General features: G+C 32.2%; 227 protein-coding genes, 17 pseudogenes, 1 riboswitch and 1 other annotated feature (1 of these 246 cut by a window edge). Of the genes and pseudogenes, 191 read left to right on the forward strand and 53 right to left on the reverse strand.

The window, feature by feature from the left end:
* A pseudogene (locus CLMAG_RS18940) lies at nucleotides 1-172 on the forward strand (alpha/beta fold hydrolase); the annotation flags it as partial.
* Nucleotides 173-264: 92 nt separating this feature from the next.
* Here CLMAG_RS18940 and CLMAG_RS18945 read toward each other — a convergent pair.
* Entirely contained in the window at nucleotides 265-873 is a 609-nt protein-coding gene (locus CLMAG_RS18945) for an HD-GYP domain-containing protein (protein WP_066626306.1), read from the reverse strand.
* Nucleotides 874-1,606: 733 nt separating this feature from the next.
* Between CLMAG_RS18945 and CLMAG_RS18950 the strand changes: the two genes are divergently transcribed.
* From CLMAG_RS18950 to CLMAG_RS19005, 13 genes and pseudogenes are all read left to right on the forward strand, one after another.
* Nucleotides 1,607-2,731: a radical SAM protein gene (locus CLMAG_RS18950; RefSeq protein WP_066626308.1), complete on the forward strand. Its 1,125-nt coding sequence runs from the start codon at nucleotides 1,607-1,609 to the stop codon at nucleotides 2,729-2,731.
* Nucleotides 2,732-3,031: 300 nt separating this feature from the next.
* Nucleotides 3,032-4,336, forward strand: a complete 1,305-nt coding sequence (locus CLMAG_RS18955; protein WP_066626311.1) for a hemolysin family protein — start codon at nucleotides 3,032-3,034, stop codon at nucleotides 4,334-4,336.
* A gap of 228 nt (nucleotides 4,337-4,564) precedes the next feature.
* Nucleotides 4,565-5,854: a hemolysin family protein gene (locus tag CLMAG_RS18960; RefSeq protein ID WP_066626312.1), complete on the forward strand. Its 1,290-nt coding sequence runs from the start codon at nucleotides 4,565-4,567 to the stop codon at nucleotides 5,852-5,854.
* 187 nt (nucleotides 5,855-6,041) lie between these two features.
* Entirely contained in the window at nucleotides 6,042-6,446 is a 405-nt protein-coding gene (locus CLMAG_RS18965; protein WP_082832005.1) for a helix-turn-helix domain-containing protein, read from the forward strand.
* Nucleotides 6,447-6,515: 69 nt separating this feature from the next.
* Complete coding sequence (locus CLMAG_RS18970; RefSeq protein ID WP_066626315.1) at nucleotides 6,516-7,370, forward strand: zinc metalloprotease HtpX; 855 nt, start codon at nucleotides 6,516-6,518, stop codon at nucleotides 7,368-7,370.
* Nucleotides 7,371-7,548: 178 nt separating this feature from the next.
* Nucleotides 7,549-8,040, forward strand: a pseudogene (locus tag CLMAG_RS18975) (sialate O-acetylesterase); the annotation flags it as partial.
* A gap of 63 nt (nucleotides 8,041-8,103) precedes the next feature.
* Nucleotides 8,104-8,625 (forward strand): annotated as a pseudogene (locus tag CLMAG_RS18980) (PadR family transcriptional regulator).
* 147 nt (nucleotides 8,626-8,772) lie between these two features.
* Nucleotides 8,773-9,787 (forward strand): annotated as a pseudogene (locus CLMAG_RS18985) (sensor histidine kinase).
* A 198-nt stretch (nucleotides 9,788-9,985) separates the two neighbouring features.
* Complete coding sequence (locus CLMAG_RS18990; RefSeq protein ID WP_066626316.1) at nucleotides 9,986-11,356, forward strand: MATE family efflux transporter; 1,371 nt, start codon at nucleotides 9,986-9,988, stop codon at nucleotides 11,354-11,356.
* 27 nt (nucleotides 11,357-11,383) lie between these two features.
* Complete coding sequence (locus CLMAG_RS34440) at nucleotides 11,384-11,518, forward strand: hypothetical protein (protein ID WP_278331117.1); 135 nt, start codon at nucleotides 11,384-11,386, stop codon at nucleotides 11,516-11,518.
* A gap of 226 nt (nucleotides 11,519-11,744) precedes the next feature.
* Nucleotides 11,745-12,107: a DUF2089 domain-containing protein gene (locus tag CLMAG_RS18995; protein ID WP_066626320.1), complete on the forward strand. Its 363-nt coding sequence runs from the start codon at nucleotides 11,745-11,747 to the stop codon at nucleotides 12,105-12,107.
* Between the two features lie 22 nt (nucleotides 12,108-12,129).
* The gene (locus CLMAG_RS19000) at nucleotides 12,130-12,498 is read left to right on the forward strand and encodes an SHOCT-like domain-containing protein (RefSeq protein ID WP_066626324.1); all 369 of its coding nucleotides are present in this window, start codon (nucleotides 12,130-12,132) and stop codon (nucleotides 12,496-12,498) included.
* Between the two features lie 69 nt (nucleotides 12,499-12,567).
* Nucleotides 12,568-12,828, forward strand: a complete 261-nt coding sequence (locus CLMAG_RS19005) for a hypothetical protein (RefSeq protein WP_066626326.1) — start codon at nucleotides 12,568-12,570, stop codon at nucleotides 12,826-12,828.
* A gap of 142 nt (nucleotides 12,829-12,970) precedes the next feature.
* Here the strand turns inward: CLMAG_RS19005 and CLMAG_RS32560 are convergent, their stop codons facing one another.
* On the reverse strand, nucleotides 12,971-13,234 hold the full coding sequence (locus tag CLMAG_RS32560; RefSeq protein ID WP_066626328.1) for a hypothetical protein: 264 nt from the start codon (nucleotides 13,232-13,234) through the stop codon (nucleotides 12,971-12,973).
* Between the two features lie 323 nt (nucleotides 13,235-13,557).
* Here CLMAG_RS32560 and CLMAG_RS19015 point away from each other — a divergent pair, with 323 nt between their 5' ends.
* Nucleotides 13,558-14,793 (forward strand): mechanosensitive ion channel family protein, encoded by a 1,236-nt coding sequence (locus CLMAG_RS19015; RefSeq protein ID WP_066626330.1) that lies wholly within the window; start codon nucleotides 13,558-13,560, stop codon nucleotides 14,791-14,793.
* Between the two features lie 165 nt (nucleotides 14,794-14,958).
* Nucleotides 14,959-16,875 (forward strand): ribosomal protection-like ABC-F family protein, encoded by a 1,917-nt coding sequence (gene abc-f, locus CLMAG_RS19020; protein ID WP_066626331.1) that lies wholly within the window; start codon nucleotides 14,959-14,961, stop codon nucleotides 16,873-16,875.
* A 140-nt stretch (nucleotides 16,876-17,015) separates the two neighbouring features.
* Here the strand turns inward: abc-f and CLMAG_RS19025 are convergent, their stop codons facing one another.
* On the reverse strand, nucleotides 17,016-17,441 hold the full coding sequence (locus tag CLMAG_RS19025; protein WP_066626332.1) for a PNPOx family protein: 426 nt from the start codon (nucleotides 17,439-17,441) through the stop codon (nucleotides 17,016-17,018).
* A 556-nt stretch (nucleotides 17,442-17,997) separates the two neighbouring features.
* On the opposite strand from CLMAG_RS19025, the gene CLMAG_RS19030 reads away from it, so the two are divergent.
* From CLMAG_RS19030 to CLMAG_RS19040, 3 genes are all read left to right on the forward strand, one after another.
* Nucleotides 17,998-18,477 carry a DUF6144 family protein gene (locus tag CLMAG_RS19030; protein ID WP_242873084.1) on the forward strand — a complete coding sequence of 160 codons (480 nt, stop codon included), beginning with the start codon at nucleotides 17,998-18,000 and terminating at the stop codon, nucleotides 18,475-18,477.
* 118 nt (nucleotides 18,478-18,595) lie between these two features.
* Complete coding sequence (locus CLMAG_RS19035; RefSeq protein ID WP_066626334.1) at nucleotides 18,596-18,934, forward strand: winged helix-turn-helix transcriptional regulator; 339 nt, start codon at nucleotides 18,596-18,598, stop codon at nucleotides 18,932-18,934.
* Nucleotides 18,935-19,155: 221 nt separating this feature from the next.
* Entirely contained in the window at nucleotides 19,156-19,662 is a 507-nt protein-coding gene (locus CLMAG_RS19040) for a cysteine hydrolase family protein (RefSeq protein WP_066626335.1), read from the forward strand.
* Between the two features lie 43 nt (nucleotides 19,663-19,705).
* Here CLMAG_RS19040 and CLMAG_RS33265 read toward each other — a convergent pair whose 3' ends face one another.
* Nucleotides 19,706-19,876, reverse strand: a complete 171-nt coding sequence (locus tag CLMAG_RS33265) for a hypothetical protein (RefSeq protein WP_175562187.1) — start codon at nucleotides 19,874-19,876, stop codon at nucleotides 19,706-19,708.
* 268 nt (nucleotides 19,877-20,144) lie between these two features.
* Between CLMAG_RS33265 and CLMAG_RS19045 the strand changes: the two genes are divergently transcribed.
* Entirely contained in the window at nucleotides 20,145-20,849 is a 705-nt protein-coding gene (locus tag CLMAG_RS19045) for an MBL fold metallo-hydrolase (protein WP_066626338.1), read from the forward strand.
* On the opposite strand, the gene CLMAG_RS19050 is transcribed toward CLMAG_RS19045, so the two are convergent.
* Nucleotides 20,846-21,196 carry a hypothetical protein gene (locus CLMAG_RS19050; RefSeq protein WP_066626340.1) on the reverse strand — a complete coding sequence of 117 codons (351 nt, stop codon included), beginning with the start codon at nucleotides 21,194-21,196 and terminating at the stop codon, nucleotides 20,846-20,848. The genes CLMAG_RS19045 and CLMAG_RS19050 overlap by 4 nt on opposite strands.
* 254 nt (nucleotides 21,197-21,450) lie before the next feature.
* Between CLMAG_RS19050 and CLMAG_RS19055 the strand changes: the two genes are divergently transcribed.
* Nucleotides 21,451-21,897, forward strand: coding sequence for an MBL fold metallo-hydrolase (locus CLMAG_RS19055; RefSeq protein ID WP_066626342.1), 447 nt, complete (start codon nucleotides 21,451-21,453; stop codon nucleotides 21,895-21,897).
* Nucleotides 21,898-22,025: 128 nt separating this feature from the next.
* Here CLMAG_RS19055 and CLMAG_RS19060 read toward each other — a convergent pair whose 3' ends face one another.
* On the reverse strand, nucleotides 22,026-22,706 hold the full coding sequence (locus CLMAG_RS19060) for a pseudouridine synthase (protein ID WP_066626343.1): 681 nt from the start codon (nucleotides 22,704-22,706) through the stop codon (nucleotides 22,026-22,028).
* 159 nt (nucleotides 22,707-22,865) lie between these two features.
* Between CLMAG_RS19060 and CLMAG_RS19065 the strand changes: the two genes are divergently transcribed.
* The 17 genes from CLMAG_RS19065 to alr all read left to right on the forward strand — a co-directional run bounded on the left by CLMAG_RS19065 (nucleotide 22,866) and on the right by alr (nucleotide 42,918).
* Nucleotides 22,866-23,153 carry a hypothetical protein gene (locus CLMAG_RS19065; protein WP_066626344.1) on the forward strand — a complete coding sequence of 96 codons (288 nt, stop codon included), beginning with the start codon at nucleotides 22,866-22,868 and terminating at the stop codon, nucleotides 23,151-23,153.
* 246 nt (nucleotides 23,154-23,399) lie between these two features.
* Nucleotides 23,400-23,948 (forward strand): hypothetical protein, encoded by a 549-nt coding sequence (locus CLMAG_RS19070; RefSeq protein ID WP_066626347.1) that lies wholly within the window; start codon nucleotides 23,400-23,402, stop codon nucleotides 23,946-23,948.
* A 126-nt stretch (nucleotides 23,949-24,074) separates the two neighbouring features.
* Nucleotides 24,075-25,808 (forward strand): cell wall-binding repeat-containing protein, encoded by a 1,734-nt coding sequence (locus CLMAG_RS19075; RefSeq protein WP_066626348.1) that lies wholly within the window; start codon nucleotides 24,075-24,077, stop codon nucleotides 25,806-25,808.
* Between the two features lie 314 nt (nucleotides 25,809-26,122).
* On the forward strand, nucleotides 26,123-26,794 hold the full coding sequence (locus CLMAG_RS19080) for a response regulator transcription factor (RefSeq protein WP_341420682.1): 672 nt from the start codon (nucleotides 26,123-26,125) through the stop codon (nucleotides 26,792-26,794).
* A 1-nt stretch (nucleotide 26,795) separates the two neighbouring features.
* A complete protein-coding gene (locus CLMAG_RS19085; RefSeq protein WP_066626350.1) occupies nucleotides 26,796-27,728 on the forward strand; it encodes a sensor histidine kinase in 933 nt (310 codons plus the stop codon).
* Nucleotides 27,729-28,038: 310 nt separating this feature from the next.
* Complete coding sequence (locus tag CLMAG_RS19090; protein ID WP_242873085.1) at nucleotides 28,039-28,971, forward strand: ATP-binding cassette domain-containing protein; 933 nt, start codon at nucleotides 28,039-28,041, stop codon at nucleotides 28,969-28,971.
* A 38-nt stretch (nucleotides 28,972-29,009) separates the two neighbouring features.
* Nucleotides 29,010-29,120 carry a hypothetical protein gene (locus tag CLMAG_RS35195; RefSeq protein ID WP_479723212.1) on the forward strand — a complete coding sequence of 37 codons (111 nt, stop codon included), beginning with the start codon at nucleotides 29,010-29,012 and terminating at the stop codon, nucleotides 29,118-29,120.
* On the forward strand, nucleotides 29,071-29,304 hold the full coding sequence (locus CLMAG_RS19095; protein ID WP_066626351.1) for a permuted SH3 domain-containing protein: 234 nt from the start codon (nucleotides 29,071-29,073) through the stop codon (nucleotides 29,302-29,304). Before CLMAG_RS35195 ends, CLMAG_RS19095 begins: the two co-directional genes overlap by 50 nt.
* Before the next feature lie 16 nt (nucleotides 29,305-29,320).
* Nucleotides 29,321-32,383 carry an efflux RND transporter permease subunit gene (locus CLMAG_RS19100; protein ID WP_066626352.1) on the forward strand — a complete coding sequence of 1,021 codons (3,063 nt, stop codon included), beginning with the start codon at nucleotides 29,321-29,323 and terminating at the stop codon, nucleotides 32,381-32,383.
* Nucleotides 32,384-32,596: 213 nt separating this feature from the next.
* The gene (locus CLMAG_RS19105; protein ID WP_066626353.1) at nucleotides 32,597-33,514 is read left to right on the forward strand and encodes an ABC transporter ATP-binding protein; all 918 of its coding nucleotides are present in this window, start codon (nucleotides 32,597-32,599) and stop codon (nucleotides 33,512-33,514) included.
* 17 nt (nucleotides 33,515-33,531) lie between these two features.
* Complete coding sequence (locus tag CLMAG_RS19110; RefSeq protein ID WP_066626354.1) at nucleotides 33,532-34,326, forward strand: ABC transporter permease subunit; 795 nt, start codon at nucleotides 33,532-33,534, stop codon at nucleotides 34,324-34,326.
* A gap of 471 nt (nucleotides 34,327-34,797) precedes the next feature.
* Nucleotides 34,798-36,144 carry a M20/M25/M40 family metallo-hydrolase gene (locus tag CLMAG_RS19115; protein ID WP_082832006.1) on the forward strand — a complete coding sequence of 449 codons (1,347 nt, stop codon included), beginning with the start codon at nucleotides 34,798-34,800 and terminating at the stop codon, nucleotides 36,142-36,144.
* Nucleotides 36,145-36,159: 15 nt separating this feature from the next.
* Nucleotides 36,160-37,398, forward strand: coding sequence for an MFS transporter (locus CLMAG_RS19120; RefSeq protein ID WP_066626359.1), 1,239 nt, complete (start codon nucleotides 36,160-36,162; stop codon nucleotides 37,396-37,398).
* A 19-nt stretch (nucleotides 37,399-37,417) separates the two neighbouring features.
* A complete protein-coding gene (gene menC, locus CLMAG_RS19125; protein ID WP_066626361.1) occupies nucleotides 37,418-38,533 on the forward strand; it encodes an o-succinylbenzoate synthase in 1,116 nt (371 codons plus the stop codon).
* 181 nt (nucleotides 38,534-38,714) lie between these two features.
* The gene (locus CLMAG_RS19130) at nucleotides 38,715-39,866 is read left to right on the forward strand and encodes a M20 family metallopeptidase (protein WP_066626362.1); all 1,152 of its coding nucleotides are present in this window, start codon (nucleotides 38,715-38,717) and stop codon (nucleotides 39,864-39,866) included.
* 322 nt (nucleotides 39,867-40,188) lie between these two features.
* Nucleotides 40,189-41,499, forward strand: coding sequence for a hypothetical protein (locus tag CLMAG_RS19135; protein ID WP_066626364.1), 1,311 nt, complete (start codon nucleotides 40,189-40,191; stop codon nucleotides 41,497-41,499).
* A gap of 258 nt (nucleotides 41,500-41,757) precedes the next feature.
* Nucleotides 41,758-42,918, forward strand: coding sequence for an alanine racemase (alr, locus tag CLMAG_RS19140; protein WP_066626366.1), 1,161 nt, complete (start codon nucleotides 41,758-41,760; stop codon nucleotides 42,916-42,918).
* A 180-nt stretch (nucleotides 42,919-43,098) separates the two neighbouring features.
* On the opposite strand, the gene CLMAG_RS19145 is transcribed toward alr, so the two are convergent.
* Nucleotides 43,099-43,995 (reverse strand): LysR family transcriptional regulator, encoded by an 897-nt coding sequence (locus CLMAG_RS19145; protein WP_066626367.1) that lies wholly within the window; start codon nucleotides 43,993-43,995, stop codon nucleotides 43,099-43,101.
* A 108-nt stretch (nucleotides 43,996-44,103) separates the two neighbouring features.
* Between CLMAG_RS19145 and mdcA the strand changes: the two genes are divergently transcribed.
* From mdcA to mdcH, 5 genes are read left to right on the forward strand one after another with little or no spacing between them, the layout of a single operon-like run.
* Complete coding sequence (mdcA, locus tag CLMAG_RS19150) at nucleotides 44,104-45,765, forward strand: malonate decarboxylase subunit alpha (protein ID WP_066626368.1); 1,662 nt, start codon at nucleotides 44,104-44,106, stop codon at nucleotides 45,763-45,765.
* A 54-nt stretch (nucleotides 45,766-45,819) separates the two neighbouring features.
* Nucleotides 45,820-46,128: a malonate decarboxylase subunit delta gene (locus CLMAG_RS19155; RefSeq protein WP_066626370.1), complete on the forward strand. Its 309-nt coding sequence runs from the start codon at nucleotides 45,820-45,822 to the stop codon at nucleotides 46,126-46,128.
* Complete coding sequence (gene mdcD / locus CLMAG_RS19160) at nucleotides 46,109-47,806, forward strand: biotin-independent malonate decarboxylase subunit beta (RefSeq protein WP_066626372.1); 1,698 nt, start codon at nucleotides 46,109-46,111, stop codon at nucleotides 47,804-47,806. Before CLMAG_RS19155 ends, mdcD begins: the two co-directional genes overlap by 20 nt.
* Nucleotides 47,797-48,438, forward strand: coding sequence for a malonate decarboxylase holo-ACP synthase (locus tag CLMAG_RS19165; protein WP_066626374.1), 642 nt, complete (start codon nucleotides 47,797-47,799; stop codon nucleotides 48,436-48,438). The genes mdcD and CLMAG_RS19165 overlap by 10 nt, the downstream gene beginning before the upstream one ends.
* 1 nt (nucleotide 48,439) lies before the next feature.
* Nucleotides 48,440-49,369: a malonate decarboxylase subunit epsilon gene (gene mdcH / locus CLMAG_RS19170; RefSeq protein WP_066626375.1), complete on the forward strand. Its 930-nt coding sequence runs from the start codon at nucleotides 48,440-48,442 to the stop codon at nucleotides 49,367-49,369.
* 238 nt (nucleotides 49,370-49,607) lie between these two features.
* Here mdcH and CLMAG_RS19175 read toward each other — a convergent pair whose 3' ends face one another.
* Nucleotides 49,608-50,507 (reverse strand): DMT family transporter, encoded by a 900-nt coding sequence (locus CLMAG_RS19175; protein ID WP_066626376.1) that lies wholly within the window; start codon nucleotides 50,505-50,507, stop codon nucleotides 49,608-49,610.
* 383 nt (nucleotides 50,508-50,890) lie between these two features.
* Between CLMAG_RS19175 and CLMAG_RS30990 the strand changes: the two are divergent.
* The 14 genes and pseudogenes from CLMAG_RS30990 to CLMAG_RS19240 all read left to right on the forward strand — a co-directional run.
* Nucleotides 50,891-50,965: pseudogene (locus CLMAG_RS30990) on the forward strand (helix-turn-helix domain-containing protein); the annotation flags it as partial.
* Nucleotides 50,966-51,235: 270 nt separating this feature from the next.
* Nucleotides 51,236-51,865 (forward strand): DedA family protein, encoded by a 630-nt coding sequence (locus CLMAG_RS19180; protein WP_082832007.1) that lies wholly within the window; start codon nucleotides 51,236-51,238, stop codon nucleotides 51,863-51,865.
* Between the two features lie 388 nt (nucleotides 51,866-52,253).
* The gene (locus tag CLMAG_RS19185; protein ID WP_066626377.1) at nucleotides 52,254-52,877 is read left to right on the forward strand and encodes a DUF4867 family protein; all 624 of its coding nucleotides are present in this window, start codon (nucleotides 52,254-52,256) and stop codon (nucleotides 52,875-52,877) included.
* Nucleotides 52,878-52,925: 48 nt separating this feature from the next.
* The gene (locus CLMAG_RS19190; RefSeq protein ID WP_066626379.1) at nucleotides 52,926-54,407 is read left to right on the forward strand and encodes an L-fucose/L-arabinose isomerase family protein; all 1,482 of its coding nucleotides are present in this window, start codon (nucleotides 52,926-52,928) and stop codon (nucleotides 54,405-54,407) included.
* Nucleotides 54,408-54,756: 349 nt separating this feature from the next.
* Nucleotides 54,757-56,253: a xylulokinase gene (gene xylB / locus CLMAG_RS19195; RefSeq protein ID WP_066626381.1), complete on the forward strand. Its 1,497-nt coding sequence runs from the start codon at nucleotides 54,757-54,759 to the stop codon at nucleotides 56,251-56,253.
* A 99-nt stretch (nucleotides 56,254-56,352) separates the two neighbouring features.
* Entirely contained in the window at nucleotides 56,353-57,534 is a 1,182-nt protein-coding gene (locus tag CLMAG_RS19200) for an ROK family transcriptional regulator (protein ID WP_066626383.1), read from the forward strand.
* Between the two features lie 156 nt (nucleotides 57,535-57,690).
* Nucleotides 57,691-58,665 carry a sugar-binding protein gene (locus tag CLMAG_RS19205; RefSeq protein ID WP_066626385.1) on the forward strand — a complete coding sequence of 325 codons (975 nt, stop codon included), beginning with the start codon at nucleotides 57,691-57,693 and terminating at the stop codon, nucleotides 58,663-58,665.
* A gap of 1 nt (nucleotide 58,666) precedes the next feature.
* Nucleotides 58,667-60,169 carry a sensor histidine kinase gene (locus CLMAG_RS19210; protein WP_066626387.1) on the forward strand — a complete coding sequence of 501 codons (1,503 nt, stop codon included), beginning with the start codon at nucleotides 58,667-58,669 and terminating at the stop codon, nucleotides 60,167-60,169.
* Complete coding sequence (locus tag CLMAG_RS19215; protein ID WP_066626389.1) at nucleotides 60,144-61,409, forward strand: response regulator; 1,266 nt, start codon at nucleotides 60,144-60,146, stop codon at nucleotides 61,407-61,409. Before CLMAG_RS19210 ends, CLMAG_RS19215 begins: the two co-directional genes overlap by 26 nt.
* A gap of 258 nt (nucleotides 61,410-61,667) precedes the next feature.
* Nucleotides 61,668-62,738 carry a D-xylose ABC transporter substrate-binding protein gene (xylF, locus tag CLMAG_RS19220; protein ID WP_066626391.1) on the forward strand — a complete coding sequence of 357 codons (1,071 nt, stop codon included), beginning with the start codon at nucleotides 61,668-61,670 and terminating at the stop codon, nucleotides 62,736-62,738.
* Between the two features lie 105 nt (nucleotides 62,739-62,843).
* Nucleotides 62,844-64,376, forward strand: a complete 1,533-nt coding sequence (locus tag CLMAG_RS19225; protein ID WP_066626392.1) for a xylose ABC transporter ATP-binding protein — start codon at nucleotides 62,844-62,846, stop codon at nucleotides 64,374-64,376.
* Nucleotides 64,366-65,532, forward strand: coding sequence for a sugar ABC transporter permease (locus tag CLMAG_RS19230; RefSeq protein ID WP_066626394.1), 1,167 nt, complete (start codon nucleotides 64,366-64,368; stop codon nucleotides 65,530-65,532). Before CLMAG_RS19225 ends, CLMAG_RS19230 begins: the two co-directional genes overlap by 11 nt.
* A 162-nt stretch (nucleotides 65,533-65,694) precedes the next feature.
* The gene (locus CLMAG_RS19235; RefSeq protein WP_066626396.1) at nucleotides 65,695-67,251 is read left to right on the forward strand and encodes a cell wall-binding repeat-containing protein; all 1,557 of its coding nucleotides are present in this window, start codon (nucleotides 65,695-65,697) and stop codon (nucleotides 67,249-67,251) included.
* A 498-nt stretch (nucleotides 67,252-67,749) separates the two neighbouring features.
* A complete protein-coding gene (locus CLMAG_RS19240; protein ID WP_066626397.1) occupies nucleotides 67,750-68,163 on the forward strand; it encodes a hypothetical protein in 414 nt (137 codons plus the stop codon).
* Nucleotides 68,164-68,246: 83 nt separating this feature from the next.
* Here the strand turns inward: CLMAG_RS19240 and CLMAG_RS19245 are convergent, their stop codons facing one another.
* Nucleotides 68,247-69,260, reverse strand: a complete 1,014-nt coding sequence (locus CLMAG_RS19245; protein WP_066626398.1) for a sulfurtransferase — start codon at nucleotides 69,258-69,260, stop codon at nucleotides 68,247-68,249.
* 207 nt (nucleotides 69,261-69,467) lie between these two features.
* Between CLMAG_RS19245 and CLMAG_RS19250 the strand changes: the two genes are divergently transcribed.
* The 9 genes from CLMAG_RS19250 (at nucleotide 69,468) to CLMAG_RS19290 (ending at nucleotide 78,368) form a co-directional block, all read left to right on the forward strand.
* Entirely contained in the window at nucleotides 69,468-70,718 is a 1,251-nt protein-coding gene (locus CLMAG_RS19250; RefSeq protein ID WP_066626399.1) for an ABC transporter substrate-binding protein, read from the forward strand.
* 174 nt (nucleotides 70,719-70,892) lie between these two features.
* Nucleotides 70,893-71,735: an ABC transporter permease gene (locus CLMAG_RS19255; protein WP_066626400.1), complete on the forward strand. Its 843-nt coding sequence runs from the start codon at nucleotides 70,893-70,895 to the stop codon at nucleotides 71,733-71,735.
* 201 nt (nucleotides 71,736-71,936) lie between these two features.
* Nucleotides 71,937-72,740 carry an ABC transporter permease gene (locus CLMAG_RS19260; RefSeq protein ID WP_066626401.1) on the forward strand — a complete coding sequence of 268 codons (804 nt, stop codon included), beginning with the start codon at nucleotides 71,937-71,939 and terminating at the stop codon, nucleotides 72,738-72,740.
* Nucleotides 72,741-72,816: 76 nt separating this feature from the next.
* The gene (locus tag CLMAG_RS19265; RefSeq protein WP_066626404.1) at nucleotides 72,817-73,845 is read left to right on the forward strand and encodes an ABC transporter ATP-binding protein; all 1,029 of its coding nucleotides are present in this window, start codon (nucleotides 72,817-72,819) and stop codon (nucleotides 73,843-73,845) included.
* A gap of 83 nt (nucleotides 73,846-73,928) precedes the next feature.
* On the forward strand, nucleotides 73,929-74,603 hold the full coding sequence (locus CLMAG_RS19270) for a TIGR04283 family arsenosugar biosynthesis glycosyltransferase (protein WP_175562165.1): 675 nt from the start codon (nucleotides 73,929-73,931) through the stop codon (nucleotides 74,601-74,603).
* A gap of 4 nt (nucleotides 74,604-74,607) precedes the next feature.
* Nucleotides 74,608-75,312, forward strand: coding sequence for a TIGR04282 family arsenosugar biosynthesis glycosyltransferase (locus CLMAG_RS19275; protein WP_066626406.1), 705 nt, complete (start codon nucleotides 74,608-74,610; stop codon nucleotides 75,310-75,312).
* Entirely contained in the window at nucleotides 75,290-76,294 is a 1,005-nt protein-coding gene (locus CLMAG_RS19280) for an aminoglycoside phosphotransferase family protein (protein WP_066626407.1), read from the forward strand. Before CLMAG_RS19275 ends, CLMAG_RS19280 begins: the two co-directional genes overlap by 23 nt.
* 87 nt (nucleotides 76,295-76,381) lie before the next feature.
* On the forward strand, nucleotides 76,382-77,530 hold the full coding sequence (locus CLMAG_RS19285) for a (Fe-S)-binding protein (protein WP_066626409.1): 1,149 nt from the start codon (nucleotides 76,382-76,384) through the stop codon (nucleotides 77,528-77,530).
* A gap of 124 nt (nucleotides 77,531-77,654) precedes the next feature.
* Entirely contained in the window at nucleotides 77,655-78,368 is a 714-nt protein-coding gene (locus CLMAG_RS19290; protein WP_066626412.1) for an alpha/beta hydrolase, read from the forward strand.
* Between the two features lie 112 nt (nucleotides 78,369-78,480).
* Here the strand turns inward: CLMAG_RS19290 and ahbB are convergent, their stop codons facing one another.
* From ahbB to nirJ1, 4 genes are all read right to left on the reverse strand, one after another.
* Nucleotides 78,481-78,948, reverse strand: coding sequence for a siroheme decarboxylase subunit beta (ahbB, locus tag CLMAG_RS19295; protein WP_066626414.1), 468 nt, complete (start codon nucleotides 78,946-78,948; stop codon nucleotides 78,481-78,483).
* Nucleotide 78,949: 1 nt separating this feature from the next.
* Entirely contained in the window at nucleotides 78,950-79,405 is a 456-nt protein-coding gene (gene ahbA, locus CLMAG_RS19300; RefSeq protein WP_066626415.1) for a siroheme decarboxylase subunit alpha, read from the reverse strand.
* A 63-nt stretch (nucleotides 79,406-79,468) separates the two neighbouring features.
* A complete protein-coding gene (gene nirJ2 / locus CLMAG_RS19305) occupies nucleotides 79,469-80,467 on the reverse strand; it encodes a putative heme d1 biosynthesis radical SAM protein NirJ2 (protein ID WP_066626417.1) in 999 nt (332 codons plus the stop codon).
* 54 nt (nucleotides 80,468-80,521) lie between these two features.
* Nucleotides 80,522-81,685, reverse strand: a complete 1,164-nt coding sequence (gene nirJ1 / locus CLMAG_RS19310) for a putative heme d1 biosynthesis radical SAM protein NirJ1 (RefSeq protein ID WP_066626419.1) — start codon at nucleotides 81,683-81,685, stop codon at nucleotides 80,522-80,524.
* Nucleotides 81,686-81,891: 206 nt separating this feature from the next.
* Between nirJ1 and CLMAG_RS19315 the strand changes: the two genes are divergently transcribed.
* The 14 genes and pseudogenes from CLMAG_RS19315 (at nucleotide 81,892) to CLMAG_RS19380 (ending at nucleotide 96,442) form a co-directional block, all read left to right on the forward strand.
* Nucleotides 81,892-82,611 (forward strand): YczE/YyaS/YitT family protein, encoded by a 720-nt coding sequence (locus CLMAG_RS19315; RefSeq protein WP_066626421.1) that lies wholly within the window; start codon nucleotides 81,892-81,894, stop codon nucleotides 82,609-82,611.
* 346 nt (nucleotides 82,612-82,957) lie between these two features.
* The gene (locus tag CLMAG_RS19320) at nucleotides 82,958-84,328 is read left to right on the forward strand and encodes an APC family permease (RefSeq protein WP_066626422.1); all 1,371 of its coding nucleotides are present in this window, start codon (nucleotides 82,958-82,960) and stop codon (nucleotides 84,326-84,328) included.
* A gap of 41 nt (nucleotides 84,329-84,369) precedes the next feature.
* On the forward strand, nucleotides 84,370-85,506 hold the full coding sequence (locus tag CLMAG_RS19325; protein ID WP_066626423.1) for an ornithine cyclodeaminase family protein: 1,137 nt from the start codon (nucleotides 84,370-84,372) through the stop codon (nucleotides 85,504-85,506).
* A 34-nt stretch (nucleotides 85,507-85,540) separates the two neighbouring features.
* Nucleotides 85,541-85,855, forward strand: coding sequence for a (2Fe-2S)-binding protein (locus CLMAG_RS19330; protein WP_066626425.1), 315 nt, complete (start codon nucleotides 85,541-85,543; stop codon nucleotides 85,853-85,855).
* A gap of 25 nt (nucleotides 85,856-85,880) precedes the next feature.
* Entirely contained in the window at nucleotides 85,881-87,458 is a 1,578-nt protein-coding gene (locus CLMAG_RS19335) for an FAD-dependent oxidoreductase (RefSeq protein ID WP_066626427.1), read from the forward strand.
* Between the two features lie 11 nt (nucleotides 87,459-87,469).
* The gene (locus CLMAG_RS19340) at nucleotides 87,470-87,799 is read left to right on the forward strand and encodes a (2Fe-2S)-binding protein (protein WP_066626430.1); all 330 of its coding nucleotides are present in this window, start codon (nucleotides 87,470-87,472) and stop codon (nucleotides 87,797-87,799) included.
* A gap of 1 nt (nucleotide 87,800) precedes the next feature.
* Nucleotides 87,801-88,928 carry an NAD(P)/FAD-dependent oxidoreductase gene (locus CLMAG_RS19345; protein WP_066626435.1) on the forward strand — a complete coding sequence of 376 codons (1,128 nt, stop codon included), beginning with the start codon at nucleotides 87,801-87,803 and terminating at the stop codon, nucleotides 88,926-88,928.
* Between the two features lie 23 nt (nucleotides 88,929-88,951).
* On the forward strand, nucleotides 88,952-89,356 hold the full coding sequence (locus CLMAG_RS19350) for a Rid family hydrolase (RefSeq protein ID WP_066626437.1): 405 nt from the start codon (nucleotides 88,952-88,954) through the stop codon (nucleotides 89,354-89,356).
* 270 nt (nucleotides 89,357-89,626) lie between these two features.
* Nucleotides 89,627-90,475 carry a helix-turn-helix domain-containing protein gene (locus CLMAG_RS19355; RefSeq protein WP_066626439.1) on the forward strand — a complete coding sequence of 283 codons (849 nt, stop codon included), beginning with the start codon at nucleotides 89,627-89,629 and terminating at the stop codon, nucleotides 90,473-90,475.
* An 18-nt stretch (nucleotides 90,476-90,493) separates the two neighbouring features.
* Nucleotides 90,494-90,834, forward strand: a pseudogene (locus CLMAG_RS19360) (PTS transporter subunit EIIC); the annotation flags it as partial.
* Nucleotides 90,835-91,106: 272 nt separating this feature from the next.
* Entirely contained in the window at nucleotides 91,107-92,522 is a 1,416-nt protein-coding gene (locus CLMAG_RS19365) for a glycoside hydrolase family 1 protein (RefSeq protein WP_066626446.1), read from the forward strand.
* Nucleotides 92,523-92,872: 350 nt separating this feature from the next.
* On the forward strand, nucleotides 92,873-93,718 hold the full coding sequence (locus CLMAG_RS19370; protein WP_066626447.1) for an ABC transporter substrate-binding protein: 846 nt from the start codon (nucleotides 92,873-92,875) through the stop codon (nucleotides 93,716-93,718).
* A gap of 103 nt (nucleotides 93,719-93,821) precedes the next feature.
* Complete coding sequence (locus CLMAG_RS19375; RefSeq protein ID WP_066626448.1) at nucleotides 93,822-94,916, forward strand: alanine/ornithine racemase family PLP-dependent enzyme; 1,095 nt, start codon at nucleotides 93,822-93,824, stop codon at nucleotides 94,914-94,916.
* Nucleotides 94,917-95,164: 248 nt separating this feature from the next.
* Nucleotides 95,165-96,442, forward strand: a complete 1,278-nt coding sequence (locus CLMAG_RS19380; protein ID WP_066626449.1) for a collagen-like domain-containing protein — start codon at nucleotides 95,165-95,167, stop codon at nucleotides 96,440-96,442.
* Between the two features lie 182 nt (nucleotides 96,443-96,624).
* Here CLMAG_RS19380 and CLMAG_RS19385 read toward each other — a convergent pair whose 3' ends face one another.
* From CLMAG_RS19385 to CLMAG_RS31895, 3 genes are all read right to left on the reverse strand, one after another.
* Entirely contained in the window at nucleotides 96,625-97,254 is a 630-nt protein-coding gene (locus CLMAG_RS19385; RefSeq protein WP_066626450.1) for an ankyrin repeat domain-containing protein, read from the reverse strand.
* A 339-nt stretch (nucleotides 97,255-97,593) separates the two neighbouring features.
* Nucleotides 97,594-99,066, reverse strand: coding sequence for a DUF5301 domain-containing protein (locus CLMAG_RS19390; RefSeq protein WP_066626452.1), 1,473 nt, complete (start codon nucleotides 99,064-99,066; stop codon nucleotides 97,594-97,596).
* 149 nt (nucleotides 99,067-99,215) lie between these two features.
* Complete coding sequence (locus CLMAG_RS31895; RefSeq protein WP_073393079.1) at nucleotides 99,216-99,332, reverse strand: DUF4177 domain-containing protein; 117 nt, start codon at nucleotides 99,330-99,332, stop codon at nucleotides 99,216-99,218.
* Between the two features lie 243 nt (nucleotides 99,333-99,575).
* Between CLMAG_RS31895 and CLMAG_RS19395 the strand changes: the two genes are divergently transcribed.
* Together CLMAG_RS19395 and CLMAG_RS19400 are read left to right on the forward strand one after the other, a co-directional pair.
* On the forward strand, nucleotides 99,576-99,911 hold the full coding sequence (locus CLMAG_RS19395; RefSeq protein ID WP_066626454.1) for a PadR family transcriptional regulator: 336 nt from the start codon (nucleotides 99,576-99,578) through the stop codon (nucleotides 99,909-99,911).
* Nucleotides 99,899-100,135, forward strand: a complete 237-nt coding sequence (locus CLMAG_RS19400) for a permease prefix domain 1-containing protein (protein WP_066626456.1) — start codon at nucleotides 99,899-99,901, stop codon at nucleotides 100,133-100,135. The genes CLMAG_RS19395 and CLMAG_RS19400 overlap by 13 nt, the downstream gene beginning before the upstream one ends.
* Before the next feature lie 666 nt (nucleotides 100,136-100,801).
* Here CLMAG_RS19400 and CLMAG_RS19410 read toward each other — a convergent pair.
* Complete coding sequence (locus CLMAG_RS19410; RefSeq protein ID WP_201787665.1) at nucleotides 100,802-101,095, reverse strand: hypothetical protein; 294 nt, start codon at nucleotides 101,093-101,095, stop codon at nucleotides 100,802-100,804.
* Between the two features lie 425 nt (nucleotides 101,096-101,520).
* Here CLMAG_RS19410 and CLMAG_RS19415 point away from each other — a divergent pair, with 425 nt between their 5' ends.
* From CLMAG_RS19415 to CLMAG_RS19435, 5 genes are all read left to right on the forward strand, one after another.
* Nucleotides 101,521-101,757, forward strand: coding sequence for a helix-turn-helix transcriptional regulator (locus tag CLMAG_RS19415; RefSeq protein ID WP_066626463.1), 237 nt, complete (start codon nucleotides 101,521-101,523; stop codon nucleotides 101,755-101,757).
* Nucleotides 101,758-102,210, forward strand: a complete 453-nt coding sequence (gene def, locus CLMAG_RS19420; protein WP_066626465.1) for a peptide deformylase — start codon at nucleotides 101,758-101,760, stop codon at nucleotides 102,208-102,210.
* 30 nt (nucleotides 102,211-102,240) lie between these two features.
* Nucleotides 102,241-103,158: an exonuclease domain-containing protein gene (locus tag CLMAG_RS19425; RefSeq protein WP_066626467.1), complete on the forward strand. Its 918-nt coding sequence runs from the start codon at nucleotides 102,241-102,243 to the stop codon at nucleotides 103,156-103,158.
* Nucleotides 103,159-103,231: 73 nt separating this feature from the next.
* Nucleotides 103,232-103,639: a MarR family winged helix-turn-helix transcriptional regulator gene (locus CLMAG_RS19430; RefSeq protein WP_066626468.1), complete on the forward strand. Its 408-nt coding sequence runs from the start codon at nucleotides 103,232-103,234 to the stop codon at nucleotides 103,637-103,639.
* Between the two features lie 28 nt (nucleotides 103,640-103,667).
* Nucleotides 103,668-105,563: an FUSC family protein gene (locus CLMAG_RS19435; RefSeq protein ID WP_066626469.1), complete on the forward strand. Its 1,896-nt coding sequence runs from the start codon at nucleotides 103,668-103,670 to the stop codon at nucleotides 105,561-105,563.
* A gap of 146 nt (nucleotides 105,564-105,709) precedes the next feature.
* On the opposite strand, the gene CLMAG_RS19440 is transcribed toward CLMAG_RS19435, so the two are convergent.
* Nucleotides 105,710-106,123, reverse strand: coding sequence for a GNAT family N-acetyltransferase (locus tag CLMAG_RS19440; RefSeq protein WP_066626470.1), 414 nt, complete (start codon nucleotides 106,121-106,123; stop codon nucleotides 105,710-105,712).
* A 261-nt stretch (nucleotides 106,124-106,384) separates the two neighbouring features.
* Here CLMAG_RS19440 and CLMAG_RS19445 point away from each other — a divergent pair, with 261 nt between their 5' ends.
* Nucleotides 106,385-107,140: an AIM24 family protein gene (locus CLMAG_RS19445; protein ID WP_066626471.1), complete on the forward strand. Its 756-nt coding sequence runs from the start codon at nucleotides 106,385-106,387 to the stop codon at nucleotides 107,138-107,140.
* Between the two features lie 174 nt (nucleotides 107,141-107,314).
* On the opposite strand, the gene CLMAG_RS19450 is transcribed toward CLMAG_RS19445, so the two are convergent.
* A complete protein-coding gene (locus CLMAG_RS19450) occupies nucleotides 107,315-107,545 on the reverse strand; it encodes a DUF3892 domain-containing protein (protein ID WP_066626475.1) in 231 nt (76 codons plus the stop codon).
* Between the two features lie 257 nt (nucleotides 107,546-107,802).
* Between CLMAG_RS19450 and CLMAG_RS19455 the strand changes: the two genes are divergently transcribed.
* Together CLMAG_RS19455 and CLMAG_RS33865 are read left to right on the forward strand one after the other, a co-directional pair.
* On the forward strand, nucleotides 107,803-108,738 hold the full coding sequence (locus tag CLMAG_RS19455) for a tRNA dihydrouridine synthase (protein WP_066626476.1): 936 nt from the start codon (nucleotides 107,803-107,805) through the stop codon (nucleotides 108,736-108,738).
* Nucleotides 108,739-108,818: 80 nt separating this feature from the next.
* Nucleotides 108,819-109,499, forward strand: a complete 681-nt coding sequence (locus CLMAG_RS33865; protein WP_242873098.1) for a peroxiredoxin — start codon at nucleotides 108,819-108,821, stop codon at nucleotides 109,497-109,499.
* 35 nt (nucleotides 109,500-109,534) lie between these two features.
* Here the strand turns inward: CLMAG_RS33865 and CLMAG_RS19470 are convergent, their stop codons facing one another.
* A complete protein-coding gene (locus CLMAG_RS19470; protein ID WP_066626485.1) occupies nucleotides 109,535-110,407 on the reverse strand; it encodes a LysR family transcriptional regulator in 873 nt (290 codons plus the stop codon).
* Nucleotides 110,408-110,607: 200 nt separating this feature from the next.
* Here CLMAG_RS19470 and CLMAG_RS19475 point away from each other — a divergent pair, with 200 nt between their 5' ends.
* Nucleotides 110,608-112,356, forward strand: a complete 1,749-nt coding sequence (locus CLMAG_RS19475) for an ABC transporter ATP-binding protein (RefSeq protein WP_066626487.1) — start codon at nucleotides 110,608-110,610, stop codon at nucleotides 112,354-112,356.
* Nucleotides 112,357-114,132 carry an ABC transporter ATP-binding protein gene (locus CLMAG_RS19480; RefSeq protein WP_242873087.1) on the forward strand — a complete coding sequence of 592 codons (1,776 nt, stop codon included), beginning with the start codon at nucleotides 112,357-112,359 and terminating at the stop codon, nucleotides 114,130-114,132.
* Between the two features lie 107 nt (nucleotides 114,133-114,239).
* On the opposite strand, the gene CLMAG_RS19485 is transcribed toward CLMAG_RS19480, so the two are convergent.
* From CLMAG_RS19485 to CLMAG_RS19505, 5 genes are read right to left on the reverse strand one after another with little or no spacing between them, the layout of a single operon-like run.
* Complete coding sequence (locus tag CLMAG_RS19485) at nucleotides 114,240-114,431, reverse strand: hypothetical protein (protein WP_066626489.1); 192 nt, start codon at nucleotides 114,429-114,431, stop codon at nucleotides 114,240-114,242.
* Nucleotides 114,432-114,452: 21 nt separating this feature from the next.
* Complete coding sequence (locus CLMAG_RS19490; RefSeq protein WP_066626491.1) at nucleotides 114,453-115,346, reverse strand: glycosyltransferase family 2 protein; 894 nt, start codon at nucleotides 115,344-115,346, stop codon at nucleotides 114,453-114,455.
* A 6-nt stretch (nucleotides 115,347-115,352) separates the two neighbouring features.
* Nucleotides 115,353-115,745 carry a peptidase associated/transthyretin-like domain-containing protein gene (locus tag CLMAG_RS19495; RefSeq protein WP_066626492.1) on the reverse strand — a complete coding sequence of 131 codons (393 nt, stop codon included), beginning with the start codon at nucleotides 115,743-115,745 and terminating at the stop codon, nucleotides 115,353-115,355.
* 3 nt (nucleotides 115,746-115,748) lie between these two features.
* Nucleotides 115,749-116,915: a UDP-4-amino-4,6-dideoxy-N-acetyl-beta-L-altrosamine transaminase gene (gene pseC, locus CLMAG_RS19500; protein ID WP_066626494.1), complete on the reverse strand. Its 1,167-nt coding sequence runs from the start codon at nucleotides 116,913-116,915 to the stop codon at nucleotides 115,749-115,751.
* A 14-nt stretch (nucleotides 116,916-116,929) separates the two neighbouring features.
* Nucleotides 116,930-117,898, reverse strand: coding sequence for an ATP-grasp domain-containing protein (locus CLMAG_RS19505; RefSeq protein ID WP_066626495.1), 969 nt, complete (start codon nucleotides 117,896-117,898; stop codon nucleotides 116,930-116,932).
* 222 nt (nucleotides 117,899-118,120) lie between these two features.
* Between CLMAG_RS19505 and CLMAG_RS19510 the strand changes: the two genes are divergently transcribed.
* Nucleotides 118,121-118,804, forward strand: coding sequence for a PIG-L deacetylase family protein (locus CLMAG_RS19510; protein ID WP_066626496.1), 684 nt, complete (start codon nucleotides 118,121-118,123; stop codon nucleotides 118,802-118,804).
* A 120-nt stretch (nucleotides 118,805-118,924) separates the two neighbouring features.
* Here CLMAG_RS19510 and CLMAG_RS19515 read toward each other — a convergent pair whose 3' ends face one another.
* From CLMAG_RS19515 to CLMAG_RS19525, 3 genes are read right to left on the reverse strand one after another with little or no spacing between them, the layout of a single operon-like run.
* On the reverse strand, nucleotides 118,925-120,322 hold the full coding sequence (locus CLMAG_RS19515; RefSeq protein WP_066626497.1) for a metallophosphoesterase family protein: 1,398 nt from the start codon (nucleotides 120,320-120,322) through the stop codon (nucleotides 118,925-118,927).
* A gap of 15 nt (nucleotides 120,323-120,337) precedes the next feature.
* Nucleotides 120,338-121,276 (reverse strand): dTDP-glucose 4,6-dehydratase, encoded by a 939-nt coding sequence (locus tag CLMAG_RS19520; RefSeq protein ID WP_066626498.1) that lies wholly within the window; start codon nucleotides 121,274-121,276, stop codon nucleotides 120,338-120,340.
* A 13-nt stretch (nucleotides 121,277-121,289) separates the two neighbouring features.
* Complete coding sequence (locus CLMAG_RS19525; protein WP_066626499.1) at nucleotides 121,290-122,300, reverse strand: SDR family NAD(P)-dependent oxidoreductase; 1,011 nt, start codon at nucleotides 122,298-122,300, stop codon at nucleotides 121,290-121,292.
* A 148-nt stretch (nucleotides 122,301-122,448) separates the two neighbouring features.
* Between CLMAG_RS19525 and CLMAG_RS19530 the strand changes: the two genes are divergently transcribed.
* On the forward strand, nucleotides 122,449-123,801 hold the full coding sequence (locus CLMAG_RS19530) for a glycosyltransferase family 2 protein (RefSeq protein ID WP_066626501.1): 1,353 nt from the start codon (nucleotides 122,449-122,451) through the stop codon (nucleotides 123,799-123,801).
* 12 nt (nucleotides 123,802-123,813) lie between these two features.
* Nucleotides 123,814-125,733: a glycosyltransferase gene (locus tag CLMAG_RS19535; RefSeq protein ID WP_066626503.1), complete on the forward strand. Its 1,920-nt coding sequence runs from the start codon at nucleotides 123,814-123,816 to the stop codon at nucleotides 125,731-125,733.
* A 61-nt stretch (nucleotides 125,734-125,794) separates the two neighbouring features.
* Here CLMAG_RS19535 and CLMAG_RS19540 read toward each other — a convergent pair whose 3' ends face one another.
* The gene (locus tag CLMAG_RS19540) at nucleotides 125,795-126,394 is read right to left on the reverse strand and encodes a DNA-3-methyladenine glycosylase I (RefSeq protein WP_066626505.1); all 600 of its coding nucleotides are present in this window, start codon (nucleotides 126,392-126,394) and stop codon (nucleotides 125,795-125,797) included.
* Nucleotides 126,395-126,469: 75 nt separating this feature from the next.
* The gene (locus CLMAG_RS19545; protein WP_066626507.1) at nucleotides 126,470-127,360 is read right to left on the reverse strand and encodes a GGDEF domain-containing protein; all 891 of its coding nucleotides are present in this window, start codon (nucleotides 127,358-127,360) and stop codon (nucleotides 126,470-126,472) included.
* 198 nt (nucleotides 127,361-127,558) lie between these two features.
* Nucleotides 127,559-127,808, forward strand: a binding site (T-box leader).
* Between the two features lie 69 nt (nucleotides 127,809-127,877).
* Here CLMAG_RS19545 and CLMAG_RS19550 point away from each other — a divergent pair.
* Genes CLMAG_RS19550 through CLMAG_RS19565 form a run of 4 tightly spaced genes read left to right on the forward strand, consistent with a single transcriptional unit; the run spans nucleotide 127,878 to nucleotide 132,823 of the window.
* Nucleotides 127,878-128,828 carry a sugar ABC transporter substrate-binding protein gene (locus CLMAG_RS19550; RefSeq protein WP_066626510.1) on the forward strand — a complete coding sequence of 317 codons (951 nt, stop codon included), beginning with the start codon at nucleotides 127,878-127,880 and terminating at the stop codon, nucleotides 128,826-128,828.
* Between the two features lie 40 nt (nucleotides 128,829-128,868).
* Nucleotides 128,869-130,350: a sugar ABC transporter ATP-binding protein gene (locus CLMAG_RS19555; RefSeq protein ID WP_066626520.1), complete on the forward strand. Its 1,482-nt coding sequence runs from the start codon at nucleotides 128,869-128,871 to the stop codon at nucleotides 130,348-130,350.
* Between the two features lie 20 nt (nucleotides 130,351-130,370).
* Complete coding sequence (locus CLMAG_RS19560; RefSeq protein WP_066626526.1) at nucleotides 130,371-131,324, forward strand: ABC transporter permease; 954 nt, start codon at nucleotides 130,371-130,373, stop codon at nucleotides 131,322-131,324.
* Nucleotides 131,325-131,344: 20 nt separating this feature from the next.
* Nucleotides 131,345-132,823, forward strand: a complete 1,479-nt coding sequence (locus CLMAG_RS19565; protein ID WP_066627034.1) for a xylulokinase — start codon at nucleotides 131,345-131,347, stop codon at nucleotides 132,821-132,823.
* Between the two features lie 122 nt (nucleotides 132,824-132,945).
* On the opposite strand, the gene CLMAG_RS19570 is transcribed toward CLMAG_RS19565, so the two are convergent.
* The 3 genes from CLMAG_RS19570 to CLMAG_RS19580 are packed head-to-tail and all read right to left on the reverse strand — an operon-like array spanning nucleotide 132,946 to nucleotide 136,806.
* A complete protein-coding gene (locus CLMAG_RS19570) occupies nucleotides 132,946-134,154 on the reverse strand; it encodes a Ger(x)C family spore germination protein (RefSeq protein WP_066626528.1) in 1,209 nt (402 codons plus the stop codon).
* Nucleotides 134,154-135,236, reverse strand: coding sequence for a GerAB/ArcD/ProY family transporter (locus CLMAG_RS19575; protein ID WP_066626530.1), 1,083 nt, complete (start codon nucleotides 135,234-135,236; stop codon nucleotides 134,154-134,156). The genes CLMAG_RS19570 and CLMAG_RS19575 overlap by 1 nt, the downstream gene beginning before the upstream one ends.
* Nucleotides 135,229-136,806 carry a spore germination protein gene (locus tag CLMAG_RS19580; protein ID WP_066626532.1) on the reverse strand — a complete coding sequence of 526 codons (1,578 nt, stop codon included), beginning with the start codon at nucleotides 136,804-136,806 and terminating at the stop codon, nucleotides 135,229-135,231. Before CLMAG_RS19580 ends, CLMAG_RS19575 begins: the two co-directional genes overlap by 8 nt.
* Nucleotides 136,807-136,938: 132 nt before the next feature.
* On the opposite strand from CLMAG_RS19580, the pseudogene CLMAG_RS19585 reads away from it, so the two are divergent.
* The 5 genes and pseudogenes from CLMAG_RS19585 to CLMAG_RS19600 all read left to right on the forward strand — a co-directional run.
* Nucleotides 136,939-137,232, forward strand: a pseudogene (locus tag CLMAG_RS19585) (glutathione peroxidase); the annotation flags it as partial.
* Nucleotides 137,232-137,408 (forward strand): annotated as a pseudogene (locus CLMAG_RS30995) (thioredoxin reductase); the annotation flags it as partial. The pseudogenes CLMAG_RS19585 and CLMAG_RS30995, both read left to right, overlap by 1 nt.
* A 63-nt stretch (nucleotides 137,409-137,471) precedes the next feature.
* Nucleotides 137,472-138,011 carry a glutathione peroxidase gene (locus tag CLMAG_RS19590; protein WP_066626536.1) on the forward strand — a complete coding sequence of 180 codons (540 nt, stop codon included), beginning with the start codon at nucleotides 137,472-137,474 and terminating at the stop codon, nucleotides 138,009-138,011.
* 265 nt (nucleotides 138,012-138,276) lie between these two features.
* On the forward strand, nucleotides 138,277-138,669 hold the full coding sequence (locus tag CLMAG_RS19595) for a YgaP family membrane protein (protein ID WP_066626538.1): 393 nt from the start codon (nucleotides 138,277-138,279) through the stop codon (nucleotides 138,667-138,669).
* A gap of 115 nt (nucleotides 138,670-138,784) precedes the next feature.
* A complete protein-coding gene (locus CLMAG_RS19600; RefSeq protein ID WP_066626540.1) occupies nucleotides 138,785-139,573 on the forward strand; it encodes an arylamine N-acetyltransferase family protein in 789 nt (262 codons plus the stop codon).
* A 193-nt stretch (nucleotides 139,574-139,766) separates the two neighbouring features.
* On the opposite strand, the gene CLMAG_RS19605 is transcribed toward CLMAG_RS19600, so the two are convergent.
* Nucleotides 139,767-141,557 carry a GGDEF domain-containing protein gene (locus CLMAG_RS19605; protein ID WP_066626541.1) on the reverse strand — a complete coding sequence of 597 codons (1,791 nt, stop codon included), beginning with the start codon at nucleotides 141,555-141,557 and terminating at the stop codon, nucleotides 139,767-139,769.
* Between the two features lie 503 nt (nucleotides 141,558-142,060).
* Here CLMAG_RS19605 and CLMAG_RS19610 point away from each other — a divergent pair.
* Entirely contained in the window at nucleotides 142,061-143,845 is a 1,785-nt protein-coding gene (locus tag CLMAG_RS19610; RefSeq protein WP_066626542.1) for a methyl-accepting chemotaxis protein, read from the forward strand.
* Nucleotides 143,846-143,995: 150 nt separating this feature from the next.
* On the opposite strand, the gene CLMAG_RS19615 is transcribed toward CLMAG_RS19610, so the two are convergent.
* The gene (locus CLMAG_RS19615) at nucleotides 143,996-146,134 is read right to left on the reverse strand and encodes an RNA degradosome polyphosphate kinase (protein WP_066626543.1); all 2,139 of its coding nucleotides are present in this window, start codon (nucleotides 146,132-146,134) and stop codon (nucleotides 143,996-143,998) included.
* A 20-nt stretch (nucleotides 146,135-146,154) separates the two neighbouring features.
* Nucleotides 146,155-147,705 carry a Ppx/GppA phosphatase family protein gene (locus tag CLMAG_RS19620; protein ID WP_066626544.1) on the reverse strand — a complete coding sequence of 517 codons (1,551 nt, stop codon included), beginning with the start codon at nucleotides 147,703-147,705 and terminating at the stop codon, nucleotides 146,155-146,157.
* A 342-nt stretch (nucleotides 147,706-148,047) separates the two neighbouring features.
* Between CLMAG_RS19620 and CLMAG_RS19625 the strand changes: the two genes are divergently transcribed.
* The 20 genes and pseudogenes from CLMAG_RS19625 (at nucleotide 148,048) to CLMAG_RS19710 (ending at nucleotide 166,358) form a co-directional block, all read left to right on the forward strand.
* Nucleotides 148,048-149,562, forward strand: coding sequence for a Ppx/GppA phosphatase family protein (locus CLMAG_RS19625; protein WP_066626545.1), 1,515 nt, complete (start codon nucleotides 148,048-148,050; stop codon nucleotides 149,560-149,562).
* Nucleotides 149,563-149,652: 90 nt separating this feature from the next.
* Nucleotides 149,653-150,240: an HD domain-containing protein gene (locus CLMAG_RS19630; protein ID WP_066626547.1), complete on the forward strand. Its 588-nt coding sequence runs from the start codon at nucleotides 149,653-149,655 to the stop codon at nucleotides 150,238-150,240.
* A 303-nt stretch (nucleotides 150,241-150,543) separates the two neighbouring features.
* Nucleotides 150,544-150,738 carry a PHP domain-containing protein gene (locus CLMAG_RS31000; RefSeq protein ID WP_082832009.1) on the forward strand — a complete coding sequence of 65 codons (195 nt, stop codon included), beginning with the start codon at nucleotides 150,544-150,546 and terminating at the stop codon, nucleotides 150,736-150,738.
* A 157-nt stretch (nucleotides 150,739-150,895) separates the two neighbouring features.
* Nucleotides 150,896-151,297, forward strand: coding sequence for a PHP domain-containing protein (locus tag CLMAG_RS31005; protein WP_139264136.1), 402 nt, complete (start codon nucleotides 150,896-150,898; stop codon nucleotides 151,295-151,297).
* Between the two features lie 437 nt (nucleotides 151,298-151,734).
* Nucleotides 151,735-151,823: riboswitch (cyclic di-GMP riboswitch) on the forward strand.
* 112 nt (nucleotides 151,824-151,935) lie between these two features.
* Nucleotides 151,936-152,298, forward strand: a complete 363-nt coding sequence (locus tag CLMAG_RS19640) for a response regulator (protein WP_066626549.1) — start codon at nucleotides 151,936-151,938, stop codon at nucleotides 152,296-152,298.
* 32 nt (nucleotides 152,299-152,330) lie between these two features.
* The gene (locus tag CLMAG_RS19645) at nucleotides 152,331-154,397 is read left to right on the forward strand and encodes a chemotaxis protein CheA (protein WP_066626551.1); all 2,067 of its coding nucleotides are present in this window, start codon (nucleotides 152,331-152,333) and stop codon (nucleotides 154,395-154,397) included.
* A gap of 22 nt (nucleotides 154,398-154,419) precedes the next feature.
* Nucleotides 154,420-154,902: a chemotaxis protein CheW gene (locus CLMAG_RS19650; protein ID WP_066626553.1), complete on the forward strand. Its 483-nt coding sequence runs from the start codon at nucleotides 154,420-154,422 to the stop codon at nucleotides 154,900-154,902.
* 232 nt (nucleotides 154,903-155,134) lie between these two features.
* Nucleotides 155,135-155,302: pseudogene (locus CLMAG_RS35075) on the forward strand (methyl-accepting chemotaxis protein); the annotation flags it as partial.
* Between the two features lie 36 nt (nucleotides 155,303-155,338).
* Nucleotides 155,339-156,957 (forward strand): annotated as a pseudogene (locus CLMAG_RS35080) (methyl-accepting chemotaxis protein); the annotation flags it as partial.
* Nucleotides 156,958-157,019: 62 nt separating this feature from the next.
* Complete coding sequence (locus tag CLMAG_RS19665; RefSeq protein WP_066626556.1) at nucleotides 157,020-157,835, forward strand: CheR family methyltransferase; 816 nt, start codon at nucleotides 157,020-157,022, stop codon at nucleotides 157,833-157,835.
* A gap of 19 nt (nucleotides 157,836-157,854) precedes the next feature.
* Nucleotides 157,855-158,874, forward strand: a complete 1,020-nt coding sequence (locus CLMAG_RS19670; RefSeq protein ID WP_175562167.1) for a protein-glutamate methylesterase/protein-glutamine glutaminase — start codon at nucleotides 157,855-157,857, stop codon at nucleotides 158,872-158,874.
* A 65-nt stretch (nucleotides 158,875-158,939) separates the two neighbouring features.
* Nucleotides 158,940-159,248 carry a hypothetical protein gene (locus tag CLMAG_RS19675; protein ID WP_066626559.1) on the forward strand — a complete coding sequence of 103 codons (309 nt, stop codon included), beginning with the start codon at nucleotides 158,940-158,942 and terminating at the stop codon, nucleotides 159,246-159,248.
* Nucleotides 159,249-159,414: 166 nt separating this feature from the next.
* On the forward strand, nucleotides 159,415-160,563 hold the full coding sequence (locus CLMAG_RS19680; protein WP_066626560.1) for a cache domain-containing protein: 1,149 nt from the start codon (nucleotides 159,415-159,417) through the stop codon (nucleotides 160,561-160,563).
* 208 nt (nucleotides 160,564-160,771) lie between these two features.
* A complete protein-coding gene (locus CLMAG_RS19685; protein WP_066626562.1) occupies nucleotides 160,772-160,972 on the forward strand; it encodes a hypothetical protein in 201 nt (66 codons plus the stop codon).
* 367 nt (nucleotides 160,973-161,339) lie between these two features.
* On the forward strand, nucleotides 161,340-161,492 hold the full coding sequence (locus CLMAG_RS32570; protein WP_161486999.1) for a hypothetical protein: 153 nt from the start codon (nucleotides 161,340-161,342) through the stop codon (nucleotides 161,490-161,492).
* A gap of 245 nt (nucleotides 161,493-161,737) precedes the next feature.
* Nucleotides 161,738-163,315, forward strand: a complete 1,578-nt coding sequence (locus CLMAG_RS19690) for an alkaline phosphatase (protein WP_066626565.1) — start codon at nucleotides 161,738-161,740, stop codon at nucleotides 163,313-163,315.
* 294 nt (nucleotides 163,316-163,609) lie between these two features.
* Complete coding sequence (locus CLMAG_RS19695; protein WP_066626567.1) at nucleotides 163,610-164,764, forward strand: YibE/F family protein; 1,155 nt, start codon at nucleotides 163,610-163,612, stop codon at nucleotides 164,762-164,764.
* A 154-nt stretch (nucleotides 164,765-164,918) separates the two neighbouring features.
* Nucleotides 164,919-165,440, forward strand: coding sequence for a phosphatase PAP2 family protein (locus tag CLMAG_RS19700; RefSeq protein WP_066626568.1), 522 nt, complete (start codon nucleotides 164,919-164,921; stop codon nucleotides 165,438-165,440).
* 66 nt (nucleotides 165,441-165,506) lie between these two features.
* The gene (locus tag CLMAG_RS19705; RefSeq protein ID WP_066626570.1) at nucleotides 165,507-165,755 is read left to right on the forward strand and encodes a hypothetical protein; all 249 of its coding nucleotides are present in this window, start codon (nucleotides 165,507-165,509) and stop codon (nucleotides 165,753-165,755) included.
* A gap of 21 nt (nucleotides 165,756-165,776) precedes the next feature.
* Nucleotides 165,777-166,358, forward strand: coding sequence for a 5' nucleotidase, NT5C type (locus tag CLMAG_RS19710; protein ID WP_066626572.1), 582 nt, complete (start codon nucleotides 165,777-165,779; stop codon nucleotides 166,356-166,358).
* 66 nt (nucleotides 166,359-166,424) lie between these two features.
* On the opposite strand, the gene CLMAG_RS19715 is transcribed toward CLMAG_RS19710, so the two are convergent.
* From CLMAG_RS19715 to CLMAG_RS19725, 3 genes are all read right to left on the reverse strand, one after another.
* Nucleotides 166,425-166,667 (reverse strand): hypothetical protein, encoded by a 243-nt coding sequence (locus CLMAG_RS19715; RefSeq protein ID WP_066626579.1) that lies wholly within the window; start codon nucleotides 166,665-166,667, stop codon nucleotides 166,425-166,427.
* 302 nt (nucleotides 166,668-166,969) lie between these two features.
* Nucleotides 166,970-167,428 carry a staygreen family protein gene (locus CLMAG_RS19720; protein ID WP_066626580.1) on the reverse strand — a complete coding sequence of 153 codons (459 nt, stop codon included), beginning with the start codon at nucleotides 167,426-167,428 and terminating at the stop codon, nucleotides 166,970-166,972.
* Between the two features lie 252 nt (nucleotides 167,429-167,680).
* A complete protein-coding gene (locus CLMAG_RS19725) occupies nucleotides 167,681-168,598 on the reverse strand; it encodes a ketopantoate reductase family protein (protein ID WP_066626582.1) in 918 nt (305 codons plus the stop codon).
* Between the two features lie 315 nt (nucleotides 168,599-168,913).
* Between CLMAG_RS19725 and rarD the strand changes: the two genes are divergently transcribed.
* Nucleotides 168,914-169,816, forward strand: coding sequence for an EamA family transporter RarD (gene rarD / locus CLMAG_RS19730; RefSeq protein WP_066626583.1), 903 nt, complete (start codon nucleotides 168,914-168,916; stop codon nucleotides 169,814-169,816).
* 143 nt (nucleotides 169,817-169,959) lie between these two features.
* Here rarD and CLMAG_RS19735 read toward each other — a convergent pair whose 3' ends face one another.
* Together CLMAG_RS19735 and CLMAG_RS19740 are read right to left on the reverse strand one after the other, a co-directional pair.
* Complete coding sequence (locus CLMAG_RS19735) at nucleotides 169,960-171,861, reverse strand: sensor domain-containing protein (RefSeq protein WP_066626585.1); 1,902 nt, start codon at nucleotides 171,859-171,861, stop codon at nucleotides 169,960-169,962.
* A gap of 305 nt (nucleotides 171,862-172,166) precedes the next feature.
* The gene (locus tag CLMAG_RS19740; protein ID WP_066626587.1) at nucleotides 172,167-172,562 is read right to left on the reverse strand and encodes a pyridoxamine 5'-phosphate oxidase family protein; all 396 of its coding nucleotides are present in this window, start codon (nucleotides 172,560-172,562) and stop codon (nucleotides 172,167-172,169) included.
* 129 nt (nucleotides 172,563-172,691) lie between these two features.
* Between CLMAG_RS19740 and CLMAG_RS19745 the strand changes: the two genes are divergently transcribed.
* The 4 genes from CLMAG_RS19745 to CLMAG_RS19760 all read left to right on the forward strand — a co-directional run bounded on the left by CLMAG_RS19745 (nucleotide 172,692) and on the right by CLMAG_RS19760 (nucleotide 175,723).
* Nucleotides 172,692-173,027 carry a winged helix-turn-helix transcriptional regulator gene (locus CLMAG_RS19745; protein ID WP_066627038.1) on the forward strand — a complete coding sequence of 112 codons (336 nt, stop codon included), beginning with the start codon at nucleotides 172,692-172,694 and terminating at the stop codon, nucleotides 173,025-173,027.
* A gap of 93 nt (nucleotides 173,028-173,120) precedes the next feature.
* Entirely contained in the window at nucleotides 173,121-173,639 is a 519-nt protein-coding gene (locus CLMAG_RS19750; protein ID WP_066626589.1) for an NUDIX hydrolase, read from the forward strand.
* Nucleotides 173,640-173,895: 256 nt separating this feature from the next.
* A complete protein-coding gene (locus CLMAG_RS19755) occupies nucleotides 173,896-175,473 on the forward strand; it encodes a glycosyltransferase family 39 protein (RefSeq protein WP_066626591.1) in 1,578 nt (525 codons plus the stop codon).
* A 4-nt stretch (nucleotides 175,474-175,477) separates the two neighbouring features.
* A complete protein-coding gene (locus CLMAG_RS19760; protein ID WP_066626593.1) occupies nucleotides 175,478-175,723 on the forward strand; it encodes a hypothetical protein in 246 nt (81 codons plus the stop codon).
* A 70-nt stretch (nucleotides 175,724-175,793) separates the two neighbouring features.
* Here CLMAG_RS19760 and CLMAG_RS19765 read toward each other — a convergent pair whose 3' ends face one another.
* The gene (locus CLMAG_RS19765; RefSeq protein ID WP_082832012.1) at nucleotides 175,794-176,789 is read right to left on the reverse strand and encodes a metallophosphoesterase family protein; all 996 of its coding nucleotides are present in this window, start codon (nucleotides 176,787-176,789) and stop codon (nucleotides 175,794-175,796) included.
* 266 nt (nucleotides 176,790-177,055) lie between these two features.
* Between CLMAG_RS19765 and CLMAG_RS19770 the strand changes: the two genes are divergently transcribed.
* The 8 genes from CLMAG_RS19770 (at nucleotide 177,056) to CLMAG_RS19805 (ending at nucleotide 182,870) form a co-directional block, all read left to right on the forward strand.
* Nucleotides 177,056-178,045 (forward strand): NAD(P)-dependent oxidoreductase, encoded by a 990-nt coding sequence (locus tag CLMAG_RS19770; RefSeq protein ID WP_066626595.1) that lies wholly within the window; start codon nucleotides 177,056-177,058, stop codon nucleotides 178,043-178,045.
* 149 nt (nucleotides 178,046-178,194) lie between these two features.
* Nucleotides 178,195-178,503: a winged helix-turn-helix transcriptional regulator gene (locus tag CLMAG_RS19775; RefSeq protein ID WP_066626597.1), complete on the forward strand. Its 309-nt coding sequence runs from the start codon at nucleotides 178,195-178,197 to the stop codon at nucleotides 178,501-178,503.
* A gap of 298 nt (nucleotides 178,504-178,801) precedes the next feature.
* Nucleotides 178,802-179,503, forward strand: a complete 702-nt coding sequence (locus CLMAG_RS19780) for a pirin family protein (protein ID WP_066626599.1) — start codon at nucleotides 178,802-178,804, stop codon at nucleotides 179,501-179,503.
* A 53-nt stretch (nucleotides 179,504-179,556) separates the two neighbouring features.
* A complete protein-coding gene (locus CLMAG_RS19785; protein WP_066626601.1) occupies nucleotides 179,557-180,003 on the forward strand; it encodes a MarR family winged helix-turn-helix transcriptional regulator in 447 nt (148 codons plus the stop codon).
* Between the two features lie 80 nt (nucleotides 180,004-180,083).
* Nucleotides 180,084-180,275, forward strand: coding sequence for a DUF1858 domain-containing protein (locus CLMAG_RS19790; RefSeq protein ID WP_066626603.1), 192 nt, complete (start codon nucleotides 180,084-180,086; stop codon nucleotides 180,273-180,275).
* A 77-nt stretch (nucleotides 180,276-180,352) separates the two neighbouring features.
* Nucleotides 180,353-180,751 carry a (2Fe-2S)-binding protein gene (locus CLMAG_RS19795; RefSeq protein WP_066626605.1) on the forward strand — a complete coding sequence of 133 codons (399 nt, stop codon included), beginning with the start codon at nucleotides 180,353-180,355 and terminating at the stop codon, nucleotides 180,749-180,751.
* Between the two features lie 170 nt (nucleotides 180,752-180,921).
* Nucleotides 180,922-181,353 carry a hypothetical protein gene (locus CLMAG_RS19800; RefSeq protein ID WP_066626607.1) on the forward strand — a complete coding sequence of 144 codons (432 nt, stop codon included), beginning with the start codon at nucleotides 180,922-180,924 and terminating at the stop codon, nucleotides 181,351-181,353.
* 122 nt (nucleotides 181,354-181,475) lie between these two features.
* Nucleotides 181,476-182,870, forward strand: a complete 1,395-nt coding sequence (locus CLMAG_RS19805; protein WP_066626609.1) for a L,D-transpeptidase family protein — start codon at nucleotides 181,476-181,478, stop codon at nucleotides 182,868-182,870.
* 181 nt (nucleotides 182,871-183,051) lie between these two features.
* Here the strand turns inward: CLMAG_RS19805 and CLMAG_RS19810 are convergent, their stop codons facing one another.
* Complete coding sequence (locus CLMAG_RS19810) at nucleotides 183,052-184,452, reverse strand: LysM peptidoglycan-binding domain-containing protein (protein ID WP_066626611.1); 1,401 nt, start codon at nucleotides 184,450-184,452, stop codon at nucleotides 183,052-183,054.
* 269 nt (nucleotides 184,453-184,721) lie between these two features.
* Between CLMAG_RS19810 and CLMAG_RS19815 the strand changes: the two genes are divergently transcribed.
* The 14 genes and pseudogenes from CLMAG_RS19815 to CLMAG_RS19870 all read left to right on the forward strand — a co-directional run.
* On the forward strand, nucleotides 184,722-185,303 hold the full coding sequence (locus CLMAG_RS19815) for a flagellar basal body-associated FliL family protein (protein ID WP_066626615.1): 582 nt from the start codon (nucleotides 184,722-184,724) through the stop codon (nucleotides 185,301-185,303).
* 103 nt (nucleotides 185,304-185,406) lie between these two features.
* Nucleotides 185,407-186,741, forward strand: a complete 1,335-nt coding sequence (locus tag CLMAG_RS19820; protein ID WP_066626617.1) for a Na+/H+ antiporter NhaC family protein — start codon at nucleotides 185,407-185,409, stop codon at nucleotides 186,739-186,741.
* A 149-nt stretch (nucleotides 186,742-186,890) separates the two neighbouring features.
* Nucleotides 186,891-187,217 (forward strand): CGGC domain-containing protein, encoded by a 327-nt coding sequence (locus CLMAG_RS19825; protein ID WP_066626619.1) that lies wholly within the window; start codon nucleotides 186,891-186,893, stop codon nucleotides 187,215-187,217.
* 246 nt (nucleotides 187,218-187,463) lie between these two features.
* The gene (locus CLMAG_RS19830) at nucleotides 187,464-190,127 is read left to right on the forward strand and encodes a DEAD/DEAH box helicase (protein WP_066626621.1); all 2,664 of its coding nucleotides are present in this window, start codon (nucleotides 187,464-187,466) and stop codon (nucleotides 190,125-190,127) included.
* Between the two features lie 9 nt (nucleotides 190,128-190,136).
* Complete coding sequence (locus CLMAG_RS19835) at nucleotides 190,137-192,185, forward strand: ATP-dependent helicase (protein WP_066626622.1); 2,049 nt, start codon at nucleotides 190,137-190,139, stop codon at nucleotides 192,183-192,185.
* A 220-nt stretch (nucleotides 192,186-192,405) separates the two neighbouring features.
* Nucleotides 192,406-193,496, forward strand: a pseudogene (locus CLMAG_RS19840) (aldo/keto reductase).
* A gap of 133 nt (nucleotides 193,497-193,629) precedes the next feature.
* Nucleotides 193,630-194,460: an MBL fold metallo-hydrolase gene (locus tag CLMAG_RS19845; protein WP_341420586.1), complete on the forward strand. Its 831-nt coding sequence runs from the start codon at nucleotides 193,630-193,632 to the stop codon at nucleotides 194,458-194,460.
* Nucleotides 194,399-194,773, forward strand: a complete 375-nt coding sequence (locus CLMAG_RS34790; protein WP_341420685.1) for an MBL fold metallo-hydrolase — start codon at nucleotides 194,399-194,401, stop codon at nucleotides 194,771-194,773. The genes CLMAG_RS19845 and CLMAG_RS34790 overlap by 62 nt, the downstream gene beginning before the upstream one ends.
* A gap of 284 nt (nucleotides 194,774-195,057) precedes the next feature.
* The gene (locus CLMAG_RS33880) at nucleotides 195,058-195,201 is read left to right on the forward strand and encodes a DUF1659 domain-containing protein (RefSeq protein WP_242873099.1); all 144 of its coding nucleotides are present in this window, start codon (nucleotides 195,058-195,060) and stop codon (nucleotides 195,199-195,201) included.
* Between the two features lie 46 nt (nucleotides 195,202-195,247).
* Nucleotides 195,248-195,466, forward strand: coding sequence for a DUF2922 domain-containing protein (locus CLMAG_RS19850; RefSeq protein WP_066626624.1), 219 nt, complete (start codon nucleotides 195,248-195,250; stop codon nucleotides 195,464-195,466).
* A 113-nt stretch (nucleotides 195,467-195,579) separates the two neighbouring features.
* The gene (locus tag CLMAG_RS19855; protein WP_066627042.1) at nucleotides 195,580-195,699 is read left to right on the forward strand and encodes a YvrJ family protein; all 120 of its coding nucleotides are present in this window, start codon (nucleotides 195,580-195,582) and stop codon (nucleotides 195,697-195,699) included.
* A 291-nt stretch (nucleotides 195,700-195,990) separates the two neighbouring features.
* Nucleotides 195,991-196,377 (forward strand): helix-turn-helix transcriptional regulator, encoded by a 387-nt coding sequence (locus CLMAG_RS19860; RefSeq protein ID WP_066626626.1) that lies wholly within the window; start codon nucleotides 195,991-195,993, stop codon nucleotides 196,375-196,377.
* Nucleotides 196,378-196,405: 28 nt separating this feature from the next.
* Nucleotides 196,406-197,275 (forward strand): methionyl aminopeptidase, encoded by an 870-nt coding sequence (locus CLMAG_RS19865; protein ID WP_066626630.1) that lies wholly within the window; start codon nucleotides 196,406-196,408, stop codon nucleotides 197,273-197,275.
* A 47-nt stretch (nucleotides 197,276-197,322) separates the two neighbouring features.
* A pseudogene (locus CLMAG_RS19870) lies at nucleotides 197,323-197,598 on the forward strand (peptide deformylase); the annotation flags it as partial.
* A gap of 148 nt (nucleotides 197,599-197,746) precedes the next feature.
* On the opposite strand, the pseudogene CLMAG_RS19875 reads toward CLMAG_RS19870, so the two are convergent.
* Nucleotides 197,747-198,030, reverse strand: a pseudogene (locus tag CLMAG_RS19875) (winged helix-turn-helix transcriptional regulator); the annotation flags it as partial.
* 469 nt (nucleotides 198,031-198,499) lie between these two features.
* Here CLMAG_RS19875 and CLMAG_RS19880 point away from each other — a divergent pair.
* The gene (locus CLMAG_RS19880; protein WP_066626632.1) at nucleotides 198,500-201,163 is read left to right on the forward strand and encodes a translation factor GTPase family protein; all 2,664 of its coding nucleotides are present in this window, start codon (nucleotides 198,500-198,502) and stop codon (nucleotides 201,161-201,163) included.
* 186 nt (nucleotides 201,164-201,349) lie between these two features.
* Here the strand turns inward: CLMAG_RS19880 and CLMAG_RS19885 are convergent, their stop codons facing one another.
* Nucleotides 201,350-202,003, reverse strand: a complete 654-nt coding sequence (locus CLMAG_RS19885; RefSeq protein WP_066626633.1) for a flavodoxin family protein — start codon at nucleotides 202,001-202,003, stop codon at nucleotides 201,350-201,352.
* A gap of 139 nt (nucleotides 202,004-202,142) precedes the next feature.
* On the opposite strand from CLMAG_RS19885, the gene CLMAG_RS19890 reads away from it, so the two are divergent.
* From CLMAG_RS19890 to CLMAG_RS19950, 15 genes are all read left to right on the forward strand, one after another.
* Complete coding sequence (locus CLMAG_RS19890) at nucleotides 202,143-202,520, forward strand: winged helix-turn-helix transcriptional regulator (protein WP_066626634.1); 378 nt, start codon at nucleotides 202,143-202,145, stop codon at nucleotides 202,518-202,520.
* Nucleotides 202,521-202,750: 230 nt separating this feature from the next.
* Nucleotides 202,751-203,437: a DUF5050 domain-containing protein gene (locus tag CLMAG_RS19895; RefSeq protein ID WP_207647056.1), complete on the forward strand. Its 687-nt coding sequence runs from the start codon at nucleotides 202,751-202,753 to the stop codon at nucleotides 203,435-203,437.
* 19 nt (nucleotides 203,438-203,456) lie between these two features.
* Nucleotides 203,457-203,594: a hypothetical protein gene (locus CLMAG_RS35200; RefSeq protein ID WP_479723213.1), complete on the forward strand. Its 138-nt coding sequence runs from the start codon at nucleotides 203,457-203,459 to the stop codon at nucleotides 203,592-203,594.
* Nucleotides 203,595-203,788: 194 nt separating this feature from the next.
* Entirely contained in the window at nucleotides 203,789-204,430 is a 642-nt protein-coding gene (locus tag CLMAG_RS19900) for a hypothetical protein (protein WP_066626637.1), read from the forward strand.
* 122 nt (nucleotides 204,431-204,552) lie between these two features.
* Entirely contained in the window at nucleotides 204,553-204,729 is a 177-nt protein-coding gene (locus CLMAG_RS32575) for a hypothetical protein (protein WP_161487000.1), read from the forward strand.
* A gap of 9 nt (nucleotides 204,730-204,738) precedes the next feature.
* On the forward strand, nucleotides 204,739-204,984 hold the full coding sequence (locus CLMAG_RS31025) for a GNAT family N-acetyltransferase (protein ID WP_082832014.1): 246 nt from the start codon (nucleotides 204,739-204,741) through the stop codon (nucleotides 204,982-204,984).
* A 173-nt stretch (nucleotides 204,985-205,157) separates the two neighbouring features.
* The gene (locus tag CLMAG_RS19910; RefSeq protein ID WP_066626639.1) at nucleotides 205,158-205,400 is read left to right on the forward strand and encodes a hypothetical protein; all 243 of its coding nucleotides are present in this window, start codon (nucleotides 205,158-205,160) and stop codon (nucleotides 205,398-205,400) included.
* Between the two features lie 214 nt (nucleotides 205,401-205,614).
* Nucleotides 205,615-205,842, forward strand: a complete 228-nt coding sequence (locus tag CLMAG_RS19915; protein ID WP_066626641.1) for a hypothetical protein — start codon at nucleotides 205,615-205,617, stop codon at nucleotides 205,840-205,842.
* Between the two features lie 66 nt (nucleotides 205,843-205,908).
* Nucleotides 205,909-206,367, forward strand: a complete 459-nt coding sequence (locus CLMAG_RS19920; RefSeq protein ID WP_066626643.1) for a hypothetical protein — start codon at nucleotides 205,909-205,911, stop codon at nucleotides 206,365-206,367.
* Nucleotides 206,368-206,561: 194 nt separating this feature from the next.
* A complete protein-coding gene (locus tag CLMAG_RS19925; protein ID WP_066626644.1) occupies nucleotides 206,562-206,972 on the forward strand; it encodes a hypothetical protein in 411 nt (136 codons plus the stop codon).
* 98 nt (nucleotides 206,973-207,070) lie between these two features.
* Nucleotides 207,071-207,331, forward strand: coding sequence for a hypothetical protein (locus tag CLMAG_RS19930; protein WP_066626645.1), 261 nt, complete (start codon nucleotides 207,071-207,073; stop codon nucleotides 207,329-207,331).
* A gap of 116 nt (nucleotides 207,332-207,447) precedes the next feature.
* A complete protein-coding gene (locus tag CLMAG_RS19935) occupies nucleotides 207,448-207,771 on the forward strand; it encodes a hypothetical protein (RefSeq protein ID WP_066626646.1) in 324 nt (107 codons plus the stop codon).
* Nucleotides 207,772-207,853: 82 nt separating this feature from the next.
* Nucleotides 207,854-208,243 (forward strand): hypothetical protein, encoded by a 390-nt coding sequence (locus tag CLMAG_RS19940; protein WP_066626647.1) that lies wholly within the window; start codon nucleotides 207,854-207,856, stop codon nucleotides 208,241-208,243.
* 120 nt (nucleotides 208,244-208,363) lie between these two features.
* Nucleotides 208,364-208,732, forward strand: coding sequence for a hypothetical protein (locus CLMAG_RS19945; protein ID WP_066626648.1), 369 nt, complete (start codon nucleotides 208,364-208,366; stop codon nucleotides 208,730-208,732).
* A 65-nt stretch (nucleotides 208,733-208,797) separates the two neighbouring features.
* Nucleotides 208,798-209,247, forward strand: a complete 450-nt coding sequence (locus tag CLMAG_RS19950; RefSeq protein WP_066626649.1) for a hypothetical protein — start codon at nucleotides 208,798-208,800, stop codon at nucleotides 209,245-209,247.
* 246 nt (nucleotides 209,248-209,493) lie between these two features.
* Here the strand turns inward: CLMAG_RS19950 and CLMAG_RS19955 are convergent, their stop codons facing one another.
* Nucleotides 209,494-210,147, reverse strand: coding sequence for a DNA-3-methyladenine glycosylase family protein (locus CLMAG_RS19955; RefSeq protein WP_066626651.1), 654 nt, complete (start codon nucleotides 210,145-210,147; stop codon nucleotides 209,494-209,496).
* 223 nt (nucleotides 210,148-210,370) lie between these two features.
* Between CLMAG_RS19955 and CLMAG_RS19960 the strand changes: the two genes are divergently transcribed.
* The 3 genes from CLMAG_RS19960 (at nucleotide 210,371) to CLMAG_RS34445 (ending at nucleotide 211,618) form a co-directional block, all read left to right on the forward strand.
* The gene (locus tag CLMAG_RS19960) at nucleotides 210,371-210,679 is read left to right on the forward strand and encodes an MGMT family protein (protein ID WP_066626652.1); all 309 of its coding nucleotides are present in this window, start codon (nucleotides 210,371-210,373) and stop codon (nucleotides 210,677-210,679) included.
* A gap of 281 nt (nucleotides 210,680-210,960) precedes the next feature.
* Complete coding sequence (locus CLMAG_RS19965) at nucleotides 210,961-211,404, forward strand: GNAT family N-acetyltransferase (RefSeq protein ID WP_066626653.1); 444 nt, start codon at nucleotides 210,961-210,963, stop codon at nucleotides 211,402-211,404.
* Between the two features lie 85 nt (nucleotides 211,405-211,489).
* On the forward strand, nucleotides 211,490-211,618 hold the full coding sequence (locus CLMAG_RS34445; protein WP_278331194.1) for a hypothetical protein: 129 nt from the start codon (nucleotides 211,490-211,492) through the stop codon (nucleotides 211,616-211,618).
* A 153-nt stretch (nucleotides 211,619-211,771) separates the two neighbouring features.
* Here CLMAG_RS34445 and CLMAG_RS19970 read toward each other — a convergent pair whose 3' ends face one another.
* Together CLMAG_RS19970 and CLMAG_RS19975 are read right to left on the reverse strand one after the other, a co-directional pair.
* On the reverse strand, nucleotides 211,772-212,401 hold the full coding sequence (locus CLMAG_RS19970; RefSeq protein ID WP_066626654.1) for a class I SAM-dependent methyltransferase: 630 nt from the start codon (nucleotides 212,399-212,401) through the stop codon (nucleotides 211,772-211,774).
* Between the two features lie 200 nt (nucleotides 212,402-212,601).
* The gene (locus tag CLMAG_RS19975) at nucleotides 212,602-212,982 is read right to left on the reverse strand and encodes an RrF2 family transcriptional regulator (protein WP_066626655.1); all 381 of its coding nucleotides are present in this window, start codon (nucleotides 212,980-212,982) and stop codon (nucleotides 212,602-212,604) included.
* Between the two features lie 193 nt (nucleotides 212,983-213,175).
* Here CLMAG_RS19975 and CLMAG_RS19980 point away from each other — a divergent pair, with 193 nt between their 5' ends.
* Nucleotides 213,176-213,523 (forward strand): hypothetical protein, encoded by a 348-nt coding sequence (locus CLMAG_RS19980; protein WP_066626656.1) that lies wholly within the window; start codon nucleotides 213,176-213,178, stop codon nucleotides 213,521-213,523.
* A 56-nt stretch (nucleotides 213,524-213,579) separates the two neighbouring features.
* Here CLMAG_RS19980 and CLMAG_RS32580 read toward each other — a convergent pair whose 3' ends face one another.
* On the reverse strand, nucleotides 213,580-213,744 hold the full coding sequence (locus CLMAG_RS32580; RefSeq protein ID WP_161487001.1) for a hypothetical protein: 165 nt from the start codon (nucleotides 213,742-213,744) through the stop codon (nucleotides 213,580-213,582).
* Nucleotides 213,745-213,979: 235 nt separating this feature from the next.
* On the opposite strand from CLMAG_RS32580, the gene CLMAG_RS19985 reads away from it, so the two are divergent.
* Nucleotides 213,980-214,390, forward strand: coding sequence for a GNAT family N-acetyltransferase (locus CLMAG_RS19985; RefSeq protein WP_073393083.1), 411 nt, complete (start codon nucleotides 213,980-213,982; stop codon nucleotides 214,388-214,390).
* Here CLMAG_RS19985 and CLMAG_RS34795 read toward each other — a convergent pair.
* Entirely contained in the window at nucleotides 214,328-214,525 is a 198-nt protein-coding gene (locus tag CLMAG_RS34795; RefSeq protein WP_341420688.1) for a LysR family transcriptional regulator, read from the reverse strand. The two genes, CLMAG_RS19985 and CLMAG_RS34795, sit on opposite strands and share 63 nt — an antisense overlap.
* Nucleotides 214,526-214,644: 119 nt before the next feature.
* Here CLMAG_RS34795 and CLMAG_RS19990 point away from each other — a divergent pair, with 119 nt between their 5' ends.
* On the forward strand, nucleotides 214,645-215,373 hold the full coding sequence (locus CLMAG_RS19990; RefSeq protein ID WP_073393085.1) for a DUF554 domain-containing protein: 729 nt from the start codon (nucleotides 214,645-214,647) through the stop codon (nucleotides 215,371-215,373).
* Between the two features lie 83 nt (nucleotides 215,374-215,456).
* Nucleotides 215,457-215,867 (forward strand): peptide deformylase, encoded by a 411-nt coding sequence (locus CLMAG_RS19995; RefSeq protein WP_066626657.1) that lies wholly within the window; start codon nucleotides 215,457-215,459, stop codon nucleotides 215,865-215,867.
* A 184-nt stretch (nucleotides 215,868-216,051) separates the two neighbouring features.
* On the opposite strand, the pseudogene CLMAG_RS33885 reads toward CLMAG_RS19995, so the two are convergent.
* A pseudogene (locus tag CLMAG_RS33885) lies at nucleotides 216,052-216,141 on the reverse strand (DNA gyrase inhibitor); the annotation flags it as partial.
* Complete coding sequence (locus tag CLMAG_RS20000) at nucleotides 216,140-216,841, reverse strand: YczE/YyaS/YitT family protein (protein ID WP_066626659.1); 702 nt, start codon at nucleotides 216,839-216,841, stop codon at nucleotides 216,140-216,142. The pseudogene CLMAG_RS33885 and the gene CLMAG_RS20000, both read right to left, overlap by 2 nt.
* Before the next feature lie 185 nt (nucleotides 216,842-217,026).
* On the opposite strand from CLMAG_RS20000, the gene CLMAG_RS20005 reads away from it, so the two are divergent.
* On the forward strand, nucleotides 217,027-218,406 hold the full coding sequence (locus CLMAG_RS20005) for an aminotransferase-like domain-containing protein (protein ID WP_066626661.1): 1,380 nt from the start codon (nucleotides 217,027-217,029) through the stop codon (nucleotides 218,404-218,406).
* Between the two features lie 153 nt (nucleotides 218,407-218,559).
* A complete protein-coding gene (locus CLMAG_RS20010; RefSeq protein ID WP_066627048.1) occupies nucleotides 218,560-218,751 on the forward strand; it encodes a YwbE family protein in 192 nt (63 codons plus the stop codon).
* A gap of 202 nt (nucleotides 218,752-218,953) precedes the next feature.
* Here the strand turns inward: CLMAG_RS20010 and CLMAG_RS20015 are convergent.
* A pseudogene (locus tag CLMAG_RS20015) lies at nucleotides 218,954-219,752 on the reverse strand (aldo/keto reductase).
* 89 nt (nucleotides 219,753-219,841) lie between these two features.
* Between CLMAG_RS20015 and CLMAG_RS31030 the strand changes: the two are divergent.
* From CLMAG_RS31030 to CLMAG_RS20070, 14 genes and pseudogenes are all read left to right on the forward strand, one after another.
* A complete protein-coding gene (locus tag CLMAG_RS31030) occupies nucleotides 219,842-220,027 on the forward strand; it encodes a flavodoxin (RefSeq protein ID WP_082832016.1) in 186 nt (61 codons plus the stop codon).
* A gap of 102 nt (nucleotides 220,028-220,129) precedes the next feature.
* Entirely contained in the window at nucleotides 220,130-220,270 is a 141-nt protein-coding gene (locus tag CLMAG_RS32585) for a hypothetical protein (protein ID WP_161487002.1), read from the forward strand.
* A gap of 278 nt (nucleotides 220,271-220,548) precedes the next feature.
* Complete coding sequence (locus CLMAG_RS20020) at nucleotides 220,549-221,709, forward strand: aldo/keto reductase (protein ID WP_066626663.1); 1,161 nt, start codon at nucleotides 220,549-220,551, stop codon at nucleotides 221,707-221,709.
* A 280-nt stretch (nucleotides 221,710-221,989) separates the two neighbouring features.
* Nucleotides 221,990-222,322, forward strand: a pseudogene (locus CLMAG_RS20025) (energy-coupling factor ABC transporter permease); the annotation flags it as partial.
* Nucleotides 222,323-222,332: 10 nt separating this feature from the next.
* A complete protein-coding gene (locus CLMAG_RS35085) occupies nucleotides 222,333-222,470 on the forward strand; it encodes a PDGLE domain-containing protein (protein ID WP_423231089.1) in 138 nt (45 codons plus the stop codon).
* Nucleotides 222,471-222,610: 140 nt separating this feature from the next.
* The gene (larC, locus tag CLMAG_RS20030; RefSeq protein WP_066626670.1) at nucleotides 222,611-223,933 is read left to right on the forward strand and encodes a nickel pincer cofactor biosynthesis protein LarC; all 1,323 of its coding nucleotides are present in this window, start codon (nucleotides 222,611-222,613) and stop codon (nucleotides 223,931-223,933) included.
* Nucleotides 223,934-223,959: 26 nt separating this feature from the next.
* On the forward strand, nucleotides 223,960-224,784 hold the full coding sequence (larE, locus tag CLMAG_RS20035; protein WP_066626672.1) for an ATP-dependent sacrificial sulfur transferase LarE: 825 nt from the start codon (nucleotides 223,960-223,962) through the stop codon (nucleotides 224,782-224,784).
* Between the two features lie 29 nt (nucleotides 224,785-224,813).
* Nucleotides 224,814-225,560 (forward strand): nickel pincer cofactor biosynthesis protein LarB, encoded by a 747-nt coding sequence (gene larB / locus CLMAG_RS20040; protein ID WP_066626674.1) that lies wholly within the window; start codon nucleotides 224,814-224,816, stop codon nucleotides 225,558-225,560.
* A gap of 146 nt (nucleotides 225,561-225,706) precedes the next feature.
* Entirely contained in the window at nucleotides 225,707-226,093 is a 387-nt protein-coding gene (locus CLMAG_RS20045) for a MerR family transcriptional regulator (protein ID WP_066626676.1), read from the forward strand.
* A gap of 160 nt (nucleotides 226,094-226,253) precedes the next feature.
* Nucleotides 226,254-227,039, forward strand: a pseudogene (locus CLMAG_RS20050) (iron-containing alcohol dehydrogenase); the annotation flags it as partial.
* Between the two features lie 169 nt (nucleotides 227,040-227,208).
* Entirely contained in the window at nucleotides 227,209-228,168 is a 960-nt protein-coding gene (locus tag CLMAG_RS20055; RefSeq protein ID WP_066626678.1) for a metallophosphoesterase family protein, read from the forward strand.
* 408 nt (nucleotides 228,169-228,576) lie between these two features.
* Entirely contained in the window at nucleotides 228,577-229,206 is a 630-nt protein-coding gene (locus CLMAG_RS20060; protein ID WP_066626680.1) for an IS607 family transposase, read from the forward strand.
* The gene (locus CLMAG_RS20065; RefSeq protein WP_066626682.1) at nucleotides 229,184-230,326 is read left to right on the forward strand and encodes an RNA-guided endonuclease InsQ/TnpB family protein; all 1,143 of its coding nucleotides are present in this window, start codon (nucleotides 229,184-229,186) and stop codon (nucleotides 230,324-230,326) included. The genes CLMAG_RS20060 and CLMAG_RS20065 overlap by 23 nt, the downstream gene beginning before the upstream one ends.
* Nucleotides 230,327-230,509: 183 nt before the next feature.
* On the forward strand, nucleotides 230,510-230,686 hold the beginning of the coding sequence (locus CLMAG_RS20070) for an aldo/keto reductase (protein WP_066626684.1). Its footprint extends 978 nt past the window's final position; only the first 177 of its 1,155 coding nucleotides appear in the window; its start codon is at nucleotides 230,510-230,512; its stop codon lies off the right edge, out of view.

The raw sequence follows: 230,686 nt of genomic DNA on the forward strand, positions 1-230,686 counted from the left end.
TAACCCAGAAGGCAAGGAGACAATCTTGTTTCTACACGGGTGGCCTGGAGGTCATAAATCGTTTGAATATCAGTTTGATCAACTTCCTAAAATGGGATATCAATGTATTGGTATAGACCAGAGAGGATTTGGTGAATCAGATAAGCCTTTCACAGGATATTCTTACGATCAATCAACTTGTTGTAGCTAACTTAAGGTCAGCAGCACAAAAATGTATAAAGAGAGGACAGAACTGAAATAACAGCCATGTCCTTTATCTCTGTTCTATGCGTTTCTTTGATTCTCTAAAAGAGAGATTACCTCATCAGGGTAGAGCCTTATATATTTATATATGTTGGGATCAATCTTAAGATTTTGTGTCATCTCATCAATGATTTCAAATGTTTGCTCTAAGGTTAACATCTTCCTATACGGCCTGTCCTCTGTAAGAGCACAAAATACATCATCAACAGTTAAAATACGAGCATCTAAGCTTATTCTGTCAGAACAAAGCTTATAAGGATAACCTTCACCATTAAAGGATTCATGGTGCTGGCCAACCCAATTAGAAATCTGCTCGAAGCCTTCTATCTGTTGAAGAATACGATAACTATAATAAGGGTGCTGCTTTATGAGGGTGTATTCCTCTTCTGTTAGTTTACCAGGCTTATTTATGATTTCATTTGAAACGGCTAATTTACCAATATCATGCAGTAAAGATGCATAAATCAGAGTTTCAAGCTCATGCTGAGGTAAGTGGATGCTTTCAGCTATGGCTTTTGCAATAATACTTGTTCTACAATGATGATTGGATATGCCTATATTTGTGAGCTCTAGTGCCATAGACATTCCTTTGATAAAATTTATTGGATGGATCTTCAAATAAGGATTCATACTAAACAGCTCCCTCTAAAAATAACAAATTCGAAATAGACTAGTGAAGAAAAGGTTGTGGTTTATTCACTTGTTTTAAAATAACATAATTTATGTCATTATACAACATGGGTTTAGCACCATATCTCTACTAAGTGCATTGCTAGAGATATAATAAAAAATGATCCTGTCAATCACCGTTGGTGAGTATAGGTTTTATGATGAATCTAGGAAGGCTATTGAGGCTAAGGGGAACTTTAGGTTTGTGAAGATGTAGTTAAGTAGCCAAAGGATATGCGCTATAGCCATCGGCAATGAATTTTATGAAGAGTTCTAAAAGTAGCTGATCTATCTGTTCTAATAAATATTGATTATATAGGAATAAAAATGATATAATTGGGTTTCAACAATAACACTCTCCTTTTGGAGAGTTTTGTGTTGTAAGTGAGCTCAATTATACCCAAAAATGGGGTCATTGTTTTTGTATAAAAAACTCTGCAACCCTTGATATATGAAGTGAAACTTGAATCAGATGGAGTTTGTCTACGACCACGGGGCTTTGCCCGTTAAATGCCATTTAGGCATTTAACCTCCACCTGATTCTTAGTTGAACGAATCCAGGGAGGTAGCCGCTCGCAACGTACACTTTGAAGAAGATGGGAGTATTAGAGCGGGTAGTCATCGGATAAAGAGAAAATCTAAAAGATAACGTAAAAAAATTTATACTAACGGATGAATTAGAGGAGGATAAATTATGAAAATTTCGAAGAAAGATGCCTTGACATGGTTTGAATTTTTTTCAATATTGCCAGAGGATGAGGAACCAATGACAAAACAAAAAGAAATCATTTACGCTACCTTTGCACAAATTGAGGCAGCGATCGATCATAGAAATGACACGTTAATGTCGGAAATTAGAAGTTTGAAAACTTTGGAGAATAGAACTTTTTTTGTGGGAAATGAAAATAAATTTTCAAAAGGATGTCGTTCTTGTCTGCTTGGCACAGGTTTGGGTGCAATTAGGAAAACGAACAAATGTAACATAGAGTGTAAGTTCTGTTACAATTATGGCCAACTAGAAGATATTCCTCCAGTTGGCGAAGGTATATGGGAAATTGGAGGCACAAAATTTTATGAGAAGGATATTGATCTACTTCTTTCCATACATCAGAAACCCACTGGCGTTGCCTACGTTTATTTAGAGCCCTTCATGGAAATTGAAAAATACTATTCTGTAATAAAGAAATTTAGTGATGCAGGGATTTATCAACATTTATATACAAATGGCATTTTGGCTACAGAAGATACATTGAAAGCATTAGGTGAAGCCGGTCTTAACGAGATACGTTTCAATCTGGGGGCTTCTAAGTGTTCAGATAAAGTTATTGAAAATATTAAAATAGCGAAAAAATATATTAAAAATGTAGGTATTGAAACTCCAATGACTCCTGAGTTTTTCGATTGCTTTTTTAAGAAAAAGCAATCGATCTTAGATACAAAACTGGATTTTATAAATTGTGCAGAATTACATTTAAATGAGAATAACATAGATAATTATTATGGGGAAAACATGTATATTGCAAGGCTTGGCTATATATCTCCAATTTGGAGTAGAGAATTAACTCTGAAATTCATGAAAATAGCCGATGAAGAAAAGTGGGATTTAGCAGTTCATGATTGCTCAAACAATACAAAATTTGCTAGAGATTTAAATTTGAGCAGTAAAGAGGGTAAGTGGTTCGGAGCCAGTAATTATGCCAGTGAGTTTTCCAGAATTCCATACGAAGCATTTTTACCAATACTCCGTGATGACAATTTCAAATTTTTAAGTGAAGAAGAATTGCCTGATGGCTATAAACCAGGAGAGCTGATTTATTAGACTGTCTTGTCAATTGATTTTAATCCTGTTGCTAGAATTGAGATTATTGGGATAAAATTGAAAAACGGAAAATCATAGCAAGCAAAAACTATTCGTTACACTTCCAATTTTTGCAAGAGGCTCTGAGCCTCTTGTAGAATTTGGTAACGAAGCGAACAAATTCTGCTTGCTAAAAATTTATTACTTAGATATTTATATAGAGTATGGATTAAAACTGTATGATTTGATATAAATTAGCAAATATATATATTATGATACTAGCTAATAATTTTGATGGCATTAGGAGAGGTTTAAAAAAAAATGAGTATATTAATAAATATCACTATTGTATTTTTACTTGTATTTATGAATGGTTTTTTCGTTGCGGCAGAATTTGCAGTAGTAAAAGTACGAAAATCTAGGATAGAAACACTAGTACTAGAAGGAAATAGAAATGCAAAGCATACTTTAAAGGTTGTTAGTGATTTGAATTCATACTTATCTGCTTGTCAGTTAGGTATTACTTTAGCATCTTTAGGATTAGGTTGGGTAGGAGAACCTGCAATAGCTGCTATATTTGAACCGTTGTTTAGGCTGTTTGATTTATCGGAAGTAACTATACATTCAATATCCTTTATAATAGCATTTACAATAATAACAGCTTTTCATATTGTGCTTGGAGAATTAGTACCTAAGTCTTTAGCTATTATTAGTTCTGAAAAAATAGCTATGTACACATCTTCACCACTAATACTATTTTACAAGTTAACTTATCCTGTAATGTGGGCGTTTAACCACACTACTAATGCTATTTTAAAATTATTTGGCTATAATATTGTAGATGATCACGAGGTAGCTCATACTGATGAAGAAATAAAAATATTAGTTGAAGAAAGTTATAAGCATGGGTTAATAGATAAAACTGAATTGACTTTTGTAGATAATATATTTGATTTCTCTGAGAAAACCGTAAAAGAAATAATGATACCTCGTACTGATATGGCTTGTATTTTTCTAGAGGATTCTTTTGAGGAGAGTATAGCATTTACTTTAGAGGAACAGCTAACTAGATATCCAGTATGCAGGGATAGTAAAGATAATATTATTGGTTTTATACACATTAAGGATTTGTATAAGCAGAAAATTGAAGGAAACAACCAAAATATGGAAGGGATTATTAGGGAAATTAAATTTGTTCCAGAATCGCTGTCAATAAGTGAATTATTAAAGATATTTAAGAAAGAAAGAGTACAGATGGCAATAATTATTGATGAATATGGTGGAACAGCTGGATTAGTAACAATTGAAGATATTTTAGAAGAGATAGTCGGTGAAATTCAAGATGAGTTTGATGAAGAAGGAGAAGAAATTAAGAAAACGGAAGATGGTAGTTACATTGTAGATGGAAAAATTCTTATTGAAGATATTAGTGAGTTGATAAATATTGAAATTCATTCTGAAAATATTGATACTATTGGAGGGTGGATTTATTCCCAATTAAAGTCACATCCACAAGTTAATGAGAAAGTTAGTTATGAGGATTATGAATTTATCATATTAAAATGTGATAGAAAAAGGATAAGAAAGATATTAATTAAAAAAATAGTTAAAGATATAGTCAGTTAAAATAGACCATTCAAATCCACTAAACACTGCACCAGCCTTAAATAATTTTAATGCTCTTTCACATAGTATTGTTAGAATAGCTAAAAAAAATGAAAATTCATTTATACTACATTTTGAAGGCTAATTTAATTATAATAAAATGGTCATATATGGTATAATAATTATAACTACCTAAATTGGTGTTAATTAGTAAAATATATAATGACTTAGGAGGACAACAATTACTATATGATTATTTTATTAAATATTATTATTGTATTTTTACTGGTGTTTATGAATGGCTTCTTTGTTGCCACAGAATTTGCAATGGTGAAAGTACGAAAATCTAGGATAGAAACATTAGTACAAGGAAACAGGAATGCAAAACATACTTTAAAGGTTGTAAATGATTTGAATTCATATTTATCTGCATGTCAGCTAGGAATAACTTTAGCATCTTTAGGATTAGGTTGGGTAGGAGAGCCTGCTGTTTCGAATATGTTGATGCCTCTATTTAATTTATTTCATATCCAGGAAAGCGTTGTACACTCAATTTCATTTATACTAGCATTTTCAATTATAACAGGCTTTCATATTGTACTTGGCGAGTTAACTCCTAAATCTTTAGCAATCATAAGTGCAGAAAAGATAGCAATAAATACAGCTTTACCACTTATAATGTTTTATAAACTAACTTATCCAATAATGTGGGCTTTTAATCATAGTACTAATGGGATTTTAAAAGTATTTGGAATATCACAAGTTGATGAACATGAAGCAGCTCACACTGATGAAGAAATAAAGCTATTAGTTGAAGATAGTTATAAGCATGGTTTAATTGATAAAACTGAGTTAACTTTTGTAGATAACATATTTGATTTTTCCGAGAAAAAAGTAAAAGAAATAATGATACCTCGTACTGATATGAACTGTATTTTTCTTGAAGATTCTTTTGATAAGATTATAGCATTTACTCTAGATGAACAGCTAACTAGATACCCAATATGCAGAGATAGTAAAGATAATGTTATTGGCTTTGTACACATTAAGGATTTATATAAGCAGAAAATTGAGGGCAATAACGAAAATATGGAAAACATTATTCGTGAAATTAAATTTGTTCCAGAATCGCTGTCAATAAGTGAATTATTAAAGGTATTTAAGAAAGAAAGAGTACAAATAGCTATAATTATTGATGAATATGGAGGAACGGCGGGACTCGTAACTATCGAGGATATTTTAGAAGAAATTGTTGGTGAAATTCAGGATGAGTTTGATGAAGAAGGTGATGAAATTACTAAAAATGAAGATGGTAATTACATTGTAGATGGAAAACTTATTCTTGATGATATAAATGAACTACTAAAAACTACTATTGAATCAGAAAACATTGATACCATCGGAGGATGGATTTATTCACAGTTAACGTCATATCCACAAGTTAATGAAAAAATCAATTATGAGAATTATGAATTTATCATATTGAAATGTGACACAAAAAGGATAAACAAAGTACTAATTAAAAAATCATATCAGTAAAATGTAGGACAACCCTTTTAGTCTATTTAGATATTAATAGCTAAAAGGGTTATTTTTTATATCATTGATTGTAATATTGACTAACATAACGTGCTACTGTATAATTTGTTTATATAAATATTGGTATATTTATGCTATTAAATATTTGAGGAGGGAGTAACTTGGGGCAGATTTAAAATATTATCGCATTGGGGAATTGGCTCATCTAGCTGGAGTGAGTACTCGAACTGTAGATTACTATACACAAATTGGCGTAATAAAAGAAAAAGAAAGAACAAATGGAAATCATCGTCTATACTCTGAAGATGCGTTAACATCTATCAAAGTAGTTAAACAACTTCAGGAGCAACATTTTTCCCTGGATGAAATATCTCTTATGTTTAAGAACAATGATAATAATAATTTGATGGAAAAAACCGTTTGTATAAAAGCGCTTCTCGACAATCTACAGAAGAAAGTGGTTGAGTTTTATTTATGTCAAAATAGTATCGATCAACCTGAGGAAAATAAGGTTGTATTGAGAGAGATTGTAACTAAGGGACTTAATGTTATGCAAATACTTATGGTTTTACTAGGCGAACATATGACATAAGTAGAGTGACTAGCATAGTAGTAAGAAATAAAATTGATAAATAAGATTTCAGTAAAGGAGAAAAGTAAGATGAGTGGTTTAGGAAATCAAATTAGAACTTTGCTTCTAATGAGTGGTTTAACAATATTAGTAATATTGATAGGCGGGTCCTTGGGCGGTCAATTAGGAATGATAACTGCGTTTGTATTTGCATTGATTATGAATGGAGGAAGTTATTGGTTTAGTGATAAAATTGCACTTTCTATGGCCGGAGCTCAGCCATTATCCAAACAAGATAATATGGAACTTTATGCTATGGTGGAAAAACTGACAGCAAATGCTGGAATGCCAATGCCAAGACTTTATATTACACCTTCTATGCAGCCGAATGCTTTTGCAACAGGACGAAATCCAGAACACTCAGCTGTTGCCGTTACACAGGGAATATTGAATATACTGAATCGTAATGAATTAGAAGGTGTTATAGCCCATGAATTGGCACATATTAAGAATCGAGATGTGCTTATAAGCACCATTGTTGCTGTAATGGCAGGAGTAATCACAACAATGGCTAATTGGGCGCAGTGGGCGCTTATGTTTGGTGGAGGCAACAGCGATGAAGAGGAAGGTCCAGGGTTATTAGCATCTTTACCATTAATTATTTTAGGACCTATTGCAGCTATGTTGGTACAGATGGCAGTATCACGATCCAGGGAATATCTTGCTGACAGTACAGGAGCGAATATTGCAGGACACAGTGAAGGTCTGGCAAATGCTCTACTAAAGTTAGAGAGGGCTTCAAGCATTGTTCCGATGGACGTCAACCCTGCAGCAAGCCATCTTTTTATCGTAAATCCATTAAGTGCTCAGAGATTAATGAATCTCTTTAGTACTCATCCGCCTATAAATGACAGAGTTCGTAGACTTCAAGCTTCGAATTTATAACTGTTATTGTAAATAAAAATATATTAAATATCTTAAAGCATCTGTAAATCAGGTGCTTTTGTTATATGTACGATCTTGTGTTTTAAGAGTAAAAAACGGAAGTCGTAATAACTGGCATATCCATCACGGTGCTGTAGCAGATGAAGCTTTTGCACACCTGTCCTTATCTGTTCCAGTAGAAGGTGATAGTGTTAATGGTAACTACAAAGTATATTATAAAAAGTTACTTTCAATTATTGAGGCTCTTAGAAAGGAGTTGAATGCTCCAGATATTCCAATTATTATTGGGGGCTTAGGAGATTTTTTAGGCAAAGAAGGATTTGGAAAAAGATGTACTGAGTATAATTTCATTAATCAAGAGTTAGAAAAATTTGCTTTTGAACAAGATAATTGTTACTTTGTCACTGCTTCAGGTTTAACTTCTAATCCTGATGGTATTCATATTGATGCAATTTCTCAAAGAAAATTTGGTTTACGATATTTTGAAGCCTTTTCTAACAAGCAACATGTATTGGAGCCATTAATTAATGAAAATGAGTTACTAAATGTTAATTATGCTAGACCACATACCAAAACAGAAAATATATACATGATAAGTTTGGATTTTGCATTAGGAAAAATATCCTATGATGAATTCCAATCTCAATTCATGCAAATTAGCAAGGGTTAAACTTTATAATTAAGAAATAACTATTAGCATAATTTTGATGAAGGATATAAAGGAGGAGTTTTTTTGATACCATTACTAATTTTAGGTTTATTAAGACAAAACCCAGGTTCCTACGGATATGAATTATTAGCATTAATGGAAGAGAGACACTATAAATATATAGTGAATTTCACTAAAGGGTCATTCTATTATAATCTTCAACAATTAGAAGAAAAACAATATATTAAAAAAGTTGACCAATTAGACAATACTAGAGATACACGTAATTATATCATCACTGAACTAGGGGATAAAGAATTTGAAAAATTGATGTATAAGTATGGCTCTAAGACAGAGTATGTAAATTTATCTTTTTATGCAGCAATGCTATTTGCTAATGAATATAAAAGCTAGGAACTAAAAAAGCTAATAGAAATACAAATCGAACAAACTAAACAGAAAATTTTTTTGTTAGAACAATCTCTTGAGCATAATGAAACTATCCCCACTTATTTTAGAAGAATGTTGGAAAATTCACGTTCTCATCATTTAGTAAATGTTCAATGGTTTGAAGGACTGTTAAAAGATATAAGAAATGAAAATTAATAAATTGACGTTGATTGAACAGCTCGAAAATAAAGATGAAAAAATGTTTTGGAGGTCAAAGGTCTAAATGACCTTTGACGGGTAATTTGTGAGCGGGAGCGAACGGGTTAAATTACCCCGTGTTTCCGACTAAAAGGAGGAAGTGAAGTGAGAGGAAACTGGTCTTTTGTTTCAGTAATACTGATTTTTCTTACAACATTACTTGGTCTTACCAGTGGATATTATATTTGCATATTTGTTTTCAGTCAATCAGAAATTATCCCTTCATATCTAATCTTTATTGTTCAAAGTTTCCTTTCTACTGTTATATATTTTCTGAGCTTGAAAATATATTTCTATTTGCACTGGCGCTTCCCTAATAAAAATAGAAAATTTGACCTTTCACGTTTTAAAGCATTGAGCGGAGCTATTGAAGCCATGAACAAGATAGCTTCAGGTGATTTCAATGTGCTTGTTAAAACAAACAAGCTACACCCTTTTAATGAGGTAGCAGACAATGTCAACAGAATGGCAAAAGAGCTGGGTTCTTTGGAAAAACTGCGGCAAGATTTTATATCAGATGTATCCCACGAAATACAGTCACCGTTAACCTCTATTTCAGGATTTGCCGCACTGCTGAGAAAAGGGAATTTAAGCGAGAGCCAAATATCACACTATGCCAATATAATAGAAACCGAAAGCAAACGATTATCCAAACTAAGTGAAAATTTATTAAGATTATCTAATTTGGAATCGGAAGACCATAATTTAAACTTAAAGAAATATCAAATCCATAAGCAAATTGAAAGTATTTTACTCATGCTAGAACCGCAGTGGTCGGCGAAAAGTATCACACTTGATGTCTCTCTTCAGGAGACTATAATATGTGGTGATGAGGACTTATTAAGTCAGGTATTTATAAATTTGATTCATAATGCTATTAAATTTACACCAAAAAACGGTAGTATAGGCATTAGCTTATCAAGCAATGAAAACGCAATTGAATGTAAAATCTCCGATACGGGTATAGGTATTTCACCGCAAGATCAGCAGCGAATTTTTGAGCGGCAACGGACTTGGACTTTCAATAGTAAAAAAGATTATTGATTTACATGGCGGGAAAATATCTCTTACCAGTGAAATTGGAAAAGGTACGGAATTTACTGTTTTGTTATCTAAATAGAAACTAATATGTCGATTACCACAGCTGAATTAACGGCCTGTGGTTTTTCTTTTCGTTTACATTGCGTTTAAACTCCATTTAAGTTCGGTTTAAATTGCAGTCATATACTGTACTTGTAGAAACCAAACAGGGTTTAGAAATAATATTATTTTTAAGTTTCAATTTTATTATTCACACAACGGGAAAGGAGTTTTTTATATGGAAAACATGGAAAATGTGGATCAAAAATCTCTATACTATCTTGAAAAAGCACCTGTTTCTAAAGCAATTATGCATATGGTTATTCCAATGATGCTGAGTCTAATTGCTAACATTATTTATAATATCACGGATGCCTTTTTTATTGGTAAACTTGAAAATACAGCTATGATGGCAGCAGTTACCTTAGCATTACCTTTTTCGGTAATACTCATGGCACTTGGGCAGCTATTTGCAGTAGGTTCAGGGACATATGTTTCTAGACTTTTAGGTGAAGACAATGTAGATGAAATAAAAAAAGTTTCTTCCGTAAATTTCTGGTCATCCATGATAGCTGGAATTATGTTTATGGCCATATGTGTGCCGCTGCTAACTCCTCTTTTACACCTTTTAGGAGCAAGAGGTGATACACTGCTGTACACAAGAGATTATATTAAGGTGTTTGTTATTGGGGCTCCATTTGTTATTGGCAGTTTTTCACTAGGGGAAATTGTTCGTGCAGAAGGGGCATCCACTGACTCAATGATTGGGATGCTACTTGGCATTATAATCAACATAATATTGAATCCGGTTTTTATTTTTAGTTTTCACCTGGGGGTTACGGGATCAGCCTTGGCATCTGTGATTGGTAACATACTATCTGTAGCTTATTTCATCTATTATCTTCAAAAGAAAAGTTCTGTTCAGAGTGTGTCTATTAAAGATTTTAAATGGAGTAGAGAGATTTATATAAATATTTTTAAAGTTGGTGTGTCAGCATTTTTGCTTGATTGTTTTATGGCAGTAACTTGCTTACTATTTAATAATTATTCTACTCTCTATGGGGACAGTGTTGTTGCAGGGCTTGGTATTGCGCAAAGAGTTGTTCAGGCTGTGGATTTTATTGGTATGAGCTTTTCCATGGGAGCAGTACCTTTGATTGCATTTGCCTATTCAGCAAAGAATCAGGAGCGCTTGATGGAAATTATAAAAAAAGTCGTACTATATATGGTGGGCATCACATTAGCGCTTTCTGTGATTTTATTTATACTGAGAGCACAGATAATTGGCATCTTTAGCATTGATCCTAAGGTCATTGCCATTGGACAAACAATTCTCCTAGCTCAGCTTTGCTCTACTCTCTTTGCTGGTCTTTCTGCACTTTTTACAAGCATTTTTCAAGCCTTTGGAACAGGTGGACAATCCACAATTATGTCAGTTGTGAGGGGAATCTTTTTTGTTCCTATTCTGATTTTGGGAAATTTATTATTTACTGTTAATGGTGTTATTTGGGCTAATACAATTTCAGAGGGATTGGCTTGTATAGTTGGTCTTACAATGTGGCTTATGATTAGACGGAAAAGCTTACAAGAAATCTCTATGAATGAATAAACAAGTTAAAAACCTAAGTGGAGGTGAGTGGAATGGAGTGTGATTCAAATAGTAGTCACAAACCAGACTTTTATAAATACTTTCAATGCCATTATTGAAAAAGCAGAATCAATTAAAGAATTTGATGTGGATTTGTTTTTAAAGCTAATAGAGAAGAAATAGGCTGAAATCAAAGGGCTAGAGGAATCTAGCCTTTTTTGTGTTTTATGTTCCCTGAAATCGTTTGAGGGTATTTTTATTTTTAATTATGATCAATAATGGATAAATGAAAAAATTAATAAGTAAATTAAAATAATTAATAAAAAAATTAAAATACATAAAATAAATTAATTAAAATATTGAATTTATAAATATTAGTAGTATAATACAATTATGGAGAGTGATTTGTATGGCTTATAGAATATTAACTCAATGTCCTGTATGTAATTCCAAGCTTACAGTTACAAAATTAACATGCAAAAAATGTAATACTGTTATTGAAAATGACTTTGAACTTTCTAAGTTTTCTTACCTCACTATGGATCAACTAAATTTTGCAGAAGTTTTCATAAAATGTAGAGGCAATATTAAAGACGTTGAAAAGGAACTTGGAATATCTTATCCTACAGTTCGAAGCAAAATTGAAGATTTAATTGTTTCACTGGGGTATGTACCTATTAGGGAGAAAGCAGATAACAGTTGCGAAGTAATTGATAAGCTTGAAAAAGGAGAAATTACAGCAGAACAAGCATTAAATTTATTAAAAAAGTAGTTTTAAAAAGGAGTTGGATTAAATGAATGACGAGATTATGAAGGTATTAAAGATGCTGGAAGAGGGAAAAATTGATGCGCAGAAAGCGGGAGAACTTATAGAGGTGTTATATGCTTCTAAAAATAATGTTCCTGCAGTAATCAACTCAGATAAAATGCTAAAGATTAGAGTTAATTCACAAAATGGAGACAACGTAAATATAAATATACCCGTTAAGTTCATAAGAACCATAGGGGGCGCTATTAAGAGAATACCTAAGGTAGAAGGGGTAGAAGGTATGGAGGATATAGACATTCAGGCTATTCTTCAGGCTGTAAGTGATGGACTGGACGGTAAGATCGTAGATGTAAAAAGTGAAAAAGGGGACAACGTTGAGATTGTTGTTGAATAACAGCATTAGAGGCACAGTTAGTAATAATTCTTCTGTGCAGAAAAAGGAATGTGGAAGGGAATCATTGCAATGAGAATTTATATAAGAGAAAAAAATGGTAAGAGTTTTTTTATTCCCATACCTTTAAGTATTGCAAGTTTAGGATGTCGGATAGCTTCCTATGCTATAGAGAAATCTGGAAAGAATCTTAATCAGCAGCAAAGGGATATAATTGACTGCATAGATTTTAATGAGCTTGCCAAGAGCATAAAATATCTAAGGGGCTACAGAGGTCTAAAATTGGTGGAAGTTACATCAGCGGATGGCGATGAAGTAACCATAACTCTGTAAACAAAATATTATGAATTTAGAATTTAAGAAGGTGGTTTTATACAGAATTCATTGTATAAAACTGCCTTCTGTTTAAGACAATATTCATTTACTTTATATGTTTTGTGTTCAGAGCAATTGAATACATATTCATCCGTACTGATCAAACCATTTTCGGTGAGGCATTCATACATAAATTGGCTGGCATACTTGTTCTCACATTGATAATACGGCATCTCTCGTTAAAGTGGTCAGAGATAGGCTTTGCAGGCAGATCAGCGGGGAAAAATGTATTGTATGGACTTACACTTATTTTAACATCGGGAATCGCAGGATCAAAATTTTGTTTACTGACTAAAATTACTGGCTCACTTTGGATGTCTATGGCTGACCATTTTTTAATAACACCATCATTAATGTCTTGCATGTTGTAACAACCTCTGGCGTAGATGAATTACAAGTTATCCGTATTTCCATTGCTCAGACGGTATCGTTTCTAGTTATTCTTTTTATCTACTGGAAAAGCGATGCGCACCACAAGCATACATTTCGAACATAGAAGAAAAATTAATTCCACACCGTGCGCAGGGAGTATTAGAGAGGGTAGCATCGGATAAAGAAACACTAGTGGGGTTTGACTTGAATTCAAGAATCTTGTACTATATTCATTAGTTGTTAATGAAATAGTGTCGCTATGTCAATTGATAATGTAAATGATGTATTTTGACATAATTAGAAAGGCGGTAAAGTATGAGATTTGTAAAAGAAATGTTGATTGATAAAGGAATTAATGAAGTAATTGCTGGATATTTATCTTTTAGTATTGAATTAATTTTATTAATTATCATATGTATATTAGCAAATTTTATTACTAAAAGAGTTGTTTTAAATATTATATCCAAGACAGTATATAAAAATAATATTAAGTGGGACGATTTTTTGGTTGAACGAAAGGTATTTCATAGAATTTCTAATATTGTACCTTTTGTAATAATTTATATTTCAGCACCTATATTTGGATCTTTTGAAGAATTGATTCAAAGAACTGCTCAGGCTATTATATTAGTAATTTCTATTTTGGTGATTAGTGCAATATTAAATGCCATTGACGATGTTTATAAAACCTATCCTATTTCAAAAATTCGCCCTATTACAGGAACACTGCAAATAGTAAAAATTTTATCATGTATTTTAATAGGAATTGCTTTAGCTGCAACTTTGTCTGGTACTAATCCAATAGCTATATTAAGCGGAATTGGAGTTTTATCTGCTTTGATTTCTATTATATTTAAGGACCCTATTCTAGGTTTTGTTGCTGGGATACAATTGACTACTAATGATATGATCCGAATAGGAGACTGGGTTGAGATGACAAAGTATGGTGCTAATGGTCATGTCATTGAAATACACCTAAGTACTATAAAAATTCAAAATTTTGATCAAACCATTGTATCAGTTCCAGCTTATGCTTTCATGTCTGACTCCTTTAAAAACTGGAGGGGGATATCAGAAGCAGGTGGACGTAGAATTATGCGTTCTATTCTAATTGATATCAGCAGTATAAAATTTTGTTCAGAGGAAATGATAGAACACTTTAAAAAGATTAATTATTTAAAACAGTATATTGCTGATAAAGAGGAAGAATTTAAGAAACATAATAACGAAAACAACCATGATACGGATTTTTTGATCAACGGAAAACATCTTACTAATATTGCCTGTTTCCGGGCTTATATAGAAGAGTATTTAAAAAATAATTCTAGGATCAGCAAAGAACATACAATTCTGGCAAGACAATTAGCTCCAAATGAAAATGGGTTACCTATAGAGATTTACGCCTTTACAATTGATATAGATTTTAAAAAATATGAAGAAATTCAGTCTGACATTTTTGACCACTTATTTTCAGTGGTAAATGAATTCCAGTTAAGGGTATTTCAAAATCCGTCGGAATATGATGTTAAGCAAATCAGTAAAATCCTTTAGTTATACATTAATTATTTTATGTCTTCTATGAAGTGAAAACTTGAATCAGGTGGAGTTTCAAACTCCATCTGATTCTTAGTTGAACGAATCCGAGAGCGGGTAGTCACCGGATAAATGATATATAATTGAAAAGGGAAATAAGGATATTTAGAAGGAGTGCATTAGATGCTAGTTAAAATTACAAATGGTTGCGTTGCTTTTGGCACAAATACAATATTGTCTAATATTGATTTTCAAATAAACGAAGGGGAAAAGGTTGCTTTAGTTGGACGAAACGGATGCGGAAAGACAACTCTTCTTAAGTTGATTTCCGGTGAATATGAGCTTTCAAAGCTTGATAATGGTGAAACATCCTCCATTATTACAGCGAGAAATATAACTATCGGTTACCTTAAGCAGATTACCTTTGAGGATGAAACTATTACCCTTGAGGATGAAGTGAAAAAAGCTTACAAAGAAATATCTGACATAGAAGTTAGGATGGAAAAACTTCTTAGTGAGATGGAGAGTGACTCAAATAGTTCTGTAATTAAGAAATATTCAGAATTACAGGAAAGATATAATCTGCTTGGAGGATATACCTATAAGAAAGAATATGAGGTTGCTATTAAGCAGTTTGGATTTACTGATGAAGATAAAGCAAAGGCTCTTTCAGAGTTTTCTGGAGGACAGCGCACTAAAATTGCTTTTATCAAGCTTTTGCTCAGTAAGCCGGATTTATTGGTATTGGATGAACCTACTAACCATCTTGATATTAATGCTATTGAATGGCTTGAAGAATATTTAAAGGAATATAAAAAGGCAGTTCTTATAGTTGCCCATGACAGGGAATTTTTGGATAAAATTGTGAGCTCAGTTTATGAGATTGAACGAGGAAAAATGGCAAAATATACTGGGAATTACTCTGCATTTGCTGAAAAGAAGCGTCTTGAATGGGAAATACAGCAAAAGAAGCATATTGAACAGCAAAAAGAAATTGCTCATTTAAGCGGACTTGTTGACCGTTTTCGTTATAAAGCTACCAAAGCGGCTATGGCACAATCTAAAATAAAGCAGCTTGACCGTATGGATATTGTGGAAGTCCCTGAGCTAGCTGATACAAAGAGCTTTTATGCGGATTTCGAACCCGAGTACCAAAGTGTTCAATTGGTATTGTCAGCAAAGGATTTGAAAATAGGCTATAGTAAAATACTTTCAACAGTTTCACTGAATATAACCCGTGGTGAAAAAATTGGGATTATCGGCGGCAACGGATTAGGTAAATCTACTTTTTTAAAAACCATTGTTGGTGCCATGCCTCAACTTGGAGGTACGTATTCCTTTGGGGACAAGGTTAAAATCGGATATTTTGACCAGCATATGGCACAGTATAAAAGTGATAAAACTGTACTGGATGAATATTGGGATGAGTTTCCTGATTTAACTCAGACAGAGGTCCGTAGCGCTCTTGGAGCTTTTCTTTTTACACAGGAGGATGTATTTAAACCGGTTAATGCTCTTTCTGGTGGGGAAAAGGTACGTTTGGAATTGTGCAAAATATTAAAACGCAGACCAAACTTTCTGATCCTTGATGAACCTACAAATCATATGGATATAATAGGCAAGGAAACATTGGAGAAAATGCTTAAAGACTATACCGGTACGCTGCTTTTCGTTTCTCATGATAGATATTTTGTGAAACAGATTGCTTCATCAGTTCTGGTATTTGATAATGGTAATGTGGACTACTACCCTTTTGGATATGAGGATTATTTGGAGAAGGCAGCAAAGAAATTTGTTGATAAAGAAACAATTGTAGTTAAAGAGAAGAGTCAAAAGAAAAAATTTACAACACCTGGTAAGGAAAAGGCTAAAATAGAGGCACGGATAAAAAAACTTGAAGTATTACTTGAGGAATGTGATGAAAAAATTGCAAAACTTCAAGAAGAGATTCAATCAGAAGAGGTTATTTCAGATTATGTAAGACTAACGGAGCTTCAAGAGGAACTTATGGCACAGGAAGAGATGAATATGAGCTATTTAGAAGAGTGGGGCGAATTGCAGGATAGATTAGCAGAAGGTAGTTTTGGATGCGGATCATAATTTTTCTGATAAGATAACATCCCTTACAAAGGAGAAAATTAAAATAAAGCAAAAAGCCATGATCTAGTGCTCTAGACCATGGTTTTCTTATTGATATTTATATTCCAATAAATGTATAGTATATGTGTTAAGTTCTAATCTTATAACGCATATTTTTTAGAATCATTGCTTGTGAATGATTTTACAAGGCCGTAGATTAAGTTATCTTCTTCAATTCCCTCCAGATGCAATACATCCAATACTTCTACAATCATACAATTGCTTGCACCATCTATTAATATGGCAGAATCATTTATTGTATATTTGATATTTATAAACTTATCAGTATCATCAGAATGGTTAAGACCTAATGCATCTACTATATCCTGTTGATCTTCATTTAATGCACTAACTCCTATAATATCACCCTTACAAATATTTTTTCCAGTTATACTTTGGGCACCTAATAACATTAAAATCTTGTCATAGTCTGCCTGCATTGCCCATGCGCATATCATACCGTATTTTTTTTCGTTTTTTATGAAGCTAACGGCATTAGCTCCATACTTAAAAGCACTAAGTTCCATTTTTTATCTCCTTAAAATCTTTTTTTATTAAGCTCAATTGTGTTGACACCATACTGAGCAAGGTTTCCTTGAGGTGGTTGACATAATTTCAAGATAAATGCAATCGATGGTAAGTACTCCAAACTAAGCATTTCTTTATTTTCATTATACCAAATTATATAGCAAGAAAAAACTGTCCGTTACACTTCTAGTTTTTCCAAGAGGTTCGGACCATCTTATAAAACTTGGTAACGAAGTGAACAAATTCTGCTTTTTGTTATAAATAGTGCTGTAATTAGGATTTTTTTATCGTGGTTAACAAACCCAATATTATGTTAAGTGGAATAAAAGTAAACAATTAAACTATTTCAAATAATTACATATATTGAAAAATAGAAAATAAAACAATATAATTATTTATATATAACGGATTAAAGATTTCACATTAAATATGGGATAACAGCAGAAAGCAATGGGTGGTATGTATTATGATCACAAACGAATTGGTAATCAAAAGTATTGATTATATCATGCAACATTTAGACGAAGAGATTTCAATTGAAGATGTTGCAGATTATTGTCATTAGAAATAGTATATGGAAAAGATGAAACTGCAAGAACAGAGGATAATCCTACATGGGTAAAGTCAACAATGAAGAGATTAGAAAACCATTTTGATAATCTGACTATTAAGCAAATAAGAATGTACTGCCAGTGCGGATATGGAATGGATGAGAAATTAGAACTTGTGAAAGGTCTGGTAGAATCATCTTCTAACATGGAGGAATTCGGAAATTCAGATAAGGCAAAAGCAGCAGGTTTGTACTCAGAAAAAGGAGAACTATATCTTCAAGTTCATTTTTGTCCATGCCCAATGCTTGCAGACATGGATAGATTAGATACAAATACCTGGTGTCAGTGTACAACGGGGTATAGTAAAGTCCTTTTTGAAAAAGCCTTCGAGTGTAAGGTAGATGTGGAGTTGCTAAAAAGTATAAAAATGGGTGATGAGAAGTGTCTTATGAAAATAATTCCACAAGGGACTATATGGAAATAAAATACCATAGAAAATAATATTATTTATCATAATAATTGAAAGGTTATTTTGAATATTATAGAATTATTCTGTGAAAACAAAATTAAAAATCAGAATTAATTTTATAAGGAGAATTAATATGAAGCTTCGTAAAGAATATACTTGTCCGTTAGAAATTACACACGATATATTAAAAGGCAAGTGGAAAACGGTTATTCTTTGGCAATTAAAATATCATGGCAAAACATCCTTAGCTCAGTTGGAAAAGGACATAAAGGGAATAAGCCAAAAGATGTTATTGCAGCAACTAAATGAGTTAAGAGAATTTGGGTTGGTAGATAAAATACAGTATCAAGGTTATCCTCTTAAGGTAGAGTATTTCTTGACAGAAGGCAGGGGCCATAGAATAATAAAGGCTTTAGAAATTATGCAGGAAGTAGGTCGAGAGTATTTAAATGAGCAAATTAATAAACATTAATGCTAACTAAAGTATTAATGTTTTTTTATGTAATTTAACTTCAATATGTATTATACATAATACACACAAAAAAGTGGGTAATTTTACAATAGAATAATCCATGCTATTATTAATACAACAAATGTTCATGAACTAGTTATAATAATAAAATTTGAATGATTTAGATGGAATAGTATACTTTCCAAAACATTAAATGAAGTTAAATTCAGGAGGTTATAAAAATGAAAAAAGCTCTTATAGTTATTGATATACAAAATGATTACTTTGCAAATGGAAAATTCTCTCTATGGAATGCCGAAAACACTTTAAATAATGTAGAAAAAGCTATTGAAAAAGCAGATGCCAATAATATCCCTGTAATTTTAATTCAACATATCGCAGGTAGTAGCTCACCATTTTTTAATGAAGGCACAGAAGGAGTAGAAATTCATCCAAGAATATTAAAAGCTGCTCCAAATGCAAAGAAAGTTATTAAGACATTTGCAGATAGCTTTCATAAGACAAATTTAGAGGAAGTATTATTAGAGCTTGGAGTAGAAGAAATTCTTGTATGTGGAATGATGACACAAAATTGTGTTGTTTTCACGGCTATTTCTAAAGAAGCAGAAAAGTATAGTGTAAAGATACTATCCGATTGTTGTACAACTGTAAGTGAGCCTTTACACTTAATTGCACTCCAAGGAGTTTCAACACGTGTAGAACTATTAAACTATAATGAGGCTATATAGAAAGTTGGTAAATTACACCAAAATTAAGAGTATTATAGATATATCAAATCTGTGATGATGCTGCTGAAGGAGTAGATGCAGCAGTTATAAGTGGATGATTTACTGTAGCTTTTTTTGCAAAGTTAGGTACAAAAGGTTGTTCCAGGGTAATTTCATTTAACTCAAACATAAATAAGAGTTTGTGCTCTACTGGAAGGTATCTGTTGATACCCATCTTTATGCCTTTAACCTTTGTAATGAATAGATATTGTTTTTTTTCACAACGTCTTCACTTACTTTTGGAAGGTTGATAATATTATCAGATAAGTCATAAGATTTAATGCTTGGCGGTTGCGCTATCCCTTTCATCTTATCAGTTTTTATATTTTTGTGGTATACTTTATTACGATTAGAAGATAGTGTAGAGTGAAATGTAAAAAACTTTTCACAGCAACTAACAAGGAAGAACAGGCTGTTATTGAAAAATAGAAAGAGGTAATTTTATGGGAAATATAATTATTTTAAATATAAGTTTCAAGTTTGGTAATACAGAAGATGTTATTCATCCTGTAATTTTAAAGGATGATAATGAAATGATACTGGTTGATTGCGGGTATACAGGGTTTATGTCTGTTATTGAAGATGCCATTAAAGCAGAAAATTTGGATTGTAATCAACTTACAAAAATTCTAATTACACATCATGACCATGACCATATGGGTGCATTGGCAGATTTTAAAGCAAAATATTCTAATATAAAAATTGTTGCAAGTGAAATTGAAGCTCCTTATATTACAGGAGAAAAGAAATCATTACGATTAGAACAAGCAGAGGCACTTCAAAGTACTTTAAGTGATGACCAGAAAGCATTTGGAAAAGCTTTTTGTGAGATTATAAGAAATGTTAAACCTGTTAAAGTTGATATAGTAGTACATGATGGTGAAGTTATGGACTGGTGTGGAGGTTGTGAAATAGTTGCTACTCCAGGACACACTCCAGGACATATATCTCTGTATTTAAAGAATAAAAAAACTATTATAGCAGGTGATGCTGCTGTATTAGAAAATAATCAGCTAGTTATTGCAAATCCTCAATTTACTTTGGATATAGATAATGCAAATAGATCTATATCCAAAGTATTAAGTTACCATGCTGAAACTTTTATTTGTTATCATGGAGGAATATATAAACGATCCGAGAACAATTAAATCTCAAGATGAAGTAAATTCCTGAACAATTTTATGATGCAATACTTGAACATTGCATCATAAATGTATGGGCCAACCATAGCTATTTTATCCAAATAAACTCTAAAGACTATACGAGCGTCCAGATTATTATCTACTCCGTATGCTTTTCCTAAAGGATTCCCTGTGCTGTAAGGTATGATAACAACATTGTCTTCATCAGTCTTTCTTGCCATTTTATATACATAATAATATCCATAAACATTAACAGCCCGCAATATAGCATTGTAATTATCAGGAATGGCGATAGTTAAATCCTCATCATTTGCATAATTAGTGAATTGTCTAGATAAGTCAGAGTTATACATTGGTGTATTAACTCGGTAAGGTCATAAGTACATTTTGCAGATATCACAAGGTGGTAAACTATACATTGGAGTGTTAGAGTAGTAAGGATATGTCTTATGGGTATAACATTAAATACTTGTACAATAAAAAAATCAGAAAAATGCTTCACTTGGACCTAACTCCAAGTGATAAACTTAGGGAAATCACAAAACAAATTCAAGGATTGTTTTTGTAAAAGTTATAAAAGTATATAAAAAAAACATTGGGAGAAAAGATGAAAAAGATGATTTTATATTTATTCAGTATTCTACTTATATTATGTGTTGGTGCTATATTGTTTATAAACTTACACCCAGCTTTTGGGGGGAAGCAAACCAAAGAACAAAAAGAGACCTATAGACATTTGGATAATTATGTTGATGGAAAATTTGTTAATGCAATTACCACCAGTATGTTTACGCGTTCATCAGATTCTGCATCTGTGTTTAATAATTCCAGTACAAATGCTAAAGACCGCAATCCCGCAGCTGAAATTCAAGTTTCAACTATTGATTGGAACAAAATTAAAAGTGAAAAAGATAGTTTGACTTGGCTTGGACACTCTGCATTTCTAATTAGTATTGATAATAAAAAGATACTTCTAATCGACCCTCAGATTGGTGAGACTGTCATATTAGATTCAGACCTACACCTTACTGATTCTTTATGGTGGGATTTCTAAATGCTTTCAATTAGGAACAGTTTGCTTAGCTGATATTATAGGATGCTATAATATCAGATTCATATCATTTCATAGTATCAATGGAGCTTTATCTAAAATTGATATAGATGAAACCTATTTTTAATAAACTAAAAGTGCTTTATTTCGAGCACTTCTTCCTCTGTGAGTTCACGCCACTTACCAATATCTATTCCATGAATATTTATATTAATAATTCGGATACGTTCTAAGCGTGTAACTGTATATCCAAAGGTTTTGCTCATTCTGCGAATTTGTCTATTTAGTCCCTGGGTAAGAACAATACGAAAAGTATCTTCATTAACCCGAGTTACTTTACAAGGTTTCGTTTTAACTCCACAAATTTCAACACCCCTAGACATCCCTTCTATGAAAAAATCATCAAAAGGCTTATTGACGGTAACTAAATATTCTTTTTCATGTTCATTTTTAGATTCTAAAATCTTATTTGCAAACTCTCCATCATTTGTTAGAAATATTAATCCTTGGGAGGCCTTATCTAACCTTCCAACAGGAAAAACATATTCTGGATAGTCTAAAAAATCTATTATATTAGTCTGAACTTCTTTTGAAGCAGTACAGGTAATACCTACAGGTTTATTTAAGGCTATATATTTTTTGTCTTTTACTGGAATAGGTTTATTATCAATAAGAATAATATCGGTTTCTTCTACCCACTGACCAGGCTGAGGAAGTTGCCCATTTACTGTTATTCTATTTTGCTCAATAAGCCTATTGGTTTCTCTTCTTGAACAAAAACTAAGATTACTAAGAAGTTTATTTATTCTCATTTTTTTATGTTATCCTTTCATAAATGCATTAGTTAAGAATAGTTCTATTATACAACAAATTTTTAAGTTTTTGTGGTATACTTTATTAGGATTAGAAGATAGTGTAGAGTGAGATGTAAAAAAACTTTACAACAAAAATCAGAATGAAAGAGGTAAAGGATGTCAAAAATATTGAAATATTCGAAAAAACAATTGGAGAAAACACTAAAAGATTTCATAAAGAAAGAAAAGGTAGAGTCTAATGATATATCTGAGTGGATAAGAGTCATAAATGACTTTATATATGAATTTGGATTAAAGTCTGAAGTGAATGAAGGGGATAAACTTTCCATAACAACTAACAAGGAAGAGCAGGCTGTAATTGAAAAAATGATGTTTGCACTTGAAGGTTCAAAAACTTCTTTGAATTATATTTTTGATGGTAATATTACTTATATAGAAGAATAGGCATAAAGATATATAGTGAGAAAAAATTCAAATGTATTATATTGAAGTATTTAGAGCAATGTAACAGCTGCTCTTTTTTTATACCCCAAATTCAATGACCAATGTAGTAGCAAATTCGCTTAGTTATCTTTGTCTAAAAATACCTGCTGATAAATTAAGTTTGAATATTGTGTAAAAGAAGGTGTTTATGGGAATATGTAGAATATAAATTTTATGTAGAAATAGTAGTAAAGGTGGTAATTAAAGATGAAAATGCAAACTCAAATTTTTTTTAAAGCTTTAGATGAATGGGATCAATCTACTCATGGAAAGGAAGAGGACGAGCTTAAAAGAAGAGTATTCTCCTTATTGTATAAGCTTGGGGGACACTATCAATTAAAATGGAATAAGGAGGAAGCGATTAATAGCCTCAAAGAAAGAGTAGAGTATATAATTAATGAGTGCAAAATTGATGAAGATTTTGTAATTATGGGATTAGTAAACTTATTCGATAACCAACTAAAATATGAACTTCATCATTTAGGGGAGGCTATACTAACAAACGAACGTATGTTGAATATGGATTTACAAAAGCTTAAAGATAGGATAGATCCGGAGGAACTGAAATTAATTGAGGAAGAACTTAATTCACCTGACTTTGAGCATCCATCACAAAAAGCTTTAAATAGATTAAAGTCTCGTGAATACATTAGTAATTGTAAAATTAATATCCAACAATGGGAGATAATAAAGGGAAAATATTTTAATCAGCTTAATAGAGAATTATGGGAAGAGGCTAGAATGTTTCATAGCTAGAAAAGAAGCAATGAATAGTTAGACTTGGGTCATTTCCAAAAGTTACATGTATTACTGGACTTGTAAGCGAAGTATGAACACTATATAATTAACCTGAGAAAAATATTATACCTTAGGGGGATTTATATGTATAAAAAAAGGACTTTATGTACCTTTAGTACATTACTATTAAGTACAGTATTATTACTACCAACTCAGGTTGATGCTGCATCATTAAGCAAAAGATTATCTGGGAGTAATAGATATGAAACTGGCTCTAAAATTGTACAAGAAGGATGGACAAGTAGTGACTATGCTGTAGTAGCAAGTGGGGAAGGTTTTGCAGACGCACTTTGCGCAGCACCTTTAGCTAAAAAATATAATGCTCCAATTTTGCTTACAGGAAAAGAGACTCTAGATTCAAATACAAAGGGTGAATTGATAAGACTTAATGTAAAAAATGTATTTATAGTAGGTGGAACTGGGGTTTTATCTGATAACATTAAGGATGAACTTGAGAGTATGAACATTACCACTACTAGAGTATATGGTCAGAATAGGTTTGAAACATCGCTGCAAGTGGCTAAAAGTTTAGGGGCTACTAGTGGTGTAGTAGTAACAAATGGATTTGGATTTGCAGATGCATTATCAATAGCTCCAGTTGCAGCACAAAATGGGATGCCAATACTACTAACAGACAAGGATGATTTATCATCAGCAGTTAAGGAGTTCTTGGGTAACAGTTCTTATAGTGAAAGCTATATAGTTGGTGGAAGTGGCGTTGTAAGTGATAAAATTGCGTCACAGCTGAAGAATAATATAAGACTTGGAGGAAGCAGTAGATATGGCACAAATTCAGCTGTATTAAATCACTTTGCTGACAAGTTTAGTTATGATAAAGTTTATGTTGCATCAGGTGAAAATTATCCAGATGCTTTATCAGGAAGTGTATTAGCAGCATCAAGTAACTCTCCTCTAATTTTAGTAGGAAGTACTATTGATTCTTCAGTAATGTCTTCAATAAAAGCTCAACATGATAAATATAACAATATAATAGCTTTAGGTGGTACTGCAGTAGTTACAGATACATTAGCAAATTATGTTGTCAGTGGAGTTGCTGCTGTAGAAAATAATAATGAAGAAACTACTGAAACTGTTAATCAACAGTTTCCAGTTACAATTGATCAACTGCCAATTGATATTACTATTAGAAACCCTGACAGCATTGGGAATGTCTATATGAATGCTACGTATAAGAATAATTCTGGAAAAAATATAGTTGGATTCACAGCAACTGTTCTGTTAAAGGATAGCAACGAAAAAACTTATCTAACAAGTGATGACACTGTACTTCCTGGAGAAACATCTCCAAATTTTGATGGTTTTGGTCCTAAAACACTAAATAAAGATGATATAGAAATTTTAGAGTATGAAATCACAATAGCTAATGCTGATGGAAGTGAAACATACATTAGCTATGATTGTAAGCTTAAATCATATGATATAGATACTTATGAAACAACAGACACAATAAGTACACTACCTTTGACGATTGAGCAGTTACCAATTGATGTTATTATTAAAAATCCTGACAGCATTGGGAATGTCTATATGAATGCTACGTACAAGAATAACTCTGAAAAGAATATAATTGGATTCACAGCAACTGTTTTGCTAAAGGACACCAATGAAAAAACTTATCTATCAAATTATGATACTGTGCTTCCTGGAGAAACATCTTCAAACTTTGATACTTTTGGTCCTAAAACACTAAATAAAGATGATATACAGTTCTTGAAATATGAAATTATAATTGCTAATGCTGATGGAAGTGAAACATATCTCACATACGATTGTAAACTTAAAACGTACAAGCAATAATAAGAAAAAATCTTTCCTTATTAGATTAATAAGTGTTTGTAGAAAAGCATATATGATTTAGTTATGAAAAACTGGCGTCACTTAGTGATGCCAGTTTTTTATATATCTATTTTTCAATTATTGGTAGAAATAACTGTCGCTGTAGATGTTATGAATAGAGCAGTGTAAGATGAGATATATGTTGACTATATTAAAGTTTAGCACTAAAATAACTTTGTTGAACGGTTGGTAGCTGAAATGGATTTATTAGGAAGTTTTTATTTCTGCAATGAGCTTGAAAAAAGGGGTGACGGATTATTTATAAATTATTATTAATAGAAGATGATTTAGAGATTTCAGAACTTGTGAATAAGCATCTCACAGGCGAAGGATTTGATGTACTAACAGTAAATGATGGTGAAAAGGCTTTACAGGCTTTTTACAACAATACTTTTGATTTAGTTCTGCTAGATTTAATGCTACCTAAGGTCAGTGGAAAGGAAATACTAAAGAGAATAAGAGAATCTAGTTCTGTACCTGTACTTATTGTTTCTGCAAAGGATTCTGAAATTGATAAAATTTTAGGATTGGAGTTGGGTGCTGATGATTATATAGCCAAGCCCTTTTCTGTACTTGAGCTAACAGCAAGAATATCTGCAATCTTTAGAAGGATAGGTTATTATATTAAAGAAGAAAATAGTATTAAATCAATCTCAAGAGGTCCATTTACACTTAACTTTGATAACTATCAGATCCTAAAAGGTGAAGAGAATATAGGTTTGACTGCAAAGGAATTTGAAATATTAAAGTTATTTTTTCAAAATCCTAAAAAGGTATTTACTAAAGCACAAATATTTGCCAGCGTTTGGAAAGATGATTTTATTAATGATGATAACACCGTTACAGTGCAGATAAGAAGATTGAGAGAAAAAATTGAAGAAGATCCTTCCAATCCAACATATATAAAGACTGTTTGGGGAATTGGTTATAGATTAGGAGATATATAGTATGATTAATTTTCTGGTGGTTATTGTAATTATTCTAACTTTTATATTTTTATTAACTAAAATACATATGAAAAACAAAGACATATCTTTCATAATAAGTTCTTTAAGTAAAGTTTCTTTTGAAAGTGTAAATGATAGGATTAGATTAGTAACAAGTGATAAAAGTATAAAGAACTTATGTATAGAAATTAATGGTTTTATTTCAAAATTTTATAAGCTAAAGGTCAGTGAAACTGAATCAAAAGAAGCCATGAAAAAGATGATTTCTAATATATCTCACGATTTAAGAACACCTATGACAGTTATGCTTGGATATATTGATCAACTTAACTATAATTCTTCGCTAACTGAAAAAGAAAAGAAAGAATATTTGATAAAACTAGAAAAAAAGGTTTACGAAACTATAAGCCTTATGAATGAATTTTTTTCTCTTTCTAAATTAGAATCAGGAGATGAAGTTATTAATATAGAGGAATTAAATGTTTCAGAGATTGTGAAAAAAAGTATATTGAGTTTTTATGAAACTCTTGAAGCCAATAAAATTGATGTAGAAGTTGATATTCCGGAAAAGGATATAAGGGCTTTAGGAAATGAAGAAGCTATTACAAGAGTGTTAAACAATCTTATAACTAATTCAATAAAATATGGGTCCGATGGCAAGGTAATAGGAATAAAACTTTATGAAGAAAATGATTTAGTATGGATAGAGCAGTGGGATAAGGGTAAAGGTATATCAGAATCAGAAAAGAATAAGGTGTTTGAGAGATTGTATACACTAGATGAATCAAGAAACAAAGATTATCAGGGAAGCGGATTAGGACTTACTATTGTTCAAACACTAATAAATAAAATGAATGGAGAAATATATTTGAAAAGTATTCCTTATGAGAAAACTGTATTCAAGTTCTATCTAAAAAACAGTAGAACTTTATAAATTAATTGTATTATTTTCAATGATGTAAGTTTTCATATGTAAGAATTTTGTAATACTTATTTTATGAAGTGGAAGCTTGAATCAGATGGGGTTTCAAACCCCACCTGATTCTTAGTTGAACGAATCCAGGAACGTAGCCGCTCGCAACGTACTCTTTAAGAAAAGCAGAGAGCACAAATCTCTGATTTGTTGCGAATCGCTTTCACACCGTGCGTAGGGAGTATTAGAGCGGGTAGTTATCGGATGAATTTTAAAGCATTTTTTTATATAATGAAATTAATTGATAGCTGATTTAAAAATATTATATGATGTGGGTGAAAAAGTGGAATATGCATTAAGAACTTTTAATTTATATAAGAAAATAAAGGGTAACGTAATAATTAATGATTTAAATATAAACGTTAAAAAAGGAGAAATCTATGGACTACTTGGACAAAATGGTTCAGGGAAAACCACTACTTTAAAGCTTATAGTAAATTTACTTAAACCTACTTCTGGAGTTATAGAATTCTTTAACGAGCCTATAAGAAACAAGAATAAAGAATTTTTAAAGAAAATTGGTAGTGTAATAGAATATCCTGCTTTTTATGAAAATCTTACAGCGAGAGAAAACTTACAGATTCATAAAACTCTTATGGGATATGAGGAAAAGAATTGTATTGATGATGCAATAGGAATGGTAAAACTTAAGAATTTTGAAGGAAAGTTAGTTAGTGAACTTTCCCTTGGTACGAAACAAAAGCTTGGTATTGCAAGAGCAATATTAACAAAACCTGATTTGTTAATATTAGATGAACCAATCAATAGTCTGGATCCATTAGGTATAAGGGACATTAGAAATTTACTAGGTATGATTTCTAAAAAATATGGAACCACAATTTTAATAGCAAGTCATATATTAAGTGAAATAGAACAAATTGCAGATACTATAGGTATAATTCACAAAGGCACTCTACTTGAAGAGATAGATTATGAAAGTATTAGAGAAAAAAGTAGACATTCTATAGAACTTATAGTTGATGATGTAAATAAGGCTTCTTTCTTACTTTCAGAAAAGATGAATATAAATAACTTTCTGGTATTCGGATTGAATAAAATTAAAATTTATGAAAGATTAAATGATAGTGGGAGAATAAATGTATTCTTATGTAAAAATAATGTAGAAGTTAAATCTGTTAATATTAAAAGGGATACATTGGAAGAACATTTTGTTTCACTTATAGGAGAAAGTCAAAATGTTTAGTCTTATAAAAATAGAATTCCTTAAAATGTAGAATCCAAATTCACAATAAGGATGGAAGGCTTAAACCTGGCGTTTTTGGAAATATAAAGATTGCTATCGATGAAAATAAAAAAAGCAATTACGCTGCCATTAAAAGCAATAGGAGGTAGTGAAGGAAACTATTATGTTTTTAAAAATAATAATGGAGTAGCAAAAAAACAAACTATAACCACAGGTGAAATTAGTGGAGATATAGTGGAAATAAAATCTGGGGTAAAAGATGGAGAAAGTGTTATCACAACTAACGTAGGAAACCTTCAAGATGGTGATGGAGTAAAAGTAGTAACTGAATAGGAGATGAGATTTAATTATGTTTTTATCAGATGTTAGTTTAAAAAGACCTGTATTTATCACCGTAATAATTATTGCTTTACTGGCTTTAGGAGTAGTTAGTTATACCAGTTTGCCTATGGATCAGCTTCCAGATGTTGATATGCCAACTGTATCTGTTAGAATAACTGAAAGTGGAGCAGCTCCAGACCAAATTGAGTCAAAGATAACAAAGAAAGTAGAGGATGCAGTAGGACAAATATCTGGGGTTAAGCACGTTAGCTCAACCATAACAGAAGGAGTTTCAAGTACTACAATTTCCTTTGAATTAGAGAAGCCATCAGCAGAGGCAGTGCAGGAGATAAAAGATAAGTTATCTAATATCAGAGGCAGCTTGCCAAGAGATATTGATGATCCTGTAGTTTCAAAATTTGATGCCAGTGCATCAGCTATTTTTTCTTTTGCTGTTACTGGATCAATGTCTAATAGTGAGTTATCCCAGATAGTAGAGGATAATATTGCAAAAAAACTGCAAACCATAAGTGGTGTTGGAGCCGTTAACACTTATGGAAAGGAAGAACGAGAGATTCATATAAAACTAGATAAAGAAAAAATGAATTCATTTAACATTACAGTTTCAGAACTTACTAATAGTTTAAGTAACGATAACATTAATGTATCCAGTGGTAAAGTCTCTAGTGGAGATACACAAATAAGCTTAAAGACTGATTCTTCTATAAAAAAGATAGATGATTTTCTTAATGTTTTAGTTGTCAAACGTAACGGTAGTGAAATAAGACTTAGAGATATTGCAAAAGTTGAAGATGGAAGTAAAGAAAAAAGCAGTTTATCTTTTTATAATGGTAAGGAATCAATTGGTATTGATATTGTTAAACAATCTGGTTCAAATACTGTACAAGTAGCTGAGGCTGTTAAAAAAGAAGTTGAAAATATTAAAAAGAACTTACCATCAGGAGTTAAGGTTGAACTTGTAACTGATAACTCCACATCTATAATTGATTCGGTTAAAGATGTTCAAAAGACAATGCTAGCAGGATGTATACTTGCAGTAATTGTAGTTTTCATTTTTCTTAAGGATATTGCCAGTACTGCAATTAGTGCAATTGCTATTCCTGTATCCATAATTACTACCTTTGCAGTAATGAAATTTATGAATTTCACACTTAATACAGTTTCTTTAATGGCATTATCCCTTGCAGTTGGATTACTTATTGACGATGCTATAGTTGTTATTGAAAATATCGTTCGTCATCTACGTATGGGAAAAAGCCCGATTCAAGCAGCAAAGGAAGGCACTGAGGAAATAGGACTTGCAGTTATAGCTACCACTCTTGCTATAGTAGCAGTATTTGTTCCTATCGCTATGATTAATGGTATGATAGGAAAGTTTCTTGTACAATTTGGAATGACTGTTGCTGCCAGTGTTTTGGTTTCACTATTTGTAGCTTTTACTTTAGTACCAATGCTTTCTGCAAAGCATTTAAGAAGTAAGGAAAAGGAAATACCTATAATAGGAAGGTTTCTAGAAAGATTTAATGAATCTTTTGATAAGTTAGCTAATACTTATTCTAGATTGTTAAAGTTGTCACTAGAGCATAGAGTTATAACCTTATTGATACCAATGGGGCTATTGATAGTAAGTTTACTTTTGGCTACACAATTGAAAACAGGTTTTATTTCTGCAACTGATAATGGGCAGATATCAATAGAAGCAAGTTTAGATTCAGGTTCTACTTTAAGCAGTGCTTCAAAAATTGATAAGGATATGGAAAGTATTATTGAAAAAAATAAGAATGTGAAATATATATATTCTACAGTTCAGTTAGATAAAATTAATCTTAGTGTAAAAATTTCAGAGAAGAAAGATAGAAAAGAAAGTGTTGATGAGATTGTAGCAAAAATTCGTGAAGATTTGAAGAGCATTCCAGGAGTTGATTTATCAGTTACTTCCGCTGGTGGTTCTATGGGGGCAGGTAAATTAGTTCAATACCACATTAAAGGTTCAGATTTTACAAAGCTGCAGGAATATGCTTTAAAGGCTGAGAAAGTAATGAAGAATACTCCTGGAGCAGTAGATGTAAGTCTTACTTATAAGTCTGGAAAACCAGTAGTAAAACTTGAAGTAGATCGTGACAAAGCTCAAGATTTAGGAGTAAATCCAAGTGTAGTTTCTAGTACATTAAACACTTTATTTAATGGAGCTGTAGTAAGCCAGTATGAAACGGAAAAGGATAGATACGATGTTCGCATGCAGCTTGAAGAAGACGATAGGAAAGACTTTGATAGTTTACAGGGAATCTATGTATCTAGTACAAGTGGGAAAATGATTCCTATTGATCAAGTAACCAAAAAAGTTTTCACTACATCTTCAGCTACTATCAATAGATATGATAAAGAAAGAGAAATTCAGTTAACAGCAAATTATGTTGGAGTAGCACAGAGTGATTTTACTAAGGCATTTAATAATAAGCTACAAAGTGAAGCACCTGCACCAAACGGTATAAAGGTAACCGCTGGAGGAAGTCAAGACCAAATGGCAGAAAGTATGGGAGGCTTAGCTACAGCACTTGTTATGGGAGTTTTATTTATATTCCTTGTAATTGCAGCTCAGTTTGAAAGCTTCTTAGATCCGTTCGCTATTTTACTTTCTTTACCACTAGCGATTATTGGTGCAATTTTAGGATTGCTTATTGGTAATAAAGAGATGGATATGATGTCTGCTATAGGTATTATTATGCTGATGGGTCTAGTTACTAAAAATGCAATCTTGCTTGTTGATTTTGCAAAACAAAATTACAGCAAAGGAATGGATTTAAAAGAAGCTTTAATTAATGCTGGTCATACCCGTTTAAGGCCAATTATTATGACTACCTTGGCAATGATTTTTGGTATGATTCCTACAGCAATAGCATCCGGCTCTGGCTCAGAACAACGTGTTCCTATGGCCTTTGCAATTATTGGAGGATTGATTACATCTACGTTGTTGACACTGGTATTTGTGCCAGTAGTATACATATACTTACATGATCTTAAAGGATTATTTAAGAAAAAAAACCAAATAAGCTGCAAAAGATATCTTTAGAATAATGAAGTGGAAGCTTGAATCAGGTGGGGGGGTAAAACCCCACCTGATTTTTAGTTTAACGAATCCAATTAGATATAGGATTCTCATAAGCTCAACATACGAATATAATATATAGAGTAGTGAAGAATAGTAGAGAAGCAATGATTTAAATAGGCTATATACTTTTTAAACCCTTTACCTGATTGTAGCTTTGAATTTGAGGTGAAAGAAATGAACGCAATAAAAATAGAGAATCTTACGAAATCTTATGATGGACAGATTAATGCCCTGAACAATATATGTCTAAGTATACCTAAAGGTGAGATATTTGGCTTTCTTGGTCCCAACGGTTCAGGAAAAACAACCACTGTTAGAATACTCAACGGAATTCTTTCAGTATCCTCAGGATATGCTGAAATCTTGAGAAAACCCGTGAATGAGAATATCCTTGAGATTCATAGACTCTGTGGGGTTATGACCGAGAGTTCTTCCTGTTATGAAAATCTTACTGCTGAGCAAAATTTAATATTCTTTGGAAGGATGCATGGTATTGAAGAAAAGTTGCTGAAGGAACGTGCGTATTCCATTTTAAAAAGACTAGAATTATCAGATGTAAAGGACAAAAAAGTAAAAGCTTTTAGCACGGGAATGAGAAAGAGAGTTTCACTAGCTATAGCTCTCATTCACAATCCTAAGATTTTATTCCTTGATGAGCCTACTTCTGGCTTGGACCCAGAAAATGCACTTAATGTTACAAAACTTATAAAAGAACTTGCAGAAGAAAATGAGGTTACAATATTTCTTTGCACTCATCAATTAAAATATGCTGAAGATATCTGCACGCTGTATGGTTTTATAAATAATGGCAATATACTTGGCTTCGGCACCTTTGATGAACTTGCTTCAAAGAAAAAAGCCACCCTTCAATTAAAAATTAGAGGGAAAAATATTTCTGAGGACCTTGGATTTGTCCTTGAGGATAATAACATATACAGCAAGCCTATTACAGGAGATAAAGAAGTAACCTCTGTTATTCAAAGCATATTGTCAAAGGGCGGAGAAATTTACGAGGTGGTTCAAAAAAAGTGGTCTTTGGAACAGCTGTACTTTAAGTATATAAAAGGCTCATCTGATGATGTAGTGCTATAAGATCGGAGGACTTTAATATGAATAGAAGTGAAAAGGCATTAATAGGGAAAGACTTAAATGAAATAATAAGCACAAAGCAGGTAATTATGCCAATGGCTATTGTTACGATCGTTCTAACTGTATTGATACCCTTAGCTATGCTTATTGCTATAAACTATATCGGGAATGATTCAGATATAGTAAGAGATTTCGGACCTCTCCTGAAAAAACTGCCTTCAGAGTATACAACATATAATCCCGCCCAATTAGTAATAAAAATTGTTATAAATTATATGTTTCCAGTATACTTCCTTATAATTCCCATAATGTGTTCAGGAATTATTGGAGCCAGCAGTTTTGTAGGTGAAAAAGAACATAAAACACTGGAGACACTGCTTTATACGCCAATATCAATGGAACAACTGCTGAGAGCAAAAATTTTAGGTGTTTTTATACCTTCTTATATAGTAACTATGTTTTCATTTGTTGCCTTTGGTATCATAGTAAATATAGGAGGATTCATCTATTTTAGAGGGCTTATTTTTCCAGATATAAAATGGCTCATTATCATACTTTGGATTTCACCTGCAGTTAACTTACTATCCTTAATCTTTACTGTGATGGTGTCAGCAAAATCAAAAACCTTTCAAGAAGCGCAGCAGGTAAGCGGACTTCTTGTTCTTCCCATAGTTCTTTTATTGGTGGGACAAATGACGGGTGTACTTATGCTCAATAGCCTTATCATGGTTATAGCAGGTACTGTTCTTTTGATACTTGATTATATATTGATAAAGAGAATTTCCTCTAAGTTTACTCCTGAGAAACTGATTTAAATATAACTGAACAATATTATTTTATTATTACGTAATAAACTTATGTAAAGCTATTATCATTTAGCGAAACAATTGAAAAACCAATGCTTGAGGGGAGCGTATCTAGGTTTGATTTACACAAACCTAGATACGCTCCCTTATTGCTAGATACCTTAAGTATCCTTTTTAATCAAACAATATCCTTAAAGCTTTCAGCGTTGATGACATTCACTTGCATATTTAGTTTTTGTAATAGTGTCTTAAAGTTATTAATAAATTATTAAAAAATACAATGTATTTTTTGATAATTATAAATTCAAGCATTAAAAAATCATTAATTTCAAGTATTTTTTGCTTATTTTTATGTTTGAGACAAATTTAAGGTGTTTTATAGACAGCGGATTTATATTATTATTTATAACAATTAAACAATCTTCCATTTGGAGAAATAAGAAGTACGTACTTCAAAAATAAGAGAAAGGTGGTTTTAAGTTGACAATTATTGATGACTTTATTTCGGAAAACTTTCATTTTTTTCGTAAAAGTCTTGAAGAGTTAATTGCTAGTAAAGGAATTAGTTCAACTGGTGAAGGTATTAAAGATACTATAGATTATGTTCAATCACTTTTTAGTAGTTTATTAAATGCAGAAACTAAAATTTTAAAGACAAATGGAAATCCAGCAATATATGCAAGTATACCTGGAGAAAGTCCATTTACCGTATTATTTTATGGACATTATGATGTAATGTCTCCAGAACCAGTTGATAAGTGGAACTCAGATCCATTCAAACTTACAGAAAAAGATGGTAAGTTTTATGCTCGAGGTATTGGTGATAATAAAGGACAGTTAATTGCACAAATTTTAGGTGTATACAGCTATTTGAAGTTAAATGAAAAACTACCTTTTAATGTGAAATTCCTCATTGAAGGGGAAGAAGAACAAGGAAGTGTCCATTTGCCTGATGTTGTAAAAAAATATGGTGATACTCTTCTACAAGCAGATCTTGTAGTTGTTGTTGATGGATCAATGCATGAATCAGGACGTCCAGTTTTGAGGTTAGGAAATAGAGGATTAGTTTCCTTTGAAATCAAAGTAAAGACTGCTGATTTTGATAGTCATTCTGGAAACGCTGGAAATGTTGTTGAAAATCCTATTATGGTATTGAACAAAATTATTAACAAGCTATATTCATCTGATAAGAATTGTGTTAATATTCCATATTTTTATGATGGTGTACTTAAACCAACTGAACTCCATAAAAAATGGATAGAGGCAATACCATATAATCAATCAAGTGTGGAAAAGAGATTTGGTGTTTCAAATATTAACCTTAATAAGGAAGAATATTATGATTTGCTGATGTTTAAGCCAACTTTTAATATTTCTGGAATTTACTCAGGATACTCTGGGGAAGGAATCAAGAATATCATACCTAATGAAGCTATTGCAAAATTTGATATACGTTTAGTTGGAAAACAAGATTCTGCTCTAATTATGTCCAATATAAAAAAGGTGGTAGAAGAATTTTCACCCTTTGCCACAATAAAAGAGTTTTCATCATATCCGCCATCTATGACAAATTCAGATTTACCTTATATTGAAACAGCTATTAAAGCTCTAGAGGCTGCTTCAGATGAAAAAATTATTGTTGAGCCAGTTATGGCTGGAACAGTGCCTAATTATGTATGGACAGATATTTTAAAAAAGCCAACATTGACTATACCTTATGCAAACGCAGACCAAAATAATCATGCGCCAAATGAGAATATGGATAAACTTAAATTTATTCGAGGGATTAAATCAAGCTACTATTTAATAAAAGAATTTGGAGATTAGAAAGGGGTAATAACAATGAGAAAAGATAGTCATAAGTATTTAGTATTTGCACTTCTTTATATAGGGTTTTGTATACTTTTTATTGATCGAGCTGCAATTAGTATTGCACTTACATCTATGTCAAAAGATTTTGGATTAACTTCATCACAATCCGGACTAGTTTTGAGTGTTTTTTATATTAGCTATGCTCTTATACAGGTTCCAGGAGGGTGGCTGTCAGATAAACTAGGTTCTAAAGTAGTAATTATTATTGCAGTTATAATGTGGTCTTTATTTACCATGTTTACTGGATTTTCTTGGTCATTTACATCATTACTTGTCATCCGTTTCATGTTTGGAATAGGGGAAGGACCTTATGCAGCAGCGTGTTTATCGGAAACCTCTGAAGTTTTTGGATATAAGAATCGTTCAAAGTCAACCTCAAGTATGTTATCTTCCAACTATGTTGGTAGTGCAATAGCACCAATGATTATTGCACCAATCATGATTGCTTTTGGATGGAGAGCAACTTTCCACGTAGTTGGAATTATAGGCATAATTTTTGTAGCTATCTATTATCTTGCTGTTCGTCCAATTAGAAAAAGTAAGGATGTTGGTGAGGGCAAAAAAGAAAGTAAAAAGGGTAATTGGAAAGAAATACTTACAAGCAAGATGGTATGGCAATTTGTTATCATTGCTTTTGGAATTAGTATGGTAAATAAAGGACTAGATTCATGGATGCCAACTTATCTATTAAAAGTAAGACACATTAATTTAAAAAGTATTTCTTATTTAGTGCCACTTCCGTTTATTGCTGCAGGTTTAGGTGCTTTTAGCAGTGGTTGGATTATGGACAAGTATTTTAAGAACAGAGAAAAACTTATTATTGCCCTTTCAAGTTTATTAACTACGATTTTTGTTTTTGAAATGTACAATGCAGAATCACTAACTTCAGTTATTATTTTTGAAGTGATTACTTATTTCTTTAAGTCAATTACCTTTGCATCAACATACTCATTGTTTAGTAAAATAATCACACAAGATAACTATGGTTCATCAATGGGAGTGCTAAACTTTGGTGGTCAATTAGCAGGTTTTGTTGCTCCGCTTGCCATGGGATTTTTAGTTGATATGTTTAATGGTTCTTATAATGCAGCTTTCTTATTCTTAGTATTTTCAGTAGGAATTGCATTTATTGTTTCACTTACTTTAAATAGTAAGGACATAGAGAAAAGATCTAATATTATTGCTAAGTCTGAAATTAAAACAGCATAGGAGAAAGGTTGGGAAAGTTATGAAAATTAATAAGGTAGTAATGAGACAAATTCAAATGCCATTAAAAAAAGCATTTGAAACAAGCTTTGATTCAATGAAATTTAAAAATTGTTTGATTGTTGAAATTCATGATGAGGATGGAAATATTGGATATGGAGAATGTTCAACTTTTGAAAAACCATATTACAATGAAGAATTTATGGGTGGTGCTTGGGCACTATTAGAAAATTATCTGATTCCAGAAACACTTGCAGCTACAATAGAACATCCAGATGAAATAACTGAGTTATTTTCAAGTTATCGCCGTAATGAAATGGCAAAATCAGCAATTAACTGTGCACTTTGGGATTTATATGCTAAAGAGAAAAAAATGCCACTAGCTAAGGCTCTAGGTGGTACTAAAGACAAAGTCGAAACAGGGGTTAGTATTGGAATTCAGAAAGATATTCCAAGTTTACTGGATACAGTTCAAGGATATATTGATGAGGGTTACCGCAGAGTTAAAATTAAAATTAAACCTGGAAAAGATGTAGACTATATGACAGCTGTTAGAGAAAGATTTGGCGATATAATGTTAATGGCTGATGCTAATTCAGCATATTCATTAGATGACATTGATACCTTTAAGAAATTAGATGAACTTGGGTTAATAATGATCGAACAGCCTTTAGCACATGATGATATAGTGGATCATGCTGAATTACAGTCACAAATAAAGACAAAAATTTGTTTAGATGAAAGTATTGTGACACTAGAAGATGCAAGAAAGGCTATTAAGCTTAAAAGTTGTGGAATAATTAATATTAAAGTAGCTAGAGTTGGAGGGTTAACTGAAGCTAAAAAGATTCAAAAGTTAGGTTATGATAACGGCATTGGTATTTGGTGTGGTGGTATGCTAGACTCTGGAATTGCTAGAGCTCATAATATTGCAGTAGCAACACTTGAGGGATATACATTACCAAATGATATTGCTGCATCAGACCGTTACTATGCACATGATATTATTAGTCCAATGATTAAGCTTAATGGCACATTTATTGATGTTCCAAAAGGAAATGGTATTGGCTTTGATGCTGATACTTATTATATGGACAAGTTTACAGTAAGAAAGAACGTCTATAACAAGAAATATTAAATTTTATGTTCATGTTTTGGTAATGAAGTGGAAACTTGAATCAGATGGGGTTTCAAACCCCACCTAATTCTTAGTTGAACGAATTCAGGGATGTAGCCGCTCGCAACGTACACTTTGAAGAAGATGGGAGTATTAGAGCGGGTAGTCATCGGATAAAGGAAAGACATGAGGAGGATTGACGATGATAGAACAAATTAGCAAGAAGGTTGATGAATACAATGATGATATGATTTCATTACTGGAAAAATTGGTCAACATTGATTCAGGCCGGGACAACCCAGAAGGAATAGATAAGGTTGCACATGTTGTTGGGGATATATTAAATAGTATTGGATTTAAGGTTGAATATTTAGAAAGTCCAGGAATATGTACACATGTAATAGCTCGTAAGGAAGGCAAGGGAAAGAAAAATGCAATGGTAATAGGTCATATGGATACAGTTTTTTCCAAGGGAACAGCAGCAAAAAGACCTTTTACTATAAAAGATGGCAAAGCTTATGGTCCTGGTGTTTTAGATATGAAAGGCGGTGTAGTTATAGCACTTTCAGCCCTTAAAGCACTTCATGATTTAGAGTGGAATGAAAAGAATATTACTGTGTTCTTTTGTGGTGATGAAGAATCAGGCCATCCAGTGATAAACACACCAGAATTGTTTATCCGTGAGGCAAAAGGGAAAGATGCTGTATTTAATATGGAAACTGGATCCGATGATGGAGCTGTAGTTGTAGCCAGAAAAGGTGTAATGTATCCTGATATGACTGTAAAAGGAATAGCTGTACATGCTGGTAAAGACCCGGAAAAAGGAGCTTCTGCAGTTTTAGAATTAGCTAACAAAATTGTAGATCTGCATAATTTAACAGATTATGAATCAGGTATAACATATAATGTAGGTGTTATCAAAGGTGGCACAGTAGCTAATGCTGTTGCTGGAGAGGCACATGCTAAGATCGACATAAGATTTGTAACCTGTGAGCAAGGAGAAAAAGCACTTGATGATTTGAAAAAAGTTGCAGAAAAGACATATGTACCGGGAACTCATACAACTCTTTCTAATGAAAAAATTTCATTTATGCCTATGGAAAAGACAGAAGAAGGAATGGAGCTATTTAAGATAGTTCAAGAACAAGGGCGTAAACTTGGAATAGAACCAGAGATAAAACCCAAATTTGTTGGTGGAGGTTCTGACGCTTGTTGGACTGTTATGGCTGGAGTTCCAACAGTTTGTGCTATGGGAGCTCGGGGTGAGTTAAATCATGGTGAGCAGGAATATATCCAAGTTTACAGTCTAAATGAACGGGCAAAACTTCTTGCTTGCAGTATAGCAGCTTTTTAAAATATATGGATATAGTCCTAGCATACAATTATTATTAAATTTTACTGCATTATTATATAAACTGGACCACAATTTAATTTTTAATTCCTTCAATTTTGGGGTAAAAGTAAAAACACAGCAGATATTAATTAGGAATAGAGTGATGAATATTAGGTAAAATGTTACATAATTTTACCTAATATTCATAAAGAAATTCACTATAATTATATTTTTGTGTTATAATTATAACATTTATAATTATAGTCTTGTTTTTGTGATAAAAAATTAATTTTGTACATGTATTTATGAAAAAATGACAATTTCGAGGGAGGAGAGAAAAGCCATGAAAATGGGGATTGTTGGTCCAGTAGAATTTGTAAATAAAACCCATGTAACTATAAAGGAAAGCTATCCTAGAATAGAACTGGTAGATTTAATATACAAAGAAGCTATAGAGGCACCTGATTTGGTTCAAAATTGCCAAGTAGATTTGGATGCTGTAATATTTTTAGGAAAAACGCCATTTAAATTAACGGAAAAATTCATTAAGCAGAATATTGTATGGGAATACCTCCCTAGGCATGGAAGTACATTATTAAGAACCTTATTAGAAGCATCGGCTTTAAAAAAATATAACATATTATCTGTTAGTTTTGATACTTTTACTAGGGATTTTTTATATGAGGTTTATGATGAAATAGGATTTAAAAGAGAAGACTTTAATTTTTTTATAGCTGAACAAAAACTAACCCAAAAGAACTATATAGACTATGTGTATCGCTTCCACTGTAACAATTATTACACTAAAAAAGTATCCTGCTGCATCACTGGTTTAGCAGAAATTTATGACAAGCTATATGCAAAGAACATTCCTTGCGTTTTAGTAACTCCCATAAAAAATGTTATACTTACTACTGTTGAAAAACTAAGGTTAGAGTATTTGGCTCAAAGCAATACAGATAATCAAATCGTAGTTATGGTAGTGCAGATAGATTTCCCAAATGAATATTCAGTAATTAGAGATGATGAATATCAGAATATTATTAGTAGAATGAAGATATCCGAGTGCGTATATTTATTTGCATCCAAAATTAAAGCAGCTGTAGTTGAAGTAAATCATAAAGAGTATATGATTTTTACAACAAAAAAAATTCTTGAAACAGTAACAAACAATTATGAAAAAATTTATTTGTTTGAATTAGTTGAAGAAAAAGTGTTAAAAACTATAAGTCTAGGGATAGGATACGGAAGCACTGCACAAGAGGCTAAATTTAATGCTTACACAGGATTAAATAAAGCTATTAGAACAGGGGGGAATGAGGGCTTTGTTGTATACGAAAATGGTGAGACTAGAGGACCATTAAACAATAAATCAGAAAAGCGTCAGCTGTTCATTGATAAGAGATTGTCAAATATATCAGAAAAAACGGGAATAAGTATAAACACAATATATAAAATTTATAATGCTGCAGAAAAGTGTAATAATTATACATTTTCCTCAAAGGAACTTGCAAATTTGTGCGAAATGAGTAAGCGAAGTGTAGATAGATTTATTCAAAAATTAGAGCTTTATGATTTTTGTGAGACTGTTGGAAAGAAGATGGTATATAGTACAGGAAGACCTAGCAGGGTTATTAAGTTAACATTTTTCTAATATCACTGAAAAATTATGAAGTCCCTTAGTTAACAAATATGGATTGACTGAAAAATTACACTGTTTTATAAGTAACTTAGATTATAAAAAATATAAGGTATTAAATATCCCATAATTATCAGTACTAGTATTGAGCAAACTAGTATTGATAAGGGGTATTTGATACTATTATTAGTGTTGCCTAAAAATCAATAATTAAACTGGCTTAATAGATATTGTGTTTTAGTGGTGTAAGAAATTAAAGAGGAGAAATTAAATATGTTTAGAAACTACAGACCTGTATGGGCAGAAGTAAGTTTAGATAATTTGGAATATAACATGAGAAATATAAAAGCTAAAGCGATGACTACAGAAATTTTTGGAATAGTTAAGGCAGATGCATATGGTCATGGCGCTCTGGAAGTTGCAAAAGTACTGCTTAAAAATGGAGCAACAAGATTGTCTGTGGCAGTTTTAAATGAAGGTATAGAGCTTAGAAAGGGAGGAATCACTTGTCCAATTAATATTTTAGGTGTTACTCCAGATACTTTATTTGAGGATCTTATTGAATACGATCTGGAACCAGTAGTATTTTCATATGAATATGCCAAAAAGTTATCTGAATGTGCAAGAAGTAAAAATAAAATAGTAAAAATACATTTTGCCTTAGATACTGGAATGGGAAGAATAGGATTTCTTCCTACAGAGGAAAGTGTAGAAGAAGTGGTAGAAATAAGCAGAATTCCTAATATTCAAGTTGAGGGACTTTTTTCACACTTCTCTACAGCAGATGAGGAAGATAAAGAATATTCCCATCTCCAATTTGATAAATATAGATGGTTTGATAACCGGTTAAAAGAAAAAGGTGTAAATATTAAAATTAGAAGTATTTGCAACAGTGCGGCAATAATTGAATTACCGGAAGCTTACTGTGATGGGGTAAGGCCTGGAATAATAATTTATGGATATTATCCTTCAGAAAAAGTAGATAAAAAGAATCTGGATGTTAAGCCTGTAATGACACTAAAAGCTAATATTGTTCACCTAAAAACATTAGAGAAAGATCAATATATAGGATATGGAAGAAAATTTAAAACTGAGAGAAGAAGTACTATAGCTACTTTACCAGTTGGATATGCTGATGGATATACTAGAATATTATCTGGAAAATCAAAAGTAATAATAAATGGTAAATTTGCACCGGTTGTAGGTAATATTTGCATGGACCAATGCATGATTGATGTTACAGAGATTGAAGATGTAAAGGTTGGAGACAAAGTAATACTTATGGGCAGTGATGGAGAGGTTAAGTTTGATGCTGAGGATATAGCAAAAATTTTAGGTTCAATAGAAAATGAAGTACTTTGTATGATAAGTAAGAGAGTTCCAAGGGTATATATAAAGAATGGAGAAGTTGTGAAGGTGAAAAATTATCTATAAATGATTTGAAGGCTAATAAGTGACCTAAGAATTTTATAGTTTGATTGAAATACGTAACAAATATCCTATAGTAATATTATGGCAGTAAGAAGCATTTAGCCTGTACCGTACATATCAACTACATGAGTAAAAGCCGTATATTGTACGGCTTTTATCATTATATGGATGGTGGGGATGTCTTTAGTCTGAGCTTTTGCTATCACCCAAGGCAAGCTTAGCAAAATAATCAATAGAAAACTGACGAAATAAGCGTGCTGCTTGCGGAAGATATCGCTCTTCTTTGCATGTTAGTGATATAGTACGCTTACATATAGGTTCTTCAATATGTAAAAGAACCATAGAAGAGCCTGTAGAACCTCCCCAGGTGATGGCAGGAATAAATGCAATACCCTGGCCTGCCCTTATTAAACCACGTACAGTTGCAGGATCATCACTTTCAAAGACTACATGAGGAGTGAATCCAGCATATTTACAAAAAGTATCAGTTATTTCTCTAAGAACCTTTCCCTGTTTCAAACTGATAAAATCACTACCAGCAACTTCGTTAAGTTTTACACTACCACGCTTAGCTAGAGGATGTTCTGTTGGCACCGCTAAAAAAATTTCTTCAGATATTAAAGGAATATTATTAGTGCCCTCCAGTTTCATAAGTGGTGATGATATACACAAATCAAAATCAGGTCTTGCTGCCGGACTTGGAAAATGCTGAATAAGATTAAAATTTATGTGTGGGTGCTCCTTTCTAAAAGAGGCTAGAAGCTCTGGCAGAAGGTTTGAGGCTGCAAGAACTGCAAGTTTAACCTCGCCAAATGTTTTTCCAGCCAAATCATTAAGTTCTTGTTTACCGTCCTCTAATGCTCCTAATGCTTGATCTACTCTTGTCAAAAAAGTCCTACCATAGTCATTGAGATGTATGTATTTTCCACGACGATCAAATAATAAAACACCAAGTTCTTTTTCCAAAAGAGAAATAGTTTTGCTTAGTGCCGGTTGAGGAATGCGAAGTTCTTCAGCAGCTCGCGTCATATGTTCAAGACGAGCCACTGTCTGAAAATATTTAAGTTGCAATAGTTCCATAACTTATCCTTTCATACATTTAAATGTATATATATTATACATAATTATATATTAGACGTTATATATATATCAAGTTTATAATGAAAATAAGGAAAGGGGAATGATATCATGAATCAATCCAGTTTAATTACTGACTCACAACGTTCATGGACAACTCGTCGTGATAAGAAAGCACGCCAAATGGCTAAAGTAGAAAAGTTAGTAAATGGACGAGTTATACCAACGAATAAAATTGTAGAAGTTCTTGAGGCACTTATAGCGACAGGTGATTGTGTAGCCTTAGAAGGGAACAATCAAAAACAGGCATCTTTCCTTTCAGCTGCTCTAAATCAGGTTGATCCAAATAAAGTTAATAATCTACACATGGTTATGTCCAGCATATCAAGACCCGAACATCTTGATATTTTTGAAAAGGGAATTGCAAGCAAGTTAGATTTCTCTTTCGCAGGACCGCAAAGTCTTCGTATGGCCCAAATGATTGAGGATGGAACGGTGAATGTTGGTTCAATCCACACCTATCTTGAGTTATATGGAAGATTATTTATTGATTTTACACCAAACATAGCTTTAATTGCCGCAGATAAAGCGGATGCACAAGGGAATCTTTATACAGGACCAAATACAGAAGAAACACCAACAATTGTTGAGGCTACAGCGTTCCGTGATGGAATTGTTATAGCCCAAGTAAATGAACTAACAGATGAACTACCTAGAGTAGATATTCCAAGTTCATGGGTAGACTTTGTTGTTGTATCTGACAAACCATATCAATTAGAAGCATTATTTACAAGAGACCCTAGACAAATTAGCGAAATGCATGTTCTTATGGGTATGATGGCTATTAGAGGAATATATGAACGTCATAATATAAAGTCCCTTAATCATGGAGTAGGCTTTAACACAGCAGCAATTGAATTACTTCTTCCTACATATGGTGAATCACTCGGATTAAAGGGTAAGATATGCAGGAACTGGGTCCTTAATCCACACCCAACATTGATTCCAGCTATAGAGAGTGGTTGGGTAGAAAGTATTCACTGCTTTGGTGGAGAGTTAGGGATGGAAAAGTATGTTGCGGCAAGGCCAGATATATTCTTTACCGGTAAAGATGGAAGTCTTCGCTCAAATCGTGCAATGTGTCAGGTTGCTGGCCAATATGCAGTAGATGCCTTTGTTGGATCTACACTTCAAATGGATGCTGATGGTCATTCATCAACAGTTACTCTTGGAAGACTTGCAGGTTATGGGGGAGCTCCTAACATGGGATCAGATCCACATGGAAGAAGACACTCTTCAGATGCTTGGTTAAATATGATAACAGGGGAAAGTTCAATTCAGCGTGGAAGAAAACTAGTTATCCAAATGGTTGAAACTTTCCAGCAGGGAAATAAGCCTGTATTTGTGGAATCATTAGATGCAATCAAAGTTGGACAAGATGCTAAATTGCCAATTGCACCAGTTATGGTGTATGGCGATGATGTAACACACGTAGTAACAGAAGAAGGAATTGCTTATTTATATAAAGCTCAAAACCTAGAAGAGCGTCGTCAGGCATTGACTGCTGTTGCTGGAGTAACTCCAATTGGACAGAGAAACAATCCAGAGGTTACAGAAAAATTAAGAAAAGCAGGAGTAATAGCTTTCCCAGAAGATCTTAAGATAAGACGTACAGATGCTAAACGTTCTTTACTGGCAGCAAAGAGTATTGATGATCTTGTAACTTGGTCTTCAGGATTGTATGAACCACCAGCTAAGTTCCAAAGCTGGTAAAATAGTGGTTTTATAATTATGAAGTGAATGATTAAGATTTGGAGGTAGCTGAATATGGAAAAGTTGACATTTGAGTATTCTGCAACAAAGTCTGTACCACAACGTGCATATGTTGGAGTAGTAGGTTCTGGAGATTTAGAAATTTTATTAGAGCCAATAGAAGAAAAAAAGGCTTATGTTGTAGTAAGAACTAGATTTGATGGGTTTGGGCAAGTATGGAAAGGGTTGCTAGATAAATTTTTTCAAGCAAATGACATTGCTGCAAAGATTGAAATTAATGACTTTGGTGCAACACCAGGTATGGTTACAATGAGATTATTACAAGCTTTGGAGGTGAGTAGTAGTGATAAAGCTCAAGGATAGTTTTGTAGAACTTAGAGCACGTGATCGTGCAAAAGCATTGCTTGATGAAGGAACTTTTAGAGAATTGCTTGGACCCTTTGAAAAATTTGAATCGCCACACTTAGAACCACAGGGTATTGTACCACAATGTGATGATGGAGTTGTAGTGGCTCGCGGAACAATTTTAGGAGAGAGAGCAGTTGTTATTGCTATAGAAGGTGCCTTCCAGGGCGGCGGTATTGGTGAAGTTTCAGGAGCAAAGATTGCTGGTGCATTAGAAATAGCGGTTCATGATAATGAAAAAGGTGTAAAAACTAATGCAGTAATAGTGCTTGATAGCGGTGGAGTTAGACTTCAAGAGGCTAATTATGGGCTTCTATCAATTTCTGAAATTCAATCTGCAATTGTTGCATTACGTAATTACGTTCCAGTAATCGGTGTTATACCAGGAAAAATAGGATGTTTTGGTGGAATGTCCATGACAGCAGGTCTATTCAGCAAAATTATTATTACCCGTGAAGGAAGAATGACACTAAATGGACCTGAAGTTATTGAACAGGAAGCAGGAGTAGCCGAATTTGATGCTAGTGATAAGAGATTAATATGGAATACTATTGGTGGAGCTCAACGTCAGGCTATAGGACTTGCTGATATCCTTACTGAAGACGATATTAATGATATTTCTGAAGCGGTTAGAGCAGCAGTAAAGGAGGGAAAGCCTTCTAAACTAAGAAGTAAAAAAATAGATCTTTATCTTTCACGTATTAATACTGTTGATCCAACTAAACCTTTAAGCCCAATGGAAGTTCGTAAAATGTGGGTAGAGGATGAACCTTTAGAAAAAGAAACAAGTAAAGATGTAGAAGACGCTGAACAAAATGAAAAGATGATGAGCAGAGGAAGAATCTGGTTTGAAGAATTGACAGGCGTAGACAATCTAAAGGTAGGAGCTGTACCATCAGTATTATGTGCTGATGGTAAGCTAGGGGATGAACTAGTTCGTTATATTGCTGTAGTACCTAATCCAAACGGTCGTTTCCCAAGAGCTCGCAAAGGAGAAGTTGGTCTTGAAGAAGGGTGGACTATTGCTAAGTATGTAAAAGAAGCAATGGAGGAAGATGCTAATAAAGAAAAGAAGCGTCCAATAATTGCAGTAGTAGATGTACCAAGCCAAGCTTATGGATATAAGGAAGAATTACTTGGTATATTCCAGTCTTGTGCAGGTGCTGTTGATGCCTATGCTTCAGCAAGATATGCTGGTCATCCAATTGTTTCTCTATTAGTTGGACCTGCTATATCAGGAGCGTTTTTAACACACGGATATCAAGCAAATAGAATTATTGCATTAGATGATCCAGGGGTGCTAGTACATGCAATGTCAAAGCAATCTGCTGCTAGAATTACTAAGCGTACAATAGAAGAATTAGATGAAGCAGCTAAAAAAGTTCCTTCTATAGCTTATGATATTCAATCATATTCAACTTTAGGAACTCTAGAAGAATTAGTTAGTGGAATTGATGTTGCAGAACCAAATGCAGAACACATTAAAATCATAAAAGAAAAGCTGTGTAAAGCTATAGAAGTGACTCGTACTTCTGGAATTAGAGATTTAAGTAACCGTCTTACTTCAGAGAAGGCTCTTATAGGAAGAGCAGCTGGAATTAATGTTCGTAGTAGGTTGAAAGAAGAATGGGATTAAAGGTTAATGATTTATTAAAGATTAAGGATGTAAGTGATCTTATTGGAGATTTTACGGATTCTACATGGATTAATGAAGCAGTGAAAGGGGCGCCACTTGTGGTGGTGCGCTGTGCTCCATTAATAAATGATATGGTTCCAGTAGGGATACGGGGTACTAATAGAAGTCAGCGCTGTGCTGCCACTATATTGTGCAGTAGTATAGTTAAAATCATAACGCCTGAACAATTAGCAGAAGGAAAGCTGTGGAGAACCAGTAAACATATAAGGGAAACCCATATATTTAAGACACTTGAGGCTGTGGATAGCATCTTAGGAAGCCATGATATCACTTGGGGACCTACGGGAAGTGTTGGATTTGAATTGGCTAGTGGAGTAGAGACTGTAACTCCTACTAGTGACTTAGATGTTGTTATTAGAGTACCAAGCATTTTATCTGTTAAAACTGGTAAGGACATTACAAAGGACTTATTAACCGTGCCAACCAAGGTAGATATACAACTTGAAACGCCAAAAGGAAGTGTAGCTTTAGCTGAGTATGCAAGAGGCGATAGTCCTGTTTTAGTTAGAACTGTTAACGGACCCAAATTAGTTAAAAATCTATGGTCTGAAAATGAAAATTTGGAGGGATAGTATGAGCACAGCATTTTTATTTCCAGGTCAAGGTTCACAACAACCAAATATGCTTCATGAACTGCCTAAACATCCTATGGTTACAAAAACTATTGAAGAAGCAAGCTTGGTTTTAGGAAGAGATGTACTTTTATTAGATACTAAAGAATCGCTTTTATCTACTGTTTCAGTTCAGCTCTCCTTACTTATTTCCGGTGTAGCTATAGCTCGAGTGTTAAAATCTGAGGGAGCGGTTCCTGATATAGTTGCAGGGCATTCAGTAGGATCCTTTGCAGCAGCTGTTGTATCTGGTGCATTAGATTTTAGAGATGCATTGTCAGTAGTTGAACTAAGAGGAAAACTTATGGAGAACAGCTATCCTAAAGGTTACGGCATGGGAGTTATTGTTGGGCTTGATGAACTACGTGTAAGTTCATTAGTAGATAAAGTAAATACAACAGATTCACCAGTCTTCATCGCAAACTTAAATGCACAGGATCAAATCACAATTGCAGGCAGCATATCGGCAATCGAAGCAGTATTTACATTGGCACTTTCTGTGGGAGCCCATATGGCCAGGCTTCTAAAGGTAAGTGTACCATCTCATTGTGAACTCCTTGAAAAGGTTTCTAATGAAATAGCAAGCAAAATGGCAGCTATCCCATTAAAAGCTCCAACAGCATTATTTATAGGCAATTGTAGAGCAAGAGTGCTTCGAAAAGCTGAAGAAATTGGACAAGACCTTTCAATTGGAGTTGCAAATCCCGTCCGATGGCATGAAGCTACTACATCAATGTTTGAACGAGGTGTTAGATTATTTGTAGAGCTTGGGCCAGGTCAGACACTCACTAATATGGCGAAGAAAGTATTCCCAGACGCTCGTTGTATTTCTGCACTGAATAGTGGAATTGAATCTACTCTTATTCTTATGAAGCGGGAAAGAGATAAGTAAGCTTAATAGGTAAATAAGTTCTTACAAAAGATTTGTAGTAATAACTAAAGGCTATTGCTTGCTAAAACTATAATTTTAAAAAGCATGTGGTGAATAATATTAGTTATTATATACCACATGCTTTATTTTTGTTAAAGTTCGGTATTTTACATTAGCCAATAAAGCTTAAAACAGCTCTTGTTCATTTTTCTAGTTGTTACGTTAAATAAGACAATTTCTATACTTATTTATTTTCAGCTTATTCAATACAATGCTTATTTTCTTTAATAGAATGATCATAGTTTTTGTTTATTTCGTTTATAAATGTCGAGCCTAGCAACAGTACAGCACCTATAATCTGAAGCACTGTCATATTTTCGCCAAAAACAATGAATGAAGCAAATAATGATGTTGCTGGATCTATATAGCTCAATACAGCAATACTTTGACCCTTTAACCCCTTCATTCCGTAAAAGAATAGATAAAATCCCAGTCCAGTATGAATTACTCCCAATATGATAATGCATACAACTGAAAAACCCGTTACTGGAAATAGGTTAACTCCCTCCGTTACAAAAACATAAGGTATAAGCATTATAGTTGCTAATGACAACTGCAACAATGTGGTTTCTAAACCATTCATATTTTTAATGAACTTATTAGTCAACATCAAGGTTGCATAAAATATCGCTGCAGTGGCCCCATAGCAAATACCCAATAAATGATTATATTCTGCATTGCCATTTCCACTATTCTGTACAATTAAAAACATTCCAAATACCGCAATACTTATATATACGGCCTTTTTCAGTGAGATTTTTTCTTTCAATACAATTGGTGATATAACAATGACGAAAACAGGAGCAAAGTAATAACTTAAAGAAGCATTTGCAATGGTTGTATACTTATATGCCTGAAAAAGAAATATCCAATTAAATCCCAATGCAAAACTGGATAATAACAATACAGGAATATTTTTCTTAACGTTTGTCCAAGATATGTTTTGCTTGTTAACTATAGTAATGGCTAGCAAAAACAAGCTACCTATAAAACCTCTCAGAAGAGCTATTTCGCTTGAGGCTAAGTCAATATATCTAACAAAAACTCCAATTGTACCGAAGATCATCATTGATAAGATAAAATATATTTTAAATTTCATTTCAAGTTCCCACTTTCTACTAATATGATATTTTTACATAAATAAGATATAAACTTTCTCATACAGTAGAATCTATTGTTTATTAGAGAACTTTTTACAAATACCTAACAGTAACGATAAATTCTACTGTCTTGGTATTACTGGCGGGGAAAGCTTTCTTCTAATAATATCAACCATTCTAAATTCCTCCTTATTCCTAAATTTCTATTAAGCCTTGGTTTCGTTCAATAGTGTTTATTGTAACTTCAAGTAAAACAAAACTAGATAAAGCATTAGACCTTATTCAAGTATCTTGTTCAGCATATATTCTTTATAACACTATTTTCACATGAATATATCAATTATAACACCTTTTGTAGCATTTCACCAATTATTGTATTAAATCAACTTTAGAGGCAATATGCAAAGCTTTGGACTGCCAACCAGGTGATATTTTAGAATATAGAAATGATATATAAATGTCATCAATTTTATGATTATTGACATGTTAATTGAATCGTGTTAATATAGCTAATATATATACAACATATGATATAAAAAACTATATGCAGAGGGAGTAACTGCCTGTATTATAACAGGATTCAAGGTCGTCATTACGGAAATTAATCCCGGCTTTGATAACATAATATGTTTTGTGAGACTCTATAGATATAAATCTTTATAGCTATAAAGTCTTTTTATTTTGTTCAAAATAAGTAATTTTAATCAAATTTGATTAAACTAAGGAGATGATTGTCATAGAATTAGTAAGTGTTTTAACAAATAAGTTTATGTATTTATTTGAAGAACTAGGTTATGGAGCGGTGACAGTAATTGCTGCAATGGAATATGCCTGTTTACCTTTTATGCCTAGTGAAATTATATTTCCTTTTATAGGAGTTATTACAGCACAAGGAAAAATTACATTTTTAGGGGCATTAGTTTCAAGTATAATTGGAGGATTAGTTGGTTCTATTATTTGTTATTTTATAGGATATTATGGAGGGGCTTCACTGTTAGAAAAGATGAAAGAAAAGTTTCCTAAAAGTAACCATAGTATAGAGTATATAGATACTTGGTTTAAAAAGTATGGTAAATCTACAGTGCTGTTTACAAGATTGGTTCCCCTTACAAGAACCTATATTTCAATTATAGCAGGTAGTACTAAATTAGATTTCACAATTTTCATAGTGTTTTCCTTAATAGGCATAGCTGTCTGGAATACATTACTTATTTCTTTAGGATACTTTATAGGAAGCAACTGGGAATATATTGGTGTGATTATGAAGCATTATAGTATTTTTGTGTTAACAGTTATATCTGTAGTGATAATAGTAGTATTTTATAAAGCAAGAAAGCGTAGAAATATTATTCAATAGTTTTTATAAGTTTGCAGCCACATAATAAGTGGTTGCAAACTTATAAAAGTACGTACCAAGGCTGATTTGGTGGATGTATCAGCCTATTTTTTATAGGGAGAGTCGTTGACACGACTCTCTTTTTGCAATGGGCTTAATTAATATTATTTTGCTTAGAGAGTTTAATTTTGCATTTTCAAGGTAAAAACATATTGATATTGGAAAAATACAACACTAAAAACGTTTTATTAAAATAATAATAAAAACATTTACAAAAATATATTGATAAAAAGAAAAAAGTAGAGTAAAATATAGTTAATAAAGTCATTTTATAAAGTATATTTATAAAGTTGGTTTATAAAGCCTACAACTTATAATAAATATTAATTGAATGAAAGGTAGGATATATATGATCATTAAAAAAGTTACTGATAATGAGTTTAAAAAATATGGACAAGTTTTGAAAGGTTATGACTTCTCTGAATTAATTGAAAAAATGAAAGAGACACCATTACCAAGTGATGTTGTATATGAACCATCAGTTAAAGAACTGGAAGATTTAAAAATTGCTGAAGAGTTAAGAATAAGAGAATTCGGCGAATTACCAATTCAAATAGGATACTGTAATGGTAATAATTACTTACTAAATGCAGTGGAATACCATCGTTCATCTGAAATAAATGCTGCAGTAACTGATCTTATATTACTATTAGGTTGTCAGCAGGATATTGAAGACGATTACTTATATGATACTTCAAAGATAGAAGCTTTCTTTGTTCCAGCAGGAACAGTGATAGAGGTATATGCAACTACTCTTCATTATGCACCTTGTAATGCAAATGAAAATGGATTTAAATGTGTTGTTGTATTACCAAAGGATACCAATTTGCCTTTAGAAAATAAAATTAATAAATCTGGTGAAGATGCACTATTATTTGCTAAAAATAAATGGTTAATTGGTCACAAAGATACTGATTTAGGTGAACAAGGAGCATTTATAGGTCTAGTGGGAGAAAATATTTCATTAAAATAAAAAAGTATTATAAAAGAAAAAAATTAAAATAAATTGGAGGAATATATTATGAAAAATGTACCACAAGTGAAATTAGGAATTGTTGCAGTAAGTAGAGATTGCTTTCCAATGGAGTTATCAGTTAGTCGTAGAAAAGCTGTAGTAGAAGCTTACAAAACATCTAAGGGAGATATTTATGAATGCTTGACAACTGTTGAAAACGAAAAGCATATGGAAAAAGCATTAGCAGAAGTTAAAGAAGCTGGGGTAAATGCACTTGTAGTATACCTTGGAAACTTTGGTCCTGAAACCTCAGAAACTTTACTTGCAAAGCAATTTGATGGACCAGTAATGTTTGTTGCTGCTGCTGAAGAAAGAGGGGACAATCTAATTAATGGTCGTGGAGATGCTTATTGTGGAATGTTAAATGCGAGTTACAATTTAGCACTTCGTAATATAAAGGCATATATTCCTGAATATCCAGTTGGCACAGCATCTGAAGTTGCAGATATGATTGGAGAATTTGTACCAGTTGCTACTGCCTTACTTGGATTAAAGAATTTAAAGATTATATCCTTTGGACCTCGTCCACAAGACTTCTTAGCCTGTAATGCACCAATTAAACAATTATATAATTTAGGTGTTGAAATAGAAGAAAACTCAGAGCTTGATTTATATGCAGCATTTAATGCTCATGCTAATGATCCAAGAATTCCAGAAGTAATTGCTAGCATGGAAAAAGAGCTAGGAGAAGGAAACAAGATGCCTGGTATTTTACCAAAGCTTGCTCAATATGAAATTACATTATTAGATTGGATGGAAGAACATAAAGGTTCAAGAGAATATGTTGTTTTTGCAAATAAGTGCTGGCCATCCTTCCAAACACAATTTGGATTTGTACCTTGCTACGTAAACAGCCGTTTAGCAGCAATGGGAATTCCTGTAGCATGTGAAGTTGATATTTATGGTGCATTAAGTGAATATATTGGAACTTGTATAAGTGGGGATGTTGTAACATTACTTGATATTAATAATACAGTACCTGCTGACATATACGAATCAGAAATTAAAGGAAAATTCGATTATACATTAAAAGATACATTTATGGGATTCCACTGCGGTAACACAGCAATTTGTAAGTTAACAGCTGGTACTATGAAAAACCAAATGATTATGGCAAGAGCTTTAGAACCAAATCAAGAGCCAAACATAACTAGAGGAACACTTGAAGGAGACATTATCTCTGGAGAAATTACCTTCTTCCGTTTACAAAGCAATGCAGATGCAGAGTTAACAGCATATGTGGCAGAAGGTGAAGTTTTACCTGTTGCAACTCGTTCCTTTGGAGCTATTGGTATTTTTGCGATCCCTGAAATGGGAAGATTCTATCGCCATGTATTAATAGAGAAGAGATATCCACATCATGGTGCAGTTGCTTTTGGACACTATGGAAAAGCAATTTACAATTTATTTAGATATTTAGGTGTTAAAGAATTAGGATTTAATCAACCAAAAGGCATGCTTTACAAAACAGAAAATCCTTTTAAATAATGCAGAGAAATACGGCCGAAAGTTGACTTGTTCTGCGGGCTATATTACCAGACTTCGGCACGATAAAAACTTTTAATTAATCTAAAGCTCAGTATTTTGAAAATCTAAGAAACTTTTACAAACTCGTACCTCAAACATATAAAAGCTTCTAAGATTTTCTAAAATACTTCGCTAAGATTAATAAAAAAGTTTTTATATGTGCTTTCAGTTCTGGTAACATATGCCTCCGAATAAGTCAACTTTCTGGTATAGTTCTCTACGTAGATAAATAAGATTATTTAGTTAACCTAGTTATTAAATTCAGTTAGATATACACAAATATAAACTGATATGAAAAGGAGGAAAATTTATGAATTTTTTAGGAATAGATTTAGGAACTTCTTCTGTAAAGATTATAATAATGAATGAAGACGGAAAAGTTGTTGAAAGTGTTTCAAAAAGCTATGATGTAAGTTATCCTGAGGCTGGATGGGCAGAGCAAAATCCAGAGGATTGGTGGAATGGCACTAAGGAAGGTATAAAAGAAATATTAGGCAGAGGCACTGTAAAACCAGAAGAAATTAATGGAATAAGCTTTAGTGGACAGATGCATGGGTTAGTTTTACTTGATGAAAAGAATGATGTTTTAATGCCAGCCATTCTATGGTGTGATCAAAGAACACAAAAACAATGTGATTATCTAAATAATGAATTTGGCCAAGACAAGCTTTCAAAATATACAGGAAATAAAGCTTTAACTGGATTTACAATCCCAAAAGTATTATGGGTTAAAGAGAACAGACCGGAGATATATAGTAAAATAGCACATATGATGCTGCCAAAGGACTATATAAGCTTTAAACTTACAGGCAGCTTTGCTTCTGATATGTCAGATGCAGCTGGAACAGTCATGCTTGATGTAGAAAATAGAAAATGGTCAAAGGAAATGTTAGATTTATTAGAGATAGATGAAGCAGTTTTACCGAAGGTTTATGAATCATGGCAAGTTATAGGAAATGTCTCAGAAGAAGCATCTAGAGAAACAGGATTATCAATAAAAACATTAGTAACTGCTGGAGCGGGAGACCAGGCTGCAGGTGCAGTTGGAACAGGTACAGTAGATGCTGGAATTTTATCAGTTGCACTGGGAACTTCTGGTGTAGTCTTCGCTTGTGATGAAAAGTTTGCTGTAGATAAAGAAAACAGACTTCATTCCTTCTGTCATGCAAATGGAAAATGGCATCAGATGGGCGTTATGCTTTCTGCAGCAGCTTCACTTCAGTGGTGGGTAGAAAATGTTAACTCAGATATCGAAGGAGATGCTTTTGAAAAATTGCTTTCTGAAGCAGAAGCTGCTCCTGTAGGCAGCAATAGACTCTTATTCTTACCATATCTTATGGGAGAAAGAACACCTCATAGTGATCCAAATGCAAAGGGAAGCTTTATAGGATTAAGCATAACTCATAAAAGAGGAGAGATGACAAGAGCTGTTTTAGAAGGTGTTTGCTTTGGACTTAGGGATTCTTTAGAAATACTTAAAAGCCTAAATGTTGAAGTTAAAGAAGTAAGAGTTAGTGGAGGAGGCTCTAAGAGCAGACTTTGGAGACAAATACTTGCAGATATCTTCAATTTAAAGGTAAGTATGATAAATTCAAAGGAAGGCCCAGCCTATGGAGCAGCAATACTAGCAGCGGTAGGATGTGGAGTATATAACTCCGTAGATGAAGCTTGTCATAAGCTTATAAATATAACAGATACTGTTGAACCAATTAAAGAAAATGTTGAAAAATACAATAGGGTATATAATGTGTATTCATCACTTTATGGATGTTTAAAAGATAAATTTGATGAAATAAGCAGTTTGTAAAATAAGTTTTTAATTGTTGTAGGCATCTGGAATTAAGGGGTTAGTTCCAGATGTTTATTAACTTTATAAAGCGGGTAGAAAAGGATTGAGAATTAATATATGAATAAATTAAAGGCTATAGATCAAGAAACTATAAAGGTATTGAATCAAAAGAAGATAATTCAACTGCTTTATAGAAACAAACAGATGACTAAACAAGACATATCTAAAGCTCTTCAGATAAGTATTCCAACAGTCATAAGTAATGTTAAGGAACTTATAGAACAAGGTTTTTTGGATGAAGCAGGAGTTGGAGAATCCTCTGGAGGAAGAAAACCAACAATAGTAAGATTTCTTCCAGACTCAAGATATTCCTTCGGAGTATGTATAACAAAAGATCAGGTTAGGATTATTTTGACAAATCTTAATTTTGACATAATAGATGAAAGTTCTTTTTATATGACTGAGCAATCAGATAACTTAAAAAATTTGATTTCAAGGATTAAAGAAGAAACAGATAGTATTTTAAATACTAATGATATACCTATAGATAAACTACTAGGTATAGGATTCTCATTACCAGGTACAGTAGATGAAAAAAACTTACTCTTAGAAAATGCTCCGAACTTGAAGTTGAAAAATATAAATTTCAAAGATTTTCAGTGTAATTTTCAATTTCCACTTTTCATAGAAAATGAAGCTAATGCTTCAGCCTATGCAGAATCCTTTATTAATTTTAATGGTATTATAAGTAGTTTAGTTTTTATTTCTATTACTGAAGGTATTGGTACTGGAGTAATTATTGGTGATAACCTTTATAAAGGTCATAATAAACGTGCTGGAGAATTTGGTCATATGACTATTATTAAAGATGGGGAAAGATGTAACTGCGGTAAAAGAGGATGTTGGGAATTATACGCCTCTAAAAAGGCACTAATTAATGAATATACTAAGAAATTTAATAAGTTAGATATGAATTTAAATGATTTTTTAGAATTAACTAAAAGGGATTTAGAAGCAAAGAAAATATTGAATAATTATATAGATTATGTAGCTGAAGGTATCAAAAATATAATACTAATGTTGGACCCTAGAAATATAATTATAGGTGGAGAGCTACCTAGCAATTATAAAACGTTAATAGAAACTGACTTAAAGAAAAAAATATTTCAAGAAAATAGTTTCTATGACGAAGAAGAATGTAAAATTTCATTTTCAAATTTACAAGGAAATGCTTCTGTATTTGGAGCAGTTTTATTGCCTATGGGAAAATTATTTTATTTAACTGAAAAAGTAATTTAATTATGAAGTGGAAACTTGAATCAGATGGAGTTTAAAACCCCACCTGATTCTTAGTTTAACGAATCCAGGGACGTATCCACTCTTTATTCCTATTTTGAATAAAATAGGAATATTAGAGTGGGTAGTCATCGGATGAAATTTTGATGGTGGTGCTGAATGAAAAGTTTTAAATTTAGGTATGGTTTTTTAATTTTAATATGTTTATTATTATCCTTCAGTTTAAGCTATTTTAAAAAGTCCCTTAATACAGAAAAGAAAGAATTCGCTTTGAAACCGAAAATAGTTCTTATTTCTCATGTATATACTAATCCCTACTGGCAGTATATAAAAAAAGGAGCTGAAGATGCTGCGAAAAAGAGAGGAGCTATTATAGAATATGAGGGGCCTAAAGCTGCAAGTGTAAAAGAAGGTACTAAATATATAGATATGGCTGTGATGGCCAAGTCTGCTGGAATAATTACCTATGTTCAAGATGAAAAACAGTACATCCCTTATATTGATGAGGCCGTTGATAATTCTATACCTGTAGTTACTGTTGATGCAGATGCGGAAAGCAGTAAGAGAAGCGCTTATGTTGGTACAGATAATTTCCATGCTGGGGCTGTAGCTGCAAAAGAGTTAGTTAACTATATTGGAGTGGAAGGAAATATTGGCATAATTATGGGAGGAACTGAAGTGAAAAATCAGCAGGAAAGAGTAAATGGATTTAGAGATTATTTACAAAATAATTCTAATCTCAATATAGCCAGCGTTGAATCTTCAGGATCCTATTTGTTAGAAGCTGAACTAAGTGCTAGAAGAATACTTACAAAAAATAATAGTATAAAAGCATTATATTGCACGTCTGCATTAGATGGAGTTGGTGCAGCTAAGGCTGTTTCTAGTATGAATCTAGAAGGTAAGGTATGTATAATATGTTTTGATGACCTGCCAGAAACTATGGATAACATACAGAAAGGATTAGTATATGCCACCATAGTACAGGAGCCTTATAACATGGGATACAAAGCTGTAGATATAATAATGGACAACCTAGAAGGCAAAAAAGTAGAAGGAAGTTTTAACACAGAGGTGCTTGTAATTAAAAAGGATAATTTATATTCATATAAGTCATTGGAGGTTAATAACTAAAGTGAAAACAAAAAGTTTAAAAAATAGACTTATGTCCTTTGTTATATTTACTATCCTATCTATGATATTAATTGAAGCATTTACAGTGTTAATCAGTAAAAAAATAGAAATAACCTATAGTGTAATGATTAAGAAAATGCTATTAGTTAATGAGATAAGTAATGATATAGATAGTTCGTTATTTTATTTTGACAAGTATATAGACACAAAGGCCCTAAGTGACTTTAATCAATATGAAATAAATTATAAAAATGCTAAGGGTAAAATTTTGCTGTTAAGAGATAACACTAGCGAAGAAATTATATATATACTTAGGGATTTAGAAAATACACTAGATAACTATAAACAACATGGAGATAGCTCTATAACTAAGTATAAAAGACTAAATAAAGACGAGGAGTTTTACAAGGAATTTATTGAAACGAAAAATATTGGATCCTACTGCAAAACTTATATAGAAAAACTAAATAGTAGTTTTTTAAATTATAATAGTCAATTATATAAGAACATTGTAAAAAACAATAGTATTGTATATGGTTCTCTAATCACATTTATAGTAATAATAATCGGTTTTTGTATATTGTATTCTGTATCCTTTTCAAGGAAACTGGCCAAATCACTGGATAGTTTAGTTAAAAAGTCTAAACAGGTATCTAAAGGTAATTTTAAAGACTCAAGTATAATTGAAACAGAAATATATGAAATAGATGTCTTAGCAAAAGGTTTTAATTCTATGACATCCGCAATTAACAAACTTATTGAATCTATAAAAAGAAAGGCAGAGGTAGAAAGACAACTAAAGGATCAACAAATGAAAAATCTTCAAATAGAGAACCTATTAAAGCATACACAAATTAAAATGCTCCAATCTCAAATAAATCCTCATTTTTTATTTAACACCCTAAACAGTATAGTTCAAATTTCAATAATTGAAGGAGCCTATGAAACGGAAAAGCTTATCAAATCAATATCGGAACTTCTGAGGTATAATCTCAGGAATATTGACAGGTATGTATCATTACAGGATGAATTAGATGTGGTTAAAAATTATGTTTTTATCCAAGAAACTAGATTCGAGGATAGGGTAAAATTCAAAATTGAAGTAAATGGAAATATTGAAGATATAAAAGTTCCAAGTATGACTATTCAACCTATTGTGGAAAATGCCTTTATACATGGAATCGAACCTAAAGAAGATGGAGGCGAGATCTTTATAAAAATAGAAAGGCTTAAAGATATTTGTATAATATTGATTGAGGATAATGGATGTGGAATAGATGAGGAAACATTACGGAAAATCAACTCAATTAGTAATGAAACAAAATATAGCGGCCATGCAACTGGAATAGGCGTTGGAAATGTTGTAAAAAGGCTGCAGCTGCTATACCACAGTAACGATATACTTCAAATAGAAAGCAAAGTAAATATAGGCACAAAAGTATTTTTGAAAATACCAGTTAAAGGGAGTGCTGTAAATTATGATAAAAATATTAATTGTGGATGATGAAAAACTTGAGAGAGAGAGTTTAAAGTCTATTATAAATAGTAAATATAGTGATGAAATAGTATTACTGGAAGCAAAGCACGGAAGAGAAGCAATTCAAATAGGTGATATGGAAAAGCCTGATATTATAATGACAGACATTAAAATGCCAGGAATAGATGGGATACAAGTTATAAAAAAGATAAAAAGCTTTTTGCCCAATACCTACTTTTTGATTTTAACTGCATACGATTATTTCGATTTTGCAAAAGAAGCAATTGAATGTGGTGTGAAAGAATATATTTTAAAACCCTTTGATAGAGAGGGACTTTTGGAGAAAATAGATTATGCACTAAAGTTTATAAACACTGAAAGAGAAAAATTGAAAAGCCAAATGGAAGTTGAAGAAAGAATGGGCAGTGTTATGCCAATGTTGGAAAGTGAATTAACTTACTGCATAGTAGATGATAGTTTAAATAGTATAGATTATGATAATTATATGAAATATTTAGGTGTTAGTTTTAAAAAAGGTTACTGCATCCTAGTGCGCCTAGATAAATATAATGAAAAAAAATTAAGAATGAAGGTTGGAGAATATCTAAAAGAATTTATAACTAAGACACATAGAGTTGTTTACAGTCATAAGTTTATGGAGTATATAACCTTTTTCGTAGACTGTGATGAAGATGCAGCGGATTATCCAGTTGTTGAAAATTCAATTAGTATTGGTAGGTCTATGGCATATGAAATAAGAAATAAGTTTAATCTGTCATCAACAATTGGTATTGGTAGTGTACATAATTCCTTAGAAAGTATGAACATATCATACTCAGAAGCTTGTAGATGTATGGAGTTTAAACAAAGTAATCTTAAGGTAATACATTATAATGATTTAGACAAAATAGATTTGGGGATATCAAATGACAGTGAAAATAAAGTTCAGCATAAAGAGACTTTTTATAAGGTAGTAAATTATATCACGGAAAATTATAGTAAAGATATAAGCTTAGAAAAAACAGCAAAGAAATTTAATTTAAGCTTTTATTATTTCAGCAGAACATTTAAAGAGATATTTGGAGTAACTTTTTCAGAAAAGTTAACTTCTATAAGAATGGATAAGGCAAAAGAATTATTGTCAAAGGTAGACTCAAATATAAAGGAAGTATGTTATGAAGTTGGATATAATGATCCTAACTACTTTAGCAAAGCTTTTAAAAAATATGTTGGGATGAGTCCATCAGAATATAAACAGAGTTCTTAATATAATTTACAAACTTATTGGGAAGTATTAGACCCGGTAGTTATTAGATAAAAAACAGAAAAGCAGCCTATAGCAAGTTTTTGCTATAGGCTGCTTTTCTATAGTAAAACTTTGTCCTATTGCAATTTTTTGTAGCAAAACTTTGCTCTCGAGAAGGCAAACTAATACATGCACTAAGCAACATAGTACATGGATGTATATAGAGAAATAAAATATAATGTAAACGTAATCAAGAAAATGTATTAAGGGGGAAAAAATATGTTATCAAAAAAGTTAATAAAACTAATATGTATTGGAGCAATATCAATCTTTACTTTTTCAAGTTTTGTTGGTTGTTCATCTAAAGGAACTTCTGGTACTGCAAGTACAAAGAAAAAGGTAAAAATAGGACTAAGCATTGATGACTTAAGATTAGAAAGATGGCAGCATGATAGAGATTTATTCACTGCAGCCGCAGAAAAATTAGGCGCAGAAGTTATAGTTCAATCAGCAAATGGTGATGATACGACTCAATACTCTCAGGCAGAAAACCTAATTTCTCAGGGTGTAGATGTTCTTGTTATTATTCCTCACAATGGACAAACTATGGCACCAATAGTTGAAGAGGCACATAAAAGCAAAATAAAAGTGCTTGCTTATGACAGATTGATAACAAACAGCGATTTAGATAACTACATATCTTTTGATAACGTTAAAGTTGGAGAATTACAAGGAAAGGCTATAGTGGATAAAGTTCCAAAAGGAAGCTACTTTATGATGGGTGGATCCCCAACAGATAATAATGCTAAATTATTTAGACAAGGACAGATGAATGTTATAAAACCACTTGTTGATAAAGGTGATATAAAAATAGTTGGAGATCAATGGGCAAAGGACTGGTTACCAGAAGAGGCACTAAAAATCATGGAAAATGCACTTACAGCTAATAGTAATAAAATTGATGCTGTAGTAGCTTCAAATGATAGTACTGCAGGAGGAGCAATACAGGCTTTAGCTTCACAGAAGCTTGATGGAAAAGTTGCTATATCTGGACAAGATGCCGACTTAGCTGGGTGTCAAAGGGTAGTTGAAGGTAAACAATCAATGACAGTTTATAAGCCTATAAAAGATTTGGCAACAAAAGCTGCTGAGTTATCAGTAAAAATGGCAAATGGTGAAGATTTAGCTACAAATGGTACTGTTAATAATGGAAAGAAAGATGTTAAGTCTTTACTTCTGACTCCTATATCTGTAACAGCTGAAAACATGAAAGACACAGTAATTAAAGATGATTTTCATAAATTAGAAGAAGTTTATAAAAACGTACCAAAGGATAAATGGCCTAAATAGGTTTAAAGTCTGGAAACTGTATATACAGTTTCCAGGCTCACAGTTGGGGTAAAAGAATCCTCATCTGAATTAAGATCTTGCTTCAATGAAAGGTGGGTATACTAGATGGGTGAATACATTTTAGAGATGAATAACATAACTAAGGAATTCTCTGGAGTCAAAGCTTTAGATAATGTTTGTTTAAAAGTAAGAAAAGGAGAAATACATGCCCTTTGTGGTGAAAATGGTGCTGGTAAATCTACACTAATGAAAGTATTAAGTGGAGTATATCCTTCCGGAACCTATACAGGAGATATTGTATATGATGGCCAAAAGCTACATATGAAAGGAATTAAAGATTCAGAAAAGGTAGGTATTGCCATAATACATCAGGAGCTGGCTCTTATAAAAGAGTTGTCAGTGGCAGAAAATATTTTTATAGGAAATGAAATAAGCCGTAATCACATTGTTGATTTTAATGCAATGTATAATAAAACAGCGGAATTATTAAAGGAAGTTAAGTTAAACATAAATCCTACTACACTAATTAAAGAATTAGGTATTGGACAACAACAGCTGGTAGAAATAGCAAAAGCCCTTTCAAAAAATTCTAATGTACTTATCTTAGATGAGCCTACAGCACCACTAACTGATAGTGAAGTTGAAACATTAATGGGTATCATGAAGGACCTCAGAAAAAAGGGAGTTACATGTATATATATATCACATAGATTAAATGAAGTTATGGAATTATCAGATACGGTAACAATTATACGAGACGGAAAAAGTATAGCTACAGAGCCTATTGAAAATTTAAATCAAGATAAAATAATTAATATGATGGTCGGCAGAGAAATGACAGATTTGTTTCCAAGGGAAGACCATGAAATTGGTGAGAAAGTACTAGAGGTTAAAAATTTTAATGTATATGATACAACTAACAAAGAGAAGTTTAGAGTTAAAAATGCAAATTTCCATTTAAAGCGCGGTGAAATACTGGGTATAGCAGGACTAGTTGGTTCTGGAAGAACTGAATTAGTATCAAGTATATTCGGCAGTTACGAGGGTAGGCGTAATGGAGATGTATATTATTTAGATAAGAAAATAAACATAAGTAACCCTGATGAGGCTTTGAAAAAAGGAATTGCAATGGTTCCTGAAGATAGAAAAAGGCATGGTATAGTTGGTATTATGTCTGTTAGAAACAATATCACCCTTGCTAATTTAATAAAATATCAAGGAAAACTGGATTATTTGAATAAAGATACTGAAATCATTGATGTTATGAGACTTGTAGATGAGTTAAAGATAAAAACATCAAGTATAGATTTAGATGTAAAAAGTTTAAGTGGAGGAAATCAACAAAAGGTGGTACTAGCAAAAAACCTACTAATAGGACCTCAAATCTTAATTTTGGATGAGCCTACCAGAGGAATTGATGTAGGGGCAAAATATGAAATATATAAACTTATGTTTAAGCTGGTAAAAATGGGTATTTCAATTATTATGGTATCTTCAGAATTACCAGAGGTTCTGGGTATAAGTGATAGAGTACTTGTAATGCATGAAGGAGAAATCAAAGGTGATTTTGACAATATAGGTTTAACACAGGAAACGATTATGCAGTGTGCCATAGGAGGTAATAGTAATGGAAAGTAAAGTTGAAACAATGGCGGTAAAAAACAAAGCTAAAAAGAGCGGAATATTAAAATCTAAAATGTATACAATGTTATTAGCATTAGTTGCTATATGGGTGATATTTACAATTACTACAGATGGAAACTTTCTATCTACAAGAAATTTATCTAACCTGCTAAGACAGATGTCTATTACTGGAATATTAGCAATAGGTATGGTTTTTATAATTATTTTAGGAGAAATTGATTTATCAGTTGGTTCTATGCTGGGTTTACTAGGAGGAATAGCTGCCATATTAAACGTATGGTTTAACATGGGAGCAGTAACAACTATAATTATAACACTAGCCCTTGGACTTGTACTTGGTTTCTGGAATGGCTGGTGGGTAGCTTATAAAAAAGTACCATCTTTTATAGTAACATTAGCAGGTCTACTAGTTTTTAGAGGTATTTTAATTGGAATCAGTAAAGGTAATACTATAGCTCCTTTATCGGAAGGTATGAAAGTAGTTGGACAAGCATATTTTCCTAGTGTAGTAGGTTATGGAATTGCTGTAGCAACTATTGCAATAAGTGCTTACATCATAAGTAACAATAGAAAAAAGAAGCTTCAATACGGATTAGAAGTTTCTCCAAAAAGAAATGATATAATAAAGATTGTTTTAATAGCCATAGGCATAATTGCTGTAGTGGCGATACTTAATGATTATTCAGGATTTCCATTACCAGTTTTCATAATGATTATATTTGCTATAATATTCTCTTACATGGCAGGCAGTACGGTTTTTGGAAGAAGAATATATGCAATTGGTGGAAATAAGGAGGCAGCTAAGCTTTCTGGTATAAATGTAAATAAACAAGTATTAATGATATATGCATTTAATGGTCTATTAGCAGCAATAGCTGGAATATTGCTTACTTCAAGATTAAATGCAGGTTCAGTTTCAGCGGGAACTAACGCAGAACTTGATGCAATAGCATCCTGCGTAATAGGTGGAGCAAGCTTAGCCGGTGGTACAGGAACTGTTTCTGGAGCTTTAGTTGGAGCTTTGGTAATGGCTACTATTGATAACGGAATGAGCATGTTAAACACTCAGCCATTCTGGCAGTACATAGTAAAAGGACTTATTCTTTTGCTAGCTGTATGGGCAGATATACGTTCTAAGAATAAGAAATAATTAATGAAGCGTGTGGTTTCTACAAATATTTTATTAGAGCCACATGCTTTATTTTTTATCTATAGGAATAGTTAAAATAGTGGAATATAATGCATTATTTTGTTAAAATACGTATATATAGAATTTGGGTTTAACTTAACTTTGCAAAGGAGAAAAACTATAATGAACAAAAGAACAGTCATACTTGCTATAGCATTAGCAACAGGTATAATCACATCTCTAGGTAATTTAAAAGAAGTACAAGCTGCGGATGCAGTACAAAATTCTAATGTTACTAAGATAACAGGATGGAATTGTGTCGAAGTAGGAACCAGTGTCAGTCAAGCAGGATGGGATGAATCAGATTCCATTATAATGACAAGTTCAGATGATTTTCCAGATGCACTATCTGGAACTACTCTAGGAATTCAATTAAATGCACCAATAATATTTAATGCTGAGGTAAGTTTGGATCCTAAGTACACTGAATCTGTTAGAAAGGTACAAGCAGATCTAAGGGATAAAACTTATAAAGAAATAGATCGCTTAAAAGCAAAGAAAGTATATATACTAGGAGGCATAGGGTCTGTAAGTCAAAAAACAGAAGATTATCTGAGAAACAATAATTTTGATGTGGTAAGACTATGCGGTAAAGATAGATTTGATACAGCGGTAGCAGTAGGACAAGAGGTAATTAGTAAAAGTAAATCAAATACAGTATTTTTAAGTAATGCCTATGGTTTTGCAGATGCTTTAGCAGGTTCAACCTTTGCTGGTAAAACTGGTTCTCCTATCTTGTTAACAGGAAAAGACGAATTAAATGAATCTACGAAGAAAGCCTTAGGAGATTGGAACATAAAAAATGTAACTATACTAGGTGGAACAGGAGTAATATCAGAGGGCATATCAAAAAAACTAAGTGATATGGGGATAAGTGTTTCTCGACTAGGTGGGGCAGACAGATATGCAACAGCATTAAAGATAGTGCAGAATTTCGCACCGTCATCAAGTGGTGTCACAGTGGCTACAGGTAAGGATTATAAAGATGCATTATGTGCATCGGTATATAGTTATAAAACAAACAAACCTATAATGTTATATGATTATGGTTGTGGAACAGATGTAACAAATTTTCTAAAAGAAAAAGAACTTACTGCTGTAGGTAATGAAATTTTTTCAGTCTCAGTGGATAACCTTAAGGGAAATAAACAAATTACAGCTACATCAGAAAAAAGATTGACTGGTGATGAAATACTAAATAAATCTTTAGAGTTAGGATTTTGTAAAGCACCAAATGTTGACAACGCAGTAAAGTATAATAAATACGGACCTAATGGGAGTATAAATTTCGATTATGCTAGTTTATGTAGTTATAACGGCAAATATTACGATGGTACTCCAACAGATAATGAAATGGGATTTTTTGTGAATGGCAGTGATGCTGAGTTTGATGAAAAAATCAAGTTAATACTTAATTGGATTTTACCTACAGAGGGTAGTAATCTATACAAAATTTTAGATGATCCTAGATTGTATACAAATAATAGATTTAGGGAAAACGGAGCTGCAGATTGGCAGAAAGAACAATATGATTTATTTAAGTCATATGGATTTGAGGTAGTGTTAAACAAGGAATCAAATAGAGAGAATCTTGTAACATATATGGATGGGAGAAGAGTACAAATTGAAATGTCTCAATGGACTCCAATCAAGATTTTGTTTGGAAATGTTAAAAATTAAAAATATATAGAGTTTTTGAAGATAGAGTTAATATTTATAGGCTCATAATGTTAAAAGTATGAGACAAATTTGAAATAAAAGCACCTGGAGAAATCGAGGTGCTTATTTTATTTACAAAATGTTCACGAAAATGAAATATGAATTTAATACCTATGACATAATATTGTAACAATTACTATTTATAATAATAAGTGTCCTAAGATATTACATCTTAGAGAAAATTCCTTTAAGGAGGTACTATTATGAATCAAATAGTAGTTAGTTTATTGTACATAATGACAGCATTAATAACATTAGCGTTAGCTAGTAGAGAAGCAGATAAAATGTTAGAGAATCTAAGTAAATAAAATATAAATAGATATATATTAAGTTCCCCTCTTAATTATATATAAAAAATTAGCATTGGTAGAGATACTGATGCTAATTTATTTACATTTAATTAGATATATAATACAATTTATACAAAGGTCCGGATTGAAAGAAGGAGATATATTTATAATGAAGAAAATCTTTTATTGGATATTCACAATATTTCAAGTGATTTTTCTGATTACAGCATGTGGTATACAATTTTTCTCTATGAAAAAGATGGGAATGATGCGGTATGTAGTATATATAAACCGCACGTGGGAAGCTAAATATCCAGTTCCTGCATTACAATATGCTGCAATTGCATTTTTAGTGCTATTTTGTATTATTATACTTTTATATGTAAAGATAAAAAAAGATATCTATATTGATAAAAAAGCTTTATCAATGTTAATAATGGAAGTCATAATAACTCTTGTATTTGCAATTTTCACTTTAGTATATTCAACTGAAAGTTATCGATCCTATTACTTTATTAGTTTGATATTAGGGATTATTGCACTGATACAGAATATAAAAATTCTTGTATATTTAAAAAGATGAGCTTGCAGCTGCAGACTCATCTTTCTTTTCTAAATAAAAATGTCTGAAAGCCTTCTAGCAATCAGACATTCTGTTTATTAAGTTTACTTGTATTTAGCTGCTGCTTGTTCTGGTGTAATAGCTTGTACAGGATTATTTGTATCCATTTGCCATACGAACCATCCACCATCATACAATTTTACATTCTTCCATCCATTTTCATAGGCCATTAACCAAGGAATAGTTGCTCTCCAGCCAGTACCGCAGTAAAATGCGATTTCGTTATCTTTTGTAACTCCCTGTTCTTTCCACATTGCCACAGCTTTATCAAAATCAATAAAGGTTCCATCAGAATTGTAGTAGTCCTTTTCGTCATGACCCCATAGAGCTCCTTGTGGTTCACCAGCTCTTTTTATATAGCTGTAGCCACTTTTTTTGCCTTCAAATTCATCTAAACTTCTTATACTAACCAATCTAAATTTATTGTTTTTTTCCATTTCAGCCTTTACGTCTTTAGGCATAGACAAAACGTACTCTGGGTGTGCTGGTATTGCTACACCAAAGTCTTTAGTTGTTGCTTTTGGATTTTCTATATCCTTATTAGTTGCATATCCTGCTTTTGTCCAGGCATTTAAACCACCATTAATTATTTTTACGTTTTCAACTCCAGCCCAAAGACATACAAATGCAACTCTGGTAGCACCTGAGTCAGCACCATAAACAATAACAGTGGTATCCTTTGTTATTCCATAGTTGGCCATAACCTTTTTAATTTCGTCACCTGTTCTTATGTTCCAGTAAGTTGATTCTTCGATTTCATCTGTGTTCATATGTACTGCTCCTGGTATATGGGCTGATTGATAGTCCTTATCATCACTAACTGGACCCCAGGCTACTTGGATGATTTTGTAATCTTTTGACTCTGGCTGTTTGCCATCGATTACACTTTTTACCCAATCTGCAGATACAAATACCTTTGTCTTTGCCACAGTCTGAGCAGACTTATTATCTGCTGAACTATTTGACTGAGTCTTTGGCTCACTTTTAGAAGCACAGCCAGTTACAAGTATAGCAACCATGGCAATACAAAGAAAAATAGTATGTAATTTCTTTTTCATAATATCACTCCTTCTAAGATTATTTTTTATAATTACATATTCATTTTAGAGTGTAATTTAGAGTTTATGCAAGTGATTATAATAAAACGTTATAATAGAAGATCTAACTATAAGTATTGTTTATAGTTAGACGTTATTTAATGGATACATGATATAATAATATAGAATTCTACAAGAATAGACATATTAATAATGGAGGAAAAAATTATGAAGAAAGTATTGGCATTATTTATGGTTTTTATGCTATCTTTAGGTTCTTTTGGGTGTAGCACTAAAAGTAAGGACACAACTGACAATGTAATGAATAAGGAATGGGATACCATATTAAAAGAGGCTAAAGGAAAAACTGTTAATTTTTATGGTTGGGGTGGAAGTGAGACAACCAATAAATGGATTGATGATTATTTAACTAAGACCTTAAAGGACCGTTATGATATAACACTAAAAAGAGTTCCTATGAATATTGAGGACATATTAAATAAGTTACTTGGAGATAAACAAGCTAATAATTCAAAGGGAACCATTGATGTAGTTTGGATTAATGGAGAAAACTTTTATACAGCAAAACAAGTAGGAACACTCTTTGGGCCTTTTGCAGAAAAGCTTCCGAATTTTAATAAGTACATAGATAAAGATTCAATAGAGGTGAAATCTGATTTTGGATATTCTGTAGAAGGATATGAAGTGCCTTATGGAAAAGCACAATTAGTAATGGTATATAACGGCAACAAGGTGTCAAAAACACCTTCCAGTGCAGAAGAGTTATTAAAGTTTGTAAAGGAAAATCCAGGAAAGTTCACATATCCTGCACTGCCTGATTTTACTGGAAGTGCTTTTGTAAGAAACATCATATATGAGACTGTTGGATATGACAAAATAGCCAATGCTAAGGCAGATAAGGAATCAGTGGAGAATGTAATTCAGCCGGCTATGGATTATTTAAAGCAGTTAAAGCCTTATTTATGGAATGGCGGAAAGACGTATCCAGCAACTATTGCTCAAATAGATAATATGTATGCTGATAATCAATTATTAATGAGTATGTCTTATAATCCTTACTCAATACCTGCAAAAGTAAAGAGTGGTGAATATCCTAAGGGTACACAAAGCTTTATCTTTGATAAGGGAACTGTAGGAAATACCCATTTCTTAGCAATACCATTCAATTCTACTAATAAAGCAGGAGCAATGGCGGTTATAAATGAAATAATTACTGTTGAAGCACAAGCATCAAAATATAATCCAGAAGGATGGGGAGATTTACCCGTTTTAGATAACAGCAAGCTTTCAGCAGAGGAAAAGAAAAAGTTTGAAGATATTAAGCTTGGAGAAGGGGTAATGCCTCAGGAAACATTATTAAAGCATAGAGTACCTGAAGTTCCAGCACAATTAGTACCTATTATAGAAAAAATTTGGTTAGAGCAAATTCCAGGAGATAAGGCATCTGAAAGAAAATAACAAGTCAAAGATGCGATGGTTATTTTGTGTTAGACAAGGAGGCAGGTTCCGCAGATAGTTGGGCTATCTAAGGGTTCTACCAACGCAGTATAATACAAAATAGACTAGCATACTGACTAGTTATTTTTTTGAAGATGCCTAAGTAAGAATTAGTATATAAGGGGAGGGGAGATAATGAAAAAAGAGATAAAGCCATATATACTACTCCTTCCCGCTGCAATTGTTTTATTAGGAATATTAACATCCGGTATAGTAATCGCTCTATCCCAAAGCTTAGGTTATATGCCTATTATAGGGCTTAGAGAGCTAACCCTTAAATACTATATTTCTATAATTACGGATAAAGGTTTTTTAGAATCATTAAGATTCAGCTTAAATATTTCTTTATTTTCATCAACAATTGCAGTTATAGTTGGGGTAGCATTAGCTTATTCTATGATTGTTAACAAACATAGGAAAAGTATTGAAAAAATATTATACATACTTCCAATAATAGTACCTCATATGGTTGCGGCCTTTTTGATGTTTAATATTTTATCTCAAAGCGGCCTGCTGCCTAGAATTTTATATCATCTTGGCATAATAAAAGCACAATCTGATTTTCCAAGCTTAATTTTTGATAAGTTTGGAGTTGGAATTGTAATATGTTATATTTGGAAGGAAATACCCTTTGTGGCTATGGTAGTATATACATTTATAAGTAATATAAATAAAAGTCTTGAGGAAGTGGCCGTGAATTTAGGAGCTAGCAGAAGACAGTTTTTCTGGCATGTGATGCTTCCTTTATCATGGCCTTCAATTATATCTTCCTTTATTATTATATTTGCATTTTCCTTTGGAGCATTTGAAGTTCCATATTTGCTTGGACCAACTACTCCAAAAACTTTGCCAGTAAGGGCTTTTATAGAGTATACAAATCCGGATATTTTAAATAGACCTTATGCAATGGCTTTAAATGTTGTTTTAACCTTTATTTCCTTAGTAATAGTATGGATTTATGATGAAGTGACAACTTAACTCAGGTGGGCAGGGACCCACCTGAGTCTTAGTTGAACGAATCCAGGGGCGTAGACGCGCTTTACTTCTCTGACGGTAGGAAGAGAAGTATTAGAGCGGGTAGTCATCGGATAAAGCCTTCAGTTTGTTTTGGAGAAATGTATAGAGTTAAAGTTTTGAGTTGGGCAAGGTATTAATTTCACAGAGGAGTATGGGAGATTTATGAAGAAAAATGTTATTTTTAATATTATTATCTATTTGGCTGTTTTTTTAATTCTTCTTCCACTAACGGTTTTAATTTTATGGGGCTTTAGTAAAAGATGGCCTTGGCCTTATGTTCTGCCTACTGAGTATAGTCTAAGGGGAGCTGCTTACTTTTTAACCGGTGATGGTAATTCAATGAAAATACTTTTATATAGTATTGGGTTATCCTTTGTAGTTACTATAATTACTTTAGTGATAAGTGTGCCAGCGGCTAGAGCTTTAGGCTTATATGAATTTAAAGGAAAAGGCTTTTTTAAATTACTTGTGCTTCTGCCACTTATTATTTCACCGGTAGCGGTGGGGATTGGTATTCAGGTATTCTTTATAAAGATAGGACTTGCCAATACCTTTTTAGGAGTAGTGTTAGTCCACTTAGTACCATGCTTGCCTTATGGTATAAGAATACTTACTAATGTATTTGAAGCTTTAGGTGAGTCTATGGAGTTTCAGGCAACAACACTAGGTGCAAGCAAGATACAAACCTTTTTTTATGTAACCTTACCCTTAATATCTCCAGGTTTAATATCAGCGGCAGGTTTAGTATTTATAGTATCCTTTAGTCAGTATTTTTTAACTTTTATAGTGGGTGGAGGAAATATTGTAACACTTCCAATGGTTATGTTTCCATTTATTCAAAGCGGAGATAGAATGATAGCATCCTGCTATAGTATTGTATTTATTGTAGCTACCTTGGTACTTTTAATTGTAATAGAAAAAAGAGTAAAGGCTTACTACACAGTAGAAAATCATTTTTATATATAGCAGATTATATTATTTTTAAATAATAATTAGGTTAAGGAATGGGTTCAATTTAACTTCATATTTAGGAGAAAGATATATGACTAAATTACAGATGAAAAATTTGAATAAAAGTTTTGATGACATAAAAGTATTAAAGGATATTAATTTTTTTATAGCTGATGGTGAAATAGTATCACTTTTAGGTGAATCTGGATGTGGAAAAAGTACTACGTTAAAGATCATTGCTGGACTTATTGAACCTGACAGCGGAGATATAATTTTAGATGAAGCCTCTATTTTAAATGTGCAAGCAGAGAAACGGAAGACGGTAATTGTATTTCAGGATCATTTACTATTTCCTCATCTAAATATAGAAGATAACATTGGTTTCGGACTTAAGATGGCTGGAATAAAGAAAAGCATCAGAAAAAATAAGGTTGCAGAAATAGTAAGCTTGTTAAAGCTTCAGGGACTGGAGAAAAGATACCCAAAGGAATTATCTGGAGGTCAAAGACAGCGAGTTGCACTGGGAAGAGCATTGGCTATTGAACCTAAAGTTCTTTTATTGGATGAACCTTTTTCAAATCTAGATATAAGACTGAGAGAAGAGATGAGAGAACTAGTGTTAGGCATACAAAGGAAGCTAGGAATAACAACTATTTTGGTTACCCATGATAAAGAAGAAGCACTAATGATGTCAGATAAAATTGCAGTAATGATAGATGGGGAAATCCCTCAGTTTGATACTCCAGAAAATATTTATGAAAAACCTGTAAGTTCATCAGTTGCAGATTTCTTTGGAGAAAAGAATTATATAGAGGGTTCTGTCAAAAATGGAATATTTGAATGTAAATTTGGAAGCTTTCAAGTAGACTTACCTCTTATAAAAAGTGGAAAAATGATGATAAAGCCAGAGAAGATAGAACTTTTATGTGAAACTGAAGATTGTAGTATGAATGGTGTTGTAAAAAAGAAAAGATACTTAGGAGATAAGGTGCACTACACTGTGGAAGTAGAAGGAAAAGAATTAAAAGTAATATCTAGTGAGTACATGGGGATCAATGTAGGAGAAAATGTAAGGCTAAAAATAGACTTTTCAAAAGGAATTTTCTATCCTCATGAATAACAAATCTTAGTATTTGTATTACATATGATTAAAGCTTCACTTCATAATGAAGCTTAAAAAATTCTTTAATGATGGTGGTAAATATGGTATCGATTATAATTCCTGTATTAAATGAAGAAAAAAATATTGAAAAAACATTAACCCAATTTAATGGATTAAAGGGTGATAAAGAGGTCATTGTAGTAGATGGAGGAAGCAGGGATAAAACAAAAGAAATTGCAGAGAGATTTGCTAAGGTAGTATGTAGTGAAAAAGGAAGAGCAAATCAGATGAATAAAGGTGCGGAAAAAGCTAATGGAGATATATTGTGGTTTGTTCATTCCGATTCAGTTATTAAAGAGAATTCTATTGAAGAAATTCATTTAGCTATAGATGAAGGATCCGTTGGTGGAGGCTTTTCACTGGAGTTTTACGATTACAATACATTATTTATGAAATATATATCAGTAACCTCCAATCTTAGGGCTAAATATTTAGGACTATACTTTGGGGATCAAGGAATTTTTGTTAAAAAATCAGTGTTTGAAAATCTAGGAGGATATCCTAAACAGGAAATAATGGAGGATTGGGAGTTTTCTCTTGGCATGAAGAAGATAGGTAAATTAAAATTGATTAGTACACCTATAGGTACTTCAGCTAGAAGATTTAAGATGGGTGGACAATTGAGAACTCATCTATTAATGCACAAAATAAAATTTCTCTATTTGCTAGGAACACCTACAAATAAGTTAGTTAAAATCTATAAGGATGTGAGATAGATTAATGAATGCTCTTATAATTATGACTAGAATCCCAATTGCGGGAATGACAAAAACACGATTGATGAAAATACTTACAGGAGAAGAGTGTGCTAGACTACATAGATGTTTTCTTTTGGATTTGTTTAAAATGGTTGATGAGCTTAGAGAAATAGCAGATATATATGTTACCTATACTCCAGAAAATTCTCTTTATCTAGTAGAAGACATTGTTCCAGGTTTTATAGATAGTTTCCCCCAGGAGGGACATGAACTAGGAGATAGAATGGAGAATGCCATTCAAAAGCTTTTAAAGAAAGGATATTCAAAGGTAATATTAATTGGGTCAGATATACCATCTCTTCAAGCTGAAGACATCAAAAAAGCCTATGATGAATTGGAGGGCAATGACATTTGCCTTGGACCTACTAATGATGGTGGTTATTATTTAGTTGGCATGAAGAAAAGCTGTAAGGATATTTTTAGTAATGATTTAAAATGGGGATACAAGTCTGTATTTGAAGCTACTGTTTTAATAGCTAATAATTTAGGATTGACGGTAGGACTTACAACGAAGCTTGGTGATATAGATGAAAAAGAAGATATTGATGATTTTATGAAAAGAATACGAAAAGGAAAATTTAGTGGCAAGGCTTTACCTATTAATACAATAAACTTTATACAGAATAAATGGGGAGGTGTTACAAGTGTTAAAGGATGTATTAAGTAATAAAATTTATGAGTATATGAAATATAATCAGTTAAATACAGAACTGAAGCTTGGGGAGGATTATAAGATAAAATTTCTAGCCCAGGGAGAATATAATATTAACTTTACAGTTGAAGATTGTAATAAAAAATATGTCTTTAGAGTAAATACCGGCAGCCAAATTGCTTCAGAAAATCAAATAAGATATGAATATGAGGCGTTAAAGAGCTTAGAGGTAAGCGGAGTAACACCAAGGGCTTATTATGTAGATGATAGTAAAAAACAGCTAGACTATGGTGTTTTAATAATGGAATTTTTAGAGGGAAAACCCTTAGAATATCATAAGGACTTAAAATCTGCAGCAGAAATATTTTCAAAAATACATTCTATAGATATAACGGGAAACAATTTTAAAAATCTAATTATAGAAGAGAATATATTTACTGAAAGAATAAAAGAAGCCCAAAGGCTTTTAAAGGATTTTTTTCAATCTCCTAAAATACCGTCAGAGCTCAAGGACTTCTTTTATGTATTTATTGAATGGGCTGAAAAAAACAAGCATGGAGAAAAGTATTTTTTGGAGAACAAGTGGCATGTTGTTAATAATACAGAGGTCAATTCTAGTAATTTTATAATAGGAAGGGAAAAATCTTACCTTATAGACTGGGAGAAGCCGGTGATAAGTGATCCTTGCCAGGATTTGACTCAATTTTTAGCACCTACTACCACACTATGGAAAACAGATTACATATTAAGTAAAGAAGAAAAAGAAGAATTTTTTAGAGCATATGTGGGTGGATTGAAGGTTAAGGATAAGAATATAAGGGAGAGGGTAGAGTTATATACTCCATTCCTTTATTTAAGAGCTTTGTCCTGGTGTGCCTATGCATATTTAGAGTATCAAAAGGACGAAAAGGAAATTAAAAATATGGATACCTATAATAAAATTAAAGAATATCTAGATTTAGATTTTATGAGACGTTTATTATGGGAGTATTTTTAGTGGAATTGAATATTAAGAAGTGAAACTTGAATCAGATAGAGTTTTTCTAGAATGATTGTATAAAGTTATAACTAAATAGGAGGATATATGGGTAACTTTGTCTATTCGGATATATTTAATAAAAAAGCTAAAGAGTTTTCAGAGAGCTGCATTAACTGTAAACTCTGCGTTAGAGAATGTGAAATGCTAAATAACTTTAAGATCAGCCCTAAGGATTTTTTTAACGGAGATATAGAACCAATAAATGCTGATCCAAGTATTCCTTATTCCTGTAATACCTGTGAAACATGCAAAAAAATGTGTCCAAAGGGATTAAGTATTGAAGACTTATTTGTTGAAATGAGAAAAGAACATATAAAAAATAATAGAGGTAAGTCACCAATAAAGGGACATAAGAGCATAGAATTTCATCAAACCTTTAGTTTTTCAAAAATCTTTAATGTTACAATACCAGATACAAAGGCAGGATATACAAAAAGAGTATTTATTCCAGGATGCAGTTTATCCTCCTATAGCCCGGAGCTTGTGGGGAAAACCTTAGAGTATTTACAGGAAAGACTGCCTGGCACCGGCGCAATATTAAAGTGCTGTGGTAAACCAACACTATCATTGGGACAAGAAGAAAAGTTTCATGAAAGATACTCAGAACTTCAAGCAGAACTTGACAAACTTGGAGTGGAAGAAGTAATAACTGCCTGTCAAAATTGCTATATTACTATGTCTCAATTTAGTCCAAATCAAAAGGTAAGATCCTTATGGACGGTTATTCCTGAATTAGGGCTTTATGATGAAATGAAAGGCAAAGGTAAAATTAGCAATATTACCTTTGGTATCCATGATGCCTGTCCTACAAGAAATAATTTTGACATACATGAAGGTATAAGATGGATTATAAATGAATTAGGATATAGACTTGAGGAAACAGAGTATTCCAGAGAAAATACTAGATGTTGTGGTTTTGGTGGAATGGCTGTACCTGCAAATCCTGAACTTTCTAAAAGGGTAATGAAAAGCAGTGGTGAAAAATCAGAGAAAGATTATATAATAACATATTGTGCAAGTTGCAGAGAGGCAATGACTATTGCAGAGAAAAAATCCCTACATATATTAAATTTGATGTTTAATGACAGCTATAACACTACATCAAGGGTACCGGGACTAAATAAAAATCTTATTAAGAATTGGATGATAAGATATAAATCTAAACAAGTATTAAAAGCCAAAGGAAAATTATAGATTTAGTTTGAAAGAATAAAATAGTGTCAAGTTATCCTATAGGGAGATAAATTAGGAAAAACAAAGGTATAATGTTACTATAGGGCTTTGGTAGTGAACCCTATAGTAAAAGGAGTTGAGAAGTATGAAACAAAATTTGAAAATAGAAAATATCCCTGCAATTTTGTGGGGGGATAAATCAGATAAGTTATTCGTAGTGATACATGGTAATATGTCAAATAAGGCGGATGATGCTATTGTTGTGTTTGCAGAAGAAGCAACAGCAGTAGGTTATCAAGTGCTTAGTTTTGATTTGCCTGAACATGGTGACCGTAAGGATGAAACCTATGCTTGCAAAGTTCAAAATTGTGTTCAGGACCTTAATACCATTATGGGTTATGCAAAATCATTAGCAAATAGTATAAGCGTATTTGCATGCAGCATGGGAGCGTATTTTAGCTTGCTGACATATAGTCATGAGCCGCTGCAACAGTGTTTGTTTCTGTCTCCTGTGGTAAATATGGAACGTATCATAAATAATATGATGACATGGTTTAACGTGAGCGAGAATAGATTAGAAAAAGAAAAAGAAATTTCTACACCTATAGGACAAATACTCTATTGGGATTACTACTGCTATGTGAAAGAACATCCTATTGTTAATTGGAATAAGCCAACTTCAATCCTATATGGGGCAGAAGATAATTTATGTGAGTTTGATGTGGTATCTGACTTCGCAAAAGGCTTTGATTGCAATTTGCAAGTAATGGAGCATGGAGAACATTATTTCCACACAAAAGAACAATTACAATTTTTCAGACTGTGGCTGAAAAGACATATCTACGCCAATGAAAAATAAAGGGACTATTTTGAAATTCATGAAATTCCTATACAAAAACAAAAGCCATGCATAAATAGGAAAGCAAACCTCCTTATATGCATGGTTTATATTCATGAAAACTTATAAATATCTATTTAAAGTATTTCATACTAGTTTTTTTCAATTCACGAGTACTATATAAAACTCTATACTCTGTAACTCCTATTGCATCAGATATACCTTGAATAATTTTGCTACACCTTTCCATATCCTTCTCATGTATCATCGTATATAAATTATAATCCCAAAAAGGATAGGCTATTCTCTCATAGCAGTGGCTAATCTCAGGAATAGATGCCAGGTACTCACCAATGGAGAGGATATCTTTGTTATTAACTTTCCAGACCACCATGGCATTAGCATTGAAACCTGCCTGTCTATGGTATAGTATGGCAGACACTCTCTTTAGTATACCAGTCTCATTATATTTTTTTATCTTATCTATAAGCTCATCCTCATCTATATCTAATTCTTCAGCCATATCTTTATAAGGGGAAGCTGTTAGAGGAATATCTTCCTGGAGTCTCTTTAGTATCTTTTTATCAAGAGGACTTAGCATCTTAATCTCCTCCTAAATCTAAAGCTACTTTAACTTTAAACAAGTTAACTGCAGGTAAACTTATTATATCATCTAAACCTGTAGTTACTTTTATTTCTTCGATTATCCTGCATAAGTTATCCTGAGAATAGGTTATAACTGTAAACCACATATTATAAATACCTTCTCTTATATAATTATGTGTTATTTCATCATAGCTATTTATAATTTTAGCTACACAGTCTACTTTGGAAGGGGGAACCTTGGCAGCACAAAGAGTGCTTGTATATCCTAATTTTTTAGAATTGAAGATACCGCCTATTCTTCTTATTAGTCCTTCTTTTTTTAAGTTATCAATTCTTTTCAATACTTCTTGCTCAGTAATGAACAAATTTTCTGCAATTATTTGAAAAGGTCTTTTATCAATTGGAAGTTCGCGCTGTATTAAAGTAAGTAAATTTTTATCTGTTTCATCCATATAAAAAACCTCCTTAAAAAAATATGAGGTAGAAACTTAAATCAGATGGGGGTATTAGAGCTGCTAGTCATAGGATAAAGCTTTAGAGTATAGGCATAAGTTTTCTGATGCCATATAATCTCCATTATTATAGTAGGCTGCTCTTGCTCTACAGCCACCACAGGATTTTTTATATTTACAGCTGCCGCAGCTTCCACTATATTGTTGAGATCTTAGATTATTGAATAAACTACTATTCTTCCAAATATCATCAAAGGACTTTTCTCTCACGTTGCCAGCAACTTCATCTAAATAAGCACAAGCTTGCACATCACCACGAGGATTTATAATGCAGTAACTTATACCTGCAAGACATCCTCGCTTAAAGCGAATATCTGTGTTTAAACTCTGGGCAATTCTTATAAATTGGGGAGCACAAGTAGGTTTTATCTCTATCTCTACCTGCTGTTGTTTTTTCATTATAGAAGTTAACAGTTCCTCATACTCTTCTGAATTTAGTAATTCATCTTTTATATTTTTACCTCTTCCAGTTGGTACAAGAAAGAAAATATGGTGAGCTGAAGCACCCACACCAACCGCAAAATCAGTTATACTAATTATTTCACTTTTATTCCAATCCATAACAGTAGTATGGATTTGGAATCTAATTCCTGATTCCCGGCAATTTTTCATAGCACAAATAGTATGTCTGAAGGCGTCATTATAACCTCTAAAGTTATTATGTTTTTTTGCATCAAGACTATCCAGGCTTATACCTACAGCGGCAATACCAGCTTTTTTTAGTTCTTCTGCTGTTTTCTTAGAGATTAAGGTACCGTTGCTTCCAAGCACTGGCCTAAGGCCAGCCAGCCCGGCATAATTTATTAAATCGAAGATGTCCTCCCTCATCAGAGGTTCTCCGCCGGAAAATATCATTATCTTAAAACCAGTTGCTGCTATCTGATCTATAAGCAGTTTTGCTTCTTTTGTAGTCAGTTCACATTCAGATTCTTTACCTGAGTCCCTATAGCAGTGATTGCATTTTAAATTGCATTTATTTGTAGTATTCCATGAAATAATCAATTTTTTACCTCCACATTTATATACCTAACATAAGTTAATGCTTGGTGTTGTTATCTATAGACCAATTTCTTTATCTGTGAGATAGCAAGCAGGGTCCTCTGCCCAAAAGTCTCCAAATACTGATTCTGCTCGAGTTCTAAAGTTTCCATTACAGACATCAATCCATTTACATTTACTGCATCTGCCTTTAAGCAGAGCTTTTCTGTTTCTTAGTCCAGTCAAAATTTCATGGTTACTGTTTTTCCAAATTTTACTGAATTTTTTATCTCTAACATTTCCGAAGGTGTGCTGCCATGTAAACTGATCTGGATGTACGTTTCCATAAAAGTCCACATTGGCAAAAGCCATACCGGACCTGTTTCCACCATTAGTTTTTAGGAGATTTAATATTTTTTCTGACTTATCTCTAAATAGCTCCAAGGATCTTAAATATGTGTAGATTCCATCTGCATGGTTATCTACAGTAAGTATTTCTACTTTTGGACCAAATTCTATTGATTTTCTTATAATTAAGTCTATAGCTTCTCTTGTTTCCTCTTTGGAAATATCTTCCTTTATTATTTTGTTTCCTCTACCGGAATACACTAAGTGGTAAAAGCAGACTCTTGGTATATTTTCTTCCTTAATCAAATTAAAAATATCTTCTAATTGGCTGTAGTTGTTTTTGTTTATAGTAAATCTAAGGCCCACTTTTTGGCCTACTTCCATGCAATTTCTTAAGCCTCTTAATGTAGTATCAAAGGAGCCTGAAACCCCTCTGAATTGGTCGTGCTTCGAACCTATTCCATCAAGGCTTATTCCAACATAGCTAACACTGATTTCCTTTAAGGTTTTGCATGTATCTTTATCTAAAAGAGTTCCGTTAGTTGATATGGTGCTTCTTATTTTTCTTTCTTTTGCATGACTCAGTATATCAAAAAAATTTTCACGCATTAGTGGTTCGCCACCAGAAAACAATATTACAGGTACATTGAAATCTTTCAGGTCATCTATAAGCTCTTTGGCTTCTTTAAGAGTTAGTTCACCTTCGCACTTTTTACTGTCTGAACTGGCATAGCAATGTTTACAGCTTAAATTACAGGTTTTTGTGCAATTCCAAGCAACTACAGGTCCTCTGCCGCTGCTTACGCCATGCTTTTCAGAGGCAGCACCTTTTACATATCGTAGACTGTCTCCATAGTTTTTTGAATCACATAGAAGTTTAGTTATACTTATCATACTTAGAAATCATCCTTCTTACATATTTTTGTATAATGTCAATATAGTAAAAGCTTTCATTAAACTATATATATGAAGTAATTTGATATATATAGTACTAGTTTGAATTTAAAAAGGCTACTAAAAATTAAGAATGGCGAAACTTTATATAAAAATAGTGGTATAATGGTATTTTAATAATACTATGATCTAAGGTGGGAGATTTTATGAACGAAGAATTAAAACAAAGATGGATTCTAATAGGCAAAAAGATGCCTTCGCTATTTTTGGGCTTCTTTTTGTTTGCCATAGCAATACTTTTAACACTCCATTCTAATTTAGGTATGAGCCCTTGGGACGTCCTCCATATTGGGATTGTAAAGCACAGTGATTTTACACTGGGGCAAGTATCGGAAATAGTGGGCTTTTTTATTTTGCTATTAGCATGCTTTTTAGGAACGATACCTGGACTTGGCAGTGTATGTAATATGATTTTTATAGGTGTATTTATTGATGTAATAAATAACTTTAATATTTTTAAAACACCTGAAACCTTATTTGGAAGAATAGTTATGCTTGTAGTGGGAGTACTCATTATGGGATGGGCAACTTACTTTTATTTAAGAGTGGAACTAGGAGCAGGTCCTAGAGATGGACTTATGGAGGGGTTAGTGAAAAAAATCAATAAGCCTCTTTGGATGATTAGAGGTACAATTGAAATGACAGCACTAATAGTTGGTTATTTTTTAGGAGGACCTGTTGGAGTAGGCACATTAATAACTGCATTTACAATAGGGTTTTCGGTGCAATGGGCATTTAAAATCGGAAAGTATGATTCTAGGAATGCAAGTCATATGAATATGATTGATTTATATAAATATTTAACAATGAGAGATGTAACCTCCAACGACAGCTGTACAAATACTAATCAGAACTTAACTAAATAAAGGAAGATATCCATCTAGAATTCAATTTTTAGGTGGATTTTTTAGTAAGGCATGGTATCTGTGGTTAATTATCCAGAGTACATGCCTTTTTGTAGTTGTCTTAATTATTTTATCTGATGACTACCCGCACTGATACTCTCATCTGATTCAAATTTCCATTTCGTATTTTTCTTTCTTATTTAATTTCTAATATCTTATAAAAAGCACATAAAAATTCATGAATTAATATTATATAGTTCCGTTTTTTACAATATTGTTAAAATAATTAATGATATATTATTAATATGATTAATACAAGTTGTATAAATTATTAAAATCATAAATTCAAATAAAGGAGGAATAAAAATTGGATAATAACTTAAATTTAGAATCTTTTGGCTACAGCCAAGAACTAAAAAAAGCATTATCGTTAAAGGACTTGGTGATTTTCGGAATAGTCTTTATGGGGCCAGTGTCTGTTATGACACTATTTGGTATAATGCATGTCACATCCCAAGGTCACGCAGTTCTATCTTATTTAGTTGCTTTTGTAGCCATGCTGTTTACAGCCTATAGTTATGGTGAGATGGTAACAGCATTTCCTATAGCCGGATCTACCTATAGTTATACTCAAAGAGCGGTTAATCCTAAGCTTGGATTTTTATCCGGATGGGTAATGATATTAGACTATGTTCTAATTCCTATGCTGCTATATTTAATTAGTGCAAGTTTTGCCAACGCAATAATTCCACAAATACCTATATGGGGATGGGTATTAATCTATGCTATACCTGTTACAATAATAAACTTAATAGGAGTAGAAGTTGCAGCTAAGGCAAACCTTATAATGACAATTATTATGTTTGCTGCTGTCATAGCCTTTGTAGTTTTAGCATTAAAGTATATGATTACTGGAAATGTAGGTGCCGGAGTTTCTATGGCTGCAATATACAACAAAGATACATTTGCCTTTAAAGCTCTAGTAAGTGGTTCAGCAGTAGCGGTTGTTTCATATTTAGGTTTTGATGCTATAACAACACTATCGGAGGAAACTAACGTTGGAGGTAAGAAAATAGGATTGGCAATTATGATAGCTTGCCTTATTCAAACCCTTGTTTATGTTATAGTTGCATTTTTGGCTACACTTGTAATTCCAGATTATAATCAGATAGCTAGTCCGGATACAGTTTTCTTTGATATAGCTTCAAAGGTTGGAGGCAGCTTCCTGCAAATATTTGTAACTGTTGTAATTATGATTGCAGGGGTAGGAACATCCTTAGCAGGACAGTCAGCTGCCAGTCGTTTATTGTATGGCATGGGTAGGGATAAGGTTATTCCTGAAAAAATATTTTCTTATCTTCATCCTAAATTTAAAACACCTTTCAACAGTATATTATTTATCTCAATAATAGGTACTGCTGGAGCACTGTTTTTAGATGTAACAACAGTATCGGAGTTAACTGCTTTCGGAGGGTTATTCGGATTTACCTGTGTAAATTTATCAGTTATAGTCTATTACTACTTTAAAAATAAGAGTGGAAAAGTAGTAAGGCATTTAATTGTACCATTACTTGGAATGTGTGTTTGTGTGTATATATTACTAGGACTTTCTACTATTTCAAAAATTGTAGGATTTACGTGGATGGGATTAGGTGTAGTATACCTTTTAATTAGATGTAGCCTATCAGAAGACTTTAAGAAAAATATTGCAAGTATTAATTTTCAACAAGCATCCTAGTATTTCATTAATGAAATTTATACTTTATTGGGGGGAAAATTATGAAAGAAACAAAAATAGATTTTATTTATTTAAATGAAAAAGACATGATTAAAGCAGGAGTTAAAGATATGGCTGGTTGTGTTGAGGCAATGGAGGAAATGTTCAAATTATTAAAAATGGGCGATTACCGTATGGGTGGCCCTAACGGAAATTCACATGGTGTAATGGTTACTTTTCCAGAAAGTCCAGAGTTTATCAATATGCCGAAGGATGGTCCAGACAGAAGATTTATGGCCATGCCAGCATATCTTGGTGGAAAATTCGATATGATGGGTATGAAATGGTATGGTTCTAATGTTGAAAATAAGGGCAAAGGTTTTCCAAGATCAATTCTTATGCTTACATTAAATGACAAAGACACAGGGGCACCACTTGCATACATGTCAGCTAACATTTTAAGTGCTTACAGAACAGGAGCTGTTCCAGGTGTTGGTGTAAAATATTTCTCAAAAGAAGACTCAAAAGTTGTTGGTATAATTGGGCCTGGTGTTATGAGCAAAACTGCATTTGCAGCTACAATGGCAGTAAGATCAGGAATTGAAACTGTTAAAATCAAAGGCAGAAGCCTGAAATCAATAGATGGTTTCATTAAATATTTGAATGAGGATTATCCACAGATAAAGGATATAAGGGTAGTTGAAACAATTGAAGAGGCAGTAAGAGACAGTGATATTGTACATGTTGCAACTTCAAGTCCAACAGGAGATCCAAGTCAGTATCCATATATTAATGAAGGATGGATTAAACCAGGTGCACTTTTATGCTGCCCAGCTGCTGCAAGATTTGATGATGACTTTATCTTAAACAGAGCAAGAACTGTAACAGATAATATCGAATTATATGAAGCTTGGGCTGAAGAAATGATTTATCCAGCATACAACACAATTCCAATTCCAGCTGTTCATTGTATGGATCTCATAAAAGAAAGAAAGATGACTAGAGATCAGATTGATGATTTAGGGGATGTGTTAATGGGAAAAATTCCAGCAAAACGTAAAGAAGAGGAAGTTGTGATCTACTCTGTTGGTGGTATGCCAATTGAAGACGTTGCATGGGGAACAATTGTATATAGAAACGCAATTGAAAAGGGAATTGGCGTTAAATTAAACCTATGGGATGTACCGGAGCTTGCATAATTTTACAGTATAAGTTTAGAAGGAGATGATTTAGATGAGGATCACAGAACATCCAATTTTAGGTGAAGCTAATAAAGGGCATTTAGTGACTTTTGATTTTGATGGAAAAATATTAGAAGGATATGAAGGAGAACCAATAGCTGCAGCGCTAAAGGCAGCAGGTGTAATGGTTCATAGGCATACAAAGAAAGGAGATTCTCCAAGAGGCATATTTTGTGCTATTGGAAGATGTACAGACTGTGTCATGGTAGTTGATGGCAAACCTAATGTAAGAACTTGCGTAACTCCTCTTGTGGAAGGTATGAAGGTTCAAACTCAGTACGGTGTTTCTGCAAAAGAACAGGATTAAACTTTAGGAAAGGATAGGTAGTTCTATGAAAAGATATGATGTAATAGTAGTTGGTGCGGGACCTGCAGGACTTTCCGCGGCTATAGAAGCAGCAAAAAGAGGACTAAAGGTTGTTGTATTTGATGAAAATTCTAAACCAGGCGGACAATTATTTAAACAAATTCATAAATTTTTTGGTTCTAAAGAGCATAGAGCTAAAATTAGAGGCTTTAAAATAGGTGAGGAGCTTTTGAAGGAAGCAGAGGAAGCAGGAGTAGAGGTTGTACTTAATGCCATAGTAATGGGGTTATTTTTAGATAAAGAAATAACTGTAAATATAAATGATGAAGTTGTCCATTATAAGGGAGATGCAATTATAGTGGCAACAGGTGCCTCCGAAAATATGGTTACCTTTGATGGATGGACTCTTCCAGGAGTTATAGGTGCAGGGGCAGCGCAGACTATGATGAATCTTCATAGCGTAAAGCCGGGAAAGAAAATACTTATGCTTGGAAGTGGAAATGTTGGTGTGGTTGTTGGCTATCAGCTTCTACAGTCAGGCTGTGAAGTGGTTGCCATTGTAGATGCAGCGCCTAAAATTGGTGGCTATGGCGTTCATGCAGCAAAGGTAGCAAGATGTGGAGTGCCCTTTTATTTGTCTCATACCATAATTAAGGCAGAAGGAGACCAATTTGTAACAGGAGTTACTATTGGTGAGGTAGATAATAAGTGGCAGGTAATACCAGGAACAGAGAAATATTTTGAGGTTGATACCATATGTCTTGCAGTAGGTCTTTCTCCTATGTCACAGCTTCTTAAAATGGCTGGATGTAATATGGAGGAAAATCCTAAAAAGGGAGGATTTGTTCCTCTTTGCGATGAATATGGTGAAACTTCCATTCCAGGCATATTCGTAGCAGGAGATGTATCTGGAATTGAAGAAGCAAGTTCAGCTATGATTGAGGGAAGAATTTCTGGTGTAGCAGCCGCTTATAAATTAGGATTTATTGATAAAGAAGAACTAGAAGTAAAAGTAGGAGAATTAGAAAAGGCACTGCTTAGTTTGAGACAGGGAATGTTCGGTCCTGAAAATAAAGGAAAAGATATGGATAAAACAGAGGAAGGCTATGATGTTTCAATAAATCTTTTGAAGAAGGGGTACTTAACAGAAGAAGAAGTAGTGAAATATCCAGGAGTAAAATCTATTAAAGAAATTCATCCAGTAATAGAATGCTCACAAAACATTCCTTGTAATCCATGTCAGGATGCCTGTCCGAAGAACTGCATTAAAATTGGAGAAAAAATCACATCTCTTCCTATTGTAGATGAAGAATCAAAATGTATTGGATGTGGATTATGTGTAGCATCCTGTTCAGGTCAATCAATATTCCTTGTAAATGAAGATTATGAAGAAGGATATACCTCTGTAACACTTCCTTATGAATTTTTACCATTACCCGAAAAAGGTGTTAAAGGTGTTGCTCTAGGCAGAAGCGGACAAGAGGTTTGCGAAGCAGAGGTTGTGGAAATTAAATCACTTTCTGCCTTTGACCATACACATCTATTAACGATAAAGGTTCCTAAAGATATGGGAATGAAAGCCAGATTTTTCAAGCAGGTCTAGGAGGTAAGATTATGAGTAAAGTAAATGATAGATCAAGAGACATAGGTGAATTTGTGGTGCAGTCTGATGATGATATGATAATCTGCCGCTGCGAGGAAATTACAAAGGGAGAAATCAGAAAATCAGTACATGATGGGATGTTTACCATTACAGAGATAAGAAGATATTTAAGAACAGGTATGGGACTATGTCAGGGTCAGACCTGTGGTAAATTAGTAAAGGGTATTGTGGCAAGGGAATTAGGAGTTTCACCTTCAGAGCTGGAATCAGCAATGTCACGGGCACCTATGAGACCTATAGAAATGAAAGTTTTTGCAAAGGAAGAAAGGAGAGGAAAATAGCATGAAAAATTGTGCTGATGTAATAATTATCGGAAGTGGCGTAATTGGCAATGCTGCAGCATACTATTTAGCGAAAAAAGGCTGTTCTGTTATTGTCCTCGAGAAAAGCGACAGTATTGGTGATGGAGGTTCCACAAGAAATGGTGGAGGAGTCCGTCAGTCAGGACGTGACAAAAGAGAGCTTCCCCTTGCCATGTATGGAGTAAAAAATCTATGGCCAACATTGTCAGAGGAACTTGAGATGGATGTGGAATATTATCAAGATGGTAATTTAAGACTTGGTAAAACAGAAGAGCATATTAATATTTTAAATAATCTTAGCAAGAATGCCAGTGATTGCGGCCTAGATGTAAGAATGATTTCCGGTGATGAGGCCAGAAAGATTTGCCCATATCTTTCAGAAGAAGTTATTGGTGCAAGCTGGTGTCCTACTGATGGACATGCAAATCCATTGCTAACAACTCTAGCGTATTACCGTAAAGGAAGACAATTAGGAGTACGTTTCATAACTGGGGAAGAGGTTATTGAGATAAAGAAAATAAAGGGAAAAGCGAGGCAGGTAGTAACTCTAAATAATGTATATGAAGGAGAAAATATTATTCTTGCTGCGGGCTATGAAAGCCGTAAAATAGCTTCTACCTTTGGAATTGACATTCCTATGAATAAGGTTTTATTGGAGGTTCTAGTTACAGAAGCGCAGCCTCCTATGTTTTATCAAATGTTAGGTACTGCAGCAGCGGACTTTTATGGTCATCAAAGTAAGCATGGGTCCTTTGTTTTTGGAGGTTCCTCCGGGTATGAAGCTTTTAATAAAGATAATGGAACACCAACTACATCCAGTATTACATCATCCGCTATCTGCCGTGGTATCCTGAAGTATTTTCCGGTACTTCAGGATGCAAAAATTGTACGTACCTGGGCAGGTTGGATAGATGACTGTGTAGATCATGTACCAGTTATAAGCTTTGTAGAAGAAGTTCCAGGACTTATACTTGCAAGTGCATTTTCAGGCCATGGATTTGGAATATCTCCAACGGTAGGTATGCTTTTATCTGAAATGGTAGTAGAAGGGAAGCCATCTCTTGATTTAAGTGCTTTTCGTTATGATAGATTCAAAGCAAAAATTTAATATTTTCAAGAAGGAGAATTTATATGGAATTAACTAGAACAAACTATTCATCAGGAGCACCATTAGAAGAAAAAACAGGATATTCTCGTATGGTTAAAGTTGGACCTTTTATTTATATCGGAGGAACTACAGCTGTGCAGCCAGATGGTACAGTTTATGGAGAAGGAAGTGCCTACGAACAAACAAAATATATTCTTGAAAAGTTGGTGAATTTATTAGAAAAAGCAGGCTCTAAAAAAGAAGAGGTTATAAAAATAAAGGGATATGCAACAGATATGAAATATGCACCGGAGATTGCTAAAGCCTATTCAGAAATTTTTCATGATATTAAGCCTCTTTTCACAGTTGTTGGAACTCATATGCTTAACCGTCCTACTCAGTTAGTTGAGCTAGAGGTGGATGCAGTTATTGGATCAAGGGTAGAGTAAGTTAAAATTCCTTCAGTAAATTTGTAATAGTAGACACAGTGCTTAATAAATAACAAAAATTATAGGGCTATCAGGGCAATGCTTGGTAGCCTTAATCAAATTTATCAATCTAGCTATAGCTAGTTTGGATTTTTATAATATAGTTAAATTTATTAATGGTATATTAAAAATATCAATGATATAATAACAATATGTTAAAAAAAACTAATAAAATTGATTAATTGATAAAAGTAGTTTCGTTATGAATAATAAAGATGAGAAGGTGAAAGTATGATTTTGGAGCCCAAAGATATGATTATATGTCCTAAACAACCATATTTTGTGATGGCTACATCACGGTATTATAAAGCTGTTGTGATGAATCAAGGAATCTCTCATTTTTATTGCTTTCAGAAAGATGATGCCATAGAAAATTCCATTATTGCAGTACCGGATGGATGTATTGATATTTTGTTTTGTTGTGATGAAAAAGAACCATACGCACATGTATGCGGAACAGTTCTTCATCCAAAGTTAGTGAATAATGAAAAAAATAAATATTATTTTGGAGTACGGTTTTTACCAGGAAATTCATTCAAGTTTAAACATATCACTATGGCGGATCTTGTGGAACAGGAAATTCCACTGTTGGAGGTTATCAATGATAAGGATTTGTTCGAACAAATTACTTCTTGTAGAGACTTTAATTATCAAATACAAGTATTTATGAATAAATATTTGAAGCTTTACAAATATTATGAAACAACAAATAAACATAAAGATTTAAGGGAGTTGATGATCAGTAGTATAATAGAAACAGCAGGGCAGATTAAGGTTAATGAACTTGCAGATAAAGCAGGATATTCAGTTCGATATATAAATAAGATGTTTTCAGAGCAGTTTGGCTTATCACCAAAAGTATTTTGCAAATTAATGAGGTTTCAGTATCTTCTGAGCAACCTAAATGATTCTAATAAAGAGATATTCGATGCTAATCTCACAGAACTTGCTATAGAATTGGGGTATTACGATCAGTCTCACATGATCAAGGATTTCTACGAGTTTACAAACACAACACCAGGGAAATATATACACTCTTTGCAAGAAACAGAATATAAAAAAAGATTAATTATTATATGATCTATTAAAAACATCGTATTAATCTGGGGATTAGTGCCTATATTAATAAATAATTTAGCAGTATTTAAATATGATCCAGTTTTAGCGCTTATGTTTGGAGCTTCCTTTGCTCAAATAGGTGTAGTTCTAGCTATTTTAATTAAAACAAAGAATGCTAAGTTAAAATCATTATGTATACCAGCCTTTGTTTCAGGAATTTTTGGTGTTACAGAACCAGCAATCTATGGTACACATTACCAAGGAAGAAACCGTTCATTATAAGCTGTATCGGAGGAGCAATAGGTGGTGCTGTTCTAGGTTTGATGGGAAGTAAATTATATATGTTTGGTAGTATGGGCATATTGGGAATTACTAGTTATAATTAACAACACCTGTAGTAATTACTAATTCTGATAAATATTTAGATGTTATTGAAGCTGATACAAAAAATATTGATTATAAGCAGGATTTGTTAACAGTGATGATTTAATGAGAATAAACTGAACCCTAAGCATAATGCAGCTGTTGCCTTATGCTTAGGGTTCAGTTTATTGTAAATTATTAAGCGAATTTATTGTAAAATAATAATTCTAGTAAATACTAAGGATTAAAATTCAATCTATTATTAATTATAGGAGCAGGAGGAATAATTATGTCAATTAAGTTTCCAGAAGGATTTTTATGGGGAGGAGCTACAGCTGCTAACCAATTTGAAGGTGCATATAATGAAGATGGCAAAGGGTTATCAATTCAGGATATAATGCCCAAAGGTATAAAGGGACCTATAACTGAGGAACCAACAGAGAATAATATGAAGCTTATTGGTATTGATTTTTACCATAGATATAAGGAAGATATAAAGTTATTTGCTGAAATGGGCTTTAAAACCTTTAGATTATCAATTGCATGGTCAAGAATATTCCCAAATGGTGATGATAAAGAGCCGAATGAAAAAGGACTACAATTTTATGATAATGTATTTGATGAATTAGCTAAGTATGGAATTGAGCCTTTAGTTACAATTTCACATTATGAGACACCATTGGCACTTGCTAAGAATTATGATGGGTGGGTTAACAGAAAGCTTATAGGTTTTTTTGAGAACTATGTAAGAACAATATTTACTAGATACAAGGATAAGGTAAAGTATTGGCTAACTTTTAATGAAATAAACTCAGCATTGCATTTCCCTTATATGAGTGCTGGTGTATGGACACCAATGGAGAAATTGAGTAAACAAGACTTGTATCAAGCTATGCATCATGAATTAGTTTCAAGTGCATTGGCAGTAAAAATTGGTCATGAAATAAACCCACAGTTTAAAATTGGATGTATGATTCTTGGAGTGCCAAACTATCCATTAACTCCTAAGCCAGGTGATGTACTTAAGGCAATGGAACAAGACAGACAAAATCTTTTCTTTGCGGATGTTCATGCAAGAGGAGAATATCCAAAATATATGAATAGATTCTTCAGGGAAAATAAAATAGAAATTAAAATGGAACCTGGTGATAAAGAAATATTAAAAAATACAGTGGATTTCATTTCTTTTAGCTATTACATGAGTTCCTGTACAACATCGGATCCAGAAAAGAATAAAGCAGGCGAAGGTAATCTTATTGGTGGGATACCAAACCCATACTTAGAGGCTTCAGAGTGGGGATGGCAGATAGATCCAGAAGGGTTAAGATATATACTTAATCTATTATATGACAGATATCAAAAACCATTATTTATAGTTGAAAATGGGTTAGGGGCTGTGGATCAATTAATAACTGATGAAAATGGAAATAAGACTGTAAATGATGACTACAGAATTAATTACTTAAACGACCATTTAGTTCAAGTAGCTGAGGCAATTGAAGATGGTGTTGACCTTATGGGATATACTACCTGGGGATGTATAGACTTAGTTAGTGCATCAACTGCTGAACTTAAAAAGAGATATGGCTTTATATATGTAGATAGAAATGATGATGGAAGTGGTACTTTAGAAAGATATAAGAAAAAAAGCTTTAATTGGTATAAAGAAGTTATAGCTACGAATGGAGCAAGTTTAAAAAAATAGATTTAACTAAAGAAAGTGTGGCCTTGTGCCGCACTTTTTTTAGTACATTAAGGATTAATATTTTTAGCATGGAATTTTTTCCTTACCTTCGTCAGTGTTTAAAGCTAAAAGTATAAAACAATTCTTAACTCTTAAATATGAAGAACAAAGTCCTGCAGCAGTTGTTGTATAAATGAAAAGGTTAATAAAATAAATCTGTAATGGCAAAAATGAAGCATAATGTAAGGGGAAGAAACATATTTCTTGCATTTTACTTTCTAAAGGTATGAAGGGCCTTGTATAATTACGCTATAAAATGTATAATAGCTTATATAAATACAATTACCAAAAGAGGTAGGGGGAAACTAAAAATGTTAAAAAATACGCTAAAGAAAATCGTAAGCATTTCCTTAGTAGTAGCAACAATGGCTGCTTTCACTGCTTGTGGAAATAAACAAAATGCATCAACGGATGGAGCAAAGGAGAAGGCTCAGTCTGCGACAATGGAGAAAATTAAGAAAAACGGTAAGCTTGTAATCGGAACTAGTGCAGATTATCCGCCATATGAATTCCATAAATCAACAAGTGGTAAGGATGAGATTGTAGGTTTTGATGTTGAAATCGCAAAAGAAATTGCAAAGGACCTTGGTGTTCAGCTTGAAATAAAAGATATGAAGTTTGATGGATTACTTGCTGCATTAGATCAAGGAAATATTGATATAATAGTAGCAGGAATGAATCCAACTGAAGAGAGAAAGAAAAATGTAGACTTTTCTAATGTATATTATCAAGCTGTTCAAAGCGTAGTAGTTAGAGCTGCTGACAAAGATAAGATTAAATCTATAGATGATTTAAAAGATAAAAATGTTGGAGTACAAAAGGGAACAACACAAGAAGATATAGCTAAAAACCAATTACCAGCTTCTAAAGCTGTAGCACTTCCAAAAATATCAGACTTAGTTCTATCATTAAAAAATAATAGAGTTGATGCAGTAATAGTAGAATTACCAGTAGCAACTTCTAATGTAAATGCTAATAAAGACTTACTTATATCAGATATAAAAGTAAAGAATGAAGTTGATGGTTCTGCTATTGCAGTTAAAAAAGGTAGCACAGATTTACTAGAATCAATAAATAAAACAATAGACAGACTTACAAAGGACAAGAGCATAGATAAATTTGTTACAGATGCAACAAATTCAGTAGAAGTACAATAATATATTTTTTACATAAAGTGTTAGGGATTAAGTGTACCTAGCACTTTATTTCCTTTGCTAGAAGAAAATCGTTAGTTACAGTGAAAAATGAGGTGTAATTGTTATGAATACAAAGGATAAATACCCTTTGCTTGAAATAAATTTAAATAAAATATATGAAAATGCTAAGATAATCGTAGATAAGTGTAGGGAAAAGGGAATTAGCGTATCTGGTATAATAAAAGGAGTTAATGGAATGGACTCTGTAGCAAAAGAGTTTGCACGAGCCGGGTGCGCTCATATAGCAAGTTCCCGATTGGAACAGTTAACACAATTGAAAGAAAAAGATTTTAAAATAAGGACTATGCTTATTAGGCTGCCAATGGAAAGCGAGATTGAGGAATTAGTTAAGTTTGCAGACATAAGCTTGAATTCGGAATGGCAGACCATTGAGCTTATTGAAAAGGCCTGTGAAAAGGAAAAAAAGCAACATGGCGTTGTACTAATGTATGATGTTGGAGATCTTAGAGAGGGTTTTGTCAGTAGAAAGGAACTTATAGATCAGGCACTGCACATAGAAAATAACCTTAAGTATGTAAAATTAATGGGGATAGGTACAAACTTAAGCTGTTATGGTTCTGTAAAACCTACTTCAGAAAATCTTAATAAGGTTACTGAATTAGCTGATACTATAAGGGAGCTTATAGGAAGAAAACTTGAAATAGTGTCAGGAGGCGGCACTACTTCTCTGCCACTTCTCTTTAATGGTGATATGCCCTCTGGCATTAACCACTTGAGAATAGGAGAAGCTATGCTTGTAAATAGAGATTTACCAGATCTATGGGGTACCAAAGTGACTGGTATGCATCAGGATGCATTTATACTTAAGGCACAAATAATAGAAATAAAAGATAAGCCTACATACCCAATTGGAGAATTATATTTAGATGCCTTTGGTAATAAACCTATTTATGAAGACAGAGGTGTAAGAAGAAAGGCATTACTGGCAGTTGGTAAGCAGGATTTTATGCAGGAGGATAGACTTATTCCTTGTGATGAAGGGGTAGAGATTGTTGGGGGCAGTAGTGATCATTTGATAGTTGATATAGAAGATAGTGAGCAAGAATTTAAGATTGGTGATGTAATTCAATTTTATATGTACTATTCTCCAATGTTATATCTTTGTAGTTCAAGATGGGTAAAAAAGAAGTTCGTATAGGAATTTACACTTATTCAAGAAAAAAGTACTTGCAGTTCAATAGTTGCTGTAGGTACTTTTTATATTTTTGGTGAATAGAGAAATTATTTGTGTTAACATTTTTTAAGTTTGGAGCAATCTCGATAAAACACCATACTATGTATTAAGTAGGAATTTCCTAAGCTAACTAAATCCTACTCTATTAATATTTATTTTATATCATTTTATGTATACTGTATAAAGTTCGGTAAAAAGGAGGAGAAAGATATATGACAAAGCGTAAGAGATCTCATCACTCAAGAAGTAGCCATAGAGACCTTGATAAACATAAAAGAGAAGAATTTCAAGTCTATGAAACGGAATTAGATGAGACTGGTGATAATTCTATGGCTGAGATCGAGGCAGATACTTGTTGTATAGAGAATTCTAAACAGGATCATAAACTAAAAGATGATTGTCATGAAAAAGAAAAGGATGATTGTTATGAAAAAGAAAAGGACGATTGTCACGATAAACCAAAGGATGATTGTTGCTATAAATCTATAACAATTTGTGGAAAAACTGGTTCTAAAGGTCCTCAAGGCGATCCAGGATGTCCAGGACCAAAGGGAGAAAAAGGAGATCCCGGTTGCCAAGGACCAAAGGGAGAAAAAGGAGACCCAGGCTGCTCAGGACCAAAAGGAGATAAGGGAAATCCAGGCGTAATGGGGCCACCAGGATCAAAAGGAGATAAGGGAGATCCAGGCGTAATGGGGCCACCAGGATCAAAAGGAGATAAGGGAGATCCAGGCGTAATGGGGCCACTAGGACCAAAAGGAGATAAGGGAGATCCAGGCGTAATGGGGCCACCAGGACCAAAAGGAGATAAGGGAGATCCAGGCGTAATGGGGCCACCAGGACCAAAAGGAGATAAGGGAGATCCAGGTGTAATGGGGCCACCAGGACCAATGGGAGCAAAGGGCGATCCAGGATGTCCAGGGGCAAAAGGAGAAAAAGGCGATCCAGGACCAAGAGGAGCAAAAGGAGATCAAGGTTGTCCAGGACCTCAAGGACAATCAGGAGATGGTGTTCGATGGGCATGCACTTCTCAAATGAAAAATGTTATAATGCAAATTATGAAATTATTCCCCAATTCGTCCATAGAAGTTAACTATGAGGATAAAGGCTCAGCAATAGGAATACCAACTAAACTTTCTAAAGGTGTCTTGATACTAAGTAATTTGAAAGATAATAAAACTTATGCAATTAGTATTTATAAGATAATAGCAGTAACTCTTATTGGTGAGGGTCCACTATTTGAATCTAGTAGATGCTCTAAAATAAACTTTCTTCCACCGCCAGCACCATTACCAAGAGGTTGTGAGGCTGACTGTGAAGCTGAAATAAGAATGGTATTAAGATCAATGATTGGATGCAAAGAAAAAGTAAATATAGTAGCAGGAGGAAGTTTATTTAGAGATAATCCGGTAACAGGTACAGCTTATGGAATAGCTATTCTAGGAAACAATACAGTTATCTCAACTTGGAGCATACAGGAAATTAGCTAAAATAACGTTACTTTCATTAGATAAGGTATATAATTAAATTTAGATTATAAAAAGGAAAACATATGAGAAATGTGTAAATTAATAAAGAAAGTAAGAACTTAGATATATTTGTATAAATTCAAATATATCTAAGTTCTTGTTGTATATATAAATAAGTGATATATAGATCAAGTTATTGAAATCTACTTATATTCTCCGCCGAACTTTATTAAAATCTCATTAATTTCTTCATTTTCGCAAAGATCCAAAGGGGTAAATCCCAAAGAGTTTTTTGAATTTATATCAAGGCCCATACTTATAAGAGATTTTAAAAACTCTTCAAAATATTCATCAAAGCAGTTAATATAGTCATCATGGAGAAGTGTATTGCCCTGATTATCTTTTATATTTATGTCCGCTCCATATTTTACAAGAAGATTCAGAAGTTCCACTGAGTAATTAAAACTACAATAAAATACAGGAGTTTTGCCGGATGAGTTTGTTCCATTAACATCCGCTCCTCTTTCTAATAACATGGTTATCACATCTAGTTGAGGCTTTGCCCTTGCACAGAGTCTGTGAAGTGGAGTTTCTAAGAGTTTGCTATGATGGCTGTTAACATCAGCACCCCTATCTAGTAAAAATTCAATTGTTTTAAAATAGTTACTTTCACAGTTGTTAATAGTATAATGAAGCAGACTGTCAAGGTTAGTGTCAGCATCTAAATTTTTAGTGTCCTTTAAGTGATTTTCTATTTCATTTATGTTGCCTTCTTGAATAGATCTATAAATTGATTTAGGTTTTTTAGAAAATAGCTTATCAAATAATTTCATATTAGTTTACTCCTTTAGTCACATATTTTAATACACCCAGCAGTAGAAATCTGCTCTCTTGCAGAAGACTTTTGGTATTTATCCGATGACTAGCCGCTCTAATACTCTCTTTTCTGAAAAAGGTAGTAAAGAGCGGCTACCTCCCTAGATTCGTTCAACTAAGAATCAGGTGGGGGTTAAATGCGTAAATGGCATTTAACGGGCAAAGCCTCAGGGGCGTAGATAAACCCAACCTGATTCAAGGTTCACTTCATAACATTATATATCAATAAAAACAGAATTACAATTAATAAGCTCACCATAAAAAATGTACATCTATAAATTGAAATCACTGTATGTCTAACGATTAAAAGTACAAAGAGAATAGAAATCTATACCAGCATTGGACTTTTGGACATTTTTGGTGTATTGGGACATTAAGCTTTTGTCAATATCCCCAAATGTTAAGTTATTATCTTCTAATAAATAAACAAATTTGTAGCCTGATAGATCAAATATTTTTAGATATTTATATTTAAACTGATAATAATAGTTGTCTTTCCCTGTAAGAGAATTCTTAGAATAATATGCCACTCCATAATAGTTTTTACCATCATAAATTACTTTGGTGATAATTGTATATCCATCTGTTCTTGGATGAACAATTTTAAGAGATGATTTGTTTCCCTTTTTAGTGTCAGCAATAAATTTATCTGCTATTTCAGCCCTAGAATTGATTACGCTATCACTGTCAAGAATGCAACTGTCCCCGAGAGTCTTTTGTACGGAATATTTTTTTGCGTCTAGAGATAATTCCTGTTTAATATCTTCATAGCGGTTTAGAGAGACAAGTAGCCAGTGAATCTTTCCATAGATTTCTTCTGTAATCTCGCTTACGAACTGATAAGGTTTTTCTACATAGTATTTTCGACCTTTAGTATAGATATAGTAAACCTCATCATTAGTATCTACCTTTTCATAACTGGATACTGGTGGAACATCATTTACACTCTGAATATTTGTTTTTTTGCCGCTGTTCAATAAAGGATAAAGGGAATCATAGGTTATAAATTTACTCATGATTTCATTATACAGAGTGGTAAATCCCTGAGCAGTATCAGAGCTTTTCCAAAGATCTTTAGCCATAGTATTATTTGTCCAAGCTCTAGTTCGTTGGAGTAGCTGTTCATTATTGCCGTCACTTAAAATAAAGTTTATCTGATCCACATTACCAATTAAAGCAAACATTATAGCAGCATTTTGATCGAAAGTACTCTGATTGCCTGTTTCTAAAAAAGATCTTTGAATTTTTTTTGTTGTTTGATAAGTTATATGCAAACTATAGGGTTCTTTGTCCGTAAAAAGCTGCACTTTTGTAAAATTTAAGGCTTCTGGTACAGGCAGTTCTTTTGCTATATTAACTACCTTGCTGTTATTTTCCACATACGGTGTTCTGTATTCATATATTTTATTTGCAAAATCCTTTTCATCTGTTGAAATGTTTATTGGATTTGTCATAAGTGCAATACTGACGCCTTCAACAGTAATTGTTGATGCTAGAACTACCCAAAAAACAGGCTTTTTGTAATTAAGTACATTCTTAATCCTTGTCTTAGTGTTGGTTTCCCCAAAGGCAATAGGTCTGATTTTTATCATTTTTTTACTTGCCGCCAGAGATAGTAGCGATGTGCTGTAATTCTTTTTTATGTAGGAAAAAGTTTTAGGAGCTTTTTTTAAAAACATTCGTATAGCAAGAATAAACAAAATCACATAACTTGAGGTAATGCTCATGTTGACAATATAAACAAATAAATCCTTTGAGAAAAGCTCCATTTTTAATCCTCCTTATAGCTGTCAATTAGATTTTTCAGTTCATCAGCCTCTTGACTGCTTAATTTTTTTAAAACGGTGTAGGTAGTGGATTTTTTCCCTTTTGAATATTACGAAGTAAACTAACTTTGAATTTCTCTCTTAAAATAATGTCAAACATAACATGTAGTTACTAATTCCCAACCCTGCTGTCCATATTCATTAAGTATTCTTGTTGTTCTTTCACCACTGCCAATAATGCATACACATTTATACTGATATTTTTTCATATAAATAACCCCTCCCATTTTTCTATTTGCATTTTCTTACAGTTTCGTTACTTCATAAGAATATTCCGCAATATCATTTAATAAATTATAAACGGAAAATCCTTTTTCAATGTATTTGTATAAATCTACTGATTTTATCGGGTATAGCTGAGTGGATCATATATGATTGTATACTTTATTTGACATACATAGAAGATCTATGTATAATACTTACATAGATCTTCTATGTAAGGGGGTGTGATTTTGATTTCTAAAGATTTAATAGCTGCATCATCAAGACCACTTATACTTTCATTATTATCTAAAAAAGAAAGTTATGGCTATGAGATTATAAAGAATATCCAAGAACTTTCAGACAGTAATATCATATGGAAGGATGGGATGCTATACCCTGTATTAAAAAAATTATGTGAGAATGGATTGGTTGAAAGTGAATGGAAAACCATTGATGGAAGAAAAAGAAAATACTACAAAATAACAGCGTTAGGTTTAGAAGCTTTAAGAACTGAGAAATCTCAATGGAAAATAGTCAATACTACTTTAAATAATATTTGGGGGTGCTCTTTATGTTCCGATTAAAAGATTCAATAGAAATCTGGAAACAAAAATTATCTAATAGTAATTCGTTTACAAATTCTGATATCGAGGAATTAGAAAGTCATTTATTAGATGAAATAGAGATTTTAAAGGAAAAAGAATTAACTGAAGAAGAAGCTTTTTATGTTGCTTCTAGCAGACTTGGATCAGTAGAATTACTTAGCAGTGAGTTTACAAAAATAAACACAAAGTCCAATATATCTTAAAGGAGTAGTGTGGCTTCTCGGTGGATATATACTAATTTCTTTTATTCAGCAGCTAATAACCACTTTTTCTCTATTTTCAACAAACTATATATATGCTATAAATGCATTCCATGCAAACAATCTTCCTTATTTAAGCTTTATTATAAGCATAATTATTTCAACAATATTTTTATATTTCTTGATTATTCCAAAGTACAAGTTGTTATCAAAAATTCAATCTAATTTTAATTATTTATTTAATTATAAAAGATTATTTTTGGTGTTGAGCTTCGTAATATTGACTATTATGAATTCTATAGGATTTAATATATTACGTTTGCTTATAATGAATAATATAGTTAATAATATGGCTGAAGGAGGCCTAACGAAAGCAACAATTAATGAAAACATATTCGCTATTATTTGGTCAATAATAGTATGCTTAACTTTTATGTTACTATCACTTAGAGAATCCAGGAATTAAACAAAATATAATTAGTATATATCATACCTTTTGTTTAAATATAACAAGCGTTTTTAATTGTGGGAAAAGAGGAGCAAATCAAAATAAAAAAGGCGTATAACTTTATTATTAGTACGCCTTTCTTACAATTCCGTCACAACTTGAGAAGATTGCAAACTAAAAAAGGATAAATTTTCAGAATACGGATAATAATTATTCAGTTCCTATATCTTTTTATAATGTCCTTCTATTTTATCATAAGGAATTAAAACAATCGGCTGATTTGCAGGTGTAAATAAGTCTATTCCTTCTTGATTTTCATCTGGTCTAAAATATTTTTTCCTAAACTTTTCAATGACCCAGCCCTTAATTCCATTAGGTATTGAATCCCAATTACCATTTTTATTAACTGATTCAAATGATGGCATTGCAGCACCTGTTCCGCACATTGGTGGGTAGTAATAACATCTCTCTGTAATTTCAATTCTATATAACTTCTTTGTTTCTAAAAAACTCATAAAAACCCTCATTTCTTTAAATAAAATTTTATTGTATATATTAATTGTCATAATGGATAACATATTATAAATATGGCACTTCCATGTCTCATAGAGTTGTCATAATGCTGAAGTCATCAAAGTATATTAAATATTTCTAAGATGTTGGGATCTGTTACCAATAAAAAGGGTGCAATTTGATTTTATTACCATTGGTGATAAAATTCAACAAATTTTATTTTTTCGGTTGAGATATTTAAATTTGCTGTATCATATTTTTGTTATTTAGCCTACAAGGTGTAAAAAAGCTCATCAGATGTTTCATAGAGTAAAATAGGTTCAACCTATTATGTAAGGTTAGCTTGACATAATAAGGTTAGCTTGACATAAAAGTAAAGTAATATTATATTGTTAATGTAAGGTAAACATTACAGGAGTGATATTTAATGAAAAATAAATTGAAACAATTTCGTGAAGAGTTAGGGCTAACCCAAGAACAATTAGGTGAACTTGTAGGTGTATCAAGACAAGCAATTATTGCTATTGAAACAGAAAAGTTTGAACCATCTATATGGTTGGCTTACGACATTGCTAAAGTATTCCGTAGTACAATAGAGGAAGTTTTTCTTTTTGAAGAAAGTGAAAGAAAATCTAGGGCGAAGCAAAGCAGAGGTGTGGTTTAAATGGCATTAAGGCAAATTAGAATGTTTGATGATGAAATATTAAGAAAAAAGAGTAAGGCAGTTGAAGTTGTAGATGATAGAATAAGGCAAATATTAAATGATATGGCTGATACCATGTATAATACAAAGAATGGTGCGGGATTAGCTGCGCCGCAAGTAGGCATATTGAAGCGATTAGTTGTAATTGATATGGGACAAGGACTTATAAAATTAGTAAATCCAAAGATAATTAGACAAGAAGGAACACAAGAAGTTATAGAAGGTTGTTTGAGTATTCCAAATAAATGGGGAAAATTAATAAGACCTGCGAAAGTAACAGTATTAGCATTAAATGAAAATGGAGAGGAAATTACGTTGACTGGTACAGGAGATTTGGCAAAATGTTTCAGCCATGAAATAGACCATTTAGAAGGTATACTTTTTACTGATTTAGTTACCGAATATGTAAAGTAGTATTATTTATTACTATTGAGGAGAAGATAAATGAATTTTATAGCTATAGATTTTGAGACTGCAAATGAAAAAAGAAACAGTGCATGTTCAATTGGTATTGCTGTTGTGAAAAATGGACATGTTGTAGAAAAAATACATCATTTGATAAGGCCTAAGGAAATGAGATTTATGCCAATTAATATTGGAATCCATGGAATAAGACCAGGTATGGTCGAGAATGAACCTGAGTTTGATAAAGTATGGGAGAGAATTAAGCAATATTTCAATAATAGCTTAGTGATAGCACACAATGCTTCCTTTGATATATCGGTTTTAAGAAAGAGTGCAGAACTTTATGATATAGAGCTGCCGGAGTTTAAGTATATTTGCACAATGAAACTTGCTAGAAACTTTTATAAAGGAATTGAAAATGCAAAATTGAATGCAGTGAATGATTTTTTAGGATATAAGTTTAAGCACCACGATGCACTATATGATGCCCTTGCCTGTAGTAATATATTGCTTAATATATCTGAAGAATTAAGGTGTAGTGATATTAATGAAATATCTAAATTAATAGGTGTAACTATTGGAACAATAGACAGCAGTGGGTATAAACCATCATCAACTAAAGGAAGGTGCCTTAAAACATCTAATAGAATTTATTATCCTAAAATAGAAACTATATTTGAAAAGACAGAAAATGATGGATTTAAAAATGAAGTGGTTGTATTTACCGGAAGATTAAACTCTATGACTAGAGATGAAGCTATGAGATTAGTTAGAAGGCTTGGAGGGACGACTGGAAGCTCTGTTACAAAAAAGACAACAATTTTAGTGACTAATATGAAAGATATAAAAGATTTACGTAGAGAAGAAATGAGTAATAAGCTCAAAAAGGCAACAGATTTAAATGCAAAAGGACAGAATATAAAATTTTTAAACGAAGAGGAATTTTTGAATATCTGACTAATAAACTATAATTTGATTATTATTATTTAAAATGATATACTTACCTAGGTAAGTAATCGGAGGTGGAAAAATGATTTTGTATGGTCATAATGTAAATCAATTAGCAAGGAGTTTTACGAAGAGATTAAATGAAAAAATCTCCCCACTTGGGTTATACTCGTCACAGTGGGGAATTGTAGTATACTTACATAAAAAAGGGGAATGTACACAAATTGAATTATGTAAATATCTTGGAGTAGAAGCTCCAACTATTACAAGGACTTTAGCTAGAATGGAGGAAATGGGACTTGTAATCAGAAGAGAAGGAAATGACAAACGTGAAAGGCATATAAAATTAACTGAAAAAGCTTATGAAATGTATCCTAAGTGGTATGAGGCTGCTAAGAGAATAGAATTGGAAGCTATAAATAATATTAGTAAAGAGGAGCTTAAAATTTTTAATCAAACATTAGAAAAAATGATGATGAACTTAGATTAAAGGAATAAAAAACAAAGGATGAGTAAATATGTATAAAGGTATAATAAAACAAGCATTTAGACTAAATAAAAATCCTTTTCCTTGGGAAAAGGCAATAAGTGCCGCTCTATGTGGAGGCTTTCCAGTAATTATTGGACTTTTATTAAATCAAATGCGTTTTGGATTATTAGGAGCAATAGGTGGATTTACTTATTTATATGTTTTTAATGAGCCATATGCTCAACGGGTAAAAAAAATATTTTTTATTGCTATTGGTATTACACTTTCAGTTACACTGGGAACTTTAACTGCACCTTATCCATCACTTATAATATTAATAGTAGGTTTAATTGGAATAATTGCAACTTTTATTTTTGGTATATTTAACATACCTGGACCTGCAGCAGTGTTTTTTGTATTAAGCTTTACGATGACAACAGGAATTAAAATTGATCAATCAGAAATACCTATCTTTATTGCTGTTGTATTTGTTAGTAGTATGTTTTCATGGATAGTTAGTATGATAGGGTACTTTTTTAATCCTCATGGTCCTGAATTAAGAAAAATCAAAGGATTGTATTTGGCTTTGGCAGAATTCGCTGAAGATATTGGCAGTGAAGATATCAGTAATGTGAGAAATAGAACTGTCAATGCTTTAAAGGAATCAGAAGAAATTCTTACAATAGGATATATGCCGTGGAAAATTTCATTTTTGTTTAATCGATTATTTCTTTTAAATAACTATGCTAATAAAATGTTTTTAGAAATGCTTGAGCTCCATTCAAATAGTAAAAATAAATTACCTAAAGAACTTATTGGTATGATAAGAAAATTATCAACAGGGATTAATTTGAAGAATGAAGAAACAATTGAATTAGAAAAACTAAAAGTCCAGTTAGATAAAAAGTATCATAAGATTTTGGAGATAATATATGATATTGAAGCTATAATGAATTTACCGATAAAATATATCGGGCACAGTATTGAAATTTCTAAACCATCATCAGCCATAAAGTTTAGCAAAGCTTTTAATAAAGATTCTATAGTGTTTGTTAATTCAATTAGATATGGAATTGTACTTTCAATATCAGCAATAATAGCATTTAATTTGCCATTTACAAGACCATATTGGATTACTTTATCATGTGCTGCAGTTATGTGTGGTTCAACTATTATGGCAACTTTTCATAGAGCAATTCAACGTTCAGTTGGGACTATGATTGGTATAGCTTTAGCTATAATTATTTTAAGTTTTCAACCACAAGGCTTTATGGTAGTTGTAGTTAATATGTGTTTAACAGCATTAATAGAACTTGCTATTTCAAAGAATTATGCATTAGCAGCAATATTTATTACACCAAATTCTATACTAATAGCAGAAAATTCCACTCAAATTCATAATGTAACTTATTTTGCTACAGCTCGTATTACAGATATAGTTGTTGGATCTCTAATTGGATTAATTGGAACATATATTATTGGACGTAAATCAGCATCTAGCAGATTACCAGATTTAATGGCTAAATTATTACGCAGTCATGCTAGAGTATTAGTTTTTTTAGCATTTAATAGAAATGAAAATGATACAAGCATTATAAAAGAAAAGATGGAAATAGATTTTATGAACTTTAAAATGGCTTATAATACAGCCTTGGGAGAGATTCCTAATAATGAAGAAATACTCGAAACTATGTGGCCAGCATTTTATTCATTAGAACATATTAGTTACTTACTTACTCAATACTGTATAAAAGAGGGGCATTTAAACTTGTCTGACGAAGAATTGGCACAACTGATACTTATTTATCAAACAATGGCAAATGATATTGAACATAAAAATGTAATACAGCCTAGAAAAATTACTATTATTAATGGAATCTCTGAGTTTTGTGAAGAAATTAATAGGCTCCAAGAAGCATTAAGTATAAAGAAGATAATATGGTAATGCAAATTAAATAATTAGATAAAAAGAGGTAAACCGCGTCTGTCCTACAGGGTATAGTGTACCTCTTTTTTCTATCTAACATGGTTCCTAATAGAATTTAATACTAGATCCCCTTGATGATCATTTAAATCCAAGAACATCAATGATTATTGAACCTCCAATACATAAGCACAACCTATTTGTATTCCTTCTAACGGTTTAAATGGATACATATAGTTGCTATCTACCTTCAATCCATTTTTAATACAGCACTTAGCCATTTCACGTGCAATAACCGATTGTACTGTTATACGTTTAAATCCATTTTCTTTAGCAATTTTCTTTAATTCATCCAACACTTTGGTAAAAATTCCCTTCCTCCTATTATGTACACTAATTCTCCGAATAACCAAATTCTTTGGGTAATAACTTGCTATAAATAATTCCGTACTGGCGTCCTCATTCATTATTGTTATTCCTACTTTAGAAGAACCAACCATAGTTACAGTTGTATCATCATTAGTTTCTAATATATTTTTTATATTGTTAAAATCTGATACATGCAATTCTATAAATTCCATTTAATCTCCTTTCTTGTTTATAAGTAATCTAAAGTATGCCCTACATTTCCATTATGAAGTGGAAATGTGAATCAGATAGCAGCATTGAGCGGGTAGTCATAGGATAAACTTAAGGGTTTTGGTTAAATCTAAGTAATGGTAATATCAGCTTTAAGTTTAATTAAGTTGAATTTTCAGAATATATACCATATAATTATTTTACCATAAATGTATTAAAATGTATAATAATCAGTAGTAACTTATAAGAGGAGGAAAATTGAAATGGTAACATGTAAAAATCTCTATGAAAATAAAAATATAGAAGTAGTAGAAACTAGAGGAGATGTAAAGGTACTTGAGTATAAGAAAGATTTAAGTGTGAATGCTACAAATGCTGTGGCTGCATATTTTGCTTCAGAAATGAATGTTAGAAAGAGACAGGTTTTGATTGAATTAAAAGGTAATGCTTATACAATTAGTGCGGGAGCAATGCAGTGGACTTCAGGAGCTGTTAGTATGGCTGCAGATGTTAAAGGATTTGGTGACTTATTTGGTAAAGCTTTATCTTCTAAGGTAACAAAAGAATCTGCAATTAAGCCTAAATATCAAGGAAATGGTTTGTTAATGTTAGAACCTACATATAAACACATTTTACTTGAAGAGGTTTCACAGTGGGGTGGAATAGTACTAGATGATGGTCTTTTTCTTGCTTGTGAATCGAAGGTTCAACAAAAGGTAGTAGCTAGAACTAATCTTTCTTCAGCGGTGCTGGGAAGAGAAGGCTTATTCAACTTATGCCTTAAAGGTGAAGGAATTGCTGTATTAGAAAGTCCTGTACCAAGAGATGAACTTATAGAATTTTTACTTGAAAATGATGAAGTTAGAATTGATGGAAACTATGCTATTGCATGGTCTGACTCACTTGATTTTAGAGTTGAAAAGTCCAGTAAAAGTTTAATTGGTTCTGCAGTTTCAGGTGAAGGATTAGTTAATGTGTACCGCGGAACAGGTAGAATACTTATGGCACCTATAGAATAAGAGATGTTACAGAGACAACTATACAAAATATAACTAGTGGATTTTAAAGATTATACTATGACTCTACCTCCTTTCCAAGAATGTTGAAGAACAATTGCTTGTGATGGGCATTGTTCTTCAACAAACTGCAATGAATACCATCTACTTCATTGTAATACATACCCCACTTAAAACTTAAAAAATTGGTTTGTTTTCTAGGTTATCACCTTCATCTCCGTTAGGATTGCTTCTCAAGTACTCTCTACCATTTTTTGATTTCCCAACATTTACATCCTCAATTAAATGGTCCTTTGCCATCATTATTGCCTCGTCTATTGAATATACATTTCCATTTTCAAGCATTACATCAGTTATATCTCCCTGAGGATTTTTCTTTACCTTTATAACTTTAGATTTATCAATCATGCTAACACCTCACCTATATTTTTTTGAAGCTTCTTTTAATATTATTTGTAGTAATGTTACGTACTATTCTTATATTGGATATTATAGGTGGATAATCTAAAATATATTCTCCATAATGAATATGAAATAATGTATAATATATAAGGCAGTGTTTCCTAATACACATCCCACGTGAAGACAGTAGTATTGCCGTGGAAGTAGGATTGACAAATAAATGTGGTAATAATACCACTTAAATAAAGGAGCTTTTAGATATTATGAATTTTTATTTTGCACCTATGGAAGGCTTGACTGGGTACATTTACAGAAATGCCCATAATGCTTTTTTTAATAACATAGATAAATACTTTTCACCTTTTATTGTTGCAAATCAAAGTAACAGCTTTAAGACACGGGAATTAAATGATATTTTACCTGAAAATAATGAAGGGTTAACTTTGATTCCACAATTACTAACAAATAATGCAAAAGATTTTGTACATACTTCAAAGAAAATAAAGCAATTGGGGTATAATGAGATCAATTTAAATTTGGGATGTCCTTCTGGAACTGTAGTTTCAAAAAATAGAGGATCTGGATTTCTTTCAAAAACAAAAGAACTTGATGAATTTTTGGAGGAAATTTTTTCTCATTCAATAACAAAGATTTCAATAAAAACTAGAATAGGAAAAGACCAGCCGGAAGAATTTTACAATTTAATTGAGATATTTAACAAATATCCTATAGAAGAGCTTATAATTCATCCTAGAATTCAAAAAGATTTTTATAAAAATAAGCCTAATCTGAAGATTTTTAGAGATGCATTGATTTTAAGTAGAAATCCTGTTTGCTATAATGGCGACATTTTTACAGTGAAAGATTACAAGGAGTTTTCTGCTGATTTCCATAGTGTAGAAACTTTAATGATTGGCAGGGGGCTGCTAGCCAATCCAGGAATGATTAGTGATATTAAAAATAATACTAAACTGGAAAAAGAATTATTAAAAGACTTTCATGATAAAATTTATGAAGATTATAAAGGAATACTTTTTGGAGATAGGAATGTGTTATTTAAAATGAAAGAATTATGGTTTTATATCATTCCTATGTTTTCTGATAATGCAAAGTATGCAAAAAAAATTAGGAAATCAGAAAGATTATACGACTACGATGCAGCGGTTTTAAGTCTATTCAGAGAACAGGATATTTTATAAACTCTTTCTGTTAAGGTGGTGTTCATTTCGGCTTTAGAATACATAATATGATACAGAAAGAATTTCTTCAGGAGGAAGCAATGAAATATCATCATCAACAGTTTCCAAATTATTGTTGGTATAACTCTATACCTCATTTTCATCAGGATGGAGGTGAAAGAGAAAGTTTAACAGAAAGATTGACAGATGCACCACTGAACTGTCTTAAAATTGGGAGCCTAGCTCCTGACTTTAATTTAGAAGGTGTTCTTGGAGGCGAGAGAATCAAGATAAGTCTTAGCGGCCAGAGAGGGAGATGGACAGTACTATTTTTTTATGCCTCTGACTTTACATTTGTTTGACCTACAGAACTTGCAGCAGTTGCTGCTAAAATGAATAAATTTAGAAGATTAAATACAGCGGTACTTGGCATAAGCACTGATAGCATATATTCGCACAAAATATTTACACAGGTTTCACCATCAGGTAGAAAAATCAATTTTCCTCTTTTATCGGATAGATCACAGGAAGTGTCAAAAAAATATGGTGTTTTAAATGAGAAAGAAGGATTTACTTACAGAGCCACTTTTATAATAGATCCGGAAGGTGTCATTCAAGCAATATTTATAAATCCACCTTCTGTTGGAAGAAATATTAATGAGATTATAAGAATTGTTGAAGCATTGCAATACAGCAAAAAGACTAATCTTGCAGTTCCAGCAAATTGGGAAAGTGGAGAACCAGGCATAGAAAGAGATTGGGAGATGGTAGGTAAGTATTAACAATATATAATAGGGTTACTCTAGAAGTAGCCCTATTATATACGGCCAATAGATTTTAAAAATTGTTTAGTAGTGGATGAAATATAGGTATCTGGATTATATACAGCTGCTATAGTTGACTGAAGGTCGCTGTCCGATATGCTTTTTATTGCTATTTTTGACTTATCAGCAAAACCTATTGCAGATTCTGGTACAATTCCCACACCTAAGCCTTCATTTGCCCAATGAAGAGTAGTTCTGGCATCATCGCTTTTACAGAAGATATCCCACTTAATCTTTTTTTGTTCCAACATATCTGTAATAATAGATTCCCATCTTCGGTATAAAAGGATAGGCACAGCTGACAGTTCAGAAAGAGTAACACTGTCAGGATTTAAGCAGTTTCTAAAAAAATTATGATTCCCAATTGCAACCATGGATTCCTTTAATATATTTATATATTTGAATGAGGATAGTATAAAAGGTGTTCTCACAATTGCTACGTCTAAGTTATTTGCTTTTAGTTTCTCTAACAGTTCATATGTGTTCCCTTCGAATATTTCATAGTGTATATCAGGATTTTCCTTGTGAAAGGGAAGTATTAATTTATTAAGAAAAATAATTTCTACGGAAGATACAACACCTACCCTCAGTGTCCCAGAGATTCCTTTCTTGTAAGCTTCCAATTCCTGTAGTGTAAACTTGGACAGGTCTAGCAAACTATTTGCTTTACTGTACAGAATTCTCCCAGCTTCCGTAAGTTTAATATGTCTTGAGCCTCGTTCAAATAAAATACAACCAAGCTGATTTTCCATCAATTTCATATGGGTGCTTAATGGTGGCTGGGACATATTAAGTCTTTTTGCAGCAGCAGATATAGTTCCTTCATTAACAATGGTTACAAAGTACTCAAGTTGTTTTAAATCCATAATGACAATCCTTTCATTGAAGCAAAATCTTAATTCAGAGGAGTTTCATATAAAGTGGAAGAATTATGCCAAGTTAGTCAGGTTAAAATTAAATCTATATGTAAAAGATATAGAAAGCATACAATTATAATATTATTAATATTGATAAAAATATGATATTATAACTTAGAAAAAAAAGCAACATAAGGAAGGATAACAATATGAAACAATTATTGATATTTTTAAAGGACTATAAAAAAGAAAGTATTCTTGCTCCGCTGTTTAAAATGTTGGAAGCTTCCTTTGAATTATTAATTCCCATAGTGATGAAGCTGATTATTGATGTTGGAATCAAGAATGGTGACAAAAGATATATTTTAAATATGAGCATAGTTATGATACTACTCGGAATAATAGGTCTTATATGTTCTATTACTGCTCAATATTTTTCTGCTAAAGCAGCTGTGGGGTTTGCTGCTAAGGTACGGTCTAACTTATTTAAACATATTCAAAAGCTTTCCTTCACCGAAATGGATAGTGTAGGTACCTCCACAATGATTACAAGAATGACAAGTGATATCAATCAAGTTCAGTCTGGAGTAAATCTTGTATTGAGATTGTTTATGCGATCACCTTTTATTGTGTTTGGTGCAATGATTATGGCCTTTACAATAGATGTAGAATCAGCTTTAGTTTTTGTTGCGGCTATTCCACTGCTTTCTGTTATAGTTTTTGGGGTTATGCTTATTAGTATCCCTTTATATAAGAAGGTACAGTTAAAATTAGATATAATATTAAGATCAACAAGGGAGAATCTTATAGGAGTGCGAGTAATACGTGCATTCCATAAAGAAGAAGACGAAATAAAAAGCTTTAGCGAAAATAATATGAACCTGACAAAACTGCAGTTGTTTGTAGGAAGAATTCTAGGCGTAATGAATCCGGTAACCTATATGATTGTTAATGGGGCTATTATAATTTTATTATGGATAGGTGCTATAAAGGTTTCAAATGGAGTATTGACCACAGGAGCAGTAATAGCATTAGTAAACTATATGTCACAAATACTGATAGAACTTATCAAGCTAGCTAATCTAATAATAAATGTTACAAAATCAATAGCCTGTGGGAACCGTGTGCAAAGTATATTCGATATGAAGCCAAGCATTGCTCAACATGAAGAGATTAATAAACCTTATCTTGATTCCAATAGTTCTGATAATGATGCCTTTATTAAATTTAATCAGGTGTCTTTTAAATATTCCGGAGCTTCTGAAGAGGCACTGTCAAATATAAGCTTTAAAGTAAAAAAAGGCGAAACTATTGGTATCATCGGAGGAACAGGAGCTGGTAAATCAACACTAGTCCATCTCATATCAAGATTTTATGATGTTACAGAGGGCAAAATATTAATTAACAACAAAAACATTAAACAATATGATATAGCTAAACTGAGGGAAAGAATGGGCATAGTTATGCAAAGAGCTGTGCTATTTAAAGGGACAATACGTGAAAATTTATGCTGGGGTAAAAAAGATGCAACGGCTGAAGAGTTGGAAGAAGCATTGCAAATTTCACAATCCAAGGAATTTGTTGATAAGAAAGAAAATGGCTTAGATAGTTTTGTTGAGCAGGGAGGCAAAAATTTATCCGGAGGTCAGAAACAGCGTCTGACTATAGCCAGGGCATTGATTCGAAAACCAGAAGTTCTTATACTGGATGATAGTGCATCAGCCCTTGATTATGTCACCGATGCAAAACTGAGGATTGCCATTTCCAATATGAAAAACAAACCTACAGTATTTATTGTATCTCAGAGAAGTGCTGCAGTCAGATACGCTGATCAGATAATAGTTCTCGATGACGGTAAAATATCAGCAATAGGAACTCATGATGAATTATTAGAGAAATGTGATATTTATCAGGAGATATATTATTCTCAGTATCCTAAAAACGAGGAGGCATTGTAGGTGGATAAAGTGAAGAACAATAAAAAGATTAATGATAAAAAAGAAACATTAAGAAAGGTTTTTCTATATATTAAGCCATATTGGATATATGTAATACTTTCTGTATTATTTGCTGCGATAACTGTTCCCATGTCATTATATGTTTTGTTTCTTATGGGCCGTGCAGTAGATTGTATTATTGGCATCGGAAAAGTGGATTTTATTGGGCTTAAATCCATTATAGTGTTAATGATAGTTTTAGGTGCTCTTATCGGAATTATGCAGTGGGCTATGAATGTATGTAACAATAAAATTGTCTATAACGTAATAAGAGATATAAGGAAAGATGCTTTTGAGAAAATACAAACTCTCCCATTGAAGTACATTGATAAAAATTCTTATGGGGAAATTGTAAGCAAAGTAATAGCGGATGTTGATCAGTTTGCAGATGGATTGTTGATGGGATTTACTCAACTATTCACCAGTATTATTACTATTTTTGGAACTCTTATTTTTATGTTCTATGAGAGTGTGCCTATATCGCTGGTAGTAGTGTGCCTTACACCTATTTCTTTATTTGTTGCAAGCTTTATTGCGAAAAGAACATATAGTATGTTTAAATCTCAGTCGGAAACAAGAGGGGAGCAAACCGCATTTATAGATGAAATGATTGGAAACCAGAAGGTGGTGCAGGCATTTGGACATGAAAAAGAAGCAGTGGATACATTTGATGAAATTAATAATAGGCTTGAAAAAAGCTCGTTAAACGCAACCTTCTTTTCTTCAATAACTAATCCTGCTACAAGATTTGTAAATGGACTGGTTTATGCCGGTGTGGGAATTGCAGGTGCACTGTCAGTTATAAATGGATCACTTACCGTTGGAACTCTAACCTGTTTCTTGAATTATGCAAACCAGTACACTAAGCCTTTTAATGAAATATCGGGAGTAGTTACTGAGCTTCAGAATGCTTTAGCCTGTGCTAAACGTGTTTTTGAACTGATAGAGGAGCCGCCTGACAGTCCTGATCTGGAAAATGCAAAGGAATTAACAAATGTAAAAGGCGAAATAGATCTAAAAGATGTAGAGTTCTCCTATAATCTGGAGAAAAAATTCATAGAGAATTTGAACCTTCAAGTAAAACAAGGGCAAAAAATTGCACTAGTTGGGCCAACTGGCTGTGGAAAAACAACAATTATAAATTTACTTATGCGTTTCTATGATGTAAATGATGGAGACATAGAAATAGATAACAATAATATTAAAGAGATAACAAGAAAAAGTCTTCGTACTAATTATGGTATGGTGCTGCAGGAAACCTGGTTAAAATCTGGAACTGTTCGTGAAAATATATCCATGGGAAAGCCTAATGCCACGGAGGAAGAAATTATTTCGGCTGCAAAGGCAGCTCGTGTTCATAATTTTATTAGGCGTATGCCAAAAGGGTATGATACGGTTATAACAGAAAATGGAGAGGGCTTATCACAAGGTCAGAAACAATTGCTCTGCATTGCCAGAGTTATGCTGTGCCTGCCTCCTATGCTCATATTAGATGAGGCTACATCTTCTATAGATACAAGAACAGAAATTAAAATACAGGAGGCGTTTATGACGATGATGAAAGGAAGAACAAGTTTTATCATTGCCCATCGATTATCAACAATAAGAGATGCTGATATAATTCTTGTTATGAAAGATGGTCATATAATTGAACAAGGAAATCATGATAAATTATTGGAAAATCGCGGATTTTATTATGAACTCTACAATAGTCAATTCGTTGGCAAAGTACTTTAAACTGTAAGAAAGCAGCAGATTGAATTATTTGATAAGATATTATATTAGAGGGAATCTATGGAAGGGATAAATGGGGTTTAAAACCCCATTTGATTCAAGTTTCCACTTTATAAATTAGTTGGTATATCTATAATGATATCTATTTCAATTAAACTGTTATCCTCCTCAGATATTATTAATTCACTATTGTTAATTTCTTCAATTTCTGTTCCCTTTAATTTATACATATTTTTTATGACAACCTCTATAGGAGCATTATAATTAAAATTATTGGTAAGTGGGTTTATTAATTTTTTCAATACTTCACCCCCAAATATATATTAGAACGGTATATTAAATTTATTGAAGAACCAATCGTCATCATGTAGACGGCGCTTAAAATAATCTATACGTTGATCATAAGTATCGCTTGCAGTTATTTTATTTAAAATAGTCTCAAAGTTAGAATAATCATGCATGGATTTCATTAATTTACGGATTCTATTTTCATTAAAATGGCTAAAGGCCATACGTAATTTATTATAATGAAATTCAGTTAAGTCAACATCATATGGTTGTATTTTTCTAAATTTATGACCAATTTTAACATCAGGATGTACAAAAATTTTATATCCCAAAAGCCAAAGCTTTACTGATAGTTCTACATCTTCAAAGCCCCAACTATGGAAGCCATGATCAAATCCTCCTACTGCGTCAAAGACCTCTTTTCTTATAGCCATACATCCACCTGGAGCTAGTGGCACTTCTTTAATATTCATCGGCTTTTTCAACCAATATGTTTCAAGCTTTTCATTCCAGGTTTGACCATAGCCTACAGGGCTATCTGGAGAAAAATGGCCAATACCTGGGCATACTACACTTACATTTTTATTATTAAAAGCCTTTAATAGTGTGTTAAGCCACTTTGGTTCCATAGTAATATGGGCATCACAAAAGACTAATATTTTTGTAAGTGGTACAAAACTTGCACCTAGATTTCTTGCTACTGATGGTCCTATGCCCTTTGTTTCAACTAACGTTACATTTGGGTATCTGTTAAAAGGATTTTTCAAAAACTCACAGCAGTTATCATTAGAGCCATCGTCAATAATCAATATATTTGATATATTTTTCGCTTCAGTTTTAAATAAAAACTCTAAGGTTTGCTTGATATAAATACCTTCGTTTTTACATGGAATAATAATAGTTGCTTCATGTCTTTTTATATTATCCATAGTAACCTATTCTTCAAAATCACAATCTTCAGGTTCACGGGTACTTTTGACAGTTTCTGTTGAAGATTTATTTATAAAACAATCCAGATATAATATCTTCAATATGAGTTTATCTCCAGGATATACAGGTCCTAAAAGAAATTGTCCATTTTCATCTGTTATAGCGTTACCAATGGGTTCTAAATCAGAGGTTGTTTCAGGGTCAGCAGTAGCCCGTTTTAATTTGAAAAACTTAACTACAGCACAAGGGGCAGGTTTTCCATCAGGAAAACGGACTGTTCCAAGTATTACTTTTCTATAGTCACGCTGCAGGAAAAAATCCATGTCTAATTGATCAACACTTGATTTTTCATCACCCTCTGGAACATCAATAACAAAACGGTTTATTTGATAATCCATATCTTACACATCCTTTATACTTTTTATAACATAGTTAACATCTTCATTTGACATGCCAGGATAAAGCGGAATTGTGATAATATTCTCATATAACTTTTCTGCAATTGGACAAAGTCCTTTTGAATATCCTAGATACTGATAATAGGGATGATAGTAAACTGGAATATAATGAACATTTACTCCAACGTTTAAATCTGAAAGTTTATTAAATATCTCTTCTCTACTTTTTCCTATAGCTGAAAGATTAAATTTTAAAATATATATATGATAGGAAGATTTTGTGTGTGGAGCTTGATAAGGGATAGTAATTCTATTTTTAAAAATGCTTTCTGAGAAGGCTTTATCATATAGAGCAGCTATTTCACGTCTTCTTTTGATAAAACTATCCAGCTTATTTAGTTGTGAAATTCCTAAGGCAGCTTGCAAGTCACTTAAACGGTAATTATAGCCTAAAAACTGCTGCTCATAATACCATTTGCCATGAGATTTATCTATAAGAAGTCCTGGAGAACGGGTAATACCGTGACTTCTAAATAATGTGAGCTTTTCATAGAGCTTAGGATCATTTGTGCAAATCATTCCTCCTTCAGCGGTTGTAATATGTTTCACAGGATGAAAGGAAAAAGTAGTTATATCAGCTATACTTCCTATTTTTTGCCAGTTGCCTTGAGAATCTTTTATTTTAGCACCAAGGCTGTGGGCTGCATCTTCAATAAATATTAAGTTATGTCTTTGGGCTAAATCCTTAATTTTAAACAACTCTGCAGGCTGGCCAGTAAAATCCACAGCAATAATGGCTTTAGTCTTTTTTGTAATTTTTTTTTCTATTTCTAAAGGGTCTATATTATAGGTCCGTGGATCAATATCAGCAAATACAGGCTTTCCTCCAAGATAAAGGATGCTATTGGAAGTAGCAGCAAAGGTCATAGGTGTAGTAATGACCTCGTCATTAGCACTAATATCAGCGGCATAACAGGCTCCATGCAGAGCAGCAGTTCCAGTTGCTACACAAACAGCATATTTACATCCTACATAATCTGCTACTTTTTTTTCAAATTCATGAATTTTGGGTCCAGTAGTTAGATAATCACTTTTTAATACGTCTACTACTGCTTGAATATCTTCTTCATCGATATATTGACGTCCATAAGGTATATAGGGATGCTTCATTATCTTCACCTTCTTTAATAAAACTTATAATATTCCGTTATATATCGGTAAGCTTCACCTATATTTATGATAGGTGGAGTAATAGCTTTCTTAAGAACAATATTTTCAAAGGCGTATATAACATCATTAAAGCCAAATTTTGCTCTCATAAAGGCAGTACTAGAGTATCTGGGATTAATTTCAAAAATAAAGGGTTTAGAATCTTTCTCTTTTCGCATTTGAATATTAATGGAGCCAGTTATATTTAGTTTTTCTGCAACATTTTTGCATAGTTCTTCTATTTCTTTATCAAAGACTACTTTTACTTCATAGCTCATTCCATCTTTTATAGTTCTTTCAAGGGTAATCACATATATTTCATTGCTAAAAGAATCTTTATACACTCCGTTAGTATACTCAGTACCAGAAATATATTCTTGAAGCATGAAACTGCTGTCTAGATTAGCAATATTCTCAAATTCTTTACGGTTTTGAATTATGTGAAGATGCTTTGAGCCGCAATCAGAAGTTTTTTTTAATACAAAGGGATATTTAAAATCTTTTAATAGCTCCTCTTTTGGCGTTGATTCATTATATAAGACTGAGTATGGGTAGGGTAAGTTGTTATTTTTTAAAAGTTCCATTGTTTTATATTTATCGCGACAAATGTTGATTACCTGCAGAGGAGGAATTGCAATACGACGACCTATTTTATCATCTAGTTCATTAAAATGATCACAGATATATAAAAGCTCCTGTTCACTACAAACATAAATAAAGTCAATTGAATTATGGAGAGAAAACTTATTTATTAATTCTGTAAATAATATGCCTTCAGCTTTAGGAATAATATGAAAACTATCACAAAACAGATGGTGCAGCCCATAGTTCCTACAATCTGTTCCCCAAATTTTTATACTATAGTTTGTATTACGTAAGGCTTTGCAAACTGCTTGACCTAAATCACCTCCGATAGAGGTAACTAAAACATTATACTGTGTCATACTAAATCCTTCCTTTATGACGTGTAAAATACCTAAAGGTAAGTTACAACCAAAAATTAGTTACAGAATAATACAACTGAAGTTATATTACTTATAACAATATAGTATATGTAACTTTATAAATTTAGTATGCATAGACTAATGTTATAACTTACCAAAATTATGAAAATTACTTTGTACTATATATTTTGTTGTATTATATAGAATACAGGGGGAATTGTAATGGAAAAAATTTTAGTAATAGCAGCACATCCAGATGATGAGATTTTGGGATGCGGCGGCACAATCAGAAGACTTATTAAAGAAGGAAACGAAGTGTATTCATTAATTTTATCTGATGGTACTACCTCAAGGCATAACAATATAAATACTGAAGTAATGGAAGAAATTAATACAAGACTTCAAGAGAGTTTATCAGCAAATAAACTTATAGGGTATAAAGAAACCTTCTTTTGTCAGTTTACTGATAACAGCTTTGACAAAGAAGGTTTCTTGAATATTGTAAAATTAGTTGAAAAGTATGTTTCTCAAATTAAGCCCTCTATTATATTCACACATCACTATGGAGATTTGAATATTGACCATCGAATAACCTTTAACGCAGTTCAAACAGCTACAAGACCTATGGCGGAGTGCCCAGTAAAAGAAATATACTGTTTTGAAACCTTCTCTGCTACGGAATGGAATTTTCTAAGTAAAGATAAATTTACACCTAATTATTTTGTAAATATTGAAAATACACTAAAGGATAAACTCCAAGCAATGAAATGTTATGAATCAGAGTTAAGAGAATACCCCCATCCTCGTTCCTTAGAAGGATTAGAGGTGGCTGCTAAAAGATGGGGTACAGTTATTGGATGCAGTTACGCAGAAGCTTTCGAATTAATAAGGAAGGTAGTTATCTAACAAATTACAGTATAATAAAATTGCTGTTTTAAGATATTTTTAAACACGGAAGAATACAATTATTAATTGACCTCTTCCGTGTTTTTTACATATTCACTATTGCATTTTAGGAATGATCTGTTAACTTTTATCCCCAATAAGTTGAAAATTAAAACTTATATCAGAACTAGAAGGACATACTTGATGAATTTCTACAGCGATTACGTTATCTCCATTTTTAAGAAGATTTGTATCAATTATAGTTTTTTCAAAAGAAGCCTCATCTATTCCAGCTAAAGCTTTCACCGCTAAAGTATCGTATTTTATTACACCGGAAGGCATATTAGTTCTATATACCTCTTTACCATTTAGATATACAACAGCTCCATCATCCCTTTGAATTCGAAGTATTAAACTTTTATATATTGAGGTATCACGAACAGTAAAATGTTTTCTAAAATAGGTTGTTATATATTTTTTGTAAACATTAGGTCCATAACCTATAACTGTAGCCTCACCTCCATCTCCATAACCTAGTTCAGCCAGCCCAGAAGGCCATGAAGAATCGTCAAAATGAACCTTTCTCCAGGAAGTTCCAAGGTTTGAGCCTTTATCAAAATACTTCCATGATGCACCCATAGGAACTAATATATCTGTTATATTATTAGAAGCAGGAGCTTCCTTAGACGGGTATATAGAACAACTATCAATAAGGGTATTTTCTTTATCATATGCTTGTAGAGAAACCCCTTTATTATTTATGTCTAAAATACAATAATGATTTACCCCAAGGGGACCAACAATAGCATTTTTTATATTAGTAATGTGTGCATTTAATGAAGAGCCTGCACCGCCGGTAGTTATTTGATAAATAGAATTTTGTATTTGCAGGCCATTAGTGGTAAAAGATTTATCTATAAGACGGCGGCAGTAATTGTGTTCATGACCTACAAATACTGCTGTTACATTATAATGATCAACAATAGACCATAAAGCATTACGATCATCTGGACTCCCATCTAGACTTTCTCCGTAGTGATGTCCAGTAGGAAAAGCAGGAACATGGAAAAACACAAAATTATATTTTTTATTACTATTATCTAGTGTATTTTTTAACCAGGCACGTTGTTTTGTGTCAATGGCATAGCTGCATTTTGAACCTCTTCGATTTGAGTTTAAAACGATAAAGCGAGCATCTTCATAATCAAAGCTATATACAGTTCGCTTATATCCTTGTAACTGTTCATTAGGAAGGTGAGAAAATGCATTACTGAAAGCAGGTTCATTATTTTCGTGACTTCCCATTGCTGGATAAAGCATAGTGACAGGATAATAGTTCTTAATTAATTTCTTCCAGTCTTCTAATTGTTCACTTACTTTAGCTCCACCATATACCATATCTCCTGCAAAAAATATAAACTTTGGTTGCGGTGACAGTTTCTTGATATGAGAGAGTAGGGTACTGAGCATTTGAGTATTTACCCCTACAGAAGGTCTACTGCTGTCTGCTAGTATTACAATACGAAAAGATGCCCCCATATATGTCACCTCCAATTATAATTGTGTTTTTAAAAACTTTTCTGTCTGTGCTATACCGTGGGCCAGAGATATTTTAGGGTTCCACCCAAGAAGTTTTTGGCTATATCGTGCATCACACAATAGTTTCTGTATTTCACTTTGAGGATGAATATGAGTTACATATTTAATATTTCCTGCTTCACCAGCGATTAGTTTTGCTAATTCCGTAATTGAAATGTCAGCACCGCTACCAGCGTTTATCACTTTACCCGTTGTCTTTTCAGAGTAACCTGCCCTTACTACAAAATCAGCGCAATCTGTAACATATAAAAAGTCTCTTGTTTGACTGCCATCACCATATATAGATAGTGGTTCCTTTATAAGCTTTTTATTAATAAAGATTGAAATTACCCCACCTTCACTATTTTGTTTCTGATATGGTCCATAGGTGTTAAAAGGTCGAAGAATAGTCACAGGAAGGCCATAAGCATAGTAATAGGACAAGGCTAATTGTTCTCCAGCCAATTTAGCAGCGGCATAAGGAGAAGCTGGACATGTAGGATGACTTTCAGAAATACCTTCTTTATTTGAAGCTTTACTGTATACCATACAAGTGCTCATATACACAAATTTTGTTTTATTTAGTTTGCATTGCTCTAGAACATTAAAGGTTCCTATTACATCATTTTCAAAGGTACTTTTTGGGTCATCAATACTATCCTGAACATTAATCGAAGCGGCAAGATGATAACATATATTAAATTTATTAATAAAAAGAGTTTGGAGAAGATAGTTGTCTGTAATGCTTCCTTTTATGAAGGTAATATCAGGATAGATAAGTTGCAAATCTTTTAAATTATCCATTGAACTATTTGACAGGTTATCTAGTATCCATATCCTATGATTATCTTCGGCAAGTCGCTTTACTACCCATCTTCCAATAAACCCTGCACCACCTGTTACAAGTATATCCATAATATCACCCCCCTTATATTAATTCATTCTTAATAAGAAAATCTAAAATTTTTTCTTTTGTAAGATTAAGGCTAGTCTTTGAAGATATTTCCCCGGATACTGGTTTACCTTTTGTCAAATAAAAGGTATTTTGTTCCTCTTTGAAAATGGTAGGAAGTATAGAGTAATAGTTATCAAACTCAAAAGCCCTCTCTGCTTCATGAGCTGTAATAAGTTCCTCAAAGAGCTTTTCAGAATCTTGTTTCTTTGTTATCTTTATTTCAATGTCTTTTGGATTTTTTGAATATATAGGAGCTAAATATTCGATTAATACTTCAGCAAAATCAATTATACGAATACTTGGCATTTTGCTAATTAAGATCTCTCCTCCAGTTGCTATTTCACTACTTCTTATTAAAAGGTCAACTGCATCATCAATTGTGCATATAAACCGGGTCATATCTGGATGGGTAACTGTTACGTAGTTTTGTTTTTTTATTTGATTTTTAAATAAATTAAGAACACAGCCTCTGGAGCCAAAAACATTTCCGAAACGTACCGTTGTAAAAATTGTTGAATTTCCCATTAAAAAATTTCCATGAGATATAAGCCTCTCACTGTAGAGTTTTCCAACACCCATTACAGTAGTAGGGTTGGCAGCTTTATCACTGCTGGTAAATATGACTTTTTCCACATTATTTAAGGTGGCACTCTTTATAATATTTTGAGTACCGATAACATTTGTAATAAAGGCCTCATATGGATTACTTTCACAAATGCCAACAATTTTCATAGCAGCAGTATGAAAAACTATATCTATCCCTCTTAAAGCTGAGTTTATGCTGTCATAATTTCTTATATCACCAATTATAAAACTAACCTTTGGATTTTGTTTAAAATAATGAAGCTCTGCCTCTTGTTTTTGTTCATCTCGGCTAAATATATAAATATGATTTATATCATATTTTAATAGTCTATTTAATAATGCTTTTCCAATGGTACCAGTACCACCGGTAATTAAAATTTTTTTATTGCTAAGCCACATTTCACATCCCTCACTTATTAGTTAGTAATATAGTATATGAAGTTATAACTATTAGTGATAATGTTTTAAATTATTTTATAATTGTACACATTACATAAGTACGTCCATATATTATCATTAGAAAGAGTTGTATAAGGAGGAAGTTCAGATGACGCAATTGTGCGATAGAAAGCCTGGACTTGTAAGTATTGTAATTGCTACTTATAATTATGGTCATTTTATAATAGATGCACTTGATGGAATTGAAAAACAAACATATCCAAACATAGAACTTATTATTATGGATGATGCTTCAGAGGATGATACAGAGGAACTTGTAAATTCATGGTATAAAAAATGCAAATATAAATTTTCAAATTTTATTTATTTAAAACTTCCAAGAAATATTGGAGCAGGTTGGGCCTACAATATTGGATTCCAGATTTCATCAGGAGAATATACTGTAATACATGATGCAGATGATGTTAGCTATCCGGAAAAAATTAAGAAGCAGGTGAAAGTATTAGAGGAACATCCGGATACTGCTATGGTAGGCACAGGATTTAGAACTTTTAAAAATAATATTTTGGAAAGTAAGGCTGGAAGTGCATGGCTAAGTTTTAATTCAGCTCATATAGAGAAAAATTATAAAAAGCATTTAAGACATTGCGTTGCTTATGGTACATTAATGTTTCGTGCTGCCATTTTAGAAGAGATTATTGGATGCTTTAAAGCCATTCCTGTTGGTAATGATATGTTTTTTGTAAATAATATAGTAAATCATGATTTTATCATTGAAAATATAAAAGAGGAATTGCATTATGTGAGAAAGCATACAGGATCTATGAGTAGTCAAATACGTCATAAACAAGATATAAATGTACTGAAGAAGAGAAAAGTTGTTGATGATCTTGTTAGTATAGTACTTCCAGTTAAAAACAGTGAATTAACTATTTACAACGCATTGAAGAGTATAGGAGCACAGACCTACCCCAATATTGAAATTATTATAATAGATGATTGGTCCACTGACAACTCAAAAGAAGTAATTGATAATTGGTATAAAAAGTATAGAAACCATTCAAATAATAACTGCATTAAAGATTTATTATATTTTAAACCGCCTAGAGAAGCTGGTTACCCTTGGATATATAATATGGGAGCGTATCTATCCAGAGGAGAATATATAGCATTTCATCATGATAAAGGATTAAGTCATCCAGAAAGAATACAAAAACAAGTAGATTTTTTAAAGAATAATTTCATGTATAGTGCAGTAGGTACAAATTGTAAACCAGGAGGAACGATGATACGATATGACGATAAGATCGAAGACTCTTACATCACTGAATCTCTTAACTGTGTAAATATAAATACTCTAATGGTAAGATATGAACAAATTCATAAAACCGCTGGTTTCAATAACTTAATGCAGGGTGCATGGGATTTTGAATTTATATATAGACTCTTGAATAATGGATACAAGGTACAAAATCTTAGAGATGTTTTGTACTTTGAGTAAGGGGTTGAGTTTATGAGAACGTTAATTAGTATAATAATGCCTGTGTATAATTGTGAAGAATTCATAGAAGAAAGCATTAGAAGTATTTATGAACAGACATATACAAACTGGGAATTAATAATTGTAAATGATGCTTCAGAGGATAGCACAGTAGAAAAAATATCTCAAATACAAGATGAAAGGATTCATGTAATTAACTTAAGAGAGCACCAAGGAATTACGTCAGCCTTTGCAGAAGGCTATAAATTTGCAAAAGGAGATTTTATCATAAGACATGATGGAGATGACATAAGTTTACCTACTCGTTTGGAAATTCAACAGAGTTATTTACAAAATAATCCGAAGATTGGGATGGTCTCATGTCTTATATCTTGTTTTACCAGAGATCAATCCTTACGTAAAGATTGTATTTTTATTGAGAGAATTCAAAACCATTATAAAGGTAATGGAGAAATTGAAAAAGCAATTATAGCAGGTTTTTTACCAGTGATATTTCCAACTTTAATGATTCGTAAAGAACTTATGGATAAGGTGATTTATGATACTAAAACTCCTCTTTTTGATGATCAAACAGAATTATTATTAGAGCTTATAAAATTAAGTCCTGTAGAAAAGGTAAATACTATTCTTTATTCCTATAGAAGGCACAAAGACGCTTATCATGTTGTGAATCAAAAGGAATATGTTAAATATACATGTAAACTACTTAAAGATCCTTCTGTTAGGAATTGTTTTCAATTTAAGGAGTTTTATAAGGATTTGAATTTTGATGTACGAAGAGAAATTCAAATGAATGAAAACAGTAAACTAAGGGTATTAATGCTTATAGATGCATTGAATGTTGGAGGAACAGAAACTCATGTTCTTAATATTACTAAAAAATTGATGAATATGGGGATTTATGTGGTGGTAGCAACTTCTGGTGGTCCTATGGAAGTAATAATGAAGTCCTATGGAATAAAAGTTATTAAAATTCCTATTGATGGTGATTATATATCCAACAAGAAAAAATTTGGAAGGGTAAAAATACTAAAAACTATTATTGATAAGGAAAAAATAAATGTTATTCACTGCCATTTATTTGCAAGTATGCAGCTTGCCAGTGAACTTTATAGAATGTATAAGATACCATATGTAGTTACTATTCATGGATTATTTTATCCTGGTAATATTTTTTATTCTACCTGTATTCAAGCCTCAAAGGTAATTGCAGTAAGTAAGCCTGTTGGAGAAATGCTGTATAATAAACTTGGAGACAAAGTTGGAGATAAAATTGTTATAATTCCAAATGGAATTAGTAGAGATTTAGTTGATAATTCTCATAGAGATATAGATATACGAAAGGAACTTGATATACCTAAAAGTGCAGGGATATTATGCTATTGCAGCAGATTAGATTGGAACAAGACCAATGTAGCCCGTGTATTATTGTTTAGTTTCTCACAGCTTTTAGAAGAATATTCTAACCTACACGTCATTATTGTAGGGGACGGTCCTGGAAGAGAAAGCTTAGAAAAAGAAGCACAGGTAATCAATGAAATGTCGAAAAAAGATGTTGTCCATATGGTAGGAGCAAAAGTGGATGTAATACCATATTATCTCCAAAGCAGTATTATAATTGGAACAGCCAGAGTTGCATTAGAAGGGATGATGTGTGGAAAACCTGTAATTGCTATAGGTAATCAAGGATATACTGGAATTGTAACTGAAAGCACAAAAGACCTTCAATTGGATATGTATTTTGGTGATCATGACGCTGTTGAAAAGCCAAATGTTACAAATTTAGTAAAAGATATTAGGTATCTTTTAAGAAAAAAGGGAAGAGTCGAAAAAATAGGTAAATGGGGAAGAAGTTGGTGTGAAAAAATGTTTGATATCGATAATTGTGTAAAAGAAATTGTGAAAATCTATATAAATGCTTTAAATAAATAATTAAGTTAATTACAGAATATATTAAAGCTCGGATAAGGCCGAGCTTTTTTTAGTTGTAAACTTAGTCTAACTCTTTGTTAACTGATAACTCTTTAATAGTGGTTGAAAGATCATCATATCGAAAGCAGGTAACTATATGATCATTTATCAAACCTGTTGCCTGAAGGTAAGAATAAATTATAGTAGAACCTACAAATTTAAAGCCTCTCTTTTTCAAATCCTTGCTGATTTCATCAGATAAATTAGAGGTAGCAGGAACTTCGGAAATATCCTTCCATTTGTTCACTAAAGGTTTATAATTTACAAATTTCCATATGTAATTGTCGAAACTTCCAAATTCCCTTTGTATATTTAAAAACATTTTAGCATTATTTATGGAGGCCTCTATTTTTCTTCTATTTCGTATTATTCCAGCATTTCTAAGTAACTCGCTTATTTTTTCTTCTGAGTATGCTGCAACTTTTATAGGATCAAAATCATCATAAGCACTTTTATAATTACTTCGCTTTTTCAGTACTGTTATCCAGCTTAGTCCAGCTTGGGCGGATTCTAATACAAGAAATTCAAAATGCTTAAGGTCATTATGGATAGGAGTACCCCATTCTTCATCATGATATTTAACATAGATAGGATCAGTTCCACACCAAGGACATCTTTCCACGGCTATACCACCTCTCATAATTTTATTATTTTTGGTCTATATTAGTAAATAAGAAAAATTTACATTTTTTATATTTTATACCAAAATATTACTAACTTCTTTAAGAACCATATCGCCTATGGGGTGACCGAATTTGTCGTTAATATTTTTAAAGTGATCAATATCCATTATCACAAGGACAGCGTCTACTTTAAATTGATTTGCTGTTTCCATTTTTTGTTTTGCAAGAATTTCAAAACTTCTTCTATTTAAAAGATCAGTCAATGGGTCGTGATTTGACATATAATTTAACTTTTGGTTAGCTTCCTTTAATAAAATATTCTTATAAATTTGATCAAACTGACTATTATAAATAAATTTTGATATAACAATAGTTGCAATAAAGAAAATAGTGCCGTTTATTATGTTACAATTCAATAGTGCTGGTTTTTTTTGAAAAACTATTAAGCCTTCAATAAATGTTGAGAATGGAACAAGATATACTAGTAAATTCACTGGAAACCTTATTAGTATAACAGCACCAAATATAAGCATGTTGGCTATAAATACACTGCTGGTATGTCCTATTTTAATCTGATCCAATCCATTGATTATACTTATCAAAATTAATATAATCATAGTTAATGCAGGAATAATAATTTTATGGATTTTTTTTAGTTCACCGTTGTCGCTTTTAACAAAAGTCTTTATTAATATAATTCCTACAGAAGATACTAGCAAAAGAAGCAAATGTAAAATGAAGTACCTTTTATCAGTCCAAGTTATATATATACCACTATTTCTTAAGTTGGGGATGTCAACACATACTATAAATAAAATTTCAATTATCAGCAGTATGATAAGAAATAGTTTCATTCTTTTGAAATTAATATTTTCTATATCATACAGAATAGTAGCTTCCTGTTTTTTTGTAAGAAAACCACTTGTTTTGTTGAAAAAAAGTGACTGAATCAATCGATTTATCATAAAAGTTCCCCTAATATAATACTAAGATTTTTTATTTAATATTATTATATTAAAATTTAATTATTTTATCAATGAATACATTGGTTGGATGGTGATGTTAAAAAATTTTATTAATCAGATGAAAATATCCACGAAAATATATTATCCAAAATTTTCTTGACAAATCAAAAATTCTAAATTATTATTTACTTAATAATAATTAAACTGATGAATAAGAGTAGTATTCTAGAATAATATGTTTTCAGAGAGTCGTGGTTGGTGGAATGCGATAACATCTATCTAGTTGAATGGACTTATGAAGGCAGTCTGAAAGGATTTTTTCTGAGTAGGCACTGACGGGAACTCGACCCGTTATAAATAGAGCGTATATTATTATGTATATGAAATGAGTGGGTAATTTTTTACCAATTTGGGTGGTATCGCAGGACTATAGGCTCTTGTCCCTTTTATTAGGGGCAAGGGCTTTTTTTATATATTTTTTTACTAAATTTGAAAACAATTAAAAGGGGGCTTAAAAATGAAAAAGTTTATGGCATTTGTTTTAACTCTAATGCTGATGTTATCCTTTGCCGCATGTGGTAATTCAACTGCGACAAACAATGGTGGGGATGATAAAGCAAAAAATGCAACAAAAAAGGTATCAATTCTTACTCCATATCTTAGCTCAGTAACAACTAATCAAATGGTTGAATCACTAAAAGCAGGTTTAGAAGCTAATAAAATTGCTGTTACTGTTGTTGATACAAAAGGTGACTTTGCTCAACTGGCAAGCCGTATTGAAGATGTTGTTTCTTCAAAAGCTGATGCTATGATACTTGTAAGTACTGATCCAAATCAAGTTAAGACACAGCTGCAAGGAGCCTTTGATGCAAAAATACCTGTATTTGGATGTGACAGTGGCTACATAGATGGAATGATGGTTAATGCAACTAGTGACAATTATGCTATGGGTGAGATGATGGCAAAATATCTTTTTGAAGATTTGATGGGTAAAAAAGGTACTGTTATTGCACTTACTCACCGTCCACACCCTGGTGTAGCAAAAAGATGTGAGGCATTTGATAAACTTATAAAGAATTATCCTGATATTAAGCTTATTACAGAGCAGCATATAGCAGTTCCGGGACCTATTGAAAATTCAAGAAAAGTAATGGAAAATTTAATGCTTTCAAACTCAGGAAAGGGGTCAATCACTGCAGTATGGGCTGCATGGGATGAGCCTGCTATAGGAGCAGCACAGGCACTTAAGGATGCTGGAAGAACAGAAGTTATAGTTACAGGTGTTGATGGTAATAGTCAGGCAGTTGAAATGATAAATCAAGGTACAAATTTAAAGGCTACAGCTGCTCAGAATTTTAATGGTATGACTAAAATTGTAGTAGACGATATGGTAAAGATGTTTGCAGGAGAGCAAATTACAAAAGGAGAAAAATATGCACCTGCAACTCTAATAAAGGCTAGTAAATAAAGTGAATCAGAAAAGAATTTTCACCGAGGAGTGATATTTTATGCTATTACAAACAAAACAATTGTGCAAGCAATTTGGAGGCGTGTATGCTCTTAAGAATATCAATTTTGAGATAGCTGAAGGAGAAATACATGGACTTGTAGGCGAGAATGGCGCAGGTAAATCCACATTAATAAAAATACTGACTGGTGTATATAGCTTGGATAGCGGTGAAATTTATTGGAATGGGGATACTGCTCAAATATACGATCCCCAGAGAAGTCGCAACATTGGGATTAATGTTATACATCAAGATAGGCATCTTATTCCAGCATTTAATGGTATTGAGAATATTTATTTAGGTCTTAAGTATGAGAAAAAATTAGGATTTATGGTGGATTGGGCTAAAATGAAAAAGAGAGTGGAGGAAGTGATCTTAGATCTGGGAATTGAAATTGATCTGACATTTCCTGCCTCAAAGCTTACCCCTCCGCAGCGTACCCTTCTGGAAATTGTACGTGCAATGATGACAGAATGTAAATTGTTAATACTGGATGAACCCACAGCTTCCCTTACAGATAAAGAAGCAGAAATGCTGTTTGAAACAATAGGCAAATTGCAATCTAGAGGTACAGCTATTTTATATGTTACTCATAGAATGGATGAAATTTTTAGACTTACAAACAGAATTACTGTGTTTAAAAATGGGGAAATGATAAAAACTGTTAATACCACAGATGTGAACAAAGACAAGATTATTTCCATGATGACTGATAACTGGGTAAGTGAAAAGATAGAAGGTTCTGCTAACTTTGGCAGGATAATATTATCTGTAAAAAATATAGCTTCAAAGGACAAGGTTGTAAAAGATGCCAGCTTTGAAGTACACTCAGGGGAGATATTGGGCATTTTTGGATTAGGTGGAAGTGGGAGAACAGAACTACTAGAATGTGTATATGGATATCGTCCTATGACAGCTGGAAGTGTTGTTCTAGAAGGAAAATTAATTGAGAAAGGGTCCCCTTCAAGTTCTATTGAAAATGGCATGGTTCTAATCTGTGAAGATAGAAGAGGAATGGCATTGATCACTTCCTTAAGTGTAAAGCAAAACACGGTACTTTCTAAGATAGATAGTTATGCAAGATTTGGTATAGTTAATGAAACTATGGAGAAAGAAGATACCCTTGAGAAAATCTCCGCACTTAATATTAAAACTGAAGGTCCAGATCAAACTGTACTTCAGCTTTCTGGTGGGAACCAGCAGAAGGTGGTATTTGCAAAGGCGCTGCTTTCCAGTCCAAAAGTTTTTTTATGTGATGAGCCAACACAGGCAGTGGATGTTATGACAAGGCATGAAATTCATAAATTGCTTCGTGAAAAGGCAGATGAAGGAAATGCAGTGGTATTTGTATCTTCTGATTTAAAAGAAATTCTTGAAATATCAGATAGTGTACAGGTTATAGCTAATGGACGTACCAAGGAGCTTCTTAAAAATAATAGTTTGACTGCTGAGCAGGTGCTTTCCTGTTGCTATGAAGACTGATTGGAAGGAGACACTATATTATGAATAAAAATAATAATTTATCTGAACTGCTAAAATCATATGGAACTATATTTGCAGGAATAGTAATTGTAATAACCTTCAGTTTTTTTCGACCAGATGCATTCTTTACATATGGTAATCTCATTAATATTACTAGACAGATTGCACTGCTTGTAATAATAGCTTTAGGTGCAACTTTGGTTATGTCTGTTGATGAATTTGATTTATCCATAGGCGCACTGGCAAGCTTAGGAGGGGTTATTGCTGCAAAAATGGCAGTGGCAGGTATGTCAATAATCCTATGCTTTATTACACCTGTGTTTATATGCTTTATAATAGGTTTAATAAATGGGTGGATTGTAACAAAATTCAAAGTGCTTTCATTTATTACAACTCTAGCAATGAGCACCATTCTTGCAGGATTTACCTTCTGGTTTACTGGAGGAGCAACTATATTTCAAAATATACCTAGAAGTTTTACTATAGTAGGTTCTAAGAATGTGCTCAGAATACCAATACTCTCAATAATAATGATACTTTTAGTATTACTTTTCTGGTTTATTATGCGTCATACAACCTTTGGAAGAAAGCTATATGCTATAGGCGGTAATGTTGCAGCTTCAGAGGTTTCTGGTATCAATGTAAAAAAATACAAAAATCTTGCATTTGCATTATGTGCTGCTCTTTCAGCATTAGCAGGTGTTCTTATGGCATCACGTCTTGGTTCTGCCCATCCAACTGGTGGAGATGGATTGTTCTTACAATCCTATGCCGCTGTATTTATTGGAAGGACAGTGTTTAAAGAGGGAATTCCAAATATTTGGGGAACCTTTGCTGGTGCTGCGATTTTGGGGATTTTAGCCAATGGTTTAACTATTATGCAGGTGCCAACCTTTATGCAGGATCTGTTGACAGGTTGCATAATTATTCTTGCAGTTATAGTTCAAAAAATAGGAAATGGTGATTCAAAGTGAATAAAAGGCAGGTGGAAGCAATGAAGTATATCGCAACATTTGATATCGGTACAACAGCTGTAAAGGGTGTTTTGGTTTCAGTTGAAGGTACAGCAGTTTTCACGAAAAGTATTAATATAGAAACTATATTTGAAGGAGATTTTAAAGAACAGAGTCCATTAGACTGGCACAAAGCCTTTTGTGAGATTTCAAAGGAGTGTTTTGCTCATGGATATAGTCCAGAAGATATTATTGGAATAGTAATGAGCGGACAGATGCAGGACCTGATACCTGTAGACAAAAACGGCATTAATGTTGGTAATGCTGTTCTGTATTCCGATGGAAGAGCTGAGAAGCAAGCTAGGGAGATTGCCGAAATAGTAGGGATTCAAGAAATACTAAAAAGTACAGGAAACAATTTTGATGGCTCTATGCCCTTTGCAAAGCTTTTATGGCTCAAACAGAATCGTTTTAATGATTATCAAAATACATATAAAGTAGTGATAAGCTCTAAAGATTATATTATTTTAAGGCTAACAGGGGAATATGTTACTGATGTGACAACAGGAGCTACAACAGGGCTTATGGATATCCATAAAAAGCGTTGGAATACTGATTGGGTAAGTGCTGTAGGAATGGTCAAGGATAAACTACCTCTTCTACTGCATGCTGAGGAACAGGCCGGAATAGTTACAGAAAAAGCATCTATAGAAACTGGTTATTCTGTTGGTACACCAGTTTATGCAGGCACTGGAGATGCAGGTGCAACTACACTAGCCAGTGGAATAGCTTCTGATGGAGAGTTCAATATAAATATTGGTACAACAGGTTGGGTGGCAAGTGTATCTTCAGATGTACTTCTTAAAGAAGGAGTATTTAATCTTGCAGCAATGCCTAAAAACTTATATATCAATGTAGTACCTTTTTTAAATGCTGGAAATGTGCACAAATGGATTAGCAAAACCTTAGCTAAGGATAGGGAAGAGAATGAAAAGTATGATTATGTTGGTAAGCTTTTGGAGGAAAGTACACCAGGAAGTCATGGACTAATATTTTTGCCATATTTAGTAGGGGAACGTTTCCCTGTTATGGATACAAAGATTAGAGGAGGTTTTGTGGGAATAACCCCTGAGACTACCAAGCAGGACATGGCACGTTCCTGCCTTGAAGGTGTGGCTTTTTCAATTCGTCAGGGAATTGAAAGTATTGGTGGTAAGCCAAATAAAATTTCTTTAATTGGCGGAGGAGCAAAGGTTAAAGTATGGTGTCAAATTTTTGCAGACATACTAGATCATGAAGTGTTGGTGTACAATGACTCAGAGTTTTCGCCATCTATGGCAGTTGCAGCATCTGTAATGGTTGCACAGGGGTTAATAACCGACTACCATAGGTTTACAGATCTCCTGAAACAATCAGAAAACTGCATATCCTATGAGCCAAACTCCTCATCAGTTGAGGTGTTGAATAAAGCGTATGACACTTATTGCAGAATATATCCTGGGTTCAAAAATATTAGATAGATGCTAGAGACAGCCATCTGAGAAGAGAAAAAGCAAATTATCTACTTAACTTAAAAAGACCGCTGACTGTGATTTTTTTGGTGAGCGGTCTTTTATAATAAATTGATAGATACATATGTAAGTTATCTTGTAAGACCAAGCTGATTAATTTTTACTTCCACATTCACAGTAACTCTAAGTGTTTTAAATACTTCATCCCAATTATCTTTTAGCTTATCCCAAGCCTTTGGTGCAAATCTTTGTATATTTGTGCCAAAGTAAAATACATCTGCACCGTATTCCCTCTGAACATAGGATATAGTATCTTCTATTTGCTTTTTTATCTTTTTTTCAGCCGCCTTTTCAAGCTGAGAACAAAATTCTGAATTAAATACATTACGAAGGCCTGGTAAACTTGTTTCACCAATATCTAAATTTGCTTTAATATCAAGTTCCATTTCGACAGAGTCCTCAGTTACTATTGGTTTTTGTTTTGTTTTTATTTTTTTTATTTCCAATGTAAAGGGGGAGTTACTACATTCTGGGAGGTTAACTGAAACTAAGCCACCATTGGCGTAATTAACTATCCATTTAAGGTAGCTAGTTCTAATTTCATCAAGCCAGCCTACCATTTTATTGTCTTTGAAAACTGCACACCCCGCATCTTTGATTTCATATTTATTTGCAACAACTTTAGGAAGTACAAAGTCTCTATGTTCATGTATTGCCTCAGATACTTTCCCCAAATCTGTCTTATGCAGCAGTCTTGATGTTTTGAAATTATTATTTGGCAGTGATTTTAAATATTGTGAAGGAGAATTGTCTATTTTAGGTATTACTCGCAGAAGGTCAGCTGCATGGCCTGGAGTGATAAAAACCTTTGTTCTTCTTCTCATTTCCGTGTCTCTCAAAAACATATCTAGAAGTTTTGATATATCATCTTCTGCCACATCTGAATTTATTACAATAGACTGAAGATGAGAATAGTAAGGTGGATAATTTAATCTGGTAGAATATTGTCTGTTAGCTTCAAAAAAAGTATTTGATATAACAGTTAAAGTCCAATTCCGTGCCTTATCTGCATTTCCTCCTGACTGACCAGAAGGCTTATTTAAGGAGCTGGAGATTATAGGGACATCTATTGTAAAGGCATATAGAGGTCCAGTAGTTTCAAGGGGCATATATTCAAAGGATGCTGTGTTTAAGTTTTTAGTATCAGCTTTATCTATTGCGACTCCAAGAATATATCCTCGTCTTTCTATTTCAATTTTACCCCAGCAACCACTAAGAATGAAAACAGTTATAGAAATAAGTGATAATAAAAATAATCTTCGGAGGATATTATTTTTCATTATTTAGCACGTCCTTTCTTAAAAAATGCAGTTAAAGTAACCATTGGAACATACAAAAAAGCCAAAAGAATTATTCCGTTATTAGCCCATTCCAGCATTTTAAATACTTCCACATTATTTCGAGGCAATAAAGCTATAATAAAAATAAAGGGTAATTGTGCTAATTTTACTAAAGCATCTTTTTTAGTATTAAAAAATGCTTTAGTACTGATAGTTGATATTAAAAAATAAACTATAAATGTAGTGATTGAATTTGGAATCCAAGCTGCCATAAATAAACTTTCAGCTCTTTCAAACACTTCGCTATTCAACTGAATTGCCTTTGATAGGGTAAGTGTTGGAAAAGTCAGATAATTAATTTCTTCAGCTCCAAAAACCATAATACAAAGAGCGACAAATACTGAATAAATGATGGTGGATACTATAATTCCTAAATTAACATATTTTTTTGTAGCCTGGGGGGCTTTAAACATGGGCAGTAAAAAAGCAAATACAAATGCAGCTGCTGCAGGATTCAGTGAACTAATTGAGCCCTTTAAAACAGGCAGAACCCCCTTATACATAGGTGGATATAAATTGTATGGAGTTATAGCTGTAAGAGCTATTATTATTAACAGAAGTATAAACAACAATATTATTGGAAGTAGAATATCAAATACTATACTTATTGTTTCAAAATCCATTAGAATGCAGTAGGTTACTATTGACATAGTAGCTATTAATATTATAATAACAGGAGTTTGATCAAGTAGAAACATACTTACACTTTCAGAAAAAAGCCGAATAGATATCCCATTTATATAAATATTGTAAATTATATTCACTAGGATAAATACTTTTCCTAAAAACCTTCCATAAAGCTTTTCCATAATCTGAGCATAATTTAATTCGGGGTATTGTTTGCAAACCCAAAAGCCTTGTTGAGTATTAAGTAAAATAATTGCTCCTATTATTAAAGGAGAAAGCCAAGCATCATTTTTAGCATATTTAACAGCACTTGAGGGCATGGTTATTAGTTCAATTCCGATCATAGCATTGATAACAATGCTTAACATTCTAATACTTTCCAGTTTTTTATTCATTCAAATCATCCCTTTTATCATTCTTTGCTCTTACGGTATCTTCAGTCTCGAGATACTCTGGCCTTTTGTGAACAATATGCAGCGGAGCAATGATGAAGGTGTCCTTTAGGGTTTCCTTATTATATGGAGAATAGTCTGATAAATATTTTATTCCAAAATTCTCAAGAGAAGCTGCATGAACTAATACTGCAAAAGCCCCAATTACAAAACCAAATAATCCTAAAAAGGTGGCACAAATTATTAAAAATAATCTTATTGCAATAGTGGAAAGGGAAAATGTATAATTTGGCAAGGTATATGATGAAATAGCAGATAAGGCAACTATAACAACTATTATGGGACTTACAATACCTGCCTGAACAACTGATTGACCTATAACTAATGCTCCAACAATACCTACTGTCTGACCTACTGCCTTGGGAAGACGTATAGCAGCTTCCTGTATCAGATACAAAGCTGTTTCCATTATTAGAATTTCCAATGTGACAGTAAAAGGCATACTAACTCTTGTGCCGGTAATCGATAAAGCCAGAGAGGTAGGAAGTAATCCAGGATGATATGTTGTTAGAGCTATATACAATGCAGAAATAGAACAAGCTTCAAAAAAACCTAAGTATCTTATAATTCTAAGTAGGGAAGTTATAATTGATTTCTCGTAGTAATCATCTGGAGTGCTTAAGAACAAATTAAATGTTGTAGGTACAATAAGTACATAAGGTGTTTGATCAACAAGAATTGCTGCTCTACCTTCAAGTATTGCACTTGTTATTCTATCTACTCTTTCAGTAGCAGCCATCTGAGGAAACACAGTCCATTTATGCTTTTGAATAAGAGCCTGAATCTGATTACTTGCAACTATACCATCAATATCAATTTCATTAATCTTATTTCTTATTGCCTGAGGTAAATCTTTATTTATTACTCCTTTTAGGTATACTATGGCTACAGAAGTTTTAGTTCGTTTTCCAATATTTAAAATCTCAATATTTAAATCAGGAGTTTTTATCATTTTTCTTAGCAAAACGATATTAGTATTTAAACTTTCTACAAATGCTTGTTTTCCACCTCTTACTGATTGCTCAGTATCAGGTTTTTCAATATTACGTCCCTTCATATCGTTATTACTTATTATAAATGAGGTACTACACCCATCAAAGAACACAATAGTGTTTCCACATAAAATTTCATATACAAGAACATCAAAGGTGAAGCCTTCTTTAATCTCATTGGAAGTTATAACTTTTTCCTTAACGTAATTAATACTAATATCACTATTTTCAATATCTGAATCTTTAAAAGCTAATATTGGTTTAATAATATTCTCGGTCACAAGCTGTTTATCAATCATTCCATCTACATATACTATTAATATTGGAATATTTTGTTTTGAAAGCGATAACTTTCTTTGGATGATACCACTATTATTATCAAACACAGTTTCTATAACTTTGGCATTGTTATCAACATTATTGAATACTTGTATTCTTTTTAGTTTCTCATATATATAGTTTTCACTGCTAATTTTTGTTTCAATATTAGGATTCTTGCGAAATTTATTAAATATACTCAAGCAGAACATTCCTTTCATTTAAGTTTTAATAATAATTTAGTATAAGCAAAAAATATAAAATTTATTTAGTTAACATTTAACTTTGTGCTTACAATTTGTCCTTTTCAAGTTTAGATGATTTTGGGTTTTTAATGTAATCAATTTGCCAAGCAGGATCCAGGAACTAATGAAGAAGTAAATAAATTTTGCACACTAAATTATGGTGTTACTTTTACTATGTTTGAAAAAATAGATGTAAATGTAGATAACGCTCATACATTATTTAAATATTTAACTAACGAAGCAAAAGGGATTTTTAATAATAAGATAAAGTGGAATTTTACTAAATTTTTAATTGATTCTGAAGGAAATATAATCAAGAGATATGCACCAACAGTAGTGCTTTCAAAGATAAAAGAGGATATTAAAAATTTGGTTAATGTATAATAATTGCTTATAACAAACATGATGAAGCTGAAACTAACTTCATCTCTACAATTGCATCAAAAGTGTATTATATACCTATGTATAAGGACATAATAGAAGTGGATAAGTCTATAGAAATCATAAATGATATACCAGCGAAAATCTCAGGTGAAACTTTTGTAAAAAAACTAATACTTTAGCAGCCTTATCTGCAGTAGCTTATTTAGATCAATTTAAAAAATAGAAAGGCAGAGATTAATATGATATATGATTACAAAGTAAAGGATATTAAAGGTAATGAAATTTCCATGAGTGAATACAGGGGGAAAGTGCTTTTAATAGTTAATACAGCTACAGGCTGTGGGTTTACACCGCAATATGATGGGCTTCAAAAGCTATACGATAAATATAAAGATAGCGGCTTTGAAGTACTGGATTTTCCAAGTAACCAATTTTTTGAGCAGGCCCCTGGAGAGAACGAAGAAATTTCCCAGTTCTGTAAGATAAACTTTGGAACGACTTTCAAAACTTTTGGTAAGATTGATGTTAATGGCGAAAATGCAACTGAATTATATAAGTTCTTAAAGGCAGAATTACCAAAGGCTGAGGAAGATGCTGCATCAGAAGGATTATATCAAAAATTACAAGAATATGGCTTTAGCACAACAGGGGATGACATTAAATGGAATTTTACTAAATTTCTTGTAGATAGAAATGGGAAAGTTGTTGCTAGGTATGCACCAACATATGAGCCGGAAAAATTGGATGAAACCATTAAAGATTTACTTGAAGAAAAATAAAATTAAAGGCTTGGAAAGTTTTTATGTTAATAGCCTGCCTTTGCGAAAGTGTTATTTGTTGTTTAAAAGGCATGGATGTGGTGTAGTAAGTTTAAACTACATCACATCTTTTTATATTGAAAAAGTTCTATTTGAAATCAAATAAATTCCATAGCTTACCATTTTTTCTGAATTTTCGATTAAAACTATAAATTAAATTATATTATTTAAGAGCATAATATAATTAATGTATTTTCAGTAGAATATTATTTTTAGGAGGCAATCTATGAAATCAATTTTTCCAGATACAACAAAAAGAGTACAGATGCACACTAATGAGCGAGTAAACAATAAAATCAAGGAACAGACTTTTGCAAATATTTGCATGTATCAGGATAAGAGTGAAGATGAAATTGTTTATAGAATAAAAGAGTTAGATGCAGAATGGGATATTGAAAGGGTCTTGGAAGCCAACGCAGCTAGCGCTGTAGTTATTAGTACAATATTGGGTTTTACAGTAAATAAAAAGTGGTTTTTGGCAACAGGGGTAGTTGGAGGTTTTTTGCTTCAACATGCACTTCAAGGCTGGTGCCCACCGGTTGAGTTGTTTAGAAGAATGAGAGTAAGAACTAGCTCAGAAATTAATTATGAGAAAGAAGCACTAAAAAATTTCATTTGAAGTAGTAGAGGAGTTTACACAAGTTTGTAGAATAAAGAGAATTAGTAGGAATCTTGTATAGAATATCATATCTATAACTTATAAGTATGAGTATAAATTAAATGGAGGTGGAATTGTGGCAGATAATTTATTTAATATTAGTGATTATCTTAAGAGAATAAAATATGACGGGAAAACAGACATTTCCTACGAAACTCTTTATAATCTACACGTAGCCCATACATTAAACATACCTTTTGAAAATCTGGACGTATATTATAGAAGACCAATATTGCTTGATAGAGAGTCTTTATATAAGAAGATTGTAGAGAACAGAAGAGGGGGATACTGCTTTGAAATGAACGGATTATTCTCTTTTATTCTTAAAGAATTGGGATTTAAGGTAACAGACCTATTGGCAAGAGTGGAAGTAGGTGGAAAGTTTTTTTCTCCTAAAACACACCAGGTACTGATGGTGGAAATCGGCGAGAAAAGATGGTTAGTGGATGTTGGCTTTGGAAGGAATGGTATTATTGCACCTCTATTATTAGAGGAAGGATTAGACCAACAGCAGTTTAACCATACTTACCGACTAATTAAAGATCCAAAATTCGGATATGTATTACAAGAAAAAGTGGACAATAAAAGTATTTATATGTATGCTTTCACGTTGGATCAGTGTTACCCTACAGATTATCTTATGTCCAACCATTTTACCTCTAGCTTTCCTGATTCACTCTTTCTCAAAACCCAATTTTGCACAATGCCAACAAAGGAAGGAAGAGTTGCACTAACCGGAGAGCATTTTAAGATTATTGAAAATGGACGGGTTTCTGAGAAAAAAATATCCAATAATGCTGAGTTTAATGAACTGCTTAAAAAACATTTTTCCATAGATTTAGATTTAATTAAGCTGCAGTTTTGAAGTAAGTGTAAGCTGAGGTGATTAAATTATCACTATTTATAGCAGACTAATAATAAGAAGTTAACAAAAAGCCTGCATTCTAGATTTAAAGAATGCAGGCTTTTTTGCTTTAATAATAAAAACCAGGGAAAAAATGAACTGTCTTTACAAACAAAAATAATATAAAGCAGTTCATTTTTTTATTTAGTTAAGTTTAGTCAACGGTCTTTATTAAGTAGCAGCTTCCCTTAATGAATTTTGCTTCTTTTTTTATCGCCGCTGTAAATAATCCAACTTCTTTTGGATCTGAGAAGCTATTTAAGGCACCATATATACCTGCAATTGAAAGAGAGGTAATTGGAAATACATCTTTATTTCCACGTCTATCTGTTGCTTCAACATACTTGTTATGCCTATCTTTCTCATTAAAAAAATTTAAAATCCCCATATCAAATTTTTTTATTATATTTTCGCATAATTTTTCACATTCTTCAATTGGATTTTCTATTATACCAACAAAATCATCTCCACCTATATGTCCAATAAATCCATTGTAAGGAAAACGTGACTTTATTTCAGAGTGTATTAATTGAGCTGTGTATTTAAGAACTCTGTCACCATTTTCAAATCCATAAGTATCATTATAAATCTTAAAATTATCCAAATCAAAATAAAGAACACTGCACGTACGTTTAGCTTCAATTATATTATTTATGTTGTTTTGTATAACTGTGTTACCTGGTAATTCAGTAAGTGGATTAAGTTGTTTTGCGTAATTACACTCCAATGTAGTAGTATAGCTAAGTAAGGATTTTATAGAAACAATACCATAGTACTTGCTATTATTAGTTATAATAACATAGTCATATATATTTTCTGTTTTTCTAGCCATAGACATTTTCGAGACTTCATTAACTGGTGTACAATAATCTACTATTAAAGGATTACTGTCCATCACTAATGAAATAGGACGTCTTGTAAAAACAGCTACGCCATATTGTGTGGCAAGAGCAGAATCTAGTGAGTGTCTCATGATAAGCCCTACTGGTATATTGTTATTATTTACAATACAGGCTCCTGTAATATCATTATCATCAAAATATTCTTTAATTTCTTTACATTGGGTTGTGGGGCTAAAGGCCTTATCTCGTCTTACAATTTCGCCTATAGTATTGTATTGGTAACTATAACAAATGTTATTTTTTAGTTTATTACACCTTATAATAAAATCCTTAACGGAGTTTGATATATCTAAAAATGTCCCTGCGGGTCGTCCTATAAAGAAGCCTTGTCCAGCATATACACCTAGATTTATTAATGTTTCTAGCTCTTCTTCCGTTTCTATGCCTTCAGCGATAAGTTTCATATTGGTTGATTCTGAAAGCTTAACAAAACATTCTATTAAAGATTGCTTAAAGGAATCCTCATTGATGTTTCTAATTAAATCCATATCAATTTTTATAAAATGAGGCTTTGTTTCATTAAGCATCTTAAGACCCGAATAACCAGAACCAGTATCATCAATGGCAATTTTATAGCCTTGATCTACATAATTGCTCAAGGCTTGCTTAAAGCCTTTATAATCTTCTATACAAGTCTTTTCAGTAATTTCGAATATTATACACTCAGGTGACATATTATGCTGAGCGAGAAATTCCTTTGTAAATCCTTTCTTAAATTTTTCATCCTTAAATATATGGGGATCTACGTTTATAAAGAGATACTTGTTCTTTTCAATATTAGCTGCTTTTTCAATAGCTTTAATTCTGCATAATTGCTCTAGTTCCCAAGTTTTATTATGAACCTGAGCAGCTTTAAATAATTTGTCAGGCGTTTGCAGTGGTGAATCTATAGGGCCTCTGCTCAAAGCTTCATAACCTATAATTTTACCATCAGAAAGTGAAACGATAGGTTGATAGACTGTAGAAATGTTTTTAGTTCTAATTATACTCTTCAATTCTTCCACCTCGGTATAATCTGAAATTTTAACTAATGGATTTATCATACTATAATCTCCTTGTATAATTTTAAATAAATCATTGTGTAAGTAATTCAAATATATATAGAATAAACACGTGAATTTAGCATATCAATATTCCTTTGGCTTGTGACTTATGTACAATGGGGGCAACTTAATTTTACTAATACAAGTATGTTATCAACTTGTTCCATTTTATAGTATAAAAGTAAAACAATAATAATGTAATTGTTAAATTAGTGTTAAATTTGTTAGTCTATTTATTTTTAATATCAAATATATATGAACAATATATTTGATTCCTCGATAGAAAAGGGGGTACTTAATACAATGGATTTTATTCTTGTATTCAAAAAATGTATAAGGTATTGTCGAAGTTTATTAAAAAATTGGATAATGGATACATTTAACATAAACTTAAAGAAGAATAAAAGATTGGTAGATATAATGAATAAATAAGTATAAAATAGGCACTAGCAATGAAAGGTTGGTGTTACATGTGGCAAAATATTTATTTGGGGGGAATTATAATGAGACAGATAAAGTTTAAGATCTTATTATCATTTTTAGTTACATCTTCAATATTTATCATACTTTCTGGAGGTTATAGTGTAGCAAATCTTGTACAATTGAATAAAACTGAAACTAAGGTCATAGAAAAATTATTATTTGATAATTATAATAAAATGATTAAAAGTGAAGTTGAAACAGCTATCTGTGTATTAAATACATACTATGATAACTATAAAGAGGGTAAGATGACTGAAAAAGAAGCACAGGAGGCTGCAAAAAAGGAAATTAAAAAATTGAGATATGATAAGGATGGATACTTTTGGATTGATGACATAACTGGAGTACTTATTGCACATCCAATGGTTCCTGAACAGGAAGGAACAAATAGAAATAATATTAAAGATGCAAAAGGAATTCAATTAATAAAAGAGATTATAAATGCTGCAAAAGATAATAAAAACTCCGGATACACAAGTTTTATGTGGCAAAAACCACAGGATGTTGGTAGTGACAAATCAAGTCCTAAAATAGCTTATTCTCAGCTGTTTAAACCATGGAACTGGGTAGTAAGTACTGGAAATTACGTGGATAATATAAATTTAATAGTTGAAAATAAGCGTTTGGAGCTTAACAACAATCTGAAAAGAGATATTATGATTACTACAATTTTTGTAGTTCTTTCGTTATTTGTAATTGTAATCGTTAGTTTAATTATAAGCAAAAAAATATCTGAGCCTATTGTTAAGTTGGCAAAAGCTTTTGAGAAGGATGACAATGGCCAGATTAGTATAAAGGAGATAAAATTAAATTCTAAGGATGAAATTGGCTTGCTTACTAATACCTTAAATGAAATGGTGTTACAAGTTAATAGTTTCATAAATGGGGTTGTTAAAGAAGCCAATACTGTTGCTGATTCTGCCAATACTGTTGAAGTTAACACCTCTTTATTAAATAAACAAATAGATGAAGTATCCTTGATAACTCAGGAGGTATCAGCTAATATGGAAGAAACAGCAGCATCAACTGAAGAGATGAATGCTTCTGTATCAGAAATAATGGCAGCCGTTGACTCCATTTCAGCAAAAGCTCAAAAAGGAGTAACGTATGTTAAAGAAATAGGTAGTAGAGCAAGCAGTATAAAATATAATCTTAATTCCACCCTTGAAAGCGGCACACTAATGTTAGATGGGACAAAAGAAAAGGTAAATTGTGCTTTAGAGGAAGCTAAATCTGTAATGCAAATCAAGGAGTTAGCAGATGCAATTTTGCAAATTACAAGGCAGACTAATTTGCTAGCTTTGAATGCAGCAATTGAAGCTTCACGAGCTGGAGAGGCAGGGAGAGGATTTGCTATTGTTGCTGAGGAGATTAAAAAACTAGCAGAGGACTCAAAAAATACTGCAAGTAAGATTCAGAGTATTATTAAAATAGTTATAAGTTCCGTAGATAACCTATCAGGAAGTTCAACTGAACTTTTAAGTTTTATAGATACAAATATAAAAAATGATTATCAACTTATGTTAAAAGCTTCTGACGATTATAATAATGATGCAAAACACCTAGATACATTAGTTTCCGAATTTAGTACTACAGCAGAAGAACTACAAAGCTCTATACATAATATGATGAAAGCAATAGATGAAATTACCTTAGCTACAAATGAAGGGGCATCAAGTACAACTAATACAGCAGAAAGAGTGATATTTATAACTGAAGAATTACAGGAACTTCTATCACAGGTAACTAAATCAAAGGAGTGTTCTCAGAATCTTAAAAGTTTGGTGTTAAAATTTAAATTATAAGTTCATTTAAAATCCAATATTAAAGGGAATGTCTAAAATTTTATAGATTTTACAATATATAATATTTATTTCAAAATATTTAATACTATACCGTTGTATATAAAATCTGTTATCAGACAATCCCTTTAATACATTTTTTAAAATATTCTATTATTCTATAGAATGGGCTAGTCTGGGCTTAAAGCCATTTTCAATCCAATATTCTTTATTATATTGTAACTGTGCTTGCTCCTCATAATTATTTTTCATTGCAATGTTGTAAAAAATTTTCTGACTGTCTATGTTTTCTTTTCCTCTTCGATTAATTCTAGTATAAGTTCCATCAGTGTTTAATATCCTAGTCTTTACTGTATCTGATAAAGAAATATCTAAAATCTCTTTTATCTTAAACAGAGCAGCTTTGTCTTCAACTGGGAACAACAGCTCTACTCTTCTATCTAAATTTCTATTCATCCAATCTGCACTGGACAAATAGATTGTTTCATTTCCATCGTTATAAAAATAATAAATACGGCTGTGCTCCAAAAGTCTTCCTACAATACTTCTTACAGATATATTTTCACTTATTCCTGGAATACCTGGTCTTAGACAACAAACTCCCCGTACAATCAAATCGATATTTACTCCAGCACTTGATGCTTTGTATAAAGCCTCAATAATTTCTGTATCTACTAAAGAATTCATTTTAGCAACAATTTTAGCAGCCTTTCCCATATTTGCATTTTTTGTCTCTTGAGATATCATGTAAAGAAAACGCTCTCTCAAATTTAAAGGTGCTAAGCTCAATTTATACAAATCAGTTGGATGAGAGTGGCCTGATAACATATTGAATATAGCAGAAGCATCTGATCCTAGATAGGGGTTTGTAGTAAGTAAGCCCAAGTCTGTATATAATTTAGCGGTGACATCATTATAATTACCTGTACCTAAATGAACATAGCGCTTAATTCCAGTTTGTTCCCTGCGAACAACAAGTAATATCTTACAGTGGGTTTTAAGGCCAATTAGGCCATAAATCACATGACATCCGGACTCTTCTAAGCGCTTTGCCCAAAGAATATTATTTTCCTCATCAAACCTTGCTTTTAATTCAACTAAAACTGTAACTTGTTTACCTTGCTCTGCCGCTTTAATTAAAGCTTTTATGATAGGAGAGTTTCCACTTACACGATATAAGGTCTGTTTTATTGCTAAAACATTTGGATCTACAGCTGCTTGTTTTACTAAATCAATAATTGGATCAAAGGATTCATAAGGATGGTGTAGTAGAATATCCTTTTGTGAAATTGCTTCAAATATATTCTTTGCTTTTAAAAATTCATATGGAAGCTGGGGCTTCATAGGAGTATATTCTAGATTTTTATATCCTATTTTTTTTATAAGTTTCATTAAAAAGGTTAAATCAATAGGACCATTAATTTCATACTCTTGATCTTTTGAAATTTCTAGTTCTTCTTCAAGGATATTAAGTAACCTTTCGTCAATACCACTTTCAAATTCAAGTCGTACTGCATTTCCCCATTTACGCTGTTTAAGTGATTCTTCGATTGCTTCCAATAAATCTTCTGCTCCTTCTTCATCTAAAGTTAAATCAGCATTGCGTGTAATACGATAGCAGCTTGAAGCTACGATTTTGTGACTAGTAAACAGTGAATTTAAATTCATTTTAATGATGTCTTCTAAAAACACAAAGGCTTTTCCGTTATCATAAGGAACTTCAATAATTCTTTCCAATACTGAAGGAACCTGGATAGTAGCAAAAGTATATTCATTAGTATCTTTACTTTCTTGCAGCAATAAGCCAATATTTAAGCTGCGGTTTAAAATCAGTGGGAAGGGTCTGCTTTGATCAACCACCATAGGTGTAAGTACGGGATAAATATTCTTTAAATAATATTCTTTAATGTATTGGCATTGTTTTTCATTAAGCTCTTTAGATTTCAAGAAAAGAATATTTTCTTTCTTTAGAGCTATTTTCAAGGAACGGTTATAACAATTTAATTGATCATAAACTAGCTTATGAACCCGCATAGAGATCTTGGCCATTTGTTCTATTGGGGTTAATCCAGCAGCATCTGGTTTGTTAAATTTCGCTGCAATCTGATCAGATAAGGAACCTACACGAATCATAAAAAATTCATCTAAGTTAGAACTCACAATGGATTCAAATTTTAACCTTTCGAAAAGGGGATGACTAGTATCCTGAGCCTCTTCTAATACTCTTTGGTTGAACTCTATTAAGCTTAATTCTCTATTTATAAAATTTTCAGGTGAATGATAAATACTCATTTTTTTCTTCCTTTCTAAGATTATATCAATGGTTTTACTCCTAATACGTCTTCGAAAAAATCTGAATTATTTATAAAGTTCCATTCTTCTAAAATAATATCTTCCTCGGCGCTTAAATTGAAATAAAGTAAATCTTTATCCTCTAACAATTTTAATTCTTTTATTTTTTGCAGGTGGGATATATCCAATGCTTCTGCCAATCTTAAAATAGCGGATAAAATAGAAACGGTCATTTTATCTTTGTCACATAATATATAATAATTTTTGTGAGATTCCTTTGGGATTTCTTTTGAATGATATCTTGCCACACTGGCAGTTAACTGTAGATCTCTATCAGAAAATCCTATAATATTCTGGCTTTGAATAATATTATGGGATTGAACACAGTGGTTAGAAGCATCTACAAAAATTCCTACGTCATGAAGAATAGAGGCTACCTGTAAATAAAGTCTTTCTTTTCCTCCAAGTTTATGGAGTTTTTTAGTTTGGTCAAATATAGATAGAGCAATGTTTTCAACAAAAGCTGCATGCTTTTTATCAATTCTATACTTTTCGCCAATATGCCATATAGAACTAATAATATGATTTATGGATTCTTTTCCCTTATCAATGTCAAGTAACTCCTCCGCTAAGTCATATAAGATAACTTCTCTTAAAGATACCATTGGAACTTGTATATTTTTAGTTTTGGTTATCTTAAGAAAACAATAGAAAATTAGAATTGAAGGTAAAATCAGCTCCGCAGTTTTATAAGAAACACCATATGCAAATGTTATTTGATCATTTGTCATGTTTTGAATGTTTTTATACAGTTCTATGAAATCTTCTCTCTCTATAAAGTTTTCCTTTTCCATAAAATCCTCTTGTTTATTTAAATTATTCTTTGTCCTTATAATGTTAAAAATAGTTCTTAGTTCTCCTCCAAGACCTAAAAAATACTGAATATCAAGATTTTTTATGGTAGATTTTATTGAATAAAGTTTGCTTTCTATGAACTGCTCCATTATTGCAGGGAAATCTATTGTTTTTGACTCCAATTCACCTAGGGTTTCTCTAAGGCGCAAAGATCCTATCTTAGCCTGTTCAGTAAATTTTAACTGTCCTTCCTCAAAGATTGATACTTCAACGGCTCCTGATGTAATATTCACAATCAATGCTCGGTTTAAGCTACTTAAATTAGAACTGTGGCTAATTGTCTTTAACATAAAAAAACGTTCCTCAGCAGTATTAATACATTCCACATTTAATCCGGTTCTAAGTCTGAGCTGCTCTAAAATATATTGCTTATTTTCAGCTTCTCTAATTCCGCTAGTAGAAATAGCTTTATAAAATTTTACATTATAATCTTTTATCAATTGGGTAAAGTTTTTTAAATAATTACAGGTTTCATGCATAGTTTTCACAGAAATTTTCCTTGATGCAAAGGTATCTTTGCCTATATTTGTAGGTTTTATTACATTTTCAAGAATTCTTATGTTTTTATCCGTACTAATCTCTGCTATACTCATTCTTAAATAATTAGATCCTACATCAATGGCAGCAATAGTTTCTCCTATTTTAATTTTTGTCATAAAACTTCCCTTTCCTTCAAATGTAGATTTTTCATATTATGTCACATATGTCTTTCTTATGATAATTTTAATATATAACTAATTTAATTATAGTATATTTTAAATTTTTATGTTGTAGGTTCTGTATATTTAAAATATAGTTAACGGAGGGTTAACCTAATATTAACATAGTATTATGGTGTATTAGCTTAACTAAATTGTTGCAAATATCTTAAACATTCAATAAAATTAAAGATAAGTTTATTGATATTTTATGTTTGTTATTATGAAATATTATAGAAAGTGGATATGTACTTAAAAGCAATTAAGGTATTTTAGGATAACAAAGGAAAGGAGTAGAAAATGAAACGAATAGCAATTATTGATATAGGGTCAAACTCAATACGATTGGTATTGGTACAGATTAATAAAAGTGATAGTTTTAGTGTAATAGATGAGGTAAAGGAAACTGTACGTCTTGGAAAAGATATGACTATTTATGGAGGATTAAATCCTTCAAGGATTGAAAAAGCTATAAAAACATTATCATTTTTTAAATGTTTATGTGAAGCTCAAGGTGTAACAGAAATTATAGCAGTAGCAACAGAAGCAGTCCGTAAGGCATCCAATCAAGTAGAGTTCATAAATAGGGTTAAATCAGAATTAGATATAGAAATTCGAGTATTGCCAGGTACATCAGAAGCTTACTACGACTACTTTGGCAATATAAATAGTATGGATATTTTAAACGCACTTTTAATAGACATTGGTGGTAGTAGTACAGAACTTATTTGGGTTGAAGATAGGACTTTGAAAGCTTCTATTAGTCTACCTTTTGGTGCAATAAATTTGACAGAAAAATTCTCCTTACATAAAGTTATGGATGAAGAAACAGAGAAAGATTTAAAAGACTACATACTTTCTTCTTATAAAGAGATACCATGGTTAAAAGAAGTAAAAAATGTTCCTTTAGTTGGCATAGGTGGTACAATCAGAAATATAGCAAAGATAAGTCGAAAAAAGAATAGATATCCTATACATAATCTCCATAATTATCAAACTACTGCAGAAGAAGTAGTAGAAATATATAATATGGCAAAGATAAAAGATCAGGGCGAACGGAAAAAGATAAAAGGATTGTCAAAGGAAAGGGCAGATATATTTTTAGGTGCAGCTGGTGCCGTAGTTACTTTGTTTGAGTTTCTAGGTTTAAAAGAACTGTATGTAAGTGGATGTGGACTTAGAGAAGGGATTATTTATGAATATATTTTGCAAAGCAATCTGCCACTAGAGGATGTTCTAGGTTTTTCAATAAATAATCATATATTAAACCATGAGATGAATCTACATCATGCTCATCAAGTATGGAAACTTACTGAGTGTTTATACAATGATCTTAAGTCAATATTAAATATAGATAAAGATTACTATAAGATTTTAAAAACAGCTACTCTTCTTCATGATTGTGGAATACGTGTAAGCTATTATGATCATCATGCTCATTCTTTTTATATAATTGCAAATTCTAAAATTAATGGCTTATTACATAAGGAACAGCTAATGGCCGCATACGTAGCAGCTCTTCATAGAAAAAATGATTTTAAAGTAGATTTAGAGAAATACGAAAGAATAATAAATGAAAAGGATATAGAAGTTATTGAAAAGCTGGCAATACTAGTACGAATTTGTGAGAACTTAGACAGTGGTGTAAATAGTAATATAAGTAGTATATCCTGTGTTATAGAATCAGATACTGTAATTATAAGTGTTAAATCTAAAACAGACCCTATTTTAGAAATAAGTCAGGCTCTAGATTGTGCTGCGTCCTTTGAAAAAATCTTTGGTAAAAAGTTAATTATTCAATCAAGTGCTTCCTAGCTTAAAATGGAATTAACTTGTATGGAGTCTTACATATTTCTCCTGATGGTTTCATATAATATGAATAATTTATTATAAAAGGAGAAAGATATGTTAAATGTCCACAGCTATTTAAGTGAAAATGAAGTGCTTAAAATTATAGAAAAATATAATGTTCATAATATTTTACTCCATGAAAAAAAGGTAGCATCTTATGCTGTTGAGTTGTTTGATTTTATAAACCAAGATTACAAATTTTCAACGGAGGATAGAGATTTTTTAAAGTATAGTGCACTGCTCCACGATATAGGATATTTTATCCATAAGGAGAAGCACCATAAGCATACAAAGTATATTATATTAAAAGAACCTATCTTAAATAAGCTTCCTGCTGAAACTCGCGTTCTTCTTGCAGCAGCAGCAAGTAGTCATGGAAAGTCTATTGATAAATCCATAGAACTTTGCTCAAATGAATTAAAGGTTAAATTACTAAAATTAATAGCTTTATTAAGAATGGCAGATGCTTTAGATCACACACATAATCTTAATGTTTCTTTAGAAGGAATTAAAGTGAAAAATGAAACTTTTAAAATTAAAATTTCAGGCCAAGGTTCCCAATATGTATTGAAAAAGTTGAAGAAAAAATCTGATTTGTTTTCTAAAGTATATGGAATGCCGGTATCAGTAAAATGTTCTTGATTAGATATCAAGGCTTCATATGCTGCATCATGTATAGCAAATAGATATTCAAAGTAAAAGAATATATAATGGTTTACCCTTTTAATTATATAGAAAATAAGCATTAGTACAGATACTAGTGCTTATTTTATTTTTTGAAAGAAGTGAGATATACTAAATATCTATATAAGCTAAAAGTTCATAACCTGTTGGCGTAACAATAGTGAATTTTAATATGTAATTTACAATCATATAACAGGAATTCAATATATTACAGTTATTATATAAATGAAGAGTAGGATATCCAAATGAAGGAGGTCAAAAATGAATTATTTATATGATTATCACATTCATACTACCTATTCAATTGATGGCAAAAATACTATTCTTGAAGTGTGTAAAAGTGCAGTAGAAAAAGGATTAAAGGAAATTGCTATAACAGATCATTTTGAACCGAAAAATAGGAGTGGAATTGAGTCAACCTCATTTGTTTTTAGACTAAAGCCAATCAGTAGTTAAATCAATACCTTATGATTATGTAATTGGTTCTGCTCACAAGCTTCCTGAAGGTACTGATTTTAGTGAAATTAATTATAGTAGAGTATGTTTAGAAGAGGTTTGTGAGATTTATCTTAATCAAGTAAAGAAACTTGTAAGCCAGGCTGATTTTGATTGAGTGGGTTATATTGATTTAATTAAGAGATATAGTATAGATCAGTATAGAACAAGAGTAACCTTGATGACTCAGCAGGAATTGATGAAGGAAGTTTTTAAAATTCTTATTTCAAAGGGTAAGGGCATTGAAATTAATACATCCGAATTAAGACAAGCACCAAAAGAAACAATGCCAGGAATAGATGTATTAAAGCTTTATCGTGAACTTGGTGGAGATGTGTTAACTATAGGCTCAGATGCACATTATGCTCAGGATGTATCTAAAGGTTTAGACATAGCTATAGAAAGTGCAAAACAAGCAGGATTTAAATATTTAACATTATTTAATAATAGGATACCTGAGTATATTAGGATAGATCATAACAATGATTTCTATTATATTAGTAATAAAAAAATTATATAGAATTCCTATAAAGCTTCTTATTGCAAGGAAGTTTTATACTGAATTGAGTAAATCTGCCTTTTGGCGGTTTTTTTGAGCTTTTTTATCTGAGAAAACCACCTACTGGTGGATGATTCTTTCTATATTCAAAAATATTGAAAGAAGTAAGGAAAAGTATTTTATTGAGGTAAGCGGTTAATAACTAATCACATTGACAGTTATTAGCCGCTTATTTTCAATCTTTTTTCTAATTACACTAGGTGATAAGTTATTTCACGCTTAAGTATAAAGTTAACGTAGATTACATAAGTTTAACATTAATTAACTTGGTTTGATAAATGTGGTGTTATACAATATAAACATGATTATACTCTATAGCATCACATTTATTAATTTATGGACTATCCGTAAATTAATAGTTAGTTGTTTAGGTAAATGATTAAAACTTAATAGTTAGTAGTTGTAAATAGCAAATCCACTGAAAGGTGGAGACGCAAAGCCATGAGTCTAAAGCAAATTTTTTTGTCATGATAGTCAGGTTGCCAAGTATTTTTCTAGTTTAATAATTTAATTTGTTAAACTAAGTTTATTAATGGTGGGCAGCGTCTATACTTCCTACCATTTTTGATTTAAATTAAGTTAGAAGAGGTGGAATATTAATGAAAAAGGTACTTATAGTTGATGATGCAGCTTTTATGAGATTAACTTTAAAAACAATTCTTGAGAAAAATGGATTTGAAGTGATTGGAGAAGCTGAAAATGGGGCAGTAGGTATAGAAAAGTATAAGGAGTTAAAACCAGATCTTGTAACTATGGATATTACCATGCCTGAAATGGATGGGATAGAGGCTTTAAAAGAAATAAAGAACATAGATCCAAAATCTAAGGTAATTATGATTTCAGCAGTAGGTCAAGAAGCCAATGTACGAAAATCCATAGTACTAGGTGCTAAATCCTTTATAGTTAAGCCTTTTAAAAATGAACATGTAATAAAAACATTAACAAAAATTTTGGCTGTTTAATGAATTAATATACATAAAAAGAGGTGGACCATTTGTCAGAAATTTTTAGCCAAGAACCAATGCTTGATATGTTCATCTTTGAAACTACGCAGCTTATTGAGCAGCTTGAACAAACTGTAATAAAAAGCGAAAAATTAAGCTGCTACACTGAAAGTGCAATCAATGAAATCTTTAGGATTATGCATACTATAAAGGGGTCTTCCGCAATGATGCTTTTTGAAAACATATCATCAATTTCTCATGCTATGGAGGACATGTTTTATTTTATCCGTGAAGAAAGACCTAAAAACATTGATTGCTTAAAACTTACAGACATAGTTTTAGAAGGAATTGACTTTATCAAAATAGAAGTAGATAAAATTATAAGTGGGAAAAAGCCTGAGGGTGATGCTTCTGTGCTTATGACCCAGATAAAAAGCTTTTTATCTGAATTAAAGCAAAATAACCTGCTACCAGAGACTGTAGTGGATGAGTTACAATGTGATGCAATAGATATCCAACACAAATATAATATAAGCAAGACTACGCTAGATTCCTCTAAAAAAAATGCCTATAAAGCAGTGATTTATTTCGAGGAAGACTGTGAAATGGAGGACATACATGCATTTACTGTTATTAATACTATAAAAGACATAGCTAATGAAATTTATTATCTACCAGATGACATTTCTGATTGTGGTGATAATGTTGAGATCATTAGAAAAGAAGGTTTTAAAATATGCTTTAAATCAGATTACAATTTTGATAAAATTCATTCAATTCTGATGCAGACTGTGTTTCTAAGAGATTTGGAATTAAGTCAATTAGAAGCTTATGAAGAGTTTAAGCAATCTAAGCAAATAGAACAAATAATTTTAGATGAACCTTCCCCAGGAAAAACTGAACAAGCCACATCAAATAGGAGTGAAAAAGATACACATCAAATTTCTTCTCATCAGAATATTATTAGCGTTAACGTTTGGAAATTAGACAAGCTTATGGATCTCATTGGTGAATTAGTTATTTCAGAGGCAATGGTAATTGAGAATCCAGATTTAGATGGAGTAACTTTGGACAATTTCCAGAAGGCTTCTAGACAGCTTCAGAAAATCACAAGTGAACTTCAGGATATAGTTATGTCCATAAGGATGGTTCCATTGTCTACCACATTCCAAAAAATGAATAGAATAGTCCGTGATATGTGTAAAAAACTAGATAAAGAAGTTGAATTGAAGATAATGGGAGAAGAAACCGAGGTTGATAAAAATATTATAGACCATATATCCGACCCACTAATGCATATTATTAGAAACTCAATTGATCATGGAATAGAATCTGCTGAAGAGCGAAGATCAGTAGGAAAGTCTAAGGTTGGAACGGTGACTTTAGAGGGAAAAAATGCAGGTGGAGATGTATTAATAATTATTAAAGATAATGGTAGGGGGCTGAATAAAGAAAAAATACTTCAAAGAGCAGGAGAGAATGGACTTGTCAACAGACCGGAAAATAAACTTACGGATAAGGAAATATATTCGTATATATTCTTGCCAGGCTTCTCAACAAAGGAGAAAATAACGGAATTTTCAGGCAGGGGTGTTGGCATGGATGTTGTTACTAAAAACATAGGCACTATTGGAGGAGTTATTTCAGTGGACAGCACACCTGGTGAAGGAACCGTAATAACTCTAAAAATTCCGCTTACTCTAGCTATAATAAATGGCATGACCATTAGAGTTGGTCAATCTAGATATACGGTGCCAATTATAAATATTAAAGAATCATTTAAAGCTAAAGCAAATGATATTATTAGAGATACTGATGGTAACGAAATGATTTTAATTAGAGGGCAGTGCCACCCTATTTTAAGGCTGCATGAATTACATAGTGTAGAAACAGAAATAGTCAATATTCCTGATGGAATAATATTAATGGTTGAAAACGAAGGTAAAAGTATTTGCATATTTGCTGATGAACTTTTAGGTGAAAACCAAGTAGTTGTAAAGGCATTGCCTAACTATTTTAGAAACTTTAAAAAAATAAGAGGGCTAGCCGGTTGTACTTTACTAGGTGATGGAGGGATCAGTTTGATACTAGATATCTCAGATTTAATTAATTATTAAGGAAAAGAAAGGATATGAAATAATGGAGGAAACTTTAGAGTTCCAAGAGGACACACAGAAAGGCAAGTTCTTGACATTCTCATTAGGAGAAGATGATTACGGTATAGAGATTAGATATGTGACAGAAATTATTGGCATACAGCCTATAACTCAGGTTCCTGAGCTTCCAGAGTATGTAAGAGGAATTATCAATTTAAGAGGTAAAATAGTTCCAGTAATGGATGTGAGACTGCGTTTTAAAAAAGAATTAAAAAAATACAATGACAGGACTTGTGTAATAGTAGTTGATATTAAGGATATATCAATTGGTCTTATTGTGGACAGCATTTCAGAAGTCATGTCGATCCCAGAACAGGATATTGTTCCACCACCTGTAGTAAATAAAGGTCTGCAAAATAGATATATAAAAGGAATAGGTAAGGTGGGAAGTGACGTAAAACTTATTCTGGATTGTGAAGAATTGATTGAAGAAGATGAACTTGAAAATTTAAATGAGGTATTATAAGTAAATTGAATTTAGATGAAACTGAATATTGTGGAGGTGTTCTATTTTGAAATGGTTTTATAATTTGAAAATTTCTACAAAAATATTAACTGGATTTATTCTTGCAGCGTTTATTGCAGGTGTAGTAGGATTCATTGGTGTTATAAACATAAGCAACCTTCAATTCCAGTTAAGTCATGCACAACAAAGTGCAGATAACTATAATGCTGCAGCTAATATGGCTATAACAAACATGATTATTATAATACTTGTTGGTATAGTTACAGTCATCGCTCTTGGAATTTTTATATCTAAAATTATAAGTAATCCAATTAATAAAGTGGTTGAAATAGTACACAGAATTGCTGAAGGTGGTATTAACATTGATAATAAGGTACTTACAGAAGATGAAATCGGTGATTTAATGACACATTTGACTTCAGTGACTAGTATTATAAAGGATTTAGTTTTTGAAATAAATATGATTACAAAAGCTGGAGTTGAAGGAAAGCTTCATATCCGTGGAAATGTACAAAATTTTAAGGGAATTTATAAAGAAATTGTTCAGGGGATAAATAATACTCTTGATACCGTCATTGCCCCATTGGATGAGGCTAAAGAAGTATTAGGTAAGATGTCAGTAAATGATCTTACCTTGACAATGACAGGACAATATAATGGAATGCTTAAGGAGTTAGCTGATTCCATTAACATGGTAAATACAAGGTTATTAAGTATACAAGATGCTATGGTTCGTGTTGGTAAGGGTGATACAAGCAGATTGGAGGAACTTAAAAAGATAGAAAAAAGATCTGAAAATGATGAAATAATGCCTTCTATGATTAATATGTTGGAGGAAATTAGGAGACTTATAAATGAAGTTGGTGTTGTAGCAAATGCCTCCATTAATGGACATTTAAGTGTTAGAGGTAATTCAAACAAATTCCGAGGTGGATACAAAGAAATTATTGAAGGCTTCAATAAGACCATTGATGCAGTTGTTAAGCCTATAAGTGAAGCCTCAACTGTATTGAAGGAAATGGCTGAAGGCAACCTTACAGTAAGTATGGAGGGAGAATATAAGGGAGAATATGCTAGAATGAAAGAGGATATTAACTCTACACTTAAGTCATTTAATGAAGTGTTGAATGATATTAATAATGCAGCACAGCAGGTAGCTTCCGGTGCAAGTGAGGTTTCACATTCAAGCCAAGCGTTATCACGGGGATCTACGGAGCAGGCAAGTTCTATTGAAGACTTACTGCCTCTATAGAGGAAATTGCGGCGCAGACAACACAAAATGCTGAAAATGCAAATGAAGCTAATAAACTTGCATTGACAGCTAAAGATGACGCAGTTCGTGGTGATGAACAAATGAATGAGATGCTAGAGGCTATGGATGATATTAATGAGGCTTCAGGTAATATATCAAAAATTATTAAAGTTATTGATGAAATCGCATTCCAAACCAATATACTTGCATTAAATGCCGCTGTTGAAGCTGCAAGAGCCGGGCAGCATGGTAAGGGCTTTGCAGTAGTTGCAGAAGAAGTGAGAAATCTTGCTGCAAGAAGTGCCAACGCTGCAAAAGAGACAACAGTGCTTATAGAAGGATCAATTAAGAAGGTAGAAGATGGTACAAAAATTGCTAATGAAACAGCAGAGGCCTTAAACGGTATTGTTGAAGCTATTTCAAAAGCCACTACACTTGTTGGTGAAATTGCAGTTGCTTCTAGTGAACAGGCCTCAGGAATTGCACAGGTTAACCAGGGTATTACACAAGTATCGCAGGTTGTTCAAGCTAACTCTACAACCTCTGAAGAAGGTGCAGCAGCAAGTGAAGAGCTATCTAGCCAGGCAGAAATATTGAGAAATATGGTTGGTAAGTTTAAACTTAAAAAAGGAACTTCTTTTATAAACAGTTTTGAGGAGGTAAATCCAGGGGTACTTAAAATGTTGGAAAGTATGGCTGAAAAGAAGAATAGTAAATCAAGTTCAACCAATGATGCATACGAAGAAGTGGCAGTTACAAGGTCACAAATTGCATTGACTGATAAAGAATTTGGAAAGTATTAGTACAATTTAAAAAGGGGGACGATCTGAAAAACTCTCCCATTCTCAAAAGGCAGGTAAGATACATGGTTACAATTACAAAAAAAGAATTCAAAAAACTCTCAGACTACATAAAAACTAATTACGGCATTCATTTGAAAGAAGAAAAACAGACTCTTATAGAGGGGAGACTTCATAATGTACTTATACAGAACAATTTCAATAGTTTCTCCGAATATTATAATTATATTATATCAGATAAAACCGGAAATTCGGTAGTTACCCTGATTAATAAGATTACTACCAACCATACCTTCTTTATGAGGGAAGCTGACCATTTTTATTATTTCCGGGACAAAGTGCTTCCATATATAAAAAATATGAAAAATATGAAAGATTTAAGAATATGGAGCGCAGGTTGTTCTACAGGGGAAGAACCCTACACTCTTGCCATGATTATAGATGAATTCTTCGGTAAAGAGAAAATATATTGGGATGCTAAAGTTTTAGCTACCGATATTTCCAGTAAAGTGCTTGATACTGCAGTAAGAGGAATATACAGCAATGAAGAGATAGCTGCACTTCCATCCACTTGGAAACTTAATTATTTTAAGAAATATGATGATGAAAATAGTGTACTGGTGGATAAGATAAGGAATGAAATTATATATAGAAAATTTAACCTTATGGATGAAGTATTCCCATTTAAACGGAAGTTTCATGTGATATTCTGCAGAAACGTAATGATTTATTTTGACGCTAAAACAAAGACAGAATTGGTTAACAAGTTCTATGACATTACCGAGTCTGGAGGATATTTATTTATCGGTCATTCGGAATCCTTAAATAGAGAAGAAACAAGATACAAATATATTATGCCTGCTGTATACAGGAAAGAATAATCGAGGTGATACTGTGCAGATGGGGAAAAAGATAAGAGTGTTAGTAGTTGATGATAGTATCGTATTCAGAGAAGTGTTATCAATGGGGATTTCCTCTGATCCATACATAGAAGTGGTAGCAAAAGCTGTTGATCCCTTTGACGCAAGAGATAAGATACTGGAGTTTCAGCCTGACGTTATGACATGTGATGTGGAAATGCCTAAAATGAACGGTATAGAGTTTATACGAAGACTTATACCACAATATCCACTGCCTGTAGTTGTTGTTAGTACAATAAGTGAATCGGTGTTTGAAGCTATGAAGGCAGGAGCAGTTGATTTTGTTACAAAGCCTGATGTTAAGTCTGTTAAAAGTGTAGAGACATTTATAAAGGAGCTCATACTCAAAATTAAAATAGCTTCAATGGCTAAAGTGTCCAATACGGAAGTAAATAATATAGCAAAAGGGATCATAGATCATAAAAATAGTAAAGTAAGCAATAAAATAATTGCAATTGGAGCCTCGACAGGAGGAACAGAGGCTATATACAATGTATTAAAATATCTTCCGAGAAGCACTCCAGGCATTGTTATAGTTCAGCATATTCCTCCTGTATTTTCACGTATGTTTGCAGAAAGGCTAAATGATTCAACTTCCCTGAAAGTAAAGGAAGCGCAGACCGGAGACATAGTTGAAATGGGAAGTGTACTAATAGCACCTGGAGATAGACATATGAAGATTAAAAAAATAGGAGATAAATGTAAAGTTGAATGTTTTTCTGGAGAACGGGTAAATGGTCACTGTCCCTCAGTAGATTTACTCTTTGAATCTGTAGCAAAGGAAGTTGGCAGTGAATCAATAGGCGTCATTTTGACAGGCATGGGTTATGACGGTGCTAAAGGGCTTCTTTCCATGAGAAAAAAAGGTGCAAAAACAATAGGTCAGGATGCAAAATCATGTGTGGTATATGGTATGCCGAAGGTAGCATTTGATATAGGGGCAGTTGAGAAGCAAGCATCCCTTGAAAACATATCTCAGTTAATATACTCAATTATATAGATATTTATAATGAAGATATTTTCTTGAACTATTTAAAGTAATTAAAAAAGAGAGGAAGAGTTGTTATGAGCGAAGAAGAAAAGAAATTATATGATGTATTATTCCCTAATGACAATAATCCCTATTACATAAATTATGCATACTTTACAGGTGGAAGTATGAGGTCTTTATCAATATTAAAATCTAAAATTAAAAATAGCTATATAGAACCTATCTTATTAGAAGCTGAAAAAGATGACGGCTCATTCTTTATAAAAGTATTGCAAAAAGACGTGGATATATTTTTAAATATGATTAAACCTTTAAAATATAATGAAAGAAAGATATCAAAGAAGTATATTAGTAAAATTAAGGCTTTATTTGGAGATAACTAATTCTTAAATAAAAATAAAGGATTAATAGATATAATGTATAAAATAAGGAGGTGACAGTAGTTATAGTCTTTTATTTTATTAAAGTATATATTAAAAAGCGTGAATATAATGACTCAGGATTTTAGAATGTATAAAAATGATGAAAAATTAAGGAGAGATGACATTTATGCTAAGAAAACTAAGTGTAAAGGCCAAAATTAGTATAATAACTGGAATATTATTGATACTAACATTTGTAGGAACCTTTTCTGTAGTGCTAGTAAGGCTATATAACAGTAGTATATTTCAAGCAGAGACTCTCGCAAAGGAGGTATCCAGATCATATGCAGCTGAGATTAATGGGCATTTTATAACGCTTGAGACTATAGCTAATACACTAAATAATGGAATAAGCAATCAAATCAGTGCGGATGTTAAAGATAGGAATATTATTATTGAAATGCAAAAAGACGTATTGAATATGTATCCTAACATTTATGGGATAACAGTAGCCTTTGAACCAAATGCTTTTGATGGTAAGGATTCTTTTTATACTGGGGAAGCTGAATATGGTGAGAATGGACTATTTATTCCTTATGTAATAAGAAACGATAACTCTTTTCATATAGAACCGGCATATAATTCCCAAACAGATATGACTTGGTATAATGAACCGAAAAAAACTAAACATACATTTATAACAGAACCAACTGTATATAAAGTGAATGGTAAGGATGTTGCTATGGCATCATTGGTTGTACCTATTTTGGATGAAAATAAAAACTTTATGGGAGTTATTTCTATAGATTATAAACTTGAAACCTTTCAGAAAATCGTTGAGAAAATAAAACCTAAGGGTGGTTTTGTACAACTGCTATCAAAAAATGGAATATACGTTGCAAATGGAGCTAATGATAAATTGATTATGACTGATGCCAAAAAGCAAAGTCAAGATTGGGCTGACATTATTAGTCAAACATCTATGGGCAAGGAAGTTGAAATGTTTGGTAAATCCCTTTCAACAGGTAAAGGTGTTTTAAGAGCAGCACATCCAGTAAATATTAATGGAACGGATATGAATTGGACTTTTTGTAGTGATATTCCAGTAGAAAATATTCTTAAGGACTTTTATACCCAACTAAAACAAATTATATTACTTGCAATTATTGCATTAGTTGTTGTGATTGTCGCAATAGTATTAATAGTTAGCCATATGACTAGAGGACTCAAATATGCTGAAACACAGTTGGATTTATTAGCGCAAGGAGACCTTAGTAAAGAGATTGATGAAAAATATTCTAAGTCTGAGGATGACATTGGAAAAATGATTAATTAAAAATAGAGTTATTGAAATTCAAAACATAACAAAAATTGTAATTGAATCCGTTGATAGTCTTAAGGATAGTTCAAAAGATGTTCTTGAATTTATTGAAAATCAAGTTGTTCCTGATTATGAAAAGCTAGTACATACAGGTGAACAGTATAGCAAAGATGCTTTTATAGTTCAAGAATTAGTTAATGATTTTAGTGAAACCTCAGGAGAATTGCTTGCATCTATATATAATATTGTAAAATCAGTGGAAGAAGTGGCACAGTCAACTAATGAAGGTGCACAGGGAACAACAAATATTGCTGAAAAAACAACAGGTATAGTTGAGTTAAGTGATAATGTAATAAAACAGGCATCACAATCAAAAGTTAGTGCAGAAAAGCTGTTGGAAATGGTTTCTGTGTTTAAAGTATAAATATGGTTGATGAGTTTAAACTTAAAAGGGTAATTATGTTATAAGCAGTTTTTAGTGAACTATATACTTTAGTCTACCATCGATGGAGATATCTGTGAATTTTTTTACAAAGAGTTAATATTGTTATAACCTAAAATGATAATTGAAATGTTATAGTAAATTTGAGGTGATAATATTGGAAGTTCCATTGAGTTTAGAACAATTCAAATTACTTGCACTTCGATACCAACAAGCTAAGAAAAAAGGGAAAAAAGATTTAGATAACTATGTTGCAGACAGATCACTGCGTATAAAGAAACGGTGTGGATATTTCAGACAAACTTAAGACAAATACAAACAAAATCACTAATAAATATGAGGTGTTAATATGAGTGAAAAGCTGGTTAAACTCGTTAGAAAGTTATCTAGTGCTACTAGAGTTCCAGAACAAGATATAGTGAATAGTATTGAAAGAACAATTGATTTAAGAATAGCAACAGAAGAAGAAATAGAGAAAATTATTAATAAAATAATTGATTAGAGAAGATATCTACGCTGAATAGTAGTAATTATCACTGTTTACCAATATTGTATTAAAATTAATAATATATTGAAAAGACCCCCAATGTAATTAACTACACTGAGGGTTTTTTTGTGTATTAGAATACCTATATTTAACACTAGTATAACATTATTTAACATTTCCGTAACTATCTGATAAAAAATAGCTGTTAAAGTAAATAATGTAATACTTACTTCAATATTTATTTTTATGGGGGTTATATAATGGTAAAAAGAAGAAAATGGTTACTAGGAGCATTGGCATTAATTATGTCAACATCTTTATTTTTTACAGGATGTGAAACTTATAAAGTTGCAAGCAAAACAATTCAAGTAAATACCTTCGAAGGAAAGAAGAATCCTAAATATGTTTTCCTATTTATAGGGGATGGAATGGCGCTGCCGCAAATAAACTCTGCGGAAATTTATTTAGCAAATCAAAAGGATAACAAAAGTCCTAGCATTCAAAAGCTTAATTTTACACAGTTCCCTTCACAGGGGATGGCTACTACTTATGCTGCAGATACATTTATAACAGATTCAGCCTCTGCAGGAACGGCAATAGCTACAGGACATAAGACTAATGACGGTGTTATAAATATGGATCCAGCAAAAAAGGAGAAATATACTTCTATGGCGGAATTGGCAAAGAAAAAAGGAATGAAGGTTGGAGTAGTTTCTTCTGTTTCTATTGATCATGCAACACCAGCGGTATTTTATGCACATAATGAATCAAGAAACAATTATTATGATATATCACTGGAGCTTAGCAAAAGTAATTTTGACTATTTTGCTGGTGGCGGTCTAAAACAGCCAACGGGAAAAGATAAAGATAAACCTGATGCATATGCTGAAGCAGAGAAAAATGGATATAAAGTAGTAAAGGACAAGGCTTCCTTTGAAAAACTTGATAGTAAATCAGGAAAGGTTTTTGCTGTAAGTCCAAAACTTGATGCTGATAAAGCACTGCCTTTTGCTATAAATAAAGATAAGGAAACTATTACCCTTGCAGATTTTACTAAAAAGGGTATAGATCTTTTAGAGAATGAAAAAGGATTCTTTATGATGGTGGAAGGCGGAAAGGTTGACTGGGCTGGTCACGCTAATGATGCCGCTTCATCCATTCATGAAACTATAGATTTTGATGGAGCTGTGAAGGAAGCAATAGATTTTTACAACAAACATCCAGATGACACTCTAATAGTTACTACTGCTGACCATGAAACTGGTGGATTTACAATAGGTTTTGCAGGAACAGGTTATAGCACCTTCTTTAAAAGGATAGCAAATCAAAACATATCCTATGATGAGTTTACTAAGAAAGTAGAAGAATATAAAAAAGCTGGACATACACCTGATAACGCTAAACTTGAAGATTTGCTCCCTCTAATTAAAGAACAGTATGGACTAGAGGCTATGGATACAGCAAAGTATAATGAATTATACAAAATAGCTTCTGATGAGAAAAATGCTGGTGCTAAGGAAGCGGAAGAAAAAATAGCCATGGCACTTAGTCCAAAAGACTTAGAGGATTTGATGGCAGCCTTAAAACAAAGTATGCTTGATAAAAAAGATAGAGCAGCAGATGAACAGTCAAAATTATTATATGGAGGCTATGACCCATTAACTATGGCTTTAACACATATAATGGATCACAAAGCTGGTATAGGTTTTACTACTTATTCTCACACTGGTATACCTGTTCCAGTATTTGCAAAAGGCATAGGTGAAGAAATGTTTGAAGGATATTATGACAACACAGATTTATTTGAAAAGCTAACTTCAATAATGGGAGTATCATAAATAGGGTTTCTAGACTGAAAGTTAACTTATCCTGCGAGACATACTACCAATCTTCAGCACGTTAAATATTTCTAATCAGTCTAAAGTTCAGGATTTGTGAAAAATTAAGAACCTTTGATAACTCGCTATGCTCAAACAATCTAAGGTTCTAAATTTTTCAAAAATCCTTCACTAAGACTGATTAAAAATATTTAAATGTGCTTTTAGATTTGGTAGTATATCTCTCCGTATAAGCTAACTTTCCAATCAGAAATCCTATAAACATAATATAATAAGTTTGAGGAAGGTTTATATATGCTGAAAATCGTACGAAAAAGGGAGAATATTTTTATTATAATATTATTAATGATAATACTCATACTTTTTTTCATTCCAACGGATTTTGAACGTAAAAATAATAATAGTCTAAGGGCAAAAGCTGAGGTAATCTCTGTTGATAATTCTCAATTAGAACAAAGAGGTATCGTAAAGACTGGGGTTCAAGCTGTTAAATTGAGAATATTGAATGGAGAGTTTAAGGGGAAGGAATTTACTTCACCAAACAATCTAAGAGGTCAGCTTGAACTTGATAAAATGTTTAGTGCTAAAGATAAAGCTTTTGTTGTAATAGACCATATAGGTAATAGGGTTACTGCTGTAAATATTATAGATCACTATAGACTTAACATTGAACTAATTTTATTTATTGTATTTATAGTACTATTAGTAGTTTTTGCAGGCTGGACAGGTGTAAAATCAGTTTTTTCCTTTATTTTCACAGTACTTATGATATGGAAGGTACTAATACCTTTTTTCCTCAAAGGTTGGAATCCTATTTTTGTTTCACTTATAGTTGTTTCTGTATTAATAGGTGTTACAACTTTCTTGGTTGCTGGCATTAATAAAAAGGCTTTAGTTTCATTTTTGGGTTCTATTTCAGGGATTCTAATTACCTGCATATTTGCTTTAATCTTCGGAAACGCTTTTAAAATTCATGGGGCAGTAGTTTCTTTTTCTGAAACTTTACTTTATTCAGGCTATGCCTATCTTGATCTAACTAAAATATTTATTTCCGGAATTTTTATAGCTTCATCTGGTGCACTGATGGATGTTACAATGGATATTTCTACAGCGGTGTACGAGGTTGTGATAAATAAACCAGATATAACAAGAAAAGAAGCCATAAAAAGTGGTTTTTCAGTTGCTAAGGCTGTAGTTGGTACTATGACAACTACGTTGCTACTTGCCTATTCTGGTGGATATACTGCAATGCTTATGGTATTTATGGCTCAAGGTACTCCAATAATGAATATTTTAAACATGTCATATGTTTCCGCTGAAATACTGCACACTATAGTTGGTAGCTTTGGTCTTGTTTTGGTAGCTCCACTTACTGCGGTATTAGCAGGAGTGTTTTTTACTAATTCTGAATATGTAAATAAGCTTGTAGGAAAAGAAAGTGTTTCATAATTCTTAGGATAACAAAATGTTTGATACGTTGGTAGGAAAGATAGAGATTTTTGACCCAACGTATTTTCTTTTTTAATTAAAGTTAAATTAACAATACTTTAAAATGTTCTTAAAGATAAACATATAAAATGTAGTTAAAGGGGGAGGATGACGTATGAATATATTAAATTATATACGGCATGGCGATACATTTCTACTTAAGAGAATCAACACGTCACTAAAGTGTAAATCTTTAGATATTATTATGACGCTAGCTACTTATTTAGCATCTAACTTCTCATTAATTACATTTTGTCTATTTACTGAATTAAATCCAAATCCTTTTATTCGTTTACTTGGAGTAAAGTGCACAGTTTCACTAATGTTAAGTACCGTTGTTGCTCAAATATTTAAAAGGGCTGTAAACAGAATCAGACCATTTTTAATAGTAAATGACCTCAATATAAAAAAGATTGGAATAGATAAATATTCCTTTCCTTCAGGGCACACAACAGCAGCTTTCAGCATTGCCGTTATGATTTCATTGTTCTATCCCGATGTAATCTTTCTATTAATGCCATTAGCTTCTCTTATTGGTATATCCAGAATTTATTTAGGAGTACATTATCCTTCTGATGTATTTGCAGGCGCAATTTTAGGAACACTATCTTCTTTCTTAGTTTTTTATATAATCTAAATTACAGTAAAGTTCAGACTGGTTTAAAAGTGTATTATTCTTAAAATTTTAGAAGAGGAAAGGTGAATGGAAATGTTTGATTATAGCAAACAAAGATATTTAATTATTAATATGATTTTGATGACAATTTTATTTACAACTACAATTGCTAATGCAGCTTATAATTCTAATTACAACTTAGAACAGCGAAATAATATTTATAGCAGATTTATTACCTTTATTAATTTAGAACAAACTCCTGACCAAATAGCAAGAAACTCTGAAACTGCTATAATTAATTCTATTATAGAACAAAGTAAAGTTAGTAAAAAATAAAATTAAAGGTTGGTGTTAAAAATGAAAAATCTCAATATATGTATTGATATTGACGGAACAATTACAGATCCATATTTTTGGTTAAATATTGCAAATAAATATTTTAATAAAAATGTAACCATTGATAAAGTAACAGAGTATGAAATTGATAAAGTTATGGGAATAACTAGGGAAGAGTATTATAACTTTTATAATAAAAGTAAATTTGAAATGCATAATGACGAAGTAAGGTTGAGAGAAAATGCTAGAGAAATAATAGCAGAGTTAATAAAGACAAACAATATATATTTTGTTACAGCTAGAGATAAAGATTTAAAAATACTTACTTACTCGTACTTAAATAACAATAATATTCCTTATGATGATGTTTTTGTTTTAGGAACACATTATAAGGTAAATACAGCTAAAGAGCTTAAATGTGATATATTTATAGAAGATTGTTATTCAAATGCCCTGCAGTTATCAGAAAATGGCTTTAAGGTATTGCTTATAGATACTAATTATAATAGGAAACCCTTAAATAAAAATATAATTAGAGTTTTTAATTGGAATGAAATATATGAAATAATAAAAGAGATGCCATTATGCAGAAAGGCTATATAATGGCATCTCTTTCTTAATTTTTGATTAAATTTAAACAATAGCTGCTGAAAAAAGTTAAAAGAAATATTAGTTCTTTAAACATTTCAGTAGGTTATAATGTGCAGAAGTATCATTTTTCCCTTCATCAATAAAAATACGATATAATATCCTATCATTAATTAAAGTTTGTACAAATACACCATTTGAAGAAATTGTATATTGCTTATCTTCAAATTCAAATACGCTATTATTAGATTTGATAGTTTCAATCATAATTTTATCAAACACCTTAATTTTCTTTAAAAAATTTTCTTCAGAACTAATTATCATAATAACATCTCCCCTTGTAGTAACTTAGATTTTGTTAATAAACATTTTAGTTGTAAAAATAACAATGAATATTTGAAACCGTTTATATAACTAATATAGCAAAGTAATGTTAAGTTGATGTTAACTATTGTGATTTTATTTAAATTTTTAACTTAATTACCAAAAATATTAGAATAATCAACTAATATCCAGTTAGTTATTATTTTACAAAATGCTAATAGAAACTAAATATAGGCTATACAATGAAATGTTAATGTAAAAATGTAAAATCTATAAATTTATTTTAGGGGAAACACTCCAGTTTAGCTTAGATTAGGACCTTCAATGTCATAGTCAGAAAAAGTGCCCCAATTTTCTACTCTATTAAATTCAGAATTTGTTGATATAAAGTAAACTATTATAGGAGCATAATTTAATTCAGGGTGTGCACTAAAAAATTCTCTATCACCATATCTGATGGCTTCTAAGGCAAGGGGCAGTTCACGTCTGAAAATGTAATTTCGTATAGCTATTGCTCCTGGACCATCCACATGTAAATATACATAATAGAAGTATCGATTCATAGCCTTAAACCATTCACCAAGAACTTCATCTCTCATGGCATTAGTTTTATCATAAGCATATGTTAAGCCTATAGTTAAAAAAAGTTCTGCAGTTATATCAGAATGAGTAAGTGTATAGCGCCTAGGAATAATAGGGTCTGTAGTAGTAACACCATCTCTAAATTCCACTGAAAGTTTTTCAGGGTTAAGTCTGCTCATTTAATCCACTCCTGTATAGTATTCTAATAAAAATATTATATGATAGTTAAAATGATACGGTGACTTCAGCAAAAACTCTTTTAGAGATATAGCTTTAATAGGTGTAAAATCAGGTGGGGTCAAAAGGCTAAATGGAATTTAACGATGAAAGGCCTAGGTCGTAGACAAAACCCCATCTGATTTAAGTTTTACTTCATAGAGCAATAAGCATAATATTATCAGCTGCTAAGGTACAATAATAATTTGGAAAGTTTAGTACATACTTTCTAAATATTTAATTCTTTCGTAGAGTTTTTTATTTACAGGTGTTGGAACGTCATACTTTTTACCTAATTCCAATACCGTCCCTGCAAATAGATCTACCTCACTATAGCGTTTTGCTTCTAGGTCTTGTCGCATTGATGGTTTTCCATTTGGACTTAATTTGTCTAATACCTTCAGCCAATAATCCAGATCTTCCTCCGTCAAATTAATTCCTTCCTCCTCAGACAAAGAGATAACCTCTCGCATGGCTGAAATCATAGTATCTCTTGCTTCGCCTTCAATTTGAATTTCACCATAGTTGCTTTCATATATTGCAACGGTTTGATTTACACCAACGTTTAACATGAACTTACCCCACAGCCTTTTATACATATCAGTTTCAGCCTCAAAAGGTACTTCCGTGCCCTTAAAAAAATCTGCAACAACCGTTACCTTTTCAGTCAGAATGCCAGGTTTACGTTCTCCAAAGCATATCATTCCCATGTGATCATAAGTTAATTTATTCCCAACCTTAACTGCATCCATGCCCTGTGCCACTGAATATAGCATTTTTTCCATACCATAAGTTTGTCCGATTAATTCTTCACTTGTAATCCCATTAAGTAAAGATAAAATAATAGTTTTATCTCCTATATGATTCTTTACAGCTTCAATAGATTCCTTTAAGTTATTAAATTTTACTGCAAAAATAACCAGGTCTGCCGGAGTGCATATATCTTCTGGTGTAACATAATTGAAATTGCAGCGTTCATCGTTGCAATATAAATAGTTATTTTCATATTTTGTTATTCTATTTTTATCTGCAATGATTCTTAAATCTTCCTTAGCCAGTTTCTTAGATAAATGATGCCCAAATAATATTCCCAATGCTCCTAATCCAATAATTGATACAGTTTTTATTTCCAAATTCTTTTCCACTCCCTTTATTATAATAATAAATAATTAAGTTTCATGATGCAGTTGCATAATTGTAATATATTTCTATTATAGCTAGGCTAGTTGGTTAGGTCAAATCTTATATGCTTCATTGATTAATATTTAGCATCTTTTCTTAAAAATAAAGAAATGGTCTTAGAACACTAACTATTATGAGAAATTTATTGTATAATAAAAAAATGGGATTTATAAAGGAAAGGGGAAACAGGAGGTTCAAGAAATAACCAATAGATATTGCATATATTTTTAAAAGTGAAAAATAAGTGTAGAAAAGGGGGAGATTAAATGAGTAACGAAAAAAACGCTGGTTTAATATATGCTGTTGCTGCATATGTATTATGGGGAATCTTGCCTATATACTGGAAGTTGATAAATAGTGTATTTTCAATAGAGATTTTGTCTAATCGTATTGTGTGGGCCTTTGTATTCACGGTTGCAGTTGTTGCAGTAACTAAACAATGGGGAGAGTTGAAACGTATAGCGAAGGATAGGAAACAAATGCTTTATATCTTTATTGCATCAATTCTCATTGCCGTTAACTGGGGATTATATATTTGGGCTGTTAACTCAGATAAGATTGTAGATGCAAGCCTAGGTTATTATATTAATCCATTATTCGCAGTGGCTTTGGGAGTGTTGATTTTCAAGGAAAAGCTCAGTCTTTGGCAAGGAATTGCGCTTTCTATTGCTTCTATTGGTGTCATAATCAAAACCTTACAATATGGTAGAATTCCGTGGATTTCCTTAGGGTTAGCTATTTCCTTTGGATTATATGGTGCAATAAAGAAGTCCGTTAAGGCTAATTCTATAGTTGGACTAACTCTTGAAACAACTATGCTTACCCCTATTGCTCTAGGATACATAGGACTAAGGCATTTTAGCGGAGTGGGTGCTTTTGGGACAGAAGGTGCAGTAGTTATTTTTCTACTTATGGGATCTGGTGTAGTTACAGCTATTCCGCTGCTACTTTTTTCAAGTGGAGCCAAAAGGTTACCTATGTCAGTGCTTGGCTTTACTCAATACATTTCACCAACCATAAGTCTGCTTATTGGAATTTTTGTGTATCATGAAGGATTCACAGTTATGGATATGGTAAGCTTTGGTTTTATATGGGCGGCACTAGCTGTATATTCCTTTTCACAAATGGGGTTTGCTAAAGGCCTAAAGGATGTAGAACAGTGTAGTTGAAGCAAAATCTTAATTCAGATGGGGACTCTTTTACCCCATCTGATTCGAGTTTTACTTCATCCAAGCGCAAAAATAGAGGGTAACAATAAAAAACTAGCAGTTAATTAAGGTTATTAGCTGTTAGTTTTTTACCAATTATATTTTTATATGTAGGTGAAGTCATCCCTGCATATGAATATCCTCTTTGCTATCAGCATATCTTCAACCTCCTTTGAAGGTATAGGCTTGCTAAATAAATACCCTTGTGCTATGTTACACTTTTGTTTTTTTAGAAAATTAAGCTGATCTGGTGTCTCAACACCTTCAGCTACTACATCAAGTTTCATTTTTTTTGCTAACTTTATAATAGTTTTTGCAATTAGTTCCTCATTTGAATTTAATACTATATTATCCAAAAAAGATTTATCTATCTTCAATGTATTTATAGGTAATCTCATTAAATAGTTAAGTGATGAAAAGCCTGTGCCAAAATCGTCCAATGAGGTATTAATATTAAGTCTTTTTAGGTCATTTATTACTTTTATTGTATAATCAAGATTTTTCATTGCAATACTTTCTGTAATTTCTAGTTCCAGACACTTAGGGTTCATCTTCGTTTCTGATATTATTTTTTCTACGATGTCAATAAATTCATTTTGCTCAAACTGTTTTGCTGATATATTAACTGACATACGTTTTGGTGCAATTCTATTGTTCTCCCATATAACAAATTGTTCACAGACTTTTCTTAAAACCCATTCCCCAATTTCTACAATTAATCCTGTTTCTTCTGCCACAGGTATGAATTTAAAAGGAGGAATTAAACCTTGAGTTGGGTGGTTCCACCTAATTAGTGCTTCTAATCCTACTATCTTATTATAATTAATATTTACTTGTGGCTGATAGAATATAATAAATTCATTATTCTTTAATGCACGTCTAAGTCCATTTTCTATGTCTAACTTTTCAAGTATCCGTTGATTCATTTTATCATCGAAAAGAATGAATCTATTTCCAATTTGTTCTTTAGCATTATACATGGCAATATCAGCATTTTTTAATAAAGTATATTCATCTTGTCCATCTTTAGGATAGATTGCCGCACCTATACTTATACTTATATAAAATTCTCTATTATTAACACATACTGGCTTCTTGAACTGTTCAATAACTTCATTACACAAACTTACAACCACACTTTTATCTTCTATATTTTTAATCAGTAATACAAATTCATCGCCGCCAAATCTTGCAGCAGCTACATTATAACTAGCAAATTTAGAAAATAGTCCTCCAATGACCTTTAATAATTCATCTCCATTATTATGACCTAAAGTGTCATTTACATCTTTAAAATTATCTAAATCCATAAAAAGTAAAGCAATTTTGGAATCAGTTAACTTAGCTGATGTTATTGCAGAAGATAGTTGTTGCAAAAGAAGTGATCTATTAGGTAATGATGTAAGTTCATCATAATATGCTATTTTATTTTGCTGCTCTAATTGATCTTGTAGTTGTTGTTGAGCTGATTCTAGTTTGTTGTTTATTGTTTGTAATTCCTTATAACTTTCCGTTAATCTTTTAGTTGTGTTCTTTAACTCTGTTATGTCCATCCCTACTGATACAGCAAGATATGGATTTCCCTTAGCATCACGCATAAGATAGTTTGACCACATTATATCTAAATCTCTTCCATCTTTACAGTATAGTTTACATTCAGTTACTGGTGGGATTTTACCACCTTTCATAACATTAAACATTTCATTTAATCCTGGTATATGATTTTCAGGGAGAATCTTATTTATCCATCCTTTGCCCAAAACTTCTTCTTCCACATATCCAGTCTTTCTTTGACCATAATTATTAAACTTTAATAATATTCCATCTAAGTTCCATATATTAACGAGTAATTCTCCATTATCAATTAAACTAATACAAAATTCAGCACGATTGCATAAAACTTTATTTTCACCATCACAAGTCAAAATATTTTTAGTTGGTTGTATGCCTAAATAAGTTGGGTCTTGTGTTTCACCATCTATATAGTTTCTTTTCTTTAGTTCCATGATTCTCCTCCCATGACCAATACTATATAAATTGTAACATAGAAATCGACATTATTCACTGTTTTATAAAAATTATCGACAATTTTGCAAGTAAGTAAATATGATTATACTGTTATAGAACTATCACATGATAGTTGGGGGTATGAAGGAAAGAAGTATTATGTGGCAGCTACAAGAAAAATAAATATATTTTAAATTTGTACCTTTTTTGTTGAACAATAAAAGGCCATTTCAATCTTTCATAAGTTGAAATGGCTTTTGTAGAAGAAATATCTTGATTTAATGGTGGTAATGATTTACATATGCTATAGTGAGAATGTTTCTGGTTCCGCAGTAAAGGAAGAAATAGTAGCTGTTCCTTTAGTAAAGTATAAAACCGCGAAAATTCCATCATCAACGTTGTACATAGACTTTAGCATTGGAGCAGCCTCAAGTGCAACTTCCTTTACTTCACGTCTATCATCATTTGCAACTTCTCCAGTTATACGAATCCATTGTCCGTTTTTATTCATACTAGAGATTTCAACTTTAGGATTTTCCATCATTTGTTTAAAACAACTTTTAGTATTGTTTGTTACAATGTATAACTTCCCTTCATATTCAAAGACAGCACCAAATGGTCTAACTCTTGGTTGATCACCTTCGTTAGTTGCTAAATAAAAAGTGCCGCTTTCTTGTAAAAACTCTAATGCTTTTTTCATAATTATTGATCCTCCCCTATATGTATGTTAAAATTTAATACATGATAATAATATCATGTACAAGTAGAATAACAAGTACGATTTTTGTATGAGGTAAGTATCTAAATGGATACTAAAAAAGGAGATTTGATGGAGAACAAGGATAGTCTTTTTGGCAAATGCCCATATTTCACAGCACAAAAGGTGTTTTCGGGAAAATGGTCAATTTTAATTATGTATCATCTGAATGAAGGACCACTGCGCTATGGAGAATTACAAAGAAGAATGGATGATATAACACAGGCTACATTAACAAAACAATTAAGAATGCTAGAAGACTTCCGATTGGTTAGCCGACATGTTTATTCGGAAATTCCACCTAAGGTTGAGTATTCACTAACTGACTTAGGTAAGGCATTCAATCCAGTATTAGAAGAGTTTAGAATTTGGGGAGATAAGTATATTGAATCTATTAAAAATAAATAGGCTATAGCAAGAAAATTATTTCATGTAGATGATATAATTATAAATGATATTTGGTAGAAAAAAATTAAATGGCATTATTTTGTGAGGTAAATTATGATGGAACTGTGGGATATTTATGATAAAAACAGAAACTTAACTGGCAGAACAATGGAACGGGGCAGTGAATTTTATAAAGGCGATTTTCACCTTGTAATTCATGTTTGCATTTTTAATTCAAAAAATGAAATGCTTATTCAACAACGGCAACCATGGAAAAAAGGATGGCCGAATATGTGGGATGTAACTGTTGGCGGATGTGCTGTGTCTGGTGAAACAAGCATAGAAGCCGCTGAAAGAGAAATGTTTGAAGAAATAGGTTATGAAATTGATTTATCAGATGAACGACCATTTTTTACTATAAACTTTGAAGTAGGTTTTGATGATTATTATCTTGTTGAACGAGAAATAGAGATAAAAGATTTAACATTACAATATGAAGAAGTTCAATCAGTAAAATGGGCAAGTAAGGATGAAATTTTGCAATTAGTTAAAGAGAGGAAATTTATTGATTATTGGTTTATCGAATATTTATTTGATATGCGAAAACATAGGAGTGGATATCGCAGACAATGATATTTGTATAATATCTAAAATATAACATTTGAAGCTTTGAAAAATAGAAAAAGGCGATAGCTCAATTTTTTGAGATATCGTCTTTTTTAAATGATTTTTATAAATACACTGGTTTTGTCCATTTCCTCATCTCATGATCCCATCATTAAGCAATTTTATAAAAAACTTAATAAATTGTTCATAAAGTTGTGAAAAAACGGTGAAAATCATAATTTAAAATAGACATATCAAATAATTTCAACAGAGGAGTTTTCATATGTTAGAATTAATTAAGAAAACAATATATTTAATATTTACTTTTTTTATAGCACTTTTCATCGGATCGTCATTTTTTATTAGGGCTCAGTATAATTATTCTTTATATGGTGATAACCCTATACTAGAAAAACAAAAGCTTGGCATTTTTATTTTACTTATAGTGTTAATAATTCTATTAAGCATAGCTTTATATAAATTGTGCTTAAAACTTAATAAGTATAGTAAAAAAATTGTAATTCCTGTAACGTTGCTATTTTCCTTTGTCATTCAAATAGTTATTATATTCGCATTTACTGTATTACCTACAGCTGACTCTCAAACGGTACTTTCACTAGCTTTGGACATGCTGTATAGAAAAGATTATTCATCTTTTCAATCAGGTGGATATCTTTATATGTTTCCTTTTAATTTTTCTACCGTATTATATTTAAAAACTTTGCTATTCATGTTTCCTGATAACTATCTAGTTATAAAAGTTTTTAATATACTATTTTCTCTTGTTACAACTTTAATGATTTATTTAATATATAAAGAGATAAATTATAAATCAAAGGAAAATGATTATGGTGTTTTAATATTTGCTGCAATATATATACCATCACTATTTATGAGTAATTTCATATATAACGATATTATAGCTACAGCAACTCTTACAGTCGCTATATATTTTACAATAAAATTTGTAAAAGAAAAATCTATTAAGTATATTATTATTTCTTCAATCCTTTTATCAATCGGCAACTATTTTAGGAGCATAGGAGTTCTTGTTCTGATAGCTGCCAGCATTTACATTTTACTAACTATAAAGGAAATCGGAATTAAAAAGGTAATAATATCATTTTGCATAATGGCTTCCTTATTTAATATTCCTGGTTGGACTCAAAATGTTCTTTTGCAAGGAAAGAATATTGTAAATGAATCTGCTAATAAGAATTCTGCACCAATATATATGTGGCTGCATATGGGGATAAATATGGACAGGTTTGGTTTTTGGGATAATATGCAAAGCTATAATATATATCAGAGACAAGGAAACTATAACAAAGAAAAAAGTACTGAGTTATTTAAGGAATCAATTAAAAATAAGCTATCCAGCGCAACCTCAGGTGACTTGGTAAAAATGTATTATAAAAAGATTATATGGACTTGGACGGAAGGAACATATCAAGTTGATAGATATGGTATTGGTGATGAAGGATCAGTTAATAGAAGTCAGAGAATGGGCAAGATAATGAGTGTATATAGCTATACCACTGTTGCTACGGATTTATTTAAAGGAGATTCAAAATATAGAAGCGGATTGCTTTGGATATTATATGTAATGAATTTTCTAATGTACTGCTTTATTTTTATCAGATTGATAAGTGGAATAAAACATAAAAGCTTTGAGGAAGTGTTTTTAATTTTAGTGATTTTAGGGTTTATTGGATTCTATATTTTATGGGAAATTAAGTCCAGGTATATTTACCCGGTATATCCTTTACTAATAGTTTTATCATACATGGGATTTAAAGATGTATATGACTTTATATCAAAAAGAAACCTTTCACAGTTATCACTTAGAAAGAGGTTATAAAAGTATGCAAAAAAGAGTATGTAATATATTTATAATTGTTGCATTGGTTATTTGTTCTATGTCGTTAGTTTCCTGCAAGGCAATTGAAGCTCAGAATATAACAAATACTGGTTCAATGCCAAGGGTGAACGGTGGTGCTGGAATGAATGGAGGTCCAGGTGGAAATGGTGGTCCGAGAATGAACGTCGCTCCAGGGATGAATGGCAATACAAGGAATAACGGAAATTTTAATAACACAACAACTAGATAAGTTACGTCAAAATAAAAAAGAGTCCTTCTCAATGATTTAAAAGTCATTGTAGAAAGACTCTTTTCAAAATTTAATTTAAACCCACATCACCTGAAAATATCATGCGAGTATTAATAGTTGAGGGATTAGCTTCATTTATTTCGAAAATACGAGCACCTTTTTGTAGTTTAGGATTACCATAGGTTGCATAGCCTACGTTTCCTGCATAGCCAAGCGTTATGTTATTAAGGGCGGCTGTGTAGGTGTTGCTATGATCATGACCAACAAAAATACCCTTAACATCACCAGTGTTCACAATAGCATCAAATAATCCAGTATTGATTGAAGAGGTGCTTTCAGATTCCAGGCGCAGTCCATCAATATAACCGGTTTTATATGCAGTGTAGAATTCCTGCAGAGGGATATGAAAAAACATTATAGCTGGTATTGTTTTTTTATACTGCTTTTTTAAATTATTTGCTATAGTTTTATACCAGCAGATTTGCGGCTTGGTTATATAGTCATAGACGCCTAAAATGGAATATTTTCCTGAGTCTATAAAATAAACATTAAATTTTGGAGCTTGTGAGGATGATCCGTGTATCAGTAAATTATAGTTTCCCACTCTGTTTTCTGTTTTAAAGCCAATTTGACTGACGTTATAATTAAAGGTCATGTAAAAATTCATCATCTGTTCTTTGCTCATCATAAAATGTTCATCATCATGATTACCAAAGACCACAGCCCAAGGAATATTTCTGGATTCCATAGGCTTTGAAATGTTAGTTATTGCTTTTTTAACATCTTCAGCTGTTTTGCACTTTCCATCGATGTTATCTCCTGTTAAAACCACTAGATTGGGTTTTTCTTTGTCTAAAATTCTGTTCATAAGTTCAAGAGTACGTGGGTCTGTATTAGGGCCATCCTGAATATCAGCAAACTGAACAATTTTAAAGTTTCTTGATGTGTCAAACTTTAAAGGATATTTTGGGAGCGGTGAATTATTTCTATAGGTTATTTTAAAGAGAATATTGCAATAGGCAAATGATAGTAGGTCAATTATTGGTTTGAAAGGTTTGAGATTCATCTATTTCACCTTCATTTGAAAAAAGTATTCTAATCTCTAATTTTAAAATTAGTAATCAGTACATAATATGCTACAGTAAAAAAGGTTGCCACAATTGGAGGATTATACAATGTGTCTGATAACATCTATATTTTTTTCAACTGCAGCATGGGAATTATATTAATTAGATCATAAAGTGCAGGGGTATAGTTATGAATAATATGGTATAATTTCTATATTAAGTTAGTGATAAAAGATAGAATGCTTAACATAGAAAGGGGTACATTATGAAAATTTTAATTATTGGAAATGAAGATAGGTATAAAAAGTATATGCCCAATCTAGATATTGTGAGAGAGGCTACTATGTTTTTTTGCCCTCGCGGTGCCGGTGACGAAGAGCTGTTACAGGCTGGAGCTGATGCAGATGCTATTGCTATTGATCCTGTGGCAAAGCTTTCTGGAAATGTTATCCGCCAGATGCCAAACTTGAAAATAATACAGTCAGAAGGTGTGGGGTTTAATGGCATTGATTGCAAAGCTGCAAAAGAAAGAGGCATATATGTCTGTAATTGCAAAGGTGCAAATGCAGGTGCCGTAGCAGAGCAGACAGTGCTTTTAATGCTGGCATTGCTTCGTAACATCATCGTTGGTGATCGTACGGAGAGGGAAGGGAATCAGATATATATTAAGGAACAAATGATGGTGGAAGGCATCACGGAACTAGCTGATTGTAAAATTGGACTCATTGGATTCGGTGATATTGCAAAGGCAACTGCAAAAAGACTTGAGCCATTTGAATGTGAGACATACTATTACACCAAAATTCGAAAGCCAGCTGATGTGGAAAAAGATTATAATGTATCCTACATGGATTTGAATGAAATGATACATAGCTGTGATATTATAAGTATTCACTGTCCTGTGACCCCGGAAACTACAGGAATGATTAACAGTGAATTTCTAAATAAAATGAAACCAACTGCCTATATCGTTAATACAGCCCGGGGAGAAATCATTGACAATCAGGCACTTTATGATGCACTTGTATCGGGACAGATTAAGGGTGCTGCCTTAGACACTGTCGCTCCAGAACCTACTACAAGGGATAACATCCTTTTGAATTTGCCGGAGGAATATGCAAACCGTATTATTTTTTCACCACATATCGGTGGAATTACTACCAGCTATTTTTACCGAGCGCACAAGAAAAACTGGTCAAATATTGCTGTTGCATTAAAAGGTGAACGTCCTAATCATATTGTAAATGGATTGTAATATGAAAAAAGTCACAAGATGTAATCCATGTGTCATTTTGTGACTTTACTTTTACTGCTTCCTCACAATTGAAGAATTTGGTATAATAAAATAAGTTACTTACGTTTATAAAGCTAGTATGATAAAATAGGAATAGGTGGTGAATAAAAATGGAAAAGTATCACATGTGCCCAAAATTTGAAAACGCTTTTGAATTGTTAGGTAAGAGATGGACTGGATTGATTATTAGAACATTATTAAATGGACATAAGCGTTTTTCGGATATAGCAGAAGCAATTCCTAATATGAGCGCTCGTATGCTTACAGAGAGATTTAAGGAATTAGAGAAGGAAGGAATTGTTATTAGAACGGTTTATCCAGAAACCCCTGTTCGTATAGAGTATGAACTTACGGAAAAAGGGACTGAGCTGCAAGCTGCTATGAATGAAATTCAAAAGTGGGCAGAAAAATGGACATAATTGAGGTAACACAAATAACCTGATTACAAATCTCCTAATATAGTTAAGAGATTTGTAATCAGGTTATTTATATTATCTTAAAATAGGAGTCGAAAAAATTCTTAAATATTTACAACAAAAATTACTTGACTAATTAAAATAGAAATGTAATAATAAATCTGTAGTAACTTACAAAAAGTAATGAAGTTATTTAATTATATAAAATATTAAATAATAAGTTGTGAAAATAATTTCTTAAAATATTTGCTTATAAATTAAGTTTAATTACAAACAATAATTTAGTTAGGAGGGGGACAGGATGTTAAAAAAGATAGAAAGTAGAAATATGGGCAGTAGCAATCTTGGATGGTTAAGAAGTAAATTTCACTTCTCCTTTGCTGAGTATTATAATCCAGATAATATGAACTTTGGAGTTTTAAGAGTAATAAATGATGATTTAGTTGAAGCTGGTACTGGATTCGATACTCACCCTCATAGGAACATGGAAATAATATCTTATGTAGTTAACGGTGAGCTTACTCATGGAGATAGTATGGGAAATAAAAACACTATAACACGTGGCCATGTTCAATACATGAGTGCAGGAACAGGGGTTTACCATAGTGAGCATAATTTAGGAAAAGAAGAATTAAGATTTTTGCAGATATGGATATTACCAGATAAGAAAAACTATAAACCAAATTACGGAGATTATAAATTTAATTGGAATGATAGGCAGAATACATGGCTGCATATGGTCTCAAGTAAAGATGGAAATGCGCCAATAAAAATAAATCAGGATATGAATATTTATTCCCTAGAACTTGAAAAAGGAAAAGAGATTAGTTTTCCAGTGAAGGAAGGCAGGCAGGCATATTTAGTGCAGATAGAAGGAAGTTCCATTATAAATCATATTCTGTTAGCCGATAGGGATGGAATGGAAATAATTGAGGAAGATATATCAATAAGATCAGAACAAACTTCTCATATTTTAATTTTAGAAATGAAAAAACAAGACTAATATATTAAATTAAAACACTTGACAATATTACTAGTTAGTAATATATTGTTTATATGAGTAAGGAAAAAATATCTTATGGAGAATTAAGCGATTTAAACTTAAAGACATTAATAGTATTAAGTAGGGCTAGCCAGAAGGTTCGTAAAAAAGAACAAAGGACAATTAAAGAGGGAGGTTTAACAGTTTCTCAGTTTGCTGTACTTGAGATGTTGTATCACAAAGGAGATTTAAAAATTTGTGAAATACTTGAGAAAGCTTTAGCCACAGGTGGGAATATGACCGTTGTCATAGATAATCTAGCTAAGGAAGACTTAGTTAGAAGATGCGTTGATCCTAAGGATAGAAGAGTTAACTTAATTAGTATTACAGAAAAAGGCAGGCAATTGATAGACGATATTTTCCCTAAACACGTAGAAAATATTAATGAAATTTTTAATGTTTTAACAACAGAGGAAAAGAATAATTTAATAAGTTTATTAAAGAAATTATCTGGTGTATAAATATACACCTTATATTTTGAAATAATATTACTAATTAGTAATTAACTAATTAGTATCAGTAAAAGAGAGGAGATATATAAATGAAAGTAGAAAAAGAAACATTAATAAAAGATATAGTAAAGATGGGACCAGAAGCAGTACAGGTACTTATGGATTTTGGAATGGGGTGCATTGGATGTCCTGCTTCACAAGCTGAAAGTATTGAACAGGCAGCTGCAGTTCATGGAATTGAAGTTGAAAAATTACTTGAGAGACTGAACCAAGTTAAATAAGGTAAATATATATATAACACAAACAAACCAATGATAAATTCAGTTAATTATTTTAATATACAAAGGAGATAAAGAAGATGTTTAAATCAATAATTTCAAAATTTATAAAATCTAAAGAAGAAGATAAAGTAGTATGTGGATGCTACAAGGTCACTGTACAGGATTTAAAAAATGCAGTTAAAAATGGTGCTAAATCCTTTGAAGATGTACAAGCTGTTACAAAAGTGGGCGCTGGATGTGGCCATTGTGTGGAAGGCAACAGAGAACTAGTAAATGAATTAATAATTAGAAAAAAAATCGATGAAAATCAAATAGTATGTGGATGTTTTAAGGTTACAGCAGGAGATATAGTGGCTGCTGTTAAAAACGGTGCTAAGTCCTTTGAAGATGTGCAAGCAGCTACTAAAGTTGGTACAGGATGCGGCGGATGTATAGAAGGTAATAAAACATTGGTTGGCTATTTGTTGAAAAAATAATACTTTAAATAAAACACTTAATATTGAGATGTTAGAGACCATGATTCATATTTCTGAATTATGGTCTTTTTAAAGATAACAGTTAAAAGTTCACAAAAGAAGTAACAGTTGTTATAAAACCAAATAGTGATAATTAACTGAAACAATTGTATTAAAAGGAGACGAACAAAATGGAATACTTAAATAATATAGAAAAGAGTGTTAAAGAAATATGTGATGAATGTTGCCATAGGGGAACAGAACAGTGCAATTATAGGATCTGTAATATTGGATTTGTTGATTATGTAGCTAAAAAAATTAAGAGCAATTCGACATACTCCATAGATGATGGAGAAAGTTTAATCCCTAAAAGTGATTTAAAATATTATGATGAGAAAATTATTGCACGTGGAATAGCTAATATATGTAGGCTATGTAAAGACTGTAATGAAAATCACAGTGAAAATTGTGTTGTAGCATTGATTAGACGATCTTTAGAATATACACAATTAAAGGATAAGATTGAGTATCCAGGGAATGTAATTATGTATTTAATGAATGTATCGAAACAAAAACCAGAGTTTGCGGAGTTAATAAAAGAAGAATATATGAGAGTGGGATAACTTATAATAGATATTTTGGGAATATATGCAAAATGTTGGTTTTAAAATCAAAAATACAAGCATATTCTAAATTAGTTGTTATGTACAAATTAAAGTATTTTTGATGAAAGGTATAAATCGGTATGAAGAATATTAATATAGAAAGGTTTTTTAAAAGTAAGAATACAGGAAATATTGTTATTCTAATGGCTTCAATTTTACTACTATATTTACTTATTTCAGTATATTTTACTAAGCACTTCTTTTTTAATACAGTAATAAACGGAGCAGATGTCTCATTAAAATCCTATGATGATTCGGAGCATATAATTAGAAGTTATATTAAGGATTATAAGCTACAGTTAGTGGAGAGAAACGGGGAAGTAGAGGCAATAATAGGACAAAATATAGGAATGGAATACAATGAAAAAAATAGTATTTCTAAAATTTATCATAGGAAAAATCCATTCAAATGGATTATTTCATTATTAAAGGATCAAAAATATTATGTAAATGATTTATTTATTTACAATAAAGATAACTTGGAAAATAAAATAAATCAATTAAATTGTTTGAATAAAGCTATTACAGAATCCAAGAATGTAAGTTTTAAGTATTCAAATGGCTCATATGAGGTGATTGGAGAAGTATATGGAAATAAGATAAATAAAGATAAGTTAAATGAAGCCATAAAAATGAGCATATTAGAAGGAGAAACAAAATTAGATTTAAATGAAAAATTCTGTTACGAAAATCCAAAGTACACTCTAAGTTCTGATAAAACCTCTAAAACTAAGAATTTGCTAAATAAGTATGTATCAACAAAAATTACTTATATATTTGGAAATGAAAATGAAATATTAGGCGGGAATATAATAAATGAATGGCTTAGTGTTGATGAAAATTTAGAAGCGGTAATAAATGAAAAAGCAGTTAAGGAATATGTACAAGGATTAAGCAAAAAATATGATACAGTTGGAATAGCAAGAAATTTTAAAACATCTACAGGTAAAGTAGTAGAGGTTAAGGGTGGACTTTATGGATGGAAAATTAATAGTTCTGCTGAAACAAAAGCATTATTAGAAAATATAAAACTTGGTGAAATACTTAAAAAAGAACCTATATATATTCAAAAGGCTTTATCTAGAGGTGAAGATGAAATAGGCAATACTTATGTAGAAATTAATATAACAAGACAGCATTTATGGTTTTATAAAGAAGGAAAGCTTATAACTCAAGGTGATGTAGTAACAGGAAACCCTAATAGAGGATCTTCTACTGTGCTTGGAACTTATATGCTTAATTATAAACAAAATGGTGCAACTTTAAGTGGACCAAATTATGAAGCTGAAGTAACTTATTGGATGCCTTTTTACGGAAATATAGGAATACATGATGCAAGCTGGAGATATTCTTTTGGAGGAGAGATATATAAGCGAAATGGAAGCCATGGATGTGTAAATGCCCCATTATATTTGGCTAAAATAATTTTTGATAACATAGAAGATGGAACTCCTATTATTTCTTATGAAGAATAGAACTATAGCTAAATAAAAATAATTGGAGGTTCCGAAAGTATTCAGTTTGATATTGATAATTTGATTTTTTTGTTAATTGGATAACAAAAGTGCAGTCAAAATGTCAATGGCTGCACCAAATATGATTATATATCTAATAAGCCTTAACCTTTAATGGCAACTTATATCAGATTACTTACCGCTATCTTGTAGGAGACCAATCAAGGTTATAAAAGGTGAACCCACTTAATATATTAATTGGAACTAATTTTATTATATCTATACTCCAAACTTCAACAGGACGATATTCATCTCTGCACCCTGATAAGTAAGCAATCTTTCTACTGTCAGGAGACCAAGTTACAGGTGTAGAATAACAGCTGGAAATCGCCACGGTAGAATCACCTTCCCCTTTTGCTCCAGTTAATCTAATTAATGAGTAATATTTCCCGTTTATAAATTGTGTTGAACTATAAGCTATTTTAGTTGAATCTGGAGACCAGGTTGGATAGTAATTTTTTGCTTCAGGGCCACCAGGAATTTTATATATGTTCCTTGTAGCAAGTTCCATTGTATAAATTTCCGATATGCTGGCACCAGGTGTAGTCCATAAAACAAATTTACCATTTGGAGATAGCCTTACATTGTTCAAAGGCCAATTGGTGTTATTTGTAATTTGTGTTTCGTTGGTTCCATCTAAGTTGTTTTTGTAAAGCTGACTGATATTTGATTTATCCTTTGCCTCATATAGCAGTTCAGTACCATTTGGGAACCATTGAACGTGTGAAGTTCCTGAGCAATTGATTGTTTTGAATGTATTATTTAAAACGTCATAGATTCTAATGATTTTATTATCAGAGTAAACGATTCTTTTGCTATCTGGAGCCCAATCAATAAACCCTGGAACAGTAATCTGATCAATTTTCGAAACTTTCATTGTTGTAAAGTCTATGATAGAGATGATTCCAGAGTTCCCCACATATGCAATACGGTTCTGATTTGGGGACCAAAATATCCGTGATGTTTCACTTGCTTGATCTATAGACATAGTACTCAATTTGCCCGTATTTGGCTCATACAGTCCCAAGTAAGATTCAATACCGTCATTCAATATTACAGCCAATCTTCCTGTACCACCAGGCGGTGGATATGGAATTGCAATAGTCATACCTGGTATTATAGACGGAGTAAGACCAGGGTTTGCTTTTATTATAAGTTCAGGCCTTGGTTGTCCGTTAAGTATAACATTATATTTTGCTGCAATTTTATAAAGAGTGTCACCTGGTCTAACAATATAATAGGGTACTCCTTGAGGAATAATTAGAATTTGTCCAGGTACTATGATATATGGTGGGGCAATTCCATTTGCTTCTATGATTATACTGGTAGGTACACCATAAATTTGTGATATAGAGAAAATAGATTCACCAGGTTTTACAACATAAGTAGTTACACCAGGAGGCATTGATAACTGCTGGCCTATATAGATTGTATAGGGGGCTGTAAGATTGTTTGAATTTATAAGAGAGATGAGAGGAATATTAAAGCGTCTAGCTATATTATTAAGTGTGTCACCTGAACGGACAGTGTAAAATACTTGCATAGGATTCTCCAAAAACAATTAATATTGATATATATAATATGATTTTAAAAAAAATTGGTGAATTTAAAAATGCGGTATATCTAAAAGCCAAATTAGTATAAATGCTAATTTGGCTTTTAGATATGGATTGACTTACAGAAACAATCCTAAAATGGTAATACTCATAACTATCGGATGGACAAAAGTCCTAAAAAGTGATATTTTTAAATTGTATAATTTAATAAATAAAATCCGGTTATTTAAATAAAGCGCATTAATAAGGGGGAAAAATGGGAAAAGTAAGGAAAAAGATATGGTTGTTTATACTTATACCAGTATTAGTGTTGGCAGTTGCAGGTGGTGGAGCCTATTTTTATTTACAGACAAAATTAAAAGCAGCAGGGAACAGCACTAACACAGAAGTTGTAAATGCCATGATAAAAGAAATGGTTACACATCCTACAGAGGTAAAAGAAATGATGGACTCCATAATTATAACTGATCAAGGTGCAAGTACATCTTCAGAGGGTAAAGAAAAATCAGCTGATACAGGGAATAAAAGTGGAAATGCATCCACTGGAACATCACCATCTTCTGTAGAGAAGAGTGTACCCACTCCAAGTTCATCATCTGCGGCTCCAGTTAAAAGTGAAACTACTTCTGATAGTTCATCAATATCTTCTCTTGAATATATGAAAGCACATCCTAGTGAGTATGAACTTCTTAGCACAGGTGCAAAAAATTTGGGAGGCAATAATTATCGCCTGACAGCAACTGTTAGACATAAACTTACAGGAAAAATAAATACTGTAGAGGTTACAACACAATTAAGCGAAAGCATGAAAGAAACGTTGAGAACTTATAGAAAATAAATATAGTTTAGGATGAAGACCCTGGCTAATTAATTAGTCCAGGGTTTTCTTTCTATACAGACTAACATAACAAAAATGTAATATTAATTATGGAGGAAATAAAATGGCAGAAATTATAACCATAGGAATATTCCTAGCTGCATTATGCATTTGTATTATTGGAAAAGTACAGATATTGTATGCATTAATATTTGGATTATTTTGTTTTACTGGATATAGTATTTATGAGGGCAATTCCATAAAAGTAACTATGGGCATGCTTTGGAAAGGTGTAGCAAAGGTGAAAACTATCCTAATTGTCTTTGCACTTATAGGACTTCTTACTGCTGTTTGGAGGGCTGGAGGAACCATACCTTTTATTCTCTACCATGCAATTAGCATAATTCAGCCAAGAATATTTGTGCTTTGTACATTTTTACTATGTTGTGTAATGTCATTTCTTACAGGCACATCCTTTGGTACAGCAAGTACTATGGGAGTAATTTGTATGATGCTTTCTAATTCTGCAGGACTTAACCCTCTGCTTACAGGTGGTGCAGTATTATCCGGTATTTTCTTTGGGGATAGATGTTCACCTATGTCCTCAAGTGCCCAGCTTGTATGTGCGCTGACAAAAACAGATATTTATGAAAATATAAAAGGCATGACGAAAACATCTATTGTGCCACTAATTTTCACCTGCATTTTTTATGTTTTTGCAGCTAAAACAGGTGGTTTAAATATTGTAGATACCTCTTCAGCAGAATTGTTTAGCAAGTCTTTTAATCTGGAGTGGATCACTGTTATTCCTGCCATACTAATTTTGCTTTTAGCTATTTTACATATTGATGTGAAATATGCCATGGGAATAAGTATACTGACAGGTTGTATAATTTGTCTTACAATTCAGGGGTTTACAGTTTCAAAACTAATTTCTTGTTTGATTTTTGGGTATCAGGCTCCTGATAATCCAAGGTTAGCATTACTACTAAATGGCGGAGGCTTAGTATCTATGTTTCGGGTAGGGGCTATTGTTACCATTTCATCATCTTATTCCGGTATTTTTTCACAGACTAAGCTTTTAAATGGTGTGAGGAGTTTAATTCAAAAAATTTCTCGCTATATAACTTCCTTTGGTGGGGCTGTTGTTATAGCAATATTTTTCAGCGGAATCAGCTGTAACCAAACTCTGGCTGTTATTATTACTGAGCAGATGAGCAGTGACTTATATACTGATAAGAAGGAGTTGGCTATGGTATTAGAAAATACTGCTATTGTCATTGCACCTTTGATTCCCTGGAGTATTGCTGGTGCTGTACCAATCACTACAATTGGAGCAACCTCTGGATGTTTAATATACGCAGTATATTTATATGCTTTACCAATATGGAATTTTATAATTACTCTGTTGCATACAAGAATTGATATAAGAGATAAGTTTATAAAGTCTTCTATCTAATTTAAGATATAAGGTAGATACTAATATTGCATGGTATGGAAGGAGAAAAAATGCTTATATTCATATTTGTTTTTCGTGATAGGGGTCATGGTAGCAGCAATACTTTTGTGATATCATGAGCGTAAGAAAAAGAAATATGTGAGGAAACTATGGAAAAGAAAGTTGGAATTATAAATTGTTTTGAAGTATCTAAAAGATGCTCTGGGTCAGGCTGTTTTAAAGCTTTTAATAATAAGGGAGCTTCTTTCGAAAATTATGACACCGATTCACAATTAGTAAGTTTTGTGCACTGTAATGGTTGCAGTGAAGATTCGGTAAATCAGGTGGTGACAAGGGCACAAAAGATGAAAGAAGCTGGAGTGAATACAATACACTTATCCTCCTGCGTAAGATCTAGATGCTCTTATTATAAGGAATTTATAGAAGCTTTATCAAAAGATTTTGAAGTGGTGGGTTATACCCATGGTAGTTCATAGGGGAAAAAGGGAAAGTCAGAGTAGAATTACGTTGGGCGATAACAAAAGCTACAGGAAAAATATAGTGTAGCTGAACTTAACTAGAAATAAAAAGAACTAAAGTTATTATTGTGTTTATTTAATAGTCTAGTTAATATCCCAGAGTGCACCTTGAAAAGGGTGCATTTTTACTTATTAAACTAGATGTAATTATTTATACTTTGGTATATACTTATGAAGTAATTTAGTAGAATGGGAGCAATATTAATGAATATACGTGATTTAATCATATACAATAAAATAATACCCAAAAGAGAGGCAATATATGAGAACTTCCCAAGTACTTTGTCAGAGGAATTATGTGGTTACCTCTCTGAAAAAGGAATTACAAAACTATATTGTCATCAAGCTGAAATGTTTGAAAAGGCTATAGAGAAGAATAATATTGTGATAACTACATCTACAGCAAGTGGAAAAACACTTAGTTTCTTATTGCCAGTGATACAAGACATACTGTCAAATCCTCTTGCGAGAGCGATTTTTATATATCCTACAAAAGCCCTTGCAAGCGACCAGTATCGTGCTATCTTACCATACCTGGAATTCTTCGGGGAAAATAGAATTTCAGCAGGCGTATACGATGGAGATACACCTGTAAATGAAAGAAGCAGAATCAGAAAAAGCGCCAATATCATTTTAACTAATCCGGAAATGTTAAATGGCGCATTTTTGCCCAATCACAGTAAGTTTGGTTTTGATTTCATATTTTCTAATTTAAAATATGTTGTAATTGATGAACTTCATACATATAGAGGTGCCTTTGGATCTCACCTGGCAAATGTTTTTAGGAGACTTGGAAGAATATGCAGATACTATAATTCATCCCCACAATATCTTTGTAGTTCAGCAACCATAGCAAATCCAGTGGAACTAGCAGAAGAAATCTGCGGACAGAAATTTATCCGGATTTATAAGGATGGGTCGCCGGCTGCGGAAAGAAAGTACGCGTTAGTTCAGCCGCCTAAAATTATGGGAAAGGATAAAAAATACTATGGACAGGTACAGACAACTACAGTTGCTGCAGACCTGATTCCTGATTTAGTGGAAAGTGGTAATAGCTTTATTGCCTTTGCTAAATCAAGAAGAAATGTTGAGGTAGTATTAAAGGAATCAAGAGATAAGTTGGAATCAGAGAGTTTCTTTGGAGCATCATTAAAAGATAAAATATCCGGATATAGGGGAGGCTATACGCCATTAGAACGTAAAGAAATTGAAAATAAGATGGTTACAGGAGTTTTGCGAGGACTCATATCCACCAATGCTCTAGAACTTGGTATAGATATTGGAAAAATTGATACAACAGTACTTGTTGGATATCCGGGAACGAGAGCGTCCTTCTGGCAGCAGACAGGAAGAGCAGGTAGAAGCGGAGGAGAATGTACAAATTATTTCATTTTAGATAGTTTGCCTTTTGACCAATATATTGGAGTTAATCCGGACTGGCTCTTTGAAAGGGGAAGTGAAAATGCAGTAATTGATAAGAATAATTTATTAATACAGCTAGCTCACATACGTGCTGCAGCAGCTGAAATACCGTTAACTTTAGATGATATTTCTCTTTTCCCTGATTTAGGGGAAACTATTCCTGTTTTAATCCGGGCAAGTGAACTAATCAGTCAAAGCGGCAAGTTTGCATGGTCTGGAAATTCCTATCCGGCAGGAGATTTTAGTTTAAGAAATATTGATAAATACAGATATAAACTGATTAATAAGGAAAATAATAAAGAAATCACAGAAATGGATGAAATGCAGGCATTCCGTGAAATCCATAACGGGGCAATATATATGCATGATGGGGTGCAATATCAGGTTATAAAACTGGATTTAGAAAGTAGAACTGCATATGCCGTACCCTTTAATGGAAATTATTATACAATGCCGGGAAGCAATACTAATATTAGGATTATTCAAGGTAGTAAGGAAATATATTATAAGCGTGTTAAAGTTACTTTTGGAGATGTAAACGTGGATGAAATAGTTTATATGTATAAGAAACTACAATTTCACAATCATCAAAACCTGGGATTTGAACAGCTAGAAAAACCATTGTCAAAGGATTTTGATACAGAAAGTACATGGGTAAAGGTTCCTGATAATGTAGTTAAGGTATATAGACGACTGCTTCAGGAGAGTGAAAATGGTAAGCTCATAAGAAATAATCATTTTGAAGGATTGTGTTATGCAATGAAAAATGCAGCGATGATGGCCACTATGACAGAACAGGAGGATATTGGAGTTTCAATGTCAAATAGCGCAGTTCAAATAAGTGGAGATTTTTCAGCAGAAGTTTATATGTTTATTTATGATAAATATATAGGAGGACTTGGATATTCAGAAAAAGCATTTGATATTATTGCACAGATTATTGACAATGCTATTAAAATGGTGGGTGGATGTAAATGTGAAAATGGTTGTGCTGCATGTATCGGGGATTATAAATTAGATAAAGCAGTGGTTTTGTGGGGACTAAAGAATTTACTAGAAGAAATAGAGGCTCCGAAGGATATTAAGTTAGTGGAATACGGACCATCAACCTTTATAAAAAAGCCATTTCAATTTAGTGAACTACCAGAAAAGTGGAATGAATTTTGTGAGCATTTAAAGGGAAATGGAGACACCTTTGCAGCATTTTTAAGTACTATTCCAAGAGTGGAGATAGACAATAGTGTTTTAATGTTAGTAACTAATAATGCTTTTTATAAAGAATGGATCATGGAAGAAAGTAATAAAAGAAGTTTAATCAATATTATTTCATTTCATACAGAAGCTCCCCTAGGTATTGATTTAAGAATTATACTTGATAATACAGAGAATAACAGAACAGATGTGAAAAATAAATTACAGAGAAGATATGATAATCTTGTGAAATAGGAGAACTCTATGAATTATGAGAAAGAATTAGAGAGACTAAATGAATATCAAAAGGAAGCAGTACTAGATGAAAGTGATGCCTGTATAGTAAATGCCAATGTTGGAAGCGGAAAAACAACAGTTTTAATTTCAAAGATTATTTACCTTCACTATGCAAAGAATATAAGCTATAAGGATATGATTGTTCTGACCTTTACTAATAAGGCAGCAAATGAAATAAAAGAAAGATTAATGGATTCTGACCACAATATTCAGATGGAGGAGTTACAAGGATTTGGGACATTTCACAGTGTGGCGCTCCATTTGTTGAAAGATATACTGCCTGTTGAAAAAATGGGATATGCAAAAGATTTTCTAGTAATCGATCCAGAGGAAGAATTAGATATCGCCATGCGAATCATACAGGAACAGAAGCTACTTATTAAATATAAGAACCGGTTAAAAAAACGACTGGAACAGGCAATGTCCATTCAGATAGAAGAACAAAGGATTTCACCATATAACGATGATATATTTAAGCTTGTTCAGCTTTTAAAAGAAGAAAAAATAAGACAGAACAAGATGTCTTTTTCAGATTTATTGCAAAACGCAAATGTTTTATTAGAGGATTATAGGATAGAGCCGAAGTGGATTATTATTGATGAGGTTCAGGACAGTGACAAACTGCAGCTCCATTTTATTGATAAATTAAAAGGTGTCCATACCAGATTATTTGCAGTAGGTGACCCAAATCAGGTTATTTATAGTTGGCGTGGAAGTACCTTAAATATGGTATATACATTAAAGCATAAATATGGGGCGAGAGAACTGTCCCTTCCAATTAATTACCGCTCCAGTAGTTCAATTTTAGAAGCGGCAAAGTGTTTTTTGCAAGATGGAGGCAGTTTAACAGGAATACGAGAACCAGGAAGTAAAATAGTAGTAAAAAATCAGTATAATCCATTTAATGAAGCCTATTACCTAGCAGATAAAATTCTGGAATTACATAAATTAGGTGTACCATACAATGAGATAGCAGTTTTTTACCGGTTACAGAATCAGTCCCAGGCTTTTGAGGATGTATTTTTGAAAAATGAGCTTCCATATGAAGTATCGCTGAAGAAAACTATACGTGATATACCAGTTTTAAACTGGGTGATTAAATTATTCCGCTTTTCAGTAAATACAAATGACTCGTCCTCTGGAATATATGTTCTAAGTAATAAGGATTATGGAGAAAGAATAACAGAAAAAGAAGCCGGAAAAATAGTGAAAGGTCAGGGTTTGGATAAGTCTGAGCTATTTATAAAAATGCAAGGGTTTGCTTCTAAATGTTCTGAGATTACGAAATCGGAGGAGCTTTATAATTATTTTCAATTTGACAAGTATATCAGGCCAACTGCATCTACTTATATGGAAGATAAAGAATCCATCTGTGCTTTGCTAGATATTATTATAAAATATGTGCAGGAAAAGCAAATGCCATTTCTGAAGGGTCTTCCGAACTTTATAAATTCTTCTGCATTATATGGTGTGAATATTTTGCAGAAAGATATAAAAAGTGATACTGATTCTGTTAAGCTGATGACACTACATGCCTCTAAGGGCTTAGAGTTTTCACATGTATTTATTACAGGTGTCAATTATGGTTTGATTCCATTACATACTAGAGATATGGAAGAGGAAGAAGAGCGAAGATTATTTTTCGTAGGAATTACGAGGGCTAAGGATTATCTAGAACTTTCCTATTACACTAACCCTGACTATCCTCGAGTAATGGCAGGGGAAAGCAGATATATTAATATGATTCCAACACACCTAATTCAGAATGATGGGGTTAAAAGTGGAGCAGTGAACTTACAGGAACTTAAGAAACAGATTCAGGAGGCAAAAGCTGAAAAAGATAAAGAAGAAGTATCAGTTGAACCAGTAAATCAAGTACCTATTAAACAGGTGAAACATAAGAAATATGGAATAGGAAAGGTTCTAAAAGAAGATGATATGATGATTGAAGTGGAATTTGAAAATTATGGAGTAAAGGGGTTTATAAAAGCTTTTAGTGAGCTAGAGTTTTTATAAATGCGTTCTTGTATGTTGATGCATGCCATCAGGTTGATAAAATCTGATGGCATGCATCAATTTATAACAATATGTTTTCTGGCTAATTTAATAAGCTATTCATTATCCTATTCTTTTTTATTTATACTAATTATCTTATCTCTTGACTTAGAGTTAACTCCAAGTGGTAAAATTTAAAAAGTAGAAAGAAATAATTTAGAATCAAGGAGGAAATACAGATATGGAAAAGAAAAAATTTGGATTTATGCGTTTACCATTAAAGGATTAAAATGACTACGCAAATGTTGATATGGACGCGCTAAATAAAATGGTAGATACTTTTTTGGAAAGAGGTTTTACTTATTTTGACACAGCTTATATGTATCATATGGGTAATAGTGAAGTAGCTATAAGAGAAGCTTTAGTAAAACGTCATAAAAGAGACAGCTTCACTGTAGCAACAAAACTACCAACTATGATGTTGAAAACAAAAGAGGACCAAGAAAGAATTTTTAATGAACAATTAGAAAAATGTGGTGTGGATTATTTTGATTACTACCTTCTTCATAACTTAGGAGTAGTAAATTATGAGACAGCAAAAAAGCTTGATAGCTTTGCATTTATTCAGGAAAAGAAAAAAGAAGGGAAAGTAAAAAATATTGGATTCTCTTTCCATGATACTGCTGATTTGTTAGATAAAATTCTAACAGCACATCCAGAAGTAGATTTTGTTCAGTTGCAAATTAATTATATGGATTGGGATAATGAAAGCATTCAGTCAAGGAAATGCTATGAGGTAGCAAGAAAACATAATAAACCAATTATTGTTATGGAACCAATCAAAGGTGGAATCCTTGCAAAAGTGCCTGAAAAAGCAGAGCAGCTATTAAAAAAATATCATCCGGATTTGTCAATACCATCATGGGCAATTCGATATATGGCAAGCCTTGAAGGGGTGATGATGGTACTGAGTGGAATGTCAAATATGGATCAACTTTTGGATAATACAGGATACATGCAGGAGTTTAAGCCTTTTGTAAAAGAAGAATATGATGTTGTAAAAAAGGCTGTAGATATTATTAATGAAGCAATCGCTGTTCCATGTACAGCCTGTCAGTACTGTGTAGATGATTGTCCAAAAAACATATCTATTCCGAAATATTTTGCACTATACAATACTGAAAAGCAATCCTTGAAAACAGCTTTTTCTATACAAAAGTACATGGTAAGGCATCAGATTGTATTGGGTGTAAACAATGTGAAAAACATTGTCCACAACATATTGAGATTACAAAATATTTAAAGGATGTAGCTGAAACCTTTGAAGCATAACCTCCTTTTTAAAGTAAAGAGAGGGGACGGAAAAAAACATTTTTTATGATTCTGGGAACTTTGTAAATGAATGTGCTGCAGGCAGTATAAATAGAACTGCCTGCAGCATATATATACAATCAGGGGGATGAAGGTGAAAAAGAGAGAAAAAGGGAGAAAGAGGGAAAAAGTGATGTTATATTTGTTAAGTTTTATAGTTGTACTATCCGTTGCAATTACATTGTTCTTAAACTTAGACCCAGCTTTTGGTGGAAACCCAACTAAAGAGCAAAAGGACACTTATAAACATTTTGACAATTATGTTGACGGGAAATTTGTTAATGCAGTTCCCACAAGTTTATTTATAAAGTCATCAGATTCATCAGCAGCTACTGAGGGTTATAATTCAAGTACTAAAGATCGAAATCCTGATGGTCAAATTCCAGTTGATACAATTGATTGGAACAAAATTAAAAGTGAAAAAGATAGTTTAACATGGCTTGGACATTCTGCATTTCTAATTAGTATTGATAATAAAAAGATACTATTAGACCCTATGCTGGGTCCTATTGCCTCACCAGTTTCATTTGCAGGAGTTAAAAGATATAAATATAGCGAAGAGATGATGAATATTATTGATGAGATGCCACCTATAGATGCAGTTTTTATTTCGCATGACCATTATGATCACTTGGATTATCAATCTATTATAAAGCTAAAGGGCAAAGTGTCTCATTTTTTCGTTCCTCTCGGAGTAAGCGGTCATTTGATTCGATGGGGGATTCCAAAAGAAAAAATTACAGAGCTGAATTGGTGGGAGGAAAGGTCCTATCGAGGGTTGAATGTTGCATTTACACCATCTAGACATTTCTCAGGAAGAGGAATTTTTAATTCTAGTACTACCCTATGGGGCGGCTTGGGTCATTCTTGGAAAAAATACACGTTTATATACAAGCGGAGACGGTGGATATGGCCCTCATTTTAAGGAGATAGGAAAGAAATACGGGCCTTTTGATATCACCTTAATTGAAGGTGCTCAATATGACAAACGTTGGGCGAATGTTCATATGATACCAGAACAATCAGTTCAAGCAAATATAGATGTAAATGGTAAGAATATGATGTTAATGCATTGGGGGGCATTTACATTGGCAAATCATGGCTGGAAGGAACCTATAGAACGAGCGTTAAAAGAGGCAAAAAAAGATAATATAAACCTAATCGACCCTGAAATTGGTGAAACTGTCATATTAGACTCAGACATGCACATTACTGATTCTTCATGGTGGGATTTTTAAATTAAAAAAAGCCTTATAATACAAGCACTTAAAAATCTGATAACAATCAAAAGTTTGAAATGGGAAGTAATCTTTCTAATATTGTTGTTTGACAATATAAATTATAAAGTCTATAGCTAAAATAGAGTCAATTGTTTTATTAAAAACATTTCTGCCTATATCTCCTGTAACTGTATATATAATAAGTGAAAGGAGATGATAAGTATGGTTGCAATAGCAACAAAGCTGCAGACTACACTAATAGTTAAATATGTGGATGGTGTAGATGCACAGGAAAAGAAATAATCAAAAATCAGAGGTTTTCAAAGGTAAAAACCACTGCAACAGAGCAAAATATTTTAGATGTGTCACTGGAAATTGAAAAGCTTCTTGGAAAAACCTTAGACGAGGTTATAAGAGAAGATCAAAGCGGCATAACAAGCGCTTAATTAGTTCTCAACGCTCAACTAAAATAAAAAAATGGGGGATGTGTACATGAGTAAAACTTTAGTTATGAACTTTTTAAATGACAGTGGCAGTAAGACTGCTATAAGGGTTAACAATGTTAAAGATGGTGTAACTGAAGCAGAGGTAGGTGCTGCTATGGACGTGATAATTGCTAAGAACATATTTACAAGCACAGGGGGAGATTTAAGAACTAAAGACTCTGCAGAGATTGTAGATAAAACTTCCACTGAATTAACAGTAAAATAAGCCCTTTGAAGTTTTAAAATAGGATTAGGTAGGAATTTATTAATAGCCTATCTAATCCTTAGTTGGGTAAAAAATAAAGTAGGTGAGGCTGTTTGAATAATGATCTGTTGAACATGATTGGTAATGTGGACTTTCCGATAGCTGTATCTGTATATCTATTGGTTAGGCTAGAAGCAAAGCTTGAAGTATTGACAGTCAGTATAAATAATTTATCTAATTCAATAAAAGCTTAAAAAAGTACATGTAGGACTTGGTTCATTCCTTAGTTCTTACATGTACTTTTTTTATATCCAATGTATCTTCATAAATTAGAATATATAATATTTATTAAATTGATAATCAAATGCTTATGATTTTATGGAGGCTGTTATGGATATTCTTCAATTAAAATATTTTCTGAAGGTGCTGTAATTTTAGGTATATGATATTTGATAAGCATTCAAATAAGTAGATATTATTGCAAGTTATGTTAAGTTTTTAGTTGAAGAATCTGGTACAATATTCTTATAGGGAGGGGATTGTGCTTGTCGATCAAAACGGTAGAAAATATGGTTAACTGGATAGAAGTTAATATTACAAGGAATCCAACGCTGGCTGAAATGTCAAGTTATGTTGGATACTCTCAGTTCTATTGTTCAAATAAATTTCATGAATATGTGGGGATTACTTTTAAACAGTATTTGTCAAAGCGTAGATTAGCTCTTGCTGCAATAGAAGTGAAAAATACACAGGATAGACTTCTAGATATATCATTAAAATATGGATTTTCCTGTCAAGAAAGCTTTACAAGAGCCTTTGTAGATGCTTATGGATACACCCCTAATCAATATAGAAAGACTTTGGCTACCATTCAGTTATATGTGAGGCCAAATATCCTTCCAGTGGCAAATAATGAATTCGTGAAAACTTAAATAAAGAGGTTAGTAAAGGGAGAGTAGGATGAAATTAGGTGGAAATGATTTATGCTGGTGTGGCAGCCAAAACAAATATAAAAATTGTCATGCCGAGTTCGATAGTAGGATTGAGTTTTATAAAACACATGGACATATAGTCCCACCTATAAATATTATAAAAACAACTGAACAGATAGCAGGAATACGTGAAAGTGGAAAAATTAATATTGCAGTTTTAGATTATATTGCTGAGAATATCCACGCAGGTATAACTACAGAAGAAATTAATCAACTTGTCTATGAAAAGACAATAGAGTTTGGTGCTGCACCAGCACAACTTGGGTACGAAGGATTTCCTAAAAGTGTATGTACCTCTATTAACGAACAGGTATGTCATGGAATACCATCAAAAGATGTAATACTAAAAAGCGGGGATATTATTAATGTTGATGTTTCAACCATCTATCAAGGATATTTTTCGGATTCATCTAGAATGTTCTGTATTGGAGATGTATGTGAGAAGAAGAGAAGTCTGATTCGCATTGTGCAAGAATGTATTGATTTAGGATTGAGAAAAGTAAAACCTTGGGGATTTCTTGGGGATATGGGGCAAGCAATACATGAGCATGCGGTGAAAAATGGATACTCTGTAGTAAAAGAAATCGGAGGTCATGGAATTGGATTAGAATTTCATGAAGAACCATGGGTAGGCTATACTTCTAAGAAAAAAACAGAGATGCTGATGGTGCCAGGCATGGTATTTACCATAGAACCAATGATTAATGTAGGAACGGACGAAATATTTTTAGATAAGAAGAATGGATGGACTTTTTATACGGCAGATGGACAGCCTTCGGCTCAAGAGGAAATCATGGTATTGGTTACAAGCTACGGATATGAGGTATTAGCACATTAACTTTTATAGGAAAAGATATTGTCTAGCAAATTTATTTAATAGAGTTAGGTTATATGATTGGAGTAAAAAAGCGTATATTGGTATTTACTGTAGGCAACATTATTGTGCCTATGATAAATCCAGTTATATTAAAGAGAGAAAAGCTTTATGAAACAGAAGAGAGTTGTTTATCTTTAATTGGATTTAGAAAAACAAAGAGATATGAAATGATAGAGGTGGAATATCTTGATAGAAATTTTAACAAGCAAAAGTAAGTGTTTACTGGATTTATAGCACAAATAATTCAACATGAAATGGATCATTTTGAAGGTATAATAATCTAATTAAATAATTAAAACTTGAGGTTGAAATAATATTAATTATATTATATATGGGGAAATCTATGCTTTTTTATTTACAGTAAGGGGAAGCTTATTACATTAGGGTGTTTAGAAAAACGCCCTAAGTTAATATTAAGAGAGAAATTATTCACTATACATTATCGGGATGTTGCTCGGACAATTTTTTGCGCAGCTCATTTAGAGTTTCATAGGCAGGTGCTAAATCTTCACAAATATCAGTCAAAGAATATTCCACATGAGGTGGAATTCTATTAAATTCCTTTCTTTTTACAAGTCCATGTTCTTCCAAAGACTGCAAGGAACGGGTTAACATAATATTAGTTATTCCAGGTAGATTTAGCTTAAGTTCATTATATCTAATGCTTTTACACGGTATATAACGAACAAGATAGGAAGTCTCCACTTCCCACCAAGTCCTGAACTGAAGACAGGCGAGGTGCTCGTTCGCGTTCACACAATCGGCATCAATCCCCCCCGAGTGATACGTGCGTGAAGGGATGAAGATTCTTCCTCCAGAGGTGAGGCCGACTGTACCCTTACCCTACATTCCGGGGACGGACATATCTGGAGTTGTCGAGGCTGTAGCTACGGATGTGAATGGAAGATTAGAGTGCAAATTGAAGGAGAGCAGCAGCTATGCAGACAAAAAGACCTAAGTAATTAAGTCACAGGATGAGTCATCATCTCAATAGGTGGTGGCTCTTCTTTTGGTCATTTTCTTACATGTGATTCTGCATGAGGTATGGGCGCCATTAAGTCAAGGAAATATAGCATTGAAAGTTTTTATTAAATTATGAACTTATTTGTCTACTCAAGACATTTGCTGTTAAACAAGATATAATATATATAAGTTGATACGAAAGTAAAGGAATTGAAATAGATTATGAAAAAAATAGTAGTAGGAATATTAGCACACGTAGATGCGGGAAAAACAACATTATCAGAAAGTATGCTGTATTTAAGTGGAAAAATTCGAAAGCTAGGAAGAGTAGACAATAAAGATGCTTATCTAGATACCTATAAGCTCGAGAAAGAAAGAGGAATAACCATATTCTCAAAGCAAGCTATATTTCAGGTGGATGAAGCACAAATTACTTTGCTTGACACTCCAGGGCATGTAGACTTTTCAGCAGAGATGGAAAGAACACTTCAAGTATTAGATTATGCAATATTAGTCATAAGTGGTGCTGATGGAATACAGGGTCATACCCAAACCTTATGGCGTTTACTGTCTATATATAAAATTCCAGTGTTTATATTCATTAATAAAATGGATCAAGTAGGCACTGATAAGGAAAAGCTTATGAAAGAGCTAAAAACCCGATTAAATGATGGGTGTATAGAGTTTCAAGAAAATGATATGGAGATTTTTTATGACCAAGTTGCAATGTGTGACGAAAAGGTTATGGAGAATTTTATAGAAACAGGTGAAATTAAAAGCGCTCTGATTTCTGAACTAATAAAGAGTCGTAAGGTTTTTCCATGTTATTTTGGGTCCGCACTTAAATTAGAAGGTGTAGAAGAATTTATTAATGGAATAGTAAAGTATTCTGAAAGACCTTTCTATTCAGAGGAGTTTGGTGCAAAAGTATTTAAAATTTCTAGAGATGATCAAGGAAACCGTCTAACCTTTATGAAGATAACTGGGGGAAGCTTAAAGGTTAAGACAGCTTTAACCAATAAACCTACATACATAGAAAATAATATATATAATATTTGGGAAGAGAAAATAAATCAAATTCGAATTTACTCGGGTCAGAAATTTGAACTTGTAAGTGAAGCAGAGGCTGGATCAATATGTGTGGTTACGGGACTTACAAAAACTTATCCAGGTGAAGGGCTTGGCACCGAAAGTGCATCTTCTAAACCACTGCTTGAGCCGGTATTGTCATACCAGGTTATATTACCAGAGGACTGTGATCCAAGAACCATGCTTCCAAAGCTGCGTGAAATAGAGGAGGAGGAACCTGAACTTCATATTATTTGGGAAGAGAATTTGCAAGAAATTCAGGTTCAAATAATGGGAGAAGTACAAATTGAAATTTTACAAAGCATTATAAAAGACCGTTTTGATATTGATGTAACCTTCGGTTCTGGAACTATACTTTATAAAGAGACAATTTTCAATACTGTAGAGGGTGTTGGTCACTTTGAGCCTCTAAGACATTATGCTGAGGTACATCTATTGATGGAGCCTGGGGAACTTGGCAGTGGGTTACAGTTTTTTATAAACTGTAGTGAAGATTGTTTGGAAAAAAGCTGGCAGAGATTGATACTAACCCATTTAGAAGAAAAGGCTCATAAAGGTGTTTTAACTGGCTCAATGATAACAGATATGAAAATAACATTAGTTGCAGGAAGGGTCCATAAAAAGCATACTGAGGGTGGTGATTTTAGAGAAGCCACTTATCGTGCAGTGAGACAGGGGCTTATGCAAGCAAATTCTATATTGCTAGAACCATATTATGAATTTCAATTAGAACTGCCGGAAAAAATGGTGGGAAGGGCCATGACGGATATTGAAAAAATGCATGGGACCTGCGAAATAACTGGGGTAAATGGAGATATAGCAACAGTTGTAGGAAGCGCCCCTGTGGTTACCATGAGAAACTATCAAAGAGATGTAATTAGCTATACCAAAGGCAAGGGAAGATTATTTTACAGTTTAAAGGGATATGCACCTTGCCATAATTCAGATGAGATTATAAAAAGTATTGGATATGATCCAGAAAGAGATACATCCAATCCTACAGGGTCAGTTTTTTGTGCTAATGGTACTGGTTTCTTAGTGAATTGGGATGAGGTTAAAAATTATATGCATTTAGAAAGCTATTTGCAGAAAGAAAAAAGCACTAGTTCACAAATAACAAAAAAATCATCCCTAGCACAGGAACAATCTATAGGCTTAGATGAAATTGACGAGATTATCAATAAAGCTTTTTATGCAAATCAAGGTAAAAAATCTATTTGGAAAAAAAGAAGAACTGCCCTGGAGAGCCATTATAAAACTGATACTTATAGCAGTGTAAATAATATAGCAAAGGAAAACTACCTATTGGTGGATGGTTATAATATTGTTTTCGCTTGGGAAGAGCTAAGGGGAATTGCAAAGGATAATATTGATGCAGCCAGGACAAAATTACTAGATATTTTATGTAACTACCAAGGTATTAAAAAAAATAAAATTATCGTAGTCTTTGATGCTTACCGTGTTCAAGGGCACCGAGTGGAAATATGTGATTATAATAACATTCATGTTGTTTATACAAAAGAAGCTGAAACTGCAGATCAATATATTGAAAAATTTGTTCATCAGAACCATGGAAATTACAGTATAACAGTTGCCACTTCAGATAGCTTAGAACAGATAATCATTAGAGGAAACGGAGCAGCGTTATTCTCTGCTATGGAGTTAATGGACGAAATAGAGTGGGCTAATAAAAAAATGATGGAAGAATATAGTGAAAAATATAAGATGGAACGTAATGTTTTATCCGATACGTTATCTGAAGAAGACAAAGAACAATTTAATAAATTTTTAAAATAGTGGAATGGCAAATATAAAGTCCAGTAGAAAGATATTGAACTGCTCCCTGTCTACTTGACAGGGAGCAGTTCAAAGATATTGTAGTGTTTTTTTCCTGTAATTAATAAAAGAAAATCCCCATATATAAAAGAACTGGTATCATTTAATAATTTTTTCTCTTTGTAGATTCTTCAGTATACAAACTTATTACTTTATTAAATTTACACCTAGTTCAAATGCCTTTTGACAATCTAAAGGAAATTGTATTTTTCTATGTGCTGCTTTTGCTTCTTCGGAAAAGGCGCTAGATTTATATTTTGAGTAATCATCAAATTGGTAAGTATTATTTGAATACATAGCTAATGGTTTTGTAAATATACGTTCAATAACAGATTCAATGCGATGGAAGGTCTTTAAATAACCAATTTGATTCATTACTTCTTCTGGAACATTCATTGTATAAATGAATGCTGTTGGCATCTTCTTTGGTGGAATTGAAGAATAGTTCTCATCATACACCAAGTAAGGGAATAATAGTCTTTCTAAAAAAGATTGTAATTGACCTGTTATAGTGCCAAAATATATTGGAGAACCAAAAATAAGCCCATCAGCTTGAGATAATTTTTCTAAAACTTCATAAATATCGTCTTTTATGGCGCATTTTCCATAACTTGTACCGCCAAGTCTTTTGCAGGCAAAGCAGCTTTTACATCCAGTATAGTTTAAATCATATAAATTAATGATTTCAGTTTCAATTTCTTTATCTTTTGCTGATTCTTTTACTCCATCTAAAGCTTTTTGAAGTAATGTAGCTGTATTTTTATTTTTTCTTGGACTTCCGTTAATAGCATAAACTTTCATAGTAGCACTCCTTTTTAAAGTGTTTTATTTTTAATTTTTCTGTTATAATTAATATAGCATAAAGGTATAAATATACAAGTATGCAGTTTTTTCTGTGTTGGTATAAAAAGTATACTATTAAATTTAAAGGAGTATAATTGTGAATAATGATACGAATTGCAATGTAGAATTTCCTAGTGATAATATATACGATAGAAAATGTTCCCTTATATACGCATTAGAGATTATTGGACAAAAGTGGAAGTTGCCTATTATGTGGTACTTATTTGATAATGATTTTACTAGATATAATGAATTAAAACGAAAAGTTAAAGGTATTACCAATATGATGCTTACAAAATCTTTAAAAGAATTAGAAGAACATAATCTTGTTGTTAGAATTCAATATGAAACGATTCCTCCTAAAGTTGAATATGCCCTAACAGAAAGGGGTAAAGCGCTACTTCCTGCATTGAAGGAATTATCTATATGGGGTGAAGAACAAATTAAACTTGATAAGTCGAAATCGAATTTTTAAACGCTTCTTATTTACTATTAAATATTATAAATCAATGAGGAAAGACCTGAATTTAGTTATAAAGCTTTAGATTTTTCTACTTACCTCTATTTTTCTAGTTTTGCCTTTTATCCCATATGTAAAATATTTTATACATGTGCTAAGATTCTAGTGATTGATATGTAATAAAAACTATTATAATTCAGAGGTGATTTATCATTAGAGTCATAAAAAATTTCTTGTTTTTCATATTGGCTATAACTCTTTTCATATGTAGCTCTCAAGTATACGCACAATCCCCAAGCAAAATAGCTGTCAGTAAAGATAAGGTTTGGCATATAGAGTTCGGTAAATCAGTACAAGTTACTGATTCTGTAGCAAAATCTGTACAAGTTACTGACTCTAAAGGGGAACCAATAAATGTTACTGTGTTACAGGGAAACTATTCGAATATAGCCAATGTTAATCCGCCTCAAGGTGGTTATATCGTTGGTGAAAGCTATACTCTAAAGATCAACAAGGGGATTACAGCTAAGGATAGTTCCTCCTTTAGTGAACTAGAACCAATAAATTTTACTATTGTTCCTGATGGAGGCAATACTTCTGGTAATCTTGCCAATGCTGGTGTTATCTGCGAGAATGATGGTTGGATTTATTTCTTGAATTCATCTGATAATGAAAAATTATATAAGATTAATGTTGATGATTCTGGAATGGCTAAGATATCAGATGATTCTCCTTTATTTATAAATATAGAAGGTGACTGGATTTACTATTCCAATAATAACGATGAAAACAAGCTCTATAAGGTGAAAACTGACGGTACTGAAAGAAATAAATTAAGTGATGATATTGCATTAAACATTTACGTAGCGAATAACGTGGTGTACTATTCAAAGTCCAGAGGTAAGTCAGCAAATATGGAAGCTTTCTATTGACGGGAAAATTAATATCCCGATTACTCCTGAAAGTGAATCTTATAGTTTTATAAGAGTAGATAACGGTTGGATTTATGCTGAAAATATGCTTGATAACGGATTTACCTATAAAATGAAAACGGATGGAAGTAGTAAGCAGTTAAATTATAGATTTTAAATTAACTGAGCATGTAATATACTTACTTTATGAAAAGGTAAATAATTTTCTAAAACACTGCATTACCTATGTTCTGCAGTGTTTTTTGTAATTACATTCTAATGCTAATTCATAACATTATTAGAAGATATTCCAAAACAATATTACAGATATGCTATAATTTGAGATATATTTACTGAAGGGAGAAGGATAGATTGGGAAGAAAGATGGACAATACAACAATTGTTAAATGCATAACTTTGTTTTTTATAGGATTGACTACGATAACTGCAGTTATATTTTATAATAAATTTGAGAATGCGAAATATGCTTTTAATAGAAACTGTTATTATAGGTTAGAAAATCTTCAGTCGCAAACTAATGAGGCAGTGAAGAAACTAGACTCTGCAAAGACTTATAAAAAAGTCTCTGAAAGTGATGTTGCAGAATTTGTGTATTTAAATTCAATAATAAGAAGTGAACAATGGTATATAGGTCTAGCAGCCCATGATTATCAGTGGAAGATAGGAAAGCTAGAAAAAACGTATCAAGGGCAAGGCTCTTTCGGGATTATTTTAGACTCTTATTTTGAATATCTGAAACAAACATATAAGGATAAAAATTATATAAATTATGATAAAGAAAATGAAAAGATCGACTTAGTTTTTAAGTATTATCAAGGAATTCAAAAAATACTCAATGGCAACCTTGAGAATGTTGGTAATACTGGTTCGTTGGATAAACATGAACTTATAAATAAAGAGAAGTGGGTATTGGTATCTTCAGAAATAAATAAGTTTGATGAAGATTTTAAAGCGCAGTATAGTGTTGAGCTTGTATCAGAAAAAAGTAAATAGTATTAAGTTACATTTGGCGTTTATATTTCACCTATTAGCTATAAATATACAAAGTTTAGTTAGAAATATTCTTCAGTTGAGGTGACATAACTGTAATTTACTACGATATTAAGGAGGCTTTTATGTCAGATATTATAATCAAATTACTTGAGAAGTCAGATGCACAGGAACTTTTTACATTCGAACTTAAAAATAGGGCTTTTTTTGAGAGAGTAGGTTTCCCAAGAGGAGATAACTATTATGAATTAAATAATTTCAATACAATAATAAAGGAGTCAGTTGAGGAACAAGAGAAATAATTAATATATATGTATTTAATAAAGAATCATACCGGAATGATTCTTGGCAGAATAAATTTATTATCAATAGTAAGAGGAAGTTTTAATAAGGGTGAACTCGGCTATAGAATTGGTGAGGAACATCAGGGGAAGGGGGATGCAACAAGTGCAGTAAAACTTATTTTAGATAAAGCAGTCAATAATCATAAACCTCATAGAATAGAAGCAGGAACATCACCGTATAACATAGGTTCTCAAATAGTATTAATTCAATAGAACCAAAGAGATGGACAAGAAGTTGGATATTATCTTGAATAAATTAGATGATAAGGGAGACGAAACTAATAAATCTTAATTCTCGTTCTTCTTAAGCTATCACGAAATTATAAAATATTTTCATTTTATTATAGAATTGACTACGATTAAACTTTTGAGGAGGTAATATAGATATGTATATAATAGTATTATCAGCAATTATAGTAGGTGTCTTTATAGTATTCGGAAGTATTATACTTGGTAGGTATGTTTTAAGTAGCAGGCAAAATAATGAATCTGGTACATATCAAATGGTTAAGGTAGATGAAAAAAATATTGTTATACTGGATACAAGGACAGGGCAATATTGGAAAAAGCCTATTGTAGAAAATTCCTCTTTAAAAACAACGAATAGAGAGGCAGATAAATACGCATGATTTTTACCATATTACAACAGTAAACTTTATGAATAGAGAGGAAAATAAAATGAATAAAAGATTTTCTGGATGATTTCTTTGGGTATTCCAGCATTCTTAGATTAATAGCATTTTTGTTAAAGTAATTCATAATTTTTTATATTAAGTATAGATAGCGAATCTTCTTTAGTTGTAATAAAACTGTAAAAAATGACGAATGAGAAGGGGGATTTTTTTGAAACTTAATAAGTTGTTTTTTATAACATTCTTTGCTGTTTACGTTTTCTTTGCAGTATTTTCTACAATGTATAGCAGAGTTAGGTATGGAAGCGATTGCACGTTATCATTTATAGTCACAGATAAACTAATAATAGGGTTAACGGAAGATTGGATTTTAAAACTTATCGTTTCGGTATTATTTGCTTTTACTAATAGTAATTTATTAAGCAGGAAGGCAACATAAATAAATACTCATATCACAGAATAGTAAAAAAATACGTCATAGTAAATTATTTTATCAGGGGGTTATATGGGAATTTATGAATTAAAGTTCAAGAAAAGACAATTGAATGTTATTTTAGGAATAGTAGGGATTGTTTGTGGTTTATTTTGGACAAGTTTACTTATAGCTTCTTTTACAATATTTAAAGCGCAAATATCAACAGGTACTGTCTTCTTTACGGTTTTGATAGTATTAAATATTATTTTAGATTTTCTTTTGGGGAAACATTATATAACTTTTTCATTACAAACTTATGTTAAAATTTATGATAAAGAATTAGAAATCCATAAAGGATTGCTTTCGAGAAAACAATTTATCAAATACGAAGATATTGAGGAAGTTCGTTTAATTGGTGAAAAGGTAGTCATAATTATGATGGATTATTGTTCAAATAAAGAGATTGTGATATGGTCAGGGTTGATGTATTTAAAAGATTTAGATATACTTCTTGATAACTTGTCTAAAAATAATATATTAGTTAAATGACATTAATACGCATTCTTTTTATAAAGTTTATTAATCATAGATGCACGACAGCTAAACAACAGTATTATATTGTTCAACAATCGTAAGTTTATAAGAAATAAAAAGAATGTCACACTCAATATTTACCTAAAATACAGAAGATAGTAAAATCAAAACGTAGTGGCAAATTACTATAAATTGAGGGGGGATTTTAGTTGAAAAAAACAGGTGTTATTTTAATTATTATAATGTTGTTGATAGTTTCAGTATATTCAATCAAAGGCGCTTTTGACCATAACTGCACTTATAAAGGAGAAAATGAATTTTGGACGGCTGAATATAAGGTGTATGCCACAAAGATATTAACCAATAAAAGGTTAACAGTATCCTATAAGAAAAACCTATCTGACTTATCTTCAATAAAACATTTAGAAATATCTTATGAAAGTAGTATAGGAGGTGGAAAATTAACCGAAGATTTTGGTGATAACCCTCCAAAAGAAAGAACCTATACACTTAAAGGTAATGGTTCAGGAGGAATGATATTAAACAAAGATGAAGTAGTAAAGGTTAACATAAGTATTGATGGAAAGACACAAACAATTGAACTTAGGAATGTACAGTAACTTTTATTTATTGTTTTTACTTGCGTTACAATATTCTTAAAGTGTCTATCTACTATAAATTTATGATAGATTATGGTTTACAGAATGGAGGGAGCAAAATGTTTAATAGATATAAGATTACACCTACTAGGGAACAAAGTATTAGGAGAATAATTGGAAGTTTATTTTTGATGGTTTTTGGAATTTATATGTTATGCCTATATAATAGAACTGTTGGAATTGTATGTATCATAACTTCAAGTGGTATTATTTTGTTCCATTTATACTTTCTTATCTTTATAAAGAATAGTCTATCTTCTATTGAGATTAATATAACATCAGGAAAGTTATTGAATGACGAAGAAAAAGAAAATAGATAAAAAGTTAAACTACAATATTTATATCATGTATAATCGTAAAATGTTGAGAACTAATTATTATAGTTATCGTATTTAACATTAAAGCATAGTGAACTGATGTTAGGGGTTGAGAATTAATGAAAACAGGAAAATGGATTTTAATTATTATGGTAGTTGCGATAGTTTTTGCTTTTGGAGGTTGTGAAAGTAAAAGTATATCCAGCGTTAGCCTAAATCCACCAGATAAAATTAATATATATGCAGTGGAATTTGTTTATGATAAACCTCAAAGACTTACCATTAGTAATGGTAATAAAAAACAGGTTCAATTTACAGAAATAATTCTTCCTCTAAGTGAAAGATGGCAAAACATTGCGTTTGTCAAAATTAAAGATAACTTCTATACACCTATTGGGTTAAATGAAAATTTAGATTACTTGGTTAAGGCATCGGTTAAGTGATTGATTAATTTATAAATTTACTAAACAGTGTAACAACTGTAAAATATGGTGAATAAAACTATTAAAATGGAGGAGGAAATACATGGATAAATCCTTAAAATTCAATTTAATTGTTATGCTGATTTTGGTATGTTTCATCAGTCTTTTAGCATATAAGAATAACATAAGTGGTTTTAGTCAAGCACAAGCAATTACTAAAATTATTAAAATCCACCCTGAATTTCCGGCCAATACAAATGATACGATAACAAAAGATATTGAAGTTAGGGGAGGACCAAATATTTTAATTACAACTGCAAAAGTTAAATTTATAACTAAGATTGAAGCGGTTGAAAAAAACTCATATATAAACTGGTTCTTTTTTGTTATTTTAATTTCTTTCATGCTTGTAATTCTTGCAATTTTAGCAATTTTGTCAATTAATATCATGGGAAAAGAAAAAATTATAATTCATAATTGCATTAGGAAATAAAGAAGAATTTTATAAGTGTTTTGATGAATTATTTTGAGATGGTATTGAAAAAAGTTACGACGCTTTTTCTTAAGTTGTGATGTAACTGTAAGTAAAGGAGAAGTTAAGGGTGTTATAATGATGAGTATTCATAAAAAAAGTTTACTGTCACTAATCATTTTTATGGTAATTGTTCTTATTAGCAGTATAACATATTTAGAATTTGGATTGTATGTTAATACAGGGGTATTGCACATTAAAAATATAGCAGTAAGCAATCAAAATCTACAAGTTTTGGGAACAACAACCAACAGTGGTGAAGCCTTTGCTGGTTATAACTATACAATGGAAAATAGCAATTTATATTTAAAACTAAGATATAGCGTTGTAAATCCAATACATAGTAGTGGAGATTTTAACATTACCATAAAAGAAAATGTCAAAAACATAAAGAATGTATATTTACAGGGTAGTAAACCAGAAGATAAAAAATTAATTTGGACTAATTAATTAGTAAATCTTTTAAACAATATTACAGTGGTAGTTTATAACGAACTAAATTAAGGGGGATGTTTATGAAAATGAAACTATGGTTGAGGTATTTTGTTTATATGTTTCTAATATTTGTAGTAGTATTTTCGGGAGAACATGTTTTTCAAGGCATTGCAAAGATTAGAGAAAATTCATTTAATCCTCAATATTTCTACACAAGTGCTATGACAATTATTTTTTATGGAAGTGTAGGTTTAATATTGGGTTTAGAACATTTTATTTGTGAGATAAAAAAAGAAGGAACTTGGGCACTTATTTTGCCTAAAATAGTTTTAATGGGACTGCCTTCATTATACTTTTCACTTGCTTATGTTACATTTAGTTTTAACATTGAATTTTTGAGAAACATAATAATATACCCCATAATTACATTAATGGTAAGTTACTCAGGTTTTCTGTCTGTCTTTCCATTGATACTTGGATATACAATTATTACAAGTTTTTATAAGCATAATGAAAAACTGGGAGTATAGCTATTTCGTGATCTTCTAATTATTGTGCCTTGTGTTTAAGGAGAAATGGTGATGAAATGAGAAAGAAATTAAAAGTTAGTATTATACCTGCTTCGGTTCTGATAATAGTTTTTTCCTATGTACTTTGGTGGTATTTAAGTAATTTAAGACTCGATGTATATTCTTTCTCTGATAATGGTCGTTAAATTTATAAGGATAACAATCACTATGTTTTTAATGCAATAGTTCATAGTTCTATACCCTTTTCTATTTTTTCTTTTTGGTTGCATAGTCTGTCATTTCTGGTATTGCTCCACCACCCACAGCCCAAAAGTAAAGACTCGCAACACTGCAATATGGGCTGAATCTTTTACGATATCTTTCAAAACGGATACGATCAATTGTCTTATGATGATAAACCATGCGTATACCACGCAGAATTGCAAGGTCACCATAACTAAATACGTTTGGTCTTTCCAAACAGAAAAGCAGAATCATTTCTGCAGTCCATATGCCAATTCCTTTTAATGAGGAAAGAACTTTGATTGCTTCTTCGTCGGACATTTCAGATATGCGCTGAAGGTTAAATTCTCCTGAATCCACTTTTGCTGCAAAGTCAGTAATATATTCTGCTTTTTTATATGTCATACCCATAGACTGTAGCTTTGGAACGCCCGTTTTTAGGATTGTTTGTTCATTAATCTCTCCCAAAGACATCTGCATACGGTTCCAGATGGTTTTTTGTGCTTTTGTAGAAATTTGTTGCCCAATTATATGATGAACTACAGATGAGAACAAATCACCATCTGTAGGGCGGTCAATATGACCAATCTGTTCTATCACTTCAGCCAAACGTCTGTCTTTTCTTTTCAAATATGCAATTTCCGTATCACCATAGGGAAAATATTTGTTTTTATTCATATTGTTTTTCTCCAATCATCAAGAGCCAACGCTGATTAAAGCAGAATTCACGTATCATATCTAAATTAGATGGTTTCATTATCACTGTTCCTCACTGTGTTGCGTTGACGCACTGTTTATTATTTGTTAGTATTATATCATCAAAACAGAAGATTAAATATTAAAATATGGTGCAAAAATATCACAATATCTCCAAGTAAGGATTTGTATTACAGGTGAATATATGAAAAAGATTATGAATGAACAATTAATTTATGAAATACTTTCCGTTGTGGAAGAAATCCCTAAAGGGAAAGTAGCTACATATGGACAAATTGCCAGCCTTATTGGCAGAGACAAAAATGCACGGCTTGTCGGGAAGGTTCTTAGCCAGGCAGAATTTTATGGGAGATATCCATGTCATCGTGTGGTAAATCATGCTGGAAGGTTGGCACCGGGGTGGCAGGAACAACGATTTCTGTTATTAGAAGAAGGTGTATCCTTTAAAGATGAGAATCATGTTGATATGAAGGAAAACCAGTGGGACTGTTAGGATGGAGATGATCTGTCGTTGGAAAGTCTGGCCCAAAGTGCAAGAGTCAGTTATGTAGTTTAAATTCACTATTGCTTAAAAGCTAATTCTATGATATTATACGTAATAATTAAATAATATGATGCTTATTCTTATCCCCGGGTAAGAATGTTAATAAGCACTGATTCTTATTCCATTAGGGCCTTTTTTAAGGAGGAATGAGATTCGGTGCTTTTGTGTTTATTAGGGGAGTTTAAGTATTATATTAAAATCTAATATTTGATGTAGATGGAGGTGATTTAATGAATTGGAATATTAAAAAATTTAATAAACTTAAGATCGAAGAAATATACAAAATTTTAGCATTAAGAAATAAAGTATTTATTGTAGAACAGGAGTGTGTATACCTTGACTGTGATGATAAAGATTTAAATTCATATCATTTATTTTCTGAAGAAAATGGAGAAGTAGTTGCATACTTAAGAATTTTGGAAAAGGGAGTTTCTTACGACGAAATATCAATAGGAAGAGTAGTCGTAAAAAAAAATCATCGTGGTAAAGGAATTTCAAGAGAAATGATGTTAAAAGCTATTGAGTTTATAGAAAACACTTTAAAAGAAGATACTATTAAAATTCAAGCACAAGTGTATTTACTTGATTTTTATAGTAGTCTTGGCTTTAAGGCAGTTTCAGAAGAATATCTAGAGGATAATATTCCACATATAGATATGTTATATAAAAAATAAATTAATTACGGAAATTTCAAAGATCAATATATTAAATATTTTATTAGGATTAGTTGTAGTTGGTATTGAAGGGGGATATATTATTATGTATCGTTTGGAATGGGAAATAAGCAAAGGTGCTCTTATAGCCAATATATGCATAGCTACCCTTCTTTTAATTGCTGGGGCACTATTCTTTAAAGAAGGCTTTACTATACAAAAGTTTCTTGGTTAATACCTGATAAATAGTAATTTAGCGGATAGATTTAAAATAATACGTACTAAAAAAATAGAACAAATGGAGTTCTATTTTTTTATTTTCTTATATGATTAACCTATCATAGGTTTTATTTATACTCTATGATTTTATTTGAGCCCTTTATCAGCTTTACATCTCTTTTCTGCATTTTATCATTAAAAAGTTTACTGGAGGTTTATTTGGATTCTCCTTATATATTTCATCAATCTCTACAAAATCTACAAGCCCATAATTTCCAAACTCTTTCTCTATTGACTTAGAATCATAGAAAAACAGTTTTACCCCATACGTTGTTTCATAATAATTTTCAGCAAGCTTCGTGCCATTACCGTACATTGGAGCTTTTTCTGAAACAGCCGTAAAAATCATATATCCACCTGGTTTTAAGTGGTTATAGCAATCATTAATAAACTTTTTTCTTTCATCTTCATTTAACAAATGAATAAGAGCAAAGCTAACTACACCATCATAGAGTTTATTTTCAAAAGGCATATCTGATACTGACCCATGATAAATTTTATTATTAATTCCATTTTGCCTTGCTATATTAATGGCTGTTTGAGAAATTTCGACTCCTGTAACCTCCATGTTATTATCAATAAATGGTTTTGCATTTCTTCCATATCCAATACCTGGTATTAAGATATCCTTTAGATTATTTTCAGCAAAGTAATCTGCTACTATAACTGCAATGTTTGATGGCTCAAACCCCCACATTGCTTGCTTTTCTACAAAACTTTTTTCCCAAAATCCTGACATATAAACATCTCCTTTAAAATTTTTATTCACTAAATAGTATTAAAAATCTTTATAATTTTAGTATTAATATAAGTCTTGTTTTAGACTAACATTGTTAACAAGCTATTTATAACAAAAATATAATCATTTTAATCAAATACATTACAGACTGTATTTATCTATAATTAAGGTGTAAAAACACCTATGAAATTAAGGCGTTTTTATATAATTTCAAATAGTTTTTTATTTTTAAGATAAGTTTTCATTATATTCTCTGCTTCTTCCATTGCTTTTTGGATTTTGCACGCATGATTTTCATCCATTTCACACGTAAACATAGAGCTATTTCCTTCTGTTGCCTTAATTACATCTAAAAGTGAAATATCTTCTTTCCTTTTACGCAAAATATAACCACCATTTACACCAGGAGTTGATTGAATTATATCAGCTTTTACTAACTGCGTTAAAATCTTTGACAAATAACTCGGTGAAATATTTAAATGGTTTGCCAAAGGATGCAAACTTAAGTTATCTCTTTTATCATACTTAATCATATATGCAACTATATGTAATGCATAATTAGTAGCTTTGGTATACTTCATACTAATCCTCCATGTACCATTAATCAGATATTACAGACTGTATTTATCTATAATATACCCATTCATACTTTTAGTCAATACTTATTAATGATTAAGTAACTTTTTATTGTAAACTATTATGTAATAATATTGAAGTTATGTTACAATTTTTATATGTTTAGTTTGAAACTATAAAATATTAGGAATAAAGGTAGTGAGAAAGATAAATATCAAGGATTTTGTTAAAGAGCACAATATTGATGGTTATGGTATTGCGGAAATTTCTGATATTAATGCGCCGAAAGGGTTTCATCCAATAGATATATTACCTGAATGTAAAAGTCTAATAATTTTATATAAAGTAATACCACATTTTATATTTGACTTAGATAGTAAGATAAAATCAGCATATCTGTATAAACTTATTAATGACATGGATAACATATCATTTAAACTTAGTGAATCTATTAATAATGAAGGATTTCATTCAATTCCTATTATAACTTTCTTTCCTATAAAAGTTCATGAAAATAAGTTAAAAATCGCAAGAGGTAGTTTTTAATACCTCTTACGAAAGAACTAATATAACCACATCAAATACATTTTTATAATGCTAAGCTATAGATGTTCTTCAGGTGCTAGTTCATTATACTTATTCCAACCTAACAAGAGTAATTGAGATGTTTCTAAAGGGCCTCCCCCGAAAAGCGCTGCAAAAATAAGAAAGGGTATAAATAGAAAATTAAAAGCTTTTTCTATTAATGTTAGTTTCTTTTCATTCAAGTTAATCACTCCTTTTATGTGGTTATACATACTATATTTTATAGTTAATTTTTGTAAAATTCAAGTTTTGGGGAACTTATTCTAAATGGTATAAATATTTTTCTCTACTACATTAATACTAATAGATTAGCTTTAAAAAATGATATAATTACCAGTAAGTAACTCAGAATAAAATTGAAACTGTATAAAATGAGCAATAAACTATTTTAGTAACACTTTAGAGGGGGTTTTTACATTGGAAATAATTGAAGGTGAATACACATTTACAGATAATGCTACTCGGATTAAATTAGGTGAGGTTTGCAACCTGTTAAGACAATCTCGTTGGGCTAAAAATCGACCTATTGAAACCATTGCTAAAACAATTGAAACCTCACTTTGTTTTGCAATTTATCACAATGATATACAAATTGGATTTGCAAGAGTTGTAAGTGATTACGCTGCCTACAGTCTAATATTAGATGTAATTATTGATGAAAAATATAGGGGTAATGGCTTGGGAAAAAAACTAATTGAATTTATAAACAACCACCCAAGTATAAAAAATACAAGTAAAGTTCTTTGGACAAAATATGCTGAAAAATTATATTTGAAGTGTGGATTTAAAGAAGAAGATTGTTATAAATTTATGTTTAATAGACCTTAATCGAAATACCGTTGTGACGAAATATTCAGATATCATGTACGATAGTAAAATAATTACATATTCTAATTGCTTGATTTGTATTGTGACCGCTGACTGGGAGTAACCAAGCTGTTCTGCTACTTTGGAAAAGTTTATTTTTCATATTATATGGACAATGATATAATATAAAATAAATAAAGTCGACGTCAATGATAAAATTTATATAGTGATTCAAGTAAAGTTATTGATATGGCAGGGAATAAGAGGAGGATATTGTGAAAGGATTAGGGACAATTATAAATACTATAGCTGTTATCGCTGGAAGTGGTATCGGCATGTTTCTTAAAAATGGAATGAAACAGAAAATGCAGGATATTCTGATGCAGACCTGTGGTGTGGCGGTAATCTTTATCGGTGTTGCGGGAACTCTTCAAGGCATGATTACTGTAGCTGACGGTATAATACAAACAAAAGGAGCCATGCTCCTAATTTTTTCTCTAGTAATAGGAGGCGTTATTGGACAGGCAATAGATATTGAGAAATTACTAGATGCTTTAGGAGAAAAAATAAAAACTATAGCAAAAGCGAAAGAGGACAACCGTTTTGTAGAAGGTTTCGTTAATACATCCCTTATTATTTGTGTGGGTGCTATGGCTATAGTTGGTTCAATACAAGATGGTCTTAAAGGAGATTATTCCATGTTGGCTGCCAAATCCATTTTGGACTTTGTAATAGTTTTAGTCTTTGCTTCTACCTATGGATTGGGCGTTATGTTCTCTTCAATTCCGATTTTGGTTTACCAGGGCGGAATTACAATTCTTACTGTTCTTGTAGGTCCATTTTTAGGAAAGATACTGATTGAAAATCTGTCCTATGTAGGCTCAGCACTAATTTTTTGTGTTGGCGTAAATATTGCTTTTGGAAAGAAATTTAATGTAGGGAATATGCTTCCGGCATTATTTGTTCCTGTTGCATATGAACTTATTTTGTATTTTATTAAGTAATTGAATAGGGTTAGATTATATGATATATTTTAAAATCATATCTTATTTTTATAAAAAATATAAGTGAAAAAGAGGTAGAAATTATGATAAAACCAATTGTAAAAGATATATTGTTTTTAGGACAAAAATCAGAAGAGGCAACTAAAAATGATATAGTAGTAATTGATGATTTAATAGATACATTAAGAGCAAACTTAGAGAATTGTGTTGGATTGGCTGGTAATATGATTGGAGTAAAAAAGCGTATATTGGTATTTACTGTAGGCAACATTATTGTGCCTATGATAAATCCAGTTATATTAAAGAAAGAAAAGCTTTATGAAACAGAAGAGAGTTGTTTATCTTTAATTGGATTTAGAAAAACAAAGAGATATGAAATGATAGAAGTGGAGTATCTTGATAGAAATTTTAAGAAGCAAAAGCAAGTGTTTACTGGATTTGTAGCACAAATAATTCAACATGAAATGGATCATTTTGAAGGTATAATAATCTAATTGAATAATTAAAACAGTACTTACCATAAGAAAAGGTTGTTATAACATTCAAGCCTTTTGCTCATTCCTGTAAATATTCAAATATAAAAAATACACCTCCAAATATTGTATATTAATAACATTTGGAGGTGCATTTCATTACTACTCTTAAAATAATATGACTTACGATGTTTTTAATTGAATTTTATAATATTGGTACGCAAATTTCCCAATAATGATTATTTATCATCTGAATTGCATAGCGTTCAAGAATAGGTCTTCTAAACTCAGGGTTATCTTGGGCTATTCACCTGATTTTCAGTCACTTCTTTTCTATTAAATAGTTCTTTTTTAATACTAATTACCATTTTAAAAGTTGCATCCAAAGTCTCATGATTAACCGCTGTTGCATCAAACTTAAGCAGCTTAAAAGTTGTCTGAACACAAAAGCCTATTACCATGGCGGATATAACCGTTCCAATACCAAGCATACCTCCAAGAATCCAACCTACGAGAGCTGCTATAAGCTCAATTGATCCACGGCAGACACCTATTGGCAGTCCTGTTTTGCGAGTAAGTGCTACCATTAAACTGTCTCTGGGACCGGCACCAAAGGCTGAGCCAATATAAAAATAGGAGGCTAGGGCAATAATAAACAATCCTGCAACCAGCATTATAATTCCTAGGAACATATTATTAAGCACTGGTATTATATGAAATGCCATAATCATATCAAGGAATACACCTATTAGCACCATGTTTAAAATCGTACCAAGTCCAAGTTTTTCTCCAAGCACTATTGCTATTATTCCAATAACTAATCCAGTAATAATTGAAGCAGTTCCAATGCTCATTCCAGTGGCTTTTCCAAGTCCAACATGAAAAGCGTCCCAGGGAGCATATCCTATATGGGCATTCATAGTAACAACAATTCCAAGTGAATAGAGGAAAAGTCCTAATATTAAGCGCAGAAAACGGATTAAGAATTGTTTCATAGTTAAATCTCCTTTCAAAATTGTATGGTAAAAAAATAAATGATATAATAATTGTATGACATTAGTTTAGAATTAAATGTTTTTTTGAGATCAGTATAAATACCGTATTTATCTTTATTATATAGGGAATACCAGTTAAGTCAATGGGTTATTGTTTGTCATACAATTTGAAGTGGGGGAGAATTATGTGGAATCCTAAAATCATTGATACAGATAAAGTGTTGTATGTTGCAATCGCAGATGCAATCGAAAGGGACGTTCAGCTTGGCGTCCTTAAGTCAGGTGAAAGAATGCCGCCTCAGCGATCACTTGCAAAGATAATAGGAGTTAATCTAACTACAATTTCAAGAGCATATAAAGAAGCAGAAAATAGAGGACTTATTTCAGGTACTGTAGGAAGTGGAACTTATGTATTACAAAATGAAAAAAGAGATATTTCTTTACCGGGGATTCTTAACAGAGATGATGAGATTATAGAACTTGGTCTAGTAGGTTCTACAAAGGTTGAAGGTTATGATTTGGCAAATTTACTTATTTCTGTTGCAGAGGATGAGACATTGGACTCATTGTTTGATTATGTACCAAGTCAAGGTCTTCGCAGACATAGAGAGGCTGCCTCAAAATGGATAAAGCAATATGGTCTTGAGTTAGATCCTGACCGAATTGTAATATGTGCGGGAGCCATGCATGCTATTAACTGCTGTCTGATGGGGCTATTTGAACCTGGAGATAGAATTGCCGTGGATTCACTTACATTTACCGGCTTCAAGAATGCTGCTCAGCTAAGTCATGTTAAACTTGAACCCATTGCAATGGATGGGGAGGGCATGATTCCCGAAAGTCTTGAAAATATATGTAGGAGATCTCAGATAAAAGGCATTTATCTTATGCCCAATATGCAGAACCCAACAGCAACTGCTATGTCAGTGGAGAGAAAGCAGGCTATTGCAGATATAATCCTAAGATATGGATTAATTCTGATTGAAGATGATATATACAATTTTACAAATAATACTGAAAGGACAGCACTTACCAGTCTTGTGCCTGATAATGGTATTTTTATCTGTGGTATGTCAAAAGCTTTTCTTCCTGGACTTAGGATAGCTATTACTGCTGTGCCTGATAGATTTTTATGCAAATTTATTCAGACTGTTACAAATACTGTTTGGATGGCACCAGCCATAAGCGCAGAACTTGTCTCACGTTTAATTGAGAGTGGTGCTGCTTTAGAAATCATAAATAAGAAAAGGAAGGTTATCGCCCGCAGGCTTCAGCTCGCAAAGATTATACTTAAGGATTTCTATTTTCAAACTACTGAAAATAGTATGTTTTTATGGCTTAACCTTCCTGAAGGGTGGTCCTGCGCGGATTTTGAAAATATAGCTTTGATGGAAAAAGTAAGAGTAATATCTGCTTATAAGTTTTATGTTGGAAATCAACTGCCGCCAAATGCAGTAAGAATTTCGCTGGGAATGGTAAAAAATGATGAACAGCTGATAAAGGGACTGAATATTCTAGTGAGGATTTTAAAGCAGTATCCACTACTTACATCACCTGTAATGTAGTAGGTATAGCAAGCAAAAACCATCCATTATACTTCCAGCTTTTGCAAGAGCTTTAGATAGGAAGGTGCGGATTTTTTAGCGGAAATAGATTTGGTTAAAAAATATTGAGAAGATACTATGTTTAGATTAAATGTAAGAAGGAAAGGTGATACTATGGATGGAAAGATACGAAAAGATATAAAAATAGGAGCAAAAGTCCTTATTGTCCAAAAGCAAGACCAGCGTTCTGGAAAGTTAACTGAGGGTGTGGTGCAAAAACTCCTCACAAACTCAGAGTTTCATCCTCGTGGTATCAAAGTTATGCTTGAGGATGGAATTGTAGCAAGAGTAAAAGAAATAAAATAATATTTAACTCAAATGTGCAGAATTCTCCCATACTCTATAGGTAGGAGAATTCTGCACATTTGGGTTAAATATTTTATAATATAAATATATAAAGCTATGATAGAATTTAACGTATAAATAGCCTCACCATCAGAAAATGTAATATCTGATGATGAGGCTACTTATATGTTAAAGGTCAAATAAGTTATTATGATAAGTGTTACTATAGGTTTTGTTCAAAGGTTGCTTTAACATTTTTTAATTCTTCTCTAATAGAAATATGCTGTGGGCAGTGTTGTTCACATTTTCCGCATTGAACACAATTTGATGCCTTTGCTCTTCCTAGGCTCATATATTGAAGTGTGGCAAATGCCATAGTATCCTCAAGTAAAAATACATTGTTAGAATAAGCAAAGTTTTCTGGTATATTAACCTAAATAGAACATGGCATACAATACCTACAACCAGTACAGTTAACTTTCATCTTTTCTTTGAAAGTTTTCTTTGCAAAATCCATTAACTCTAGTTCTTTTTCAGTTAAGGAATTGGCTTTTCCTTCTTTTGCTGTATTTATATTATCCTCTACATGTTCCATAATTGAAACATCTAATCCTTTGCTAGCAGAATATTCTAATCATTCTTTACCTGTTTGGTAATTTTCATCTAAGTAATTGTATTGAATTTGTCAGAAAGACCAATCATAATAATCTATCCATATCTTCTCTTGTCTGAACCAGCAAAACAGGAAGCTTCGTTGCTATTTTTACACGCTCTCTATATCCATCCCTTAATGCTTTAGATACGAAAGGCTCACTTTCTCCTCCCTTGTCAAATCCTGATCCATGGTAGGGATATGCAGTATCAATATAGTTTACACCATTATCAATTGCGTATCTTATCATTTTTATTGCTTTATCTTCGTAAATTTTTGTTGTATCGCCATTAATAATAGGTAATCTCATACAACCAAAACCTAAAAATGAAACCTCTTCATTTGTTTTGCCAAACTTTCTATATAACATCTTTCGATCTCTCTTATTTAAAATCTAAACAATCTGTGCACTGACTGTTTATGTATTAATAACAATAATAATAAAACAAAGAAGGTGATATAGAAGAATATGATTTCGCTGGAAAGACAATTCTGCCATTCTGTACCCATGAAGGAAGCGGTATGGGCGGAAGTGAACGGGATATCAAGCGTATCTGTCCATCTGCAAAGGTAGAAAAGAGCATTGCTATTCATGGTGGTAGTGTTAAAAGTGCAGCAGGTACGATTAAGTCTTGGCTTTCATAACAAATATCTTAGTAATTTATAAAACCCTTGACTTAGAGTGGACTCCAAGTGATAGGGTATATATAGAACAAAGAAATACAAGTAAAAAAGTGGAGGAGAAAAATGGAGAATTTGAAAAACATGTTTTTAGCAGGATTAGAGCAATATTTAATTACATTAATTAGTGTGGAAACATATGGTGATTTTCGAAAAGCATATCAGGAATACTTAGAACAAGTTATTAGTGATTATTCCAATCGATAAGTTATAACATGAAAGTGAAAAAAATTTAGATAATTACTTATGCAATATAATTAACTATAAAATCTGGCAGTGCATAGGAAAAAATACGTCATCAGAAATTTTTTAAAAAAGCTCTTGACTTAGAGTGAACTCTAAGTAGTAGAGTATTAAGGAGAACAATAATCGGAGATTAAAAACCATGACAATTGCAGAAGTGAGTAAAAAGTTTTGAGGATCAATTTATAGATTGAACAGTCGGTATATAGAATGTTTAGATTTTAGGATAGGGAGATGGAAATATGTTATATAGAAAATTGGGAAAAACAAATGAAAGTGTTTCAGCTTTAAGCTTTGGATGTATGAGATTACCTATTATTGATGGAGATGTTACTAAGATTGATGAGGAAAAGGCTATAGAAATGCTTCATCATGCAATTGATGAGGGTGTCAATTATATAGATACTGCATATCCTTATCATGGAACTGGAATGGCAAGAGGCGGAGAAAGTGAACCATTTGTTGGTAGAGCGCTGAAGGATGGGTATAGAGAAAAAGTTAATTTAGCTACAAAGCTTCCTAGCTGGTTAATTAAGACTAGAGAAGATATGGATAAGTATTTAAATGAACAATTAGAACGTATACAAACAGATAAAATAGATTTTTATTTAGTACATGCTTTAACTGAAGGTATTTGGGAGAATTTAAAGAAATTAGGAATAGATGAATTTTTAAATTCAGCAATTAAAGATGGAAGAATAAGATATGCAGGATTTTCCTTTCATGATGATTTAGATGTATTTAAAGAAATAGTAGATTATTATGATTGGTCATTCTGTCAAATTCAATATAATTATCTAGATGAAAATTTCCAAGCTGGAGCAGAAGGATTAAAATATGCAGCAGATAAAGGTCTGGGAGTTGTTATTATGGAACCACTTAGAGGTGGAAAGCTGGTTGGAAATCTTCCAGAATCAGTTACAAATGCCTTTGAAAAAGCAGAAACTAAAAGATCGACCGTTGAGTGGGCTCTAAGATGGGTATGGAATCATCCAGAAGTATCTGTAGTACTTAGTGGTATGAATGTAATGGAGCATATCAATGAAAATTTAAGAATTGCTAGTGTTGCACTACCTAACTCTCTAACAGAAAAAGAATTAGAAATAATGAACAATGTAAAGGAAGCATATAAACAAAGAACAAAAGTTAACTGTACTGCTTGTCAGTACTGTATGCCTTGTCCAGCAGGAGTAAATATTCCTAAGAACTTTACACTTTATAACCAATATCACATGCTTGTTACGCCAGAATCAGAAGGAGAGCTTAAGAGACACTATAATGTATTTGCAGATGTGTCAGAAAAACCAGACAAATATGTAGAGTGCGGTAAATGTGAAAGTCATTGTCCACAAGGAATTAAGATTCGTGAAGAATTAAAAAATGTAAAGGCGCTATTTGTGTAGATATGAAGTGGAAACTTGAATCAGATATGTTTCGTCTACTACCCGGGGTTTTGCCTGTTAAATGTCATTTAGGCATTTACTCCACATTTGATTCTTAGTTGAACGAATCCAGACGTACCCGCTCGCAACGTACGCTTTGAGAAGCGGGAGTATTAGAGCGGGTAGTCATCGGATAAATTGATATAAATATAATCGGATATGGTAAAATTCTGAGGAATAGAATATATATTCTTAACCATAATACTTAGTTGTTTAGTTACTTCCAAGGAGGAATAACACCATGCATATACCGGATAACTATCTAAGTCCCTCAACTTGTGCTGCCTTTGTAGCAGTCATGCTGCCTATATGGAGAAGAGCAAGTTTAAAGGTAAAGAATGAACTAACAAGACAGAAAATACCTCTTCTTGGAGTGGCAACAGCCTTTTCATTTTTAATTATGATGTTTAATATACCTCTTCCAGGAAGAACTACAGGACATGCTATTAGAGGTGCTCTTGTCGCTATTTTGCTTGGACCCTATTCAGCTGTGTTTGCAGTTACTATAGCTGTTGCAATTCAAGCATTGTTTTTTGGAGATGGGGGGATTTTAACACTGGGAGTAAATTGTTTTTAATTCACCAATCCAAGATTATAGTTTTAGATTTTTAAATGAAAATTATGGATATATTCTATCAGCATTAGTTGGCGTAATAATAATTTTGATTACTTTTAAGGTTTTAGGAAAAATAGATTTGAACACAAATATAAAAGAAGATTAAAGAAAATTCCGTTTACATATAAGAATACAATAGCTCTTGATAATGTAAATGTACATATAGAAGAAGAGGAATTAATAGCCGTTATAGTTCCAATGGGAAGAGATTTTTTTAAATTTAAAGAATGAGAAGGAGTAATAATAATGAAGATTTTATATTATGATTGTTTTTGTGGAATAAGTGGTGATATGAATTTAGCAGCACTAATAGATTTAGGAGTTCCTAAAGAGTATTTACTGCAGGAGCTTTCAAAAATGAATTTAAATTCTGAATATGAAATAAAAATTGAAAGGGCTGCAAAACTTGGAATAACAGGAACTAGGGTAGACGTCATATTAAAAGATAAATTGGAGGATAGGACACATAGTCAAGAGCAAGCTTTGCATGGTCATAATCATGAGCATACCCATGGGCACTCTCATCATCATGAAGGTGAAGAGCATAATCATGGTGAAAATAATCATAGCCATAGGGAGAGTCATAAAGAACATGTTCACACTCACCAGCATCATCATAGAAACTTGAAGGATATAAAGGAAATAGTAAATTCAAGTGATTTAAGCGATAAAGTTAAGAAGCGTAGTTTAGATATGTTTATGAAGGTTGCAGAAGCAGAAGCAAAGGTTCATGGAAAAGATTTATACGAAGTGCATTTTCATGAGGTAGGAGCTATTGATTCAATTGTGGATATGGTGGGAGCAGCCATTTGTTTAGACTATTTAGAGGTTGATAAAATTATTGCATCCCCAGTTCAAGTTGGAGGTGGATTTGTTAAATGTGCTCATGGACTTATGCCAGTACCAGCTCCTGCAACAGTAGAAATATTAAAGAATATTCCTATAAATATTGGTATAGTGCAGTTTGAAACTACCACTCCAACAGGAGCGGCAATACTAGCATCAAACGCTCATGAATTTACTCCAAAAATTGATTTTTCAATTAAAAAGGTTGCTTATGGAATAGGTCACCGAGATTTAGAGATTCCAAATGTTTTAAGAGTATATCTAGGTGAGCGGGAAGGCTCTGAAGAAGTAGGAGAGATGTATATTATTGAAACTAATATTGATGATATGAATCCTGAATTTTATGGATATTTAGAAGAAAAACTTTTCGAAGTAGGAGCTTTAGACGTAGTGAAAACACCTATATTTATGAAAAAGGGAAGACCAGCAATAAAATTAAGTGTATCAGTTAACGAAAGAAACGAAGAAAATGTTCTAGATATCATTTTTCAAGAGACAACTTCAATAGGGGTTAGAAAATGTAAAGTTGAAAAAATAATGCTAAATAGAGAGTTTTCAAAAGTAAAAACAGAGTATGGAGATATTACAATAAAGAAATCTTATTATAAAGGAAAGCTAGTAAAATATAAACCAGAATATGAGGAATGCAAGATTATAGCAAAAGAAAAAAATATACCTATAGATAGGGTATATAAGGCGGTTTTTAAAGAAGATATAAATTAATATTATAGGTGAAAGGCGGAAGTTAAATGATAAACAATGAAAAGTATAATGGATTAATAAAATATCTGAAGAGTCTAGGAAAAGTAGTGTTAGCATTTTCTGGTGGAGTAGACAGTACTTTTTTACTCAGAGTAGCAAAAGAAGCTCTTGGAGACAACGTAAAGGCAGTGACAATTTTATCACCATATATTCCAAAGTGGGAAATAGCAGAGGCACAGGAGCTTGTTAAGGAGTTAGGAGTACAGCATGAAATTATAGAAGCTCCAATTATTGATTCAATTAAATTTAATCCTGAAGATAGATGTTATCTTTGCAAAACAGCAGTGTTTGCCATGATATTATCTATTGCTAAGGAACAAGGATATGATTACGTAATTGATGGAACTAACTTTGATGATATAAGTGATTATAGACCAGGACTTAAAGCTTTAAAGGAATTAGAAGTAAAAAGTCCACTTTTAGAATGTAAGTTTACTAAAGCAGAAATAAGAGCTTTTTCTAAGGAATTAGGACTTAATACTTGGGATAAGCCACCATATGCTTGCCTTTTGACAAGAATACCTTATGGAAATGAATTAAAAGTAGAAGATTTTGAGAAGATTGAAAATGCAGAAAAATATATGATGAGCATAGGATTTAGAGCTGTTAGGGTAAGATGTCATGGAAATTTAGCAAGGGTTGAGGTTGCTAGACAGGATAGAAGTAAATTATTTAATGAAGAGCTTTTAGACACTATTTCAGAAAATATAAAAGAATGTGGATTTAAATATGTAACATTAGACTTACAAGGATATAGAGTAGGCAGCTTCAATGAAAATATAATGAAGAACTTAAATGAGCAAAATAAATAGTAATTAAGAATCTTGGGAGGATAAAACTAGTGAATAAAGAAGAAATTAAAGCTTTATTGGAAGGTATTAAAAATAACAGGATAAACGTAGAAGAAGCTCTTGAAAAATTAGAAGATTTACCTTTTAAAGATTTAGGTTTTGCTAAAATAGATAATCATAGAGAGATTAGAGTTGGCTATCCAGAAGTAATATATTGTGAAGGAAAGACAGTAGATCAAGTTAGAGACATTGTTAAATTTATGCTTACAAAAAATAATAACATATTAGGAACTAGAGCTAGTGAAGAAATGTATAATGCAGTAAAGGAAATATGCAGCGAGGCAGAGTATAATAAACTTGGTCGAACAATAACAATTAAGAAAAAGGAACAGACTCTTACAGAGAGTTATATAGCGATAGTTGCAGCCGGTACTTCTGACTTACCTGTTGTAGAAGAAGCATATGAAACTGCTAAAATATTAGGTAATAGAGTTGAAAAAATAGTGGATGTAGGTGTTGCAGGGATACACAGACTCTTTTCAAGGTTAGATGTTATTATAGGAGCAAAAGCTGTAATAGTGATTGCGGGAATGGAAGGAGCTTTAGCTAGTGTTATAGGGGGACTCGTGGACAAACCTGTAATAGCAGTTCCAACAAGTGTTGGCTATGGAGCAAGCTTTGGAGGAGTTGCAGCTTTATTGTCCATGTTAAATAGCTGTGCCAGTGGTGTAAGTGTAGTAAATATAGATAATGGATTTGGTGCAGCGTATAATGCCAGTATAATTAATAAGCTATAATTGGTAAGAGGAGGTTTAAGCTTCAATATATAGACTAACTAAACTGCAGTTTAAAATTAATACAGAACATAGATGTTAAAAGAGAGAATCTATTGACTTGATTTAGACTCCAAGTGATATAATGTCAAAAAGGAGGTTGAATTCATATGACGATTACAGAAGTAAGTAAAAAATATGAACTTTCAGCGGATACCCTTCGCTATTATGAACGTGTTGGACTGATTCCTGAGGTAAACCGCAATAAAAATGGAATCAGGAACTATACGGAAGAAGACTGCAGATGGGTTGAGTTTATTAAATGTATGAGAAGTGCAGGTCTTCCTATTGAAGTATTAATTGAGTATGTTACGTTGTTTCAAAAGGGTGATGAAACTATTGAGGCAAGAAAAGAGATATTAACTGAACAACGTAAACAGTTAATAGAAAAAATGGAAGATATCAAAAAAACAATAGAACGCCTGGATTATAAAATAGAAAGATATGACCAATCAGTAGTTAAGAAAGAAAATGAACTAAAAAGAATGGATGATTAGTATTTCTGTATTCTAAATAGAAAATTACATTAAGGCCTCTTTACACTTGGTTTGAAATTAAAAGTGTAGAGGGGCTTTTGTTAGAAAAAGATTAGTTACGTTATGTATTATTAGTGCGTTGGGAGGATGTGAAGATCAAGTTAGAGCTCATGTTCAAGGTAATAAAATAGTACCAGTTGCATCCATTCTTACATTGGCAGGGACAGGATCAGAAATGAATGCTGGATCAGTTATTACCAACGATGATATGAAACTTAAGATGGGACGGGTTTTTCCATCAAATGTCAATCTAAAATTTTCAATATTAAATCCAGAATATACATTTACATTACCTACATATCAGATGGTAAGTGGAATTTTTGATATGATGTCACATTTAATGGAAGCTTATTTCTCAGGTGAAGATGACACTACTTCTGACTATTTGATTGAAGGACTTCTTCGTTCTATTATAAGCAGTGCAAAAATTGCAGTGAAAGATCCTAAAAACTATGAAGCAAGAAGTAATTTAATGTGGAGTTCTACTCTTGCAATGAACCCAATTATGGGCTTAAGCAAAACCCAAGATTGGGAAGTTCATATGATTGAACATCAGATTGGTGCTTATACAGATTGTGCACATGGTATGGGACTGGCAGCAGTATCACTTCCATATTACAGATATATATATAAGTTTGGTTTAGATAAGTTTGTTCGCTTTGCTAAACAAGTATGGGGTATTGATGAAACTGGAAAGACTAAGGAAGAAGTTGCTTTAGAAGGTATTGATGCTATTGAAAGTTTTGTAAAGGAATGTGGTATAGTAACGAACCTCAAGGAACTTGGTGCAACAGAAGAGATGCTTCCACTAATTGCAAATTCAACTGTACTACTTTCAGGTGGATATAAAGCATTAATTGCAGAGGAAGTCTTAGAAATTTTAAAGACTGCGTATGCTGCGGTATAGGACGGCTCAGTAAACTTCAAGTATAATATAGAATTAAAAGGAATAAGATTATGAAAAAGCAAACAGACCACCGATTAAAGATATAAGTTCTTGTTCAGTGGTCTTTTGTCTTGTACAGATTGAAAAGTTTATTTATTAATAAATTTAATTACATAGAAGGGGGATTAAAATGAAGAAGATTAAAATAATAATTATTACAATTATAGTAATTCTTCTAAGCGTAATGTCAGCCATATACATATATAAACCTAGACCAATTACTAAAGCTACAGCAACAGTGAAATCAAATGCAGATCTTGCTTTTGCTGTGTTAGGAGATGTTCATGGAAATATTGATAGCTTTCAAAGGTCTATCAATGATTTATATAGAGTAAATCCTGATATAGATGCATTAGTATTAAATGGGGATACCGTAGATCAAGGTATTGAGGAGCAGTATGATTCAGTAAAAAAGGCTTTAAGCGAAAATAAATATTTGTTACCTGAAACAATTATCAAGAATATAGGGAATCATGAGTTTTTTAACTATGATGCAGGGACTAATTCATCGCAGCAAGTTCAAGTATTTATAAACAGATATCTTGAATTTGCTGGAGAAGAAAAAGTGTATCATGATACATGGGTGAAGGGTTATCATTTTATATCATTAGGATCTGAAGATGGTAATTCTAAAACATTAGATTCAATAAAAGCTTTTATATCTAAGGAGCAACAAAATTGGTTCAAAGAAAAATTGACTGAAAATTATCAAAAGGGAAAGCCTATATTTGTATTTTTGCATCAGCCTCTTGGTTTTAAATATGGAAATAAAACTTATGTTGGAGTTGAGCAAAGTGATCAAATTAAAGAAATATTATCAAAATATCCAGAAGTAATATTATTTTCATCTCACACCCATAGAGATTTAGATGAAAATAGTATTGTATTAAATAGCCCATTTACAATGATTAACACAGGAGCTGTTGGCTATACCTTGATACCTGATGAAAGTAGCCAAAGAGGTATGAGAAGAGAATCGTCTTATATTAAAGGGTTGTATATTGAAGTCAATGGTAATAAGGTTATTGTTAAAGGCAGGAACATTAAAGAAGAGCAGTGGATATTTACAAAAGAATTTTTAAAAGAATGATATGGTTGGTTCATTAAACAAGGGATGATGAAGTGGAAACTTGAATCAGATGGGATTTCAAACCCCACCTGATTCTTAGTTGAACGAATCCAGGGACGTAGCCGCTCGCAACGTACTCTTTGAGAAAAGCAGAGAGCCCAAATCTCTGATTTGGTGCGAATCGCTTTCACACCGTGCTTAGGGAGTATTAGAGCGGGTAGTTATCGGATAAACAATAAGCTCAATGTGTGCTCTTCAAGAAAAACATTTCTCTAAGAAAATGAGAAAGACATCTTGACTTAGAGTTAACTCAAAGTGATATCATTAATTAAGAGGCTGATAACAGTTAGATGAAGTTTATAAAACTCTATAAAAGTTTATTGATATTTTTTATAGTTTATTGTATGGTGCTTTCAAGGAGTGATTAACTTGAAATATTATTCAATAGGAGAATTTGCAAAACTAATAGGTAAAACAGAACAAACATTAAGAAATTGGGACAAAAATGGTACGCTTAAACCACACCATGTGGTAGAAAGTGGCTATAGGTATTACTCGCAAGAGCAACTTAATCATTTCTTTGGCTTTAAAAATAATAATGCAGAGCAGAAACGTAGAGTAATCGGATATTGTAGAGTATCAAGCAATAAGCAAAAAGACGATTTAGAAAGACAGATAGAAAATGTTAAAACATATATGATAGCAAAAGCATACTCATTTGATATTATATCTGATATAGGCAGTGGAATTAACTACAATAAAAAGGGATTAAATCAGTTAGTAGAATTAATAACAACGTCACAAGTTGAGAAGATAGTAATTCTATATAAAGATCGGTTATTACGCTTTGGTTTTGAGTTGATAGAAAATCTATGTAATCAATTTAATACAACTATTGAGATTATTGACAACACAGAAAAAACAGAGGAACAGGAATTAGTTGAGGATTTAATTCAGATTGTTACAGCTTTTAGTTGTAGATTACAATGTAAAAGAGCAAATAAGGCTAAAAAGATGATTAAGGAGTTATTAGAGGATGAAAAGGGCGATTTATATTAGACTTTTTCCATCTAAAGAGCAGGAATTTCTTATGTGGAAACATATCGGTTCAATGAGATATGTGTTTAATTGGGGACTGGATAAACAAATTCAACACTATGAAACCACTAAAAAGAAATTGTCAGTTGCAGAATTAGGTGTAGAACTTACTAAACTTAAAAATCAAGAAGGTTTTGAATGGCTTTATGAAGTTAGTCACGCTACCTTAAAAGAAGCGTTAAGAGATTTAGATAAGGCATATAAGAATTTCTTTAATGGAAGTGGATTTCCTAAATTTAAAAGTAAGAAAAAGTCTAAAGATAAGTTTTATTCAAGATACGATAAAATCTACTTTAAAGACAGCATAGTTAATCTTGAAAAGATAGGCAAAGTACGATGTAGGCATAACTACAACATTGATTTATTAAAAGTAAATAAATTCAGTAATCCAAGAGTGAGTTTTAATGGCAGAGTATGGGTACTTTCCGTTGCTATTGAAATTGAAGTAGAAGATAAAAAAGAGCAGTTAAATAACTTTACTGTAGGAGTAGACTTAGGCATCAAAACACTTTCAGTAACTAATATTGATGAATTAGATGCTGTGAATATTAATAAGACAGTGAAGGTTAAAAGACTAATAAAGAAATTAAAAAGACTACAAAGACAATGTTCAAGAAAATATGAAGAAAATAGGAAAGGAGTATGTTACCAAAAGACTGCGAACATTGCAAAACTTGAAAAGAAGATTAAAAGACTTCATAGTAAGCTCACACATATTAGAGAAAATCATATACATCAAGCTACATCTAAAATAGCGAAAATCAAGCCTTTTAGAGTAGTTATGGAAGACTTAAAAGTATCTAATATGATGAGGAATAAGCACTTGTCAAAGGCAATAGCAGAGCAAGGATTTAGTATGTTTATTACTCAAATGAAAAATAAATGTGCTAAATATGGAATAGAGTTTATCCAAGTACCCACTTTTTATCCTTCAAGTAAAACTTGTAGCTCATGTGGTAGGATAAAAAAAGACTTAAAGCTATCAGATAGAACTTATAAATGTGAATGTGGATTTGTAGCTGATAGGGATAAAAACGCTTCATACAACCTTGCAAAATATGGTTTAGAAATATCAGCTTAAAAGATATTCTAAATTGGGTATTCGTTACAACCCACTACTGAAAAGTAGCAAAGCCTATGGAGTGTTATACAAACCAAAGTAGTCTCGGCAAAATGGAACACTATGAAGTAGGAAAGAAACAAAACAATAAACTTTTATAATCTTTTTATAAAGTTTTATAGAATTTTGGTAACGGTGGATAATATGGAATACAGAATTTTAGGAAGAACAGGAATTAAAGTAAGTGCCATTGGTATTGGCGGTGAGGGATTTGAAAATAAAAGTTATGAAGATTGCGAAGCAATTATTGATTGTGCAATGAATGAAGGTATTAACTTTATTGATATATATAATTCGAATCCGGAAGTTAGAAGTAATGTT

Origin of the sequence: Clostridium magnum DSM 2767 (assembly GCF_001623875.1) — a bacterium.
Lineage (GTDB): Bacteria > Bacillota > Clostridia > Clostridiales > Clostridiaceae > Clostridium_AM > Clostridium_AM magnum.

What these genes read in the sequence shown, in the direction of transcription:
- mdcH (WP_066626375.1), top strand. Translation starts at nt 48,440, where the DNA reads ATGAGCACAGCATTTTTATTTCCAGGTCAAGGTTCACAACAACCAAAT.
- CLMAG_RS19800 (WP_066626607.1), top strand. Translation starts at nt 180,922, where the DNA reads ATGGAATACTTAAATAATATAGAAAAGAGTGTTAAAGAAATATGTGAT.
- CLMAG_RS19885 (WP_066626633.1), bottom strand. Translation starts at nt 202,003, where the DNA reads ATGAAAGTTTATGCTATTAACGGAAGTCCAAGAAAAAATAAAAATACA.
- rarD (WP_066626583.1), top strand. Translation starts at nt 168,914, where the DNA reads ATGAGTAACGAAAAAAACGCTGGTTTAATATATGCTGTTGCTGCATAT.
- CLMAG_RS19780 (WP_066626599.1), top strand. Translation starts at nt 178,802, where the DNA reads ATGTTAAAAAAGATAGAAAGTAGAAATATGGGCAGTAGCAATCTTGGA.
- CLMAG_RS19255 (WP_066626400.1), top strand. Translation starts at nt 70,893, where the DNA reads ATGAAAAAAGAGATAAAGCCATATATACTACTCCTTCCCGCTGCAATT.
- CLMAG_RS19380 (WP_066626449.1), top strand. Translation starts at nt 95,165, where the DNA reads ATGACAAAGCGTAAGAGATCTCATCACTCAAGAAGTAGCCATAGAGAC.
- CLMAG_RS19755 (WP_066626591.1), top strand. Translation starts at nt 173,896, where the DNA reads ATGTTAGAATTAATTAAGAAAACAATATATTTAATATTTACTTTTTTT.
- CLMAG_RS19385 (WP_066626450.1), bottom strand. Translation starts at nt 97,254, where the DNA reads ATGAAATTATTTGATAAGCTATTTTCTAAAAAACCTAAATCAATTTAT.
- nirJ1 (WP_066626419.1), bottom strand. Translation starts at nt 81,685, where the DNA reads ATGATAAGTATAACTAAACTTCTATGTGATTCAAAAAACTATGGAGAC.
- CLMAG_RS19575 (WP_066626530.1), bottom strand. Translation starts at nt 135,236, where the DNA reads ATGAATAAAAAACTGGAAAGTATTAGAATGTTAAGCATTGTTATCAAT.
- CLMAG_RS19550 (WP_066626510.1), top strand. Translation starts at nt 127,878, where the DNA reads ATGAAAAAGTTTATGGCATTTGTTTTAACTCTAATGCTGATGTTATCC.
- CLMAG_RS19430 (WP_066626468.1), top strand. Translation starts at nt 103,232, where the DNA reads ATGATTTTGTATGGTCATAATGTAAATCAATTAGCAAGGAGTTTTACG.
- CLMAG_RS32560 (WP_066626328.1), bottom strand. Translation starts at nt 13,234, where the DNA reads ATGCAAGACATTAATGATGGTGTTATTAAAAAATGGTCAGCCATAGAC.
- CLMAG_RS19765 (WP_082832012.1), bottom strand. Translation starts at nt 176,789, where the DNA reads ATGAATCTCAAACCTTTCAAACCAATAATTGACCTACTATCATTTGCC.
- CLMAG_RS19400 (WP_066626456.1), top strand. Translation starts at nt 99,899, where the DNA reads ATGTTCCGATTAAAAGATTCAATAGAAATCTGGAAACAAAAATTATCT.
- CLMAG_RS19435 (WP_066626469.1), top strand. Translation starts at nt 103,668, where the DNA reads ATGTATAAAGGTATAATAAAACAAGCATTTAGACTAAATAAAAATCCT.
- CLMAG_RS19760 (WP_066626593.1), top strand. Translation starts at nt 175,478, where the DNA reads ATGCAAAAAAGAGTATGTAATATATTTATAATTGTTGCATTGGTTATT.
- CLMAG_RS19130 (WP_066626362.1), top strand. Translation starts at nt 38,715, where the DNA reads ATGATAGAACAAATTAGCAAGAAGGTTGATGAATACAATGATGATATG.
- CLMAG_RS19060 (WP_066626343.1), bottom strand. Translation starts at nt 22,706, where the DNA reads ATGAGAATAAATAAACTTCTTAGTAATCTTAGTTTTTGTTCAAGAAGA.
- CLMAG_RS19085 (WP_066626350.1), top strand. Translation starts at nt 26,796, where the DNA reads ATGATTAATTTTCTGGTGGTTATTGTAATTATTCTAACTTTTATATTT.
- CLMAG_RS32575 (WP_161487000.1), top strand. Translation starts at nt 204,553, where the DNA reads ATGTCAGATATTATAATCAAATTACTTGAGAAGTCAGATGCACAGGAA.
- larC (WP_066626670.1), top strand. Translation starts at nt 222,611, where the DNA reads ATGAAGATTTTATATTATGATTGTTTTTGTGGAATAAGTGGTGATATG.
- CLMAG_RS19070 (WP_066626347.1), top strand. Translation starts at nt 23,400, where the DNA reads ATGAAAATGCAAACTCAAATTTTTTTTAAAGCTTTAGATGAATGGGAT.
- CLMAG_RS19590 (WP_066626536.1), top strand. Translation starts at nt 137,472, where the DNA reads ATGATATATGATTACAAAGTAAAGGATATTAAAGGTAATGAAATTTCC.
- CLMAG_RS31895 (WP_073393079.1), bottom strand. Translation starts at nt 99,332, where the DNA reads ATGAAAAAATATCAGTATAAATGTGTATGCATTATTGGCAGTGGTGAA.
- CLMAG_RS19260 (WP_066626401.1), top strand. Translation starts at nt 71,937, where the DNA reads ATGAAGAAAAATGTTATTTTTAATATTATTATCTATTTGGCTGTTTTT.
- CLMAG_RS19665 (WP_066626556.1), top strand. Translation starts at nt 157,020, where the DNA reads ATGGTTACAATTACAAAAAAAGAATTCAAAAAACTCTCAGACTACATA.
- CLMAG_RS19105 (WP_066626353.1), top strand. Translation starts at nt 32,597, where the DNA reads ATGAACGCAATAAAAATAGAGAATCTTACGAAATCTTATGATGGACAG.
- CLMAG_RS19785 (WP_066626601.1), top strand. Translation starts at nt 179,557, where the DNA reads ATGAGTAAGGAAAAAATATCTTATGGAGAATTAAGCGATTTAAACTTA.
- CLMAG_RS19000 (WP_066626324.1), top strand. Translation starts at nt 12,130, where the DNA reads ATGAATGACGAGATTATGAAGGTATTAAAGATGCTGGAAGAGGGAAAA.
- CLMAG_RS34445 (WP_278331194.1), top strand. Translation starts at nt 211,490, where the DNA reads ATGTATCGTTTGGAATGGGAAATAAGCAAAGGTGCTCTTATAGCCAAT.
- CLMAG_RS19735 (WP_066626585.1), bottom strand. Translation starts at nt 171,861, where the DNA reads ATGGAACTAAAGAAAAGAAACTATATAGATGGTGAAACACAAGACCCA.
- CLMAG_RS19055 (WP_066626342.1), top strand. Translation starts at nt 21,451, where the DNA reads ATGAAAAAGATGATTTTATATTTATTCAGTATTCTACTTATATTATGT.
- CLMAG_RS19740 (WP_066626587.1), bottom strand. Translation starts at nt 172,562, where the DNA reads ATGAAAAAAGCATTAGAGTTTTTACAAGAAAGCGGCACTTTTTATTTA.
- CLMAG_RS19640 (WP_066626549.1), top strand. Translation starts at nt 151,936, where the DNA reads ATGAAAAAGGTACTTATAGTTGATGATGCAGCTTTTATGAGATTAACT.
- CLMAG_RS19820 (WP_066626617.1), top strand. Translation starts at nt 185,407, where the DNA reads ATGGCAGAAATTATAACCATAGGAATATTCCTAGCTGCATTATGCATT.
- CLMAG_RS20010 (WP_066627048.1), top strand. Translation starts at nt 218,560, where the DNA reads ATGGATGGAAAGATACGAAAAGATATAAAAATAGGAGCAAAAGTCCTT.
- CLMAG_RS19560 (WP_066626526.1), top strand. Translation starts at nt 130,371, where the DNA reads ATGAATAAAAATAATAATTTATCTGAACTGCTAAAATCATATGGAACT.
- CLMAG_RS19040 (WP_066626335.1), top strand. Translation starts at nt 19,156, where the DNA reads ATGAAAAAAGCTCTTATAGTTATTGATATACAAAATGATTACTTTGCA.
- CLMAG_RS19335 (WP_066626427.1), top strand. Translation starts at nt 85,881, where the DNA reads ATGAAAAGATATGATGTAATAGTAGTTGGTGCGGGACCTGCAGGACTT.
- pseC (WP_066626494.1), bottom strand. Translation starts at nt 116,915, where the DNA reads ATGAAGCATCCCTATATACCTTATGGACGTCAATATATCGATGAAGAA.
- CLMAG_RS19570 (WP_066626528.1), bottom strand. Translation starts at nt 134,154, where the DNA reads ATGAAAAATAATATCCTCCGAAGATTATTTTTATTATCACTTATTTCT.
- CLMAG_RS19230 (WP_066626394.1), top strand. Translation starts at nt 64,366, where the DNA reads ATGGAAAGTAAAGTTGAAACAATGGCGGTAAAAAACAAAGCTAAAAAG.
- CLMAG_RS20000 (WP_066626659.1), bottom strand. Translation starts at nt 216,841, where the DNA reads ATGAAACAATTCTTAATCCGTTTTCTGCGCTTAATATTAGGACTTTTC.
- CLMAG_RS19050 (WP_066626340.1), bottom strand. Translation starts at nt 21,196, where the DNA reads ATGTATAACTCTGACTTATCTAGACAATTCACTAATTATGCAAATGAT.
- CLMAG_RS19965 (WP_066626653.1), top strand. Translation starts at nt 210,961, where the DNA reads ATGAATTGGAATATTAAAAAATTTAATAAACTTAAGATCGAAGAAATA.
- CLMAG_RS19325 (WP_066626423.1), top strand. Translation starts at nt 84,370, where the DNA reads ATGAAAGAAACAAAAATAGATTTTATTTATTTAAATGAAAAAGACATG.
- CLMAG_RS19530 (WP_066626501.1), top strand. Translation starts at nt 122,449, where the DNA reads ATGACGCAATTGTGCGATAGAAAGCCTGGACTTGTAAGTATTGTAATT.
- CLMAG_RS19650 (WP_066626553.1), top strand. Translation starts at nt 154,420, where the DNA reads ATGGAGGAAACTTTAGAGTTCCAAGAGGACACACAGAAAGGCAAGTTC.
- CLMAG_RS19270 (WP_175562165.1), top strand. Translation starts at nt 73,929, where the DNA reads ATGGTATCGATTATAATTCCTGTATTAAATGAAGAAAAAAATATTGAA.
- CLMAG_RS19920 (WP_066626643.1), top strand. Translation starts at nt 205,909, where the DNA reads ATGGGAATTTATGAATTAAAGTTCAAGAAAAGACAATTGAATGTTATT.
- CLMAG_RS18945 (WP_066626306.1), bottom strand. Translation starts at nt 873, where the DNA reads ATGAATCCTTATTTGAAGATCCATCCAATAAATTTTATCAAAGGAATG.
- CLMAG_RS19945 (WP_066626648.1), top strand. Translation starts at nt 208,364, where the DNA reads ATGAGTATTCATAAAAAAAGTTTACTGTCACTAATCATTTTTATGGTA.
- CLMAG_RS19955 (WP_066626651.1), bottom strand. Translation starts at nt 210,147, where the DNA reads ATGAATAAAAACAAATATTTTCCCTATGGTGATACGGAAATTGCATAT.
- CLMAG_RS19970 (WP_066626654.1), bottom strand. Translation starts at nt 212,401, where the DNA reads ATGTCAGGATTTTGGGAAAAAAGTTTTGTAGAAAAGCAAGCAATGTGG.
- CLMAG_RS20005 (WP_066626661.1), top strand. Translation starts at nt 217,027, where the DNA reads ATGTGGAATCCTAAAATCATTGATACAGATAAAGTGTTGTATGTTGCA.
- CLMAG_RS19235 (WP_066626396.1), top strand. Translation starts at nt 65,695, where the DNA reads ATGAACAAAAGAACAGTCATACTTGCTATAGCATTAGCAACAGGTATA.
- CLMAG_RS33265 (WP_175562187.1), bottom strand. Translation starts at nt 19,876, where the DNA reads ATGGGTATCAACAGATACCTTCCAGTAGAGCACAAACTCTTATTTATG.
- CLMAG_RS19810 (WP_066626611.1), bottom strand. Translation starts at nt 184,452, where the DNA reads ATGCAAGTATTTTACACTGTCCGTTCAGGTGACACACTTAATAATATA.
- CLMAG_RS19410 (WP_201787665.1), bottom strand. Translation starts at nt 101,095, where the DNA reads ATGAGTTTTTTAGAAACAAAGAAGTTATATAGAATTGAAATTACAGAG.
- CLMAG_RS19505 (WP_066626495.1), bottom strand. Translation starts at nt 117,898, where the DNA reads ATGACACAGTATAATGTTTTAGTTACCTCTATCGGAGGTGATTTAGGT.
- CLMAG_RS19120 (WP_066626359.1), top strand. Translation starts at nt 36,160, where the DNA reads ATGAGAAAAGATAGTCATAAGTATTTAGTATTTGCACTTCTTTATATA.
- CLMAG_RS18950 (WP_066626308.1), top strand. Translation starts at nt 1,607, where the DNA reads ATGAAAATTTCGAAGAAAGATGCCTTGACATGGTTTGAATTTTTTTCA.
- CLMAG_RS19630 (WP_066626547.1), top strand. Translation starts at nt 149,653, where the DNA reads ATGTTAAATGTCCACAGCTATTTAAGTGAAAATGAAGTGCTTAAAATT.
- CLMAG_RS18970 (WP_066626315.1), top strand. Translation starts at nt 6,516, where the DNA reads ATGAGTGGTTTAGGAAATCAAATTAGAACTTTGCTTCTAATGAGTGGT.
- CLMAG_RS19705 (WP_066626570.1), top strand. Translation starts at nt 165,507, where the DNA reads ATGGAAATGTTTGATTATAGCAAACAAAGATATTTAATTATTAATATG.
- CLMAG_RS19345 (WP_066626435.1), top strand. Translation starts at nt 87,801, where the DNA reads ATGAAAAATTGTGCTGATGTAATAATTATCGGAAGTGGCGTAATTGGC.
- CLMAG_RS18960 (WP_066626312.1), top strand. Translation starts at nt 4,565, where the DNA reads ATGATTATTTTATTAAATATTATTATTGTATTTTTACTGGTGTTTATG.
- xylB (WP_066626381.1), top strand. Translation starts at nt 54,757, where the DNA reads ATGAATTTTTTAGGAATAGATTTAGGAACTTCTTCTGTAAAGATTATA.
- CLMAG_RS19835 (WP_066626622.1), top strand. Translation starts at nt 190,137, where the DNA reads ATGAATTATGAGAAAGAATTAGAGAGACTAAATGAATATCAAAAGGAA.
- CLMAG_RS19025 (WP_066626332.1), bottom strand. Translation starts at nt 17,441, where the DNA reads ATGGAACTTAGTGCTTTTAAGTATGGAGCTAATGCCGTTAGCTTCATA.
- CLMAG_RS19520 (WP_066626498.1), bottom strand. Translation starts at nt 121,276, where the DNA reads ATGGATATACTTGTAACAGGTGGTGCAGGGTTTATTGGAAGATGGGTA.
- CLMAG_RS19565 (WP_066627034.1), top strand. Translation starts at nt 131,345, where the DNA reads ATGAAGTATATCGCAACATTTGATATCGGTACAACAGCTGTAAAGGGT.
- CLMAG_RS19675 (WP_066626559.1), top strand. Translation starts at nt 158,940, where the DNA reads ATGAGCGAAGAAGAAAAGAAATTATATGATGTATTATTCCCTAATGAC.
- CLMAG_RS19035 (WP_066626334.1), top strand. Translation starts at nt 18,596, where the DNA reads ATGAAGCTTCGTAAAGAATATACTTGTCCGTTAGAAATTACACACGAT.
- CLMAG_RS19165 (WP_066626374.1), top strand. Translation starts at nt 47,797, where the DNA reads ATGGGATTAAAGGTTAATGATTTATTAAAGATTAAGGATGTAAGTGAT.
- CLMAG_RS19700 (WP_066626568.1), top strand. Translation starts at nt 164,919, where the DNA reads ATGAATATATTAAATTATATACGGCATGGCGATACATTTCTACTTAAG.
- CLMAG_RS19795 (WP_066626605.1), top strand. Translation starts at nt 180,353, where the DNA reads ATGTTTAAATCAATAATTTCAAAATTTATAAAATCTAAAGAAGAAGAT.
- CLMAG_RS19425 (WP_066626467.1), top strand. Translation starts at nt 102,241, where the DNA reads ATGAATTTTATAGCTATAGATTTTGAGACTGCAAATGAAAAAAGAAAC.
- CLMAG_RS19615 (WP_066626543.1), bottom strand. Translation starts at nt 146,134, where the DNA reads ATGAGTATTTATCATTCACCTGAAAATTTTATAAATAGAGAATTAAGC.
- CLMAG_RS31025 (WP_082832014.1), top strand. Translation starts at nt 204,739, where the DNA reads ATGTATTTAATAAAGAATCATACCGGAATGATTCTTGGCAGAATAAAT.
- CLMAG_RS19225 (WP_066626392.1), top strand. Translation starts at nt 62,844, where the DNA reads ATGGGTGAATACATTTTAGAGATGAATAACATAACTAAGGAATTCTCT.
- alr (WP_066626366.1), top strand. Translation starts at nt 41,758, where the DNA reads ATGTTTAGAAACTACAGACCTGTATGGGCAGAAGTAAGTTTAGATAAT.
- CLMAG_RS19190 (WP_066626379.1), top strand. Translation starts at nt 52,926, where the DNA reads ATGAAAAATGTACCACAAGTGAAATTAGGAATTGTTGCAGTAAGTAGA.
- CLMAG_RS19185 (WP_066626377.1), top strand. Translation starts at nt 52,254, where the DNA reads ATGATCATTAAAAAAGTTACTGATAATGAGTTTAAAAAATATGGACAA.
- CLMAG_RS19910 (WP_066626639.1), top strand. Translation starts at nt 205,158, where the DNA reads ATGTATATAATAGTATTATCAGCAATTATAGTAGGTGTCTTTATAGTA.
- CLMAG_RS19340 (WP_066626430.1), top strand. Translation starts at nt 87,470, where the DNA reads ATGAGTAAAGTAAATGATAGATCAAGAGACATAGGTGAATTTGTGGTG.
- larE (WP_066626672.1), top strand. Translation starts at nt 223,960, where the DNA reads ATGATAAACAATGAAAAGTATAATGGATTAATAAAATATCTGAAGAGT.
- CLMAG_RS19625 (WP_066626545.1), top strand. Translation starts at nt 148,048, where the DNA reads ATGAAACGAATAGCAATTATTGATATAGGGTCAAACTCAATACGATTG.
- CLMAG_RS19950 (WP_066626649.1), top strand. Translation starts at nt 208,798, where the DNA reads ATGAAAATGAAACTATGGTTGAGGTATTTTGTTTATATGTTTCTAATA.
- CLMAG_RS19495 (WP_066626492.1), bottom strand. Translation starts at nt 115,745, where the DNA reads ATGGATTATCAAATAAACCGTTTTGTTATTGATGTTCCAGAGGGTGAT.
- CLMAG_RS19855 (WP_066627042.1), top strand. Translation starts at nt 195,580, where the DNA reads ATGATTGGTAATGTGGACTTTCCGATAGCTGTATCTGTATATCTATTG.
- CLMAG_RS19975 (WP_066626655.1), bottom strand. Translation starts at nt 212,982, where the DNA reads ATGAAGTATACCAAAGCTACTAATTATGCATTACATATAGTTGCATAT.
- menC (WP_066626361.1), top strand. Translation starts at nt 37,418, where the DNA reads ATGAAAATTAATAAGGTAGTAATGAGACAAATTCAAATGCCATTAAAA.
- CLMAG_RS20055 (WP_066626678.1), top strand. Translation starts at nt 227,209, where the DNA reads ATGAAGAAGATTAAAATAATAATTATTACAATTATAGTAATTCTTCTA.
- CLMAG_RS32585 (WP_161487002.1), top strand. Translation starts at nt 220,130, where the DNA reads ATGGAGAATTTGAAAAACATGTTTTTAGCAGGATTAGAGCAATATTTA.
- CLMAG_RS19960 (WP_066626652.1), top strand. Translation starts at nt 210,371, where the DNA reads ATGAAAAAGATTATGAATGAACAATTAATTTATGAAATACTTTCCGTT.
- CLMAG_RS19390 (WP_066626452.1), bottom strand. Translation starts at nt 99,066, where the DNA reads ATGGAGCTTTTCTCAAAGGATTTATTTGTTTATATTGTCAACATGAGC.
- CLMAG_RS19605 (WP_066626541.1), bottom strand. Translation starts at nt 141,557, where the DNA reads ATGATAAATCCATTAGTTAAAATTTCAGATTATACCGAGGTGGAAGAA.
- CLMAG_RS19720 (WP_066626580.1), bottom strand. Translation starts at nt 167,428, where the DNA reads ATGAGCAGACTTAACCCTGAAAAACTTTCAGTGGAATTTAGAGATGGT.
- CLMAG_RS19555 (WP_066626520.1), top strand. Translation starts at nt 128,869, where the DNA reads ATGCTATTACAAACAAAACAATTGTGCAAGCAATTTGGAGGCGTGTAT.
- CLMAG_RS19155 (WP_066626370.1), top strand. Translation starts at nt 45,820, where the DNA reads ATGGAAAAGTTGACATTTGAGTATTCTGCAACAAAGTCTGTACCACAA.
- def (WP_066626465.1), top strand. Translation starts at nt 101,758, where the DNA reads ATGGCATTAAGGCAAATTAGAATGTTTGATGATGAAATATTAAGAAAA.
- CLMAG_RS19815 (WP_066626615.1), top strand. Translation starts at nt 184,722, where the DNA reads ATGGGAAAAGTAAGGAAAAAGATATGGTTGTTTATACTTATACCAGTA.
- CLMAG_RS19180 (WP_082832007.1), top strand. Translation starts at nt 51,236, where the DNA reads ATGATTGTCATAGAATTAGTAAGTGTTTTAACAAATAAGTTTATGTAT.
- CLMAG_RS20020 (WP_066626663.1), top strand. Translation starts at nt 220,549, where the DNA reads ATGTTATATAGAAAATTGGGAAAAACAAATGAAAGTGTTTCAGCTTTA.
- CLMAG_RS19880 (WP_066626632.1), top strand. Translation starts at nt 198,500, where the DNA reads ATGAAAAAAATAGTAGTAGGAATATTAGCACACGTAGATGCGGGAAAA.
- CLMAG_RS19290 (WP_066626412.1), top strand. Translation starts at nt 77,655, where the DNA reads ATGAAACAAAATTTGAAAATAGAAAATATCCCTGCAATTTTGTGGGGG.
- CLMAG_RS19200 (WP_066626383.1), top strand. Translation starts at nt 56,353, where the DNA reads ATGAATAAATTAAAGGCTATAGATCAAGAAACTATAAAGGTATTGAAT.
- CLMAG_RS19680 (WP_066626560.1), top strand. Translation starts at nt 159,415, where the DNA reads ATGCTAAGAAAACTAAGTGTAAAGGCCAAAATTAGTATAATAACTGGA.
- CLMAG_RS19275 (WP_066626406.1), top strand. Translation starts at nt 74,608, where the DNA reads ATGAATGCTCTTATAATTATGACTAGAATCCCAATTGCGGGAATGACA.
- CLMAG_RS18995 (WP_066626320.1), top strand. Translation starts at nt 11,745, where the DNA reads ATGGCTTATAGAATATTAACTCAATGTCCTGTATGTAATTCCAAGCTT.
- CLMAG_RS19455 (WP_066626476.1), top strand. Translation starts at nt 107,803, where the DNA reads ATGAATTTTTATTTTGCACCTATGGAAGGCTTGACTGGGTACATTTAC.
- CLMAG_RS19825 (WP_066626619.1), top strand. Translation starts at nt 186,891, where the DNA reads ATGGAAAAGAAAGTTGGAATTATAAATTGTTTTGAAGTATCTAAAAGA.
- CLMAG_RS19240 (WP_066626397.1), top strand. Translation starts at nt 67,750, where the DNA reads ATGAAGAAAATCTTTTATTGGATATTCACAATATTTCAAGTGATTTTT.
- CLMAG_RS19805 (WP_066626609.1), top strand. Translation starts at nt 181,476, where the DNA reads ATGAAGAATATTAATATAGAAAGGTTTTTTAAAAGTAAGAATACAGGA.
- CLMAG_RS19285 (WP_066626409.1), top strand. Translation starts at nt 76,382, where the DNA reads ATGGGTAACTTTGTCTATTCGGATATATTTAATAAAAAAGCTAAAGAG.
- CLMAG_RS18955 (WP_066626311.1), top strand. Translation starts at nt 3,032, where the DNA reads ATGAGTATATTAATAAATATCACTATTGTATTTTTACTTGTATTTATG.
- CLMAG_RS19250 (WP_066626399.1), top strand. Translation starts at nt 69,468, where the DNA reads ATGAAGAAAGTATTGGCATTATTTATGGTTTTTATGCTATCTTTAGGT.
- CLMAG_RS19365 (WP_066626446.1), top strand. Translation starts at nt 91,107, where the DNA reads ATGTCAATTAAGTTTCCAGAAGGATTTTTATGGGGAGGAGCTACAGCT.
- CLMAG_RS19940 (WP_066626647.1), top strand. Translation starts at nt 207,854, where the DNA reads ATGGATAAATCCTTAAAATTCAATTTAATTGTTATGCTGATTTTGGTA.
- CLMAG_RS19110 (WP_066626354.1), top strand. Translation starts at nt 33,532, where the DNA reads ATGAATAGAAGTGAAAAGGCATTAATAGGGAAAGACTTAAATGAAATA.
- CLMAG_RS19355 (WP_066626439.1), top strand. Translation starts at nt 89,627, where the DNA reads ATGATTTTGGAGCCCAAAGATATGATTATATGTCCTAAACAACCATAT.
- CLMAG_RS19545 (WP_066626507.1), bottom strand. Translation starts at nt 127,360, where the DNA reads ATGATAAATCGATTGATTCAGTCACTTTTTTTCAACAAAACAAGTGGT.
- CLMAG_RS19525 (WP_066626499.1), bottom strand. Translation starts at nt 122,300, where the DNA reads ATGTGGCTTAGCAATAAAAAAATTTTAATTACCGGTGGTACTGGTACC.
- CLMAG_RS19715 (WP_066626579.1), bottom strand. Translation starts at nt 166,667, where the DNA reads ATGATAATTAGTTCTGAAGAAAATTTTTTAAAGAAAATTAAGGTGTTT.
- CLMAG_RS19770 (WP_066626595.1), top strand. Translation starts at nt 177,056, where the DNA reads ATGAAAATTTTAATTATTGGAAATGAAGATAGGTATAAAAAGTATATG.
- CLMAG_RS19850 (WP_066626624.1), top strand. Translation starts at nt 195,248, where the DNA reads ATGAGTAAAACTTTAGTTATGAACTTTTTAAATGACAGTGGCAGTAAG.
- CLMAG_RS19470 (WP_066626485.1), bottom strand. Translation starts at nt 110,407, where the DNA reads ATGGATTTAAAACAACTTGAGTACTTTGTAACCATTGTTAATGAAGGA.
- CLMAG_RS19265 (WP_066626404.1), top strand. Translation starts at nt 72,817, where the DNA reads ATGACTAAATTACAGATGAAAAATTTGAATAAAAGTTTTGATGACATA.
- CLMAG_RS20065 (WP_066626682.1), top strand. Translation starts at nt 229,184, where the DNA reads ATGAAAAGGGCGATTTATATTAGACTTTTTCCATCTAAAGAGCAGGAA.
- CLMAG_RS19620 (WP_066626544.1), bottom strand. Translation starts at nt 147,705, where the DNA reads ATGACAAAAATTAAAATAGGAGAAACTATTGCTGCCATTGATGTAGGA.
- xylF (WP_066626391.1), top strand. Translation starts at nt 61,668, where the DNA reads ATGTTATCAAAAAAGTTAATAAAACTAATATGTATTGGAGCAATATCA.
- CLMAG_RS19075 (WP_066626348.1), top strand. Translation starts at nt 24,075, where the DNA reads ATGTATAAAAAAAGGACTTTATGTACCTTTAGTACATTACTATTAAGT.
- abc-f (WP_066626331.1), top strand. Translation starts at nt 14,959, where the DNA reads ATGCTAGTTAAAATTACAAATGGTTGCGTTGCTTTTGGCACAAATACA.
- CLMAG_RS19375 (WP_066626448.1), top strand. Translation starts at nt 93,822, where the DNA reads ATGAATACAAAGGATAAATACCCTTTGCTTGAAATAAATTTAAATAAA.
- CLMAG_RS19935 (WP_066626646.1), top strand. Translation starts at nt 207,448, where the DNA reads ATGAAAACAGGAAAATGGATTTTAATTATTATGGTAGTTGCGATAGTT.
- ahbB (WP_066626414.1), bottom strand. Translation starts at nt 78,948, where the DNA reads ATGCTAAGTCCTCTTGATAAAAAGATACTAAAGAGACTCCAGGAAGAT.
- CLMAG_RS19595 (WP_066626538.1), top strand. Translation starts at nt 138,277, where the DNA reads ATGAAATCAATTTTTCCAGATACAACAAAAAGAGTACAGATGCACACT.
- CLMAG_RS19245 (WP_066626398.1), bottom strand. Translation starts at nt 69,260, where the DNA reads ATGAAAAAGAAATTACATACTATTTTTCTTTGTATTGCCATGGTTGCT.
- CLMAG_RS19135 (WP_066626364.1), top strand. Translation starts at nt 40,189, where the DNA reads ATGAAAATGGGGATTGTTGGTCCAGTAGAATTTGTAAATAAAACCCAT.
- CLMAG_RS19510 (WP_066626496.1), top strand. Translation starts at nt 118,121, where the DNA reads ATGGAAAAAATTTTAGTAATAGCAGCACATCCAGATGATGAGATTTTG.
- CLMAG_RS19205 (WP_066626385.1), top strand. Translation starts at nt 57,691, where the DNA reads ATGAAAAGTTTTAAATTTAGGTATGGTTTTTTAATTTTAATATGTTTA.
- CLMAG_RS19930 (WP_066626645.1), top strand. Translation starts at nt 207,071, where the DNA reads ATGTTTAATAGATATAAGATTACACCTACTAGGGAACAAAGTATTAGG.
- CLMAG_RS19445 (WP_066626471.1), top strand. Translation starts at nt 106,385, where the DNA reads ATGGTAACATGTAAAAATCTCTATGAAAATAAAAATATAGAAGTAGTA.
- CLMAG_RS19710 (WP_066626572.1), top strand. Translation starts at nt 165,777, where the DNA reads ATGAAAAATCTCAATATATGTATTGATATTGACGGAACAATTACAGAT.
- CLMAG_RS19450 (WP_066626475.1), bottom strand. Translation starts at nt 107,545, where the DNA reads ATGATTGATAAATCTAAAGTTATAAAGGTAAAGAAAAATCCTCAGGGA.
- CLMAG_RS19065 (WP_066626344.1), top strand. Translation starts at nt 22,866, where the DNA reads ATGTCAAAAATATTGAAATATTCGAAAAAACAATTGGAGAAAACACTA.
- CLMAG_RS31000 (WP_082832009.1), top strand. Translation starts at nt 150,544, where the DNA reads ATGAATTATTTATATGATTATCACATTCATACTACCTATTCAATTGAT.
- CLMAG_RS19440 (WP_066626470.1), bottom strand. Translation starts at nt 106,123, where the DNA reads ATGGAATTTATAGAATTGCATGTATCAGATTTTAACAATATAAAAAAT.
- CLMAG_RS19315 (WP_066626421.1), top strand. Translation starts at nt 81,892, where the DNA reads ATGAACGAAGAATTAAAACAAAGATGGATTCTAATAGGCAAAAAGATG.
- CLMAG_RS19865 (WP_066626630.1), top strand. Translation starts at nt 196,406, where the DNA reads ATGAAATTAGGTGGAAATGATTTATGCTGGTGTGGCAGCCAAAACAAA.
- CLMAG_RS19690 (WP_066626565.1), top strand. Translation starts at nt 161,738, where the DNA reads ATGGTAAAAAGAAGAAAATGGTTACTAGGAGCATTGGCATTAATTATG.
- CLMAG_RS19535 (WP_066626503.1), top strand. Translation starts at nt 123,814, where the DNA reads ATGAGAACGTTAATTAGTATAATAATGCCTGTGTATAATTGTGAAGAA.
- CLMAG_RS19350 (WP_066626437.1), top strand. Translation starts at nt 88,952, where the DNA reads ATGGAATTAACTAGAACAAACTATTCATCAGGAGCACCATTAGAAGAA.
- CLMAG_RS18990 (WP_066626316.1), top strand. Translation starts at nt 9,986, where the DNA reads ATGGAAAACATGGAAAATGTGGATCAAAAATCTCTATACTATCTTGAA.
- ahbA (WP_066626415.1), bottom strand. Translation starts at nt 79,405, where the DNA reads ATGGATGAAACAGATAAAAATTTACTTACTTTAATACAGCGCGAACTT.
- CLMAG_RS20045 (WP_066626676.1), top strand. Translation starts at nt 225,707, where the DNA reads ATGACGATTACAGAAGTAAGTAAAAAATATGAACTTTCAGCGGATACC.
- CLMAG_RS19775 (WP_066626597.1), top strand. Translation starts at nt 178,195, where the DNA reads ATGGAAAAGTATCACATGTGCCCAAAATTTGAAAACGCTTTTGAATTG.
- mdcA (WP_066626368.1), top strand. Translation starts at nt 44,104, where the DNA reads ATGAATCAATCCAGTTTAATTACTGACTCACAACGTTCATGGACAACT.
- CLMAG_RS19475 (WP_066626487.1), top strand. Translation starts at nt 110,608, where the DNA reads ATGAAACAATTATTGATATTTTTAAAGGACTATAAAAAAGAAAGTATT.
- CLMAG_RS19095 (WP_066626351.1), top strand. Translation starts at nt 29,071, where the DNA reads ATGAAAATAAAAAAAGCAATTACGCTGCCATTAAAAGCAATAGGAGGT.
- CLMAG_RS19215 (WP_066626389.1), top strand. Translation starts at nt 60,144, where the DNA reads ATGATAAAAATATTAATTGTGGATGATGAAAAACTTGAGAGAGAGAGT.
- CLMAG_RS19005 (WP_066626326.1), top strand. Translation starts at nt 12,568, where the DNA reads ATGAGAATTTATATAAGAGAAAAAAATGGTAAGAGTTTTTTTATTCCC.
- CLMAG_RS19100 (WP_066626352.1), top strand. Translation starts at nt 29,321, where the DNA reads ATGTTTTTATCAGATGTTAGTTTAAAAAGACCTGTATTTATCACCGTA.
- CLMAG_RS32570 (WP_161486999.1), top strand. Translation starts at nt 161,340, where the DNA reads ATGAGTGAAAAGCTGGTTAAACTCGTTAGAAAGTTATCTAGTGCTACT.
- CLMAG_RS19175 (WP_066626376.1), bottom strand. Translation starts at nt 50,507, where the DNA reads ATGAAATTTAAAATATATTTTATCTTATCAATGATGATCTTCGGTACA.
- CLMAG_RS19370 (WP_066626447.1), top strand. Translation starts at nt 92,873, where the DNA reads ATGTTAAAAAATACGCTAAAGAAAATCGTAAGCATTTCCTTAGTAGTA.
- CLMAG_RS19790 (WP_066626603.1), top strand. Translation starts at nt 180,084, where the DNA reads ATGAAAGTAGAAAAAGAAACATTAATAAAAGATATAGTAAAGATGGGA.
- CLMAG_RS19490 (WP_066626491.1), bottom strand. Translation starts at nt 115,346, where the DNA reads ATGGATAATATAAAAAGACATGAAGCAACTATTATTATTCCATGTAAA.
- CLMAG_RS19330 (WP_066626425.1), top strand. Translation starts at nt 85,541, where the DNA reads ATGAGGATCACAGAACATCCAATTTTAGGTGAAGCTAATAAAGGGCAT.
- CLMAG_RS19015 (WP_066626330.1), top strand. Translation starts at nt 13,558, where the DNA reads ATGAGATTTGTAAAAGAAATGTTGATTGATAAAGGAATTAATGAAGTA.
- CLMAG_RS19670 (WP_175562167.1), top strand. Translation starts at nt 157,855, where the DNA reads ATGGGGAAAAAGATAAGAGTGTTAGTAGTTGATGATAGTATCGTATTC.
- CLMAG_RS19995 (WP_066626657.1), top strand. Translation starts at nt 215,457, where the DNA reads ATGATAAAACCAATTGTAAAAGATATATTGTTTTTAGGACAAAAATCA.
- CLMAG_RS19610 (WP_066626542.1), top strand. Translation starts at nt 142,061, where the DNA reads ATGAGACAGATAAAGTTTAAGATCTTATTATCATTTTTAGTTACATCT.
- CLMAG_RS19415 (WP_066626463.1), top strand. Translation starts at nt 101,521, where the DNA reads ATGAAAAATAAATTGAAACAATTTCGTGAAGAGTTAGGGCTAACCCAA.
- CLMAG_RS19830 (WP_066626621.1), top strand. Translation starts at nt 187,464, where the DNA reads ATGAATATACGTGATTTAATCATATACAATAAAATAATACCCAAAAGA.
- CLMAG_RS19515 (WP_066626497.1), bottom strand. Translation starts at nt 120,322, where the DNA reads ATGGGGGCATCTTTTCGTATTGTAATACTAGCAGACAGCAGTAGACCT.
- CLMAG_RS19045 (WP_066626338.1), top strand. Translation starts at nt 20,145, where the DNA reads ATGGGAAATATAATTATTTTAAATATAAGTTTCAAGTTTGGTAATACA.
- CLMAG_RS19745 (WP_066627038.1), top strand. Translation starts at nt 172,692, where the DNA reads ATGGAGAACAAGGATAGTCTTTTTGGCAAATGCCCATATTTCACAGCA.
- CLMAG_RS19695 (WP_066626567.1), top strand. Translation starts at nt 163,610, where the DNA reads ATGCTGAAAATCGTACGAAAAAGGGAGAATATTTTTATTATAATATTA.
- CLMAG_RS19750 (WP_066626589.1), top strand. Translation starts at nt 173,121, where the DNA reads ATGATGGAACTGTGGGATATTTATGATAAAAACAGAAACTTAACTGGC.
- CLMAG_RS19145 (WP_066626367.1), bottom strand. Translation starts at nt 43,995, where the DNA reads ATGGAACTATTGCAACTTAAATATTTTCAGACAGTGGCTCGTCTTGAA.